The following is a 182,099-nucleotide window of genomic DNA, read 5'->3' on the forward strand; positions in this document are numbered from 1 at the left end:
AAGAGAGACCTTGCCTATTCCGCGGCCACCGCCTCTGCCGGTGACCTGTCACGCTTCAGCCGCTCGGCGATCAGGAAGGCCAGTTCCAGCGACTGCTCGGCGTTCAGCCGCGGGTCGCAATGGGTGTGGTAGCGGTCGGAAAGGTCGTCGGCCGAGATCGCCCGTGCGCCGCCGGTGCATTCGGTGACGTTCTTGCCGGTCATCTCGATGTGTACGCCGCCGGCATGGCTGCCTTCCGCCTGGTGCACGTCGAAGAAGGATTCCACTTCCTTGAGCACCCGCTCGAAGGGCCGGGTCTTGTAGCCGCCGGCCGAAACCGTGTTGCCATGCATCGGGTCGCAGGACCAGACGACCTTGCGCCCTTCCCTTTCCACCGCGCGCACCAGTTTCGGCAGGTGCTCACCCACCTTGTCGGAGCCGAAACGCGCGATCAGTGTCAGGCGGCCAGCCTCGTTGCCCGGATTGAGGATGTCGATAAGGTTCAGCAGGCCATCGGCATCCATCGAAGGGCCGCATTTCAGGCCGATCGGGTTCTGCACGCCCCGGCAGTATTCCACATGGGCATGGTCGGGCTGTCGCGTGCGGTCGCCGATCCACAGCATGTGTCCGGAGGTCGCATACCAGTCGCCGGAGGTGGAATCGACGCGGGTCAGTGCTTCCTCATAGCCCAGCAGCAGCGCCTCGTGGCTGGTGTAGAACTCGGTTTCCGACAGGCCGCGATGGTTGTCCGCGGTGATGCCGATGGCCCGCATGAAGTCGATCGTCTCGGTGATGCGTGCCGACAGGGCCTCGTAGCGGTTGCGCTGCGGGCTGTCGGAAACGAAACCCAGCATCCAGCGGTGCACGTTGTCGAGGCTGGCGAAACCGCCCTGCGCGAAGGCGCGCAGCAGGTTCAGCGTCGCGGCCGACTGGCGGTAGGCCATGGCCTGGCGGTGCGGATCGGGGATGCGCGAGGCTTCGTCGAAATCGATCCCGTTGATGATGTCGCCGCGATAGGAGGGCAGCGTCTTGCCATCCTTGGTCTCGTTGTCGGAGGAACGCGGCTTGGCGAACTGGCCGGCGATGCGGCCGACCTTCACCACCGGCTTGGAACCGGCAAAGGTCAGGACCACCGCCATCTGCAGGAAGGCGCGGAAGAAGTCGCGGATGTTGTCGGCGCCGTGCTCGGCGAAGCTCTCGGCGCAATCCCCGCCCTGCAGCAGGAAGGCGCGGCCTTCCGCGACATCTGCAAGGCGCTTCTTCAGCGCGCGGGCCTCGCCGGCAAAGACCAGCGGCGGATAGGTGCGCAGACGGCCTTCCACATCTTCCAGCGCGGCCGGGTCCGGATAGTCCGGAACCTGCACGATGGGCTTTGCTCTCCAGGAGTCCGGGGTCCAGTTCTCGTTCATGGTTGCACCTGTCTTGGTCGGGTTTTGCTGGCCGGCATCCTTGCGGGCCGGGCTTGTGAACATGGGCTGTCCGGTAAAGGCGGCATGGTCGGGCACCAGCAGGAGGTTTTCGTCTGCCAGCGCCTTGATCCGCATGACCGCGATGGATTCGTGAACGCGGTTCGGGTCCATTTCCATGCGATAGATCGTTGGCTGCGAAACGCCGGCCTTCGCCGCCAGTTCGGCCTGCGACAGGTCGAGCATGGAGCGGATGAACTTGATCTGGCGTCCGGTAAGCGTCGGGATGTCCACGGGTTCGATGCCTCTTTTCCGATAGGATGGGGCGTTAAAGCATTCGTGAATTAAAAATTCAAGCTGCAATTTGATATGAATAAAAAATTCATGCCCGATGAATTGAAACGGTCAATTCCTCGAACAGGACCCGCTCACGTGCAGTCACGGCGACATGGCGGGGATAAACGGGGTCGTGCCGGTCCTCGTGGATGGGAATGTCGAAGCGGGACGTCTCCGCGATGAACCGTTCAAGCCCGGCCCGGCCATGCTCGCGCAGGAATCCCTGCATCACCACGTCGAGATAGGAACGCAGGATGCGTGGCGGATCACGATGGGCGGGAAGATGCGTCATCGCTTCATACACATAGACAGGGCAAGCCTCCGGCAGGCTGCTGGCAGCAGGCATCGCTGCGCGATCCACGAGACGCCGGTGATAGCGGCCCTCCCGGCGATCCAGCGCCGGAAGGTTTTCCACCCGGTCCACGACAAGCAACCCGTCGCAGGCGGCATCCGGATCGGGCGTCACGCTCAACAGCGCCGCGGCAAAGCCGGGCATGTCCGGTCGCGCCCGCCAGTGCCGCCGCCACCCGGAAAGCCGCGCGGGCCGCGCCTCGACGATATCCCATCCGATGGTCGTCCGGTTGACCAGCGAACCGTAGCCGAACCAGGCGACCAGATCGTCCGCCATGACGTGCTCCTTTCCTTTCTCGCCGGCATCGACCGGACGCGGCCTGAATATGTGAAATCCGTCACGGAATGAAGGGCTGGGGAAATGATAGCTTCCGCTCATGATCCAGCACCCGCTCCCCGTTCCCGTCCATCGCGCCCTGCATGCGGCGGTATCTGGACCCGCACCTGCGGCAAAGCTGCCCGGCGTCACGGAACTCTGCCTGACCGCGAGCGATGGCTTCCCGCTGGCCGCCTCGCTTCACGAAAACAAGGCGGCGGACGGGCCGCTCCTGCTCGTCTCGCCCGCCACAGCCGTGTCGCGGCGCTTCTATGACCGGTTTGCCCGCGCCGCCTGTGCCGCCGGCTTCCGCGCGGTCCTGACCTATGACTACCGTGGCATCGCAGGTTCCAGGGCGCCGTCCTGCTGGAAAACCCGCCTCGACATGTGCGACTGGTGGCGCCGCGATCTGCCGGCCGCGGCGCGCGCGCTTCGCGGGATCGACCCGGACGCACCCATGGTGGCCATCGGACAGTCCATTGGCGGTCTCGCCTTGGCGATGTCCGGCATGCATCCTGCCTTTGCGCGCCATGCCATGATTGCAGCCGGGCATGGCTGGCGCGGCCACACCGACGAGGCATGGAAACTGATGGCGTGGATGGACCTCGTGGCCCTTCCCGTCGCCGCCATTGCCGGTCATGCGCCGGCCTGGCTCGGTCTCGGCCAATCCGTGCCGTTCACCATCCTGGCCGACTGGGCGCATTTCACCCGCAGGCGCGATTATGTGTTCAATGACCCGGCTCTGCCCGAGACCGCGCGCATCGCCGCGGCCGGCACGCCGGCTCTCGCACTCGGCTTTTCCGACGATCCCTGGACAACGCGGCGCGCCATGGACGCCATGATCGGCAAGTTCGCCTCGGCGCCGGTCGAACGCCACTTTCTCTCTCCCGCCAGCCTGGGCCTTGCCCGCATCGGCCACATGGGCTTCTTCCGCGCCGAAGCCGGGACCGCGCTTTGGCGGCCTGTCCTGGAATGGTTGTCCACAGGTGCGCCACCGGAGTTTGGCGCGGCCGGAAGCGGATAAGCGGCGGCGATAAGGCCCCGTCGGGCCGCCCGGAACCGGGTGCCCTGCCCGCCGCGGTCCATTGACTGCCATCAATGACATTGCGCTTCCGGCTGTCCATTTTTTCTAAAGGCCGCTTCTCGACAAGGGTGGATCGGCCACGAAAGAAAGCCTGGAGGAAAGCATGAAGAAAATGCTCCGCATACTCATCCCTGGCCTGGCCGGGCTGACGATGGCCATGGTGGCCGTCCTCGCACCGCCGGCCCAGGCGGCGACCGGTGGTGAAAAAGCCGTCCCGGCTGCAAGCACCGGGATCGCCGGCACGGTGGCCGTCCCCGGCGCGACGGTCGAGCAGAAAACGGTCCAGACAGCCCAAAGGCGCGACTGGCGGCGGCCCCCGCCCCGCGATTGGCGCAGACCCCCGCGGCGCGACTGGCGCAGGCCTCCCAGGCGGGATTGGCGCCGTCCGCCGCCCCGCCGCTGGCGTGCGCCGCCCCCGGCAGTCTGGGTTGTGCCTCCGCCGCCCCGCAGGGTCTATCGCAGGCCGCCTCCGGCATACTGCAACTACAATGCCTGCGCGCGCGCCTATCGCAGCTTCAGGGCTTCCGATTGCACCTACCAGCCCTATGGAGGCGGACCGCGCCGTTATTGCACCAGGTAATCGCAGATCCTGAAAAAGCGTGCTCCGCGGACCCGTTGCGGAGCACGCATGGCTCCGCCGGAGCGACCGGGACAGTCAGACGCGTACGCGGTCTTTCACGCGCCAGCTCGGGCTGTACATCGTGACAAGCTCTTCGGCCGCGGACGGATGCAACGCCATCGTGCGGTCGAAGTCGTCCTTTGTCAGTCCTGCCTTGACCGCGATTCCCAGCACTTGCGCCAGTTCGCCGGCATCCGGCCCCAGGATGTGGCAACCGACAACGCGGCGCGTTGCTGCATCAACGACAATCTTCATGATCATCTTTTCCTGCCGGCCCGAAAGCGTGTGCCGCATGGGACGGAACGAGGCCCGGTAGATCTCCAGTTCGTCGAAACGGTGCATCGCATCGTCCTCCGACAGGCCAACGGTGCCGATTTCCGGCTGCGAGAACACCGCCGTCGCGATGGTGTCGCGGTCGGGCTTGACCGGATTGCCCTTGAACGCGGTTTCCACCACGCACATGGCCTCGTGAATGGCCACTGGCGTCAGTTGCACCTTGTTGGTCACGTCGCCGACCGCCCAGATGTTGGGCACGCTGGTGCGCTGGTAATCGTCGACGATCACGGCGCCCTGATGATCGGTCTCGACGCCAGCGCGATCCAGCCCCAGCATGTCCGTGTTCGGCACGCGTCCGATCGCCAGCATCACCTGCCCGGCCTCCAGCACCTCGCCTTCGGAAAGATGCGCCCTGAGGCCGCCATCGGCGCCGCGCTCCACCTGCCTTATGACACGCTGGCAGATGATGCGGATCCCCTTGGCCTCCATCGCTTCATGCAGGCCGCGCCGCATGTCCATGTCGAACCGTCCGAGGATTTCCTTGCCGCGGTAGACGAGCGTCGTGTCCACGCCCAGCCCGTGGAAGATGTTGGCGAATTCGACCGCGATATAGCCGCCGCCCTCGATCACGATGGCCTTGGGCAGGCTTTCCAGATGGAAAGCCTCGTTGGAGGTGATGCAAAGTTCATGGCCGGGAAGCGCATTGTGCGGATTGGCGCGCCCGCCGACCGCGATGAGTATCTGGTCCGCCGTCACCGTGCGGTCTTCAGCCAGAAGACGAACCGTGTGCGCGTCCACCAGTTCCGCCCTTGTTTCGAGCACCTCGGCACCGGCGTTTTCAAGCCCCTTGCGGTAAAGCCCTTCAAGCCGGGCGATCTCGCGGTCCTTGTTGGCGATGAGCGTGGGCCAGTCGAAGGAGCTCTCGCCGACGCTCCATCCGAAGCCGGCGGCATCCTCGAAATGCTCGGCAAATTGCGACGCGTAGACGAACAGCTTCTTCGGCACACAACCCCGGATGACGCAGGTGCCGCCGTAACGGTATTCCTCTGCAATGGCCACCCGCTTGCCGAGCCCGGCGGCAAGCCGTCCGGCGCGCACGCCGCCCGAACCCCCGCCGATGACGAAAAGGTCGTAATCGTAGGAGGCCATGGCAATTCCTTTCGCGTCAGATCCGGATGCTGCCCCGCCCGCGGGACACGGCCTGCGGTGTGGCAAAGAAAAAGCCCGGCCGCAAGAGCCGGGCTGACGTTGTGCAGGCGATTGGCCTCAAGGCTGCGTTACTGCGCGGCCTGCCCGCCACCGGCCTGGGCATTGCCGGCGGACACCTCGGCCAGAACGTCGCCGACATTCTGCGCCAGGTCGCGGGCAATGCCCTGCTGCCAGATTTCCGCCGCCTTGACCATCTCGCGGGTGGCGATCGGACCTTCCGCAAGCAGCTTCCTGCCGGCATCGGTCTGGTAGAAGGCGGCGATATCCTTCAGTTCCTGTTCGCTGAACGAGCGCGCGTAGACGAGCGCGACCTCCCTTTCCAGATCGGCGCGCCGCGACACCAGCTCCAGCGCCTTTTCCTGCACCACCTGGTTGATCGTGTCGGCCATGTCCGGGTTCTTCTGCACGAGCTGGCCCTGCAACTGCTGCGCGGTCGCCGGCAGGACGGCATCGAACTGGTCCGTCACATGCAGCGCGGAGATCGCGTCGCGTGCCGCCTTCATGTGGGCTTCGGAGATATCCTGGGCGCCGGCCTGCACCGGAGCGAGCAGAAGCGCGGCGAGGGCTGCAACTGGCAGGAGACGGAAAAAGGAAGAACGTTTCATGTCTGGATCAGCTCCGTTGGTTCGTGCGCGGCCGGATTTCCTCCACGCCGCCGGCCCTGGCGACGACCGCCAAACTGGCCATGTCTGTGAAAAGCCCGTGCTCCACCACGCCGGGGACGGCATGCAGGGCAGCCGAAAGCGCTCTTGGATCGGGAATGCGGCCAAATGATGCATCGAGGATGAGATGCCCGCCATCGGTGACGAATTCGCTGCCGCCGGCCATGCGCAGCGTCAGCGCGCCCTCAAGCCCGAGCCGTCCGGCCGCGGTCGCGATGGCCAGCCTGGTCGCGCCGAGACCGAAGCGGTTGACCTCGATGGGCAGCGCGAAGGCGCCGAGCGGATCGACCAGCTTGCTCTCGTCGGCGATGACGATCATCGAATCCGACGCCGCCGCCACGATCTTCTCGCGCAGCAGGGCCCCGCCTCCGCCCTTGATGAGATTGAGTTCCGGATCGATCTCGTCGGCACCGTCGATGGTCAGGTCGAGGTGTGGCGTCTCCTCCAGCGTGGTCAGCGCAACACCCAGTTCCCGGCAAAGCGCCGCCGTGCGCTCCGATGTGGGCACACCGGTGATCTCCATGCCGTCCGCCACCTTCCCGGCGAGCAGGCGAACGAATTCCTCCGCCGTCGATCCGGTCCCGATGCCCAGCTTCATGCCGGAACGCACATGCCCCAGCGCAACCCGCGCGGCCTCTATTTTCAGCGCCTTTGCATCCATCAGCAGTCTTGCTTTCCGCCTTCCCGGATTCGTCGCCGCTGACCTATCATTTTTGCCACCCGAGGCAAAGCCCAAACTCCCCGCGCTTGATGCCGCGCCCTCGCGCCGGTAAGGCAAGGCACCAACATTGCCCGGATGGACCCCGCATGCCCCAAGCTGCACCGCAAACCGTCATTGTCTTCGATCTCGACGGAACCCTCGTGGATACCGCGCCCGACCTGCTCGATGCCCTCGACCATGCCATCGGCGCAGCCGGCCTCCCGCCGGTCGACCAGGCGGCCATGCGCGCCTATGCCGGCCATGGCGGCCGCGCCATGATCGAGCGCGCCTTCGCCCTGAACAGGCGGCCGCTTGCGACCGATGAGCGCGAACGCCTGCTGGCCCTTTTCATGGAGCACTATACGAGCCGCATGCCGGGCCGCTCCGTCCTCTTCCCGGGCGCGATCGAAGCCCTGGCGCGTTTCGAGGAAGCAGGGTTTCCGCTGGCCGTCTGCACCAACAAGTTCGAACGCCTCGCCCAGCAATTGCTGGAAAGGCTCGATCTTGCGCACCGTTTCGCCATGATTGCAGGCGCCGACACCTTCGCCTTCCGCAAGCCCGATCCGCGCCACCTGACCGAGACGATCCGCCACGCCGCCGGCGACGCGGCGAGCGGTCTGCTGATCGGCGACACCAACACCGACATCGCGACCGCCAAGGCTGCCGGCCTGCCCGTCGTCGCCGTCGGGTTCGGCTATTCCGCCGAACCGCTGGCCAGCCTGGAACCCTCCATCGTCATCCACCACTTCGACGAACTGACGCCGGACCTGGCGATGCGCCTGATGGCGGCTGCCGATCCGGTGGCGCACAAATCCCGCCTTCAGGCGCCGAAAGCGCCTTGACTTCCCGCGCCGCGCCCTCGTATACCGCGCGGCACCGGACAGCGGCGATTGAGCCGCGAGCGGCCGGGCGCGTAGCTCAGCGGGAGAGCACTCCCTTCACACGGGAGGGGTCACAGGTTCAATCCCTGTCGCGCCCACCATTCCATCACCGAAATCCGGACATGGTCTTCAGCGGCGCGGAAACCGCAGCCCCAAGCGTTGCCGAGCCTTCGTGAACAAGTCCGCGAACCGTCGAGCCCGCTGCCTTGCGGCGGCGGGCCGGACGTCCTGCCGGGTTCCGTCAATGCCTTTCCGTCACCTCTCCCGCCCGCTCAGCTCGAAGCGGCGCGCGCCTCGCGCACCGCATCAAGCGCCCGTGTCAGGAAATCGTCTCGCTCATAGACATCGGTGAAGAAGCCGATGGTGCCGTCTTCCTGCGGCCAGGCGGTGAAATAGGCCACATAGACCGGGATCTTCACCGGGACGTTGCGCGAGGAATGCCCCGCCGCCAGTTCGCGCCGGATGTCTTCCATGCTGGTGCCAAGCACCGCCGCGGCCATCTCGCGCGGCTTCTGCAGGCGTACGCATCCGTGCGAAAAGGCGCGCGCATCGCGGTTGAACAGCGATTTGGACGGCGTGTCATGCATGTAGATGGCGTGCTTGTTGGGGAACATGATCTTCAGTTCGCCCAGCGCATTCGCCTCGCCCGGAGTCTGACGCACATTGTAGGGGATGTTGGCGCCATGCGCGCCCCAGTCGATGGTGGACGAGGGAATGCGCCGTCCCTTCGAATCGGTCACTTCATAACCGGCCCTGTCCAGATAGCCCGGATCGTTGACGAGGCGCGGCAGCATCTCGTTGACGATGATGGAGCGCGGCACGCCCCAATAGGGATTGAACTCCACCCGCTCGATCTCGTCATAGAAGAAGGAGGTCTGGTTGGACTTCTTGCCCACCACGATCCGCATTGAGAGCTTCACATCGTCCTGCTCGTAATAGCGGACCAGGAATTCGGGCTGGTTGATGAACACCCGGCGCGCGCCCAGATCGTGCGGCAGCCAGCGCAGGCGCTCCAGCGCCAGGCGGATTTTCTCCATGCGGTCCGCCTTGGAGACCGGGCTGATCGCCGAGACGGTGCGCGGACCGATGATCCCGTCCGGATTGAGCCCGCGCGCCTTCTGGATCGCCTTGACCACCGGCACGAGGTCCTGGGTATAGGTGTCGCTCTTGCGTGCCGCCATGATGGCCCGCCCGTGCTCGGCCATGATCTCCGGATTGCCGTCGCGCCAGACGATTTCCATGAGCTTGGCGAATTCCGGGCTCTGGCCGCCGGGGCGCAGAAGCAGCTTGCTGTCGACGATGATGTCGGCCTCGGCCTCCCGGCGGATCTTCGCCATCGCCGCGCGAAGGCTCTTGTATTCGTCCCCGTGCGGCGCCTGCTCGGCCAGCCAGGCGCCCGCGTCGTTGGTGGCGGCCAGTTGCGACAGCGCCTTGGCAGGGTCGAAAGGCAGTACCGGCAGGTCGTGATAGCCCGACAGCCTGTTGGGATCGACGCGGCCCGCCGCCACGTCGCGCGCATAGCGCAGCACCCGCGCCGACAGCGTCATCTCGAACCGGATCAGCGCCTGCAAACGCCCACCCATGTCGTCCATGGAGAAACCTTCGGTCGGCGCGATGACCGCGTAGTGCTCGGCATCCAGCCCCTCGTCGCCCGCGCTTTCCAGCACCCGCAGAGCCGCGCGCGCCCTGGCATTGGGACCGAAGCCGGACACCCAGATGAAATCCGGTTTGGCTGCATAATGGGCGGCGATGGCCGCAGCGTCGGCCTTTTCCGCTGTCAGGTCGAAACCTTCCAGCGCCGGCGCGGCCGCGGTGAAACTGGCCCCGCCGGGCAGCGTCAGGCCTGGTTGCGCGGCGGCTGCGGCCACGACCTTCGCGAAGTCGACGCGCACCGGCGCGGCGGCCTGGTAGTTGAAATAGCGCGGTGCGGCGATCTTCGGAACGCTGACCGCCCGCTTCTTGGGCGTGACCTCCGCCGGAGGCTGCGTCCGCTCACGGCTGTCCGTCTCGAACCGGCCGCGGATGATGCGCGACAGCCAGTTCTCCTCGGCCTGGGCGGGGTTTGCCGGCAGGGCTGCGAACCCGGCGACGGTGATGGCGGCGGCGAGGCAGAGGCGGGCGGAAAAGGTGCGAATCATCAAGACAGGTTCCCGGACTGGCTTGCCCGCATGCCGTGCGGGCGGGGCGGCGGGGCATGGCCCCGGCCATCGGCGGTCTATCCCACAATGATACGGATTTGAATCGAATTCGTTAAGGCCGCGACCGGGAAAAGGCACCCGGCGCGCCTGACGATTGCGTGAAAAGGCCGGCCCGCGTGAACGGGCCGGCCGGATTTGCAATGGAGCGGCTGGCAAAAGGGCCGCTTCCCGCCCCGGTCACTTGACCAGGCGCAGCCGCGTGATGGCCTCGGCGATCTTCTGGAAGGTGGTGTTCAGCGCCGACGCCGATGCCGCGTCGAAATAATGCGCGCCGCTGGAAGCGCAGTCCTGCAGGACCTTCTTTCCGTTCGCCGAAATCTCCTTGCCATAGGCAATGGAGAAGACCTCCACGCCGCGGCTCTTGGTGTGCTCGCAGGCTTCGCGTGTCCACTCGTCAGCCATCGGAACATCACGAACGTTGTGGTACTCATTGTAGATCGATTTATCCAGACGAGGCGCGACATAGTTGTCGCCGTCAGACATCACGATCAGGATCTTGCGGACCTGACCGTTACCGGCATCCTCCGGATTTACCCCTTCCGTGAACGGCGCGACTGGCGAAAGAACCCGAAGCCCCCACATGACCCCATCTGCAATGTAAGTCTCTTCATACGGGTACAAAGCGTCAATGGTGTCGAGTACGTTCTGCTTCTTTTCGGTTAGCGGGAGAAGCGGAGTACCGCATCGCATGTTGACGATGCCCGGAAACCTGTAGTTGTCTGGCCACGAGGTGCGGTTAAAGGGCTCGTCCTGGAGCGCCAGCTTGTCAGTCTTTGTCCCTCGTGAACCGACACACCCGTACCACTCCAGGTCGACGCGAATTTCCGGGCCGATTTCGTCGTATTGGCACCTCCTAACATACTCCCAGACACCGTCCGTATCTTCGTAAACCATCTTGCATGAACCAGGGATTTCTACCATTTCCTTTCGCATGTCGTACCAGCGAGGGTCATCCGGCGGAGGTAGCTTCAACCATTTTTCGTTCTTGTATTGCGTACCGACCTTTACGTAGTCGTCGAACGGAACGACGCCGATTTTTACGTCGGCGTTTTCGCTGGCGGCATCAAACAAGGTGTTGGTGAAGTTCTTTGCCGCGATCTTCAAACCGCCGATCTTGTCATCAGCTTTCATGGACTTGGTAATGTCCAGCGCCATCGCCACTTCGATGATCTGGTCCTGTCCGGCCACGGCCACGGCCTTGACCTTGATCGTGTAGTCCCTGTCCCAGATGGCGTGCATGATGAAAGGATCGTAGGGCGCCTTCACGGTGACGTAGATTTGCCCGTTCGTCCCGCGGTGAAGCCGTGTCAGGTCAACGTTCTTCACCTCGGTATTGGCCCGGATGAACTGCCTGACCGCCTTCTCCTCAGGCATCTTGCCGTTGTCTTCATAGTAGCGCGCCGCCATCAGCACGCCGGCGTCCGCCGCGTTCTGCAGGCTGTCGCGTGTGGCATCCATGTTGGAATAGTCCACAGCCATGGCGATGCTGCCGATCAGCGGAATTGCCGCGACCGCGAACATGGTCACGAAATTGCCGCCCCGATCCCTCAGGAAGGGCAAGAATTTACCGTGGATTGTCATCCCGATTCCCCAATATTACCGCACACAGGCACCGTAATACAGGGGAACTGCAAACATCGCGTTCACGCGCAAGGTAAATTTCGAATTTTCATTTCGCAAATCGGAAATATTTAGCATTTCCGAAACAACGAATACTTTGAAACAGGGAGCACGCCGCCCACTTCCCGCGCCCCGTCAGTGCATCGGCCATTCGGCGGGCTGGATTTTGCGCGCCGGTTCGCTAAACAGGGCGCAAACGCGCAAGCCTTGCCACCGGAGCAGACATCATGGCCGAGACATTCACCGCCGATCTCTTTCCCCTCTCCAGGGATGAGACGCCCTGGCGCAAGCTGACCTCCGATTTCGTGTCCGTGGACACGTTCAGGGGTCAGGAGGTTCTGACGGTCGAGCCGGAAGGGCTGCGTCTTCTCTCCGAAACCGCCTTCGCCGACATCAACCACCTGCTGCGCCCGGGCCATCTGGCGCAACTGGCGCATATCCTCGAAGACCCGGAAGCCACCGAGAACGACCGCTTCGTGGCCTATGACCTGCTCAAGAACGCCAACATCGCCGCTGGCGGCGTGCTGCCCATGTGCCAGGACACCGGCACCGCGATCATCATGGGCAAGAAGGGCCGCCGGGTCTGGACCGAGGGCGGCGACGCCGAGGCGCTCGGCCAGGGCGTGCTCGATGCCTATGAACGCAAGAACCTGCGGTATTCACAGCTGGCGCCGCTGAAGATGTTCGAGGAGAAGAATACAAAGAACAACCTGCCCGCCCAGATCGACATCTACGAGGAAGGCGAGGACGCCTACAAGTTCCTGTTCATGGCCAAGGGCGGCGGCTCGGCCAACAAGACCTTCCTCTACCAGGGCACACCCTCGTTGCTGACCCACGACCGCATGATCGAGTTCCTCAAGGAAAAGATCCTGACGCTCGGCACCGCAGCCTGCCCGCCCTATCACCTGGCCATCGTCATCGGCGGAACATCGGCCGAGATGAACCTGAAGACGGTCAAGCTCGCCTCCGCCCGCTACCTCGACGGATTGCCCACCCAGGGGTCCGAGACCGGCCATGCCTTCCGCGACCTGGAAATGGAAGCCGAAATTCACAAGCTGACGCAGCAGATGGGCGTCGGCGCACAGTTCGGCGGCAAGTATTTCTGCCATGACGTTCGCGTCATCCGCCTGCCCCGCCATGGCGCGTCGCTGCCCATCGGGCTCGGCGTGTCCTGCTCGGCCGACCGCCAGGCGCTCGGCAAGATCACGAAAGAGGGCATCTTCCTGGAGAAGCTGGAAACCGATCCCGGCAAGTACATGCCCGACATCGACGAGGGCGCGCTGTCCGAGCACGTCGTGAAGGTCGATCTCAACAAGCCGATGAGCGAAATCCTGGCGGAACTGACGAAGCATCCGGTCAAGACACGCCTGTCGCTTTCCGGTCCGATCATCGTGGCGCGCGACCTGGCCCATGCGAAGATCCGCGAACGGCTGGAAAACGGCGAGCCCATGCCGGACTATTTCAGGAACCACCCGATCTACTACGCCGGCCCGGCCAAGACGCCGGAAGGCTATGCATCCGGGTCATTCGGCCCGACCACGGCCGGGCGCATGGACAGCTATGTGGACCAGTTCCAGTCCTTCGGCGGCTCCATGGTCATGCTGGCCAAGGGCAACCGCTCGCGCCAGGTCCGCGATGCCTGCGCCCGCCATCACGGCTTCTATCTCGGTTCCATCGGCGGCCCGGCCGCCCGCCTTGCCCAGGACTGCATCAAGAAGGTGGAGGTGGTCGAATATCCCGAGCTGGGCATGGAAGCCATCTGGCGCATCGAGGTTGTCGACTTCCCGGCCTTCATCGTCATCGACGACAAGGGCAATGACTTCTTCAAGGAACTCAACCTCGGCTGAGGCCGAAGGGCGCGGTTCGGTATCGGAGCGCATCCGGCGCCCCGTTCACCGCGTCCGTTTCTTCAGCCAGGCCTGCCAGCCGCTCTTCGACCCGTTGAAGACATTGAGGTCGATGTGATTGTCGACGCCGGAGGCAAGCCCGGTGCCCGAATATTGCCAGAAGGCGAACTCCCGGCCGGGATAGACCTTGCTGGGATGTTCGGCCACCGCGCGCAGCCAGAAGGAATGGTTCTTGAACTCACCCCGCAGGTTGTCGCGATAGAAGTCCGGAGCCGTGTAGATCACCGGCTGCTGTCCATAGTGACGCTCCAGCTTTTCCATGAAGACCTTCATCTTGGCTAGCACCACCTCGCGCGAGGGACGCTTCGGACAGCTCTTCGAATGGGCATTCCATTCCACGTCGATGACCGGCGGCAGGGTGCCCTTCTCTTTCGGCACATTGCGGATGAACCAGTCGGCCTGCACTTCCGCCACCGTGCACCAATAGAAGAAGTGATAGGCGCCGCGCGCAACGCCTGCCTTCTGGGCGCCGCGCCAGTTGCGCATGAAGCTGGGGTCGAGATGGTCGCCGCCCTCCGTCGCCTTGATGTAGACGAAGTTCGCGCCCTCCTTCTTCAGCTTCAGCCAGTCGATCTCGCCTTGCCAGCGCGATACGTCGACGCCATGCACGGGATAGTCCTCTGGCTCCACCGGCCCGAAATTGACCGGCTTGGCATCGGAAAAACGCGGCTTGCGGATCGATTTCTCGATGGCCCTGACTGCCTTCTCCGGCGCGGGCGCCGCGGCAAGGGCCGCGATCTGGCGCTGCGTTTCGGCGCCCGGCGCGGCATGGTCAGCCACGGGGGCGGCAGGCCCCGCATCAGCTTCGGCGGCCGGTCCGACCGGTTTGCCGGGCACCGGAATGCCGATGGACCCGGTGATCATGCCCGGTGATGGATCGAGCGCATCGACACCGCTGGACGATGTGCAACCGGCAACGAAAAGGGCGGCGATACAGACACAGGACGCGAAGATACGCACGCGGGACACCCGTTGAATGGAAACTCGTTCACGCTTGAGGCTGGCGCCTCCGGGGCGCACAGGGGTCAGGGTTAGCGGTCAATGAATAATAAATCGCAAATGCAAAATTAACGCTCGTGGCAAGGCATCACGCGCGATCACATTCGTTCACGTTTTGTGATGAGGGTCATTGACTGCGCTGGTCAGCTTGGCATTCTGGCAGTTCATCGCTGTTGATCGCCGCTTTATATTTGGACCGGAAACCATGATCGTACGACTGCTTGCTTCCTTCGCCCTTGCAATGGGACTCTCCATGCCTCTGGCAGTTTCCCTGCCAGGTGCCGCATCCGCGGAGTCCGGTTTCGCCCAGTTCATTCGCGGCGGCCAGCCGCGCGTGCGCCACGGCCGTCACGCCTCCGACAAGTCGCCGATCCCGCGCGAGACGGTCCGTTCCGACATTCCAGCAAATACGATCCTCGTCGATACGTCCGAGCGCCGGCTCTATTTCGGCCTGGGCAATGGCAAGGCCCTGAAATATGGCGTCGGCGTCGGCCGCGAGGGATTCACCTGGCAGGGCCGCCACAGCGTCACGCGCAAGGCCGAGTGGCCGGGCTGGACGCCGCCAAGGCAGATGATCGCCCGCGAAGCGCGCAAGGGCCGCAAGCTGCCTGCCTATATGGAAGGCGGGCCCAACAATCCGCTTGGCGCGCGCGCCCTCTACATCGGCTCGACGCTTTACCGCATCCACGGGACCAATCAGCCCTGGACGATCGGTCAGGCCATGTCGTCGGGTTGCATCCGCATGGCCAATGATGACGTGATCGACCTCTACAACCGCGTCGGCGTCGGCACGAAGGTCGTCGTTCGCCACTGAGTGCATGACGGCCTGCCCTGAAGACCCGCGAGATACCCGCCTTGCAAGCGCCGGCGGCCGGGCATACCCTGCCCGTCGCCGGTTCGGAGCATGGAGAAACGTATCGTGAAGATGAAGCGCGGAATCAAGGAGATGCTGGCCGAGGCCGACGCTGCGATCGTGGCGCTGACGCCACAGGAAGCAGCCGAGGCGGCAAAGGATGACAATGTCCTGCTCGTCGATATTCGCGACGTGCGCGAACTCCAGCGTGACGGCGCCGTACCCGGCGCATGGCACGCCCCGCGCGGCATGCTGGAATTCTGGGTCGATCCCGACAGCCCCTACCACAAGCCGGTCTTCGCCTCGGGCAAGCGGTTCATCTTCTTCTGCGCCGGCGGCCTGCGTTCGGCCCTGACGACCAAGACGCTGCAGGACATGGGCCTGGAACCGGTCGCCCACGTCACAGGCGGCTTCGGCGCCTGGCGCGATGCCGGCCTTCCGGTCGAGGAATACCGGAAGAAGCCCTGATTCGGTCCCTTTTCTGCCGGCGCGGCGCTCAAGGGCATCTGCAAGTCGCATTCCGGGCCGTTTCTTGACCCCGCGCAATGCAGGCTGGCACCCTTGATGCTGCTTGGAGAGACATGCCGCCGGGGGTGGCGGCCATGAAAAGGGAGGCACGTTCCATGTATTCGACCATCCTCGTCCCGGTTGACCTGGCCCATGCGGACAAGCTGGAGAAATCGCTGGAAACGGCTGCGCGCCTGGCGAAGCTGGAAAACGCCCGCATCGTCTATTGCGGCGTGACGGCGGGAACGCCCGGCGCCGTGGCGCACAACCCGGACGAATTCGGCCAGAAACTCGAAGCCTTCGCTTCCGGGCAGGCCGCACGGACCGGGATCGAATCCACCGCCCTTGCCATGACAAGCCATGACCCGGCCCGCGATCTCGACAAGGCCTTGCTTCAGGCGATCGAGGACAGCGGCGCGGACCTTGTGGTCATGGCCTCGCATGTACCCGGCGTGATCGATCACTTCTTCACGTCCAATGCCGGCTCGCTGGCGACCCATGCCGGCATCTCGGTGATGGTCGTGCGGTGACAAGCGGTTTCAGCGGACGTTGCAGAGGTCCCCGCCCGCGAAACCGCTATGTCCGGCGCCTCGGCTCGCGCGACAGGCCCCTGGCGGCGAGTTCGTCGAGATAGGCCTGCCATTTTTCCTCCATCGCCTGTCCATGCTCGCGGAACCATGCCCAGGTGAAGATGCCGGTGTCATGCATGTCGTCGAAGGCCACGCGGATCGCGTAATTGCCCACTGGCACGATGGTCATGATGGCGACGTCGCGCTTGCCGCCGATGATCTTGCGCTCGGATGGCGAATGGCCCTGCACCTCGGCGCTGGGCGACATCACGCGCATCATTTCCGCACTGAAGGCATGGGAGGCATCCGGAAAGACCACCGTCAGCGTGCGCTTGTCCTTCGACAGCCGGATTTCCGTTGGCGCTTCCATGAATGCCCCTTCCCTTCGCTTTGGAGATGCCCGCTCAGGGAAATGATGCCTTTTGCGCGAAAGGACAAGGCCCGCGCGAACATCGCCTTGCCCCAGCGCCTTAACGGGACAAGGGAATTGCTTGAAGCGTGAGTGACCAGCCCTCGGATTCGGCAAAGAAGGTCCGGTCGATTTCGGCCATGTTAACATCACGGGGGAGTATCAGCAGGATGCGTCCGCGCATTGTGCCGTCCGTGTCCGGTGCTTCCCACATCCTGCGGAACTGATGCGCGGTCAGCTGGCGATTTCCCCAGGAGGGATCGGCCACATGCACCACGCCATCGCGCCGGATGCCCCGGACGACCGTGAAATGGTCATCGCCACGATACCGGACATAGGCAATGGCGGGGACTTGCAGCTGCTTGAGGTCATCGAAGGAGAGCATGATCCCGCCCGCGCGGACCCCATAACTGGGCGCGACGTCTGCAAGCTGCTGGAAGGACGAGCGATCCGTTGCGCCCATGCGGGTCAGCACGTCCTCTTCGGTGACGGACATGCCGTAGAATTCGTTCAGGATCGTCGCCAGGCTGGCCGCGCCGCAGGAATAGTCCAGCGACTGCTTCACGATCCGGAAATCGCGCAGGGCCTTCCAGGAGTTTACGGTTGGCTGGCCATTGATCTGGCTTCCGGGAAAGATGTCGGCAAAGGCCACATTTGGCAAGATAATGCAGCCCATAATTATAGAGGAGACCGTTTTCATATGTTTATATCTAATCCACGAACAGCAGATCGCGGCCTCCAAGTTCTTACGCCGCCTCATGGTTTTGAGTGGCGTTACGCTTACGAATACATCTGCAAGGTCAACCCAATCCACCACATTCTGGGACCGAACGAGATCCTGGCTCCCATCGGAATCTGCCCTATGAAAGCGGTTCGCCGGTCACGGCTCGATGTACGATCCTTGCGGCAATGAAAGCGAGTGCGAGTCCGACCGCGAGCGCAATGCCATTGCGGATTTCGACGCAAAGGGAGCCCCCGTCGCAAGCACAGATGCTCTTGGATAGGGTCATAACGATCGCAGTTGTCACTGGGGCACCTAGAATGGCAACGATGACCCCAATATTGCGCTTGATTGCTTTTTCCATCGCCGTCCTTCCATGTTGATAAGTCTCCTCGCCTCGTGGCGAGGAGACGAGATTCGACTACGACGTTACCACCAGCCGCGCCCGGATCCGAAGCTGCTGATGCCTCCACCGAAGAAGCCGCCTCCGAACGAGAGGCCTGCTGAGCGAACACCGCTCACTGGCGAGAAGAACCCCGCCCCGGCACCACTCGCGACATGCCCTATGAAACCTCGGGCGCTGCGACCGCCACCTGCAAGATAGCCATAGCCTGCACCGTATCCACCCAATACTGCTCCGCCCCCATGCCGCACCGCAAACCAAAGCCAAGCTCCCTCGGTCTCCTGCATCTCGGTCTGGGTCATGCCCCGTGCCGAGGCAATGACAACTGGCTCAGCTGCTTTCGGCGCTGCAACTCGTGCCGGCTTTTTGGGCGGCAACTGGTGCCAGCTTTTGGGCGGCAACTGGTGCCGCAGCCTTGCCGCCGAAGGCAAAGGCCATATCCGAGGCGCTGAGGCCCTGCGCAGCCACCGGCGAAACGAGCATTCCAGCCATGGCAATGCTCACCAAAGCTCCTCCAAAGGTGGATTGTTTCGACATCATCTTCCTACTCCTTTCTGATGACAGTCAACGCAACCCGAACTTTCGGGTCAGGGTCATGCCCGCGGTGAAACCACGATCACCGAGGACTTCGGCACGGGCATCGGCACGCAGCGTGGTTTCCTTGTCCCACGCATAGGCCAGCCCGAATTGCAGATCGGCATTGGTGGCGCGGGCTCCGCCGGAAACCCCATTCACCTTCTCTGCCCCCGTGAAGTTCAGCCCGAACCCGCCAGTCAGCGTCAGTTCGTTGTTCACGGCAAAACCGATGCTTGGATTGAAGAAAAACGTGTCGCCGGGATCGATTCGGTCAGCGCCAACCCGGCGCTCAAGATTGAACTTGTAACCGGCGGTCAGGGACAGGACGACAGGGTCGAGCACACGGTATGCCGTGAAGCCGGCCGTTCCCGAGGTTCCACTTGCAAACCGCGTCTCCTGCGCAGCCACGTTTTCGAGAGCGGAGACATCCGCGAAACCGACAACGCCAGGGAATTCACCTTCCTCGACGAAACGGTGATTGAGGCCGAAAACGAGGCTTTGCAGCGATGCATGGGATAGCTTTTCAACTGCCCCCGAAAGGCGATTGATGAACTGGGAATGATTGTACCGAACCGTGGTGCGAGCATAGAGTTCAGTCTGATCTGTCAAACCGTAGCGCAGACCATATGTCCCAATCGCGACCTCGGATTGACGATCCTCCTGGCCAACACCCACGGGAACCGTTACGAATTCCCCGGTTCCGGTCTGAATCGTCTGATAGAAGCCGGCAACACCGGCGGAACGGACCGTGCCGAATGTTACGCCGAACTCCGCGCGCAGCGACCCCCTCTCGGAAAGCAGTTCTTCAAGCTCTATTCCGAGCCCGTCCTGTTCGAGAACAGGCTCCTCCGCAAGGGCCATGCCCGAGAACAACAGCCCCCCCCCCCCGATAATGACCGAGAAAAAGCCAAGAACCCTCGAAGGGACATTCATGATTGCGCTCCCCGCCTGAACACTCACGACAACTACACTCATAAATTGTATCAAATTTTTCGTCAACCAAAAATTTTGATGAACACGATTTTCCCGCAAGCCTTCACATGGAGAAAATGGCGGAATCGCACCAGGCGCTCTTCTTTTGCGCGAAAGGACAAGGCCGTGCCGCGTCCCTGCCCTTGAAAAGGCGCGACGGCTGGCCAAAATGCGGGTAACAAGATGATAGGCTTCGCCGCAGGCTCCGGGCCGCAAGGCGAAGCGTCAGGGAAGGAATGCCATGTCCGCCGCCGGAACACCCATGATCGACCCGTTCGGCCGTGCCGTCACCTATCTGCGCGTGTCGGTGACGGACCGCTGCGATTTCCGCTGCACCTATTGCATGGCCGAGGACATGACCTTCCTGCCCAAGAAGGACCTTCTCTCGCTGGAAGAGCTGGACCGTCTTTGCACCGCCTTCATCGACAAGGGCGTGCGCAAGTTGCGCCTGACCGGCGGCGAGCCGCTGGTACGCAAGAACATCATGCACCTCATCCGGCAATTGTCCCGCCATCTCGATTCCGGCGCGCTTGAGGAACTGACACTGACGACCAATGGTTCGCAACTTGCCCGGTTTGCCGATGAACTGGCCGATTGCGGGGTCAGGCGGATCAATGTTTCCGTCGACACGCTGGACCGCGACAAGTTCCGCCAGATCACCCGCTGGGGCGACCTCGCAAAGGTCATGGAGGGCATCGAGGCGGCCGAGCGCGCCGGCCTCAAGATCAAGCTGAACGCGGTGGCGCTGAAAGGCTTCAACGATACCGAAATCCCCGACATGCTGCGCTTTGCCCACGGCCGCGGCATGGACCTGACTGTGATCGAGACCATGCCCATGGGCGAGATCAGCGAAGACCGGACCGACCAGTATCTGCCGCTTTCGAAACTGCGCGCCGACCTCGAACGGCAGTTCACGCTGACCGACATTCCCTTCCGTACCGGCGGGCCGGCCCGCTATGTGGAGGTGAAGGAAACCGGCGGAAAGCTGGGCTTCATCACGCCCATGACGCATAACTTCTGCGAAAGCTGCAATCGTGTGCGCATCACCTGCACCGGCACGCTCTTCATGTGTCTCGGCCAGGACGATGCCGCCGACCTGCGTGCGCCGCTGCGTGCCTCGGAAGGCAACGAATTGCTGTCTGCGGCCATCGACGAGGCCATCGGCCGCAAGCCCAAGGGCCATGACTTCATCATCGACCGCACGCACAATCGCCCGGCCGTTTCGCGCCACATGAGCGTGACCGGCGGCTGATCCATCAGGGTGACGCATCCGTCACTTCAGTTTTCTTTGCTTTTCAGGAAGCCGAAAGCCGTCTAACGCGGGAAGACGCTGACCGGACAGCATGGGCCGCATGGGGCGCCCTGCCGGGTCTCGGCCTGCGTGATTCTCGGTAAAGCCGGTGCTCCTGACGCCCAATACCCGCGCCGCCCTGTTCATGACGCTGTCCATGGCGGCCTTTCTCGTCAACGACATGCTGACCAAGCTGGCCTCGCAATCGGTCAACATGGGCCAGGTCATGCTCGTGCGTGGCGTTTTCGCTTCCGCGATGATCCTCTGGATAGCCTGGCGCAACACGCCGGCCGGGAGCCTGCGCAAGCTGGCAAACCGCATGGTTTTCCTGCGCACGGGCGGCGATGTCCTGGCCACCGTGTCCTATCTCGTCGCCCTCGCCAATGCACCGCTCGTCTCCGTCGCCTCGCTTTTCCAGGCATTGCCTCTGGCCGTCACCATGGGGGCGGCCATCGTGTTCCGCGAACCTGTCGGCTGGCGGCGCTGGAGCGCGATCGCGGTCGGCTTCATCGGCGTCCTGATCATCCTGCGCCCGGGCTTCGGCGCCTTTTCCGTCTGGTCCGCGCTGGTCCTCGCCACCGTCTTCTTCTGCACCGTCCGGGACCTGGCGACGCGCGCCATCCCCGCCGACGTTCCCTCGTTGCAGATCTCGGCGCTCACCGCCGTCTCGGTCATGCTCACCGGCGGCATGCTGATCCTGCCCATGGGCGGCTGGCAGCCGATGGAGGCCCATGTGCTCGCCATCCTGCTCGCGGCCGCGGTCTTCGTGATGATCGGCTACCAGACGCTGACGCTCGCCATGCGGGCGGGCGACCTGTCGGCATCCGCGCCCTTCCGCTATACCGCGCTCGTCTGGGCGGCGCTGTTCGGCTATCTCGTCTTCGGGGAGGTGCCCGACTGGCCCACGGCAACAGGTGCGTTGCTGATCATCGGTTCCGGCATCTTCACCATCTATCGCGAGCGCAAGCGCAAGGACGCGGCCAATATCGTGGCGGAAAGCACCGCGAGAACGGGCGCCCGCGGCCTGTGATGGCGCCAGCGCCTCAGACGAACCGCTTGGACTTGCGGAACGCTTCCAGCGCCGTGCGTTCCGCCTCGATCTCGGCGAAGACGAAATCGTGGAATGCCTTGACCTTCGGCGTATCCAGCGTTTCCGGCAGGCAACAGAAGTAGAAACTGGCCTGCGCCCGCATCATCATGTCGAACGGCGCGACGAGACGGCCCGAGGCGATGTCGCGCTGGGCAAGGAACAACCGCCCCAGCACGATGCCCGCGCCGTCGATCGCGGCCTCCAGCGCATGGTCGGAATGGGAGAACCGAGGCCCGCGCGTGCTGTCGACATTGTAGACGCGCATCTTCTTCAGCCATTCGCCCCAGCCGACATTGCCCGGCAGGAAGGAAGCCGAATCGTCATGCAACAGCGTGGTGCGGCCAAGATTTTCCGGCGTCAGCGAGCCGCCCAGCTGTTCCAGCAGACGTGGTGACATCAGTGGAAGAACCGCTTCGTCCGTCAGCGGCTCCACATGCAGGCCCGGATAATTGCCGCCTCCGAAACGGATGGTCACGTCCACCTCTTCGGTACGCAGGTCCGTCAGCCGCAGGCCGGCGGAAATGCGCAACTCGATATCCGGCCAGGTCTCGATGAACCGGTGCACGCGCGGCGACAGCCATTTTGACGCCGTTGCCGGACCGGTCGAGACGGTCAGAACGTTGGGCGGCGTTTCCGGCCGGAGCCGCGCCATGGTGGAGTGGAGGCGCTCGAAGGCGTCCGATATGCCCGGTGCCACGCGCTCCCCGTGTTCGGTCAGTTCCACCGCCCTGTTGAGCCGGCGAAACAACGGCGTCTGGAGAAAATCCTCCAACTGCCGGATCTGGTAGGACAGCGCCGACGGCGTGACATGCAGTTCTTCGGCCGCCTTCTGGAAGCTCATGTGCCGGGACGCAGCCTCGAAGGCGCGCAAAGCATTGAGCGGTGGCAAACGGTAAGCCATGGTTCACTTCAAATTTTCTGATCCGGTTCATGCAGATTACCCGTTTGCCGCGGGCCCGGCAATCGCCCAGTTTGACCCTGTCAGAACGACAGGCCCTCCCAAGCCTTTGACCCGCAGGAGACCCGCAATGCTCTACAACCCTATGACAAATTGCCGGATTCCGCTCGATGCCGTCAGTTTCTACACCCGCGAGGCGCGCCGCGAGCAGTCGCGCGCTTTCGCACGGGCGATGGATCTGGTCTTCGGACGGCGGTGACGCCGGGCACGACGCTTTCAACGATTTCAACCGTCCCGGCGTCGCGCGCCGGGACGGTCCTGATCATGTCCGGCGGGATGGATTTGCAGCGTGACCTCCTCCCTCAAAACGGATAAAGCGGACGCCATGTCCTCGCTCGCCGCTCCCGTTCCCGCGCCCCATATCGGCATCCTCGTCCTGTGCGCGGCGGTCAACCCGCTCTCGCTCAACATCTTCATCCCCTCCATGCCCGGCATGGCGGCGGAATTCGGCGTGCCCTACGCCACCATCCAGCTCGGCCTCTCGCTCTACCTGGCCATGACCGCGGCGATCACGCTGATTGCCGGTCCGCTGTCCGACATTTTCGGCCGGCGGCCGCTCATCATCGGCGGTTTCCTGCTCTTCGTGGCCGGCACCGTCATGACCCTGATGGCCGACAATGCCTCGCTTTTCCTGGCCGGGCGGATCGTCCAGGCCGCCTCGGCCACGGGCATGGTCCTATCCCGCGCCATCGTGCGCGACCTCTACGGCCGCGACATGGCGGCCTCCATGATCGGCTATGTGACCATGGGCATGGCGGTCGCGCCCATGGTCGGCCCCGCCGTCGGCGGTCTGCTCGATGATCTCTATGGCTGGCGCGCCAGCTTCCTGTTCCTTGGCATTCTCGGCCTGATGGCCACGCTGGTGGTCATGGCCCGCCTGCCCGAGACCAATGCCGGACGAGGCCAGCCGCTGGCACGCCAGTTCGGAAGTTACGCGGAGCTGCTTTCCTCGGGACCATACTGGATCTTCGCCGGCTCGGGCGCCTTCGCGGCCTGCATCTTCTTCGGTTTTCTGGGCGGAGGTCCCGCCATCGCCAGCCACTACCTCGCCATGACGCCGACAGCCTACGGCCTCTGGTTCGCCGCCACGGCGGTCGGCTACATGATCGGCAACTTCATCGCCGGCCGCTTTTCGCGCCGCATCGGCCTGGCGCGCATGCTGCTGGCCGGCGCCGCGACGTCGATGTTGGGCGCCCTGCTTCCCTTCATCCTGCTTGGCTGGATGGACATCCGCCTGCCTGTCGCCCTGTTCGGACCGACGATCCTGATCGGGATCGGCAATGGCATGACCATTCCCAACGCCACCGCAGCGGCGGTTTCGGTCAAGCCAGATTCGGCAGGTGCCGCCTCGGGACTGATGGGCTCGCTGCAGGTTGGCAGCGGCGCGCTGGCCTCGGTCCTGTGCGGCATCATGGCAGGCGACGGAAGCGGCGTTGCATCCTTCGGCGCCGCGCTCGCCGCCTTCGGCCTTGTCGCTTTCCTCGTCGCATACCGCGCCTGGCGGCTTGCCCGCCATCCCGCGTGAGGCGAATGCCTTGCCGTGGCCCTGTGACTGGCCGATAGTCCAGCGATGCTGACACGGCTCCACGCATTCAGGCTCGGACACCCATGCCCGTGAAACCGGCCGGACTGATCCTCGCGGGCGGTTTGTCCCGGCGCATGGGCGGCGGCGACAAGGCGCTGCTGCCGCTTGCCGGCAAACCCATGCTGGCCCGGGTGATCGCCGCCCTTGAGCACCAGGCATGGCCGCTCGCCGTCAATGCCAATGGCGACCCGTCGCGTTTCGCCGGTTTCGGCCTGCCCGTCGTGCCCGACACGATCGAAGGCTTTGCCGGACCCTTGGCGGGCATCCTTGCCGGACTGGAATGGTGCGCGCGCCTGGAGCCTGCGCCGCCCTGCCTCCTGACCGTGCCCGCGGATACGCCCTTCCTGCCGCACGACCTGGCGGCGCGCCTCGAGGCGGCCGCGTCTCCCGGCGCGCCCTGCGTGGCGATGTCCGGCGGCCGGGTTCATCCGGTCGCGGCGCTCTGGCCTGTCGCCATGCGGCATGACATCGCCGCCTTCCTCGGCCAACCGGACAATAGCAGCGTCATGGTCTTCCTGCGAAGCCACGCCTTCACGTCAGCCACCTTCCCCTGCCCGGAAGGACGCGACCCCTTCGCCAATGTCAACACGCCGGCAGACCTCGCAATGGCCGAGCTTCGTATCGCGGAGGGCGGTTGACATGGCACCTCCGGTCTTCGGAATTGCCGGCTGGAAGAATTCCGGCAAGACGACGCTCACCGAACGCCTCATCGCAGGCTTCGCGCAACGCGGCCTGGCCTTGTGTTCCGTCAAGCACAGCCATCATCCCGTCATGGCGGATGATCCCGCCACCGACAGCGCCCGCCATGCGCGCGCCGGCGCCATGGCCACCGCGCTGGTGTGGCCCGGCGGATGGCTTCTGGACGGCAGGGTCATGGACAAGGTCGAGCCTGAACTGGCCACTGTGCTGGCCCGCCTTCCGGCCTGCGATCTCGTGCTCGTGGAAGGTTTCAAGACCGCGCCCCATGACAAGATCGAGGTGCGGCGCGCGGGCCAGGCCGACTTACGCGCGCTTGAAGGCCGGGTTCCGGGCATCGTCGCGATCGCCGCCGACCATGGGGTCGCAAGCGCGCTGCCATGCTTCGCGCTCGATGACACGGATTCAATCATGGCGTTCATCGCGCACAGGACCGCGCTGCGCCTGCCCTTGGGGAAGGCCGGATCGGGCCGCTCTTCCTGACCATGTGCTCAAAAAACGCGGTTGCAATTGGCCGCCAAACCGGCTCACTATCCGGCTTAACGCACCCGTATGCAGGTGCGGTCGAGGGCTCTTCCGGGATGCCCGTAAAAACAACCGCCAGAGAGGTACACAATGTCCTTTTCCACCCGTTTCAAGCTCGCTCTTGCAACCGCGGCCGTTGCATTGGCCCTCGGGTCCGCCCATGCCCAGGACAAGATGAAGCTGAAGATCGGCACCGAGGGCGCATATCCGCCCTTCAACAACCTCGAATCCGACGGCACGCTGACCGGCTTCGACATCGACATCGCCAAGGCGCTGTGTGAGGAGATGAATGCCGACTGCGAATTCGTCACCCAGGACTGGGACGGCATCATCCCCGCCCTGCAGGCGGGCAAGTTCGACGCGATCATCGCCTCCATGTCGATCACCGACGAGCGCAAGGAAAAGGTCGATTTCACGAACAAGTACTACAACACGCCGCCGGCCATCGTCGCGCCGAAGGACACCGACATCCAGGGCGTGAGCAAGGAAGACCTGGCCGACAAGGTGATCGGTGTGCAGGGTTCGACAACCCACTCCAACTATTCCGAGGCGACCTACACCGATTCCGACGTGAAGCTGTATCCCACAGCCGACGAGTACAAGCTGGACCTCGTCAACGGGCGCCTCGATGCGGTCAATGACGACATCATCGTCCTCAAGGAGTTCCTGGCCACGCCGGAAGGTGCTTGCTGCAAGGTCGTCGGCACGATCACGCCTGATCCCGCGATCCATGGCGAAGGCGCCGGCATCGCGATCCGCAAGGGCGAGACGGAACTGGCCGAGAAATTCAACAAGGCCATCGACGCCATCCGCGCCAACGGCAAATACAAGGAAATCAACGACAAGTACTTTGACTTTGACGCTTACGGCGGCTGAACGGCCTTGACCGGGCAATAGCCGGCACCGGCGCGCCTGCGGGGGCGCCGGGCTTTCAGAGGGGGCCGCCAGACCATGGAAAATGCTGCCACGCTCCTGTCATGGGGTGCCGAGGGCTGGGCTGACGAGATCGCCGCCGGCGTCGTGGTGACGGTAAGCCTGGCCCTGGCGACATTGCCCTTCGGTATGCTGCTCGGCTTCTTCATTGCGCTTGCCAAGCAGGCCGAAGAGCCGAGCCTCCGGCTGGCGGCCAACATCTACACCACGATCTTCCGCGGCCTGCCGGAACTGCTGACGTTGTTCCTTGTCTATTTCGGCGTCCAGATCGGTCTGACGGAGGCGATGAAGGCGCTGGGCTTCAGTGAAGGCATCGAGGTCAATTCCTTCGTCGCCGGCATGTTCGCCCTGGGCGTGGTCTTTTCCTCCTATGCCTCGGAGGTCTTTCTCTCTGCCTTTCGCGCCATTCCCCGGGGCCAGTATGAAGGCGGCTATGCCGTGGGCCTGTCCTGGGGACAGACCATGCGCCTTGTGGTCCTGCCGCAACTGGTCCGCATCGCCCTGCCCGGCCTTGCCAATCTCTGGCTGGTCCTGCTCAAGGACACCGCGCTTGTCTCCGTCATCGGGCTGTCCGACATCCTGCGCCAGACCGGCATTGCCGCGCGGGTGTCAAAGGAAGCCTTCCTCTTCTACGGCATCGCCTGCCTGCTTTATCTCGCGCTCGCCATGATCTCCTCCATCGGCATTTCCGCCATTGAGCGCCGCGCCGCGAGGGGAGCGGTGCGATGAGCATGGCAACGGACAGCCGCGAGCGCCTCGAGCGCCCGCCCGCCCCGCCGCGGCCCTGGACACGGGGACGGATCACCGGCTGGGTTCTGGTCGGCCTGTGGGCGCTGGCCGGCCTCGGCTTCGTGATCTATCTCTACAATGCCTGGAACATCGACCTCGTCGAGAAATACGGTCCGCGCTACTGGTCCGGCCTCAAGACCACCATCGTGCTGGTCGGCCTGTCGCTGATCGCCGGCGCCATCCTGTCCCTGCCGGTTGCGCTGGCGCGCCTGTCACGCAATCCGATCGTCAACGGCATCGCCTATGCCTATGTCTATTTCTTCCGTGGCACGCCGCTGCTCGCCCAGGCATTCCTGATCTACTACGGCATCGGGCAATTCTCCGCTGAACTGCGATCCATCGGCCTCTGGTGGATTTTCCGTGATGCCTGGAATTGCGCCTTCCTGGCGTTCACGCTCAATACGGCCGCCTATCAGGCCGAGATCCTGCGCGGCGCCATCCAGTCCGTGCCGAAGGGACAATGGGAAGGCGCCTCTTCGCTGGGGATCAGGCCCTGGTACACCTTCCTGCGGATCATCCTTCCACAGGCCCTCATCGTCGCGCTGCGCCCCTACGGCAACGAGATCATCCTGATGATCAAGGGATCTGCCATCGTCGCGATCATCACCGTCTACGACCTGATGGGCGAGACGCGCCGCGCCTTCTCGCGCACCTTCGATTTCCAGACCTATCTCTGGGCCGCGGTCATCTACCTTGCCATCGTGGAAACGCTGCGCAATGTGTGGGACCTCATCGAGAAACGCTTGACGCGCCATCTGATCCGGTGAAAAGGCGGTTTGTTTTCAACGCCCTGTTTCCAGAAACGGACTCTGTGCGCTAAACAGGTCCATCGGCCCGCCAGGGCGTTGTTGAAAATGGCACAGGAGGAAAGACCCGCCATGGCAAAAGTCGCGTTCATCGGTCTCGGCGTCATGGGCTATCCCATGGCCGGCCACCTGAAGACGAAGGGTGGCCATGATGTCACCGTCTACAACCGCACCACGGCCAAGGCCGAAAAATGGGCTGCGGAATTCGGCGGCGCCCATGCGCCGACGCCAGCGCAAGCGGCCGCGGATTGCGATTTCGTCTTCTCATGTGTCGGCAATGACGACGACCTGCGCTCCGTGACCACCGGCGAGGATGGTGCGTTTTCGGCCATGAAGCCCGGCGCCATCTTCATCGACAACACCACGGCCTCGGCCCATGTGGCCCGTGAACTGGCTGCCGTCGCGGCGGATCGCGGTTTCGGTTTCATCGACGCACCGGTATCCGGCGGCCAGGCCGGCGCGGAAAACGGCGTCCTGACCGTCATGTGCGGCGGCGATGAGGAAACCTTCGCCCGCGCCCGTCCGGTGATCGACGCCTTTGCCCGCATGGTCGGCCTCATGGGTCCGGCCGGCGCCGGCCAGTTGACCAAGATGGTCAACCAGATCTGCATTGCCGGCCTCGTCCAGGGCCTCTCCGAGGGCATTCATTTCGCGAAGAAGGCGGGTCTCGATGTCGAGAACGTCATCGACGTCATCTCCAAGGGGGCTGCCGGGTCCTGGCAGATGGAAAACCGCCACAAGACGATGAACCAGGGCAAGTACGACTTCGGCTTCGCCGTGGACTGGATGCGCAAGGACCTCGGCATCGTTCTGGAAGAAGGCAACGCGAACGGCGCCTCGCTGCCCGTCACCGCCCTCGTCGACCAGTTCTACAAGGATGTCCAGTCGATGGGTGGCGGCCGCTGGGATACCTCCAGCCTGCTGGCACGGCTGGAACGGAAATAGGCCTCACGCCTCGTCGCGGACCGGCGTGTTGCGGGTCCAGATGAAGGCGAGGACAGCGCAAAGCGTGACCGCCTGGACCGCCAGCACCCAGGCCGGCAGGGCCATGAGGACCGAAAGGGCAAAGGCCGCCGCGATGGCCAGGGTGGCGGCCTTCCTGGCACGCGGTGAAATGGCCCGGTTGTCGCGCCAGTCACGGATGGCCGGGCCGAACGCGGGATGTTCGACAAGCCATGCCTCGAAACGCGGCGAAGAGCGGGAAAACAGGAAGGCCGCGAGGATCAGGAAAGGCGTCGTCGGCAGCAGCGGCAGCGCCATTCCGGCAAAGCCAAGGGTCAGCGCCATCATTCCTGCCGTGAACCAGACCGGTCGCATGTCCTTCCTTCGGGCGTCTGCCCTGCAATTCTATTTTTGCATTCTGAAATCAAGATAGGACCGGCGGGCGGCGGCACAAGGCCAAACCCGATATCCGGACACCAGGTCGCAGCCCTGATCGTTTGACGGCACGGCGCGAATTGGACAGACTTCACGTCTCGACGATTGTCCGGTCTGCCGCGGCGATATGGGCAGAGGTGCCATGGCTCTTGAACGATGCGCCACCGTTCCCGAAATCCTGTCCTGGCTGTCGGCCATGGAATCGGAGAAGAACAAGGCCGGCATGGCGCGCTACGGCATCCGCGCGGACAAGGCCTTCGGCGTTCCGAATGCTGTGTTGCGCCCTATGGCCCGCCAGATCGGGCGCAATCATGCACGCGCGCTTGACCTCTGGGCAACCGGATGGCGCGAGGCCCGCCTTCTGGCCGCCTTCACCGCCGAAAAGGGAAAACTGACACGGGAGGAAGCGTGGCGCTGGGCAGCGGATTTCGACAGTTGGGAAATCGTCGACGGCACCGCGGACCTTTTCGCCGACACGGATTTCTGGCCGGATCTGGTGGCGGAATTCGCGGCCGACGACCGCGAATTCGTCCGCCGGGCCGCCTTCGCGACCCTGGTCTGGGCCTGTGTCCACCGCAAGAAGGAACCGGACGGGACCTTTATCGAGTGGCTGCCGCTGATCGAACGCCATTCCACGGATCCGCGCAACTATGTCCGCAAGGCGGTCAACTGGGCCCTGCGCCAGATCGGAAAACGTTCCCTGACCTGCCATGGCCCGGCACTCGCAATGGCCGAACGCCTTGCCGCAAGCAAGGATACGACCGCGCGCTGGATCGGCCGCGACGCGGCGCGCGAGTTGCAATCGGACAAGACGCTCGCACGATTGCAGGGGCGCAAGGCAAGGCCGGATCCCGAAAGGCCAGTCGCATGAAAACGGACAGCCGCACGACCGGGCGGCTGGCCCTCCTCGCCGCGATCCTGTTGACGGGTGTCCCGGTCGCAGCCGTTCCGCTCCCGCCCGCACCGGCCCCCGCAATGACGCTTTCCACGGCGCCCCTGCCGGTCTTCAGCCTGCGTGATCCGGGTCAGGGTTTCGCCGGACAGGCCGGCCGGACGACAGATGTCTCCGGCTTCGTTCTTCCCGTCGATCAGGACGAAGACCGTGTCTACCGCTTCCTTCTCGTGCCATGGGCGGGTGCCTGCAGCCACATGCCGGCGCCGCCGGCCGATCAGGTCATTCTCGTGACGCCGGAAACACCCTTCACGCTTGCCGAAATCTACCAGCCGGTGACCGTCACCGGCATGGTGCGCGAACGCCATGAAATTTCGCAGATATTCATCCTCGACGGTGTGGCGCGCGTGGAATCCGGCTTTGTCATGTCGGTTGCCCGGATCCGCCTGCATGACCGCACCATTCCGGGCGTCCCGCCGGCGCCCCCGACGGCATCGCCCTGGAAATTCCTGAAACCGGACACGCGATGAAGGCGTTGCCTCAAAATCCCTCGGCCGCTTCCTGGCTGATCTCGTTGAGCAGCGTATTGACCTGGTCGCGGCCCGCGCCGTCCGGCAGCTTGCGGTGTCCCACGACCACCTGGCCGGGATTGTCCGCTGTCTCGTAGACAAACACGACATAGGGGCAATAGGCGATGTCGCCGATATCGGCCTCCATCACCTCACGTGACACGACAGCCGAGCAGAAGGTGAAGAATTCGGCATCCTTGTAGAGCACCTTGCTGGCGCCGACATCCCCGGCCGTGCGTTTCAGCATGTCGCCGATGAAACCGTGATAATCGATCTTGTACCCCCGGTTCACGATCGCGTCGTGCACGGCCTGAGCCGTGTCGGCAAAGGCATTTTCCGTTGTCACGGTGAAGACGTCGTCACCGGCGGCCATCGCGGGGCTGACTGCAAGGCCGGCAATCACGGCAAACACGAACTGTCTCATGGTGTTCCTCCCTGGAGACGGGAATGTGAAAACATAGGGAATAATGAATACGCTACGCGCCGGGTCAACCCTGTGCGGCAAATGGTCTTGGACTTTCGTACAATATCGACCTCGCGCATTGAACGAAGGTCGAATCTGATGAATGATACTGCCTAAGCACACTGAGAAGTGCAGTATATTTCATTTGTCCAGACCTGAGGGAGGAAATCATGGACTTCAAGGCCCTGGCGGCAAGCGCCGCACTTTCCGTTGTCTTGTGTACGGGCGCTTTTGCCCAATCTGCCGAAGACCTCAAGATGGACGCCTCGACGCCGGGAGATATCCTGACCTACGGCATGGGGCACGGACAGCAGCGTTATTCGCCGCTCGACCAGATCAACCGGGATACGGTGAAGCGCCTTGTTCCGGTGTGGAACTATTCGCTCAACGATGCCCGTGGCCAGGAGACATTTCCGCTCGTCATGGACGGTGTCATGTATGTGACGTCGCACAATGCGACAGCAGCCATCGACGCCCGGACGGGCAAGCAGATCTGGAAGACGATGGTGGAATATCCTGCGGAAACGCCGCGTGTGGCCTGCTGCGGCATCGTCAACCGCGGCGCCGCCATCTACGAGGGCAAGCTCTTCCGCACCACGCTGAATGCCAATGTCGTGGCGCTTGATGCCAAGACCGGCGAGGAACTCTGGTCCACCAATTCCATCGACTTCAAGACCGGCTATTCGATGACGGTCGCCCCGCTGGTGGCCGATGGCGTGGTCATCGTCGGCGTATCGGGCGGCGAATACGGCATCCGCGGCTATATCGAGGGTTACGACCCGAATTCGGGCGAGCGCCTGTGGCGCACCTATACCATTCCCGAACCCGGCCAGCCGGGCTCCGAGACATGGCCGTCCGACAGCGACGCGTGGAAGAATGGCGGCGGCCCGGCCTGGCTGACGGGCACCTATGATCCCGAACTCAACACCGTCTATTGGGGTGTGGGCAATGCGGGTCCCTGGAACGCGGGCGTGCGCCCTGGCGACAACCTATACACCGGCTCCATGCTGGCGCTCGATCCGAAGACCGGCGCCATCAAGTGGCACTACCAGTTCACGCCCAACGACCCGTTCGATTACGACGGCACGAACGAACTGGTCATGGCCGACATGGACGGCAAGAAGGTCGTGATGCAGGCCAACCGCAACGGCTTCTTCTATGTGATCGACCGCACCAACGGAAAGCTCGTTGCCGCCAACAAGTTCATCGACCGCGTCGACTGGGCCGACAGCATCGACCTTGAAACCGGAAAGCCGGTCGAGACGGAAGTCGCCGTCAAGGCGCGTTCCGGCGAACAGGTGCAATTCTGGCCGTCTGCCTTCGGCGGCAAGAACTGGTCGCCCATGTCCTACAATCCGGAAATGCAGACCGCCTTCGCCAATACGCTCAACATCGGCATGAACTACAAGGCCGTGGAGCCGCAATACCGCGCCGGCGTCTTCTATTTCGGCGCTGACTTCTCCTGGGCATGGCCCGAAGGCGACCGTGGCTACCTGCGCGCCATCGATCCCATGACGGGCCAGACAAAGTGGAAGGACGGCACCGCGATCCCGCGCATGGCGGGCGTGCTCTCCACGGGTGGCGGACTGGTCTTTACCGGCCAGATGACCGGCGAGTTCGAGGCATTCAATGCCGAGAACGGCGAGAAGCTCTGGCAGTTCCAGACAGGCTCCGGCATCGTCGGCCAGCCCGTCACCTGGGAAATGGATGGGGCACAGTACATCACCGTTGCCTCCGGTGTCGGCGCCGTCTATGCGCTCTTTTCCGGCGACGAGCGGCTGGCCAGCGTTCCGGCCGGCGGCTCCATCTGGACGTTCAGGCTGATGGGTGAATGACCGGATGAAGCATATCGCATTCGCATTCTGGCTTCTGGCGCTGCTCGCAGCGCCGGTTGCCGCCTTGGCGTCCGACGGTGACAATGCCATTCCGGACGTATCCAAGGGAACTTCGCTCTACAAGCAGTTCTGTTCGCATTGCCATGGCATCAACATGGTCAATTCCGGTGCATCCTCCTTCGACCTGCGCAAGTTTCCGCAGGACCAGAAGGACCGCTTCGTCACCTCCGTGACGAAAGGCAAGGGCGACATGCCGGCCTGGGGTGATATCCTGCTGCCCGATGAGGTGGAGAACCTGTGGCTCTACGTCGTCACGCGCGGCGGCAAGGAACCGCCGCCGGCCAAGGCGGCCACGCCCGAGCCCCCCGGCGAAGGGGACAGGAAAGCGTCACTCGGCACGATCAAGGAAGGCAGGCTCACCGCCTGCCTTCCGTCCAATGGGGGAGCGTTTTCACGGCGGCGGCACCAGGGCGGTGCCGGACTGGATTATGTCCTGTCGGAGGCGCTGGCCGCCCGCCTTGGCCTCGGCCTCGATGTCGTCTGGTTCGAGAGCGAGCCGGAGGAGGAATCCGACCCCATCCGGGAAACCTACGCCCTGTTGTCGCACCGGATCTGCGACATCGTTCCGGACCATCCGCTATACGAATCCAACATGGGCGAGCCGCCATCGGAGCGCGCAGCGCCGCCGCGCTGGGATACCATGCCGCAATACTGGACCGAGGCCATGCAGGTGGATCTGGAGCCGGTTGCGGTCACCCGCCCCTACCGCCGCGCCGAACTGGCGATCGTTCTCGGACCGGAGGCATCGGACCGCCGCATCACTCGCCTTGCCGATCTGGAGGGCCTGACGGTCGGCATCCAGCAGGGCACGCTCGGCGGCGTCATCCTGACCACCCAACTGCCTGCCGCGATCAGGGCCCGATCGGTCATGCTCCCGCCGGGACCGCAATTCCTCTGGCGCATGGAACAGGGCATGTTCGACGCGACGCTGACCGATGCGGGCGCCTATGACAATCACCGCGTCCAGAACCGGATCACCAGGCTGGAACTCGCCGCCTTTCGCCACCCGATCGGCTTCAACATGGGCATTGCCTTCCGCCAGTCCGACGCTGCCCTGGGCGAACGCCTGGACGCCGCGCTGGCCACCCTGCTGGAAAACGGCGAAGTGGAACGCATGGCCGCTGCCGAAGGCGTCACCTGGGCACCCCCGCGCGAGCCGTTCATCGCCGCGCCATTGACCACCCGCGACCTTTTCACCATGCGCTGACCGCCCGCGCCGGCGCGGTCAATCCTTGTCGAGCACGAGATAGTCGAGCGGCAATTCCGTCGTGTACTTGATCTGCTCCATGGCGAAGGAGGAAGACACGTCGCGGATTTCGATCCTGGCGATCAGGCGCTTGTAGAAGCCGTCATAGGCGGCGATATCCGGCACGACGACGCGCAGCAGATAGTCCACGTCGCCGCTCATGCGGTAGAACTCCACCACTTCCGGAAAGTCCCCGATCACCTCTGAAAAGCGGCGCAGCCACTCGTTGGAATGGGAATTGGTGCGGATGGAGACGAACACCGTCACCCGCGCATTGACCTTCTCGGGCGCCAGGATGGCCACCCGCTTGCGGATCACGCCATCCTCTTCCAGCTTCTGGATGCGCCGCCAGCACGGCGTGGTCGACAGGCCCACTTTCTTGGCAATGTCGGCGACAGCCAGCGTGGCGTCCTCCTGCAAAAGGCGCAGGATCTTGCGGTCGAGGCGGTCCATGACGGTCTTCTCCTGGAATTTTTCTCTGGATGCGCCTGTTTTTCCCGCCCTTCAAGCGATTTCATTCCAAGAAATCGCGTTAAGATGGAATTTCGTACCAATCGCGAACAATGCCGGCACCCGTCATGGGCCGGTCAGCCGCGCCACCTCACGGCGAAGCACCGGAAGCAGGTCTTCTTCAAACCAGGGATTACGCTTGAGCCAGGCCGTGTTGCGCCACGAGGGATGCGGCATCGGCAGGACAGCCGGCATGTCGTTTCGCCGTGATGTCTCGGTCAGGATGCGCCGCCAGTCGCGCACGGTTTCTGTCAGGTTGTCACGCCGCAACGGACCGAGATGCCACTTCTGCGCATGAAGCCCGATGGCAAGCACCAGTTCCACCTGTCCCATGGAAGCCATGAGTTCGTCGCGCCACGCCGGCGCGCATTCCCTTCGCGGCGGCAGATCGCTGCCCCGGGCATCGAGACCGGGAAAGCAGAAACCCATGGGCGCGATGGCGACGCGGGCGGGATCGTAGAAGACCGCGCGCCCGATCCCCATCCAGTCGCGCAGGCGGTCGCCGGATGGGTCCGTGAACGGCGCCCCGCTGGCATGAACCCGCGTTCCGGGCGCTTGGCCCGCGATCAGCAGCCGCGCCGTTGACGAGGCCACGACCACAGGGCGCGGCTCATGCGGCAAGGCCATGCCCTTCGGGCACTCGACGCAGATACGGCAGGCGCGGATGCGCGCCGCGACCGCCTCCGGCGTTGATGCCGAGCCGGACGCCATGTGGTCAGGCGCCGTAGCTCGGCCGCGCCTTCATCGCCTCGTACCAGCGGGTGAAATTCGGCACGTCATCGGGAATGGCGATACGCGCCGGCTTCATGAAATCGGTCGCGACCGTGGCGGTGATGTCGGCGATGGAATAGCTGTCACCGGCGATGAAGTCGCGGCCGGCCAGTTCGCTGTCGAGCAGGCGGATGAAATCCAGCGCCTTGGGCTTGTTGGCCTCGCCCCATTCGGCCACCTGCGGCACTTCCCATGTCGCCATGGCCGGGTGGGTATGGCGGAAGGCCTGGGCCACCGGCGCCAGGAAATGGTGTTCGCAGCGGCGTTCCCACATCTCGATCGTGGCCACTTCCAGCGGCGTCTTGCCCATCAGGTTGGGTTGCGGATACAGCGCCTCGAAATAGCGGCAGATCGCAACCGATTCGGAAATGGCAGTGCCGTCACCCAGTTCCAGGACGGGCAGGCGCTGCAAGGGATTGCGTTTCGTCACTTCGTCCGACTTGTGGCCGAGCGCGCCCATGTCCACGGGCACCAGCGGCACGTCCACGCCCTTTTCTGCAAGGAAAATCCGCACGCGGCGCGGATTGGGCGCCTTGCCACCGTCGTAAAGCTTCATGTCAATCCTCCGGGAAAGCCGATTGTAATGATTCATCATTCTTGCCGCGATGGCCTGCCGGGGTCAAACAGGATTTGCCGCAGCCAGTTGCCGGCGGCCGACAGCAGGTCGTGGGGACGCTCGCCCGCCGCCCCGCGCCGCGCCCGCCAGGCCTGCGGCGGATCGAAGGATCCCGCCCACAAACCGCGCCGTTCCAGCCGTGCACGGGCTTCCTCCGCCTCGTAGGCGCCGAAGGCGATGGCCCAGCCCGATGCCACCATGGCGCTGTTGAGGTCGGTTTCGCCTGCCAGGCAAATCGCCAGCAAACGGCCATGCCGGTCGCGTTCCCATCCCCTGCAGCGCATCGGCCGCCCGTTTGCCAGACGCTCAAGCGCTGCGCGTGCCTGCCTGCCGCAAGCCTGGGTGGTTCCCTCGCGCTGGCATGTCTGGTCGAGCTCCGGGGCATCGATGCCCTTGAGACGGATACGCTCCCCGCCCAGCCGGACCGTGTCCCCGTCGATGACGGCCGCAATGCCCTGCATTACGAGGCTCGCCGCCCGCTCGGCACGGGCGGCCAGAAGCGCGATGAGCGCAAGAATGACGACCGCGAGCGCGACATCCCGAAAGCGCCCCGAAACGCGGTGTGGACGATCCTTCCTTTTCAACGAACGGCTGCGTTTCATCAGGGTCTGTTAACCATTCGCTCCTAGGTTGGACGCTGCTTCAACCATCCCGAAGGTCCCGCGTCCAGGTCATGTCTGTCGCCGTCTCCGACATTGCCGACAAGAACGTTCTTGACAAGCGCAAGACCCGCCGCAATTCCGAGGTGGCCCGGGCGATCCGCTCGACACGGGAAAAGTTGTCCACCCGCCCCGGAAACCTGAACTTCGACCGCGCGCTGATCAAGATGCACGCCAGTTCGGTCATGGCCAGCGCCCTTGCTTTTCCCATCCTGATCGGCATCGTCACGCTCGCCGGCCTGGCCCTTGGCATCGGCCTGATGATGGTGGTCTGGGGCCTCATCTCGGTCCTTCTCTACGGTGCGGTCATCCTTACGGCGCGCAAGGTCAGGGCGACGCCGGAGGACCGGATCCACGTTCCCTCGGTCACGCGGCGCTTCCTGCTTGTCCATGCCCTGGCGGGCCTCGGATGGGCGGGTTTCGTCTTCATTCCCTGCGAAACATGCGGCCCGGATGAGGCCGCCATCATGCGCGCCGTGCTGCTGCTTTTCGCGATTGCCGCAACCGCGGTCATCGCCTGGGCGCTGAACGGCGCGCTGGTCGCCTCCTTCACCGCACCCGTAGCGCTCAACGCCTACATGACGGCGATCGACTTCGATCCCGCGCGCGCCTCCATGGCCGCCATGCTGGTCGCCGCCCTGCCCTTCTTCGCCTATATCGCCCGGCATCTGCATGCCTCCGCGGTCATGACGCTGTCCTTCCGTTCCGAGAAGGATGCGCTGATCGGAGAACTGGAAACCGCCAATGCCATTTCCGACGAGGCACGCCGCCGCGCCGAGGAAGCCAACCTCGCCAAGTCCCGTTTCCTGGCTTCGATGAGCCATGAATTGCGCACCCCGCTCAACGCCATCCTGGGCTTTTCCGAAGTGATGGCCGGCGAGATGCTGGGGCCGCTGCGCAACGAGACCTACAAGGAATATGCCCGCGACATCCACGGGTCCGGCAAGCACCTGCTCGATCTCATCAACGAGATCCTCGACCTGTCGCGCATCGAGGCCGGCCGCTACCAGATCAACGACGAACCCGTTTCGCTGGTCGAGATCCTCGACGACTGCGCCCACCTGCTCGACATCAAGATCCGCGGCAAGGACATCCGTATAGTGAAGCAGTATCACAACGGCCTGCCATTCCTGCTGGCCGACGAGCGGTCGGTGCGCCAGGTGGCGCTCAACCTGCTGTCCAACGCCGTGAAGTTCACGCCGCAGGGCGGCGAGATCACCATTCGCGCCGGCTGGACGCGCTCGGGTGGCCAGTACATGGCGGTGATCGACAACGGCCCGGGCATTCCCGAGGACGAGATCCCCGTCGTTCTGTCCGCCTTCGGCCAGGGCTCCATCGCCATCAAGAGTGCCGAACAGGGCACAGGGCTTGGGCTGCCCATCGTCCAGGCCATCATGAAGATGCATGAAGGCCGCTTCGACTTGCGCTCGAAACTGCGTGTCGGCACCGAGGTGATCGCCACCTTCCCGGCGAAGCGCGTGCAGTTGCAGGACAACGCCCCGAACGGCGCGGCCGGCGCCGCCTGAAACCCGGCATCAATGCGCGGACACGCCGCGCTTGTCGCGATTCTCGCGCTTTGCCGCCATGCCCGTCTGGCAGGCCAGCGCCGTGCGCACCAGACCCGCGCCCAGCGCGGCCGAGGCGCCCTCGCCCATCGCGATGCCGAAATCCAGCAAGGGCCTCATGCCGAGCCGTCGGGCCGCTTCCGCCTCTCCCGGTTCGCCGGAAAGGTCGGCCAGCACGCAATGGCCCGTGGCCAGCGGATTGACCTTCCACAGGATCGCCGCCGCGGCGAGCGGCGCATAGCCGCCCAGCACCACCGGGATGCGCTCCATGCGTGCCGCCAGGATTGCACCCGCCATGGCCGCGAACTCCCGCCCGCCGGCCCGGCGCAGCGCCTCCAGCGGATCGGAAAGCATGTCGCCATGGGTCGCGAAGGCTGCCTCGATCACCGCGCGCCGCGCCTGTCCTTCCGCCGTCGCCGCATCGCCCGCCCAGTCGCCCGGTTCGCCGCCGAGGACCGAAGCCAGAAGCGCGCCGGCCACGGCGCCATTGCCCGCGCCGATGTCACCCAGCGCCAGCAGGTCCACCCCGCCCATGATCGCCTCCATGCCGAAGGCCATGGTGGCGGCGCATTGCCGCTCGTCCAGTGCGGCCTCCACCGTGATGTCGCCGGTGGGATGATCGAGCGCGAGATCGAGGATCTTGAGGCTGACATTCTGCGCCTCGCACACCTGGTTCACCATGGCCGCGCCGGAAGCGCACAGATCCACGCGCCGCTTGGTCTCCTCCAGCGACCATGGTCCGCGCCCTGCGGCGACATGACCGTGGTTTCCGGCAAAGATGGCTGTCAGCGGTTTCATCACCGGTTGCCGGGCATTGCCGCGCCAGCCCGCGAACCATTGCGCGATCGTGCCGATCCGGCCGAGCCTGTCCCCGCCAGGCATGGCCTTGCGGGTCTCGCCGGCTTCCGCAAGGGCTGCGCGGTCCGGATTGGGCAGATTGCCGATCAGGGCGCGGAAATCGTCGAAAGGCGTTGTCTCGGCCATGGCGGCATGTCTCCGGATGCGGTCTCTTCGCAAGCGCACATAGAGCATTTTCGCCAGCGCGCAAAATCCCGCCCGGCACTTCCCTTGCAAAACCGGCCGGGCAGACCCATCATTGTTCAGGAACGTTCGTCGCGCCTCACGGGAAGACGGACATGGCGTTGCCGCCACATCCGGCCAAGGAACGACATGCTTTCACCCTGCATCCTCGTCTGCTCCATCGACCAGAAGACCGGCCTCTGCTTCGGTTGCGGCCGCACGTCCGGCGAAATCATGAACTGGATGTTCTATACCGATGCCGAACGCGAGACGATCATGGCCTGCCTGCCTGAACGGCTGACCACGGTGGAACGCAAGCCGCGCCGCGAAACCCGCCGCACCCGGCTGGCAAGGCAGCGCATCGAGACGCCATGAACCGTCTCTTCTGGTTCCTGATCGCCGGCATCGTGGCCGCGCTCGGCTGGCTGCTCATGACCGGCGAGAGCGGTTCGGTCTTCGGGCTCGACAATGACCGCTTTGCCCGCCTCGTCTATCTCGGTCTGCTCGGGATCGCCATCGGCGCCGTCGTCCTGCGTTCCGCCGGACGGTTTTCCAACGTGGCGCGCAGCATCGCCATATGGCTTGCCATAGCCCTGGCCCTTGTGGCCGGATACCAGTACCGCTTCGAACTGCAGGATGTGGCGAGCAGGGTCACGGGCGGGCTTGTGCCCGGCAGCCCCATCGCGCTTGGCGCCGGCGACGGCCACGCCATCATGGTCATGCGTGCCGACTCGGGGCATTTCGAGGTCGACGCGCAGGTCAACGGAAAGCCGTTGCGGTTCCTTGTGGATACCGGCGCGACCAGCACCGTGCTGACGGAAAGCGACGCCGCGCGCGTCGGCATCGACATCGGCGCGCTGTCCTATACCATCCCCATCCAGACCGCCAATGGCCGCGCCGAGGCCGCCCGCGCACGCATCGACACGATGGAGATCGGCTCCATCGAGCGCCGTTCGCTCCCGGTCCTGGTTGCCCGCGATTCCCGCCTCGGCCAGAGCCTGCTTGGCATGAACTACCTCAACACGCTCGGCGGCATCGACATTCGCCGCGACCGGCTGATCCTGCGAGATTGACGGCCGGGCCTCACGTCAGGCTGTAGAAGAAGCGGGCCGCCACGATCAGCAGGAAAATGCCGAAGGCGATTTCCAGTTGCCGCTTGCTCACCGCATGGGCCACGCGCACGCCCAGCGGGGCCGCGATCATGGTGACTGGTATGATGAGCGCGACCGCGATCCAGTTGACGAAGCCCGTCGAGCCGACAGGCAGGTTCGGATCGCCCCAGCCCGCCCAGATGTAACCCAGCATGCCGGGAATGGAGATGAGTACGCCGACCCCCGACGAAGTGGCGACCGCCTGGTGCATGGGCCGTCCGAACACGGTCATGAAGGTGTTGTTGAGCACGCCGCCGCCAATGCCCATCAGCGTGGACAGGAAACCGAGCACCAGCCCCACAAGCCCGCGCACCGGATTGCCGGGAATTTCGCTGCCGATGCGCCAGTGCTCGCGGTTGAGGATGAGCCTGAGCGCGACGAGGATGGCGATGCAGGCGAAGATGGCCCGCAATTCCCCGCTGGAGATCGACGCCGCCACCAGCGAGGCCAGCAAGACGCCGGCCGGAACGGGTATGAGAAAGCTCTTCAGCAGCGCCATGTCGACGGCATTGCGCCGGTAGTGTGCCTGGAAGGAGCGAAGCGACGTCGGCACGATGATGGCAAGCGACGTGCCCACCGCGATATGCATGCGCACGCTCTCGTCCACGCCGATGGCACCGAGCGCCTGGTAGAAGACCGGCACCATCACCGCGCCGCCGCCGATGCCGAAGACGCCGGCAAGGACGCCGGCCACGCCACCGACCGCGATGGCCGCCGCCGCAAAGGCCAGGATTTCCGTCAACGGCAGTCCGCCCATGCTTTCCCCTCCCGCAGTTTGCTGAAACTGCGCTATCCCTTTGGCATGCGGAAGTAAAGCGGATGGCGAACCGCTCGCGATCAGGCCGCAGGTTGACGGGCGCCCGTCCAGTCCACATGGGAGAAGGCTTCGTGAAGGACCGCGGGTCCGGCGCCCGGCTTCACGGCTTCGGTCGACAGGATCTGGCGCCAGCGCCGCGAGCCCGGCATCCCGTGGAAAAGGCCCACCATGTGCCGCGTGACGTGGCTGAGCCGCCCGCCATTGGCAATGTGGGCGGCACAATAATCCGCCATGGCATCTACGAGGCCGGGATAATCCGGCGATGGCGATGCTCCGTCGCCGAGCAGTGCGTCGAAGCCCCACAGGATGTCGGGCTGCTGATAGGCCGCGCGCCCGATCATGACGCCATCGACCTTCTCAAGTTCGCTGCGCGCCGTCTCCAGCGAAACGATGCCGCCATTGATGCCGATGAACCAGCCGGGATATCGCGCCTTCAGCCGGTGAACCCGGTCATGGTCGAGCGGCGGGATGTCCCGGTTCTCCTTCGGACTCAGGCCCTGCAGCCAGGCCTTGCGGGCATGGACCCAGAGCGCGTCCGCGCCTTCGGCGTGCACCATGTCGGCCAGCCTGTCGAGCGCCTCTTCCGGGTCCTGGTCGTCCACGCCGATGCGGCATTTGACGGTGACGGGAACGGACACGGCACCCTTCATGGCCGCCACCGATCGTGCGACGACCTCCGGGCGCAGCATGAGGCATGCCCCGAAAGTGCCGGATTGCACCCGGTCCGACGGGCAGCCGACATTCAGGTTGATCTCGTCATAGCCGAAGCCCTCGCAGATGCGCGCCGCCTCCGCCAGCTTGTCCGGTTCCGACCCGCCAAGCTGCACGGCCACCGGATGCTCGGCCGGATCGAAGCCGAGAAGGCGCGCACGTGGTCCATGGATGGCGGCATCGGCCACCACCATTTCCGTGTAGAGCAAAGCCCGCTTCGTCATGAGGCGATGGAAAAAACGGCAATGCCGGTCCGTCCAGTCCATCATGGGTGCGATGGCGAGGCGATGGTCAAGATGATCCTGCTTGTCGTTCATGGCGGTCGCCATGCCATGAATCCCGGCCTTCTGCAAACCTGTCTGGCTAGATCGCCACACCGTCTTTTCCTTTTCACGATTGACACGCATCATGGTGCGAAGCGGCAATGACGGCAGGATTGGTTCTGCCAAAGCAACACCAGGGAGACCCGATGCCATGGCCGGACAAGACACCGTTCACGTTCTTTCCCTTGCCGACGTCCGCCGCGCCGACGTTGCCCGCGTAGGCGGCAAGAATGCCTCGCTCGGGGAGATGATCGGCGCGCTGGGCTCGCGCGGCATCGCGGTGCCGGCCGGTTTCGCCACCACGGCCGATGCCTTCCGCCACTACCTTTCCGCCAACAGTCTCAATGACATGATTGCGCAAAGCTACCATGCCTATGAGACCGGCGCGGTCAGCCTTGCAGAAACCGGGGCGCGGATCCGCGCCGCCATCCTGTCGGGCACCTGGCCGGAGGATCTCGCCGAAGCGATCCTCGCCGCCTATGACGGCCTGTGCGCCACGCGCGGCGGGGCGCCCGTTTCCGTCGCCGTGCGGTCCAGCGCCACGGCGGAGGACCTGCCGGACGCCAGCTTCGCGGGCCAGCAGGAAACCTTCCTGAACATTTCCGGGCGGGACGCCCTGCTCGATGCCTGCAAGCGCTGCTATGCGTCCCTCTTCACCGACCGGGCCATCAGCTATCGCCAGACCAAGGGTTTCGAACAGACGGCCGTGGCCCTGTCCATCGGCGTCCAGATGATGGTCCGCTCCGACCGGGGCGGCTCCGGGGTCATGTTCTCCATCGACACCGAGACCGGATTCGACAAGGTGGTGATCATCAATGCGGCCTGGGGACTCGGCGAGAACGTCGTCCAGGGCGCTGTCGACCCGGACGAATATGTCGTCTTCAAGCCGCTTCTCGCCGATCCGTCGCTCAGCCCCATCGTGGAGAAGAAATGCGGTGCCAAGACGATCAAGATGATCTACGGCAAGGGCGCCGAGCCGACCCGCAACGTACCCACGTCCAAGGTCGAGCGCGCGGCTTTCGTGCTGGACGATGCCCGGATTCTCGCCCTTGCCCGCTGGGCCGTCATCATCGAGGAGCATTACGGCTGCCCGATGGATATGGAATGGGCACTGGACGGCGAAACGCAGGAACTCTTCATCGTCCAGGCCCGTCCCGAAACCGTCCAGGCGGCGCGCGACCAGGGGTCGATCAAGGCGCACGCCATTGCAAGCCACGGCGACGTGCTGACGAAGGGGCTGAGCATCGGCGACTCCGTCGTCGCCGGGCCGGTCTGCCTGATCGAGAGCGCCGCCGACATTGCCGATTTCGTGGATGGCTCCATCCTCGTCACCGGAACCACGGATCCCGACTGGGTGCCGGTCATGAAACGCGCCGCCGGGATCATCACCGATCATGGCGGGCGCACCTCCCATGCCGCCATCGTCAGCCGTGAACTGGGCCTGCCCGCCATCGTGGGCACGGGCAATGCGACCGCCGTTCTCCATTCCGGGCAGGACGTGACGATCTCCTGCGCCGAAGGCGACGAAGGCTTCGTTTACGAGGGCACGGCGGAGTTTGCCGAAACGCTGCTGAAACTGGAGGACATTCCGCAAACCGGAACGAAGGTCATGCTCAACATGGCCAATCCGGCGGCCGCGTTCCGCTGGAACCGCTTGCCGGCCGACGGCGTGGGCCTGGCACGCATGGAATTCGTCATTTCCAATCACATTCGCGTCCATCCCATGGCGCTGCTGAAATTCGACGAACTGGAAAGCGAGGCGGACAAGGCCGAGATCGCCGCCCTGACCGCCGGCCATGACGACAAGGCGGAATTCTTCGTCGAACGCCTTGCCCGCGGCCTGTCGCGCATCGCCGCGACCGTTCATCCGCACCCCGTCATCGTGCGCATGAGCGATTTCAAGACCAATGAATATGCGGGGCTGCTGGGCGGACGGCAGTTCGAACCGGTCGAGGAAAACCCGATGATCGGTTTTCGTGGCGCCTCGCGCTACTACTCGCCGCAATATCGCGACGGCTTCGCGCTGGAATGCCAGGCCATCCGGCGTTTGCGCGAGGAGATGGGATTCGACAACGTCATCGTCATGATCCCCTTCTGCCGCTCCACAGCGGAGGCTGACCGCGTGCTCGCCGTCATGGCCGAAAACGGCCTGAAGCGCGGCGAGAACGGGCTTCAGGTCTATGTCATGTGCGAGATTCCCGCCAATGTCGTACTGGCAGGCGCCTTCGCCAGCCGTTTCGACGGGTTCTCCATCGGATCGAACGACCTGACCCAGCTCACCCTTGGCGTGGACCGGGATTCCGAGATCCTTTCCGACCTCTTCGACGAACAGGACGAGGCGGTCAAATGGATGATTTCGAACGTCATCCGCGAGGCCCATGCCGCCGGCGCCAAGGTCGGCCTGTGCGGCCAGGCGCCGAGCGACCATCCGGAATTCGCCCGCTTCCTGGTGGAATGCGGCATCGACTCCCTCTCGGTCACGCCCGACAGCTTCATCCGCGTCAAGGAGCAGGTGGCGGAGGCGGAAAAGGCGCGCTGAGCGTCACCGGTCAGGCCGCGGGGCGCCAAGGCAGGCTCATTGCCCCTTGCGCCCGGCCATGACACCGATCGTCTCCAGCGCGATGGCGAGGTCTGTCTTGAGCCACGCCCACAGCGAATCGATTCGCAGTGCATAGGCATGGTCCCAGCCCACCTTCGAGCGCACATCCTCGATGCTTTCGTCATAGCCCTGGCGCACCTGCGCAAGTCCCGTGACACCCGGCAATATGCCGTAGGTTCGCTCGACATAGAGCGGGATGCTGGTCTCCAGCCGGCCGAAGAAGACCGGGCGTTCCGGTCGCGGGCCGATCAGCGACATCTCGCCACGCAGGACATTGATCGCCTGCGGCAGTTCGTCAATGCGTGTGCGGCGCAGGAACCGCCCGACCCGCGTCACCCTGGGGTCGCCCTTCGACGCCCAGGCCGCACCATTGCGTTCGGCATCCTGCCCCATGGTGCGGAACTTGATGAGTTCGAAAAGCTCCGTGCGATCCGGCAGCGCCCGCCCGACGCGCAATTGACGGTAGAAGACCGGTCCCCGGCTTTCCAGCTTGATGGCGAGGGCGACCGGCCCGTAGACCACGGCAAGCAGCGCGAGAAGAACGGAACCGCCGGCAAGATCGAAGGCCCGTTTGGCCAGCCGCACCGATGGCGGCAGCGCATGATCCTCGCCCGCGCCATTCCTTTTTGCCCATTGCCCGCGCACATCGAACCGGCCCAGCATCCACATGAGCGCGCCGAAACCGCTGGCCGCGTAGCCGGCCAGCACCGTGGCCGCCAACGTCTGCAGGCGCGAGCGGCGATGCTCGGCCACCGCCAGTCCGGAGAGCGCAAACAGCAGGCTTGTCCAGGCAAGGACGGCCGGCGCGATCCACGCCGTTTGCGACAACCCCAGAAGCGTGAGACTGACAAAGGCCGCCAGCAGCAGGAACGGCATGATGGCGCGCAGGCCCTTGCCGGACAGGAAGGCATAGGCGAGCCCCGGACGGCGCGGATCGGCAAGACGGAACAACCGGATCGCCTGTTGCAGGTTGCCCGCGCCGATGCGCAGGCGCCGCGCGAATTCCTGGCCCGGACGGGTGCGCTCCCGTTCCGAAATGGCGATGCCCGCATCCAGGACCCCGCGATACCCCTGCGCGACGATCCCCATCGGCAGGATGAAGTCGTCGTTGATCGTGCCGGCCGCCAGGGGCCGGAACGCCGCGCGCCGGAACACATGGAAGGCGCCCGAAAAGCCGAGCGGCGAACCGAGCGCCGCCTCGCCGAGCCTCAGCCTGTTCTGGAATTCCCAGTAGCGCCGCTCTCCGGGGGTGCCGTTCTCCGCACAATCGTAGAGCCCGCCGGCAACCCCCACCGTCTCGTCGGCGAAGGCGGCGGCCGCGCGCCACAATGCCTGGGACGGAAGGCTTGCCGATGCATCCGTCAGCGCGACGAGAGGCGTGTCGGACGCGCCAACCGCTTCGTTGATCACCGCGATCTTGCCGCGGTTGACAGCGTGTGCATGGACCCGGGCATCGATCCCCCTTGCCTGCAAGGCGCGTGTGTCCTTGACGGCAATGGACGGCGTCCCGTCGGTGGAACCGTCGCAATGGATGCGCACATGCAACCGCTCGGCCGGATAGTCGAGCGCGCCGATATTGGCGATCTTGGCGCTGATGGTCCGCGCTTCCTGATAGGCGGTGACGATCAGCGTCACGTGCGGCGGCGGCTCAACCTGCGCCATCGGTCCGGAGTTTGCGCGGCGCGCCAGTGCCAGCAGGCTGAGCGGGTAGATCAGGTGATGATGAAGCGCGGCAAGAGCGCCTGTCCAGAAAACGGTTTCAAGCATGATGAGCCTCCAGCGCCCGGTATGCGCTCCGGGTCTCGGCGAGCGAGAGATGCGATTGGATGAAGAGGCGCGGATTGGCCCGTGGCGGATTGGCAAGACCGCCGATCAGCGCCGTCGCCAGCCATTGCGGATCGCGGTCATCGACCGTGACAGCGGTGCCGGAGACCGGGCAAAGCCCGTCGCGCACGCCGCCCACGTCGCTGGCGACAACTGCTATGCCGCAGGCCTGGGCCTCCAGGATCGACAGCGGCAGGCCCTCGGATCGCGACGGCAGGCAGAACAGGTCAAGCGCGGGATAGACATCGGCGGGGCTGTCGGTCCGTCCTGCCAGCAGCACGCGATGCGCGAGGCCGAGATGTTCGATCCGGCTTGCCAGCCTCTCCCGTTCGCTGCCCTCGCCCCAGATGACAACGAGAACATGGTCGGGCAGGAAGCGCGCCGCCTCGACAAGCCTGTCAAACCCCTTGACGCGTTCCAGCCGCCCGACACCGCCCACGATCCGTCTGTCGAGCGGCAGGCCGAGCCGTGCGCGCGCCGCATCGCGGCGGGCCGGGCGGAACATGTCGCAGTCCACCCCGTTCGGGATCACGCGGAAGGACAGGCCGGTGCCCTTCGACGCGGCGGCAGCGACGACCGGCGAAACGGCGATCCTGTCGGGCCGCACGCAACGGAGCGCTGCCTGCATGACAAGGCGCCGCCGCCTGTTTTCCAGGTGCCAGGCGTCGTGCTCGACATGGGCCAGCGAGCGTATGCCGGCAAGACGCGCCGCAGCGCCGCCATAGACGAGCGGCCCTGCATGATGGGTGACGACGCTGGTCGCGCCCATCCCGCGCAGGTGCCGTGCCATGCGCACGGGCAATAAAGGCTGCAGGCCGGGCGCCTTGCCAAAGGCCGTGAGCCGGGCCTTCGCCAGGGCGGCTTTTGGCCAGGTAGCAGCAAGCGTTTCCACGCTTCCTTCGAGGCTGAAGACATGAATGCCGGGCATCCCGGCCAGCGCGAGCACCAATTGCTCGATGCCGCCGGGCGCCAGGTTCTGGACGATGTGAACTTGCGTCAACTTGCGCTCCCTTGCGCGTGATTGTTGCGGGAGCCGCTGCAAATGCCGTGCCGGAAGGAATGGCCCGTTTTTCCGTGATTCCAACGCAAAATGCGAAACCGGCTTCATCCCGGCCATCGCAGTTTGCGAATGCCAGGCCCCGTCTGCGTGCCCGAACCCTTTTCCCGCCGCCTCCGAATCGGTGGCACGGCTCTTGCTGAAGCCGTTCAGGGGGCGAAAAGGAGAATTGCCATGACCAGGACCATCACGATCAGCGGAGACCTTGACGCGGCAAGGATTACCGCCATGCGGGAAGACATCGACCGCGTTGCCGCAGGCGACGCGGATGTCACGCTCGACATGACCCAATGCCGGTTCATCGATTCCTCGGGCGTCGGTGCGATCGTCTATCTGCACAAGCGGATGCGCGCGCGCGGCTACCGGGTGAGCCTTTCGGGTCTCGATGGCCAGCCGCTCAAGCTCCTGCGCCATCTGGGCATCGCCGGCCTGCTCGCGGCCGGGAGCCGGAGCGCGGCATGATGACGAAGCGTCCCCTTGCCGACCTCCTCCTGGCGGCCCTGCTGCCGGCCATGACGGCCTGTGTCCATCCCTGGCCGCCCGCGGCGCGCGGCGGGATCGCCGGCCAGCCAGCGCCGACGACCGAAATGGCAGGCATTCATGCGGCGGTGAAGAACGCGACCGCCGCCGGATCGCTTGCGCCTGCCGAGGCGCTTGCGGCACGCGAACGCCTCGACCTCGCGGCCCGCGAATACCGCGCAGGGCTTGAGGCCGATGCGGATGCCGGCCTGCTCGATGTTTCGCTGCGGCTCGGTGGTGGCGATATCGCCACGCGAACCGGGCGCAGCACATGCCTGAAAGCGCCATGTTCCTGACCGGAGGACGCCAGATGCCCATTGCCACGCTCATCCGCCTCCTGGCGGCACTCGCCATGCTCGCTTTCTCACTGCCGGCGGCAAGGGCATCGGATAACGAGACGATCAGGATCGGCGACACGCTGTCGCTCGTCCTTCCGGGCGAGGACAGCCTGACCGGCGATTTCCCTGTTGATCGCAAGGGCGCCATTGCCCTGCCCGAGATCGGCCCCGTCCGGATCGCCGGAATGCCGCTGGACGAAGCCGCCGAACTGGTACGTGACCGGCTGTCCGTCGCTTTCCGCGATGTGGCGCGCCTGACGATGCGGCTCAAGGAGCGCAAGCTGTTCGTCGCCGTGGCCGGTCAGGTCCGCAAGCCGGGAACGCTGGAACTGCCCGGCGACGCGACGGTGGAAGTGGCGATCGCCGAGGCCGGCGGCATCAATGCGGGCGCCCAGCTCGACCGGTTGAAACTCATTCGCGGAGACCGGGAAATCGGCTTCAACTACAAGCACTACCTGGACACCGGCGACCTGTCGGTATTGCCGAAGCTCCAGCCGCTCGACATCATCTTCGTGCCGATCTCGCCGCTGACCGGCAACGTCCATATCGACTTCGACGCGGAAACGCTGTCACGCGCCGGCGATGGCGCCGATGCCGGCGGTTCGGTACGCATCTTCGGCGAGGTCCAGAAGCCGGCGCAATTCGCCTTCAAGGAAAACATGTCTATCGTCGACCTGATCATGCGGGCCGGCGGCGTGACCCGCTTTGCCGCGGTCGAGCAGATCCGTGTCATCACCGACCAGGGACCTGTCCTCTTCAACCTCCAAGCCTATCTGGACAGCGGTGATCCGGCGCTGATGCCGCCGCTTGAGAAGGGCGCCACCATCTTCGTGCCGATCCTGGCCGACCAGATCAAGCGCGGCAAGCACACCGTCTACATCATGGGAGAGGTGGCCAAGCCCGGCGCCTTCGAGGCCCAGAAGGGCACGACCTTCATCGACATCCTCGCCAATTCCGGCGGGCCGACACGCTTCGCCGAAACCCGCCAGATCCGCATCATCCGGGCCACCGGCGATGTCGAGATGTTCGACCTTGTCGCCTTCACCGAGGGCAAGATCACCGACATCCCGCTTGTTCAGCCGGGCGACGCGATCCTGGTCCCGGAAAAGACGGAAACGCAGGAACCGTCCTGGACCAGGCTTCCGCCGACCCGCACGGTCCAGGTCATGGGTGCCGTCACCAAGCCCGGCCGCTACGAATGGGCCGACGAGATGAGCCTGTTCGACCTCATCGGCCATGCGGGCGGACCGACGGCCAAGGGCGACCTTGCCGCCATCCAGATCGTCAAGCGCGCCGATGGAAAGGCTGAAACCGTGACCTTCGACATGAAGGCCTATCTGGACAATGGCGGCAGCGAGGCGAGCGTGCCGGTCATTCGTGCCGGCTATGTCATCGTTGTTCCCGAACTGCCCGTCGATCCCAACGACAACAAGTCGCTCTGGGTGCGCCAGGATGCCGACCGCTCGATCTATGTCATGGGCGCGGTGGGTTCGCCCGGCCGTTATGCCTTTGACAGATCGCTCGGATTTCTCGACATCCTGTCGGCAGCCGACGGACCGACGGAAAGCGCGGACCTGCGCCGCATCCGCGTTTCGCTGCGCGGCCAGGCCAATGCCGAACCCATCCTCGTCGACCTGCTCCGCTACATGGAAACCGGCGACGAGCGCGTGCTGCCCCGCCTGGAACCCGGAGACATGATCTATGTGCCGGGCCATGACCGCACATGGACAGAGATCGCCACGGGCGACACGGTGCGCGTGCTCGGCGCTGTCGGCAAGCCTGGACGCTATTCCTTTACCACCCGCATGAACATCCTCGACCTTCTGGCGCAGGCTGGCGGACCGACGGACGCGGCGCTTCAGGACAGGATCGTCGTGGTCAACATGGGCAAGGAAAACAAGGCCTTCCACTTCGATCTCGAAGCCTTCACGCGAACCGGCGACCCCTCGAGGCTGCCGGTGGTGCGCCCCGGCGACACGGTCTACGTGCCCGACAAGACCCAGAGCCACTGGGCCAGGGTGATGGAAACGGTGAAGGACGCCGCCCAGATCGTCGCGCTCTTCGCGGCAGTCGCGGCCCTGTGAGGCGCCGATGATTTCCAAGACCCGCCTACTGGCCGCGCAAAGGGCCTATTCCGCGACGCTCGGGCGCGGCGCCCGGACGCTGGCCGTCACCGGGTCGCAGCCCGATGCCGGCTCCTGCGGCCTGGCCTTCGACATCGCCGCCGCCGGCGCCGGTTTTGGCAAGCGTGTCCTGCTCGTGCGCGCCCATCTCACGCAGGCGGGAGACGGATGCCCGGACGGGCTTGGAACCGGTCTCGAGGATATTCGTGCCGCGTGCAGGCCGGAGGCCAACATGCTGTGGACGCTGGACGTACCTTCGGGCACGCGCCTTCACGCGCTGCTCAACGACGGCCAGTGCCTGCCGGAAGCATCCGCGCAATGGCTTGCCGATTTCGATTCCGTCATTTTCGACTGCCCGCCCTTCGAGACGGCGCAGCCTGCCATATACACGCCGCTCACGGCATCCGCGGCCGAGGCGGTCATCCTCGTCACCATGCCCGGGGCGGTGGCCCGCAACGGCCTGGAGGAGGTCCTGAAATGGCTGACGGAGTCCGGTGCCGTCGTTTCGGCCCTCGTTCTCAACGACAAGTTCAACCCGACGCTGGCCCAGGAAATGATCCGCGAGGCCAACCGGTTGCGGCGCATCCTGCCCGGCCTCGTGCGTTACCTGACGCGCAAGGTCGAGGGATGGACCGCCCTCAACATGCATCAGTGAGGTCCCATGATCCTGCATTACCTGGACGCCCGCTATGTCGGCGGCATCGAAACCCATGTCGAGACAATTGCCGCTGCGCAGCGCGCCATGGGCCTGGATGCGCGCATCCTCCTCCATGCCGTCTACCCCGGCAGTCCGGCGCATGAACGCTTCCGGGCAAGCGGCATGCCGCTTCTCGTGGCCGGTGACACCCTCGGCCTGTGCCGCTGGCTGCGCATCATGGCACCCGGCATGCTGCATACCCATGGATACAAGGCCGGCATCCTGGGCCGCCTGGCCGCAAGGCTGACCGGCGTGCCCGTGGTTTCCACCTTCCATGCCGGCGAGCGTGCGCCCGGCATGGTCGGTGTCTACCAATGGATCGACGAGAAGACGGCGTTCCTGGGCGGACGCCTGGCGGTCTCGCGCGACATCGCATTCGCCCTCCCCGCGCCAGCCCCGGTCATCCGCAATTTCGTCACGCCTGCGGTATCGCCGCGCCCGGAGCCTGCAACGCCGGTTTTCCTGTTTGCCGGCCGGCTCTCCCCGGAAAAGGGGCCGGACCTGTTCCTCAAGCTGGCGAACATGCGGCCGGGCCTCGGCGAATGGCGGATGCTGGGTGACGGACCGATGCGCGAGGAACTTGTGCTTTCGCTGTCCAGCCCGGCTGTCATGGAAGGCTTCGCCATCAACATCGCGCCGTGGCTGGAACGCACGACGGCCCTGGTCATGACCAGCCGGAGGGAAGGCCTGCCCATGGCCGCGCTGGAAGCGATGGGACTGGGCGTGCCCGTCATTGCGCCTGCCGTCGGCGCGCTGCCGGACCTTGTACGCGACGGAGAGAACGGTTTTCTCTATCCCGCCGGCGACATGAACGCGGCGGCAGACTGCATCGACCGGCTGATGGCCTGCGATGCGGCTGCGCGCGCCGCCATGAGCATGGCGGCAATCGCCACCATCCGCGCCGGCTACTCCCCGCAAACCGCCATGCCGGCCATATTCGAGGCTTACAGGCGCGCCGGCGGCCGCCCGCAAGCCATCGCGGCCTGACGGGCAGATCGGCAGGCGCCGGTCACGTCGCGCGTTCGATCAGCACGAACGTCCAGTCGTCGTCCGGGTTCGTGCCGAGCGCCTCGACGGCGGCAGCCTCGATGGCATTTGCCGCCGCATCGAGCGGCAGATCGGACGATCTCCGGATGGCCCGGCAAATGGCCTCCGGCATGCCCTCGAGCGTGTCGCTGCTGGCCGGCGCAAGCCCGTCGGTGGCCAGGAACAGCCGCTCTCCGGGTGCCAGCCGCACCCGCCGGGGCCGGGCGCCGCATGTCGCTGTCAGGCCCGGCATGGCGCCATCGAGCGGCAGCACGCGCGCTTTCCCTTCACCGAGCAGGATCGGCGACGGGTGGCCGCCGGACGCCACGTCCACAGAACCGTCGCCGGCAAGATCGACCGCAAGCACCGTTGCAATCAGATGGCCGACGGCCGGACCGTCGACGATCGCGGCGGACAGGGCGTCGAGACAGGCTTCCGGCCCCGTCCACCGGTCGCGCGCCTGCCCGGAAAGCAGGCCGCCGAGCATGGCCGCCTGCAACCGCGCCGGCATGCCGTGGCCCATGCAATCGGCGAGAACGAAGCGGCGTCGGGCGCCATCCATGCCGCCCGCGCCGAGATCGAAAAAGGCATCGCCGCCGCCCGCATCCGCCATGGCGGCACGCGACACGAGGCGAAAGGCGCCGGCCACCAGTGGCTCGGCTGCGGCGATCCGCGGCGACACGTCGGCGGTCAGCCGCCGGCCGGCGCGCAGCGCATGGCCGCGATGGGCCGCGACCGCCTCGGCCGCCCTTTCACGCAGTTCCAGAGGTCTGACCGGCTTCTGCAAGAGCATGTGAACCCCATGTTTCAGGCCGTTTTCGCGAGCGGCCCCCGTCGAATCGGCGGAAATGAAGATCACCGGACAATCGAGATCGGGGCGCGTTTCAAGCAGGCGGGCAGCCTCGCCGTCGTCGAGGTTGTAGTCGGCCACGACCAGGTCGAAATCCTGCCCGGACAGGATGGCGCCGGCTTCCGCCAGCGAATGCGCGGCGGTGACGGTACCGATCTTCGACAGCAGCGCCGTGTAGAGCCCCCGCGTTGTATTGTCGTCCTCCAGCAGCAGGATTTCCGGCCGCGACGTTCCGCCGATGGACTTGCTGAACGACCAGATGTTCAAGTCGTCGTGGTTGTAGACAAGCTGGTCGGTCGATTGCCGCACCAGCCAGAGGCCGCGCCCGCTCTCCGCCATGGGATCCAGCGCCGCCAGCGTGCAGTCCTTCCACGCCCGTCTGAATCCGGTGAACGGTGCGCCATCGTCGCGAAATTCCGCCCGCAGCCTGCCCCCCTCCAGATGCAGCGCCACGGAAAATTGTGTCGGCTTGCGCGCCGCATGGCGCACGGCATTCGCCGCCAGTTCCGCGAAGGCCAGTTCCAGGCTGGCCAGCGCATCGCGCGCGCCGGGATGCCGGAATGCCTGGCAATTGAAGATGCTGCGCATGCGCGTCGCGGTGTCCAGGCTCGCCGGGCCTTCCATCTGCGCGATCAGCATCAGGCGGCCCGTCCCGCAATGCCGCCGAGACGCGCGGCGGCGGCCAGCGCCTCATGGGCATTGCGCCGGTTGGGCTGGCGGACCAAGGCCTGGAGACGGCAGGCCAGCGCATTCCCGTGCCGTCCGGCGATGGACGCGGCCTCGGCCCGCACGGTGGCGAGGCGCGCTTTCGCCTCCCGGCGCGCCGCACGGCTCGCGCCACCGGTCCCGTAGCGCGCCAGGATCGTCTCCATCGCCTCGATCCGCGCCGCCCGGTTCGCCGTCTCGCTGCCCGGCCGCACCAGGTAATTCGTGGTCACACGCGTCGACACGGCAACAGGTCCGGCCGTGGCCAGCCGCAGCCACAGGTCCCAATCCTCTGCCGAAGGCAGATCCTCCGCAAATCCGTTCGCATTTCGCAACGCTTCGCGTTTCGCAACGACGGTGGAAGTGCCCGCCAGGTTGCAGCCGATCAGCGTGACAAGCGCGTTTTCCAGCGACGCGAAGGCATCGTCCTGCCGTCCGTGAAAGGACGGCTTCCAGTATTCGAAGGCCGTGCCGAGCGAGCGTCCCTGCGGGTCGAGATGCAGGTAGTCGGTGAAGGTGAAGGAGACGCCCGGATGCGCCCGGTGAAAGGCGATCTCGCGTTCGAGCTTTCCCGGCAGCCATTCGTCATCGGCGTCCAGAAACGCGATGAGGTCGGAATTGGCGTTTTCGATCAGAATGTTACGCGCCCGTGCGGGACCGAACCCGCCGCCGTTGAACACCTTCAGCCAGGGCCGTGTGCGCGCCGCATGCGCGAGCCAGCTTGCCGTGTCGTCCGTGGAGCCGTCGTCGAGAACGAGCACTTCGACGGTCCGCACCGCCTGCGCTTCCACCGAGGCGATCGCGGCGGGCAGGAAATCGGCGGCATTGAAGGCCGGAATGATGACCGAGCAGTCGGGTCTGAACATGGACGTGTCTCCGCAAATGCGTGTCTGGCCATGCCGGGCGGCATGCTGGCACCCTCCTTGCAAGGCCGGTGCCGAACGGAAACGACGGAGCCCGCCGCCTTGAAGACCATCGCCTATGTGCTGACCGACTTCCCGGTCCTGTCAGAGACCTTCATCGGCAACGAGATCCGCGCCATGGAGGCCTGCGGGCATCGTGTCGTGCCGTTCGTCTTCCGCCTGCGCGAGGGACCCGCCCAGCCGCGCGACGGCGAGATCGCCGCGCGCGCCAGGACGCTTGCCTCCATCCCGGCCGGCAGGGGCCTGCGCATGTTGCCCATGGCTTGGCGCGCATGGCCGTTCCTGATGCGGCAGAAGCGGCTGCCGGCCCGCTCGCTCCTGTGGACGGGCCTGAAGCTCGCCGGTGCCATGCGGGCCGCGGGTTGCAGCCATGTCCACGCCCATTTCGCCGGCGGCGGCGCGGCCCATGGCCTCGTCGCGGCGCGGATCGCGGGCCTGCCCGTCAGCTTCACCTGCCATGGCCACGATGTCTATGCCGAACCGGAAGACCTGGAAACCAAGCTGGCGGCAGCCGATGCCGTCGTGGCGGTGTGCGCCGACCTGGAGGACGACTTGCGCCGGCTGGAAAGCCGGGCACGGATCGTGCGAATTCCTTGCGGCACCGATCCCGGCCGGTTCAGGCCGCGCGATGCGAAGACGCCGGACAATGGGCGCTACCTCTTCGTCGGCCGGTTCGTCGGCTCGAAGGGTATCGACGATCTCTTCTCCGCGCTGGAAATCCTGGAGGGCAAGGTCCCGGTCAAGCTCGACATCGTCGGCGACGGACCGCTGCGCGACGACATCGAAGCCGGGACGCAGGCAATCACGACGCGCGGTTACCACGAAATCCGGCTTCTCGGCGGCCGCGACGCGGCCTGGCTTGCCGCCGAAGCGCCATTTTACCGGGCCGCCTGCCTGCCCTTCAAGGCAACCGCGGACGGCAACCGGGAGACCGGTCCGCTGGTCGTCAAGGAAGCCATGGCCATGGGCCTGCCGGTCATTTCGACCGCCTTCATGGGCGTCAAGGAAATGGTCACGCCAATGACGGGCATTCTCGTGCCCCCGGCTGATCCCCGGGCGCTGGCCGATGCCATCGCAAGGCTCGACGCCATGACGGACGGACAGCGCCGTGCCCTGGGCGCAGCCGGCCGCCAGCGCCTGCTCAGCCATTTCACGCTGGCCGCCCAGGCGCGCGCGCTCTCGGCCATGGTCGAGGCTGCCTGAGCCATGCGCCTGCCCGCCCCGTTTGCCAGCTTTCTCGTCTACGGACTCGCCATCATCCTGATGAAGGGATTTTCGCTCGTCACCATCCCGCTTCTCGCGTGGAAGCTCCCCCCAGCCGCCTTTGGCGAACTCGACCTGGTGACAAGCCTGGTCGAGTTCGCCGCCCTTTTTTCGGCCCTGGGACTGAGCGAACTGCTTTACCGCTTCTGCGCAGACGACACCGGCGGGGCCAAGGCAAACGCGGCCGCCCTGGCCGGAACAGCCGCCATCGCCATCGCCATCATCATGATTTCGCTTCAGGCGCTTGCATCCCCGCTCCACGCCTGGGCGGAACTCGGTGTCACGGAGACAGCCTTCCGCCTCGCGCTGGCCGGTGCGGCCGTCACGGCGCTGATCGAGACGCCGCTGGCCTGGTTGAGGCTGCGAAACCGTCCGCTCGCCTTCCTGGGCTTCATCTTCGCAAGGGCCGTCGCCCAGATCGCGCTGGTCTGGACCGCGTTGGCGCTCGGATTTGGCGCGTCCGGCGTGCTCATCGCCAATGCCGCAGTTGATCTGGTCCTCGCTACACTGCTGGCGGGCACATTCCTGCGCGCCAATGGCATGGCCGTTTCGCGCGCCATGACAGCGCGGCTTGCCGTCTACGGCATGCCCATCGTGTTGTCCGGCCTGTGCATGTTCGCGCTTGGCGCGGCCGACCGCTGGTTCATCGCCGGCCACGTCACCCGCGCCGACATGGCCCAGTATGCCATCGCCGCGAAACTGGCGCTGGCGACCGCCCTGGTCATCCAGCCCTTCGGCCTCTGGTGGTATCCGCGCCGCCTCGCGCTGCTTGCGCGCCCCGGCGGCAAGGCGGAAAACGCCGCTGCCTGGCTGGCAGGGCTTGCCATCCTGTCGGGCGGCGCCGTCGCGATCCATCTCGCCATGCCGGCCTTTGTCCGCCTCGCCCTTCCGCAGGCCTACGCCGCATCCCTGCAATGGCTGCCCTGGCTGATCGCCGCCATCGTCCTGAACGAACTGGTCAGCCTGTCCAATGCCGGCGCCTATCTCGGCGGCAACACGTTCCGCGTTCTCGCCGTTAATGCCGCGGCTGCCATCCTCGCCATTGCCCTCTACGCGCTGCTGATCCCGCAGCATGGCCTTGCTGGCGCCATCGCCGCCACGCTTGCGGCGCATCTCCTTCGCCTTGCGAGCTTCATTGCCCTGTCGCGCGGCAATGCGCCCGTACCGATCGCCTCGCCCGCCACCGCCCTCATCCTGCTGGGCGCCCTGCTTCCGGCACTCATCCTACCACACGACGCCGGCATCGCGCTGGCCCTTGCAGGCGCCGCCGCCGCGCCCTTGCTGGCCATGGCGGGCCTGGCCGCTGCCCGTCCGGACCTCCTGCATCTCGCCCGCATCCATGTCCGCCGCGCCTGAAACGCCCGGGACTTCCCGCCCGGCAAGGGCGGTGAGCGCAAAGGTGCTCGCCGTCGGCCTCGCCATGGCCTTCGTCTCGGTCCTGCCGACGCTGGCCATATCGCACCCGGCCCTGGTCCTGCCGCTCGCGGCAGCACCGCTCGGCCTGATCGTCATGATGCGGATCCCCGTCTGGCTGGTGCTGGGTTTCGTGTCCTTCACCTTTTTCCGCCTGCACGAGGCCTTTCCCTTCCTGATGCCCTTCCGGATTCCGCAACTGCTTGCGCTGCCCACGTTGCTGGTCCTCGTCTGGCATATCGGCGTCATGAAGCGCATCAAGCCCTACTGGGGCAGCCAGCTGACCGCCTTTGCCGTCTTCTTCGCGCTGGTCACCGTGGGACTGCCCTTCGCCTCCAATCCGGGCATCGCCATCGCCTACTGGACGAGTGCCTATGTGAAGATCGCGATCATGACGCTGTCGATCGCCTGGCTGCTGCGCAAGCCGTCCGATTTCCAGCTTGCTGCGCGCGTCATCGTCATCTCGGGCATGGCCGTCTCCTACGTCGCCATCACCAACAAGCTGGCCGGAATCGGTCTGGTGGAAGGAAGCCGTGTCACCATCGGCCGCGAGATCGGCTCGGTGCTCGGCGACCCCAACGACCTCTCGCTCGTGCTCACCTTCCCGCTCTCCTTTGCCGTTTCGATGGCCACCACGCGTGGCGGCTGGTTCAACCGCATCCTCGGCCTGGCCGCCATCGTGCTGATCATCTGGGCCGTCCTGTCGACGCAGAGCCGCGGCGGAATCCTGGGCATCATGTCCGTGTTCGGCGTCACGGGACTCAGGATCGTCCGCTCGAAACTCCTCCTGGCCGGTGCCGGCGGCCTGGCGGCCATCGTCCTGTTCGCGGCAGCCGGCATTTCCGACCGCTCCTCCGGTGGCGCGGCGGAAGACGGAATCGACGAAAGCGCCATGGGCCGAATCTGGGCCTGGACGGCAGCCTTGAACATGGCCTTGGCGCGGCCGCTGAACGGCGTCGGCCTGGACAACTTCATTCCCAACTACTGGCTCTACACGCCGCACTGGAGCGGCTTCAACAAGGCCGTGCATTCCACATGGCTCGGCGTTCTGGCCGAGACGGGCTGGCCCGGGCTGATCGCCTTCGTGGCAATGGTCGTCGCCATCGCCCGCGTCGCGGTTCGCGCCTCGCGCATCCTGCGCGACAATCATGCGCCCTTGCCGGTGCAGGTCGCCGCCTTTTCCGTGACATCCGGCGTTGCCGGGTTCTGCGCGTCGGGGACCTTCCTCACCCAGGGCTTCACCTGGCCCATCTACATCCTGCTCGCCATCGCCTCGGCCGCTTCCCACTTTGCGAACGGCTTCGCATATGGCGAACCGGCGGGAGCGAAAAAGCCGCGAATACGCATCGTCAGGCGTCTGGAAACCGCGAATTCCGCTGGCATGGATCCTGCGTGAGTGACGGCAGACGTAGATCCTGTTGAAGAAAGGGGTTCAGACCATGTGTGGGATTTTTGCCGTCACCGGTGATGAGAGCGCCGCACCGACACTGTTGCAGGGGCTGAAGCGGCTCGAGTATCGCGGCTATGATTCCGCCGGTCTCGCCATCCGCGACGATGCCGGACTCGCCGTGCGCAAGGAGGCCGGGAATGTCACCTCGCTGGAAGCCCTGCTTGCCGTCGAACCGGCGACCGGTTCCAGCGGCATCGCCCACACGCGCTGGGCAACCCACGGCGCTCCTGCCAGGGCCAACTCCCATCCCCACCAGGCCCCCGGCGTCGCCGTCGTTCACAACGGCATCGTAGAGAACCATGCCGACCTCAGGCAGGACCTATCCCGCCAGGGCGCGCGCTTCGTCAGCGAGACCGATTCGGAGGTCATTCCCTGGCTGGTGCGCAACGCGATGGACCGTGGTGCCCCGCCCTGGGTGGCGCTCAACGAGGCAGCCGGGCGGCTGGAAGGCTCCTATGCCATCGCCATGATGGCCGAGGCTGCACCGGGCGAGATCTTCGCCGCCCGCAAGGGAAGCCCCATCGTGGCCGGCGTCGGCCATGGCCGCACCTATCTCTCGTCCGATCTCAATGCGCTCGCCGGTTTCGCCAGCCACGCCATTGCGCTGGAGGACGGCGACACCGCGCGCCTGACGGCCGACCGCGTGGACATCCGCGACCTCGCGGGCCGGCCCGTGAACCGCCGCCTGCTCGAAGTGCCCGGTACGGCCAATGCCTTCGACTCCGGCGATTTCGGCCGCTTCATGGCCAAGGAAATCTTCGAGCAGCCAGATGTGATCGAACAGATCAACCGGCTCTACCGGGACGGCTCGCTCCTCGACCAGTTGCTCGCGCTCGACATTGCGCGCATCCGCCGCATCAACATCGTCGCCTGCGGTTCGTCCTACTTCGCCGGTTCCGTGACTCGCCACTGGATCCAGTCCATGACCGGGATCGAATGCGCCGTGCATGTGGCGTCCGAATACCGCTATGAGAACCTGCCGCAGATCTTCCCCGGCGAGGTCGCGATCCTGATCTCGCAATCGGGCGAGACCGCCGACACGCTGGCGGTGCTGGAACGCCTCCAGCAGATCGGCATGCCGGTCATCGCCATCGTCAACGAAACCGGGTCGACAATGGCGCGCCAGGCGGACATGACCCTGCCATTGGCCGCCGGACCGGAAATCGGCGTGGCCTCCACCAAGGCCTTCATGGCGCAACTTGTCGTCATGGCCCATCTCTCCATCCACATCGCCCAGCGCCGCAGGACCGGCGCGATCACCGGCCGGCTGCGCGATCATCTCGCCCGCCTTCCCAACTATGTCGAGGCCGCGCTGCACAACGAACCGGCGGTGATCGAGGCGGCGGCCAGCCTGAGGGATGCGAAGAGCGCCCTCTTCCTTGGACGCGGCCAGTATTTCCCGCTCGCCTGCGAAGGCGCCCTGAAGCTGAAGGAGACGAGCTACATCCATGCCGAGGCTTTCCCCGCCGGCGAACTGAAACACGGACCGCTGGCGCTGGTTGACGAGGCCATGCCGGTCTTCGCCCTGGCCGGCAGCGATCCCATGCTGCCCAAGCTCGCCTCCAACATCCGCGAGGTTGCCGCGCGTGGCGGCCAGATCCACGTCATCGGCGACCGCGAGGCCATGCTTACCATGACCGACGCTGCCGCCGGCGTGCTCACCATACCGCGCGCGCCGGAGTTCGTGCGGCCCATGGTCGCCACGGTGCCCTTGCAACTGCTGTCCTTCCACACCGCCACCATGCGCGGGCTGGACGTCGACCGGCCGCGCAACCTTGCCAAGTCGGTCACGGTCGAATGAACCGGCTGCGCCAATGGGCAAAGGCCGGCCGCTCGCCGCTGGCCCGCGCCGTGCGCGCCACGGCAAGGCGCGCACGCACCTGCGCGGTGCCGGTCGTCCCGGCCATCCACCGCCCCCTTTACGAGATGCGGCGCATCGCGCTTGCGGCCTGGGCGTCCTTCTGGCGCGCCGCCTGGACGACACCGCTCTTCAGGGCGCGTCTCGACACCGCCGCGCCGGGTCTGCTGGTCTATGGCGGCATGCCGCTGGTCATGGGACCCGTGTGCCTCGCCTTTGGACAGGACGTGCGCATTTCCGGCCAGACGACGATCACCGGACGGACCGGGTCGCCCGAAACGCCGGAACTGCTTGTCGGCTCGAACGTCGACATCGGCTGGCAGACGACCATTGCCGTGTCCGGAAAGGTCGTGATCGGCCACAATGTCCGCATTGCCGGACGCGCCTTCCTGGCCGGTTATCCGGGCCATCCTCTGGACGCCGACGACCGCGCGGCGGGCCTTCCCGACACGCCGGACCAGTGCGGCGACATCATCCTGGAGCGCGACGTCTGGCTGGCGACCGGCGTAACCGTTCTGGCCGGTGTCACCATCGGTCGGGGAACCGTGGTTGGCGCCGGAAGCGTCGTCACCGGCAATCTGCCGCCCTTTGTTTTGGCCGCCGGCGCGCCCGCGCGCGTCATCCGCCATTTGCCGGGCAAGGAAACCGCCCATGCCGCATGATCTCGTCGTGTTCGGCGAGGACTGGGGCCGCCACCCGTCCTCGACCCAGCATCTTGCCCGCCGCCTGGCAGCGGACCGGAAGACGGTCTGGGTCAATTCACTGGGCTTGCGCCGGCCCCGCCTGTCAATGCGCGATGCCATGCGCCTGGCTGGCAAGGCCGCGCGGCTGGCCGCCCTGTCGGGCGCTTCTGCGCCGCCCGAATCCGATGAGGCACATCCCTTCGCCGCAATCGTCGAGCCGCGCGCCCTGCCCTGGCCGGGTTCGCGCCTTGCCGCCGCCTTCAACCGGCATTCCGTCGGAGCCCAGGTCCGCGCCGCGATGCAGGCACACGGCATGGCCGCCCCTGTCCTCTGGACCTCGCTGCCGACCGCGCTGCCCCTCATCGGCACCCTTGGCGAACGGGCGGTCGTCTACTATGCCGGCGACGATTTCGCCGCCCTGCACGGCGTGGACCACGGCCCGGTTCTCGCCATGGAGACGCAGCTTGCCGCGCAGGCCGATCTCATCCTTGCAGCAAGCCCCGAGATTGCCGGCCGCTTCGATCCGGACCGGACGGTTCACCTGCCGCACGGTGTCGATTTCGACCTGTTCGCACGCCCGGTCTCCCCGGCCGCCGGCCTGCCGCCCGGCAACGTGGCCGGTTTCTACGGTTCGCTGAACGGCTGGATCGACGTGGACGCCATTGCCGCTGCGGCGCGCCGCATGCCCGACTGGACCTTCGTCCTGATCGGCCGCGAGGAGACGGACCTGTCCGCGCTGACCGGCCTCGCCAATGTCCGGCGCCTTCCGCCAATGGCCCATCGCGATCTTCCCGCATGGTCGCAGCACTGGACGGTGTCGATCCTGCCTTTCCGCCGCAACCGCCAGATCGCCGCGTCAAACCCGCTGAAGCTCAGGGAATACCTGGCCGCCGGACGGCCGGTCGCGGCAAGCTGGCGCTTTCCCGCCATCGATGCCATGGCCGCGCCCGTGGCCACGCCGAACGGCGACGAGACCCTGGCTGACGCCATACTGCGCGCCGCAGTCGAAGTGGAACGCGCCCGCGCCTTCGCGCCCCTGCTCGCCGGCGAAAGCTGGGAAACGCGCGCCGCCTTCGTTTCGCAATTGCTGGAATCGCTGTGATTTCCTCTCCCCGCTGGCACGGAACTTGAAAAGCATCCGGCAGATCCAGTCAGGAGACGCCCGAAATGAGGTTCAACCCGTCCATTCCCTTCCTGGTTTTGCTTTGTGCGACAAGCCTCGGCGGATGCGCTTCGCAAAACGCGACGGACATGCTGCCCCAGGAAATGAAACTCGCCATGGCCGCCGATGCGGTCCGCGAGTCCATGCCGGCGGCGGACGCGCCTGCAGAGGTCCCGGCGCAAGCTTTCCCGGAGACACCTGCGACGGATCGCGAAGCCCTGTCACCTGTTGAAATCGAGTTCCGCCGCCAGCAACAGCGCCTGATACCATCCGCGCCGGGGGGTTCGGCCGGCCTTGAGACGGGCGATCCGGTGGCGCTTTTCAACCGCGCCCGCGAGATGCAGGCGGTCCGGGCCATGGCCGACCCGTCGGGAATGCCTGTCGCAACCGCCGGCGCCGCATCGGCGCCATCGCCGCAGGAAACCTGGAACGCCGCGCTCGCCAGGGCGCAGGATCAGGCCTCCGGGCGGAAGACGGAACCGGACACGGCGATCGTCACGGCGGCCGTGGATGCCTCGCCGGACAAGGATGACATCCTTGAATTCGTGCTGCCGGATGATGGCACCAGCCTTCCCGATGATGCCGTCATGCAGATCCGGCTGAAGACCCTGGGCGGACCCAAGGTCCGGCGTATCGTCGTCGGCCGCATCGAGGGCAAGGGGTTTGAGGTCCTGGCAAGGGCGCAGGAGATCGCCCGCGCGGTCGCCGAAGTCACCGGGGGCGAACCGGGCATGAGCTATGACCCGGCCATGAGCGCGCGCGCCGTCCGCCTCGAATACGAACCGTACCCGGGAACCGGCGGCTGATGGTCCGCGATATACCGAGCCTTCTCCTCCAGGTCTTCGACATCGCCTGGCGCAGGCGCTATCTCATCGTCGTGCCCATGCTGGCCCTGCCGCCGGTTGCCTTTGTCGCGGGTGGCTTCGCGCCAAAGACCTATGTCGCGCGGTCCACCATCCTCGTGCAGGAGACTGCCAAGCTCAATCCGTTCCTGACCGACCTTGCGGTGGGCCCCAACCTCAAGGAGCGCATGCCCGCGCTCAAGACCCTGGTGCATTCGGCGCATATCCTGGAGGCGGTGCTGGAAGACACCGGCCACATCTCGCAGCAGTCCGGACCGGCCGAACGCGCCAACGCGGTCAGGGCGCTGTCGGGCGCCATCTCGGTCGATCTCATGGGCAACGACCTGGTGGCCTTTTCCATTCGCGGCGGCAGTCCCGCCGGCATGGCGGACACGCTGCGCGCGCTCTCGCACCATTTCGTCGACAAGCTGCTCGCGCCCGAGCGCAGTTCCATCCGCGACAGCCAGGTCTTCCTGAGCCAGGAACTGGAAGCACGCGCCACCCGGCTGGCCGAGGCGCAGGAGGCCTTCGCGCAATTCAAGCGGCGCAACCGCAACCGGCTGCCGACGCTCGAAAGCAGCCTCGTCACGCGCCTGTCCGGCCTCGAGCAGAAACTGTCGGAAAACCGCATGGAACTGAAGGCGGCGGAAGCCGAACTCGGCGACGTGCGCCAGCGGCTGATCGGAACCAATCCCGTCATCGGACGCATCGAGGACGACATCCTCAAGACCCGCCGCCGTCTCGGCGAACTCAAGACACGCTACACCGACGAACACTCCGCCGTTCAGGCGGAACTGAGGACCCTAGAACGGCTTGAAGGCGAACGCGAAACCCTGCTCGCTGACGCCGAGGCGATGAAGAGCACGGATATTGACCGACTCTGGAACCTGGCGGCCGGATCGCTCAACCAGGAGGACGCCAAGACCCCGCCGCTCCTCGTCTCGCAGATGACCAGGCTGCAGGAAAGCAACGCCCAATATTTGCGGCTGAAGGAGGAAACAGCAGCGCTGGAGGCGGAGATCGACAGCATTCACACCGCCATCGCCGAAACCGGCCCTGTCATGCAGGAGCAGAAGCGGCTGGAAGAGGAAATCCGCCTCGCCCAGGAAAGCCACGATTCGATTTCCAAGCGTTTCGACAATGCCCAGATCACCGGTGCGCTGGGAAAGTTCGAGGCACCGGAACGCATCAAGGTGATCGACGCACCGGTGGACCCGGCCGTGCCGGTCACGCCGGGCCGTATCCTGTTCCTGGTTGCCGGGATCATCGCCGGGCTGGTGGCCGGCGCGGGCCTCGCCGCTGCTGCCGAAATCCTCGACACCCGCCTGCGGCGCCAGCACGAATTCGAAGCCGTGTGCGACGCGCCGGTGGTCGCGCGTTACTGCAATTGACGGGCTGCCCCGAAAAAGCGGCCTTGCCGCTTCGGCTGCCGGGGCTGTCCGGTCAGCCCGCGGCCTTCGCCCCATCCTCGTCCGAACGCCAGCTTTCCATGCGCCGGTAGATGGTGGACGGGCTGACATCGAGAGCCGCCGCGGCCCGCGGAATGGAACCGTTGCAGGCCTCGATGGCGTTCTCGATCGCGGTGCGTATCACGTCCTCCAGCGGACGGATGGCCCCGGACTCGCTTGCCTCCGGCATCAGCTTCGCTTTCGCGAGGATTTCTGCGAGCGGCCGCGTCAGTTCGGGACCGTCCGGCTGGCGCACGCTGCCCAGCATGTCGAAGGGCAGCATGTCGGCCGTCACCGTGTCGCCGTCGTTGAGCACGACCACCGAGCGGATGACGTTCTGAAGCTGGCGGACATTGCCCGGCCAGTCATGGGACAGCAGGATGGCCGCCGCGTCGGCGGAAAAATCCCTGAACGCCTTGCCGTCCTCCTCCGAGAAGCGCCGCAGGAAGGCCCGGGCGATCTCCACGATATCCTCGTCGCGTTCGCGCAGGGGCGGCAATTCCACCGGAATGACGTGCAGCCGGTAGAAGAGATCCTCTCGGAACCGGCCGGCCCTGACCTCCTCGACCGGGTTCCGGTTCGTGGCGCAGACAACCCGCACGTCGCTGACCCGCACCTTGTCCTCGCCCAGCCTTTGCACCTGCCGGCTTTGCAGGAAGCGAAGCAGCTTTGCCTGAAGGCCGAGGTCCATCTCGCAGATCTCGTCAAGGAAAAGCGTTCCGCCATCGGCCGAAAGCGCGGCGCCCTGGCGATCACCCGTGGCGCCCGAGTAGGCGCCTTTCACATGCCCGAAAATCTCGCTTTCCAGCAGATCCCTCGGGATGGCGGCCGCATTGAGCGTCACGAACGGTCCCTTGGCACGGCTGGACAGCCGGTGCAGCGCGTCGGCGCAGACTTCCTTGCCTGTCCCGCTTTCGCCGGTGATGAAGACGGTAGCGTTGGATGGAGCGGCCCGCCTGAGCACGCGATAGACGGCCTGCATGGCCATCGAATTGCCGATGAACCCAGCAAGGCCGGTTTCGTCGCCCGCCGCCGGTTCGCTCGGGCGTGGAGCGGGCGCGGCCTGTGTCCGCGCCGAGATGGCATTGGCGACTGTCTTGTTGAGGCGCTCGGCATTGAAGGGCTTGACGATGAAGTCATAGGCGCCCAGCCGCATCACATCCACGGCCGTCTTGATAGATGCATTGGCGGTGATGACCACAACCGGGCTCTTGACGCCGGCTTCCTGGAGCCTGCCCATGATGTCGATGCCGCTCATGTCGGGAAGGTTCACGTCGAGGACGATGCAACCATAGTCATTCTCCCCGATTTTCGTCAGGGCTTCCGCACCTGTTCCGGCGATGTCGCAAGGACCGCCAAGATGACGCATGAAACCGCGATAGGTTTCGGCGAGCGCCATGCTGTCTTCCACAACGAGTATTCCGGGATGCTCCATCGACTGGCCCCTTGTTTCCTGATCCGCACGCCCGGGATATACGCTGTTCACATTAACTCTTTTCTAAATGCATGCATGTCGGGGACTTGGCGTCATGCTGCCACGTCATCCTGGTTAACGTTTTGCCTATCCAGATGCGCACGCAGGGCGCGCACACCCGCGCGCGCGGCAACCGCCACCCGGGCGACCGCCCCGGAATCCGGAATGTCGCCGGTTTCGGTTTCCAGGGCCCGGGCAAGACCCGCCGCATTCCGGATCGCGAACTGGCCCAGCAGTCCGGCAAGCTTGTGCGCCGCCTTGCGCGCCGCCGCCCCGTCGGCCCTCGTTGAGGCATCCTCCAGTTGACACAGGGATGCCTCGATCTCGGTCTCGATCTGGTTGACGAGCACCTGCATGGTCATCTCCCCGACGTCCTCGCGCATGGTCTGCAGGAACACGGCATCGAGCGCGTCTTCGTCGCTGAAGGGCGCGGCATGTGGCGCCGGACCGTTTTGCACTACCGCCTGGGCCTCCCCATCGAACAGGGGCGCCAGCGCGCTTTCGATGTCGCGCATCCGCACGGGCTTGCTGACATAGGCGTCGAAGCCTGCCCGGAGCAGCCTCTCCCGGTCGCGCGGGAAACTCTGCGCGGTCAGCGCGGCAAACATGGCGCTTCCGCTTGCCCCCTCGCGCTTCATCGCCTTCATCGCCGACGGGCCATCCATGCCGGGCATCTGGACATCGAGGACGACGAGATCGTAGGCATTCACGCGCGCCAGTTCCACGGCTTCCTCGCCGCTTCCAGCCGTTTCCACCTGCGCCCCGAACCGCGTGAACATGGTCTGGGCGACAAGCAGGCTCGCAGCAGTGTCGTCGACGACGAGGACCTGCTTGCCCCGCAGGTCGAGCCTGGGCTCGCCGGGATTCGGAATCCCTCCGGCTTCGGCCGTTTCACCCACTGCCAGTTCGATGTCAAAGGCAAATACGGCCCCCTCGCCGGGTGTGCTGTCGACCACGATGCGGCCGCCCATCAGCCTGACGAGCCTGTCGGAAATGGCGAGTCCGAGCCCGCTGGAACCCTCATGCGCATTGCGGCTGTTCTCGCCCTGCTCGAAAGGCTGGAAGAGCCGCGTGCGAAGTGTTTCGGAAATGCCTTCGCCATTGTCCGAGACCGCGAAGCGGACGAGACCGTTGCCATTGCGGTGTCCGGCGCAATCGAGAACGATGACCACATCGCCGTTGCGCGTGAACTTGTTGGCATTGCCGACCAGGTTCATGAGCACCTGACGGATGCGTCCCCGGTCGCCGATCATCGTTTCCGGCATGTCCGGATTGATGCTGACCGACATCCGGTTCCGGTTCCGGGCGGCCAGCACCGCAGTCACCTCCATGACCTCGCGCACCAATTCGGCCGGGGAGAAGGCCACCGGCTCAAGCCGCAGCTTGCCTGCTTCCAGCCGCGAGAGATCGAGGATGTCGTTGATCAGGGCGAGCAGTCCTTCGGAAGCCTTCAGCACCGTGGCGATCTGCTTGCGCTTGCCCAGATCGGTCTCTTCCCTTTCCATCACGTCCGAAAGACCGATGATGGCATTGAGCGGCGTGCGGATGTCATGGCTCATCATCGCCAGGAAGTCGGATTTCGCCTGGGACGCGGTCGTCGCCTTGCGGGCCAGCAGCCGCATCTGCTCGGCCTGTTTTTCGGAACGTTCGCGCGCCTCCTCCAGGTTCTCCCGCGCCAGGTTGGCGCTCACGAGGAGCAGACGCGCGCGCCGCTCGCCATGGATGAGATAGCCCAGCATGAGGGCCAGCAGGATCGCCGCCGCGGTGCCGAAGCGCGATAGCTGCTGTTGCAGCAATTCATGGTTCTTCGCCAGTTCCTGCCGCTCGGCGCGATCGCTTTTCAGACTGGTCATGGCCAGCTTGCGCAGGGTGGCCCGATGCGGCGCCAGCAGGTCCCTCATGCGGGCCGCGGCATCCGCGTCTCCCGCGCTGGCCGCCGGCAGCAGCCTGTCGGCCGCTTCCAGGTCCGCGGCAAAGGCATTGAAGGCTTCGGACAGCACTGCGTCTTCGCGCAGCGCTTGTGCAAGGACACCGCTCTCGTAAAGCGACGCGCGGCTCATCAGCAGGTCGAACTGGACATTGAGCGGCAAGGGGTCGACCGGTTTCAGGCCCGCCGCCCGGGGTGCCAGCTTGGCCAGCGTTCGCGCAAGTTCCACTTCGCTCTGGGCAGCAGCCCAGATCGTGTTTTCCGGGATCCGGTAGGTTATGCGTTGCTGGACATCGTTCAGCGCAAGATAGGCATTGGCCGTCGAAGCCAGCAGCAATGCAAGGCATCCGAGGACCAGATAACGGGCGACCGTGAGCGGCCCTGGCCTGCGCAAACTCATCGGAACTCCAGCGAACTGACCTGCCAGACCCACTTGAAATTGTGCTGCTCGTCCTCGAACTCGGGAAAATCGTCGCGCGGATAGACGACCCAGAACGGGCCCTTGTCGCGAATCGCCATGCGTTCGCCGTTCATCCGCGTCGCCAGCAGGACCGGGTAAGCCATGATTTCCGTCAGATCGATGTCGGCCTCATAGCCGTTGATAGCGGCCACGGCGACGACCCCCGTTTCGATCCCCTGTGCCCGCGCGATGTCTGATAGCAGGACGCCCTCGAAAAAGTGCGGCCCGTCGGTCCACGACGTGGTCGTTTCAAAGCCGTGTGTTCCAAGGCTTTCGAGATCCTCGACCGTATAAACCGCCTGCTTGCCCCCGGCTGTGACCGTGAGCGTCATGTCCGTGGCCCAGGCCTGCGCCGCCGCACCCACGAACGCGAAAAACATGACAAGGATCCGCACCATCCCGACGCCCCTTCTTCGATGAACACGCGCCCCTTCTAGCGCAATCCATAAAACAGGGTGTTGTTTGAAATGATAAAAATCAAGAATTCGAATAAAGAAAAGCAGCCATGCATTTTCAAATGCATGGCTGCCTTGCTTGCCGCTGACCGTGAATCAGGCCGGGCCGGGCTACCCCTATTTCACTTCGCTGGCCGGGCATCTTGCCGGTCAGCGGTTCCGGGAATGGGGACATCTTGTCGGCGTCCGCGTCTGTCAGATTCTCCCGAACTGGCTTTCGGGCATGACGCGGATTGCGAACTTCCACCGACCGTCAGGCAGCGCGGCAATCACGGCACAAGCCGTGGATTTCCACGACGGATTTCGCAGGCTGGAACCCGGCGGCGCCGGCGATGGCGCGCAGGCGCGCCGTCAGGTCCTCGTCGCTGATCTCGGCCACATGGCCGCACCTGTCGCATATGGCAAAGGCGATGGTCTCATGGCTGTCGCAACCGGGATGCCGGCAGGCAACGAAGGCGTTCAGGCTTTCAAGACGGTGCACCATGCCCAGATCGACCAGCTTTTCCAGCGCCCGGTACACCTGGAGCGGTGCACGGAACCCCGATTCGCGCAGCATGTCGAGAATGGCATAGGCGCTGAGCGGGCCTTCCGCCCCGGACAATGTCTCCAGGACCAGCGCCTGGTTGCGCGTCAGGCCCTCGGTCGCATGGTGGCCAAGGTGGTTGTGGTGATGGTCAGCCATGGCTCTTCCCTTCACGAACGGGTCGGGCCGATGGCCCGCGCAGCGGCATCAGCGACACCAGGAACAGGCCGAGCGCCGCCACCACGATGGAGGGGCCGGAGGGCGTGTCCCATTGCAACGAACCGAAGAGACCGCCGAGCACCGCGGCCACGCCGATCGCCGAGGCCAGGACCGCCATCTGTTCCGGACCGGAAGCAAGACGCCGCGCCGCCGCCGCCGGGATGATCAGCATGGCGGTGATCAGCAGCACCCCGACGATCTTCATGGCAATGGCGATGACGCCCGCCATGAGCAGCATGAAGACGATGTTGGCCCGGTCCGGCCGCATTCCTTCCGCCTCGGCGATCTCGGGATTGACCGTCGCGGCGAAAAGCGGCCGCCAGACGGCGGCAAGCAGGGCGAGAACGATCGCCCCGCCACCCCATATCAGCGCCAGGTCGGACCTCGAGACTGCCAGGATGTCGCCGAAAAGCAGGCCCATGAGATCCACCCGGACCCAGGTCATGAAGGCGAGCACGACGAGGCCCAGCGCCAGGGCGGAGTGCGACAGCAGGCCCAGCAGCGCATCGGCTGAAAGGCTTGCCCGGCGCTGCAGCACCAGGAGCGCGAGCGAGATGAGCGCCGACACGGCGAATACCGCGAGCGTCAGGTCGACCTGGAGCATCAGCCCGAGCGCCACGCCGAGAAGCGCGCCATGGGAAAGCGTGTCGCCGAAATAGGCCATGCGCCGCCAGACGATGAAGCAGCCGAGCGGGCCGGCGACCAGCGCAACACCGGTGCCTGCCAGCAGCGCGCGGATGAAGAAATCGTCGAGCATTTCAGGTCCTTCCGCTCTCGCCCGGACGATCCTGGTGCCCGCTTTCGCCGCGCCCGACATGATGATCGTGATGCACGTGGTGATGATGGCCGTCGTCAGGGTGGCAATGGTCGGTGACCGTGCCATCGGCATGGCGAACCCGGCCGTCCGGCAGATGCGTGTGGTCGTGCCGGTGCCTGTAAATGGCCAGCGCCGGCGCGGCCTGGGCGCCGAACAGCTTGCGGTAGGCTTCGCTCTCGGCAACCGCCGTCGGCGTGCCCGAGCAGCAGACATGGCCGTTCAGGCACAGCACGCGGTCCGTGGCTGCCATCACCACGTGAAGGTCGTGCGAGATCAGCAGCACGCCGCACCCCAGATCGTCGCGAATGCGCCCGATCAGTTCGTAAAGCGCGATCTCTCCGGTGAAGTCGACGCCCTGCACCGGTTCGTCGAGAACCAGCAGGTCCGGCCTGCGGGCAATGGCGCGGGCCAGCAGAACCCGCTGGAATTCGCCGCCGGAAAGCGTGCGCAGTTCCGCATCCTTCAGATGCGCAACGCCCGTGGACTGCATGGCCCGCGCAGCCTCCGCCGCGCTCACCCTGCCCGTCAGGCGCATGAAACGGCTGGCGGTCAGCGGCAGCGTCCAGTCCACCGCCACCTTCTGAGGCACATAGGAAACGACAAGTCCGGCCCGGCGCGCGGCCTGCCCCTCGTCGGGTCGCAGGATGCCGAGCGCCATCTTCGCGGTCGTCGATTTCCCGGAACCGTTGGGCCCGACAAGCGTCACGATTTCGCCGGCGGCGACAGTCAGGTCGACACCACGCACCAGCCACCGGCCGGACCGGAAAATGCCGGCCTGTTCAAGCGAGACGAGTGGAGAAGTGTGCACGGATTGAGACATCATGGCCTGTGGTCGAGTCTTGGCACGCGAGCGCGACATGAGCCGCTTGCAGCGATCTATCGCATACGTTATACAATTACACAACGGTGTAACAAAATAACATTACATCGGTCGGATCGTCATTCGCACAGGGGATTCTCCATGCATCGTCTCGCCAAGCTACTTCTTGCCTCGGGGATCATTCTCGGGTCGGCCGCAAGTGCCAACGCGCAGGTCAAGGTCGTCACCACCATCAAGCCGGTCCATTCACTAGTCGCAGCCGTCATGGAAGGTGTCGGCGAGCCCGCCCTCATGATCGAGGGCGCCGGTTCGCCGCACAACTACGCCCTCAAGCCATCCCAGGCCCGGATGCTGGAAACGGCCGACGTCGTCTTCTGGGTTGGCCCCAACCTTGAGACTTTCCTGGAAAAGCCCCTCCAAACCATTGCCACCAGCGCCACGGCCGTCGAACTCTTCGACGCCGGCGGGCTTGTCCGCCTGCCCTATCGAGAAGGCGCGACCTTCGAGGAACACGGGCATCATGCACATGATGACGGGCATGAAGGCCATGAAGAAGGCGGGCATGGAGAAGAACACGGGCACGATGAAGCCCATGACCACGGGAAGAAAGAGGCGCATGACCACGGCGAAGCAGGCTACGATTCCCATGTCTGGCTTGACCCGGTCAACGCCAAGGCCATGGTTTACGAGATCGCCACGCGCCTTTCCGCGGCCGATCCCGGCAATGCCGCCACCTACGAGGCCAATGCCGAGCGCACGCTCAAACGCATCGACACGCTGATCGCCGAGGTCAAGGCCATGATCGCGCCTGTCCGGGACAAACCCTTCGTCGTCTTCCACGATGCCTACCGGTATTTCGAGAACCGCTTCGGCCTTCAGGCCGCCGGCTCGATCACCCTGTCGCCCGAGCATGCACCCGGCGCCGAACGCATCGCGGAAATCCGTGATCGCATCGCCGGAATGTCGGCGGTCTGCGTTTTTTCCGAACCGCAATTCGAACCGAAACTGGTTGAAACGGTTATCGAAGGAACAGAGGCCCGCAACGGCGTGATCGATCCGCTCGGCGCGGACCTTCCCGCCGGTCCCGATCTCTATTTCACCGTGATCGGCGAGATGGCGAAATCGCTGCACACCTGCCTCTCGGGCGAAGGCTGACCGCCCGCGAGTAACGTTCAAGGAAGGAAACAGCATGGATTTTCTGCCAGCCGCGCTTCATGACACGATGGCCATGCCTGCCGGCACGGCCTTCACGCGGCTGGTCATGGCAGGTGCGCTCGGCGCGGTCATCGGACTCGACCGGGAAGCGGGCGATCACGCAGCCGGGCTGCGCACCCATATCCTCGTCTCCCTTGCGGCCTGCCTTTTCACGCTGATCGCCTTTGAACTGTTCGAACGGTTCAGCAGCGATGGCGGGCAGACCGATCCGATCCGCGTGATCGAGGCGGTGACCGCCGGCGTGGCCTTCCTTGCCGCCGGCTCGATCATTCATGCGCGGGGCAGCGTGCGCGGCCTCACGACGGGCGCGGGCATGTGGCTTGCCGGCGCCGTCGGCCTTGCCGTTGGCGCCGGGCTCTACCTGATCGCCATCGTGGCGACTGTCCTGGCGCTCATCATCCTGTTCATCATGAAACGGCTTGAGCCCTGAGGCAAAGCCCCCTGCCGGCCTTATTCGAAGACGATGGCCGGTCCCTTGGGCGCGCCCTGCCGGGCGACGAGCGCGTCGCGCACGCGTGCAGCGATCTCGCGATAGATCGTCGCATGCGGCCCGTCCGGAGAAGAGACGACAACCGGGGTTCCCGCATCGGACGTCTCGCGGATCGCCATTTCCAGCGGCACCTCGCCCAGGAAGGGAACGCCGATGCGCGCCGCTTCGTCCCGTGCACCGCCATGGCCGAAAATGTCGTGCCGTTCGCCGCACTTGGTGCAGATGAAGTAGCTCATGTTCTCCACCAGGCCGAGCACCGGGACATCGACGCGGTTGAACATGTTCAACCCCTTGCGGGCATCGATGAGCGCGAGGTCCTGCGGCGTCGAGACGATCACGGCACCGGCCAGCGGCACGGACTGCGCCATGGTCAGCTGCGCGTCGCCCGTGCCGGGCGGCATGTCGACCACCAGCACGTCGAGCTCGCCCCATTCCACTTCATTGAGCATCTGCTTGAGCGCGGACATCACCATGGGCCCGCGCCAGATCACCGGCGTGTCCTCGTCGACCATGAAGCCCATGGACATGACCTTCACGCCATAGCGCTCCATCGGCTTGAGCTTCTTTTCCGATGCCAGTTCCGGATTGCCCGACAGCTTCAGCAGGCGCGGCATGGACGGCCCGTAGATGTCGGCATCGAGAATGCCGACCTTCAGGCCGAGACCCTTCAGCCCCAGCGCCAGGTTGACCGTGGTCGTCGACTTCCCGACGCCGCCCTTGCCCGATGCCACGGCGATGATCGCCGCGATCCCCGGAATGCCGGCGGGCTTGGGCGGCTGGGCCTGCTTCGGGGGCTGGCTGGGCGCCTGCGGCTCCGGCGGCATTTTCGGCGGTTGCGACGGTGCCGCGCCCGGCTTGCGTTCCGCGGTCAGCACGGCCATCGCCGAGGTGATCCCGTCGACCTGCATCGCCGCCGTCTCGGCCGCCGCGCGCAAGGGCTCCAGCTTCTCCGCCAGGTCCGCCGGAACCGAAATGGAAAAGAAGGCCTTGCCGTCGATGATGACGACCTGCGAGGTCATGCCCAGATCGACGATATTCCCCGTACCGTCCGGGCCTGCCACGCGCTTGAGTTGTTCGACGACTTGCGATTTGAGATCGGACACGGCCTTCACCACTGTTCGGTTCCACTGCCTCGGACATAGGTCATATGATCCGCTTTGCCAATGGGGCGAAGCGGTGAAACGGATACACGTAATGGAAGAGATTTCTAAAGGATAAGTCCCGTTCCTCAAGCGCCCTGACAGGCCTGCAGCCCGGCTTTCAGCGCCGCCGCGCCTTCCGCGATCTCCGCCTCGCTTGGAGAATAGCCCGCGGCCAGGATGCGCCGCGCCAGCATGTGATCGCCCGGCCGGTTGACGCTGTCGACCGCGATCAGCCTGCTTCCCGCGAAATGGTAGACGGAAAAGGCATCGCTGTCCGTATCGCCGGCAACGACCCGGCGGTCGGCCCCGATGGAAATGCCCGCCATCTGAAGTTTGCGCTCGCCCTGGTCCGACCAGAACCACGCCACCGCCTCGTAGGGCTCGTTCGCGCCGAGCATGGTCCGGGCGGCATGGCGGGCCTGGTCGGTGGCGTTCTGGACCGATTCCAGCCGCAGCCGCCGGCCGCTCGCCACATGCGGGAAGGAAACGCAATCGCCGATGGCGAAGATGGCCGGATCGGATGTGGCGAGACGCGCGTCGACGGCAATGCCGTTGTCGGTGTCCAGCCCCGCCGCGACCGCCAGTCCGGTCTCGGGAACGGCACCGATCCCCACGATCACCATGTCGGCGGCAACGATGTGTCCTTCACCCACCTGCACGCCCGTCACGGTGCTGCCCTTCGTCTCGATGGAACCGAGCGCCGTTCCGGTCAGGACCGTGATGCCGAGGCTTTCGTGATAGGCCTTCATGTGCGCGGAAACTTCCGGGGAAACCGCGCGCCCCAGCAGGCGATCCGCCATTTCCACGACCGTCACCGCCTTGCCGGCCTGCGCGAAGGTGGCCGCCGCTTCCAGCCCGATGAACCCGCCGCCGATCACCGCGACATTGCGGGCCCCGGCCTTGGCGTCCCGCAGGGCGCGGGCGTCGTTGGCATTGCGCAGATAGAACACGCCGCGCGCGTCATGGCCCGGACAGGTCAGCCGCCGCGGGCCCGCGCCAGTGGCCAGCAGCAGTTTCGAATAGGCGAGCACCTGTCCGTCATCCAGCGTGAGCGTCGCCGATTCGCGGTCGATGGACATGGCCGTGCGGCCGAGTTTCAGTTCGACCCCGTTGTCGCTGTAGAACCCCTCGCCCTTGAGCAGTTGCAGCCCCGCATCGGGCGTCTTCAGGAAGGCCTTGGACAGTGGCGGTTTGTGATAGGGCATGTCCGCGTCCTGCGAAACCATGACGAGTTCGCCCTTCCAGCCTTCCTGGCGCAGGCTCGCGGCCGCCTGGACGCCGCCATGACCCGCGCCGACGATGATGATCCGATCCGTCACGCTGACCTCTCCTTCAAGCTGGGACGCGCCTGTTTCGCTCACGGCTTTTGGAACGTCCGCGCGCCCTTGGCAAGGCCATGCTATCCGCGCCCGATGCCGGCCAGGATCTCCGCCCGGTTGCCGTCGCGGGCCGGAGACGGACGCAACGCGGTTGCCGGAGCACCGTCGAACCTTGGTGCCGCCATTGCCTGCAGCACGCCGTCAGGCGCCTGCCAGACCCCGCGCGCGGCCATGTGCGGATCGTCTCGCGCGTCTTCCGGCGCGTGAACCGGTCCCGCGCAGGCATCCGATCCGGCGAAGACCTCCGTCCATTCCGCCTTCGTGCGGCTTGCGAAAAGGGCCTCCATGCGCGTGTTCAGATCCGGCCAGCGGCGCTGGTCGAACTGGTGCCGGAAGTCCGGATCCTCCGAAAGCCCGAGTTTTTCCAGCAGGATGCCGTAGAATTTCGGCTCCAGGCTCTGCACCGAGAAGAAGCCGCCATCACTTGTCCGGTAGGTCCGGCTCCAGTGCGGCCCGTCCAGCAGGCTGCGCCCGCGTTCCTTCGCCAGTCCCCCCGCCTGTTTCAGCGACATGAGCAGGTTCATCATGTGCGCGGTGCCGTCGACGATGGCGGCGTCGACCACCGTGCCCTTCCCGGTCGAACGCGCATTGAGAATGCCGGACAGGATGCCGATGGCCAGGTAGAGTGCACCGCCACCGATGTCGCCCACGACGGTCGGCGGCAGGATCGGGCATTGTCCGGCCGGGGAAGCATACCATGCCGCGCCCGACAGCGAGGCGTAGTTCAGGTCGTGGCCGGCCTCAAGGGCGCGCGGACCGTCCTGGCCCCAGCCGGTCATGCGGCCATAGACCAGCGGCGGACGCACGGCGTGGCATTCGGCGGGCCCAAGGCCGAGCCGTTCCATGACGCCTGGCCGGAACCCCTCGATCAGCCCGTCGGCTGTCTTCACGAGATCAAGGAAGACCGCCTTGTCGTCGTCCTTCTTCAGGTCGAGCGCGATGGAGCGCTTGCCGCGGTCGAGCAGGTTTTCGGTTGGCGCACCGGGTGCGGTCGAGCCGTCGGGGCGATGCACGACGATGACGTCGGCGCCCAGATCGGCCAGCAACATGCCGCAGAACGGCCCCGGCCCAAGCCCCTCGACCTCAAGTATCCTGACACCCTGCAGCATTCCCGTCCTCCGCTCCGCATTGCCGGCGCAAGGAAAGACCGCCCGGCCTTGCCCGTCAACTCGGGCAGGACTAGTTTCCGCGCCGGAGAGACAGCAGGAGGGTCGCAATCCATGTTCGACGGCTTTCGCCAGGGCCGGCACGAGACCGGCATGGCCAATATCGCCTATGTCACCGGAGGCGACGGCCCGCCCGTGCTCCTGCTGCATGGTTTCCCGCAGACGAAGGCCATGTGGGCGAGGATTGCCCCGCAACTGGCGCAGACGCACACCGTCGTCGCTGCCGACCTGCGCGGCTACGGCGATTCGTCGAAGCCGGTGAACGGGCCCGACTGCGGCAATTACTGTTTCCGTGCCATGGCCGACGACATGGTCTCGCTCATGCTCTCGCTCGGCCATGAGACGTTTCACCTGGTCGGCCACGACCGAGGCGGGCGCACGGCCCACAGGCTGGCGCTCGACCATCCGGCGCGGGTGGGAACGCTCACCGTCATGGACATCATTCCCACCCGGACGGTCTTTGCCGAAGGCGGTCCGAAGACCGCCCATGCCTATTATCACTGGTATTTCCTGGCACAGCCGCACCCTTTCCCCGAAACGATGATCGGCCACGACCCCGATCTCTTCTTCGAGAATTGCCTGTCGGGCTGGGGCCCGGACGGCCTCACCGCGTTCGACGGTGAACAGCTTGCCGAATACCGGCGCTGCTGGCGCGATCCGGACGCCATCCGCGCCATGTGCGCCGATTATCGTGCCGCGTGGCTGGTCGACTGGCCGATGGACGAAAGCGGCCGCGACAGCCGCATCGCCTGCCCGGTCCATGTACTCTATGGGGCCGAAGGGCTGATGGCGAAACAGTTCGACGTGCCGGCCGAATGGCGCCGCTGCTGCGACGAGGTTACCGGCCAGGCCATGCCCGGCGGACACTTCTTCCCGGACACCGCACCCGATGCGACCGCCACCGCAATCATCGAATTCCTGTCCCGCTGAACGTCACCCGATGGCCTGGAAAAGCAGGCGAATCGCGATCAGCGTCAGCACCGCCAGGATGATCTTGTCGAAGGTATCGCGCGAGATGTGGCGCGCCAGCCAGGCGCCCACCGGCATGCCCGCGAAGATCGGCAGGATCGCCGCCGCGCTCAGCAGGAAGCGATGCGCGTCCATGATGCCATAGGCAAACAGCATCGGGATCTGGACCAGTCCCATCATGACGAAGAACACGGTGACCGTGGCGACGAAGGTGACGCGTTCCAGCTTCATGGCGTTGAGGAAGCTGAGCGAAACCGGCGCGGAAAGCCCGGACGCGCCGAACAGGATGCCGCCGAGCGTGCCGAAGAAGGGCGCGAGTTTCTCGGCCAGGGGGTACAGCAACACCCAGCCCGGACGCGCCAGCCGGAAGCCGACATAGACGAACACAGCCAGCGCGACGACGAGCGTCAGCGCGGTGCCGGGCAGGTTGGCCAGCAGGACCGTGCCGATGAAGGTGCCAAGCGCCCCGCCGCCGGCAAAGGAGATCATGAAACGCGGCGGCAATTGCTGCTTGCGATAGGTCCACGCCTGCCAGACATTGGCCAGCAGGTTCGGCACCGCGAAAATGGCGACGGCGACCGGGACATTGAAATAGATCGCCATGATGGGCACGGCGAGAATCGGCGCGCCCGCCCCCGTGGCTCCCTTGAGCAGCCCGCCGAGGGCCAGTCCGACAATGGCGAGAATGACACCGGTCATGCCATGGCTATCGGCCAGACCGGCGTCGAAAGCAAGCTGCATCCCGCGTGAATCAGTTATTCAGGCAGCCGCTGCAACCGCCTGAAACCGTTTGCTCTTCAACCCGCAGCCGCCAGCAGCGAGGCGTTGCCGCCCGCCGCCGTCGTGTCCACGCACAGCGCGCGTTCATGCACATAGGCCGAAGGCGCCAGCCGTTCGTCGATCAGCCGCACGATGGCGCCCTTGCGCGCAGCCAGTGCCTTGCGCGCCCGCCGCAGGTCGTCCTCGCCGGCATGCAGCGCGACCGCGTCCAGCTTCGCCTCGCGCAGCAGCCCTTCCTCGGCCACGCCATCGGCCACGGCCAGCGGCAGGCCCTGGCCCGTCAGCGGCTTCAGCGCCTCGACCGCGCCCGGCGCAATCGCCACCACGGCATTGCCGAAGGCGAGTGCCTGGACAACCTGGTCGAGCAGCACCTCCGCGGATGGTCCGAGGCATAGCACCAGTCCGCGTGCGGCGAGCGCCAGGCTGTTGCCCTCGCCCGTCGGCCCGGGAAGGTCCACCGGCCCCTGGTCCACGCCCGCGGCGGCGGCAACCGCCGGACCGGCCCGGCCGCGCAGGACCTTGCGCAGATGCGTGATGCGGTCGCTCCGCCCGGCCCATTGCAGCGCGGCTTCGGCATCGGGCATGGGCAGGGTGGAAATCGTCTCTCCAGCCAGTGTCCCGAAATTGCCATCGGCCAGAACCTTGCGGAACCGGCGCAGGTAAAGCGGTCCCCCGGCCTTCGGACCGGTTCCCGACAGGCCCTCGCCGCCAAACGGCTGGGAGCCGACAATGGCGCCGATCTGGTTGCGGTTGACATAGACATTGCCGGCATGGATGCGGTCGACCACATGCTGCACCCGGTCGTCGATGCGCGTATGCAGGCCGAAGGTCAGGCCGTAGCCCTTGGCGTTGATCGCCGCGATCACGCTGTCCAGGTGCTCGGCCCTGAAGGTCGCCAAGTGCAGCACGGGTCCGAAGATCTCGCGTTCCATCTCCTCGATCCCACGCACCCTGAGGATGTGCGGCGCCACGAAGAGGCCTTCGTCCGGCACGTCAAGTTTCGCCACGAGGCGGCCCTCGCCGGCCTTTTCCTCGCAATAGGCGGCGATGGCGGACCGCGCCTCCTCGTCGATCACCGGGCCGACATCGGTGGCGATATCGGCGGGATCGCCGACGCTGAGCGCTTCCATCGCCCCCGTCAGCATGGCCGTCACCTTGTCAGCCACGTCTTCCTGGACGTAGAGCACGCGCAGCGCCGAGCAGCGCTGGCCGGCGCTCTGGAAAGCCGATGCCACGGCGTCGCGCACCGCCTGTTCCGGCAGCGCCGTGGAATCGACGATCATGGCGTTCAGCCCGCCCGTCTCCGCGATCAGCATGGCATCCGCCGCACCCGTTTCGGCCAGTTGCCGCTCGATGATCCGCGCCACCTCGGTGGAACCGGTGAAGCAGACGCCGTTAAGACCCGGCAAGGCGGTCAGCGTGGCGCCAACCGTCTCGCCGTCGCCGGGCAGCAATTGCAGCACCGCGTCGGGCACGCCTGCCTGGTGGAGGATTTCCACCGCGCGCGCGGCGATCAGCGGCGTCTGCTCGGCCGGCTTGGCAAGCACGGCATTGCCGGTGACGAGCGCGGCGGCCACCTGCCCGGTGAAGATCGCCAGAGGGAAGTTCCACGGCGAGATGCAGGCAATGACGCCGCGTGCTTGCGAACCGCCCTCCGCCTTCACGGCCTCCGCCGCATAGTAGTGCAGGAAGTCCACCGCCTCGCGCACTTCGGCAATCGCGTCGGCGAGTGTCTTTCCGGCCTCGCGCGCGCACAGCGCATAGAATTCCTCTGCATGCTTTTCATAGAGCCCGGCGGCGGCCGACAGGATGGCGGCGCGTTGGCGGGCGCCCAGCGCTTCCCATTCCCCTTGCGCGGCGCGCGCGGCTTCATGCGCGGCGATCACGTCCTGGGCGGTGGCGTCACGGCAATGGCCGACGACATCGGCCGGCACCGCCGGATTGCGCACCGCATGGCCTTCGCCCGATACCGGCCGGCCGGGCACGCCCGGTTTCGCCTCCCACTGGTGCGGCGCCATGAATGGCGCCCGCGCCGCTGCCATCCGCGCCAGGTCCAGCGGATCGGTGAAGTCGCGCCCGCGCGAATTGGCCCGGTCCGGGAGGAACACGTCGGCCGGACGCCGGATGGCGGGATTGGGTGCAGCGCCGGACGCCAGCACGGCTTCGACAGGATCGCGCGCAATCTCCTCCGGCGGCACGTCCTCGTCCACGATCTGGTGCACGAAGGAGGAATTGGCCCCGTTTTCCAGCAGCCGGCGCACGAGGTAGGCCAGAAGGTCGGAATGCTGGCCCACCGGCGCATAGATGCGGCAGCGCGTCCCCTCGCCCTTGCGGATGGCCTCGTGCAGCGTCTCGCCCATGCCATGCAGGCGCTGGAATTCGAAACAGTCCCTGTCCGGCGCCATGGCGAGAATGGCCGCGGCGGTATGCGCGTTATGCGTGGCGAATTGCGGATAGATGCGGTCCGTCATGGACAACAGCTTGCGCGCGCAGGCGAGATAGGAGACGTCCGTGTGCGTCTTGCGGGTAAAGACCGGATAGCCCGGCAGGCCCATCACCTGCGCCCGCTTGATCTCGCTGTCCCAGTAGGCGCCCTTGACGAGGCGCACCATGATGCGCCGGTCATGCTTTTCAGCCAGGGCGTGCAGCCAGTCGAGCACGAACGGCGCGCGCGGACCGTAGGCCTGCACTACCACGCCGAAACCGTCCCAGCCCTCAAGCCAGGGATCGGCCAGGACGCGTTCGATCACGTCGAGCGAAATGTCCAGCCGGTCGGCCTCTTCCGCGTCGATGTTGAGCCCCATGCGGGCGTCCTTGGCCGCCTGGGCGAGCGTCAGCAGCCGCGACGTCATCTCGGGCAGCATGGTCTCGCGCTTCACCGCCTCGTAGCGCGGATGCAGCGCGGAAAGCTTGACCGAAATGCCGGGATTGTGCCGGATGTCCGGCTTGTTCGACGATCGCGCCAGTTCCGCGATCGCCCGCGCATAGGCGTTGAAATAGCGCTCCGCATCCTCCGCCGTGCGTGCCGCCTCGCCCAGCATGTCGTAGGAATAGAGATAGCCCTTGGCGATGAGGTCGCGCCCGCGCTTCACCGCTTCGCCGATGGTGCGGCCGAGCACGAATTGGTCTCCCATCTCGCGCATGGCGGCACCGACGGCGCGCCGGATGACCGGTTCGCCGAGACGGCGCACGAGCGAAAGCAGCGTGCCCTCGATGCCGCGTTCCTCCTCGTCGTCCAGCACGCGGCCCGTCAGCATCAGCGCCCAGGTCGACGCATTGACCATGATGGAGGAGGAATGGCCCTGATGCGCCGACCAGTCATGCGGCGTGATCTTGTCGCGTATGAGATCGTCGACCGTTTCGGCGTCCGGCACACGCAACAGCGCTTCGGCCAGGCACATCAGCGCCACGCCTTCGCCGGTCGAAAGGCCGTATTCGCCGAGGAAGCTCTCCATCATCGTCGGCGCCGAGGAGGAACGCACCGTGCGGACAAGGCCGGCGGCGCGCGCCGAGATCGCCGCCCGGTCGCCGGACGAAAGGTCCGCCGTATCGATCAGCCGCAGGACGGTGGCGGTCTCTTCGGCGATCATGTTGTTGCGCATGTCCGCGCGGATGAGGTCGAGATCGGGCTGGGTCATCGCGGGTCTCCACATTCAGTTTCAACCAGCTTATCATGTCAGCACAGACCTTTCGGCTTGCCAAGGAACACCGTGTAGTCTAATCGACTATTTTAAAGCCATATATCAATTCATTTGAACTGGACATTGGATGACCACGGACCATCTGGACCGCATTGACCGGACCATACTGAAGATCCTCGCCCGCGACGGACGCATCTCCATGGCCGCGCTGGCCGAACAGGCAGGCCTGTCAAAGACGCCGGTGCAGGCCCGGGTGAAACGGCTGGAAAGCGAGGGCTACATTCGCGGCTATGTCGCGCTTGTCGATGCCGAGCGCATGGGCCATGGGCACATCGCCTTCGTGCAGGTCTCGCTGACCGATACCCGCAGCCACGCCCTCGACGCCTTCAACCGCGCCGTCCAGAACGTTGCCGAAATCGAGCAGTGCCACATGATCGCGGGCAGCTTCGATTACCTGCTCAAGGTGCGCACAACGGATATCGCGGCCTATCGAACCGTGCTGGGCGAGAAGATTTCATCCTTGCCGCACGTGTCGAAGACGTCCACCTTCGTCGCCATGGAGACGGTCAAGGAGCGGTGACTGCCTGACGCCGTCCGGACGCGCGAAGGGACTGCGCCATGACGCCGACCGATCTTGCCGCAGCGGCCCTTGGCGGTGCCATCGTCCATGTCCTCGTGCGCGCCATGGGCGCTCGGGCCCTTGCCGGACCGGGCGCTGCGGCCGTGCTGTCGGGCATTCCCGATGGCCATCCTGATGCAGCTTCCTTGCGCATTCTTGGCCTGCTGGACCACTGGGTCGGCCCCGGCGTGCCCATCCGCCGCTTTGTCGCCGTGACGGCGCTGGCCACGGCGGCCGGAATGGCCATCGCGCTCACCGCTTTCATCGCCGGCCTGCCGCCCCATTTCGCCGCGTTCGGCTCCGGTGGCGGCCTGTGGGCCTTTCTCAGCCGCTTCCTGGCCAGCCAGGCGATCGTCGCCTTCGTGGTCAATTACCTTGCCTATACGATGACCGGCCTTGCCGCGGAACGGATAGCCCGGGCGCCGCCGGCAAGGCTCGCCCTGTTCATTGTCGCCGATCTCGCGGCGCGGCTTGCGCTTTTCGCCGCCGTTTCCGCCGGCATCTATGCCGCCTACGCCCGGCTCGCGGGCAGTTTCGGCGGCTCGTGGCGCACGGCCATTGCCGTGGTGCCCGACACGATGGTGAGCGCGCTCCGGTTCAACAACCTGACCGGCGTGGTACTTTATGGCGTGCTGGCCTGCGGCTTCCCGCTTTTCCTGGCATTTGCCATGCGAACGGCGCCGGCCGGCATTGCCCCGAAACGAGCGGCGGCCCGCATGGCCGCCGCCTTCGCACTTGCCGCCTTCGTGCTTTCGCTGGCGGCGGCCGGCTGACCGCGCCTCTAGAGGCCCAGGCCGCCGATGCAGACATACTTGGTGTCGAGGTAGTCCTCGATGCCCTGATGTCCGCCTTCCTTGCCCAGTCCGCTTTCCTTCAGGCCGCCGAAGGGCGCTTCCACCGTGGTGATGATGCCCTCGTTGATCCCGATCAGGCCGTACTTCAGCCCTTCCATCACGCGGAAGGCGCGGCCCATGTCCTTGGTGTAGAAATAGCACGCCAGGCCGAACTCGGTGTCATTGGCCATGGCGATGGCTTCCTCTTCCGTCCCGAAGCGGTAGACGGGCGCCACGGGGCCGAAGATTTCCTCCTTCATGAATTTCATGTCGGTGGTCGCCTCGGCGATGACGGTGGGCGAGAAGAACGTGCCGCCAAGTTCATGGCGCTTGCCGCCGGCCAGCACCTTGCCGCCCTTGCTTTCGGCATCCGCGATGAATTCCTCGACCTTTTCGACCGCATTCATGTCGATCAGCGGTCCCTGGTTGACGCCCTCCTCAAGACCCGGCCCGACCTTCAGCTTGTTCGTTGCTTCTGCCAGCTTTTCCACGAAGCGGTCATAGATGCTGTCCTGCACGAAGAACCGGTTCGTGCAGACGCAGGTCTGGCCGGAATTGCGGTACTTGGCAGCGATGGACCCTTCGACCGCGCGGTCGATGTCGGCATCGTCGAAGATCAGGAAGGGCGCGTTGCCGCCCAGTTCCATCGACACCTTCTTCACCGTCGAGGCCGCCTGCTTGAGCAGGATCTTGCCCACGTCGGTGGAACCGGTGAAGGTGATCTTCTTGATCAGCGGGTTCTCGCAGATCTCCTGCCCGATCTCGCTCGCCGATCCCGTCACCACGTTCAGCACGCCATTGGGGAAACCGACTTCCTCGGCCAGCACGCCCCAGGCAATGCCCGAATAGGGCGTCTGCGAGGCAGGCTTGACCACGGCGGTGCAACCGGCCGCCAGCGCCGGGCCGATCTTGCGGGCAAGCATCGAGGAAGGGAAATTCCACGGCGTGATGGCGCCGATGACGCCGGTCGCCTCCTTCGTCACCAGGATGCGCCGGTCGGCCCAGGGCGACGGCACGACATCGCCATAGACGCGCCGGCCTTCCTCCGCATACCAGAGCACATAGGCCGCCGACATGCCCACCTCGCCCTTGGCCTCGCCGAAAGGCTTTCCCTGCTCCATTGTCAGCAGTTCGGCGAGGGCGTCCTGATTGTCCATGATCGCGTCATGCAGCTTGCGCAGCATCTGCGAGCGGTGCAGCGCGGAGGTCTTTTTCCACGCATGGAAGGCCTCTTCCGCCGCCTCGATGGCCCGTTTCGTCTCCGCCTTGCCGGATTTCGGCACGCCGCCGATCCGTTCGCCGTTCGCCGGATTGACGACGTCGATCATCGCGCCGGAATCGGCCTGCACCCATTCGCCATTGATGTAGTTGGCTTCGCGCAGGAACGCGCTGGATTTCTTGAGCATTGTTTCACTCCCTATGATGGCCCCTGCGGCGTCTCGCCGCCGGCTTGAAACGAGATACCGGCCAACGCCCCGGAAGGCCGGTTTGATCCGGTCGGCGCGGACGATGCGACGAAAACCCCGCGCCTTCAAGACCGGTGCCGCCACCAATTTGTTTCAGCCGAAGACGGCCCGCGCGACGGTGATCCAGAACGCCGTCGTGAGCAGCGCGGCTGCCGTGCCAAGCGTCATGGCGCTTGCCGCCAAGGCCTGGCCGGTGCCGAAGCGTGTCGCGATGAGGTAGGAATTGACGCCGGCAGGCAGCGCCGCGGCCATCACGGCAACCTCCGCCACAGACGCGGGCAGTCCGGCCAGCCAGGCGAGGCAGAGCGCGATGGCCGGCATGGCGAACAGCTTGATGACGGCCAGCACGAAGGCCGCGCGCAGGTTGCCGCCCAGCCCGAAATCATTGAGCGACATGCCCATCGCGAACAGGGCGACCGGCCCGGCGACGCCGGCCAGCGCATCCACCATGCGCGGCAGCGGTGTCGGCAGGTCCAGCCCCGTGATCCTCCAGGCAAGTCCCGCCAGGATGCCGAGGATCAGCGGATTGGCGAAAAGGCGGCGCAGGAATGTCCCCATCACGGCACGCATGTCCACCGCCCCGCCATCGCGGTTTGCCCATTCGAAAAGGATGATCGACGCCGACATCATGACGGGCAGGTGCACGGCGATGATCAGCGACAGCGTCTCGAAGCCGGCCTGACCCAGCAGGCTCAGGATCAGCGGGATGCCGATCAGCACCAGGTTGGAAAAGGCCGACGAGACGCCGGCAACGACCCCGGCGCGCCGGTCGCGGCCGAACAGAAGGCGGATGGCGCCGTGCCCGGTGGTCCAGGTCAGTGCAACCGCTCCGAAATAGACCGCCCAGAGCAGCCACGGCGCCGAACCGGAGAAATCCGCCCCGGCCATGGTCCGGAACAGGAGCACCGGCGCGGCGATGGTGACGGCGAATTCGGCAAGACCGTCGCCGGTCCCCTTTTTCAGCACGCCCAGGCGCGCCGTCAGCCATCCCAGGCCGACGAGGCCGAAGACATAGGCGATGGTTGCCGCGGATTCGTTCATGGCGCCGCAGTAGCGCCGCCAACCACCGCTGGCAAGCACGCTGGCGGCAGGCCAGGTCGGCCACCGCCCGCGATTTGAGGCTTTGCCCTTTTCCCGGCGCGAAAAACCGTTTAATGCCACGCCTCGAAGAACTGAGAATCCATCAAGAGGACTTTTTCCGTGTCATCCACTTTCGACAAGGTCGCCGACATCATCGCCGAAACGAGCGAGATCGAGCGCGACACGATAACGCCGGAAAGCCACACGATCGACGATCTGGGCATCGACAGCCTCGATTTCCTGGACATCGTTTTCGCCATCGACAAGGAGTTCGGCATCAAGATCCCGCTGGAGACCTGGACGCAGGAAGTCAATGACGGCAAGGCGTCGACCGACGAGTACTTCGTCATGAAGAACCTCTGCGCCAAGATCGATTCGCTGGTTGCCGCGAAGTCGGCCTGAACGGACACGACCGCCCGTCATGAGCGCCCGCGACGCAGTCATCACCGGCATCGGCATCGTCTCCTGCCTCGGCGAAGGCAAGGATGCCCACCGCGCGGCCCTGACCGCCGGCCCGCGGGCGCCGATCCTGGAAGCCGGCACCTTCGCCCCCTATTCGGTCCATCCGTTGCCGGAGATCGACTGGGGCCAGCAGATCCCGAAGCGTGGCGACCAGCGCCAGATGGAGACCTGGCAGCGCATTGGCACCTATGCCGCCGGGCTTGCGCTCGATGACGCCGGCATGAAGGGTGACGAAGCGCTCTGCGCCTCGATGGACATGATCGTTGCCGCCGGCGGCGGCGAGCGTGACGAGGCAGCCGATTCGCTGATCCTGGAAGCCGCTGCCGAGCGGACGGACCGCGAGGTGCTTCTCAACGAGAAACTGACGACCGAGTTGCGCCCGACACTGTTCCTGGCACAGCTTTCCAACCTGCTGGCAGGCAACATCTCCATCGTCCACAAGGTGACAGGTTCGTCCCGCACCTTCATGGGCGAGGAAAGCGCGGGCGTCTCCGCCGTCGATACCGCGGTCGCCCGCATCCGCGCCGGGCAGTCCACCCACGTCCTTGTCGGCGGTTCCTACAATTGCGAACATCCCGACATGCTCCTTGCCTATGAACTGGGCGGATACCTGCATCGCGCGCCCTGGGCGCCGGTCTGGAACCGTGACGGCGCCGAGGGCGGGGGTATCGTTACCGGATCGGGCGGCGTGTTTCTTGTCATCGAGGCCCGTGAACACGCCGAAAGGCGCGGGGCCCATGTCTATGCCGAACTCGGCGACGTGAAGGCCGGGCGCGCGCGCCGCGGCCGCGACGTCCTTGTCGCGGCCATCGCCGCCATGGCGAAGGAAGCGGCACCCGGCGCCCGCCTGGCGATCTCGGCCGCGTCGGGCGAGCCCGACGTCACCGGCGCGGAAGCCGCCGCGCTTTCCGGCCTGGCGCTGCGCGGGTTTTCCAGCCTGACCGGCCATTTCAAGGAAGCCCAGTTCCCCTTCGCCATTGCGCTTGCCGCCCTGGCGCTGGATGCCGGTATTGCCGTCAGGCCTTTTGCCGAGGGCGAACCGCCGCTGGACGAACCCCAGGACGAAATCCTCGCCACGGCCATCGGCTTCGCATCGGGCGAAGGCATGGTTTCGGTCCGACGGGCCTGACGGAAAGGGTGCCATGAGGAAGTTCACCGATCATCTGGGCCGTCCGGTCGTTGCCGTCACCGGCATCGGCATCATCACGTCGCTCGGCGTGGGGCGGGCGGAGAACTGGCAGGCGCTGGCCTCCGGCCGCTCCGGCATCCGGGCGATTACCCGTTTTCCGACCGACGGCCTGCGCACGCGCATCTCCGGGATGGTAGATTTCCTGGCCTCCTCCAGCGACGGCCCCGGCCCCCTAACCCACGAAATGGCGGAAACCACGGCCCTGGAAGCCATTACGCAGGCCGGCCTACCGCAGGACGATTTCGCCGGGCCGCTGTTCCTGGCCGCGCCACCCGTCGAGACCGAATGGCGCCACCGCTTCGAGCTTGCCGAACTGGGCGGGACCGAAGGCACGCCCTACCAGCGCATGCTGGCCGCCGCCCGCGCCGCCCGCCACCCCGACCTGTTTTCGCGCGCCATGTTCGGCACCATTGCAAACCGCCTCGCCGACCGCTTCGGCACGCGCGGCCTGCCGGTGACGCTTTCCACCGCCTGCGCGTCCGGGGCAACCGCCATCCAGTGCGGCGTTGAGGCGATCCGGCGCGGCGAGGCCGACCGGGCCCTCGCCATCGGTTCGGACGGCTCCGCAACGGCGGAGGCCCTGATCCGCTTCTCCCTGCTTTCGGCCCTGTCCACCCAGAACGACCCGCCCGAAAAGGCGTCAAAGCCCTTCTCGAAGGATCGCGACGGCTTCGTGCTGGCCGAAGGCTCGGCCACACTGGTCCTGGAATCGCTCGAAAGCGCCCTTGCGCGCGGTGCCGGGGTGCTCGGCATCGTCAGCGGTTGCGGCGAGAAGGCCGACGATTTCCACCGCACCCGTTCCAAGCCCGATGCCTCGCCCGCCATCGGCGCGGTGCGCGCGGCGATGGAGGACGCGGGAATGGGCGACACCCCGGTCGATTACATCAATGCCCACGGCACCTCGACGCCGGAAAACGACAAGATGGAATATCTGGCGCTTTCGTCCGTGTTCGGCGATACGATGGGCTCCATACCGGTTTCGTCCAACAAGTCGATGATCGGCCATACGCTCTCGGCCGCCGGCGCCATCGAGGCGGCGTTCTCGATCATCACCATGCAGGAAGGCTTCCTGCCGCCGACGATCAATCACGACAATCCCGACCCGGCGATCCCCGTCGATTGCGTGCCCAATACCGGGCGCAGTGCCGACGTCTCGACGGTCCTGTCCAATTCCTTCGGCTTCGGCGGGCAGAACACCTGCCTTGTCATGGCGCGCGAACCGGTCTAGACGCCCCTCACATTGCCCTTTCACCACGGCTGCGGCCGGTTGCGCCGCATGGCGCGTCCACGCCGGGCCGGACATGAGACCAAGTGGCCGCGACGGCCGCATCAGGCGGAACGTTTCCATGCGCGCATTGCAACTCATCGAAGACCGCAAGCTCGAAATCGTCGACCTGCCCGCCCCGCCGCCGCCCGGCCCGGGCGAAGCGACCATTCGCGTCAAGGTCGTCGCGCTGAACCATATCGATGTCTGGGGCTGGCGTGGCATGGCCTTTGCCAAGCGCAAGATGCCGCTGGTGATCGGCGCGGAAGCCTCCGGCGAGGTCGAGGCCATCGGCCCCGGCGTCGCCAATGTGCTCCCCGGACAACTCGTCTCGGTCTATGGCGCGCGCACCTGCGGCCATTGCCGCCCCTGCCGCGAAGGCCGCGACAATCTGTGCGAGCATGTCAGCGGCGTGCACGGCTTCCACCTCGACGGCTTCGCCCAGGAACGGATGAACATCCCGGCCCGCCTGCTGGTGCCAGCCCCGCACGGAGTCTCGGATGTCGGCGCGGCGCTGGCGCCCGTCACCTTCGGCACCGTCGAGCACATGCTCTTCGACAATGCGAAGCTGGAGCCCGGCGAGACCATCCTCGTCCATGCCGGCGGATCCGGCATCGGAACGGCTGCGATCCAGCTTGCCAGGCGCATGGGCTGCACGGTGATCACCACGGTCGGATCGGACGCCAAGATCGAACCGGCAAGGGCGCTGGGCGCCGATCACGTCATCAATTACCGTAAGGACCGTTTCGAGGGCGTCGTCCGCAAACTGACGAAGAAGAAGGGCGTGGACGTGGTGTTCGAGCATGTCGGCGCCGACACCTGGGCCGGCTCCATGCTGTGCCTGAAGCGCGGCGGCCGCCTCGTCACCTGCGGCTCCACCTCCGGCGTCTCCACCACCATGAACCTGATGCAGCTTTTCCAGCAGCAGTTGAAGGTCTTCGGCTCCTTCGGCTGCCGCATGGAAAACATGGCCGACGCCATGCAGAAGATGGCGCGCGGACTTGTGGAACCGGTCATCGATACCGAATGCGGCTTCGAGGATATCGACGTGGCGCTCAAGCGCATGGAAACCCGCGACGTGTTCGGCAAGATCATCCTGCGGGTATCATGAACGGGTCCGGGGGGCGCCCATCATGAAAAGGCTTGTCTACCGTGTCCTGCGCCGCCTGAAATTCGTCGAATACTGGATCGTCGCACGCCTTGCACTGACCTTGCTGTGGCTCATCAAGCTGCTGCCCGCGGAACGTTCCCTCGCCATGCTGGAAGGGCTTTCGCGGCGCTTCGGCCCGCTCTCCGGGCGTCACAGTGTGGCGATGGACAATCTGCGCCATGCCTTCCCGGAAAAGGATGAGGCCGCGCTTGAAGCCATCGCCCGCGACATGTGGGGAAACATGGGCCGGCTGATGGGCGAATATGTCTTTCTCGACCAGATCCTCGACTTCGACCCCGGCAATCCCCATGTCGGACGCGTCACGATCGATGGCGCGGAGGTATTCGAGAAACTGCGCGCCGAGACCGGCAGGCCGGCGATCTTCTTCACCGCGCACATGGGAAATTTCGAACTCCTGCCGGTCGCCGCCATGACCTACGGGCTGGAGGTGACAGCCCTGTTCCGGCCGCCCAACAATCCCTATCTGGCCGAACGCCTCATGGCCGCGCGCCATACCGCGATGGGCGCGCTCGTGCCTTCCCGTGCCGGTGCGGCTTTCGCGCTTGCCCGCGTTCTGGAGAACGGCGGCAAGGCGGGAATGCTGGTTGACCAGTTCTTCATTCGCGGCCGGATGGTCGACTTCTTTGGCCGTGAAGCCTCCACGAGCCCGCTGCTCGGCAAGCTGGCCCGCCAGTTCGATTGCGCCATCCATCCCGCGCGCTGCATCCGTCTGCCGGGTGGCCGGTTTCACCTCACCTTGTTCGACGCCATCGATCCCGTTCGCGACAGCCAGGGGCGCATCGACGTCCATGGCGTGACCCAGCAGGTGACAACCATTGTCGAGGACTGGATACGCCAGGACCCCGGCCAGTGGATGTGGTTCCACAAGCGCTGGAAAGCCTCCCCCAAGGCCCGGCGGCGCAAGACGTAGCGACGTCCTCGCGCACCCCCGGACCGTCGGGCGGACATTGCCGCGCACCATCCGGTTATCCCCACCCCCGAGTGAACGCTTTCCGCCGCCGGAAGGCTGGTGCATTCATCTGGCATAAACCATTTATAGTTGTATACTACAGGAATGCTACCTGGAGTAATTCACATGCTGGAGATGTTCCCGAAATCCGATGCGAAGCCGGTACCTGTCATCATGGCGTCCAATCCGCTTGCCGGATTCTGGCCGCGTTCAACCCCTGAGCGCCCGTGGTGTTTCCGTCGCTCCGGAAACACCCAGTCTCCGGTTGAACGGCTGCTGGAGCAGTTCCTTGAGGATCCTCGCTTCGGCGCGCCCATTCTCATGGTCGGCGAGCTTGCATTGCGCTCGGCGACCGAACAGACGGCAAGCTGGCGCGATCGCGGTATGCAGGTGCTCGTGGTGCCATCGGATACGCGGAACGGAACGGCGGCAACCCTGGCAATACTGGAGATCGCCATGCGCCGGCGCCGCTCCCGCGCCGTGTTCATCCCGGCCAGCCTGCAGGTGGAGGGTGGTGCCTCGCCTGCGGGAATTCTCGCCGAGAACGCCGCCCTCATGCCGCCGGACAAGGTGGCCATGATCTTCACACGCCATGCCGGCGCCGCCGATACCGGCCCTGCCTATGTCCGGGGCGCGCTGTTCGCCGGCCGCATGCATCATGTCCAGACGATCCTGTCATCCGCTGACGGCGAGGCCCGCGACACCGCGCTTGCGGCAAACGACCTCCATGTCCCGACAGGCCCGGTCGTCTGCCACAGCCATGGTCTGATCGAGGCACTCCAGCAGGCTGCGCCGATGCTGCTGAAATCGGCTGCCAGCGCCTTGCAGCACGCCGACCGCAGCGGCGCCCTGGTCCGGCCGCATCCGGGATTCCTCTCCCTGGTGGCCAGTCACGGCGTAACCGATCTGCTCGCCGGTCATCCAAATGACCTGATCCTCAACGCCGCCGGCGAACAGATGCGCACGCTGGGCGGGTGGCGCGACATGGAACCGGCGGCCGACGATACCCTGCCGCCCATCCGTATCGGCATTTCCGGCCTGCCGGCCCATCGCGTCATCCAGGGGCCGGCGGGCATCTTCATCTGCGCGGAAGGATTCGAGGCTGACGCCGCCCGGTTCTACCCCAGGCCCGGGTCATGCGACATGCCCCGTTCTCCCGGTTCGGCGCTGCGCATATGGGGCAATGAGCAACTGGTGGAAGAGGAATACGGGATCAGGATCCTGCGGCTCGAAGTTTCGCCGGGCATGTCCCTTCCGCCGGAATGTCACTTGCGGCGCATGGAGACCTGGTCGATCAGTTCGGGCCATGCGATGGCCACGATCGATCACAGGATCGAACGGATGAATGCCGGCGATCATGTCACGATACCGGCCGGCGCAATTCACACATTGCGCAACACCGGCCCGGAACCGCTGATCGTCTATGAATGCCGGATCGGTGCCTATCTCGAGGACGACGACCGCATCCGCACGGCCAAGCTGCGGCCGCTTTCCACCGAGATCGTTTGACCCTGGACCGGCGGACCGGCCCGGCCGGCCCGCGGGGCAAGCGCCATTTCAGGCTCAGTTGGTGATGACGATCCGGACGTTGCGGGGACCGACTTCCTTGGCCATCGAATAGAGCATGGCGGCATTTTTCGGCGCCAGGCGCACGCAGCCATGCGACGCCGGCCGGCCGAGGTTCTTCACCGCGCCGGTGCCATGAATGGCGTAGCCGCCGCGAAAGAAGATGGAATGCGGCATCGGCGACATGTCGTATTTGCGCGAATACCACATCTTGTGCATCCGCGTCGGCCGGTAGGTGCCCCGCGGGGTGTAGTAACCCTTCCGTGCGGTGGAAACCTTCCAGCGTCCAACGACGCGGCCATGTTTCTTCACCGTCATCGTCTGCGCGGAAACATCGATGTGCGCCACCAGGCTGGCCGCGAACGAAGATGCGGTCCCGCCCATGATCAACATGATCGCCGCAGCAAATATCACCGTGAATTTACGCATGGAAACTACCCTCTCAACAAGCATGCCGTCACCCTACATGACATTACTGCAATTTTCTGTGATATTCACTACACGTCGGCGTGACTTGCTGTCATGGTTACCGGGCTGCCGCTGCGGGCGCATGGCAGGGATGGAGCGGGGTGGCGCGCTCAGGCGCGTCAACCCGGCTTGCCAAACCGGCAAACCCGCGCTCATATCGCGCCATGACAGAGACGCTGAAAAACAGGCTTGCAGCCGAAGTCGGGAAGCGCCGCGACGAACTTGTCGCGCTGACCCGCGACCTCATCCGCTTTCCCACCGTCAACCCGCCGGGCGAGGCCTACAGACCGTGTGCCGAGTTCGTCGGCGCGCAGATGGCCGCGCGGGGCTTTCAGGTCGAATATGTCCGTGGCGAGGGAACGCCGGGCGACAACGACACATATCCGCGCGTCAATGTGGTCGCGCGCCGCGAGGGCGGGCGGCCCGGGCCGGTCGTGCACTTCAACTCGCATATCGACGTGGTCGAGGCCGGCCACGGCTGGACCGTCGACCCGTTCGAGGGCGTGGTGAAGGATGGCCGCGTCTACGGGCGGGGCGCCTGTGACATGAAGGGCGGCCTTGCCGCGTCAATCATCGCGGTCGATGCCTTCCTGGCGCTGTTTCCGGATCATCCGGGCGCCATCGAGATTTCCGGTACGGTGGATGAGGAATCAGGCGGCTTCGGCGGCGTCGCATACCTGGCGCAAAAGGGCTATTTTTCGAGCCCGCGCGTCGATCACGTCATCATTCCCGAACCGCTCAACAAGGACCGGATCTGCCTTGGCCACCGCGGCGTGTGGTGGGCAGAGATCGAGACCAAGGGAGAAATCGCCCATGGGTCGATGCCGTTCCTGGGCGATTGCGCGGTGCGCCACATGGGCGCGGTGCTTTCCGCCTTCGAGGACGACCTGTTCCCGGCGCTCGACCGCAAGCAGACCCGGATGCCCGTCGTCCCGGAAGGGGCGCGCCGCTCGACCATGAACATCAACTCCATCCACGGCGGCCAGACCGACGACTATTCCGGCCTGCCCTCGCCCAACGTGCCGGACAGTTGCCGCCTGACCATCGACCGCAGGTTCCTGCTCGAAGAGGACATCGCCGAGGTCAAGCGGGAGGTCGTCTCCATCCTGGAACGCCTCAAGCGCGAGCGGCCGAAGTTCGATTTCTCCATTCGCGACATCATGGAAGTGATGCCGCTGATGACCGACAAGGACGCCCCGGTCGTGCAGGCCGTGACGCAGGCCGTGCGCGAGGTCTTCGGCAGGGAGCCCGACTACGTCATCTCGCCGGGCACCTATGACCAGAAGCACATGGCCCGCATCGGCCACCTGCACGATGCCATCGCCTACGGTCCGGGCATCCTGGACCTGGCGCACAAGCCCGACGAATGGGTCGGCATCGACGACATGGCCGAATCGGCCACCGTCATGGCGTTGGGCCTGGCGCGCCTGCTCTTCCCGGCAAGCCGGTCCGAAACGGACTGACAGTGGCAAATCCTGCTGACAAGCCGCGATATTGCTGATTTACTCCGCCGCAAGGCCGGTCCGCCGGCCGCGAAAAAACAGATGGGGAAACAGGTGAGGTCTTCGATGAGAAACGTGAAATCAGTCCTGGCAGCCGGCTTGCTCGTGCTTGCCAGCGGTGTATCCGCCTTCGCCGCGCGCAGCGATCTCGTTCTGGGAATCGTCCTGGAGCCGCCGCATCTCGACCCGACCGGCTCGGCTGCCGCCGCTGTCGATGAAGTGGTCTATGCCAACGTCTTCGAGGGGCTCACCCGCATCGGGCCGGACGGTCAGGTCATGCCGGCCCTTGCCGAAAGCTGGGAAATCTCCGGGGACGGCAAGACCTATACCTTCAAGCTCCGCACGGGCGTGAAGTTCCACGACGGCACCGAGTTCAATGCCGAGGACGTCAAGTTCTCGCTCGACCGGGCCCGCGCGGAAGATTCCACCAATGCGCAGAAAGGCCTGTTTTCGGCCATCGACACCGTCGAGGCTGTCGACCCGGCCACCGTCAGGGTCACCCTCAAGCAGCCGCAGGGCGCCTTCCTCTACAACATGGGCTGGGGCGACGCCGTGATCGTGGCGCCGGAATCGGCGGAGACGAACAAGGAAAACCCGGTCGGCACCGGACCGTTCAGGTTCCAGAACTGGGCCAAGGGCTCCTCCATCACCATCGTGAAGAACCCGGACTACTGGGGCGAGCCCGTTTCGCTCGAAAAGGCCGAGTTCCGCATCGTGCCGGATGCCGCCGCCGCCGTCCCGGCACTGCTGTCGGGCGACGTCCAGGCCTTCCCGCAGTTCCCGGCCGGCGATGCCCTGCCCCAGGTCCAGGCCGATCCGCGCTTTGCCGTCGTCATCGGCGCCACGGAGGGTGAAACGATCCTCTCCACCAACAACAAGAAGCCGCCCTTCGACAACCTCAAGGTCCGCCAGGCGATCGCCCATGCGCTCGACCGGCAGGCGATCATCGCGGGCGCTTCGGCCGGTGGCAACGGCGTGCCGATCGGCACCCATTTCTCGCCCGCCAACAAGGATTACGTCGACCTGACCGGCATGTATCCCCACGACATCGCCAAGGCGAAGGAACTGCTCAAGGAAGCCGGCCTTGAAAACGGCTTCAAGGCGACGATCAAGCTGCCGCCGCCGCCCTATGCCCGCGATGGCGGCCAGATCATCGCGTCGCAACTCAAGGAAGTCGGCATCGAGCTGGAAATCATTCCGGTGGAATGGGCGCAGTGGCTGGAGCAGGTCTTCAAGGGCAAGGACTACGACCTGACCATCGTGTCGCATACCGAGCCCAACGACATCGGCATCTATGCCCGCGACGACTACTACTTCAACTACGACAATCCGGAATTCAAGAAGGTCATGGCCGAACTGGATGTGACCGCCGATCCGGAAAAGCGTTCCGAACTGCTGAAGACCGCGCAGACCATCCTCGCCGAGGATGCCGTCAACGGCTTCCTTTTCGAACTGCCCAAGATCGGCGTCTGGGATGCCAAGGTCGAGGGCCTGTGGGAGAATTCGCCCATCCAGGCCAATGACCTGACCAAGGTGAAGTGGGTGGATTGATCGCCCCTGAATTGATGGCCGCCGTGACCTGCGGCGGCCGTCTCCCGCCTGCCACGTCCAGCCTGCCCGAGGGCAAGGGTAAGGGCCATTGACCGCCTATCTGCTCAAACGCCTTTTCATAGGCATTCTCACGCTGCTGTTCGCCTCCGTGGTCGTCTTCGCCGTTCTCGAGGTCGTGCCCGGCGATCCGGCGCGACTCATGCTCGGCATGAATGCGACCGAGGACGCGGTGCAGGCCCTGCGCGAGCAGATGGGGCTGAACCAGCCGCTGCTGACACGCTATGTCACGTGGCTTGCCAACTTCGCAACAGGCGATTTCGGCCGTTCGCTCACCTATTCGGTGCCAGTGATCGACCTCGTCGCAGAACGCCTGGTCGTATCGCTGCCACTCGCGGTCATGGCCCTGGCGCTTTCGACAGCCATCGCCATCCCCGCCGGCCTGTTCGCCGCCGCACGGCGCGGCCGCGCCGCCGACACCGCCACCATGGGCCTGGCGCAGGTGGGCGTGGCCATTCCCAATTTCTGGCTTGCCCTGCTGCTCGTCTATGTCTTCGCCGTCTGGCTGCGCCTGGTCCCCGCCGGCGGCTTCCCCGGCTGGGGCAACGGCATCTGGCCAGGCATCAAGGCGCTGCTCCTGCCGGCAGTCGCGCTCGCCCTGCCCCAGGCGGCAATCCTCGCCCGCGTCACGCGCTCGGCCCTGATCGAGGTGCTCGGCGAAGATTATATCCGCACCGCTCGCGCCAAGGGCCTGCCGCGCTCGCGCGTGCTCTGGCGCCACGCGCTTCGCAACGCGCTCATTCCCGTCCTGACCATCATGGGCCTGCAGTTTGCCTTCCTTCTGGCCGGCACGATCATCATCGAGAACGTGTTCTACCTGCCGGGTCTCGGCCGCCTCCTCTTTCAGGCCATCACGCAGCGCGACCTGATCGTCGTGGAAAGCGTCATCATGCTGCTGGTCGCCTCCGTCATCCTCGTCAACCTGCTGGTCGACCTATCCTATGCCGCCGTCGATCCGCGCCTGAGGTCCCGGTGATGAGCGCCGTGTCGACCCGCGAGACCGAAAGCTGGCGCGCCTTCGCCGCGAAGGCGCTCGCCAACCGCTCCTTCGTGCTTGGCCTTGTCATCACCGCCCTGATCGCACTGATGGCGGCGGTTTCCTTTCTCTGGACGCCCTATGACGTGACCAACCTGCCGGTGACGAACCGCATGTCGCCGCCCGGTGACGGGCATCTGTTCGGCACCGACCATTTCGGCCGCGACATCTTCTCCATGATCATGGTCGGCAGCCGCAACTCGATTGCCGTCGCCTTCGTCGCCGTGGCCATCGGCATGGGGATCGGCGTGCCGCTCGGCTGCTGGGCGGCGGCACGGCGCGGCTGGGTGGACGAAGCGCTGATGCGCTTCAACGACGTGGTCTTCGCCTTTCCCGCGCTGCTTTCGGCGGTCATGATCACCGCCATCTTCGGCCCCGGCGCCATCAATGCCATCATCGCCATCGGCATCTTCAACATCCCCGTCTTCGCCCGTGTCGCCCGTGCCGGCGCACTGTCCATCTGGCCGCGCGAATACATCCTGGCGGCGCGCGCATCCGGCAAGAACGCCACCCAGATCACCATCGAGCACATCCTGCCCAACATCGCCTCCATCCTGCTGGTGCAGGGCACGATCCAGTTCGCGCTCGGCATCCTGGCCGAGGCGGGCCTGTCCTATGTCGGCTTCGGCGCCCAACCGCCCATGCCAAGCTGGGGACGCATGCTTTTCGAGGCGCAGACCCGGATGATCGTCGCGCCGCACATGGCGATCTTCCCGGGCCTCGCCATCGTCATCACCGTGCTTGGGCTGAACCTGCTGGGGGACGGCCTGCGCGACCTGCTCGACCCGAAAACGCGGCGGGAGCGCTGAGCGCCATGGCGGGCAGCCTCCTGCATATCGAGAACCTGTCGCTCTCCATCGGCGAAACGCCGATCCTGACCCATGTCGACATGCGCATCGGCGAGGGCGAGGTGCTGGGCCTGGTCGGCGAATCCGGCTCCGGCAAGTCCATGACGGCGCTGGCCATCATGCGCCTCCTGCCCCACGCCGCGGCCACGTCGGGGCGCATCCTTTTCGACGGCCAGGACCTGCTCACGCAAACCGAGGACCGGATGTGTGCCCTGCGCGGCGATGACATCGGCATGGTGTTCCAGGAGCCGATGACCGCGCTCAACCCTGTGAAGACCATCGGCGAGCAGGTGGCCGAGGGCATTCGCTGGCACACGCGCTGCTCCCGCGCCGAGGCAGAGGAGCGCACCCGCGCCATGCTCGACCGCGTCGGCCTGCCGCAGGCGAAGTTTCCCCCGTCGCGTTTTCCCCACGAACTGTCCGGCGGGCAGCGCCAGCGCGTAGTCATCGCCATTGCCTGCGCGCTGAAGCCCCGCCTGCTCATCGCCGACGAACCGACCACGGCGCTCGACGTGGTGCTCCAGGCACAGATCCTCGACCTGTTGCGTGACCTCGTGGCCGAAAACAGGATGGGCCTGCTGCTGATCAGTCACGACCTCGCCGTCGTCGCCGACATGGCCGACCGCATCACCGTCATGCGCCAAGGCCAGGTGATGGAGCAGGGCGAGACCGCCACCACGCTGCAACGCCAGGCCCATCCCTATACAAGGCAACTGGCCGAAGCCTCCATGCACGTTCCCGCGGTCCGGGCCGCAGCCCTTCCCCGCGCCCGCGAGACCGGGCACGGGTCTGCGCCCCTGCTGGCCGTGGAGAACGTGAAGAAGGACTATCCCGGCCGGCGGACCTCGCTGTTTCGCAAGGCCGAACCGTTCCGCGCTGTCGATGACGTCTCCTTCGCCATGGAGCCGGGTCATTCGGTCGCGCTGGTGGGGCGCTCGGGTTGCGGCAAGTCAACGCTTGCGCGCATGATCCTGGCACTCGATCACCCGACCGGGGGCGCAATCCGCCTTGCCGGCCAGGACCTGTCGCATCTGGAAGGCGAGGCCCTGCGGCCTTTCCGCCGCCGCATGCAGGTGGTCTTCCAGGACCCCTATGGCTCCTTCAATCCGCGCCACAAGGTGGAGCGCCTCGTCGCCGAGCCACTGCATCTCATGGACCGCCAGCCATCGCGCAGCGAGAGGCGCGAGCGCGTGGCCGAGGCGCTCGACGAGGTTCACATGCCGCCCGACAGCATGGACCGCTACCCGCACGAATTCTCCGGCGGCCAGCGCCAGCGCATCTCCATTGCCCGTGCCCTCATCACCCGGCCCGACCTGATCGTCGCCGATGAGCCCGTTTCGGCACTGGACGTGTCCATCCGCGCCCAGATCCTCGACCTGTTCGCCGAATTGAACGACAAGCTGAAACTCGCCTACCTGTTCATCACCCATGACCTGACGGTGGCCCGCGCCATCACCGACGAGGTCATGGTCATGCATGACGGCCGGATCGTCGAGCGCGGTCGCACCGCCGATGTCCTGTCGAGCCCCGTACACGAGGCCACACGCGCGCTGGTCGACGCCGCGCCGGACCTGGAACGGGCAATCGCGCGCAGGCTTGAACGGGCCTGACCTCAGGCGGCGCCGGGGTTCTCGTTGAGCTTCTCGATGGTCCGGCGGATCACGCCGGCCTCCCGTTCGTCGAGGTCGTGATCGGATCGCGCAATGGCTTCCATGTGTTCCACCAGCGCCTTCTTGCGCTCGTAGGACATGGCCTGGAACACTTCCGCCGCCTGCCGGCCGGTCGTCTCGTAGCCGTATTCGTGCAGGTAGCGCACCACGTCGGGGAAACTTTCCGGCCCGATGCCGAACGCCTCCTCGGCAATGCGCTTGAGCATGTCCATCTCGGCCTCTTCCACCTTGCCGTCGGCCAGCGCGACACGGAACAGAAGAAGCAGTTCGGCCGTGATCGTCGGGTCGTGAGCCACTTTGCGGACCGCCGGGTCGCCCTCGAAAAACGTCACCAGTCTGTCAATGATGCTCGGTGCCATGGCAGGCCTTCCCCTCCAAAGGGCTTGATCGTCATCCCGGCCCCGATGGTAGCCGCTGATTTCGCTTGCGCAAGATCGTTCGCCATGCTGCAAACCGCCGCGCCCCGCACATCGCGGCCTGGAAGTCCCCATGATCGAACTCTCGCTCGAAATCGCAGCCCTTCTCGCACTCGCCGCCTTCCTGGCCGGCTTCATCGATGCCATCGCCGGCGGCGGCGGCCTGATCACAGTCCCTGCCCTCCTGCTGGCCGGCTTCGACCCGGTCGTGGCGCTTGGCACGAACAAGCTGCAAAGCCTGTTCGGTTCCGGCTCCGCGACGCTCGCCTATGCGGCGAAGGGCCATGTCCACCTGCGCCGGCAATTGCCCGCGGCCCTGGCCTCGTGCCTCGGCGCCGTGGCTGGCGCCATGCTTGCCACCGTGCTCCCGGATACGGTGCTCAAGGCCGTCCTTCCGGTCCTTCTCGTCACCATCGCCCTCTACTTCGCCTTCAAGCCGTCGCTCTCCGATATCGACCGGGCCGAGCGCATCGGCCCGTTCCTGTTCTCGCTCACCGCCGTGCCGCTGATCGGGTTCTATGACGGCGTGTTCGGCCCCGGCACCGGTTCCTTCTTCATGCTGGCCTATGTCGGGCTGGCCGGCTATGGTGTGCTGAAGGCCACCGCCCACACCAAGGTGATGAATTTCGCCTCCAACATCGGCGCCTTCGCAGCCTTCGCCGCCGTCGGCGTTATCGCCTGGAAGGCCGGTCTCGTCATGGGCGTGATGCAGTTTGCCGGCGCCCGCCTCGGCGCCCATTTCGCCATGCGGAACGGTGCGCGCCTCATCAAGCCGCTGCTCGTGGTGAGTTGCACCATATTGGCGATCCGGCTCGTCATGGATCCCGACAATCCGCTGCGCGCGCTCCTTCCATGAGCCGGCGCACATCGGCTGTGCGGCGAATGTGTACATGTGGAGCATGTTGCGCCGCCCCCAGCTTGGTCTAGATTGCATGAGAGGAACCTGATGACGGGGAGGATGACATGGATGCAAGCGTCGACATGAGCGCGGGCCAGTTCGAGTTGAACGAGGACCAGCGCGCCATTCAGGACATGGCCCGCTCCTTTGCCGAAGACCGCGTGGCGCCGCACGCGCTGGAATGGGACAAGGCGCGCCACTTTCCCGATGACGTGATCCGCGAGACCGGCCCGCTCGGCTTCGGCGGTATCTACGTGCGTGAGGATGTCGGCGGCTCCGCCCTGTCCCGTCTCGATGCCGTTCTGGTCTTCGAGGCGCTGTCCACTGCCTGCCCCGCCTTTTCGTCCTTCATTTCCATTCACAACATGGCGGCCTGGATGATCGACCGCTTCGGCAACGAGGAGCAGCGCCAGCGCTTCCTGCCGAAGCTGACGTCCATGGAACTCCTCGCCGGATACTGCCTGACCGAACCGGGTTCGGGCTCCGACGCGGCGGCACTCAAGACGAAGGCCGTGCGCGACGGCGACCACTACGTGCTCAACGGCGCCAAGCAGTTCATTTCGGGCGCCGGCGCCAACGACGTCTATGTCGTCATGGTGCGCACCGGCGGCGACGGCCCGTCCGGCATTTCCACCATCGTGGTGGAAAAGGACACGCCGGGCCTGTCCTTCGGCGCGCCGGAAAACAAGATGGGCTGGCACATGCAGCCCACTGCCCAGGTGATCTTCGACAATTGCCGCGTGCCGGTGGAAAACCGCCTGTCCGACGAGGGCATGGGCTTCCGCATCGCCATGGCGGGGCTGGATGGCGGCCGGCTCAACATCGCCGCCTGCTCGCTCGGCGGCGCCACGTCGGCCATCGAGAAGGCGGTGCAATATGCCGCCGAACGCCAGGCTTTCGGCAAGGCGATCAACCAGTTCCAGTCGCTCCAGTTCAAGCTGGCCGACATGGAGATCGAGCTTTCGGCCGCCCGGCAACTGCTCTACACCGCCGCTTCCAAGCTGGACCGCAAGACCCCGGATGCCTCCAAGTGGTCGGCCATGGCCAAGCGCTTCGTCACCGACGCCGGTTTCGAGATCGTCAATGACGCCCTCCAGATCCACGGCGGTTACGGCTATCTGCACGACTACGGGATGGAGAAACTGGTGCGCGACCTCCGGGTCCACCAGATCCTTGAAGGCACCAACGAGATCATGCGCATGATCGTCGCCCGCCACATGATCGGGCGCTGACCGGCGAACCGCGACGGAGGAGAAACCAGACATGACCACGATTGCATTCATCGGCCTTGGCAACATGGGCAATCCCATGGCAGCCAACCTCGTCAAGGGCGGCCACCAGGTTCAGGGCTTCGATCTCGTGCCGGAAAACCTCAAGGTGGCGCGCGACAATGGCGTCACCGTCATGGCGAACGCCGCCGCGGCGGTGCGCGAGGCGGATGTCATCATCACCATGCTGCCGGCCGGCAAGCATGTGCTTTCGGTCTACAACGACATCGTGGCAGCGGCCGATCGGGCCGCCTTGTTCATCGATTCCTCCACCATCGACGTGGATTCGGCGCGAAAGGCCCACGCCATTGCCGAGGCCGCGGGCATGCAATCCCTGGATGCGCCGGTATCGGGCGGCGTCGGCGGCGCCCAGGCTGCAACCCTGACCTTCATGTGCGGCGGATCGGAAGCCGCCTTCAAGCGCGCCGAGCCCTATCTGGCGCTGATGGGCAAGAAGGCGGTCCATTGCGGCGACGCCGGCAATGGCCAGGCGGCAAAGATCTGCAACAACATGATCCTCGGCATCTCGATGATCGGCGTCGGCGAGGCCTTCGCCCTGGCCGAGAAGCTGGGCCTTTCGCACCAGGCACTGTACGACGTGGCGTCCACGTCGTCAGGCCAATGCTGGTCGCTTACCACCTATTGCCCGGTGCCGGGCCCCGTGCCGTCTTCGCCGGCCAACAACGGCTACAAGCCCGGTTTTGCTGCCGCTCTCATGCTCAAGGACCTGCGCCTGGCCCAGGAGGCCGCCCAGTCAACCGGTGCGGCCACCCCGCTCGGCGCAGAGGCCGCGCAGATCTATACCCTGTTCAACGCGCAGGGAAACGGCGACACCGACTTCTCGGGAATCGTGAACTTCCTGCGCGGCGGAAAGGGTTGACGTCCGTTAACCCCTGTAAACGCCAAAAAGACAAAAAAATGCGCGATTTAGATTTGCTTAAGTCCTCGCTAACCAGCCGGTAACGATAGCGCTTTAAAACGGACGACAAGGCGCTCGAAAACGCCTTGCCGCTCCGGATCAGGTATCGCGTACCGGAGCGGGCATGTTCCCCGGCCCAGCGTATCTTCCGGGCGGGAGCCATGCGTACTGGATGGCAAAGCCGCGTTCCCCCGGTGACGGGCGGGCGCGGTTTTTGCCATGCCGGTATCACTTTATGGTTGTATGATTGCCAGTTATGCAACTATGATTCCCCGTGAACCAGAATCGCGGGGATATGATGAAACTCCCGAAGACCCGGAAGACCATTTTGGCCTTGCTCCTGCTTGCAACCCCTTTGCAGGCCGCCGAAACCGATGACATGCAGGAACTGCGCGGCGTGGTTCGCTCCAAGGCGCGCCTGGAAATCGCAACCGACCTGACGATTCCGGTCGCCGAAGCCCCCTTGCGTGACGGGATGCGTTTCAGGAAGGGCGAACTGCTGCTTGCATTCGACTGCCGCCGCCTCGAGGCCGAGCAACGTGCCGCGAGCGCCGCTGTCCGTGCCGCCACTGTCGAACACAACCAGAAAGCGCATTTGCGAAAGCACGGCGCGGCCGGCAAGGGCGAGGTGGATCTGGCCTTGGCCGGACTGGAAAAAGGCCGTGCCGAACTGGAACTCGCGGAAGCGAAGATGACTGGCTGCCGGATCGAGGCGCCGTTTGACGGCCGCATCGTCGAACGGTTCGCCGACGTTCACGAGATCCCCGAACCCGGCAAGCCGCTGATGGTGATCGTCGACGACAGCAACCTGGAGATCGATTTCGTCGCGCCGTCGCGCTGGCTGAGCTGGCTGGAGCCGGGTGCCGGATTCGGCTTCACGGTCGACGAAACGGGCGTGTCGGTGCGCGGCCGGATCGAACGGATCGGTGCCGAGGTGGATGCGGTCAGCCAGACCGTCCGTCTCACCGGAACACTCGACAGCGGCGCCGGCGTCATCCTCCCCGGCATGAGTGGCAACGCCCTGTTCGACAGGCAGACCGGGCAGTGAAGCCATGAACGCCCCGGTGCGCAAGCCGTTTTCCCTGAAGCCATCCCCATCTTCGCCGGGTGCAGCGCCGGCCAATGCCGCCCATGCCGGACCTTCTGTCCCACAGGCACCCCAGGCACGGACGACGGCGCGGCCAGGATCCCGCCTCGAATTGCTCCTCGAAATCGAAGGCGGCCTGCGCGAAGCGCAGAGCGAAGCGGAACTGGGCCAGTATATCGTCGACGAAACGGGCCGGATTCTGCGATTTGCCGGAACCTGCTACCTGCTTCTCCAGCGCGCATGGAAAGGACACCCGGTCCTCAGCCATGCCACCGGCGTGTCCAGTCCGGACAGACAATCGCCTCTTGCGGCGTCGCTGGAAGCAGCCGTCGCCCGCAATGCCGGCCTGCTCGCCGCTGGCAGGCCGGCCGTTTTGCCGTTCGACGAACCGCTGGCGGGAAGCGGGAAGAAACGCCTGCTGGCAATACCGTTGCGCATCATCGGGGGCAGGACCGCCGGCGTTCTCGCCATCCCTGTCAGCAAGGCTCCCGGCGATGCCGACCAGTTGATCGCGGCCCGCCTTGCATCCGCCTATGGCCACGCACTCACGCCCTTCGCGCGCAGCCTCGGCCGCCAGGCTCTTGTGGCGCGCCGGCGGCAGATCGCCATGGCGCTGGCGCTGGCCGGCATGCTATCCCTTTTCATTCCCGTTCCCCTCACGGTCCTTGCGCCAGCCGAAGTCGTGCCGCGCGATCCCTTCGTGGTCGCTGCTCCCGTCGACGGCGTGATCCGGCGCCTTCTTGTCGATCCCAACCAGTCCGTCGCAGCCGGTGAACTGCTGGCAGAGTTCGATGACACCGAGCCCAGGGGTCGCTACGACGTGGCAGCCCGGGCTCTCGACATCGCTTCTGCCCGGGAGCGCAGGACTCGGCAGGGTGCGTTTGCTTCGCAGGACATGCGCCGCGAACTGGCCATCGCCGAGGCCGAGCGCCGCATGGCGGAGGCGGAACTGGCAGAGGCCCGCGACCGTCTGGAACGGACCCGGATCCGGGCGCCCGCGGCGGGAATCGTGCTCTATTCCAACCGGGACGACTGGACCGGCAAACCCGTTTCCACGGGCGAGCGGATCATGCGCATCGCCGATCCGAACCGCCTCCGGTTGCGGATCGAACTTGCCATCGGCGATACCGTGGCGCTCGACGGGGACGGCAGCCTGCGTCTCTTCCTCGATGCCGCCCCCCTGGCACCCGTCTTGGCGAAGGTGGAAACCGCCGCCTATCTGGCCGAACCCACACCCGACAACCGTCTCGTCTATCCGGTTCTCGCCGCGATCGAAGACGGCGCGGTTCCCCTGCGGCCGGGACTGAGGGGAACCGCGCAGATCTACGGACCGCGCGTCTCGCTGGGCTATTACCTGTTCCGCCGTCCCATCGCCCTGTTGCGGCAGAGATTCGGAATTTGACGGGATGACCGCGGCCACGGTTCCAGACGGGCCTGACCTGCCCCGCTTGCGCTCGGATCTCCTTTTCCACGAGGCGCCCGGCGATGCGACCGGAGCACGGGCCTGGCTGATAGAGGATCCTGTCCGGCAACGCTTTTTCCGCCTTTCCCGCCCTGCTTTCGATCTTCTGTCGGCATGGTGCGCCGGCCCCGCTGCCGCAACGCTTCGCCAATACACCGAACGGACCGGCCACGTGCTGGCTCCGGAGGATATCGAGGGCATGATCCGTTTCTTGAAAGCCAACGAACTGGCCTGTCCCGCCGCCGGAGACTGGAAAATCCTGGCCGAGGCCGCAAGGCGCGGCCGCCGTGGCATCCTGTCGAGTGCCGCGCACGCCTACATCTTCTTCCGCGTGCCCCTTCTCCGGCCGCAAACCTTCCTCGATCGCGCCTGGCCGGTCGTCGCGCCGCTTTTCACGCGCACCTTCGCGCTTTTCACCGCGCTGGTGGCGCTCGCCGGGCTCTGGCTGGCATCCCGGCAATGGGATGTCTTCGTTCACACCTTCGTGGATTTCCTCAGCCTCGAGGGCGTCATCATCTACGGCGCGAGCCTGGCCGTCATCAAGTCCCTGCACGAACTCGGCCATGCCTTCATGGCACGGCGCTACAACGTCCCGGTTCCCACCATCGGCGTGGCCTTCATCGTGCTTTTTCCGATCCTCTACACGGACACGACGAGCGCCTGGCGCCTGCCGGCACGCAAGCGCGTCATGATCGACGCGGCCGGCATCTTTACCGAACTGGTCATCGCCGCCTGGTGTACCCTGCTCTGGGCGCTGCTTCCCGACGGCCCGCTGAGGGGCGTCGTCTTCGCCGCAGCCACGCTCTCATGGGTCACGTCGCTCGCGGTCAACCTGAACCCGCTGATGCGCTTCGACGGCTACTACCTGCTCGCAGACATCATGGACTTCCGCAACCTCCAACAGCGCGGCTTCGCGCTCGCCCGCTGGCGGATGCGCGAACTTCTCTTCGGCTGGGGCGAACCGCCGCCTGAAACGTTGCGCCCATCTGTCCGGCGGTTCATCATCATCCACGCCTGGGCGACCTGGATCTACCGCTTTTTCCTGTTCGCGGGCATCGCGCTCCTCGTCTACCACATGACGGTGAAGGTCATCGGCATCGCCCTCTTCCTCGTGGAAATCGGAATCTTCATCGCCATGCCCGTCTATCGGGAGATCGCGACCTGGTGGGGCGAGCGCAAGCGATTCGCGCTCAACCGGACGATGTTTCGCACCGTGTTGGTGGCGGGCGGGCTTCTCCTCGTCCTCTTTCTGCCATGGCAGGGTTCGGTGCGCGCGCCGGCACTGCTGCGCGCCGCGCCTACCTATGCCGTCCATGCACCGGCAAAAGCCCGTCTCGTCGAGGTTCTCGCCACCGATGGCGCGTCCGTCAGCCAGGGACAATTGCTCTACCGGCTCGAAGCGCCGGACCTTGCCTATCGCAAGCGTGTCGCCGAAGCCCGGCGCGCGCTGGCCAGCGCGCGCCTGGCGCGGATGACCGCCGACATGCGCGACCGTTCCGAACGCGGCGTCATCGAGAACGAACTGGCGTCGGCGCAAAGCGAAATCGCCAGCCTAGAATCACTGGAATCGGCGCTCGTAATCCGCGCGCCGATTGCCGGGCGCATCGCCAATGCGCTGCCGGACCTGCACACCGGACTCTGGATATCGCCGTCGACCCGGCTGGCGGTGATCGCGGCTCCTTCGGCGGCCTCGCTGGTCGCGGCCATCTCCGAAGAGGATGTGCATCGCCTGCAGCCCGGCGCGACCGGCCGGTTCGTTGCCGGGGAACCGGAATTCGAGGCCCTGACCGTCACCCTGACCGGGCTTTCACCGACCCCCTTGAGGGCCCTGCCGGGCGCCTTGCTGGGGTCGGAACATGGCGGGCCCATTCCCACGGAGCGCGACGGCAGCGGCGAGATCGCCGGAAGCTGGTATGGCGCCGCATTCGCGGCGCTGGACCGGCAACCGGTTGCCCACGAGATGCGCGGAAGCGTGACACTGGACGCAACACGCGAAAGCCTGGCGGCAGGTTTTGTCCGCCGCATCGCCGCCGTGCTCGTCCGCGAGAGCGGCTTCTGACCACGCCAGCGCCTAGCGCTGGACCAGCCTGTCGAAATTGTGGCGCACGGTCCGCGAGGTTGGCCGCAAGGCGGCCCGCGATGCCCGTGCCATGGTATCGGCCATCAGGTCGCCCGGATGGCGGCCAGAGAGGACAGACGGCCAGAACTCGAAGGCGGCTTCCCACAGCGAAAGCTGCGCGGCCCACAAGCCTTCCGCGCCGGCCGCGATCTTCTCGTCGACCGCCCGGTGCGTTTCGCCGCGCGCCAGTCCCCCCGCCGCCGCCTCTGCATAGAGAACGGGAAGCCGCATCGCCACCACGAAAGGCGCCAGCAGCAGGTCAGCCATGGACCCGCCGCCAGCCTCCCTGCTCCCGGAACGTGACATCCGGCCATAGCCCGATACCCGTCCGTGCGGGCTCATCGGCCGGACCGTTTGCGCATGGCCGCCATCCTCACGCCGGTTTCTTCCGCAGGTCCTGCCCGGCGGCATCCAGGGCAAGGAGAATCCGGTCGATGGCCATGTCGATCGTCTCGCGGGTCCAGATGAGCGGCGGCGAAAGGATCATGGTATCGCCCACCGCGCGCATCATCATGCCGCTGGCAATGGCGTGGTCGCGCACGGCGACGCCCGCGGCGCCGCCACCGGGAAACCGCTCGCGGCTGTCCTTGTCCTTCACGATCTCGATGGCGGCCATCAGGCCGATGGAGCGTGTTTCGCCGACGATGCCGTGCGGCGCGACGCGTTCTGCCAACTGGCTGGCAAGATAGGGTCCGGTCTCTTCCCGCACGCGGTCGATCAGCCCTTCCCGCTCGATGATCTCCAGGTTTTTCAGCGCGACGGCGCAGGCGACGGGGTGTCCGGAATAGGTATAGCCGTGGAAGAACTCGCCACCCTTCTCCACCAGCGTCCGCGAGATCCGGTCCCCGACCAGCAATGCCGAGAGCGGCTGGTAACCCGATGTCAGCGCCTTGGCCGTGGTGATCGTGTCCGGTTCGAGACCGTAGGTCTGCGCGGCGAACCAGTTGCCGGTCCTTCCGTATCCGGTGATCACCTCGTCGAGCATCAGCAGGATGTCATGCTTGCGGCAGATCCGCTGGACTTCCGGCCAGTAACTGTCGGGCGCGATCTTCACCCCGCCCGCGCCCATGACCGGCTCGCCGATGAACGCGGCCACCTTGTCGGCACCATGTTCGAGAATGGCCTCCTCGACCGCGCGGGCCGCCCGCAGACCGAAATCATGGTCGCTTTCGCCCGGCTGCTTCAACTCGAACGCATAGGGGGGCATGACGTGGACGATACCCGGCACCGGCGCACCCAGTTGCGCATGCATGGCGCTCATGCCGCCCAGCGACGTACCCGCCACGGTCGAACCGTGATAGGCGGTCTGGCGCGAAATGATGATCTGTTTCTCTGGCTTGCCTTCCAGCGCCCAGTAATGACGGACAAGACGCAACGCCGTGTCGTTGGATTCCGATCCGGACGATCCGTAGAAGACCTGGCCGACATTCGGCGGCGCGATCTCGGAAAGTTTCTGCGACAGAAGAACCGGCGTCGGCGTGGTGCAGCGGAAAAAGGAATTGTAGTAGGGCAGTTCCTTCATCTGCGCATAGGCAGCGTCGGCGAGTTCGTCCCGCCCGTAGCCGACATTGACGCACCACAGCCCGGCCATGCCGTCGAGGATGGCGTTTCCCTCGCTGTCATGGATGAAGGCACCATCGGCACGCACGATCATGCGGCTTCCCGCCGTGCGCAGATCCTTGTGGTCGGTGAACGGGTGGAGGTGATGCGCGGCATCGATGGCCTGCAGCTGCTGCAGAGAATAATTCTGATAGGTCATGGACTTGCCCCTGCCGATTGAATCAGGCGGATAAGAAAATGAAGCGGTTTGTCAATCAGGGGGTCAGCGGCGGCGAATAGCCGATGCGCGCACAAAGGCGCAGCAGTTCGGCATGGAGTGTCCGTGGCGACGGGTTCGGCTTCATGATCCCATGATTGCGGAGCAACCCCACAATTGCAAACGGAAATCGAAGGAACCGGACGGGACAGCGATGAAGAAATGGCCGGCGGATGAATTGCCCCACTCATCCGCCGGCCGGCCCCCTCGGGCCCGCACACCCGATACACTTCCCGGCAGCTCATTCGCCGCATCAACAACCAGTCCGCCCCCGGTCCTGATTGCCCGGCTGCCGGGCCGTCCTATGCGACAAAAATGACTGAGCAATCATTGTGCCAGATCGAAAACGCCGCATTCCCGGCATTCCCTGCGCGAAACAGGGCGTTCGATCTTTGCAAATCGCAAAACGCCGATGCATTTTGCAAAGCACTTGCGGACAAGCCTCGCGATTTCGCATTTTGCGAAATCGGGCCCGATGGGCTCAGCCCTGCCGTATGAAGCTCTTGTAGACGAAACCCCGGCGCCCTTCGTGGCTGATCTCGCACCAGCCCTTGCAGCCATGAATGGTCACGCGCGCCTTGGCCGGGATGACCTCGATAACCTTCGCGCCATTGCTCGGCCCGGCGCGCATGTTGACATGCTGACTGGCGTAACCCGTCTTTCCGGCTCGCGCCGGCGCTACGTCTTCCTGTGGAGTGGACTCCAACCGCCGCTCCACCGGCGCAATGGCCGAAGTCAGCGGATTGTCGCGGCTTGCCTCCGGAGCGCCTTCATTCTCGAGCAGCAGCCTCGCCAGCGCCTGCTTGCCTTTCGTCGCGGAAGAGCCGGCGTCTTGTGCCCATCGCGGGTCGTCGGCGGCAAGAGCGGAATAGTCGTCCTTCATGACCCTGCCGTCAGTCGCCACCTTGTATGTGCGAACCGGCGCCGGAGCCATCGCCTGGCTTTCCGCCTGGGCCATCGCCAGCGCCCCGGCAGCGGAAACACGCCCAGGCGTCAGACTGTTGGCGTGTGTCTCCCCGCCCGCCGTTTTGCCGGCCGCAGCACCGGCATCCGCAACCGGGGCCGGCATCGCCGCCTTGGCCGGTGACGCGGCCGTCACCACGGTGCCGCTGCCCTTCGGGCTGCCGCCGGCAACCACGGCAATGGCGCCGAAACCGGCCAGGACCGCCAGAACGGCGCCCGTCGCGACGAAACCGGCCAGACCGAATCCGGCTGTCTGCGACCGCTGCTCCTGCTCAAGACGTTGCTTCGCCCAGTTTCCGGCGAATTCGCTCATCATGCTACTCCCTGCGCCCTTGGGGCGGCATGTCTGATTTTTCTTTTCATGCACCGTCCTTCGGGTCGCACAGGAATATGGCGGGACCACGGAATGAATCGGGCAGTCACGGGGCAATCGGCCTTTACGCCCGCCGCGCCCTTTGCCATCGTCGCCGCGCGAAGGAGAAACGCCATGCTCGATCCGCTTGGAAATCCGCTCAGCAACGCAAGCCCGGCGGCCCGTCAGGGCATCTGCGATTTCGTCGCCGGCTTCCTTGGCTATCACCCCAGGGCGGTGAACGTTCTGGCCGCCGCGGAAGCAGACCCCGAATGCCCGCTCGCCCAGACCTATGCCGGGATCTTGTGGATGTTCCTGGAAAGTCCGGAGGCACCGGCTCAGGCGCAGCGTTTCATCCATGCCGGCACGGCGTTGTCAGGCCGGGCCAATGAACGCGAACGCAGCCTGCACGCCATCCTCACCGACTGGGCCTCGGGCGACCAGTTGCGCGCCGAGGAAAGGATCGCCGCCCATCTAGACAGCTGGCCGAACGACCTCGCCGCCATGAAGCTCGGCCAGTATCTCGCCTTCAACCGGGGCGACGCCCCCGCCATGCTGCGCCTTGCCCGCGCGGTGGAAAGCCGCAATGCCGGCAATGCGCATTTCCACGCCATGGCGGCTTTCGCCTTCGAGCAATGCCATCTTCTCGACAAGGCGGAGGCGGCCGCGAACAGGGCGCTGGAAATCGATGAAACGGAGCCATGGGCACACCACGCGCTCGCCCATGTCATGCTTACCCAGGGCCGTGTGCCGGAAGGCGCCCGCTTCCTGGACCGTGCCGCGCCACACTGGAACGGGCTGAACTCCTTCATGTATACGCACAACTGGTGGCACCGCGCCCTGTTCGCCCTTTCCATGGGCGACGAGGACGCCGTTCTCTCCATGTATGACGCGCATTGCTGGTCCATGGAGAAGGCATACAGCCAGGACCAGATCGGCGCGGTCTCGCTGCTGGCACGCATGGAGATGGCGGGCATGGATGTCGGCGGGCGCTGGTCCGAACTCGCCGGCTGGCTCAGGGTCCGCCATGGCGATACGGTCAACGCCTTCCTGACCCTGCAATACCTTTACGGTCTCAAGCGCGCAGGCCTCGGGGAAGCTGCCCATCTGATGCAGGCCATCGAGGACCGTGCCGCCGGCGCGAACGGTTTCGACGCGGCCGTGTGGCGTGACGTGGCCCTTCCCGCCGCACGCGCCATCATGGCGCATCTCGAAGGGCGCCACGCAGAAGCGGCACGCCTGATGAGCCTTGCCCTGCCCCGCATGGCCGAGGCCGGTGGCAGCCACGCCCAGCGCGACCTCTTCGAACAGATCCTGCTCGATGCCCACCGCAAGGCCGGTAACCTGGTCCAGGCACAGCAGATGATGGAAATGCGCCGCATCTACGATCCCTGCGGCATACCGCTCAACCGGATGCTGGCCGCCACCTATCGCCGTCTCGGCCTCCAAGAGGAAGCCTGCGAGGCGGAAGCGCGACGCTATGCCTGACATGGACGCCCGGCGGCGCTTGCAATGACATAAAGACTTCTTTATGTGGTTATGACCTTTTCCCCTATTCAGGATCCCTGCCATGTCCGATGCGCTTTCCCAACTGCTGGCCGAAAAGGGTGTCCTGCTCGCCGATGGCGCCACGGGCACCAACCTCTTCGCCATGGGTCTGGAATCCGGCGATGCGCCGGAATTCTGGAATGCCGACCATCCCGACCGGATCACGAAGCTGCACCAGGATTTCGTGGATGCCGGTTCCGACATCATCCTGACCAACTCCTTTGGCGGCACCCGCCAGCGCCTCAAGCTGCACAACGGCCAGGACCGCGTTCACGAGCTCAACATGAAAGCCGCGCAGCTTGCCCGCGCCGTGGCCGACAAGGCCCCGCGCAAGGTCGTCGTCGCCGGGTCCGTCGGACCAACGGGCGAGTTGCTGCAGCCGTTGGGTGCGCTCACCCATGACGATGCCGTGGACGCCTTTGCCGAGCAGATGCAGGGCCTCAAGGATGGCGGCGCCGATGTTGCATGGATCGAGACCATGAGCGCGCCGGAGGAAATCCGCGCCGCCGTCGAAGCCGCCAACCGGGTCGGCCTGCCCTATGTCTATACCGGTTCCTTCGACACCGCCGGGCGCACCATGATGGGTCTGCATCCAAAGGACATTCACCATGTCGCCGATGGCCTCGGCAATGCACCGGTCGCGGTGGGCGCCAATTGCGGCGTCGGCGCCTCGGACATGCTGTCCACCCTGCTCGACATGTCGGGCGCCGAACCCGGCGCCGCCATTGTCGTCAAGGCCAATTGCGGCATTCCCGAATTCAAGGGCACGGAAATCGTCTATTCCGGCACGCCGGAGCTGATGGCCGAATATGCCCGCCTCGCCATGGATGCCGGCGCACGGATCATCGGCGGCTGTTGCGGCACGCGTTGCGAACACCTTGCCGCGATGCGTCATGCCATCGACACCCACGCCCCGGCGACACGCCCGACCATCGAAGAGATCGTCGAGAAGGTCGGCCCGATGCGCAACAAGCAGGCTGACGCCAGCGGCGCGGGAACGGGCGGCGACGGCGGCCGCGAACGGCGCGGCCGGCGGCGCGGCTGAGCTATTCCCGGCCGCGGACCCGTTCCTCGCCAGCCGTTTTCGCAGGCGGAATTCCCGTCCGCAAATTGTTCACAGGCATAACGAAGTGTCTGGACAGGCCCGCTTGAATGGCTAACCTCCCCCCGAAAGCCGCAATAAGGCGGCGATGGGAGGTTTGATCATGAAACTCGCGAAATCATTGCTCGGGCTCTTGGCGGCGGCGGCGCTGGCGACATCCCCCGCCCTCGCCGAGGACCGCATCTCGATCGGCACCGGCGGAACCGGCGGACTGTTCTATGTCATCGGCGCGGGTATGGCTGAAATCATCAACAAGCACATGGACGGCGCCACGGCCCGCGCGGAAGTGACCGGCGCCTCCGTGGAAAACATCCGCCGCGTGGCCGCAGACCAGCTCACCTTCGGCTTCTCCTCCGCGTCCACGCTCTATGAAGCCACAAAGGGCAAAGGCCCGTTTGCCGACGGTGCGCTGCCGATGGCCGCGATGGCCTACCTCTATCCGGCCGTCATGCAGATCGCGACGATCGAAGGCACCGGCATCCGGACGCTCGACGACCTGGCCGGCAAGCGCATCAGCCTTGGTCCGCCCGGATCGAACTCCGCAGTCCTGTGCATGCGCATCCTGCAGGAAAAGGGCGTCTTCGATCAGGGCAACGCCCAGTTCCTTTCCTACACCGAAAGCACCAAGGCGCTGGTCGACGGCAATGTCGATGCCGCCTGCGTGCTGGCAGGCGCACCGGTCGCAGCCCTGATCGACCTCGATGCCAAGGCCGACATGGTCATGATCCCCGTCGATGACGCCACGATGACGGCGCTGGTGGAGAAATATCCCTTCTACCAGCGCTTCGAGATCAAGGCCGGCACCTATTCCGACCAGAAGGAGCCTGTTGCCGTCGTCAACGACCCGGCGACCCTCTTCGCCAAGGCAAGCGCGGATACCGGACTGATCGAACGCATCACGGCGACGATCTTCACCAATCTCGAGGAACTGCACGCCGTCCACCCGGCCGCAAGACGCATCCTGCGGGAAACGGCAACCAATGTGCCCGTGGACCTGCATGCCGGAGCCAAGGCCTGGTATGATGCCAATCCCTGACCGGGCGGGACCATGTTGAAGCAATGGATCGGGCGGATCGCGCTGGATGGCGCGGTCCGCGAAAACCGGGCGGAGACGGCTGCCGTCTCCGCCCTTTTTGTCATCCTCGCCGTGGCCATCACGGCGCTGGTGATCTACGGTGCCTATTTCGGACTGATCACGGCGCTCATCCTGCGATCCGTCTTCTTCTCGCTGGCCGCCTCGGCCGGGCTGGTCTGGTGCGCACTGAGAATCCGGTTCCTTCCCGTTGCAATCGGGCTCTATGTCCTTGCCGTCCTGGTCCTCGTCCCGGGCTATCATCTTCAGCAGTCCTATTTCGACATCATCATGCGCGGCGCCATGGCGACGCCCCCCGATCTCTGGCTGTTCGTCATCCTCATGGCCGCGATCCTCATCCTCACGCGCCTGACGCTGGGATGGGCGCTCGTCCTGCTCGTTCTGGCAGCCCTGGCCTATGCATGGTTCGGCGATCTCATTCCCGGCAAGTACGGACATGGCGGCTACGACCTGCGCCGCCTGACCTCCACGCTGATGCTCTCCACCGAGGGCATCTACGGCCTGCCCATGGGCGTGGCGGTTGAGTACATCTTCCTGTTTGCCCTGTTCGGCGGCGTGCTGATGCGCATCGGCGCCGGCGAGGTCTTTGTCGACATCGCACGCGGCCTGACCGGGCGCGTCCAGGGCGGGCCCGGCCTGTCGGCGGCCCTTTCGAGTGCCCTGCTCGGCACGATCAACGGCTCGGCCGTCGCCAATGTGGTCACCACCGGCACATTCACCATTCCCTTGATGAAGAAGGCCGGCTACACGCCGCGCCTGGCCGGTGCCATCGAGGCCGCCGCTTCGTCGGCCGGCCAGATCCTGCCCCCGGTGATGGGCGCTGCCGCCTTCCTGATGGCCGAGATCCTCGGCGTGCCCTACGGCCAGATCGCGCTGGCCGCGCTCGTGCCCGGCCTGCTCTACGTGCTCGCCCTGATGATCGCTGTGCGCCTGGAAGCCGGCCGCCTGAACCTGCAGCGCGATCCGGGCGCCGGTCTGGCATTGCTCATCGCCACGCTCAAGACACGCGGCTATCTGCTGGCGCCGCTGGTGGGTCTCATCGCCCTGCTTGTCGCGGGCTACACCCCCACGCGCGCCGCCGTCATCTGCATCGTCATCGCGCTGGCGCTGTCGCCGTGGAAGAAGGAAACGCGCGTCGGCCTCACCGATCTCCTGCTCATCTGCCGCGACACGCTTGTTGCGACCGTGCCGATCATCGTCGCGGTCGCCGCGGCCGGTGTGATCATCGGCGTGCTCAACCTCACCGGACTGGCGCTCATGATGTCCGGCATGATCCTGGAAGCCGGCGAAGGCTCCATCTGGATGATCCTCGTGCTGACGGCGCTGGCATCCTTCGTGCTCGGCATGGGTCTGCCGACATCGGCCGCCTACCTGCTTCTGGCGGTTCTCGTCGCCCCTGCGCTGACGCGCCTCGGCGTCGAACCGATCGTCGGCCACATGTTCATCTTCTACTACGGCCTTGTTTCGGCCATCACGCCGCCGGTCGCGCTCGCCGCCTATGCGGCGGCCTCCATATCGGGCGCCGGGGCCAACGAGACGGCTGTGGAATCCATTCGTCTGGGCTTCGTGAAGCTGCTGGCGCCCTTCCTCTTCGTCACCATGCCGGGCCTGCTCATGATCGGCGGTCCCGGCGAAATCGCCGCATCGGTCGTCCTGGCCGCCGCCGGCCTGTCGGCCCTGACGGTCGCCTTTGCCGGATGGCTCGGGCGACCGATGACCGGATGGGAACGCATCGTCCTTGCGGCTGGCGGGCTTGCCATGCTGTGGCCTGCCCCGGTTGCAGACCTTGGCGCGCCTGTCCTTGCCACCCGTTTCGCCGGTGTGGTGCTGGCGGCCTGGATCGTGGCGCGCTGCGCCCGGTCCGCGGCCGAGACTAGCGCAGGACCGGGACGTCGGTGAATTCGTGCAGCAATTCCTTGCCGCAGACCACGCGGACCGCCTTGTAGGCATCCTGGCCCGGCAGGATCACGCTGACGCGCGCGTTGGTGATCACCTGCGCCGCGATGTCGTTGATTGGCGGCCTGGCCTCCAGCACCACCATCTGTGTTGGCGGAAAGGACCGCGTCAATGGCCCCTCACGCAGGCTCAGCGCGTAACCGGGTGTGGGCATCGAAACGCTTCCGCGCACATGCAGCATCAGCCTGCCGCCAGAATACGGCGTGCGCGAGAGCCAGGCCTCCCAGTCCTGCGAGGAGACAACGGGACAGAGATCGTCCTGGGCCATGGCGTCCGTCACGCCGGTCGCGGCAAGCAGGCCGCCGGCCAGTCCTGCGGCAAGGATGGAACGCCTGTTGATTGCGCTTCGGTTCATGATCCTTCTTCCTTCTCGGTCAAATCCGGTTGTTGCGGATAGAGCCGGACCCGGCGCGCCAACTGCCGGCCGGGTCCGCTCGTTTCACCTCGTCTGGTCAAGCGAACTGGCGATCTGCACCAGGCGCAAAAATTCAGACCGGTAGCCGAAGGGATCGTCGCCACGCGCCCCGGCAGCCAGCGCCGCAATGGCGTCCCAGCCGGTACCGGCCACCTGCCCGGTCTTGCGCAGCTTCTGGCCGAAGCCCGCCACGGCGACCGAGAAGCGCAGGTCGTCCGGCGCCTGGTCGAGCGAGGCGATCTCGTTTTCCGGCGTCACCGGCTGGGTGATCAGTTCCGACGTATCGCTGTCAGGCTGCTTGTAGCGTATCTTGACGAAACCATACTCCCCGCTTCCGCCTCCGGCCGCCGTATCGGCCGGTGCTGTCTGGTAACGCAGGTCGTCGATCTGCTGTGCCGGGCTGCCCTTCGGCGTGATCTCGTAAATCGCCGTGACCGAATGGCCGGAGCCGATGTCACCGGCATCCTTGCGGTCGTCGTTGAAGTCCTCCCGGTTCAGCGCCCGCGTCTCGTAGCCGATCAGCCGGTATTCGGCGACTGTCGCCGGATTGAACTCCACCTGGATCTTCACGTCCTTGGCAATCGGGAACAAGGTCGACGTCGCCTCTTCGACGAGGGTCTTCTGCGCTTCGCCGAGCGTGTCGATATAGGCGGCGGTGCCATTGCCGTTCTGCGCCAGGACCTGCATGAGCTGGTCATTGTAATTGCCCTGGCCAAAGCCGAAGACCGACAGGAACACGCCTTTCTCGCGCTTGTCCTCGATCATGGTCTTGAGCGCGTCGTCCGACGACGGTCCGACATTGAAATCGCCGTCGGTCGCCAGCATGACGCGATTGACGCCGCCTTCGACGAAGTTCTGCTCGGCCAGCCGGTAGGCCGTCTCGATCCCTGCCGCGCCCGCCGTGGAACCGCCCGCCCCCAGTCCGTCGATGGCCGCCAGGATCTTCGCCTTGTCCGAGGCCGCTGTCGGCTCCAGCGCCACGCCCGCCGAACCGGCATAGGTGACGATGGACACCGTGTCTTTGGCATCGAGCCTGTCGAGCAGCAGCCGGAACGACGTCTTGAGCAACGGCAGCTTGTCCGGCGCGTTCATCGAGCCCGATGTATCGATGAGGAAGACCAGATTGGCCCTGGGCCGCGTTTCCGGCTGCACGTCATATCCCTTGATGGCGATATGCATCAGCTTGCGATGCGCATTCCATGGCGACGGAACCACGGTCACGGTCGGCTTGAACGGCTGATCCGGGTTGCCGGCGGCCGGCCAGTCATAGGGGAAGTAGTTGATGAGTTCCTCCACCCGAACGGTTTCCGGCGCCGGCAGCCGCCCCGCATTCAGTTGCGAGCGGACGAAGGCATAGGAGGACGTGTCGACATCGATGGAGAACGTGGACACCGGGCTTTCCAGAACCGCGCGCACCGGGTTGCTGTCGAAGGCTTCCACCCGGTCGCGATTTTCCATCGAAGGCAGCGGAGCATGATCCGGGCTCGCCGGAAGCCCCGCGGCCGGACGCTGCGGCGACTGCGCGAACTGGCGCTTTGCCATCACCGCGCCATTGCCGGCGCCCTGCAGGGTCAGCATGGGCGCGGCCGGGACGGGACCGGCGGCGGTTTCCCCGTCGCCACCGGCGACAGCTGTTTTGGAACGGGCTTCATCGGCCTGCGTGGCGGCTTCGGGCTCCGCCTGCGGCGCGCCGGAATTCATGTTCATCAATCCGCCCGGACCGCCGGGCTGCTGCTGTACCAGCGGCGAGGTTTCCATCATCTGCCAGGCGAAATAGCCGCCGAAGGGCAGCACGAGGATGGCGGCGGCGATCGGGCCGGCAAGGGTCTTGGGCGTCATGACATGTCTCCATGCTCCGGTTGCGATGGAGATGAGACGTCCGTGGCCCGCCGATCCTTGGGGCGTTGCCGTCATTTTCTTGTCCGTTCCGGCTTCCCCGGCATCGAAGGCGTCCATGGCGGCCAGCAAGGCACGCTCGCGCGCATCGGCGCGCGGCGCCTCGCGGCCGCTTGAGGCCAGTTGTTTCAGCTTGTCGTCACCGGTCATGGTCACGTCTCCCCGCCCGGCCGCAACAGCACGGCCAGGCGTTTCTTCGCATCATGGATGTGCCAGGAAACCGTAGCCTCCTTGCAATCGAGAATCCTGGCAGCCTCTGCGTGGCTGAGTTCCTCCGCATAGACCAGCAGCACCGCTTCCTGCGTCTTTTCCGGCAATTCCCGCACCGCGGCCCAGAGCGCCTGCGTCTCGTCTTCGGGCGGCCAGTCGCCAGCGCCCGGCTGGTGGTCGATCAGCGCCTGCACTGCCATTTCCCTGGCCCGCCGTGCATCGCGCTGGACGGCACGGTGATGATCCCGTGCGGCATTGATCGTCATGCGGTAAAGCCAGGTGGTAAAGGCCGATTCGCCACGAAAACCGCGGATTGCATGCCCGAGCTTCACGCAGACGGACTGGGCGATGTCCTCCGCGTCCTGACGGTTTCCCGCCCAGCGCAGCGCCACGCGATGGATCATGTCGTAGTGATCGTTGACGAGCCGGGCGAAGGCCGCGCGATCACCGCCAGCCGCCGCCAGCGCTGTCCTGTTCACGTCGTAACCGTGTCCGGTCTCATCGCTCATCGCATGCATCATCGACCATTGGACGGCGCAGGCAAGGCGATCCTTGGGTGCATTGTGAAAAAATGCTTATGCGCGGAGAAAGGCCGCCTGATGGAAACGCTGCTGGGCGGCGGGGTAGCGCCACGCCAAGCCGGCCGGGCAGGCATTGCGCGCCAGGCAGCCCTGGTCCCGGCAGGCAATCCCTGACGGCGAACGGGCATGGGCCCCGCAGGCCGCCGCATCAAAGCCGGCAGGACCGTAAGCCTGAACCGGACAGGCCGCCAGGCAGGGCTTCGCATCGCAGGCATCGCAGGGATGCCGCGCGGGTTCGGGCAACGGCATGTCCAGCGCCTCGCCGAACAGGAGCGCGCCGCGATAGGCATGCCACAGGCCGAACACGGGATGCATCAGTAGGCCGAGCGGTGACGGGCGAAGCCCCTCCGCCCGCATGGCCCATTGCTGGAACGGCAGATAGGGCGGATCGGACGGGAAGACGGCACGGGCGCCGAACCGTTCGGCCACATCGCCGATGACCGCCTTTGACCAGGCATCGAGCGGATCGGCCGGATCGGTCTCTTGCCGCTGCCGCCAGGCATTGAACGGTTCCCAGATCGAACCGCCACCATGGCCGGCAAGCAGAACGCTGCGCGCGGGCAATCCGTCTGGCCCGGCAGGCGCGGCATCGCGCGTGGCGAAAACGAACCCGCCGCGTGGCATCAGGCCGTGGGGCGCAAGCATGGCGGCGACATCGTCGATCGTGGTTTGGACTGCCGCCGGCACGGCCTCAGCCTTTCAGCGTTTCCTCGAAGAGGGTGAGCAGGCGTTTCCAATGCCGCTCCGCGCCTGCTTCGTCATAGACTCCATGGTCGGGAACGCACCAGCCATGCCGGCAACCCGGATAGTTTTCCAGCGTGTAGTCGACCCCGGCCTCGCGGAAAACCTGCGCGAAGCGCGCAGACTGCTCCGGCGGGAAACTGCCGTCATCGCCCGCGACGCCGACATGGATCCGCCCTTTGATGCCGCCGGCATGAAGATGGGGACTGTCGGGAATGTCACCGGCAAGATTGCCACCATGCCAGCTTGCCGCTGCCGCGACGCGATCCGGATAATAGGCCGCCGCGTTCAGTGCCCGCGCGCCGCCCATGCAGTAACCGGTCACCCCGACCGGTCCGTCCAGTCCCTCGCCATCGAGCGCCGCGAGGAAATGCGCCGTGTCCTCGATGGTCATGGCCTGGCTTGTCTGCGCCAGCATGGACTTGAGCAGCGGTCCGCGTTCGGGATCGGAAAAGGTCGTCCGGGCGTTGAAGGGCGACCGGTCCTCGCAGCGGTACAGCAGGTCGGGCAGCAGCACCGCATAGCCCTCGCCCACCAGCCGTCCGGCCATTGCATCCAGCGCCGGTCGCGGGCCGAAGGCATCCATGTACAGGAGTACGCTTGCCGATGCGTTCCCTTCCGGCAGGAACAGCTTTGCCGGACACGTACCCGCCCCGGTGGTGATCGACAGGGTTTTCAGATGCATGGAGTTCTCCGTTCACGCGCAGCTGGAACGCCCGGCCTGCGCCGGGCGTGCGAAGCCTAGTGGTTTTCGCCCTTGTGTCAAAGGCGATGCCGGAGAGTGGTTTGCCAAGGAGCGCCGCCGGTGCCGGGCCCGATCAGCCGCCGCCATCGCCGCGAACGGGCCTGCGCCAGACATCATCGTGGATCAGGGACGCGACGCGTGACCGGCCGGAGACTTCGGCCTCATCCTTTCACGTGAAGGCGTCGGGCATGGATTCCTTCTTCCTGGCGACGAAATCCGTCAGCCCGTCCATGATGCCCGGATCCATATACGGCGCCTCGTAGGCATCGAGCCACTTCCCGGCCAGTTCATTGGCGCGCTGATGGGCAGGTTTCTGGCCCTCCGCCTGCCATTGCTCGAAGGAATTGTTGTCGGCGATGGAGGACCGGTAGAAGGCTTCCTGGAAATTGGCCTGGGTATGGGCGCAGCCGAGATAGTGCTGTCCGGGACCGACTTCGCGGATGGCATCCATTGCCTGGCCGTTTTCCGACAGGTCCACCCCCTCGGAAAGGCGCTGCATCATGCCGAGCTGGTCGATATCCATCATGAACTTCTCGTAGGAAGAGACCAGCCCGCCCTCCAGCCAGCCGGCGGCGTGAAGCACGAAATTCGTCCCCGCCAGCAGGGTGGAGTTGAGCGTGTTGGCGCTTTCATAGGCAGCCTGCGCATCGGCCACCTTGGAAGCGGTCAGCGATCCGCCGGTGCGGAACGGCAAGCCGAGGCGACGCGCAAGCTGCGCCGCGCCATAGGAGACCAGCGAGGGCTCCGGCGTGCCGAAGGTCGGTGCGCCCGACTGCATGGAGATCGACGAGGCAAAGGTGCCGAAAAGTACCGGCGCACCGGGCCGCACAAGCTGCGTGAACGCAGCGCCTGCCAGCACTTCCGCCAGCACCTGCGTCAGCGTTCCGGCCACCGTCACGGGACTCATGGCACCGGCAAGGATGAAGGGCGTGACGATGCAGGCCTGGTTGTTGCGGGCATAGACCTTGGCCGCGCCCACCATCGTATCGTCGAACACCATGGGCGAGTTGGCATTGATCAGGTTGATGACGACCGTATTCTGGTCGACAAACTCCTCGCCGAACAGGAGCTTGCACATGTCGACCGTGTCCTGCGCCCGTTCCGGCGCCGTCACCGAACCCATGAAGGGTTTGTCGGACAGGGTCATGTGCGCCATGATCATGTCGAGATGACGCTTGTTGACCGGCACGTCCACCGGCTCGCAGACCGTTCCGCCGGAATGGTGCATCGAGGGCGCCATGTAGGCGAGCTTCACGAAGTTGCGGAAGTCCTCGATGGTCGCATAACGGCGGTTTCCCTCCAGGTCGCGCACGAAGGGCGGCCCGTAAACCGGGGCGAAAACGGTTGTGTCGCCGCCGATCTGCACGGATTTTGCGGGATTGCGCGCATGCTGGGTGAAGCTGGAAGGGGCGCTTTTGAGCAGTTCGCGGCAAAGCCCCCTCGGGAAACGCACGCGCTCGCCCTTCACATCAGCCCCGGCATCGCGCCACATCTGAAGCGCTTCGGCGTCGTCGCGGAACTCGATGCCGATTTCTTCCAGGATCGCGTCGGCATTGGCCTCGATCAGCGACAGGCCTTCCTCCCCCAGGACCTCGTAGACCGGGATCTTGCGGGTGATGTAGGTCAGCGACAATCCGGGCCCGCCACCTGATCGCGCGGCGCGGCGCGCCGCTGCACCGGACCTTTCACCCCTGCCACGGCGTTCGCGCGGGGCGGCTGAAGCACTTGCCGCCAACTGTTCGGTATCCTCGGTCATTCCTGTCACCGTTTCTCAGAAATCCACGCCCGCTCCGGGCATTGTCTTCCAAGTCTAAGGTCGCCCCGTTCGCCGCGCCTGCCCCAACCGCGTCAACGACTTGGCTACCGGCGACACGGCGCGTGAAGGTCCGGGAGGGCAATATCGACCGCAACGGGCCGCCCGGGACACCAAACGCGCCCTTGCCAGCCCGCCCGATGCGCTATATCCGACGGAATTGAGGGACCCGGTCGCAATTTGCATCCGGTGGCGTCGCAAATTGTGCAGCCCCTGCGGCCGGTTGTCAGGATATTCGCGGGCAGGCGCAGTGTGCGAACACCGGTCGCGTGTTTTTTTGAGAGGAATTGGACAATGGCTGGCGACGACGAGATCATCCTGTCGGAACTCGATGACGAGGAACTCGTTCAGCAGATGATGGACGACCTCTATGACGGCCTCAAGGAAGAGATCGAGGAAGGCACACGCATCCTCCTCGATCGCGGATGGGCGCCCTATGACGTGCTGACCAAGGCCCTGGTCGAAGGCATGCGCATCGTCGGCGAGGATTTCCGCGACGGCATCCTGTTCGTGCCCGAGGTCCTGCTGTCGGCCAATGCCATGAAGGCCGGCATGACCATCCTGCGGCCGCTGCTCGTCGAGACAGGCGCGCCGAAGCTGGGCACCATGGTCATCGGCACGGTGAAGGGCGACATCCACGACATCGGCAAGAACCTGGTCGGCATGATGATGGAAGGTGCCGGCTTCGACGTCATCGATATCGGCATCAACAATCCGGTCGAGAACTATCTCGAGGCCATCGAGAAGCACAATCCGGATATCGTGGGCATGTCGGCCCTGCTGACCACGACCATGCCCTACATGAAGGTCGTGATCGACACGATGAAGGAAAAGGGCATCCGCGACGACTATGTCGTTCTCGTCGGCGGCGCACCGCTCAACGAGGAATTCGGCAAGGCCGTCGGTGCCGATGCCTATTGCCGTGACGCCGCGGTTGCGGTTGAAACGGCAAAGGATTTCATGAAGCGCAAGCACAACCAGGCGGCTGCCGGCTGAACCGTTCCAGGGAACGAAGCCCGCAAGGTCATGCGCCTGGCCTTCAAGGGAGGTTCACGCCATGATGCGGTCCGTTCTTGTTCTTGCCCTGGTGTCGGCCCTGACCTGCGCGGCGGGACCGGCCACGGCAACCGGCGAAATCGTCTCGCTCATCACGCAGGACGACCGGCAGCGCCTTGACGACTTCGAGGAGACGCGCGCCCGCGCCATAGCCGTCGCACGGGCCCGCGGGGCGCCGGGCGATATCGCCGAACTCAACGAGATTCTAGCGGGTGAACCGGTCGCCATTGCCGGCAACGACCTGACCGGCAACTGGCAATGCCGCGTCACCAAGCTGAATGGACCGGTCGAACTTGTCATCTATTCCTGGTTCCGATGCCGCATTTCCGATGACGGCTCCGGCTGGCGGCTGGAAAAGCTGACCGGGTCGCAACGTGTGACCGGCCGGTTCTTCGATGACGGCGACAAGCGCATGATCTTCCTCGGCGCTGGCCACTACTCCTACGAGGAGCCCCTGTCCTATCCGCAGAACAGCGAACGCGACGAGGTCGCTTATGCCTTCCTGCTCGATGACGGGCGCTTGCGGCTGGAATTCCCTGCCCCGCACCTGGAATCGCGCTTCGACATCCTGGAACTGAAACGGTGAGCGCGGCGAAACCCGCCAACAGCGCAGAGCCCGTCCGCGTGATTGCATGCGGGGCGATCGCGCGCGAGATCGTTGCGGTATGCGAGGCCAACGGGCTTGACCATGTCGACCTGACCTGCCTCCCGGCGATCTGGCACAACACGCCGGACCTGATCGCCCCGGCCATGCGCGACAAGATCGCGCAAGCCCGTGCGGAAGGCTTCACGCGCATTTTCATCGGTTATGCCGAATGCGGGACCCGGGGCGAAATCGACCGCATCTGCCGCGAGGAAGGACTGGAGCGGATCGAGGGACCGCATTGCTATGCCTTCTATACCGGCACGGAGAAATTCCTGCGCGAAAGCGGCGACGAGGTGACCACCTTCTATCTGACGGACCTGATCGCTCGCCAGTTCGAGGCCTTCATTGTCGAACCGCTGAAACTCGACCGTCACCCCGAACTGATCGCCATGATGTTCGGCAACTATGCGAAGCTGGTCTATCTCGCCCAGAGCGACGATCCCGCCCTCGACGCGAAGGCGCGACAGGCGGCAGGCTTTCTGGGCCTGGATTATGAACGCCGCTTCACCGGCTATGGCGACCTCACCGATGCGCTGCTGAATGCCGCCCCGACCTGACTTGTGGTTTTCACAATCCGGACCTAAATGACGAGTCCCCTGCCGCATTGGCAGCCGGGCTGAGATGAACCGGTACAGCATGAGCAACACGTTGCCTGCGGAGCAACCGCCCCACGATCCGCCACGCCGGCTGTCGACCGTATTGCGCGAACTCGCGGCTTCGACCGAAGGCCCCGTTTCGGTCGGGGCGATCCGCGATGCACTCGGCGACCGGTCCTTCGCGGCTATGCTGATTGTCTTCGGCGCCGTCAACCTCCTGCCCCTGCCACCGGGCACCTCGGTCATCCTCGGCATTCCGCTGGCCATCGTTTCCGCCCAGATGATCCTTGCCCGCCAGACGGTCTGGTTGCCCCGTTTCGTCCTGTCAAAGAGCCTGAAGCGCGACCGGATCGACTATGCCATCAACAAGCTGATTCCCGGACTGGAACGCCTGGAGCGCTTCATCAAGCCGCGATACTGGCCGCTTTCGCGCGGCCAGGCCGACAGGACGCTGGGTCTTGCGATTTTTGTCTTGGCCGTGGCCGTCATCATACCCATCCCGTTTGGCAACTGGCTGCCCGCATTTGCCGCCACGTTGCTTTCGCTGGCGCTTTCGGAGCGCGACGGCATCCTGCTCGGCGTCGGCGCTGCGATCGGCATGGTGTCGCTCGCCGTCATCGTGGCGGTGATCGGGGCGGCCGGCGCCGCTGCCGGATTCGTTGCCGGCATGATGGGCTGACGGCCTTAATTCGCACCTGTCGCTTTTGAAATTTCCGGCGTCGCGCGGCAACCAGCGGCCAGGCGCCGGCTCCGCAATTCTCGACCCCGAACGAAAGGTAACCGGAACATGGCCGATCTCGTCATCGTCTACTGGCGCGACATCCCCGCCCAGGTGATCGTGAAGCAGGGGCGCAAGAGCGCCAAGCGCGAGCTGTCGCAGCGCTTCGCCGAGGCCATAGACATGGCCGCGATGCGCTCCGGCGCGGCCGATACCGATGCCTATCTGGAAGAGTGGCGGCGGGCAGCACCCGTCGCCGTGGGAGACGACCTCGAGGCCGAAGCCGACAAGGCGGCCGCCGAACTGGAATCGGCATGGCCGAGGGAACGTCTCGTCGCCCTTGTCCAAACGGGAGGACGCGATGGCGCCTGAAACTGCGGCGAAAGCCGCCACTGGAAGCAAGAAGGCCGCAAAGGGAGCGGCCTCGGCCTATGTGCCGTCCGGCGTGTCGCCGGTTTCACGGGCGCGCAAGGCCTATACGATCCGCCTTTGGTCGGTGCGCCATGCCCGCTTCCTGGAATGGGTCTACGCACGTTTCTCGGGCCTGTTCCTGGCGCTCCACCCGCTCTGGAAGGCTGTCGGCTACCGGCGCGCCGAACCGCCGGTGAAATTCGTCGAGAAGCGCGTCAAGGGTCTTCTCTTCGATTGCCGCATGTGCGGCCAGTGCATCCTGTCCTCCACCGGCATGTCCTGCCCGATGAACTGCCCGAAGCAACTGCGCAACGGACCCTGCGGCGGTGTGCGGGCGAATGGCAATTGCGAAGTCGAACCCGACATGCCCTGCGTCTGGGTGCAGGCATGGAAGGGAACCGGGAGCATGCGTGAAGGCCGCGCCAACATCATGAACGTGCAGAAGCCGGTCGACCAGAGCCTGCGCGAGACCTCCGCATGGCTCCGCGTCACCGCCAACGCAGCAGCCGGACGCGAAGCCGCCAGGGAGCGCGCGCAATGACGGGTTCTCCCGACTCCAATCCGCTGGATCCGTCCGCCCCGCTCGATCCCCTGCCCGGACACGTTTCGCGCGGCCGTCTCGAACGTGTTCTGCGCCGCGGCGAATTCGCCGTGACCGCCGAACTCAACCCGCCCGACAGCGCCGATCCGCAGGAAGTCTACGAACGCGCGGCCATCTTCGATGGCTGGGTGGACGGCATCAACGCCGTGGATGCCTCGGGCGCCAACTGTCACATGTCCTCGGTCGGCATCTGCGCGCTGCTCACCCGCATGGGTTATGCCCCGATCATGCAGATCGCCTGCCGCGACAAGAACCGCATCGCCATCCAGGGCGACGTGCTGGGTGCCGCCGCCATGGGCGTGGCCAACATGCTCTGCCTGACCGGCGATGGCGTACAGGCCGGCGACCAGCCCGGCGCCAAGCCTGTCTTCGACCTCGACTGCATGTCGCTCCTGGAAACGGTGCGCACCATGCGCGACGAGCAGCGCTTCCTGTCCGGCCGGCCCATCACCTCGCCACCCCATGTCTTTCTCGGCGCCGCGATCAACCCGTTTGCCCCGCCCTACGATTTCCGCCCGCACCGTCTCGCCAAGAAGATCGCCGCCGGCGCCCAGTTCGTCCAGAGCCAGTATTGCTATGACGTGCCGATGCTGCGCGAATACATGAAGCGCGTTGTCGACATGGGCCTCCACGAGAAGTGCTTCATCCTCGTTGGCGTCGGTCCGCTGGCCTCGGCGAAGACCGCCAAGTGGATGCGCTCCAACGTGCCCGGCGTCCATATCCCCGATGCCGTCATCAAGCGGCTGGAAGGCGCCGAGAAGCAGAAGCGCGAGGGCAAGCGCCTGTGCATCGACATCATGAACGAGGTCAAGGAAATCGAGGGTGTGTCCGGGGTCCATGTCATGGCCTACCGGCAGGAGGAGTTCGTCGCCGAGATCGTGCATGAATCCGGCGTCCTGAAAGGCCGCAAGCCCTGGCAGCGCGAGAGCCGTCCTGACGATGCCGTCATCGCCGAACGTCTCGAGGAAATCATGGCGCAGGAAGCGGAACGGCCCGCAGCCATCGTCGCCGACGTGGTGGACAACAACTGAGAACGGCTCCGCCCAGGGGCTTGATGCAAATGAGATAACGATATAAAGAAGTCTTTATATCAAAGGAGACAGGCATGACCCGTACCATCGTGGCTTCCGCGACCCGAGAGGTCGTCATCGGCTTCGACCAGCCGTTCTGCGTCATCGGCGAGCGCATCAATCCGACCGGCCGCAAGAAGCTGGCTGCCGAAATGGTGGAGGGCAATTTCGAGACGGTGAAGAAGGACGCGCTCGAACAGGTCGCGGCCGGCGCAACGATGCTTGACGTCAATGCAGGCGTCACGGCGGTCGATCCCAATGCGACAGAACCGGCCCTTCTCGTGCAGACGCTTGAAATCGTGCAAAGCCTCGTCGATGTGCCCCTGTCGATCGATTCGTCGGTCTCCGCGGCCATCGAGGCAGCCTTGAAAGTGGCCAGGGGCCGACCGCTCGTCAACTCGGTGACTGGCGAGGAGGAGAAGCTGGAAGCCATCCTGCCCCTCTGCAAGAAATACGATGTTCCGGTGGTCGCCATCTCCAACGACGAGACCGGTATCTCGCAGGACCCGGATGTCCGTTTCGCCGTGGCAAAGAAGATCGTCGAACGCGCCGCCGATTACGGCATTCCGGCCCACGATATTGTCGTCGATCCCCTCGTCATGCCGATCGGCGCCATGGGCACCGCAGGCAAGCAGGTCTTCGCCCTGCTGCGCCGCCTGCGTGACGAACTGAAGGTCAACACCACCTGCGGCCTGTCGAACATCTCCTTCGGCCTGCCGCACCGCCACGGCATCAATGCCGGCTTCATTCCCATGGTCATCGGCGCCGGCATGACGTCGGCCATCATGAATCCCTGCCGCCCGCAGGAAATGGAAATGGTCCGCGCGGCCAACGTGCTCAATGGCACCGATCCTGACTGCATGACATGGATCCGCACCTACAAGGACTACAAGCCCCATGTCGGCGGTGCGCCTTCGCCGGCGCCTGCCGCCCCTGCAGCAACCGCCGGCGGCCGCCGTGGCGGTCGGGCGGCACGTCGCGCCCAGGCCTGAGCGCAAGCGTGAGCGAGCACCTCGTCCTCTTCATGCCCTCGGGCAAGCGCGGGCGCTTTGCCAAGGGCACGCCGGTGCTCGACGCCGCGCGCGAGCTTGGCGTCTACGTGGAAAGCGTTTGCGGCGGCCGTGGCATCTGCGGCCGTTGCCAGGTGGAGGTACAGACCGGGCGCTTCGCCAAGCACGGCATCACGTCCGAAGCCGCCAACATTTCCGGCTGGTCTGCAAAGGAACAGCGCTACGTGGAAAAGCGCGGCGCGCTGGCCGAAGGCCGCCGCCTTTCGTGTTCCGCCCTGATCGAGGGCGACCTCGTCATCGATGTCCCGCAGGATTCGGTCGTCAACGCGCAGGTCGTGCGCAAGAAGGCCACCGACAAGATCATCGAACGCAACCCGGCGATCGGCCTGTGCTATGTCGAGGTTGAAGAGCCGGACATGCACAAGCCGCTCGGCGACCTCGACCGGTTGAAGGCCGCGCTGGCCCGTGACTGGGGCTACGAGAACCTGGCCGTGGACTTCCGCCTCGTGCCCCAGGTCCAGTCGATCCTCCGGCAAGGGAAATGGAGCGTCACGGCCGCGATCCATCGCGATGGCGAGACCGACCGGCCCACCATCATCGCGCTGTGGCCGGGCCTTAAGAACGAGGCCTGGGGCATCGCCTGCGACATCGGCTCCACCACGATCGCGATGCACCTGGTCTCGCTCCTCTCGGGACGCATCGCGGCCTCCTCCGGGACGTCCAATCCGCAGATCCGCTTCGGCGAGGACCTGATGAGCCGCGTCTCCTACGTCATGATGAATCCGGAAGGCCGGAAAGCCATGACGCTGGCTGTCCGCGAGGCCATCAACGGGCTTGTCGGCAAGGTGTGCGAGGAAGCCGGCGCCGACCGCACCGACATCCTCGATACCGTTTTCGTCGGCAATCCGGTGATGCACCACCTGTTCCTGGGCATCGACCCGACCGAGCTTGGCGGCGCGCCCTTCGCACTTGCAGCCTCCGGCGCCCTGTCGCTGTCAGCTGCCGAGATCGGTATTGCGGTCAATCCGGGCGCGCGCACCTATGTCCTGCCTTGTATCGCCGGTCATGTCGGCGCCGATGCCGCCGCCGCGACCCTGTCGGAAGGCCCTCACCGTCAGGAACGGGAGATGCTTCTGGTCGATGTCGGCACCAATGCCGAGATCGTGCTCGGCAATGCCCGTCACACCGTCGCCTGTTCCTCGCCGACAGGCCCCGCCTTCGAGGGTGCGGAAATCTCCGGCGGCCAGCGCGCCGCGCCCGGAGCGATCGAACGTGTGCGCATCGACGCGCAGACGCTGGAGCCGCGCTACCGGGTGATCGGTTCCGAGCTGTGGTCCGACGAGGACGGTTTTGCAGCCTCCCTGAACGGGACGGGTGTCACCGGCATTTGCGGCTCCGGCATCATCGAGGTCATCGCCGAAATGTTCCTGGCAGGAGTCATTTCCGAAGATGGCGTCGTCGACGGCGCCCTGGCGGCCCGTTCGCCACGCATCGTCGAACAGGGCCGCACCTTCGCCTACGTCCTGCAGGAAGCCAATCCGCGCATCGTCGTCACCCAGAACGATGTGCGCGCCATCCAGCTTGCCAAGGCCGCGCTTTATGCGGGCATTCGCCTGCTGATGCAAAAAAAGGGCATCAGCAAGGTCGATGCCATCCGCTTTGCCGGCGCCTTCGGCTCCTATATCGATCCGAAATACGCCATGGTGCTGGGCCTCATTCCCGATTGCGACCTCGACGATGTCAAGGCCGTGGGCAACGCGGCCGGGGACGGCGCATTGATGGCGCTTCTCAACCGGGACCATCGCCGCGAGATCGAGAGTGCCGTCGCGCGCATCGAGAAGATCGAGACGGCACTGGAGCCCGATTTCCAGCAGCTCTTCGTCGATGCCATGGCCCTTCCCAACAAGGTCGACCCTTTCCCCTGCCTCGCGCAGGTGGTTCAGCTTCCGGAGCGCAAGACCCTGGCAGAGGCGGGCGAGGCTGGTGGCGGACGCCGGCGCGGTGGACGGCGCCCGCGTTGAACGCGCCCGATCCTTCCTGGATCAGGCAGCTGCCTTCAGCGCGAAGCAGGCGCGCAGGTGGTCGGCCGCCGCGGCCACGGCCGGGTTCGGATTGTCGCGCACGATGAGTCCGAGCTGATAGGTGCCCAGCGGCGGCAGCCTGTCACCAGCGCGGGCCGGAACGATCGGGTCCGCGATCGAGGATGCGGGCATCGGAGCGACCACGAGATCGGCGAGAATCGCAGCGCGTTGACCCGAGATATAGGCTGTCTGGAACGCGATCCTGTAATCCCGTCCCGCCTTTTCGAGACCGCCCAGCGCAGCACCCCGCCACGAACAGCCGTCTTCCCAGACCGACACCGGCAAGGGATCGCGCGTCGCCGCGCACCCGCCCTTCAGGCAGGCCCACACCAGCGGCTCCTCCATGAGCACCTCCACATGCCTGTCGGCCGTATGGACACCGCAGGTCACCATGGCGAGATCGAGACCACCCTTGCCAAGCCGCTCGATCAAATGGTTCGTGTTCTCGACGACCACGTTGACCGTCACCCCCGGATGGCTTTGCGAGAAGCGGCGCAGCATGTCCGGCAGATAGCGTTCCGACACGTCGTCAGGCGCGCCGAGACGCACTTCCCCTGCGACATCCGGTGAGATGAACTTCGACACGGCCTCGGAATTGAGCGCAAGGATACGGCGCGCATAGGCCAGCAGCATTTCGCCGTCCGCAGTCACATGCACCGACCGGCTGTCGCGCACGAAGAGCGGCTTGCCGAGCAGATCCTCCAGCTTGCGGATCTGCATGGAAACCGCCGACGGTGTGCGCAGCACCTGTTCTGCCGCCTGCGTGAAGCTCCCGGTCTCCGAAATCGCAACGAAGGTGCGCAGCAAATCCGTGTCGATGAGAGGTGCATGAGCCATGGTTACACCATTCATTTTTTCTGAAAGAAGAGTTCATATCTTTTCGTTTGATTGAATCGATGTCAATCCCCATTCTTTCCCTGTCAGCACGGGAAAAGGAGACATCCGATGACGATCCGCAACGCTTTCGCCAGGACGGTATCGAATATCGCAAGGCAATACCGCCGCCACCGCACGCACCGCATCCTGGAATCTCTGCCTGCCGAAATCCGCAAGGATATCGGCTACCTGGGTGGATCACGGGATCACTGAGCCGGCACCCGGCCAGAGAGACGTTTCGGCCCGCGTCGCATCGCGGCTACCGCGCGTCGCGGTCCAGCCATCGCAACGGTTGGTCCAGGCGTATCAGCCCGCAGAACAAGCGGCGATGCAGCCGGACCGCACGCCCCCTGATGAGCGCCTCGCGTCACAGGCCCGGACATTGGAGACATGAGATGATCAGCTTTCGCGCCTACATGCAGCGGATTGAAGCCCATCGCGCCCGCCAGCGCACCCGGCAGTTGATTGAACGGCTGCCCGAGCATCTGCGCAACGATATCGGCAACCCGCATCTGGACCATGGTTGCAGCCGATGACGGCTGGCCGGTTCACATCCTGAAACGCCGCTCCATCCGGGGCGGCGTCTTCGCTTGCACCCGGCCTGCCCTCACAGACCCTGGCCGAACTCGTCGGCCAGCGCGTTGACGACCGCGCACAATGCTTCCTGGCGGTCTGCCCCCGCTTCCAGGGCAGCGTTGAAAACGCCGCGCTGACGCTCCGCAGACGTCCCGCTTTCCAGCATGGTACGCAGATGGGCGATTTCTGTCTCGCAACCGAAATGGGCCGCGTCTTCCGCCGTCAGTTCGATCATTTCTTCCAGAAGGTCGGAAAACGGCACCACGGCGCGGCGGCCGAAATCAATGAGGCCCCCCGATGTCCCGTAGCGCTGGCCGCGCCATCGGTTTTCCCCCAGCAGGAACCGGTCATAGATCCGCCAGCGCTGGTTCCGCTTTCTCAGCCGCGTGAGCTTGGAGAGCAGGCAGCGCGTCATGGCGGCGATGGCAATGGCGTCGTCGAGGCGCGGACTGACATCGCATATCCGCGTTTCCAGCGTCGGAAACCGCGACGACGGCCTGACATCCCACCAGATCTTTGTTGCATCCTCGATCAGCCCGCACCCGATCAGGATACCGACCGACCGCTGGTATTCCGGGTAGGAGGCGAAATCGGGCGGCAGGCCGGTTCGCGGCAGGTTGTCGAACACCGTCAGCCGGTAGGATGACAGACCCGTGTCATCGCCCTTCCAGAATGGCGAGGAGCACGACAGCGCCAGAAGATGCGGCAGGAAATAGCTGAACTGCCCCATCAGGTCGATGCGGGCCTCGTCATCGGGAATGCCGACATGCACGTGCATCCCGCAAATGAGCATCCGCCGCACGACGCCGGCCAGGTCGCGTTCAAGTCCGCGGTAACGCTCCTTGTCGGTGAAATGCTGCTTGTGCCAGTCGGCGAACGGATGGCACGAAACGGCCAGCGGCCTGAGACCATAGCGGCCGGCCACCTCCATGATCGTTCGCCGCAGATGCGCCAGATCGGCGCGCGCCTCGGCGGTGCTGCGGCAAACCCGCGTGCCGACCTCGATCTGGCACTGTAGGAACTCCGGCGAAACCTGGCTTTCCAGTTCCTTCATGCAATCGTTCATGAGTGCGTCTGGCGCCGCCGCCAGGTCCAGTGTCGCTGCATCGACGAGCAGATATTCCTCCTCGATGCCGATCGTGAATTCTTCGCTTGTCACGCCCTTTCCCCTCCGCCAATGCCTCGGCCGCCACGGCCATCTTCACAGTTTGCCAGAATGGCTGGATTGCCTGCTTGACACAGGACAACAAGCCCTTCAAAGCGCCCCTTGACCCGGGTGCCGGGATCGGTTGGACTCGTCCATTGTGCCTGGATCGCCAGGTTCCGAAAGAAGAACAAGACCGAAAAATGCGGGAGTGGGGCCGGATGGGCATGAAGTCAGGACGGACGATCGTTTTCTTTCTCGTTCCGGAATTCTCGATGATCGCCTTCACGACCGCGGTCGAACCCTTGCGGCTGGCCAACAGGATCCTGGGCGAGCAGGTCTATTCCTGGCGCCTGGCCTCCCTCGACGGCAACCCGGTCACCGCTTCCAATGGCGTGGAATGCGCTGTTGCGACGAGCCTTGAGCAGGAGCGCCGCCTGATGACGGGGGAAGGACGCCCGTCCATGATCTTCGTGTGCTCCGGGATCAATGTCGAAAGCCATGTTTCGAAGGCCGCGAATGCATGGCTGCGCGAGGAATTCAACCGCGGTGTCATGGTGGGCGGCCTTTGCACGGGTGCCCACATTCTTGCCTCCGCCGGCCTTCTGTCCGGCAAGCGGGCCGCGATCCACTGGGAAAACCTGCCGGGCTTCGCCGAGGCCTTTCCCAAGGTTGACGTGCACGCCGACCTCTTCGAGATCGACGGTAACATCTGCACCTGTGCCGGGGGAACCGCCGCGCTGGACATGATGCTGGAGCGCATCCGCGAGGATTTCTCGGAAGGGCTGGTCAATGCCGTATGCGAACAGTTGCTGACCGACCGCGTTCGCTCGTCGACCGACCGCCAGCGCCTGCCGCTGCGCGCCCGCCTCGGCGTGCAGAACGCCAAGGTCCTGTCGATCATCGAACTGATGGAAGCCAACCTCTCCGAGCCGCTGTCGCTCATCGAGATCGCGGAACATGCCGACCTGTCCCGCCGCCAGATCGAGCGCCTGTTCCGGCTGGAGATGGGCCGTTCGCCGGCCCGCTACTACCTGGAAATCCGTCTCGACAGGGCCCGGCATCTGCTTCTGCAGTCGAACATGCCCGTGGTGGAGGTCGCCGTGGCCTGCGGCTTCGTGTCGGCCTCCCACTTCTCCAAGTGCTACCGTGAGGTTCATGGCCGGTCTCCCCAGCAGGAACGCGCCGAAAGGAAACACCGCCAGACCGCCGGCGCCTGACCCGGCGCTTCAACTAGCTCGCCTTGCAGAGGATGCCCGCGCCGCCCATCGCTGCCTGCATCTGCGCGGCCGGCTTCGGACGTCCGATGAAATAGCCCTGGAACTCGTCGATGCCTTCGAGGCGCAGGAACCTCGCCTGCTCCAGCGTCTCTACGCCTTCCGCCGTCGTCCGGACCTTCATCGAACGCGCAAGCGACACGATGGCGCGAACAATGGCAAGGTTCTGTTCCGAATACATGGCGTCCTGGACGAAGCTCTTGTCGATCTTCAGCTTGTCGATGGGAAAGCGCACCAGATAGGACAGTGACGAGTAGCCGGTTCCGAAATCATCCAGCGAAATCCGCGCACCCACCGTGCGCAGGCGATGCAGGAGACCCGCGGCGTGTTCCGGCTCCGCCTCCAGCGCCGACTCGGTCACTTCCAGTTCCAGGCGCGAAGCCGCCAGTCCGCTTTCCGCCAGCGCGGCCTTGACGATATCGAGCAGACGGAACCCTTCCAGTTGCCGGGGCGAAAGGTTGATCGCCACGGATGCCTGCACCGGCCAGCGGGCGGCTTCCAGGCAGGCGCGCCGGATGACCCATTCCCCGATCTCGTGGATCAGACCGGATTTCTCCGCGATCCGTATGAAGTCACACGGCGGGACGCGGCCGAACTTGGCCGAGTTCCAGCGCAGCAGGGTTTCGTAGCAGCTGACCTGCCCCGTGCCGGAATTGACGAGCGGCTGGAAATAGAGCTCGAATTCCTTGCGCTTGATGGCCGTGCGCAGTTCGTACTCCAGGTCCTGCTGCTTGCGCGCGCTCGCATCCATCGCCGGCTCGAAAACGCACCACGCGGCGTTCGGGTCTCCCTTGGCCCGGTAGAGCGCCAGATCGGCATTGCGATGCAGGGTCTCGGCCGACAGCCCGTCGCGCGGACCGACCGCCACGCCGATCGAGCAGCCGATCTCGGCCAGGCCGCTCGACAGTTCGACCGGTTCGCGCAAGGCACTTGTGATCGCCTGTGCAAGCGCTTCGGCGCGACGGCCGGCGCCCGCGCCGGAAACAAAGGCACAGAATTCGTCTCCGCCGAACCGGGCAAACATGACATCGCGACCGACGAATGCCGTCAGCCGGCCAGCCACCGCACGCAGCACCTCGTCCCCGGCCTGGTGACCGAGCGTGTCGTTGACCATCTTGAACTTGTCGAGATCGATGGCCAGCAGTGCAAGCTGCCCTCCGTCAGAGTGCATCTTCGCGAGCGCGGCACCGAAGGCGCGGTTGAAATTCTCTCGGTTCGGCAGGCCTGTCATGGCATCGTGCATGGCCAGGAACTGCAGGCGGTTCTCTGCCTCGAAGGAATCCGTGATGTCCGAACACGCCCCGCGCATGCCCAGGAAGGACCCGTCGGGACCCAGCACCGGCCGGCCGGCAAGCCGCCAGTAGCGCCATGTGTCAAGTATGCAAACCGCAACGACGACATCCTTGAACGGCGCCTTTCTGAGGAAGGCGTTCAGCAACTGGCGCTGCAGCCTCGGCACCCTGTCGCCGCGAACGACGCTGGCCGGATCGCGGAAGAGACGTTCAAGCGGCTTCCCGTCGAACGAGTATCCCTTGAAGCGCTCGTCCTGGAAGAACTGCGGCGAAACGTGGCTGAGGCGTCCGTCGCGGTCGACCTCCCACATCCAGTCCGAGGTACTGTCCTCGAAATCACGAAACAGGACTGAAAAAAGCTCCTTTGACTTCTCCTGTTCGTATTGCCGGACCAGGTTCTGGACAAAGACCCGGCCGGCCTCGTTGACCGCATGCATGATCGCGGTGAAGAGAAAGGCCACCAGCAGGATGAGCGGGAAGGCATACCCGCCCCCGTCAACCGAAATGGCCGTGACAAGCCCCACGGCAGTGACCGAAGCGAAAACACCGGAGATGGACGGAATTGCGTGAAAGGCCATCGCGCCGGTCGCCATGGCGCCCGTCGTGGCGACTGCAACGAGGATCTTCGCCTCGGTGGCAGCGTTCGGATAAAGCATGATCGCGCCAACAGCCCAGAGAAGACAGGCGACATGCATCTGCAAACGCATGAAAGCCATGTCCCGAAGCGAGACCCCTTCGGCAACGGATCGAAACAGGCCGCGCCTTGCCCATTTGCGGACCGGAATGGAAAACAGCAAGAGGAAGAACCCCGCCCACCACACCGACAGGAACGCGATGTTGGACGGCTCCAGGACCGCCGTTCCGAGGAAAACGGCGCCAACCACGTGCGCCAGGATCATGGAACCGCCCTGCCTGTCGACGCTATCCAGTTGCGCAAGGCGCAAGCGGGCGACGAACTCGGCATTGTCGGTGGCGGCGCCGGCATGATCCGGGGCGACGAATTGAAGAAAGCTTCTGATTGACCGATCTACCATGTCCCTGCCGACACCGGTTGCAAACAGTTCGACAGAAACAGATAGGGCTATACTTATAACACCCGCTTAACGTGGTTGTATTTAAGTAGTAATTACATCTTCTAATATATATGACGCCAGGCGCGCTCAGTTGTCCTCGAACATCTGGAACCGCCTTTGCCAGATGCGTTCCCCGATCAGGCAGTCATATCCGGCGTCTTTCCCGGCATCGCCTGCGGCTGCGAGGATGACCGGCGCACCGGCCCCGTATCCGGCCAGTTCAAGAACCAGCTTGCGCCGGATGGCGGCGGGAAACTGGTCCCATTCATCGACGGGAACCATGAAGGCACCCGGACCTCCGATCACGCAATTGGCGTAGTAGCGGTCGAGATCAGGGATGTCGAAGGAGCCATAGGGCGACGAATCGAGTGTCATCAGCGGCAGACCGTTGATGACAATGCCTTTTGCCACTGCCTCGTCGCGGGCCTCGGTGACCGGCCTGCCCTGGTTGTTCGGTCCGTCTCCGGAAATGTCGATCACGCGTTTCAGGCCGCGGATACCGTTGTCCTCGAACAATCCTGACGCCCGCTCGATCGCACCCGAGATCGACGTCCGGCGCATGCCCCGTCCCGCATTGGCGGTCAGCAGGTCGGCGAAGGCCTGTGCATCGGCCGCCGTTTCGATGATCGTCCAGGGAACGACCTGCCGGTGGCTGAAATCACCGGCCCATTCCAGGTAGGTCACCGCGATCCGGCCATGAATGCCCTGCTGGATGGCCTTGATCACGCTGGGATCGACGATGGCCGCGGCATATCCCTTTCGCTGGATTTCGAGTTCGAAGGGCATCATTGACAGCGAGACATCGACTGCCAGGACAAGTTCGACGTCGACGACCTGCTCCTGCGCGCGCGCAGGCCCCGTCAGTAGCGCCGCGCCGAGGATCACGGAAAACAGTTTCCACAGCGTTTTCATGTGCACATGATGCCCGGGTTTTCATGGAACCGCCAGCGCCAAACCGGATGCAATGCAACGGCGCTGTTTCCGGCCCGGCTCAGTGCTGGGTCGTGACGATGCCTTTCTGCCGCGAACGCCGGCGCTTCCGGCCGCTGTCCGTGTGGCGCAAGGCATCCTCGGCGGCCGGGATGTAATCCCGCGTCAGCGGAACCGCCGACTTGGTCCGCGCCAGCTGAAGCTGGAACACGCACAGGTCGCCCCACCGGAAAGCGGCTTCCGACGCGGCGAGATAACATTCCCACATCCGGCGGAAGCGTTCGTCATAGATGGCATCCACCTTGTCGCCCGCGGCAAGGAAGTTCGCCCGCCATGCCTTCAGGGTTTCCGCATAGTGAAGGCGCAGCACTTCAAGGTCGGTCAGCACGAGTCCGGTGCGCTCCAGAACCGGCGCCACCTCGGACAAGGCGGGAATATAGCCGCCCGGGAAAATATGCTTGCGGATGAAGCTGTCGGTGACCGTTGGCGGCCCGGACCGGCCGATCGTGTGCACAAGGGCGACTCCGTCGGATTTGAGCAACCGGGCAATCGCGTCGAAATAGGCCGTGTAGTGGTTGACGCCGACGTGTTCGAACATGCCGACCGACACGATGCGGTCGAACCGCCGGCTCACCTCGCGGTAATCCTGCAATTCGAAGCGGACCTGGCCGGAAAGGCCCTCTTCGTCCGCACGCCTGCGCGAGACCTCCAGCTGTTCTTCCGACAGCGTCACTCCCAGGACTTCGGCCTCAAGGTGGCGGGCAAGATAAAGCGCCAGTCCGCCCCATCCGCTGCCGATCTCCAGCACCGTGTGGCCCGGCTCAAGACAGAGCTTCGCCGCCAGGTGGCGTTTCTTGGCGAGTTGCGCCTCCTCAAGGTCCTGGCCGGGAAACTCGAAATAGGCGCAGGAATATTGCAGGTCGGGATCGAGGAAGAGCCGGTAGAGATCGCCCGAAAGGTCGTAGTGATGCCGCACGTTGCGCCGGGACCGTGCTGCGGTGTTGATCTGGAAGAAACGCCGCACAAGGAAATTCAGGCCGGCGCGCAACCGCGATGCCGAGCCGGTCATCCCGGAATAGTCGCCATTGGTGAACGCGATTTGGAAAACGTCGAGGAGATCGCCCTTTTCAATCGTGATGTCGCCATCCATGTAACCCTCGGCAAAACCGAGCGAAGGATCGGCCATCATGTGGCGCAGGACGGATTTCGAGCGGAAGGCGACCGAGAGCGAGGGCGGCGATCCGTCGCCAAGGCGGCGGACATCGCCTGACGGCATGCGGATGGTCAGGTCGCCCTTGCGGACATAGCGCGCCAGCGCATTTTCAAACAGCCTCTCCATGGGCAACTCCGAAACAGGGTCCGGACGTCAAGCCCCCTCATGCCACGCGGCACACCGCCTCTGATCGGCCGGCCGGCATGTCATGCAGTCCGTTTTCGACGGACAATCAAATGCTAACGCAATACGGCAAACCGTCAAGTCGCGACGGTCAGCCGGCGTTTGACCGGCCCACGCCGCTGTGCAGTTCAGCTTTTCGGCCGCTCGTTATCGGGATCGTAAAGCGCATTGTATCCGACCGCGGCGATGGTGACCGGGTAGGTTTCCCCGAAATACTCGATGCTCAGCCGTCGCCCTTCCTCCGCATGGGAATGCGGGATGTAACCGAGCGCGATGTTCTTGCCGATGGTCGGGCCGAAGGCGATCGAAGTGGTGTAGGAGCGCCGCCCCTTTGCGTCGACCAGCACCTCGCCCGTATCCGGATCGAGGATCGGGCAGGTGCCGACGGGATAACGCGCCACGCCATGGCTGTCGACATTGTCTTCCATCACCAGCGTGCACAGCATGGCCGGCTGGTGTTCCCGCGCGCGGAATTTCAGATGCGCTTCCTTGCCCACGAAATCGGCCGCCTTGACCTTTGGCCGCGCAAGCCCGGCTTCCAGCAAGTTGTAGTCGGTCAGCAGGTCCGCGTTCTGCAGCCGCAGGCTTTTTTCCATGCGGCGCGAATTGGCATAGGTTTCGACACCGAAGGGCATGATGTCGAGTGAACGGAGCGCATCCCAGACCGCCAGCCCGTCTTCGTAGCGGAAGTGCAGTTCCCATCCCTGTTCGCCGACATAGGAGATGCGGAAAGCCGTGACAGGCACCCCGGCGATGCGGATGTCCTTCGTCGTGGCGAACTTGAAGTTGGCCGGGTCGAGTTCCGCCGGATCATCCACCAGCTTCTGCAGGCTTGCCCGCGCGTTCGGACCCCATACGCCGATGCAGCCGAAATCATCCGTGCGGTCCTCGACCGTCACGTCAAATCCCTTGTCCTGAGCGACACGCTTCATGTAGGTGAAGTCGCGCGGCCCGGCATCGGCCCCGTCCACCACCCGGTAGCGGTCTTCCATGCGAATGACGGTGAGGTCGGCCCGCACGCCGCCGTGCTCATCGAGAAAATGGGTGTAGATGCCACGTCCGACAGGCGTGTCGCCCCCCACCTTGGCCGCGCACAGATATTCCATCAGCGCCTCGTGATCGGGTCCCGACACGTCATAGATGGCGAAGTGCGACAGGTTGACCATGCCCACATCCTCGCTCATGGCGAGGTGCTCGGCGTTGGACACGCGCCAGAAATGGCGGTTGTCCCATTCGTTTGCGCGCACCGGCACGCGGTCGCCATACTTTTCGAGCAGATGCTCGTTGCAGGCATAGCCGTGCGCGCGTTCCCAGCCGCCCAGTTCCATGAAATGGGCACCCAGCTCCTTCTCCCGCTCCCAGAACGGCGAGCGGCGGATGTTGCGGCCCTTCGAGAAGGGTTCGCGCGGGTGCACCGCCGGATTGTAGACCTTCATCGCGGTTTCCGAGCAGCGGTCGTGTATGAACTGCTCTTCCGTCTGGTGCGGATAGAAGCGCGCCACGTCTGCGGCATGGATGTCGACGGGCGTGACGCCGTCGGTCATCCAGTCGGCGATCAGCTTGCCGACGCCGGGCCCGTCCTTCACCCACACCGCGACCGCATACCACAGCCCCCTCACCTTCGGGCTTTCGCCCAGCGAGGCGCCGCCGTCGGTCGTCACCTGCAAAAGTCCATTGAAGGAATGGCTCTCGTTGTAGCCCAGTTCGCCGAGGATCGGTGTCAGTTCGATGGCGCGTTCCAGCGGTTCGATGATCTGCTCCATGTCGAGATCGCGTTGCGACGGCGAAAGACGCGCCTCGTGCTTCTGGAGCAGGTCGCGGGGATGGACAAGGCGCGGCTCCTTCTCCTCGTAGTAGCCCCATTCGATCTGGCCGCCTTCCGGCGTCTTCGGATCGCCCGTATCGCGCATGTAGGCGGAGTTGCCCTGGTCACGCAGCAGCGGATAACCGATGTCCTTGCCCGTGCCGGCAAACTCGTTGTAGGGGCCGAAGAACGTCAGCGGATGGTCGATGGGCATGACCGGCAGGTCCTCGCCCGCCATCGCCGCGATCAGCCGGCCCCAGAGGCCTGCGCAGACGATCACGTGATCCGCCATGATGGTGCCGCGCGCCGTCTCCACGCCCCGGATGCGCCCGTCCTCGATGACAAGGCCCGTGCAGGGCGTGTTGGCGAAGACCTTGAGCTTGCCGGAAGCCTCCGCCTGGTCGACCAGCTTTCCGACCACGGTTTGCGAACGCGGAATCACCAGACCGGCATCGGGATCCCACATGGATCCCTGGACGATGCTTTCCTCGACGAGGGGGAATTTCTCCTTCGTCTCCGCAGCGTCGATCATGGACACGCGCGTACCGAAGGCCTTGCCGGACGCGACCTTGCGCTTGAGTTCCTCCATGCGGGCATCGTCGCCCACACGCGCCACCTCAAGACCGCCGACGCGGGCGTAGTGGCCCATCTTCTCATAGAAGTCGATCGAATAGAGCGTCGTCCATGTCGACAGGAAATCATGCGAGGTCGTGTAACAGAAGTCGGAGGCATGACTTGTCGAACCGATATCGGTCGGCACCGACGACGTATCGATCCCGACGATATCGTCCCAGCCGCGCTCGATCAGGTGGTGCGCGACGCTCGCACCCACGATCCCGCCCAAACCGATGATGACGACCCTTGCCTGTTCGGGAAACTTGGCCATGCCCGCTGCTCCGCCTGTGAAATCTGGTTGGCGGCCAGCATAGCCATGGCCTCACGCAACCCAAATCCTGTTTGCGACACTTGAAAAACCTGTCGCGACCTGTGTCCCATGCTGCCGACATGCCGCGCCACCACGGCAACCATTTCTTCAGCCAGATCGGCTAAACCTTGATCTTGCATATGGGTTTATCAGCGATGGTTGAAACAGGCGGACTGGCGCGCAAGCCGGCGGATTTGAACATCAGGACACTGCCGGTGGAATGGATCGGCGGCCCGGATTATGCACGGCTTTTCGCCCGTTCCGCCGCCACGGCATTCCAGCATCCCCTCTGGCTCGAAACCTTCTACCGCATGCTTGCCCCGGCACGGGACGCCGAACCCGTCCTGGTGGCAGGGCACGCCGGTCCGGACCCGGTCTTTGTCCTGCCCATGATCCGCCGCCGCATGAAGGGCATCACCCTGCTGGAAGCAGCCGACCTCGGCGTCTGCGACTATTGCGCGCCGGTCGTCGATCGGGACTGGGTCGGGCGCCTGGGCGAACTGCCTGGCCTGCGCGCCGGTGTCTCGGATGCCTGCGGGAGCCAAGACGTGCTGCGCATCCGCAACATCCGCCCGGAACACCTTGCCCTCTGGCAATCCGTTTTCGATGCGCCGGCCATGCTGCTGGATTTCTCCGCCCATGAAACCGCCTTGCGGCCCGACCATGCCGAATGGAGCCGGGACGCTTATTCGGCGAGTTTCGCCAAATATCTGAAAAGGCGAAAGAACCGTTTCTTCAAGCTCGACGGGGCCCGGCTGGTCCGGATCGCTGACGCCGACGCAGCCGCCCGGGAAATCGAGGCGCTCGCCGCCCTCCGCGAAGGCCGCTTCGACGGTGACATGATCGCGATGGAGGCCGTTCGACGCTTTTACGCGCTGATCGCCCGCGACGGCACAGAAACCGGCTATGCGGCCGTCTACCGCCTCGAACTGGAAGGCACCGCGATCGGACACGTCTTCGGCGTCGATCATGCGGGCCGTTTCCACTACCTGCTGATCGGCTGTGACTACGAGACCCATGGCCGCCATTCGCCGGGCCTCCTGATGTACGACGCCATCATCGCGGAACGCTGCGCGCAAGGCGGAAAGGTCTTCGATTTCACCATTGGCGACGAGCCGTTCAAGGCGGATTTCGGCACCTGCGCGGTTCCGGTCCACGCCATGGAAAAGGCGCTGACCCTGCGCGGCCGCATGGCGCTTGCTTGGCAGAAACTGCGCCGGGGTAACGGCAAGGGGGAAGCAGGCGCGTCAATGCAGGACAAGGCGGAGGAGAAGTGAACATGCGCCCGGACTTCCTGGAAAATTCCGTCATCATCGGCGCTCATCCCGACGACGAACTGCTCTGGTTCAACTCGATCATGCACCAGGCCGATCAGGTGGTGATCGTTTTCCGCGAGTTCTGGGCCAAGCCGGACCTGTCGGAGCGCAGGAAGGCCGCCATCGCCGAAATCCCGCACCCGCGCGTGACCTGCCTGGAGATCGAGGAACCCGGCAGCTATGGTTGCGCCGACTGGAGCCAGCCGGTGATCGACGAATACGGGATCGCCTTCCGGCAGGCCGCGTCGCTGCGCGATGCCAAGCGCCACGTCAAGCTTGTCGTGAACAAGATGGTTCCCGAGGACATGCCGGTGGCCCCGGCACCCATCAGGCAACTCTACGAAGCCAACTACGCCCGGATCCGCGACGCCTTGCGGCCGATCCTCCGCCCGGACATGAACGTCTTTTCCCATAACCCCTGGGGCGAGTACGGTCACGAGGATCATGTGCAGGTCTTCCGTGTGCTGGATGAACTGCGCTCGGAAATCGGCTTCAGGCTCTGGATGTCGAATTACTGCACTGAACGGGCCCTGCCGCTGGCGACCCGCTATTTCCAGTCTTCACCCGGCCCCTACATCCGGCTGCCGACCGACAAGGACTATGCCCGGCAGGTCGCCGATGTCTACAAGCGGCATGACTGCTGGACCTGGGCCGATGACTGGGCCTGGTTCGACGAGGAATGCTTCATGGAAGCGCCGAACGGCATGGAGAAGGCCGGCCCGCACAGTCACCTCATGCCGCTCAACCTGTTCCGCATCGAGGACGATGATGCGCAAGGCTGGCTGCGGCTGGCGACGACGCTGACGGCGACGACCGGCATCGGCTACCTGATCGCGGAAATGACCTGACGGGAAGTCCGGATTTCCGCCGGCGCATCAGGCCCCGGCGTTCAGCCGGCGGGCGAGGACGCGCGCCTGGTCGCGCGTCTCCGCCAGCATCATGAGCAGGGCCGGAAGCAGCATCGGCAGGTATGTGCGGCCGTCATGCAGCGGGAAAATCATGAACTTCAGCGCGATTGCCGCCATCGCCACGGCGATGAGCGCGGTGCGGCGCGTGCTGAAGCCGAGCCCGCCCGCTGCCAACAGGGCCCAGGCCGTGAGTCCGGCAATGTAGAGGCCGAGCCAGCTGTTCTCGAAGGCCGAGCGCACCAGGTTCCAGCCGAAAGCGACCACATAGACCTTCGCGGAAAAATCCGGCTGGAAGCCGTCCATGTTCTCCTGCATGTGATAGGTCGAGAACCACAGATGCGCCCACCAGCCCGGATGGTCCGACACCGACTGGATGCCCAGATAGGCGAGAACGCAGGCCATGAATGCGGCGGCCAGCATGGCGGCGCCTTGCTGCCGCCACAGCCAGAAGGCCGCAACGAGGCCCGCGACCAGCACGATCGAATCCGGCCTGACCGTCACGGCCAGGATCGCGGCGGCCGATGCCGCCGCCGTGCGTTGGCGGTCCAGCAAAAGGAGCGCGGCAGTCACCAGGGCGACATTGAGCAGATCCGGCGATTCCGCCATGGCCAGGGCCGGAAACCCGGCGACCATCAGCAGCGCGACGACCAGCGGCGCAAGGTTGAGCATGCGCACGGCCTGAAGCCACCACGCCAGCACAGCGAAGAGACCTGCGGCGGCAGCGATGTTGATGGCATAGGCCGCGTGCATGGCGCCGGTCATTGGCGCAATCCAGCGGATCATCTGCACATAGAGCCATTTCACCTCGTACATGCCGATCTGCGAGGCAAAGGCCAGCGCGTCGGTGAACTGGCGGTGGCGATAGGCATCGCCTTCCGCGAGCATGGCGAAGCGTTCCGGCGAGGTTTCCAGCCGGACCGCTTCCCACACCGCCGAATGCAGGGCCTGCGGCGTCGCGAAATCGCCTTTCCACGCGGCTGCAAGATAAGCGACCATGTCCCAGGCATGGACCGGCCTCAGCCAGCCGATGACCATGACCGTGGCGAAAAACCCGCCCAGGAGGGCGAGACCGAGCGCGGCGCCGTGGCGGACCCAGATCGCCCCGAGTCCGCGCAGCAGGGCGGACAGGAGGGCCAAGAGCGCCGGGCGCGGATCGGCCCGTCCGGGGACGCTCGAACCGCGTTCGGTCTCCAGCGCCATGGCTCAGCTCACCTGGCTCTTGATGAAATCCTTGACGATCCCGACCACGCCCCTGCCGAGCAGCTCGTCGAAACCCTCGATGAAGGCGTCGACATGCGTGCGGGTCGCGATCAGCGGCGGTTCAAGGCGGATCACATTGCGGTTGTATTCGGTAAAGGCGACCAGCGTATCGTGATCCTTGAGCAGCAAGGCGCCGATGAACCCTGACAGCGAGCCTTTCAGCTTGTCGTCGAGCATCGCCACCATGGGCCGCAAGACGGCCGGCAGCGTCTGGCTGAAATCCTGGAATTCGAGCCCGACCATGAAGCCCTTGCCGCGAACGTCCTTGATGATCTTGGGATATTTCGCCTGCAACCGCTTCAGTTCGGCGATCAGGTAATCCCCCGTGGAGGCCGCGTTGGCGATCAGGTCCTCCTCATAAAGCACATTCAGCGCCTCGATGGCCGTGACACAGGCTTCGCCGATACCGCCGAAGGTTGCCTGGGCGTGGATCATCGCCGTCTTGGGCGTGCCGTAGGCCTTCATGTAGATCTCACGCTTGGCGATCATCGCCGCCATCGCGGTCTTGCCGCCGCCGAGCGACTTTGCCAGCGCGGTGATGTCCGGAACCACGCCATAGTGTTCGAAGGCGTAGAAGCGCCCGGTGCGCCCGTAGCCGCACTGAACCTCGTCGGCAACCCAGATCACCTCGTAGCGGTCACACAATGCACGCAGTTCCTGCCAGTAACTGGCAGGCGCCTCGATGATGCCGCCGCCGCCCTGGATGGTTTCCAGCACGATGGAGCCGATTTCCGGGTCGGCCTTGAAGGCCGCTTCCACCGCATCGATGTCACCGAACGGCACGCGCACGGTGTTGTCGACGAGCCGGAATTCGCCGCGGTAGAGCTGTCCGTCGGTAATGCCGAGAACGCCCTTGGTCTTGCCGTGGAACGAGTTTTGCGCATAGACGACCTTGGGCCGCTTCGGCCCTGCCGCGCGTTCGGCCAGCTTGACCGCCGCCTCCATGGCTTCAGATCCCGACGAGCCGAAGAACACCATGTCCAGATCGCCCGGCGAGACGGCCGCCAGGTTGTGCGCCAGCGCGGCCGCGTATTGCGACATGAAGGCAATGGCGATCTCGTGCCGGTTCTCGTCCTGGAACTGCTTGCGCGCAGCAAGGATGCGCGGGTGGTTGTGGCCGAGCGCCAGCGAACCGAAGCCGCCGAAGAAGTCGAGGATCTTGCGGCCGTTCTGGTCGGTGTAATACATGCCCTCGGCGCGCTCCACCTTCACCTTGTGGAAGCCGAGCAGCTTCATGAAATGCATCTGGCCGGGGTTGATATGCGCCTTGAATTCCTCGGCCATGGTCGCAACGTCCATGGCCTTGGCATCGGCGACGCTCATCAGGTCAGGTCTTGCCAGCGACACCGGCGCAAGCTCCGGCGTGTTTGAAAGCGCGGTCTTTGCGGACGTTTCCTGCGGTTTCGTCATGACGGTCATCTGCGGGTTCTCCCCTTACTCGGCCGGTGCATGGGCGCCGGTCGCGGCGGCCTTGCCGTCGATCTTCGCGCGGTATTCGCTGTAGGCGGCATTGAGCATGTCCTCGTCGCGGTATTGCGGCACCCAGCCCAGGTCCCGCGCACCCTTCGACACGTCGAGAATGCATTCCTCGTCGGCGATCAGGTATTGCTCCGGGTCCATCAGCGGCATGTTCACAAGGTCGAGCAGGTCCAGTGTGCGCTTCACCGCCCATCCGGGCGTCGGCAGCAGGATGGACTTCGATCCCGCATGGCGGATCAGGTCGCCCAGCAGCTTGCGCACCGGCGGCGGGTTGAGCGAACCGAGATTGTAGGCCTCGTTCGGCACGCCCGCCTTCCATGCCAGGCGCGCCGCTTCCGCGCAGTCGAACACCGAGATGAACTGGTAGGGATTGCGCCCGGAACCGATCATCGGGACCGGCAGGTTGAGGTCGATCAGCCTGAACAGCTTCGACAGGATGCCGAGCCGTCCGGGACCGATGATCAGGCGCGGCCGGAACAGCGAGATGTTCATGCCCCGCTCGCGCCACTCATGCGCCACCAGTTCCGTCTTCCATTTCGAAAGCCCGTACTCGCCCAGCGGCGCGACGGGATGATCCTCCGTCATCGGCGTCTGAACGGTGTGCCCATAGATCATGTCGGTGGTGAAATGGACGAGGTTGGGTGCCCCTGCCCTGTCCATCGCCTCGATGATGTTGATCGTGCCGTGGTAGTTGACCGGGAAGAAGAAGTCGTGACGCTTCGCGCGCACCTGGATCGGCGACAGCATCTTTGCCGACAGGTTGTAGACCATGTCGTCGGCACGGATGCCAAGGTCGGTCAGGTCCTGGGGGTTCGTCACGTCGCACTGGACGAAGCGCGCCTGCGCATAGTGCGGCAGGTTCGACTTCACGATGTCGGCAACGATGACCTCCTCGCCGTCGGCGATCAGCTTGGGCGCCAGGTGGCGGCCGACAAAACCGTCACCGCCAATAATGATATGTCTCATCGGGTCAGCTCGCTTGTCTGGATGGTTGTCTGGTTTGCTTGCGCGATTTTTTCGGTGGGGCGTTCGCGCCCGCTCTGGGCGATCAGCACCGTGCCGATGCAGATGAACCCGATCCCGGCGATGCGCAGCGCATTCAGGTCCTCGCGGAAGACGTAATAGGCGAACACGGCCACCGCGACATAGGCCAGGCTCAGGAAGGGATAGGCGAAGGAAAGTTCCACCTTGGACAGCACGTACAGGTGCGAGGCCATGGATATGACGAACACGCACAGGCCGAAGAATATCCACGGGCTGAAGACGATCTGCAGCAGCTTCAGCACCGGATTGACCCCGGCAAACGATAATTCGCCAAGCTGCATCATGCCGTATTTCAGCATGAGCTGTGCTGCGGCATTGGTCATGACCGTAAACAGGATGAAGGGTATGTATTTCATGGTATGATCCCCGTCTGCTTCCCGTTTAGCAAAAGCTGAATAATATTTCGTGAATTCAATGACTTGTAAGATTCTATAGAATCTGTTTGCAAACTGTTCATCATCATTCCGCCGCCTCCCGTACCGAACCGGTTCGCGGCAGGCGCAGCGCGGTGCGCCGCCAGAAATCCGAGATGAAGGCAGGGTCCCGCATCGCTTCCAGGTCCTGCCATCCGGGAAACGACGCGGCGAAGGTCTCCGGCGCCATGCGGGCATCCTTGTAGGGGTTGACCGCGCCGCCCGCCTCCAGCGTGATCCGGTCAAGGTCATCCAGAAGCGCCAGCGTCGTGGCCCCGCGATTGGGGAAATCTAGCGTCAGCGTGTATCCGGGCCGCGCGAAGGACAGGATTCCCCGCGGCGCCATGGCTCCGAAACGCTTGAGCACCGTCAGGAACGATCCCTGTCCGGCATCGCGAGCAGCCTTGAGCAAGGCCGGCACCGTTTCCCGTGCCGCATCACAGGGAATGACGCTCTGGTGCTGGAAAAGCCCGTTCGGCCCGTAGAGCCTGTTCCAGTGTCCGACCGCGTCCAGTGGATAGAAGTAGGACCGCCAGCCGGTAATGTTCTCACGCCCTGCCTTGCGGGTCTGCGCTGCGCGGTAGGCACTGTTGAACAGCGCAAGGAACGGCCGGTTGAGAACCGTGAGCGGCGGCTGAAAGGGAACAGAAAGCCGCGGCCTGCGGATGGTGCCGTCCAGGTTGCCGTTGGCGGCGTGGTTTCCCGCAAGCAGCACGCCCCGCCCCGCCTTGCGGCCGCTGGCCATCTGGTCGATCCAGGCCACGGCATATTCGTTGCGCGCGTCCGCCTCTTCCGCCACCTCGAAATAGGCATCGAGCGAGGCGAATGGCGTTACCGTTTCGGCAATGTCGAGCGAGGCGACACGCATCATGCGGATGCGAGCGGTCAGGATCAGGCCGGTCAGGCCCATCCCGCCGATCGTGCCGCGAAAGAGGGCGGCATTTTCGTCGGCCGAGCACGTCAGCACACCGCGGTCGGAACGCACGAGAACCAGGCTCTCCACATGCGCGCCGAAGCTGCCGCGAAGGTGATGGTTCTTGCCATGAACGTCATTGGCGATGGCGCCGCCCAGCGTCACGAACTGGGTTCCCGGCGTGACCGGGAGAAACCATCCATGCGGCGCGCAATGGGCAATGATCTCGGCAAGCGTTGCGCCCGCCTCCGCTTCCAGCAAGCCGGACCCGGGATCGAAAGCGACGATCCGGGCCTGCGGCCGCATGGCAGCCAGAAGGCCGCTGTCATTGTGGCAGGTATCGCCATAGGAACGGCCATTGCCGAAGGCCAGCAAGCCGCCCGGCCCGGCCCCGCCCGAGTCGAGAAGCGCCTGCGCGGCCGCTGCGCCGATTGCGCGGCGACTGCTCTTGCGTATCCGGCCGAAACTCTGGAAATCCCCTGTCATGCCCATGGGCCGGCCCACACCGCGATGAGGAGCATCAATGCGCCGAGACCGGCCATCATCTGGCTGCGCCAGTCGCGCATGATGAACACGACAGGATCCTCGTGCATCTCGCCGCGCCGTGCGAGAACCCAGATGCGCAGGATGATGTAGAGAACCAGCGGCGCCAGCGGCCAGATCATCCAGGGCGTCGCATACATCGCCTTGACCGCATCGGAATCGATGTAGAGGGCCAGGACGAGCACGGCGGCGAAACCCGCGCCGAGTCCGGCCTGCGAGATGACCTCGAAATCCTCTCTTCGGTAGCCGCGTCCGGCCAGGCGCTTGCCCTCCTCGATGTCGGTATCCTTCAGTTCCACGAAGCGTTTCACCAGGGCGAGCGAAAGGAAGAAGAAGACGGAGAAGGCGAGCAGCCAGAAGGAAACGCCGGTGCCGGTGGCAGCGGCGCCAGCCAGGATTCGCACGGTATAAAGCCCGGCCAGCGTCAGCACGTCGATCAGCAGCATCCGCTTGAGCGCGAGCGAATAGGCCGTGGTGGCGATCAGGTAGCCACCGAGGACCAGCCAGAACAACGGATCGAGCAGGCTTGCCGCGCCCACGGCCACGGCAAGCAGCACGGCAACGGATTTCAGTCCGAAGGGTATCGAGAGCGCCCCGGACGCAAACGGCCGGTTGCGCTTCGTGGCATGCTGCCTGTCCAGCGGCAGGTCGAAGAAGTCATTGATTATGTAGATGGCGGATGCCGTCGCGGAAAAGGCCACAAAGGCAACGAGACACTGCAGCACCATCTCCGCGTTGAAATACTCGTGACTCAGGATGACCGGCACGGCGATCAGCGTGTTCTTGAGCCATTGGTGGACGCGCAGCATCTTGACGACCGTGCGCCAGCCGGTCTTCGGTTTCCCGATGAGGTCGGCATTGTGGTCACGCGCCCATTGCCCCGCTGCGCGGTCAGGCGCCACGACAATGGCCTGCCGCGCGGCATCGAAGATATGCAGGTCAGGCCGCGAATTGCCGGCATAGTCGAATCCGGCTTCGCCGTAGTTCTCGATCAGCAGTTTCCGCTTGCGCGCGGCGGTAAGATTGACGCCGTTTTCCGTGGCGTGAACGGCATCGAAAAGGCCGAGATGCGCCGCTATGGCCTCCGCGAAGGGCCGTGGCGACCCCGTGGCGAGAATGATCCTGCGTCCCCTGGTCCGCTCTTGGCGGATGCGCTCGACCACGGCCTGGCAGTAGGGCAGCGTGGCGGCGTCAAGAACCACGCGCGAGGCGATTTCCTGTTTCAGCCGCGCCGGCCCGCCCGAGGCGATCCAGAATGGCACCACGAAAAGATAAAGCGGATTCCGGCGCAGCAAGAGGAACAGGCCTTCCCACAGAAGGTCTGTCGCGATCAGAGTTCCGTCCAGATCAATTGCCAGCGGTATCGTGACCGCTTCGTTACGCGCATCCATGCCTTGTTCCCCGGAAGTCAGGTGCCGGAGAAGGACGCTACGTCGTTGTTCGTTAGATTGGCTTAATTTGCAGGCCGCCGGGACGGTCCAGGCCGTTGTTTCCGTCCCCACGGTCAACGGGCAGTTAACCGGAACGGGAAAATGCCGTCGACTGCGCCGGGCTTTTCCGCCCAACGCAATCGGGTGTCACGGACCCTTACTTGAAAACCGCCTTGCCGTTTGAAATCTCGATCGTCTCGTTGCCCTTGAGCGCCTCGCGGTCGCCATTGGGCATGGTCAGGAAACAGCCGTTCGGGCAGATCGACACCGTCTCGCCGGCGGCCACCGAGAGTTCACTCTTGCTGGCACCTTCCGAAACGATGAGCGTGCGCGTATCGCCATCCTTGTTTGTCAGGCTCGCGGCAAGGGCGGGAAACGCCGTGCCGGCAAGGAGGAGTGTCGCGATAATCAGTTTCTTCATTGTCCTGCGGCGCAAGGCCGTCCCTCTTTCGATTGAGCAGACCACTGCTCTTGGTCCCTGACAATAGATGTCGAACCTGAACGGCGGCTGAACGGCAAAACGGCGACCGGTCAGGCGGTCCCGCCCGGCTTGCCAGGATCTTCCGGCTCTTCGTCGGACTGCCGTCCCTTGGTGTCGCCGTTCTCCTGCTTCGGCCGCATCGCTTCGGCGACCGCGCGGATGTCGCCCGGCATGCCGGAGCGGATATGGATGTCCTGCTGCGGAAACGGAATCTCGATCCCGGCTTCCTTGAACGCGGCATGGATCGCCATGCGCAGGTCCGTTTCCACCGTCAGGATATCGAAGACATCGGCCATGTAGACCCTCAGCTCGAAATCCAGCGAGGACGCACCGAAGGCGGCGAAATAGACGACCGGCGGCGGATTGCGCAGCACCAGCCGGTGTTCCTCGGCGAGCCGCAGGAGGATATCCCGGACCTCGGCCGGGTCGCTGCTGTAGGACACGCCGACGGGGATGTCGACGCGCCCGAGGTGGTTGCGATGCGTCCGGTTGCCGACCGCCTGGTTGATGAGGTCGGAATTGGGCAGGATGATCGTCTGCCTCTGGAACGTCTCGATCTCGGTGGCCCGGACGGAGATCTTCTTCACCAGGCCCATATGCGGTCCGGCCTCGATCCAGTCACCGACCTTGAACGGACGTTCGGCCAGCAGGATCAGGCCGGAAACGAAGTTGGACACGATGGTCTGCAGGCCGAAACCGATGCCGAGCGAAAGAGCACCGGCGACGAGCGCGAGGTTCGACAGGTCGATGCCGGCGACGGATATGCCGATGAGGACAGCCAGCCCCACGCCGAGATAGCCGACAGCGGTGCGAATGGAGTTGCGCACCCCGGCATCGAAACGGCCGCGGCTTAGCACGTGACCGTCGAGCCAGCCCTGGAACCAGCGCGTGGCGAAATAGGCCAGCAGGAAGACGAGGACGCCGGTCAGGATGCCGACCAGCGAGAACGACACGTTGCCGACCGTGACTTCGGTCGCCAGCCGGTGCGCCCATGCCGTGATATCGGCATACTGGAAGCCCCATTGCAGCAGGATCATCGGCACGCCGATGAGGAGCACGAGAAAGTTGATGCCGAGACTTGCCACCAGACCCAACTGGTCAAGCGTGGTGCTGTCGCTGCGTCCCGTCCCCGACAGTGCGCGCCCGATGAGCGTGCGTTCGAAATTGCCTTCTTCCGCGATCGCCTGGGCGGCCTTGAAACCCAGATACATGGTGGACAGGATCGCGCCGGTGATGACCACCTGCTTGCCCAGGAACTGCGCGAAACCCACATAGCCGAGCAATGACGCGATGACCGTCAGCGCGCCGAGCCCGAAAAGCAGGATGCGGACGGGTGTCGGCCATGGTTTCGTCTTGCCGTCCGCAGACGTCGTCGGGTGGATGAAACCCGTGCCCAGGATGATGAGGCCGAGGAGGACTGTGGACGTCAGGCCTTTCGCCACGGTCAGGCTGAGCGGCGACATCATCACGTCGTTGATCGTGTTGAGGACGTAGTCCAGCCCGGTGATGAAAGCCATCGCGGTCGCGATCCAGTAGAGACGCAGCGCCGGTCTGCTGTCCACCGCGACGAGCCGCCAGGCTGGCATGGAGGGTTTCAGCACCGCGCGCGCCAGACGGTTCACGAAAAACACGACAGCCGCCATTTCGAAGACGGCGAACAGGATCCGGTCGATCCCCGAGCGCAGGACCTGGAAGGTGTCCAGAAGGAAATAGGTTGCCCCGAGGAAGACCCAGAATGCCAGTGCCGGCAGAAGCGTCGACCAGAACGCCGTTGAAAGGCGGGCCAGATAACCCGGATCCTCGATGGCCGGATCGGGCCGGATGACGCGTCCGAAAACCCGCCGGCCACCGATCATCAGCACCGCCGCGCACAGCAGCGCCAGGAAGGTCGCCGCCAGCACGGAGGGCGCCTTGAACGTCGTCACGAAGCGCAGCCAGTTGGAAAAGGTCCACCAGAGTTGCTGCAACTCGGTCTCGAAATCCTCGATCGTCTGTCCGATCAGCCCGTAATTGATCTCGTAGCGGCGGGTCAGCGCCTGGGTGAAGAGATCCCGCCGGATCGTGTTGATCCTGTCAGCAAGCCGGTTGGCCGAAAGGGAACTGTTTTCCGCGCGGCCCAACAGGTCGTTGATGGCCGCCTTTTCCTCCAGCAGCCGGTTGCGTTCCTCGGTCACACTCGCCGGTTCCGGCGGCTGGCCGTCGGAGGGTGGCTGGCCAAGCTGTTCCAGCCTTGCGTTGATCTCCGACAGCCGGGGCCTGAAGGAGATGGATTCGTTGAGCAGGCTGCGGGCGGCCTCTTCGGCTTTCAGCTGCAACTGGACAAGCGAATTGTCGTTTTCCTTGACTGCATCGATCGATGCATTCAGGTCCTCCACCGAATTGATCAGGCCTTCGATGACCGGACGTTTCTCGGAAAGGATGCCGTTGTCACTGCCTTGCGCAAGGACAGTCCCGCCGCCCGCGGCCAGCATGAACACGGCAACGAGGGCAAGAAAGGATAGACGGAAGGCTGTCCGATAGATCGTCGACGGCATTTGCCCCCCGTAACCCGTGTGACTAGTCCAGGAAGACCGTCCAGTCTTCCAGAGGCGCCCGTTCCGTCCGCAACCGGTTCTCGGGCTTCTGTTCGTCCTCGTACCCCAGTGCGATGCCGCAGACAACGACCTCGTTGTCCGGAATGCCGAGCAAGGGCCGGATCTGCTTGTGATAGGGCGCGAACGCCGCCTGCGGACAGGTATGCAGCCCCCTGCCCCGTGCCGCGATCATGATGTTTTCAATGAACATGCCGAGATCGAGCCAGGAACCGCGCTCAAGCCTGCGATCGATCGTCACGATCATGCCGACGGGCGCATCGAAGAAGGTGAAATTGCGGTCGTGCTGGGCGCGCATCTTCTCCACGTCCCTGCGGCCGATGCCGAGCAGGCCGTAAAGCGCGAAGCCGACGGTGCGCCGGCGGGTGAGATAGGGCTCGAAGAACTGGTCGGGATAGTACTTGTACTCGTCCCACTCCGCCTTCTCCGCACGGATTCCGGAATTGAGGATCGCATCGGACAGCGCCTGCTTCGTCCGCCCTGTCGTGACGTAAACTTTCCAGGGCTGCATGTTCGTGCCCGATGGTGCGCGCGCCGACACCTCGAGGATTTCCCTGACCGTCTCTTCCGGAACGGCGTCGGGCAGGAAGGCCCGGACCGAGCGTCGCGACGCAATCGCGCTGTCGACGACCGCTGTCTCATCGACCGTCAGTTTCTGGCGCTGCGGTGCATTCATCGGCTGGACTCTCCATTTCAAAACCGGACGCCTGGCAAGCAGATTGCCGGACTCGCCTTCTTTTCTCACATGATTGCCCGCATCCCGCAATCGCAACCGAAAGTGAAATGCGAAAAGACGCGATGAGGAGTGCGGCCCGGCCGGAGCGCTCCGTCACCGCACCTGAGCGTTGTCACGGCCGGCGCAGGTCGATCTGCGCTGTCGCCTCGATCTCGACAAGCGCCTCGTCTTCGACAAGCCCCGCCACCACGATCATCGACATGGCCGGAAAATGACGCCCGAACACATCGCGATAAGCCGCGCCGACCTCCGCCTGCCGATCAAGATACTCCCTCTTGTCGATCACGTACCAGGTCAGGCGCGTGACATCAGCGGCCACGCCCCCCGCCGCCTCGACGATCTCGACGATATTGGCGAGCGCCTGGCGCATCTGTCCGACGAAATCGTGCGACACGAACCGCTTGTCCGCGTCCCAGCCGATCTGTCCCCCGATATAGAGCGTGCCGTCCCGTGTCAGCATGCCGTTGGCATAGCCCTTGGCAGGCAGCCAGGACTCCGGCTGTATCGTGCGATGGGTCACGCGTCTTCCTCCGTCCGTTCACGGTCCGGTCTTTCCCGGTCCGGTTTCATGTCACCCGCGACATCACATTGTATCGCGGATCACGCCACACGCCCTTTTCGAAGACGTCCGCCATGATTGTGACGGCCTTGTCGACGTCGGCCCTGTCGAGATAGAGCGGCGTGAACCCGAAGCGCATGATGCCGGGCGCCCGGTAGTCGCCAATGACGCCGTGATCGATCAGCGCCTGCATCGCCGCATAGCCATGCTCGAAAGCGAAGGAAACCTGCGAACCGCGCTCCTGCCAGCGGCGCGGCGAAGCCAGCTTCAGGTGCGGGCAAGATGCCTCGACCCCGGCGATGAACCGCTCGCTCAGCTCCACGGAAGCAGCGCGGATATCATGCATGTCCACCCCCTCCCAAATGTCGAGCGCCGCATCGAGCACCGACAACTGGATCACCGGCGGCGTCCCGATCCTCAACCGTTCGGTGGACATGGCCGGGCGGTAGTCACGCTCCATGGCGAACGGCGATTCATGGCCCATCCAGCCCGACAGGGCCGGGGCGATATTTTCCACGATATCGGGGCGGGCATAGATGAATGCCGGGGCTCCCGGCCCTCCGTTGAGATACTTGTAGGTGCACCCGACGGCGAATTCCGCCTTGCATCGCCCGACATCCAGGGGCACGGCACCGGCGCTGTGCGCCAGGTCCCAGATCATCACTGCCCCCGCGTCATGCGCGGCCTTCGTCAGCGCATCCATGTCATGCATGCGGCCTGTCCGATAATCGACATGGGTGAGCATCACCGCCGCAACATCGCCGTCGATCCGGGACATCACCTCTTCGGGAGGAGGCGCCACAACCCTGTGCCCCCGGTCGATCAGGGCGGCAAGCCCGTCCGCCATGTAGAGATCGGTCGGGAAATTGCCGGAATCGGACAGGATGACCTTGCGGCCCGGCCGCATCGAAAGCGCCGCGGCCAGGGCCTGGTACACCTTGATGGACAGCGTGTCTCCGGTGGCCACGCTGCCGGCCGGTGCTCCGACCAACGCTGCGATCCGGTCGCCGACGCGCTGGGGAAGCGACATCCAGCCGGACTGGTTCCAGGCACGGATGAGCTGTCCGCCCCATTCCTCCGTAATCACGGTGCGGGCCCTGGCTGCGGCTGCCCGCGGCAACGCGCCGAGTGAATTCCCGTCCAGGTAGATGATCCCGTCCGGTAGATCGAAAAGGTCCTTGCGAGGCAGCATCGGTCCTACAACTCTCCCCTCACCTGCCAGAGCTCCGGAAACAGCTCGACCGCGAGCATGCGCCGGAGATACTGAACGCCTGACGTTCCGCCCGTGCCCCGCCTGAAACCGATCACCCGTTCCACCGTCGTGACGTGATTGAAGCGCCAGCGCCGGAAATAGTCTTCCAGATCGACCAGTTTTTCACCCAGTTCGTAAAGGGTCCAGAACGTCCGCGTATCGGCGTAGACCTGCTTCCACCGGGCCCGGATCACCGGATTGGCGCGGTGTGGTGAAGCCAGATCGGGAACGGGCATGTGGCGGGTATCGCCGTCGATCGTCGTGAAAAGCAGTTCAACGGCCTCGTGATAGAAGCTTGGCCGTGCGAGTTCGTTTGTCAGCAAGGAATGGATGTCCGGCAGATGCTCATGCGGCTTGAGCATGTTCGCGTTACGGTTTCCAAGGACATACTCGATCATCCGGTACTGGTATGACTGGAAGCCGGACGAGCTGCCGAGACTTTCGCGGAACCGCGTATAGTCGGATGGCGTCATCGTCCGCAGCACGTCCCAGGCATTGTTCAATTGCTCGAAGATCCGGCTGACCCGCGCGAGCATCTTGAACATGGGCTGGATCTGGCGCTTGCGAAGCGCGGCCCGCGCTGCCGAAAGCTCGTGGATCGCCAGCTTCATCCACAATTCGCTCGTTTGGTGCTGGATGATGAACAGCATCTCGTCATGCGCATCGCTCAGCGGATGCTGCTGTCCCAGCACCGTGTCGAGATGCAGGTAGTCGCCATAGGACATGACCCCGTCGAACGCCATTCGTGCGCCATCGCCGGCCGGATCGAACGGTTCGCCGCTCATTGCTGCTCCCTCAGACGGAACCGCTGGATCTTGCCGCTTTCGGTTTTCGGCAAGGCCTTGGTGAAGACGATGGAGCGCGGATACTTGTAGGGCGCGATGGTCGCTTTCACATGATCCTGCAGGGTCTTGGCAAGGGCTTCGCCCGCCTCGGCCGCAGCGGCCGGCACCACATGCGCCTGCACGATCAGGCCGCGTTCCTCGTCGGGAACGCCGATCACCGCGCATTCGGCAACGGAAGGATGGGACAGCAATGCCGCCTCCACTTCCGGCCCGGCGATGTTGTAGCCGGCGCTGATGATCATGTCGTCATTGCGGGCGGCGAAGTGGAAGTAACCGTCCTCGTCCATGCTGAAGGCGTCACCCGTGACGTTCCAGCCGTCCTGCACATAGTCCTTCTGCCGCTCCCCGCGCAGGTAGCGGCAGCCGGTCGGCCCGCGCACCGCAAGCCTGCCGATGACACCGGGCCCGACAGCCGCACCATCCGGTCCGATCACCTTCGCCTGATAGCCGGTGACCGGCTTGCCGGTGCATGCCGGCTTGTGATCGCCAAACCGGTTGCTGATGAAGATGTGGAGGAGTTCCGTCGAGCCGATACCGTCGAGCATCGGCTTGCCGGTCTTTTCCATCCATTCCCGGTATATGGGCGCGGGCAACGTGTCTCCGGCCGAGACCGCCGCGCGCAGCGAGGACAGGTCCGCACCGGCATCCATCGCCCGCAGCATCGCGCGATAGGCCGTCGGCGCGGTAAAGCAGACGGTGGCGCGGTATTTTTCGATGATCTCGATCATGTTCGGCGGCGTCGCGCTTTCCAGCAGCGTGGCGGCCGCGCCGAACCGCAGCGGAAAGATCGCCAGGCCGCCAAGCCCGAAGGTGAAGGCCAGCGGCGGCGAACCGACGAAGACGTCTTCGGACGTCACCGACAGGACCTCGCGGGCATAACCGTCCGCGATGATCAGCAGATCGCGATGGAAATGCATGGTTCCCTTCGGCTCGCCGGTGGAGCCGGAGGTGAAACCGATCAGGGCGACATCGTCACGCGCTGTCGCGACCACGTCGAACTGCACCGGCTTTTCCAGGGCAAGCCGGTCGAGTTCGGCATCATGGTTGGACGTGCCGTCGAATCCGGTCACGGATTTGAGGAACGGATTGTCCTTGGCGCAGGCGTTCATTTCATCCATCAGCCGCGTGTCGCACAGCGCATGGGAAACCTCGGCCTTCTCGACATACTTGCGAAGTTCCGCGGCGCGCAGCATCGGCATCGTGTTGACGACGACCGCGCCCGCCTTTGTGGCCGCGAGCCAGCACGCCACCATGGCCGGGTTGTTGGCCGAGCGGATCAGCACACGGTTGCCCGGCCTGATCCCCAGGTCCTCCACCAGCGCATGCGCGAGGCGATTGGTCCAGTCCGCCAGTTCCTTGTAGGTTCGCCGGCGGCCATTGCCGATCAGCGCCGTATGGTCTCCGAAGCCCTTCGCCACCATGGCATCGGTGAGTTCATAGGCCGCGTTGAGCCGCTCCGGATAATCGAAGCCGTCGAGCAGCAGGTCCGGCCAATCCTCCGGCGGGGGGAGGTTGTCGCGTGCGAACGTGTCCACATGACCGGAGTGTCCAAGCATTTCAGCCTCCTCCCTTTGCGCCCGGCGCCCCGTCGAGCGTCTGGCGGGCGATGATGATGCGCTGCACGTCCGTGGCGCCCTCATAGATGCGCAAGGCCCGGATCTCGCGGTAAAGCCGCTCGACGATGTGTCCCGACTTCACGCCATCACCGCCGTGAAGCTGGACGGCGGTATCTATGGTCTTCTGCGCCTGTTCGGTCGCGAACAGCTTTGCCATGGCCGCTTCGCGGCTGATGCGGGCCGCGCCACTGTCCTTGGCCCATGCCGCGCGATAGACAAGCAGCGCGCTGGCATCGACATCCAGCGCCATGTCGGCGATGTGGCCCTGCACCATCTGCAACGCCGCCAGCGGCGTTCCCATGACCTGCCTCTGGCCAACGCGCGCCACTGCCTCGTCGAGGGCCCGGCGCGCGAAACCCAGCGCCGCCGCGGCGACGCTGGAACGGAAGACGTCCAGCACGGACATTGCAATGCGGAACCCCTGCCCCGGCGCCCCGATCATCGCGTCGGCGGGCACACGGCATCCGGAAAACCGCAAGCGGGCAAGCGGATGCGGCGCGATGGTCTCCAGCCGTTCCACGATCTCCAGTCCCGGCTGGTCCGCCGGAACGATGAAGGCGGACAATCCCTTCGCGCCGGGCGCTTCACCCGTGCGCGCAAACACCGTGTAGACATCCGCGATCCCGCCGTTGGATATCCACGTCTTCTCGCCGTCCAGGACATAGTCGTTTCCGTCGCGGACAGCCGTCATGGCGGAGGCGGCGACATCCGACCCCGATTGCGGTTCGGTCAGGGCGAAGGCGGATATGGCCTTTCCGGCCCGTGTCAGCGTCAGCCACGCGTTCTTCTGTTCAGGCGTCCCGAACAGGGAAATGGCGCCTGTCCCCAGGCCCTGCATGGCAAAGGCGAAATCCGCCAGTCCGTCATGGCGCGCCAGCGTTTCGCGCAGGATGCAGATCGAGCGCACGTCGAGCGGCGCGCTTCCGCCGGGGTCAACCGCCGAGTGCCGCAGCAGGCCGGCCTCGCCGAGCGCGGCGACAAGATGGCGGCATGCCCGGTCCGCGTCGCCATGGTCGATGCCGGCAAGATGTCCAGCGGCCCACGCATCGGCCTCGGCTGCCAGTTGTCTGTGGCGGTCCTCGAAGAAGGGCCAGTCGAGAAAGCTCCTGTCAGCCATCAGTTGCCCTCGAAGACCGGTTTTTCCTTCGCCACGAAGGCGTTGTAGGCACGGTGGAAGTCCTGCCCCTGCATGCAGATCGCCTGCGCCTGGGCCTCGGCTTCGATGGCCTGTTCCAGGCTCATGTTCCACTCCTGGGCCAGCATGGTCTTCGTCATGGAATTGGCAAAGGCAGGCCCGGCGGCGATGCGGGCCGCGATGTCGCCCGCCGTCTGCATGAGTTGTTCAGCGGGCACGACCTGGTTGAAGAAACCCCATCGCTCGCCTTCATCCGCACTCATCGACCGACCGAGATAGAGCAGTTCGGCGGCCCGTCCCTGCCCGATGATCCTGGGAAGGATGGCGCAGGCGCCCATGTCGCAGCCGGCAAGGCCCACCCGGTTGAACAAAAAGGCGACCTTCGCGGCGGGCGTGGCAATGCGCAGGTCCGACGCCATGGCGATGATCGCGCCGGCCCCGGCACAGACACCGTCCACGGCAGCAATCACCGGCTTTCCGCACCCGATCATCGCCTTGACCAGGTCCCCTGTCATCCGCGTGAAGGCCAGCAACTCCTTCATGTTCATCTTGGTCAGCGGCCCGATGATCTCGTGCACGTCGCCGCCGGAACTGAAATTGCCGCCATTCGGGCCGAACACCACCGCCTTGACCGCGTCGTCGTAGTGCAGGTCGCGGAACCAGTCGCGCAATTCGGCATAGCTGTCGAAGGTCAACGGATTCTTCCGTTCAGGCCTGTCCAGCGAAAGGATGGCCACGCCGTCCCTGATTTCGCAGCGGAAATGCTTCACGTCATGTCGCATCCTGTCTTTGCTCCTCCAGCATTTCGGAGAGATGGTCGAGGCCGCGTATCATGCCCTCGACATCGCCGGCATCGAGGCCGGACAGCATCCCGTCGATCCATGTTTCGTGAACGGCAGCCTGCTCTGCGAAGACCGTGCGTCCCCTGGGCGTCAGGCAGACGCGGCTGGCCCGCCGGTCGCCCGGAACCGCCACCCGCAGGGTCAGGCCTTCCTCGGTCAGCTTGTCGACAATCCCGGTGATATTGCCGTTGGACACACGCAAACGCCGGGAAATCTCGCTCATCTTCAGTCCGTCGGGCGAGCGGGCCAGCGCCGACATGACATCGAACCTTGGCAGTGTGGAATCGAAGTCGCGGCGCAACCGGCGGCGGATTTCGTCCTCCACGAGGCGGCTTGCCTTCAGCAGCTTGAGCCAGAGCCTCAGACGCTCCTTGGAAAGAGGCTTCGCCGGAGCGCCGGCGGGCTGTACTCCCGTCATGCCCCGCCTCCCGAAATCACCAGCCCTTGCCCGTTGACCATTCCGGCGGCCGACGAGGCAAGATACCGGACAGCAGCCGCGACGTCGCGCGGCGGGATCAGCCGGTCCGCCCGGCTGCCGCCGAAGACCCTGGTTTCAGCCGCCTCGCGGGAGATGCCGAAACGCTTCATGACCCCTTCCACGGCCTGATCGGCCATGGGCGTGTCGACCCAGCCGGGACAGACGGCGTTGCAGGTGATGCCGGACCGCTCGACCTCGAGCGCAAGGGAGCGCACCAGCCCCATCACGCCATGCTTGGCTGCACTGTAGGCCGCCACATTGGCTTCGCCATGCAGTCCGGAAACGGAGGAAATGGCAATGAGCCTCCCGCCGGGCCTCATGCCCTGCAGCGCTTCGCGGAAGGTCAGGAAGACGCCCGTCAGCGTGACCGCAAGGGTTGAATTCCAGAGGTCCAGCGTCGTATGGGCGACCTTCGCCGCGCGACCGATTCCCGCATTGGCCAGGACCACGTCGAAGGGCTGGTCGAAGAGCGCCTTGACGGCCTGTTCGTCGGTCACGTCGGCCACCCGGCAATCCATGCCAAGCCCTCCGTCGGTCTCCTTCAGCGCCTCCATGTGCCGGCCGGCAATGACCACCTTGTCGCCGGCTTCGGCGAAATCGCGGGCAACGGCCCGCCCGATCCCGCTTCCCCCGCCTGTTACGAGAACTCGTCTCATGCCCGTATCGTCTCCGCTTCACGGTCGGCGAGCCGCCAGGCCTGGTCCCGTCCCGCCAGATAAGGTTCCGGCCAGTCCTGCCGCCGGTCGCCGATCCGGGCCGCCTCGTGCAGCGTCCAGTAGGGATCGGCAAGGTGCGGGCGCCCGATGGCCACCAGGTCGGCGCGGCCCGCCATCAGGATGGAATTGGCGTGATCGGCCTCGTAGATATTGCCGACGGCCATGGTGCGAAGGCCGGCCTCATTGCGGATGCGGTCGGAAAACGGCGTCTGGAACATCCGTCCGTACACCGGCCGCGCCAGCACGGATGTCTGCCCGGCCGAAACGTCGATCAGGTCGGCACTGGCGCCATGAAAGGCGCGGGCGATCTCGACGGCGTCGGCCGGCGTGATGCCGCTCTCGCCAACCCAGTCGTTCGCCGAGATGCGGACCGACATCGGCTTGTGGTCCGGCCAGACCTCCCGCATGGCGGCAAAGACCTCCAGGGGAAACCGCAAGCGGTTGGCAAGACTGCCGCCATACGCATCGCTGCGCTGGTTCGACAGCGGCGAGATGAAGGACGAGATGAGATATCCATGCGCCGCATGAAGTTCGATCATGTCGAAACCGGCCCGATCCGCCATCCGCGCGGAGGAGGCGAATTCGCCGATGACCTGGTCCATGTCCTCGCGGGTCATCTCGCGCGGCACGCCGTTGCGATCCGACCAGGGGATGGCCGATGCCGACATCGTTTCCCAGTTTCCGGACGCCAGCGGCGCGTCCATGTCCTGCCAGCCCAACTGGGTTGATCCCTTGCGGCCCGAATGGCCGATCTGGCAACAGATCTTCGCCTGGGTTTCGCCGTGGACGAAGTCCGTCAGCCGCTTCCAGGCCGTTTCGTGCTCGGGCGCATAGAGGCCGGGGCAACTCGGCGTGATCCGGCCCGCAGCGCTGACACAGGTCATTTCGGTAAAGACGAGGCCTGCGCCGCCCTTGGCCCGCTCGCCGTAATGAACGAGATGCCAGTCGGTCGGTGTCCCGTTCACGGCCTTGTATTGCGCCATCGGCGACACGACGATGCGGTTCTGCAACGCCATGTCCCGCAGCTTCATCGGCGCGAACATCGGTGCCCGCACCGGCGCGTCCGGCTTCACGCCCGCCTGGCTCTGGAACCAGCGTTCGGCGCTTTCGAGCCAGCGAGGGTCCCGCAAGCGCAGGTTCTCGTGACTGATGCGCTGCGAGCGCGTCAGCAGGGAGTAGTTGAACTGGACCGGATCGAGATCCAGATACCGCTCGACCTGCTCGAACCATTCCAGGGAATTGCGCGCCGCCGATTGCAGGCGAAGGACCTCCAGGCGCCGCTCCGCCTGGTACCTTTCGAACGCCGCGTGCATGGTCGGTTCCGAATGCAGGAAATCGGCGAGCGAAATGGCGCTGTCGAAGGCAAGCCGGGAGCCGGAGCCGATGGAAAAATGGGCCGTCGCGGCCGCGTCACCCATCAGCACGACATTGCCGTGATGCCACTTTTCGCAGATCACCCTGGGAAAGTTCATCCACACCGCCGAACCGCGCAGATGCGCCGCGTTGGACATCAGGTCATGGCCGCCCAGATGGGCCTCGAAGATCCGCCGGCAGGTCTCGACGGTTTCTTCCTTGGTCATACCGGCGAAACCCCACCGGTCCCAGGTATCCTGCTGGCATTCGACAATGAATGTCGCGGTGTTTTCGTCGAACTGGTAGACATGCGCCCAGACCCAGCCATGCTCGGTCTTTTCGAAGATGAAGGTGAACGCGTCATCGAATTTCTGGTGCGTCCCCAGCCAGACGAACTTGCATTCGCGCACGTCGATACTGGGCTTGAAATGCGCCGCGTATTCCTTGCGGACCCTGGAATTGATCCCGTCGCAGGCGACGACAAGGTCGAACTCCTTGCGGAATTCCTCCGCCCCCTCGAACTCCGTCTCGAATCGCATCTCGATGCCGAGTTCCCGCGCGCGCTGTTGCAGGATCACGAGCGTCTGCCGGCGCCCGATGCCGGCGAAGCCATGCCCGCCCGACACTGTCCTAGTCCCCTTGTGGATGACCGCGATGTCATCCCAATAGGCGAAGTGCCTGCGGATGGCTTGCGCGCTGTCCGGGTCGTTCGCCTCCAGCCGCTCCAGCGCATCGTCGGAGAGGACCACGCCCCAGCCGAACGTGTCGTTGGCCCTGTTGCGCTCCACCACGACCACCTCGTGGGAAGGGTCGCGCACCTTCATCGAGATCGCGAAATAGAGACCCGCCGGTCCGCCGCCCAGACATGCAATCCGCATGGCGTTTCCTCCTGGATCGCGAGAGCGGCGAGCCGGACAAGGCTGACCGCATTCCACGAACGCTAGCCGGTCAATCAGGATATTTCAAGCTTGCATATTTGATATTTGGATTTTATCGTTTTCCCTGTCCAGCGGGAGGAAAACAGCATGGCGTGGGGGTGCGGTCAGCCGGTTCATCGTGCAGTCCTGAAACGTGGCCATGAAACAACCGGGCAACCGGCCCGGGGCCGCGATGCCAATGACCTGGCCCGCGAGCGGGAACCGGCGGCATCAAGGTCATGCCGATGATCGACATCACCGGCATCGACTGGGAAGATGCCTTCACCAATGCCGTTCACATTCCCGGCGGCATGGACTATCCCGCGCGCTGGGCTGAACAGGCGCAGGCTTTCCGTCAGCAAACCGGAGGCCGGCTTGATCTTCCCTACGGTCCCGGACCACGCGAGCGCATGGATATCTTCCTGCCCGGCGGCACTCCGCGCGGGCTTGCCGTCTTCATCCATGGCGGCTTCTGGCTGGCCTTCGACAAGTCGGGCTGGTCGCATCTTGCAGGCGGTGCCATCGCGCATGGCTGGGCAGTGGTTCTTCCAAGCTACACGCTTGCGCCGGAAGCCCGGATCGGCGCGATCACGCGGCAGACAGGCCGCGCGATTGCCGCGGCGGCCGGGCTGGTCGACGGTCCGATAAGGCTCGCTGGGCACTCCGCGGGCGGCCACCTGGTCACCCGGATGGTGTGCGAGGACAGTCCCCTGCCGGGAAGCGTTGCAGCCCGGATCGAGCGGGTTGCATCCATCAGCGGCGTCCATGATCTGCGCCCGCTGCAATGCCATTCCATGAACGAAAATTTGCGCCTAACCGCCAGCGAGGCGGCCACCGAAAGCCCTGCCCTTCACCGCCGGCGCGCCGATGTTGACGTAGTCGCCTGGGTGGGAGCCGCAGAGCGGCCTGAATTCCTGCGCCAATCGGCGCTCTTGTGTGAATCCTGGAGCACGCCCGAAGCGCCGGTCCACCTCGTGGCCGAACCGTCACGCCATCATTTCAATGTCATAGACGGTCTTTGTGATCCTGATCATGAGCTGACCCGTTTTCTGGCGGGGCCCAAGGCACAGGGGCCCTGCGATTGACCGGCGCAACCGGGCTCCGGTGCAGCCTGTTCAGGGCCGTGAACCGGCAGCCGTTTCGGTTTGCCGTTACGGAAAAACATGCTAGCGAGATGGAAAAGGACCCCCGGCCAGGATCGAGTATTCTACCCGAAACAAGGAGATCGTCATGTTCCGCAGAACGTTTCTGAGCACCGCCGCCGCAATGACCTGTCTGGCCATGCTGGGTGCGGGCCCGGCCGCAGCCGAGCCCAAGACCATTGCCATCGCCAATTTTGGCGAGCATCCGCAGCTGAACGCGGTCGCCGAAGGCTTCAAGGCCGAAATCCTCGCCTCCGGCATGGCCGAGGGAAGCGACGTGGTCTTCACGCTCGATCACGTGAATTTCGACACGACGCTCCTGCCCCAGATGATCTCGAAGATCGAGGCGACCAAACCCGCGCTGATCCTGTCGATCACCACGCCGGTCTCCCAGAATATCAAGAACCAGCTTGGCGGCAAGGGCATCCCGGTCGTCTTCTCCGCCGTGACGGACCCGGTTGCCGCCGGTCTCGTGCCATCCTGGGAATCCGGTGACGCCAACATGACCGGCGCAAGCGATGCGCTCGACATCAACGCCACCCTTGCCTTTGCCCGCAAGCTTCTGCCCGACGCCAAGGTTTTCGGCGTTCCCTACAATCCGGGCGAGGCCAACGACGTGGCAACGCTCGATCTCTTCAAGAAGCACGGGGCCGAGAACGGTTTCGAGATCGTCGAGATCGGCATCGACAACACGAACGACATCCAGGCCCGCATCACCGCCGCGGCCGGCCGGGTCGATGTGCTCTACGGCCCCGCCTCCAACATGATCCAGCCTGCCATCTCCGCCGTGGCCGCCGCCGCCAATGAAGCGAAAATTCCTCTCATCAACTCCGATGAGGGTCCGGTTCGCGAAGGCATCATTCCCGCCGCCTTCGCGGTTTCCTACGACAAGATCGGCCATATCGCCGGCGCCATCGCGGTGCGCGCACTCAAGGGCGAGGACCTGTCGGCCATCGCGCCGGTAAGCCCGGCCTATGAGGATCACGGCATCACCATTTCACGCAAGGCGATGGAAGCAATCGGCCTTTCGATTCCCGCCAGCTTCGACGGCTGCAACTGCATCGTCGACTGAGCCGGGGACACCAGATGCCGCGGCGGCCCGAGCCGGGCCGCCCGGCGCATCCGGAGGACCGACATGCTGGAAGTCAGCAACGCCAGACGCGTGTTCTTTCGCGGTCTGCCCGACGAGAAGGTTGCCCTGGACGGTCTGGATCTCACGCTCGCGACCGGCGATTTCGCCATCGTCATCGGCAGCAACGGCGCAGGCAAGAGCACCCTTCTCAATGCGATCTCCGGCGCACTCATGCTTGATGAGGGCCGGATATCGATCAATGGCGACGATGTGACCTCCATGCCCGTCCATCGGCGCGCCTTCCATGTGGCGCGTGTGTTCCAGGACCCGATGAAGGGCACCGCGTCGAGCATGACGATCGCCGAGAACATGCTTCTCGCGGAGATGCGGCAATCGCGCCCGCGCCTGCGCAAGGGCCTGACCGCGGCCCGCCGGGAACGTTATCGCGAGGAACTGTCCTATCTGGGCCTGGGTCTGGAGAACCGGCTCGACACCGAAGTCTCGCTCCTGTCTGGCGGTCAGCGCCAATCCCTGTCCCTGGTCATGGCGGTGTCCGGCAAGCCCGATATCCTCCTGCTCGACGAGCATACCGCCGCACTTGACCCCCGCACGGCCGACCTCGTGCTGAACGCCACGCTCCGCGCTGTCACGGCATTGAACCTCACGACGCTGATGGTCACCCACAACATGCAGCACGCGCTGGACTACGGGAACCGGGTGGTGATGCTCGACGCCGGCCGGGTCGTCCTGGAACTGGACAGCGAGGAGAAGGCGAAAACCACGGTGCCGGAACTCGTCAGCCATTTCTCGGTCAAGTCCGACCGCATGCTCCTTGGAACCTGATCATGTCGGATGTCCTGTCGGCCTATGTCTCGCTGATACCGGTGACGCTGGCGCAAAGCCTCATTCTCAGCTTCGTGGTGCTGGCGGTGATGATCCCGTTTCGCATCCTCGCCTTTCCGGACCTGACATCCGAAGGCGCCTATCCGCTGGGCGGCTGCGTCTGCGCCGTCGCGCTGATGTCCGGGGTCCCGCCTGTTCCGGCACTTCTCCTGTCTGCGGCAGCCGGCTTTCTGGCCGGTTGCGCCACCGCCTTCATTCATCTGCGTTTCAGGATTCATACCCTTCTGGCAGGCATTCTCGTCACGACGATGCTCTACAGCATAAACCTGCGCATCATGGGAAAGGCCAACCAGCCGGTCTTTCGCGAGGACAAGATCTACGATTACGTCGCCGCTTTCGGCCTTTCGGGAACCCATGCAAAGATCCTGATCGCCGGGGCGCTCGTGGGCATCGTCCTGCTGCTCCTGAACCTGTGGTTCGCCACAGAGCGCGGCACCGCGATGCGCGCCGTTGGCGCCAATCCCGACATGGCTGAAGCCCAGGGCATCAATGTCTGGCGGGCGACCATCGGCGGGATCGGCCTGGCTGGCGCCTTCGCGGCATTCGGCGGCGGACTGATGATCCAGTCGCAGGGTTTCGCCGATGTCAACATGGGGCTCGGCATCCTGATCAACGCCCTTGCCGCGCTGATGATCGGCGAGGCGGTGGTGGGAAAGAAGACCGTGGCACGCCAGATCCTCGCGCCGTTTGCCGGCGCTGTCATCTACTACCAGCTCATTTCCATGTGCCTTGCCATCGGCTTGCCGCCCGGCGACCTGAAGATCGCTACCGGGATTTTCGTGCTTGTCATGCTGGCCGGTCCGGCACTTCGCAATCGCAGGGCCGGACCTGCGCAACGTGATCCCATCAGGGAATGATGCAACAGGACGCACACGGAAAGCCCTGCCCTCCTTGGGCTTTCCGGACGCGGACCTGACCGGGACTTGCCCTGGCGGCGCCTCGCGACGCCGCCACGGACCTTGCACCCATCAATGCGCGATCATGACATGGCGCACGGCGGTATAGTCTTCCAGCGCATAGAGGGACATGTCCTTGCCGTAGCCTGACTGTTTCATGCCGCCATGCGGCATCTCATTGCACAGCATGAAATGGGTGTTGATCCAGGTGCAGCCATACTGGAGGCGCGCGGCACACTCCATCGCGCGCGAGACATCCTTGGTCCAGACCGAGGAAGCAAGCCCGTAATCGGAATCGTTTGCCCAGGCGACCGCCTCGTCGACATCGCTGAAGCGGGTGATCGAGACGACGGGGCCGAACACTTCACGCCGCACGATCTCGTCGGTCTGCAAGGCGCCGGCAATGACTGTCGGCTGGTAGAAAAAGCCGTCGCCGTCATGGGCACGGCCGCCGGCTGTCACTTCCATGTGGTTCTGGGCAATGGCGCGTTCGACGAAGCTCGCGACGCGGTCGCGCTGGCGCTGCGAGATCAGCGGCCCGATCTCGTTCTCGGCGTCGTCGGCATTGGCATATCTGATCGTCGAGACGGCCGAGGACAGGTCGGCGACCAGCTTGTCGTGGATCTTTGGTGCGGCATAGATGCGGCAGGCCGCCGTGCAGTCCTGACCGGCATTGTAGTAGCCGAAAGTGCGCACGCCCTGGACCACGGCGTCAATGTCGGCATCGTCGAAGACGATGACCGGCGCCTTGCCACCCAGTTCCAGATGCGTCCGCTTGACCGACCTGGCGGCCGCCTGCAGCACCTTCTTGCCCGTGGCGACATCACCGGTGATCGAGATCATGTTGACCTTGGGGTGGTTGATGAGCGCATTGCCCACGCTCTCGCCACGCCCCAGCACGATGTTGACGACGCCCTCGGGCAGCACGTCGGCGAGGACCCGCGCCATTTTCAGCGCGGTCAGCGGCGTCTGCTCGGAGGGTTTGAAGACAACCGTGTTTCCACCAGCAATGGCTGGCGCCAGTTTCCAGGCCATCATCATGAGCGGATAGTTCCATGGCGCGATGGATGCGACGATGCCGATCGGGTCACGGCGTATCATGGAGGTGAAGCCGGGCAGATATTCTCCGGCCGCGTTGCCGGGTACGCAGCGCACCGCACCGGCGAAGAAGCGGTAGCAATCGACGATCGCGGGGATCTCGTCGTTCCGGACGGCATTGACCGGCTTGCCGCAATTGAGCGCTTCCAGCGCCGCGAAGGCATCGGCTTCGGCCTCGATCCTGTCCGCGATCTTCAGGAGATAGCCGGAGCGCTCCGCAGGCGTGGTCCGCGACCATGTCGCAAAGGCTTTCTCTGCGGCATCGACCGCCCGGTCGATCTGGCCGCTGCCTGCCTCGGGAAGATGCAGGATCGATTGCCCGGTCTTCGGGTTCAGGATGTTTTCCTCGGCTTCCGATCCCGTCTCGAAACCGGAACCGATCAGCATTTGCGTGTCCATGGGGCTTCTCCCTTTGCATAGTGTTATTTGCCGCTGCCGGCGATCTGGTCGCCATCGCGCGTGAGGTAATAGGCAGCGAGGATCGGCAGGAAGGTCACCAGCACCACCACCATCGCGACCACGTTGGTGACGGGACGCTGGCGCGGCCGGACCAGTTCCTCCAGCATCCAGATCGGTAGCGTCGCTTGCTGGCCGGCCGTGAAGGTCGTCACGATCACCTCGTCGAAGGACAGGGCAAAGGCCAGCATTCCGCCGGCCAGCAGCGCGGTGCCGATGTTGGGCAGGACGACATGACGGAACGTCTGGAAACCGTCGGCGCCGAGATCCATCGAGGCTTCGATCAGCGAGCCGGAGGTGCGCCGGAAGCGCGCGACCGCATTGTTGTAGACGACCACGACACAGAAGGTCGCGTGGCCGAGAATGATCGTCCAGAAGGAGAACGGAATGTCGGCCAGGTTGAAGGCGGAGCGCAGCGCGATGCCGGTGATGATGCCCGGCAGCGCGATCGGCAGGATCACCAGAAGTGAAATCGTCTCGCGGCCGAAGAATTTCGTGCGCGAGACCGCCGCCGCGCAAAGCGTGCCCAGGACGAGCGCGACCAGGGTGGAGATGGCTGCCACGCGCACTGACAGGCCGAGCGCCTCCCAGACATCCGGACGGTTCCATGTGACCGCGAACCACTTCAGCGTATAGCCGGGCGGTGGCCACTGGAAACTTCGGTCTTCCGTCGTGAAGGCATAGACGAAGATCAGCAGGATCGGCAGGTGCAGGAACAGAAGCCCCAGCGCAGCGGCGATCTTGAGGGCAAGCGGCGCGCGGGAATTCCGGTCAGAGCGCATTGAAGGCCCCCTGTCGTTTGGCCATCCACAGGTAGAAACCCATGATCACGATCGGCACGACCGTGAAGGCCGCCGCGAGCGGAATGTTGCCGGCCGTGCCCTGGTGGGCATAGACCGCCTGGCCGATGAACAGCCGCGACGAGCCGATGATCTGCGGGATGATGTAGTCCCCCAAGGTCAGCGAGAATGTGAAGATCGAACCGGCAATGATGCCGGGAAGTGCCAGCGGAAGCAGAACATGGCGGAAGGTCTGCGCCGGAGAGCCGCCGAGATCGGAGGACGCTTCCAGCATGGACTCGGGCACGCGTTCGAGCGCCGCCTGCGTCGGCAAGATCATGTAGGGCAGCCAGACATAGACAAAGACGATGAAGGTGCCGGTGTAGCTGACCGACAGGGAGTTCCCGCCGATCACCGGCAGAGCCAGCCATGCCTCCAGCACGGGTGTCAGGTGCAGCTTGGCGAAAATCCAGTTGAGGATTCCCTCCTTTGCGAGGATCAGCTTCCAGGCATAGACCTTGACCAGGTAGCTCGACCAAAGCGGCAGCATGGCGCCGAGATAGAACAGCGCCTTCCATTTTCCGCGCGCGTAGCGGGCCGCGTAGTAGGCGATCGGAAAGGCGATCACGGCGGAAGCCAGCGTCACCGCCGCGGCCATCGAGACTGTCCGCAGGATTATGTCGAGATTCGACGGGCGCAGCAGTTCCGCATAGGTCTTCAACGTCCACTCGTAGCGGATCAGGCCCGAGAACTCGTCGATCGAAAAGAAACTCTGCGCGAGCAGCGCGAAGAGCGAGCCCAGATAGATGATGCCAAGCCATAGCAATGGTGGCGTCAGCATCAGCACCAAGGTCAGGCGCGGGTTGCGCCACAGGATATCCGACAGCGTGCCGAACAGGCCACCCCGCCCCGCCAGGATGGCGTGCGCGCCCGCGCTCATTGTTCGTCCTCCATCACGTGGAGATCGGCCGGGTTCCACTGGATCGAGACCATCTGCCCTTGCGCCGGCACCGGGCTGCCGGCCGGTAGGAGGACAGTGAGCCGTTGCTCGCCCAGGAAAACGCCGAGCTTCGTCGCCGCGCCGAGATAGGAATGTCCGGTGACCATCGCCTCCACGCCGCCGTCGGAAACCAGGCGGATCGCCTCCGGACGCAGGCTCGCCCAGGCGCGCCGTCCGTCGAGGCGTTCGGTCACGTCCGGCGGCAGCACGTTGGACGAGCCGACGAAATCCGCCACGAAGCGCGAACGTGGCGCCCGGTAGATTTCCTCCGGAGCGCCGATCTGCATGATCTTGCCGTGGTTGAACACGGCCACGCGGTCGGCCATCGACAGGGCCTCGCCCTGGTCGTGGGTGACGAAAACGAAGGTGATGCCGAGCTTGCGCTGAAGCGCCTTGAGCTCTTCCTGCATCTGTTCGCGCAATTTCAGGTCCAGCGCGCCGAGCGGTTCGTCGAGCAGCAGGACCCTTGGCTTGTTGATGAGCGCGCGGGCGAGCGCCACCCGCTGACGCTGCCCGCCGGACAATTGTCCGGGCCGCCTGTCGCCATAACCCGGCAGCCGCACAAGCGCCAGGGCCTCTTCGGCCGCCTTAAGGCGTTCCGCCTTCGGAACGCCACGGATCATCGGCCCGTAGGCGACATTGTCGGCGACGCTCAGGTGCGGAAACAGCGCATAGTCCTGGAACACCGTGTTGACGTTGCGCCGATAGGGCGGAACCCCTTCGGCGGTCTCGCCGAAGATCTCGATATGGCCCGACGTCGGCTGCTCGAAGCCGGCGATCAGGCGCAGGCATGTGGTCTTGCCCGATCCCGACGGCCCGAGCATGGCAAAGAATTCGCCTTCCGCGATCGCCAGATCGACCTCGTCGACAGCACGCACGGCGCCAAAATGGCGGGAGACTCTGGAAAAGGCGACGGCGGTTTGCATGGCATGTCCTGTGGGCCCGTCCGCCGGGGTGGTGCCGGCGGACGCGTTTTTCTTTTCAGGTGGAGGAGTGGCGGTCAGCGGCCGCCGATGACACCGATATAATCGGAGACCCAGCGGTAGTACGGCACGCACTCGCCCTGGCTTTCGCACTTGGTCACCGGCGTCGTCCAGAACTTGATCTTCTCGAAATTGTCGAGCCCGTTGGCCGTGCAGCCTTCGGCTGTCTGCATGCCGCGCCCGTCGGTGCAGGCCGCCGGCACGCTCGGCACCGCCCCGAACCAGACCGAAAGGTCACTCTGCAGATTGGAAGACAGCGAATGCTCCATCCACATGTAGGAGCAGTTCGGATGGGCAGCATCGACGTGCATCATGGTCGTGTCCGCCCAGCCGGTCGCCCCTTCCTGCGGAATGGTCGAAGCGATCGGCTTGCCCTCGCTCTTGAGGATGTTGACCTGGAACGGCCAGGATCCGGACGCGACGATGCCCTCGTTCTTGAAGTCGTCCATCTGGATGAAGGCGTCATGCCAGTAGCGTGCCACCAGCGTGCGCTGCTGGCGCAGCAGGTCGAGCGCGGCCTTGTACTGGTCCTCGTTCAGTTCATAAGGGTTCTTGATGCCCAGTTCAGGCTTGTGAAACATCAGGTAGTTTGCGGCATCGGCGATGTGGATCGGCCCGTCATAGGCCTGCACCCGGCCCTTGTTGGACTCGCCGTCGTCGAGCGTCATTTCCTCGAAGACCACGTTCCAGCTCTTCGGCGCTTCCTTGAAGGCCTCGGTGCTGTACATCAGCACATTCGGGCCCCACATGTACGGAATCCCGTAATGGACGCCGTTCACCGTGTGCCAGGGCGCGTTCTTCAGCCGATCATCGACCGTGTTCCAGCTGGGAACGAGGTCGATGTTGACCGGCTGCACCCGCTTGCCCGCGATCAGGCGCAGCGATGCATCGCCGGACGCGGTCACGAGATCGAACCCGCCCTCGTTCATCAGGGCGACCATTTCGTCGGAAGTGTTGGCGGTCTTGACGTTGACCTTGCAGCCGGTCGCTTCCTCGAACTTGGTGACCCAGTCGAAGTTCTTGTCGGTCTCGCCCCGCTCGATATAGCCGGCCCAGGCAACGATATCGACCTGACCCTCGCCGGGACCGATCTCGGTGAGCATGGCCTGGGCCACGGCCTGGCCGACGAAGGCGCAGCAAAGGGCAAGCGCTGTGCACGATTTGAGAATGGACTTCATGACGGCATCTCCCGTTTCTTGCCACCGCGAGGATGGCGTTCCTGTGTTCCCGGGAGGCAGGTTACGTGCCTGCGCAGCTTTCACAAATTCATTTATCTGAACCTTGATATCGGAATTTCCGAAACCGGGCCGGTTAGCGCGCCAGCCGCTGCGCCTGCGCGATGGCGATGAAATCGCGCGCCGTGCGCGGCAGGGCTGAACCCTTTCGCCACACCACCCCGACCTGGACCATCGGAAGGGAGCCGGAGACATCGCGGGAATCGATGCGATCGCCTTCCAGCGACCATGGCCGGTAGACGAGATCCGGCAGCAGCGCCACGCCGGCGCCCGTCGCAACCAGGCTGCGCACCGCCTCGACCGACCGTGTACGGAACGCGACATTCGGCTTCGCTCCGAATGCGCCGAGCAGCTTGACGGTCGCTTCCTCGATTTCGTCGACGGTCAGCATGATGATCGGCTCGGACGACACGTCGCCAAGGGATATGCTCTCCAGCGCCGACAGGCGGTGGCCGAGAGGCAGCCAGAGCCGGTATGGCGAAACCTCGAGAATATCGGCCTGCAGCGCCATGCGGTCCCGCAGGTTGGAAATGATCGTCACCGCGACGTCGAGTTCACCGCCGATCAGCAGGTGTTCGAGATATTCGCCATTGTCCTCGATCGCGGTCACATTGACGGCCGGGTTGGCGCGCCGGTAGCGGGCAAGGATATCCGACAGCACATAGCCCGCCACGAGCGAGGTGACACCGAGATGCAGGTCGCCGCTCGTCGTGTCGTCCTCGTCACGAAACGCCTGACGCGCGTCCGAGACATCGCGCAGGATCGTGGTGGCGTGTCGCAGGAACTGGTGGCCCCTGTGGGTGATGTTGAGCCCGCGCGGGTGGCGCTCGAACAGGCTGACGCCGAGATCGGATTCAAGCTCCTTGATGGCTTCCGTGACCGCCGATTGCGAGATCGAGAGCGTGTGGGCCGCGCCCGAAACCGTGCCCTGTTCGCACACGGCGACGAAATACTGCAACTGGCGGAGTGTGAATGCCATGTGGGTTCAGGACCGCTCGTCGGGCATCAGAAGCCACGGATCGTGTCTCGATTGGGCTTTTTCATAGCCTGATTTCCCCGGGCGGGAAACCTTGTCGCTGCGCGACTTCCCGACGAACCGGTTTTTTCGGGAACAAATGGAACTTTGCCGCAGCCCGCGCGTACGCACCCTAGCGGGTATGTCAGAAGAAGTGCCGAAACCATCGGCCGGTTACCCCCGGAAAGACGCCTCACGCAGGTCTTGTCGCGGTCGAGGAGGCAAGCATGGCCGAGCAACACGGTAACGGACCGAGTGCACCCGGCGCCTCACGGCGCACGGAAGTGCTGACATTCTTTGTTCTAGCATTCGGAATCTGGCCGATCCTCGCGGTTGGCGTGGTCGGCGGGTACGGGTTCCTTGTCTGGATGTACCAGATACTGGTCGGGCCGCCAGGTCCGCCGGGATCTTGAGGCGTTGTCATGGGAGGATCGATGACACGCCTGAGCCGCCGTGACTTGCTGGCAGTCCGGAGGAAACGGCCTGAACAACCGCGTCCGCCCGGCGTAACCGCAGATACTGTCGAGGCGTGTACAGGATGCGCGTCCTGCGTTACCGCCTGTCCGGAACAGATCCTGACAATGCACGACCGGAAGGTGGCGATCGACTTCAGCCAGGGCGAATGCACGTTTTGCATGGCCTGCGAAGAGGCCTGTCCCGAGCCGGTTTTCACCGGCAATCCGTCGATGGCGCACGTGGCGGCAATCAGCGGCACGTGCCTTGTTCATTCCGGCATTGCCTGCATGACCTGCCGCGATGCCTGTCCGGAAGAGGCGATCCGTTTTCTCCCGCGCATGGGCCGGCCCTTCCTGCCGGTTCTGGACGCAGCTGCCTGCACCGGCTGCGGTGCCTGTGTCGCCCCCTGCCCGGCAGATGCCATTGCCATGCGCACAGGGGAGCCAGCCATTGCCTGATGCGCCCCGATATCATGTTTCCAGCGCCATCGTTTCAACGAAACCCGGCAGCCAGCACGCAGTTCTGGCACGGCTGCGCGGGCTGCAGGGCATCGATGTTCATGCGGCCGATGGAACGCGGATCATCATCACGATCGAAGGCAACAGCACCGGCGAGCTTGGCGACCGGCTGACATCCATTGCCGTCATGGAAGGCGTGGTCGCTGCCAGCATGGTCTTCGAACATTCGGAAAAGGAGGAGGAGATCCGGCCATGAATGAAACGATGAACAGGCGCGATCTTCTGAAGGCGCAGGCCGCGGCCATCGCGGCGGCGACGGCAGGAATTAGCCTGCCCGCCGACGCCCAACCCGTGCCCGGAGGCGTGGATTCGCTGAAGATCAAGTGGTCCAAGGCGCCATGCAGGTTCTGCGGCACCGGCTGCGGTGTGATGGTGGGCGTGAAGGAGGGCAAGGTGGTTGCCACCCATGGCGACATGCAGCACGAGGTCAATCGCGGGCTCAATTGCGTGAAGGGCTATTTCCTTTCCAAGATCATGTATGGCGCCGACCGGCTCACAACGCCACTCATGCGCAAGCGCGGCGGCGTCTTCGACAAGGAGGGCGAGTTCGAGCCTGTCACATGGGACGAGGCCTTTGACGTCATGGCCGCAAAGGTGAAGTCCGTGCTGGCGGAGAAGGGACCGGAAGGCATCGGCATGTTCGGCTCGGGCCAGTGGACCGTCCAGGAGGGCTATGCGGCATCCAAGCTCATGCGCGGCGGTTTCCGCTCGAACAACCTGGAGCCCAATGCGCGCCATTGCATGGCTTCGGCTGCGGCGGCCTTCATGCGCACCTTCGGGATCGACGAACCGATGGGCTGCTATGACGACTTCGAGCATGCCGACGCATTCGTGCTGTGGGGCTCCAACATGGCCGAGATGCACCCGATCCTGTGGACGCGGCTTGCCGACCGGCGGCTGGGTACTCCGGGCGTGAAATGCGCGGTTCTCTCCACCTTCACCCACCGCTCGATGGACCTGGCCGACATCCCGATCGTCTTCAAGCCGGGAACCGATCTGGCGATCCTCAACTACATTGCCAATCACATCATCCAGAAGGGCGCTGTGAACGAGGAGTTCGTGCGCAAGCACGCCACATTCATGACCGGCGCAACCGACATCGGCTATGGCCTGCGCGAGGATCACCCTCTTGAACTCGCCGCAAGCGGTGCCGGCAATGCCGGCCTGATGGAGCCTTCGGATTTCGAGGCCTTCAAGGAGCATGTGGCGGCCTATACGCTCGACTACGTGTCCGAGCTTTCGGGCGTGGAGCCGGGCTTCCTTGAGGAACTCGCCGAACTCTATGCCGACCCGGACGTCAAGGTCATGTCGCTCTGGACGATGGGCTTCAACCAGCATGTACGCGGCGTCTGGGCCAACCAGATGGTCTACAACCTGCACCTGCTCACCGGGAAGATTTCGGAGCCGGGCAATTCGCCCTTCTCGCTGACCGGGCAGCCTTCCGCCTGCGGCACGGCACGCGAGGTCGGCACGTTCGCCCACCGCCTGCCGGCCGATATGGTGGTGACCAACCCCGAGCATGTGGCCCATGCGGAGGAATTGTGGAAGCTGCCACATGGCCTGTTGAACACGAAACCGGGATTCCACGCCGTCCAGCAGGACCGCAAGCTGAAGGACGGCGTGATCAATTTCTACTGGATCCAGGTCAACAACAACCTGCAGGCCGCGCCGAACATCTCCAACGAGACCTATCCGGGCTACCGCAATCCCGACAACCTGATCGTGGTCTCTGATGCCTATCCGACAGTGACGGCGCTGGCAGCCGACATCATCCTGCCGGCGGCCATGTGGGTGGAAAAGGAAGGCGTCTACGGCAATGCCGAGCGGCGCACCCATGCCTGGCACCAGCTTGTCGACGCGCCGGGGGAATCGCGTTCCGACCTCTGGCAACTCGTGGAATTTTCAAAGCGCTTCACCACCGACGAGGTCTGGCCGGCCGAGATCCTCGACGCCAATCCGGATTACCGGGGCAAGACGATCTACGAGGTGCTCTACGAGAACGGCCAGGTGAATGCCTTCCCGACGGCGGATGTCGACCCTGGCTATGCCAATGACGAGGCGGCGCATTTCGGTTTCTACCTGCAGAAGGGGCTGTTCGAGGAATATGCCGCCTTCGGACGCGGCCATGGCCACGATCTGGCGCCCTACGATGTTTATCACGAGGTTCGCGGCCTGCGCTGGCCGGTTGTCGACGGCAAGGAGACGCTATGGCGTTTCCGCGAAGGTTATGACCCCTATGTCGAGCCGGGCGCCGGCGTAAAGTTCTACGGACGGCCGGACGGGCGGGCGGTCATACTCGCCGTGCCCTATGAACCACCGGCCGAAAGCCCGGACGACGAGTACGAGTTCTGGCTCGTGACGGGCCGCATGCTCGAACACTGGCATTCGGGCTCCATGACCATGCGCGTGCCCGAACTCTACAAGGCGGTCCCCGGCGCAGTGCTGTTCATGAACGCCGCCGATGCGCGGGACCGGGGGCTCAACCAGGGTTCGGAGGTTCGCGTGATCTCACGGCGCGGCGAGGTGCGCCTTCGCGTCGAGACGCGCGGGCGCAACCGCATGCCGCGGGGGGTTGTCTTCGTGCCCTGGTTCGATGCTTCCAAGCTCATCAACAAGGTGACGCTGGACGCCACTGACCCGATCTCCAAACAGACGGATTTCAAGAAATGCGCAGTCAAGATCGTTTCCGCCTGAGGCGCGCGCGCCTCTTTGCCGCCGCGCTGGCCGCCTCTGTCGCCACGGGCGGGGTCGTCGCCCAGGAAGCCGTCCGGCGGGCGGCTCCCGAACTCACTGGACCGCAACAGCCCATGGAGTCCGTCGAGGCCGAACCCATCCCGCGGCGCATTACCGACGATGTCCGCATGATGCGCCAGTATCCGGAACAGCCGCCGGTCATTCCGCACTCGATCGAGGGCTACCAGCTCAGCGTCAATGCCAACCGCTGCCTGTCCTGCCATCGCCGCGAGGCGACGGAAGGCTCGGGCGCGCCGATGATCTCGATCACGCACTACATGACGCGTGAAGGCCAGATGCTGGCCGATGTTTCCCCCCGGCGTTATTTCTGCACCGCCTGCCATGTATCCCAGGCGGATACGGCGCCGCTGGTGGAGAACACGTTCACCGACATGAGCGAATTGGGCACCGGCATGGCGGGGAGCGAATAGATGAACTGGATTCGCCGCTTGTTCCGACGCATCTGGACCATTCTTGCCACCCCGGCCGGGACGCTCGGCATCGGCTTCCTGACGCTGGGAGGTTTCGTGGGCGGCGTGATGTTCTGGGGGGCCTTCAACACCGCGCTGGAAGTGACCAATACGGAAGCCTTTTGCATCTCCTGCCACGAGATGGAGAACAACGTCTTCCAGGAATTGACCCGCACGGTGCATTTCTCTAACCGGTCCGGCGTGCGGGCCTCCTGTCCGGATTGCCATGTCCCGCATGAGTGGACCGACAAGATCGCACGCAAGATGCAGGCCTCGAAGGAGGTCTGGGGCAAGATCTTCGGCACGATCAGCACGCGGCAGAAGTTCCTCGACAACCGGCTGGAGCTGGCAAAGCACGAATGGGCGCGGCTGAAGGCCAATGACAGCCTGGAATGCCGCAATTGCCATTCGGAAGCAGCCATGGACCTGTCGCGGCAGGCGCCACGGGCCGCCGAGATTCATACCGAATACCTCCTGTCAGGTCAGGCCACCTGCATCGACTGCCACAAGGGAATCGCCCATGAGTTGCCGGACATGACGGGCGTCGAGCCTGGCTGGATCGCTCCGGAACAGCTTCAGGGTGACAGGCTCCCGGGCATCGGCTCCGATGAAGAGGCGGCTCTGCGCGACTATCTTGCCACGGAAACGGCCATGCGGGACATCGCGGCCAAGTGACTGCCTGAATCACCGCGTGAAAAAGCCCGTCCAGACAGCCCAGTCGGGACACTGGCAGAAAGAAAGAAACGATTCGGGATCAATGGTGGGTGATGTAGGGATCGAACCTACGACCCGCTGATTAAGAGTTCTATCGTAAATTGTTACTTTTCAATGCCTT

At 64.9% G+C, this 182,099-nt stretch carries 167 protein-coding genes, 1 tRNA gene and 1 pseudogene; 89 read left to right on the forward strand and 80 right to left on the reverse strand.

Annotated features, from left to right (window positions below):
• Positions 1-14 precede the first annotated feature (14 nt).
• On the reverse strand, positions 15-1,679 hold the full coding sequence (locus ACLB6G_RS16365; RefSeq protein WP_410357280.1) for a class II 3-deoxy-7-phosphoheptulonate synthase: 1,665 nt from the start codon (positions 1,677-1,679) through the stop codon (positions 15-17).
• Between the two features lie 88 nt (positions 1,680-1,767).
• On the reverse strand, positions 1,768-2,349 hold the full coding sequence (locus tag ACLB6G_RS16370) for a gamma-glutamylcyclotransferase family protein (RefSeq protein WP_410357281.1): 582 nt from the start codon (positions 2,347-2,349) through the stop codon (positions 1,768-1,770).
• A gap of 100 nt (positions 2,350-2,449) precedes the next feature.
• Here ACLB6G_RS16370 and ACLB6G_RS16375 point away from each other — a divergent pair, with 100 nt between their 5' ends.
• Together ACLB6G_RS16375 and ACLB6G_RS16380 are read left to right on the forward strand one after the other, a co-directional pair.
• A complete protein-coding gene (locus ACLB6G_RS16375) occupies positions 2,450-3,412 on the forward strand; it encodes an alpha/beta hydrolase family protein (RefSeq protein WP_410357282.1) in 963 nt (320 codons plus the stop codon).
• A 529-nt stretch (positions 3,413-3,941) separates the two neighbouring features.
• Positions 3,942-4,052 (forward strand): annotated as a pseudogene (locus ACLB6G_RS16380) (BA14K family protein); the annotation flags it as partial.
• A 75-nt stretch (positions 4,053-4,127) separates the two neighbouring features.
• On the opposite strand, the gene gor reads toward ACLB6G_RS16380, so the two are convergent.
• The 3 genes from gor to rpiA all read right to left on the reverse strand — a co-directional run bounded on the left by gor (position 4,128) and on the right by rpiA (position 6,902).
• Positions 4,128-5,516: a glutathione-disulfide reductase gene (gor, locus tag ACLB6G_RS16385; RefSeq protein ID WP_410357283.1), complete on the reverse strand. Its 1,389-nt coding sequence runs from the start codon at positions 5,514-5,516 to the stop codon at positions 4,128-4,130.
• A gap of 128 nt (positions 5,517-5,644) precedes the next feature.
• Positions 5,645-6,181: a DUF2059 domain-containing protein gene (locus tag ACLB6G_RS16390; protein WP_410357284.1), complete on the reverse strand. Its 537-nt coding sequence runs from the start codon at positions 6,179-6,181 to the stop codon at positions 5,645-5,647.
• A gap of 7 nt (positions 6,182-6,188) precedes the next feature.
• The gene (gene rpiA, locus ACLB6G_RS16395) at positions 6,189-6,902 is read right to left on the reverse strand and encodes a ribose-5-phosphate isomerase RpiA (protein WP_410357444.1); all 714 of its coding nucleotides are present in this window, start codon (positions 6,900-6,902) and stop codon (positions 6,189-6,191) included.
• Between the two features lie 143 nt (positions 6,903-7,045).
• Here rpiA and ACLB6G_RS16400 point away from each other — a divergent pair, with 143 nt between their 5' ends.
• Both ACLB6G_RS16400 and ACLB6G_RS16405 read left to right on the forward strand, forming a co-directional pair.
• A complete protein-coding gene (locus ACLB6G_RS16400) occupies positions 7,046-7,780 on the forward strand; it encodes an HAD family hydrolase (protein ID WP_410357285.1) in 735 nt (244 codons plus the stop codon).
• A gap of 65 nt (positions 7,781-7,845) precedes the next feature.
• A tRNA-Val gene (locus tag ACLB6G_RS16405) sits at positions 7,846-7,920 on the forward strand.
• Between the two features lie 171 nt (positions 7,921-8,091).
• Here the strand turns inward: ACLB6G_RS16405 and ACLB6G_RS16410 are convergent.
• Both ACLB6G_RS16410 and ACLB6G_RS16415 read right to left on the reverse strand, forming a co-directional pair.
• A complete protein-coding gene (locus tag ACLB6G_RS16410; RefSeq protein ID WP_410357445.1) occupies positions 8,092-9,957 on the reverse strand; it encodes a L,D-transpeptidase family protein in 1,866 nt (621 codons plus the stop codon).
• Positions 9,958-10,194: 237 nt separating this feature from the next.
• Entirely contained in the window at positions 10,195-11,598 is a 1,404-nt protein-coding gene (locus ACLB6G_RS16415; protein WP_410357286.1) for a TadE/TadG family type IV pilus assembly protein, read from the reverse strand.
• Positions 11,599-11,864: 266 nt separating this feature from the next.
• On the opposite strand from ACLB6G_RS16415, the gene ACLB6G_RS16420 reads away from it, so the two are divergent.
• Positions 11,865-13,484: a fumarate hydratase gene (locus ACLB6G_RS16420; RefSeq protein ID WP_410357287.1), complete on the forward strand. Its 1,620-nt coding sequence runs from the start codon at positions 11,865-11,867 to the stop codon at positions 13,482-13,484.
• Positions 13,485-13,529: 45 nt separating this feature from the next.
• On the opposite strand, the gene ACLB6G_RS16425 is transcribed toward ACLB6G_RS16420, so the two are convergent.
• Positions 13,530-14,504 carry a glycoside hydrolase family 25 protein gene (locus ACLB6G_RS16425; RefSeq protein ID WP_410357288.1) on the reverse strand — a complete coding sequence of 325 codons (975 nt, stop codon included), beginning with the start codon at positions 14,502-14,504 and terminating at the stop codon, positions 13,530-13,532.
• A gap of 244 nt (positions 14,505-14,748) precedes the next feature.
• Between ACLB6G_RS16425 and ACLB6G_RS16430 the strand changes: the two genes are divergently transcribed.
• From ACLB6G_RS16430 to ACLB6G_RS16440, 3 genes are all read left to right on the forward strand, one after another.
• Positions 14,749-15,357, forward strand: coding sequence for a L,D-transpeptidase (locus ACLB6G_RS16430; protein WP_410357289.1), 609 nt, complete (start codon positions 14,749-14,751; stop codon positions 15,355-15,357).
• A 111-nt stretch (positions 15,358-15,468) separates the two neighbouring features.
• Positions 15,469-15,864, forward strand: a complete 396-nt coding sequence (locus ACLB6G_RS16435) for a rhodanese-like domain-containing protein (RefSeq protein WP_410357446.1) — start codon at positions 15,469-15,471, stop codon at positions 15,862-15,864.
• A gap of 155 nt (positions 15,865-16,019) precedes the next feature.
• A complete protein-coding gene (locus ACLB6G_RS16440; protein ID WP_410357290.1) occupies positions 16,020-16,433 on the forward strand; it encodes a universal stress protein in 414 nt (137 codons plus the stop codon).
• 46 nt (positions 16,434-16,479) lie between these two features.
• Here the strand turns inward: ACLB6G_RS16440 and ACLB6G_RS16445 are convergent, their stop codons facing one another.
• From ACLB6G_RS16445 to ACLB6G_RS16460, 4 genes are all read right to left on the reverse strand, one after another.
• Positions 16,480-16,842 (reverse strand): gamma-butyrobetaine hydroxylase family protein, encoded by a 363-nt coding sequence (locus ACLB6G_RS16445; RefSeq protein WP_410357291.1) that lies wholly within the window; start codon positions 16,840-16,842, stop codon positions 16,480-16,482.
• Between the two features lie 100 nt (positions 16,843-16,942).
• Positions 16,943-17,581: a C39 family peptidase gene (locus ACLB6G_RS16450; protein ID WP_410357292.1), complete on the reverse strand. Its 639-nt coding sequence runs from the start codon at positions 17,579-17,581 to the stop codon at positions 16,943-16,945.
• Between the two features lie 754 nt (positions 17,582-18,335).
• Entirely contained in the window at positions 18,336-18,545 is a 210-nt protein-coding gene (locus tag ACLB6G_RS16455) for a hypothetical protein (RefSeq protein ID WP_410357293.1), read from the reverse strand.
• A gap of 24 nt (positions 18,546-18,569) precedes the next feature.
• Positions 18,570-19,514 (reverse strand): hypothetical protein, encoded by a 945-nt coding sequence (locus ACLB6G_RS16460; protein ID WP_410357294.1) that lies wholly within the window; start codon positions 19,512-19,514, stop codon positions 18,570-18,572.
• Positions 19,515-19,794: 280 nt separating this feature from the next.
• Between ACLB6G_RS16460 and moaA the strand changes: the two genes are divergently transcribed.
• Positions 19,795-20,805 carry a GTP 3',8-cyclase MoaA gene (gene moaA / locus ACLB6G_RS16465; RefSeq protein ID WP_410357295.1) on the forward strand — a complete coding sequence of 337 codons (1,011 nt, stop codon included), beginning with the start codon at positions 19,795-19,797 and terminating at the stop codon, positions 20,803-20,805.
• Positions 20,806-20,953: 148 nt separating this feature from the next.
• The gene (locus ACLB6G_RS16470; RefSeq protein ID WP_410357296.1) at positions 20,954-21,874 is read left to right on the forward strand and encodes a DMT family transporter; all 921 of its coding nucleotides are present in this window, start codon (positions 20,954-20,956) and stop codon (positions 21,872-21,874) included.
• Between the two features lie 13 nt (positions 21,875-21,887).
• Here ACLB6G_RS16470 and ACLB6G_RS16475 read toward each other — a convergent pair whose 3' ends face one another.
• Positions 21,888-22,835 carry a transcriptional regulator GcvA gene (locus ACLB6G_RS16475; RefSeq protein ID WP_410357297.1) on the reverse strand — a complete coding sequence of 316 codons (948 nt, stop codon included), beginning with the start codon at positions 22,833-22,835 and terminating at the stop codon, positions 21,888-21,890.
• A gap of 127 nt (positions 22,836-22,962) precedes the next feature.
• On the opposite strand from ACLB6G_RS16475, the gene ACLB6G_RS16480 reads away from it, so the two are divergent.
• The 8 genes from ACLB6G_RS16480 (at position 22,963) to ACLB6G_RS16515 (ending at position 29,171) form a co-directional block, all read left to right on the forward strand.
• Entirely contained in the window at positions 22,963-23,091 is a 129-nt protein-coding gene (locus ACLB6G_RS16480; protein WP_410357298.1) for a hypothetical protein, read from the forward strand.
• Positions 23,092-23,217: 126 nt separating this feature from the next.
• Positions 23,218-24,417 (forward strand): multidrug effflux MFS transporter, encoded by a 1,200-nt coding sequence (locus ACLB6G_RS16485; RefSeq protein WP_410357299.1) that lies wholly within the window; start codon positions 23,218-23,220, stop codon positions 24,415-24,417.
• A gap of 83 nt (positions 24,418-24,500) precedes the next feature.
• Positions 24,501-25,115: a molybdenum cofactor guanylyltransferase MobA gene (mobA, locus tag ACLB6G_RS16490; RefSeq protein WP_410357300.1), complete on the forward strand. Its 615-nt coding sequence runs from the start codon at positions 24,501-24,503 to the stop codon at positions 25,113-25,115.
• A gap of 1 nt (position 25,116) precedes the next feature.
• A complete protein-coding gene (gene mobB, locus ACLB6G_RS16495; RefSeq protein ID WP_410357301.1) occupies positions 25,117-25,656 on the forward strand; it encodes a molybdopterin-guanine dinucleotide biosynthesis protein B in 540 nt (179 codons plus the stop codon).
• 132 nt (positions 25,657-25,788) lie between these two features.
• The gene (locus ACLB6G_RS16500) at positions 25,789-26,574 is read left to right on the forward strand and encodes an ABC transporter substrate-binding protein (protein WP_410357302.1); all 786 of its coding nucleotides are present in this window, start codon (positions 25,789-25,791) and stop codon (positions 26,572-26,574) included.
• Between the two features lie 75 nt (positions 26,575-26,649).
• Entirely contained in the window at positions 26,650-27,360 is a 711-nt protein-coding gene (locus ACLB6G_RS16505) for an ABC transporter permease (protein WP_410357303.1), read from the forward strand.
• Positions 27,357-28,187, forward strand: coding sequence for an ABC transporter permease (locus ACLB6G_RS16510; RefSeq protein ID WP_410357304.1), 831 nt, complete (start codon positions 27,357-27,359; stop codon positions 28,185-28,187). Before ACLB6G_RS16505 ends, ACLB6G_RS16510 begins: the two co-directional genes overlap by 4 nt.
• Before the next feature lie 111 nt (positions 28,188-28,298).
• Positions 28,299-29,171, forward strand: a complete 873-nt coding sequence (locus ACLB6G_RS16515) for an NAD(P)-dependent oxidoreductase (RefSeq protein WP_410357305.1) — start codon at positions 28,299-28,301, stop codon at positions 29,169-29,171.
• Positions 29,172-29,174: 3 nt separating this feature from the next.
• Here ACLB6G_RS16515 and ACLB6G_RS16520 read toward each other — a convergent pair whose 3' ends face one another.
• Positions 29,175-29,543, reverse strand: a complete 369-nt coding sequence (locus ACLB6G_RS16520; protein WP_410357306.1) for a YbaN family protein — start codon at positions 29,541-29,543, stop codon at positions 29,175-29,177.
• A gap of 202 nt (positions 29,544-29,745) precedes the next feature.
• Between ACLB6G_RS16520 and ACLB6G_RS16525 the strand changes: the two genes are divergently transcribed.
• Positions 29,746-30,474, forward strand: a complete 729-nt coding sequence (locus ACLB6G_RS16525; protein WP_410357307.1) for a DNA alkylation repair protein — start codon at positions 29,746-29,748, stop codon at positions 30,472-30,474.
• Positions 30,471-31,025 carry a DUF3299 domain-containing protein gene (locus ACLB6G_RS16530; RefSeq protein WP_410357308.1) on the forward strand — a complete coding sequence of 185 codons (555 nt, stop codon included), beginning with the start codon at positions 30,471-30,473 and terminating at the stop codon, positions 31,023-31,025. The genes ACLB6G_RS16525 and ACLB6G_RS16530 overlap by 4 nt, the downstream gene beginning before the upstream one ends.
• A 10-nt stretch (positions 31,026-31,035) precedes the next feature.
• Here ACLB6G_RS16530 and ACLB6G_RS16535 read toward each other — a convergent pair whose 3' ends face one another.
• Positions 31,036-31,488, reverse strand: coding sequence for a DUF302 domain-containing protein (locus tag ACLB6G_RS16535; RefSeq protein ID WP_410357309.1), 453 nt, complete (start codon positions 31,486-31,488; stop codon positions 31,036-31,038).
• A 209-nt stretch (positions 31,489-31,697) separates the two neighbouring features.
• On the opposite strand from ACLB6G_RS16535, the gene ACLB6G_RS16540 reads away from it, so the two are divergent.
• Both ACLB6G_RS16540 and ACLB6G_RS16545 read left to right on the forward strand, forming a co-directional pair.
• The gene (locus ACLB6G_RS16540) at positions 31,698-33,362 is read left to right on the forward strand and encodes a PQQ-dependent dehydrogenase, methanol/ethanol family (protein ID WP_410357310.1); all 1,665 of its coding nucleotides are present in this window, start codon (positions 31,698-31,700) and stop codon (positions 33,360-33,362) included.
• A 4-nt stretch (positions 33,363-33,366) separates the two neighbouring features.
• Positions 33,367-34,629 carry a c-type cytochrome gene (locus tag ACLB6G_RS16545; protein WP_410357311.1) on the forward strand — a complete coding sequence of 421 codons (1,263 nt, stop codon included), beginning with the start codon at positions 33,367-33,369 and terminating at the stop codon, positions 34,627-34,629.
• Between the two features lie 18 nt (positions 34,630-34,647).
• Here the strand turns inward: ACLB6G_RS16545 and ACLB6G_RS16550 are convergent, their stop codons facing one another.
• From ACLB6G_RS16550 to ACLB6G_RS16565, 4 genes are all read right to left on the reverse strand, one after another.
• Positions 34,648-35,121, reverse strand: a complete 474-nt coding sequence (locus ACLB6G_RS16550) for an Lrp/AsnC family transcriptional regulator (RefSeq protein WP_410357312.1) — start codon at positions 35,119-35,121, stop codon at positions 34,648-34,650.
• Between the two features lie 123 nt (positions 35,122-35,244).
• The gene (locus ACLB6G_RS16555) at positions 35,245-35,889 is read right to left on the reverse strand and encodes a uracil-DNA glycosylase family protein (protein ID WP_410357313.1); all 645 of its coding nucleotides are present in this window, start codon (positions 35,887-35,889) and stop codon (positions 35,245-35,247) included.
• 4 nt (positions 35,890-35,893) lie between these two features.
• Positions 35,894-36,505: a glutathione S-transferase gene (locus tag ACLB6G_RS16560; RefSeq protein ID WP_410357314.1), complete on the reverse strand. Its 612-nt coding sequence runs from the start codon at positions 36,503-36,505 to the stop codon at positions 35,894-35,896.
• Positions 36,506-36,540: 35 nt separating this feature from the next.
• A complete protein-coding gene (locus ACLB6G_RS16565) occupies positions 36,541-37,167 on the reverse strand; it encodes a thermonuclease family protein (RefSeq protein ID WP_410357315.1) in 627 nt (208 codons plus the stop codon).
• Positions 37,168-37,238: 71 nt separating this feature from the next.
• On the opposite strand from ACLB6G_RS16565, the gene ACLB6G_RS16570 reads away from it, so the two are divergent.
• The gene (locus ACLB6G_RS16570; RefSeq protein ID WP_410357316.1) at positions 37,239-38,750 is read left to right on the forward strand and encodes a sensor histidine kinase; all 1,512 of its coding nucleotides are present in this window, start codon (positions 37,239-37,241) and stop codon (positions 38,748-38,750) included.
• A 9-nt stretch (positions 38,751-38,759) separates the two neighbouring features.
• Here ACLB6G_RS16570 and ACLB6G_RS16575 read toward each other — a convergent pair whose 3' ends face one another.
• The gene (locus ACLB6G_RS16575; RefSeq protein ID WP_410357317.1) at positions 38,760-39,773 is read right to left on the reverse strand and encodes a nicotinate-nucleotide--dimethylbenzimidazole phosphoribosyltransferase; all 1,014 of its coding nucleotides are present in this window, start codon (positions 39,771-39,773) and stop codon (positions 38,760-38,762) included.
• A gap of 186 nt (positions 39,774-39,959) precedes the next feature.
• Between ACLB6G_RS16575 and ACLB6G_RS16580 the strand changes: the two genes are divergently transcribed.
• Together ACLB6G_RS16580 and ACLB6G_RS16585 are read left to right on the forward strand one after the other, a co-directional pair.
• The gene (locus tag ACLB6G_RS16580) at positions 39,960-40,184 is read left to right on the forward strand and encodes a DUF1289 domain-containing protein (RefSeq protein WP_410357318.1); all 225 of its coding nucleotides are present in this window, start codon (positions 39,960-39,962) and stop codon (positions 40,182-40,184) included.
• A complete protein-coding gene (locus ACLB6G_RS16585) occupies positions 40,181-40,882 on the forward strand; it encodes a retropepsin-like aspartic protease family protein (protein WP_410357319.1) in 702 nt (233 codons plus the stop codon). Before ACLB6G_RS16580 ends, ACLB6G_RS16585 begins: the two co-directional genes overlap by 4 nt.
• Before the next feature lie 10 nt (positions 40,883-40,892).
• Here the strand turns inward: ACLB6G_RS16585 and ACLB6G_RS16590 are convergent, their stop codons facing one another.
• Together ACLB6G_RS16590 and dusA are read right to left on the reverse strand one after the other, a co-directional pair.
• A complete protein-coding gene (locus ACLB6G_RS16590) occupies positions 40,893-41,717 on the reverse strand; it encodes a sulfite exporter TauE/SafE family protein (RefSeq protein WP_410357320.1) in 825 nt (274 codons plus the stop codon).
• An 80-nt stretch (positions 41,718-41,797) separates the two neighbouring features.
• The gene (gene dusA / locus ACLB6G_RS16595; protein WP_410357321.1) at positions 41,798-42,817 is read right to left on the reverse strand and encodes a tRNA dihydrouridine(20/20a) synthase DusA; all 1,020 of its coding nucleotides are present in this window, start codon (positions 42,815-42,817) and stop codon (positions 41,798-41,800) included.
• 145 nt (positions 42,818-42,962) lie between these two features.
• Here dusA and ppsA point away from each other — a divergent pair, with 145 nt between their 5' ends.
• Positions 42,963-45,350, forward strand: coding sequence for a phosphoenolpyruvate synthase (gene ppsA, locus ACLB6G_RS16600; protein ID WP_410357322.1), 2,388 nt, complete (start codon positions 42,963-42,965; stop codon positions 45,348-45,350).
• 36 nt (positions 45,351-45,386) lie between these two features.
• On the opposite strand, the gene ACLB6G_RS16605 is transcribed toward ppsA, so the two are convergent.
• Positions 45,387-47,177 carry a sugar transferase gene (locus tag ACLB6G_RS16605; protein ID WP_410357323.1) on the reverse strand — a complete coding sequence of 597 codons (1,791 nt, stop codon included), beginning with the start codon at positions 47,175-47,177 and terminating at the stop codon, positions 45,387-45,389.
• Complete coding sequence (locus ACLB6G_RS16610) at positions 47,170-48,234, reverse strand: glycosyltransferase (protein WP_410357324.1); 1,065 nt, start codon at positions 48,232-48,234, stop codon at positions 47,170-47,172. Before ACLB6G_RS16610 ends, ACLB6G_RS16605 begins: the two co-directional genes overlap by 8 nt.
• Positions 48,235-48,465: 231 nt before the next feature.
• Here ACLB6G_RS16610 and ACLB6G_RS16615 point away from each other — a divergent pair, with 231 nt between their 5' ends.
• Genes ACLB6G_RS16615 through ACLB6G_RS16635 form a run of 5 tightly spaced genes read left to right on the forward strand, consistent with a single transcriptional unit; the run spans position 48,466 to position 52,955 of the window.
• On the forward strand, positions 48,466-48,753 hold the full coding sequence (locus ACLB6G_RS16615) for an STAS domain-containing protein (RefSeq protein WP_410357325.1): 288 nt from the start codon (positions 48,466-48,468) through the stop codon (positions 48,751-48,753).
• The gene (locus tag ACLB6G_RS16620) at positions 48,750-49,106 is read left to right on the forward strand and encodes a hypothetical protein (RefSeq protein WP_410357326.1); all 357 of its coding nucleotides are present in this window, start codon (positions 48,750-48,752) and stop codon (positions 49,104-49,106) included. Before ACLB6G_RS16615 ends, ACLB6G_RS16620 begins: the two co-directional genes overlap by 4 nt.
• Positions 49,082-51,232 carry an SLBB domain-containing protein gene (locus ACLB6G_RS16625; protein ID WP_410357327.1) on the forward strand — a complete coding sequence of 717 codons (2,151 nt, stop codon included), beginning with the start codon at positions 49,082-49,084 and terminating at the stop codon, positions 51,230-51,232. The genes ACLB6G_RS16620 and ACLB6G_RS16625 overlap by 25 nt, the downstream gene beginning before the upstream one ends.
• A 7-nt stretch (positions 51,233-51,239) precedes the next feature.
• Entirely contained in the window at positions 51,240-51,926 is a 687-nt protein-coding gene (locus tag ACLB6G_RS16630; RefSeq protein ID WP_410357328.1) for a P-loop NTPase family protein, read from the forward strand.
• 6 nt (positions 51,927-51,932) lie between these two features.
• A complete protein-coding gene (locus tag ACLB6G_RS16635; RefSeq protein WP_410357329.1) occupies positions 51,933-52,955 on the forward strand; it encodes a glycosyltransferase family 4 protein in 1,023 nt (340 codons plus the stop codon).
• Positions 52,956-52,977: 22 nt separating this feature from the next.
• Here the strand turns inward: ACLB6G_RS16635 and ACLB6G_RS16640 are convergent, their stop codons facing one another.
• Positions 52,978-54,483, reverse strand: a complete 1,506-nt coding sequence (locus ACLB6G_RS16640; protein WP_410357330.1) for a PP2C family protein-serine/threonine phosphatase — start codon at positions 54,481-54,483, stop codon at positions 52,978-52,980.
• On the reverse strand, positions 54,483-55,415 hold the full coding sequence (locus ACLB6G_RS16645; protein WP_410357331.1) for a glycosyltransferase family 2 protein: 933 nt from the start codon (positions 55,413-55,415) through the stop codon (positions 54,483-54,485). Before ACLB6G_RS16645 ends, ACLB6G_RS16640 begins: the two co-directional genes overlap by 1 nt.
• Before the next feature lie 99 nt (positions 55,416-55,514).
• Between ACLB6G_RS16645 and ACLB6G_RS16650 the strand changes: the two genes are divergently transcribed.
• The 8 genes from ACLB6G_RS16650 to ACLB6G_RS16685 all read left to right on the forward strand — a co-directional run bounded on the left by ACLB6G_RS16650 (position 55,515) and on the right by ACLB6G_RS16685 (position 65,534).
• Positions 55,515-56,675: a glycosyltransferase gene (locus ACLB6G_RS16650; protein WP_410357332.1), complete on the forward strand. Its 1,161-nt coding sequence runs from the start codon at positions 55,515-55,517 to the stop codon at positions 56,673-56,675.
• Between the two features lie 3 nt (positions 56,676-56,678).
• On the forward strand, positions 56,679-58,091 hold the full coding sequence (locus ACLB6G_RS16655) for a lipopolysaccharide biosynthesis protein (protein ID WP_410357333.1): 1,413 nt from the start codon (positions 56,679-56,681) through the stop codon (positions 58,089-58,091).
• A gap of 31 nt (positions 58,092-58,122) precedes the next feature.
• Entirely contained in the window at positions 58,123-59,544 is a 1,422-nt protein-coding gene (locus ACLB6G_RS16660; protein WP_410357334.1) for an O-antigen ligase family protein, read from the forward strand.
• Between the two features lie 43 nt (positions 59,545-59,587).
• Positions 59,588-61,399, forward strand: a complete 1,812-nt coding sequence (gene glmS / locus ACLB6G_RS16665) for a glutamine--fructose-6-phosphate transaminase (isomerizing) (protein ID WP_410357335.1) — start codon at positions 59,588-59,590, stop codon at positions 61,397-61,399.
• Positions 61,396-62,118 carry an acyltransferase gene (locus tag ACLB6G_RS16670; RefSeq protein WP_410357336.1) on the forward strand — a complete coding sequence of 241 codons (723 nt, stop codon included), beginning with the start codon at positions 61,396-61,398 and terminating at the stop codon, positions 62,116-62,118. The genes glmS and ACLB6G_RS16670 overlap by 4 nt, the downstream gene beginning before the upstream one ends.
• Positions 62,108-63,241, forward strand: a complete 1,134-nt coding sequence (locus tag ACLB6G_RS16675; protein WP_410357337.1) for a glycosyltransferase — start codon at positions 62,108-62,110, stop codon at positions 63,239-63,241. Before ACLB6G_RS16670 ends, ACLB6G_RS16675 begins: the two co-directional genes overlap by 11 nt.
• Positions 63,242-63,390: 149 nt before the next feature.
• Positions 63,391-64,107 carry a flagellar biosynthesis protein FlhF gene (locus ACLB6G_RS16680; protein ID WP_410357338.1) on the forward strand — a complete coding sequence of 239 codons (717 nt, stop codon included), beginning with the start codon at positions 63,391-63,393 and terminating at the stop codon, positions 64,105-64,107.
• Positions 64,107-65,534 (forward strand): GumC family protein, encoded by a 1,428-nt coding sequence (locus ACLB6G_RS16685; protein ID WP_410357339.1) that lies wholly within the window; start codon positions 64,107-64,109, stop codon positions 65,532-65,534. The genes ACLB6G_RS16680 and ACLB6G_RS16685 overlap by 1 nt, the downstream gene beginning before the upstream one ends.
• Before the next feature lie 52 nt (positions 65,535-65,586).
• On the opposite strand, the gene ACLB6G_RS16690 is transcribed toward ACLB6G_RS16685, so the two are convergent.
• The 6 genes from ACLB6G_RS16690 to ACLB6G_RS16715 form a co-directional block, all read right to left on the reverse strand.
• Positions 65,587-67,026 carry a sigma-54-dependent transcriptional regulator gene (locus ACLB6G_RS16690; protein WP_410357340.1) on the reverse strand — a complete coding sequence of 480 codons (1,440 nt, stop codon included), beginning with the start codon at positions 67,024-67,026 and terminating at the stop codon, positions 65,587-65,589.
• A 92-nt stretch (positions 67,027-67,118) separates the two neighbouring features.
• Positions 67,119-69,392, reverse strand: coding sequence for an ATP-binding protein (locus tag ACLB6G_RS16695; protein WP_410357341.1), 2,274 nt, complete (start codon positions 69,390-69,392; stop codon positions 67,119-67,121).
• Positions 69,389-69,832, reverse strand: a complete 444-nt coding sequence (locus ACLB6G_RS16700; RefSeq protein WP_410357342.1) for a putative pterin-binding protein — start codon at positions 69,830-69,832, stop codon at positions 69,389-69,391. The genes ACLB6G_RS16695 and ACLB6G_RS16700 overlap by 4 nt, the downstream gene beginning before the upstream one ends.
• Before the next feature lie 328 nt (positions 69,833-70,160).
• On the reverse strand, positions 70,161-70,589 hold the full coding sequence (locus ACLB6G_RS16705) for a Fur family transcriptional regulator (RefSeq protein WP_410357343.1): 429 nt from the start codon (positions 70,587-70,589) through the stop codon (positions 70,161-70,163).
• A complete protein-coding gene (locus ACLB6G_RS16710; RefSeq protein WP_410357447.1) occupies positions 70,582-71,406 on the reverse strand; it encodes a metal ABC transporter permease in 825 nt (274 codons plus the stop codon). The genes ACLB6G_RS16705 and ACLB6G_RS16710 overlap by 8 nt, the downstream gene beginning before the upstream one ends.
• Position 71,407: 1 nt before the next feature.
• Positions 71,408-72,289, reverse strand: a complete 882-nt coding sequence (locus tag ACLB6G_RS16715) for an ATP-binding cassette domain-containing protein (protein WP_410357344.1) — start codon at positions 72,287-72,289, stop codon at positions 71,408-71,410.
• Between the two features lie 138 nt (positions 72,290-72,427).
• On the opposite strand from ACLB6G_RS16715, the gene ACLB6G_RS16720 reads away from it, so the two are divergent.
• Together ACLB6G_RS16720 and ACLB6G_RS16725 are read left to right on the forward strand one after the other, a co-directional pair.
• Positions 72,428-73,441, forward strand: a complete 1,014-nt coding sequence (locus ACLB6G_RS16720) for a zinc ABC transporter substrate-binding protein (protein ID WP_410357345.1) — start codon at positions 72,428-72,430, stop codon at positions 73,439-73,441.
• A 34-nt stretch (positions 73,442-73,475) separates the two neighbouring features.
• Positions 73,476-73,931: an MgtC/SapB family protein gene (locus ACLB6G_RS16725; protein ID WP_410357346.1), complete on the forward strand. Its 456-nt coding sequence runs from the start codon at positions 73,476-73,478 to the stop codon at positions 73,929-73,931.
• Positions 73,932-73,951: 20 nt separating this feature from the next.
• Here the strand turns inward: ACLB6G_RS16725 and ACLB6G_RS16730 are convergent, their stop codons facing one another.
• The 3 genes from ACLB6G_RS16730 to ACLB6G_RS16740 all read right to left on the reverse strand — a co-directional run bounded on the left by ACLB6G_RS16730 (position 73,952) and on the right by ACLB6G_RS16740 (position 77,621).
• A complete protein-coding gene (locus ACLB6G_RS16730) occupies positions 73,952-75,094 on the reverse strand; it encodes an Mrp/NBP35 family ATP-binding protein (protein ID WP_410357347.1) in 1,143 nt (380 codons plus the stop codon).
• 125 nt (positions 75,095-75,219) lie between these two features.
• On the reverse strand, positions 75,220-76,452 hold the full coding sequence (locus ACLB6G_RS16735) for an NAD(P)/FAD-dependent oxidoreductase (protein ID WP_410357348.1): 1,233 nt from the start codon (positions 76,450-76,452) through the stop codon (positions 75,220-75,222).
• Between the two features lie 80 nt (positions 76,453-76,532).
• Positions 76,533-77,621, reverse strand: coding sequence for a CaiB/BaiF CoA transferase family protein (locus ACLB6G_RS16740; protein WP_410357349.1), 1,089 nt, complete (start codon positions 77,619-77,621; stop codon positions 76,533-76,535).
• 111 nt (positions 77,622-77,732) lie between these two features.
• Between ACLB6G_RS16740 and ACLB6G_RS16745 the strand changes: the two genes are divergently transcribed.
• Complete coding sequence (locus ACLB6G_RS16745; RefSeq protein WP_410357350.1) at positions 77,733-78,608, forward strand: alpha/beta fold hydrolase; 876 nt, start codon at positions 77,733-77,735, stop codon at positions 78,606-78,608.
• Positions 78,609-78,611: 3 nt separating this feature from the next.
• Here the strand turns inward: ACLB6G_RS16745 and ACLB6G_RS16750 are convergent, their stop codons facing one another.
• Together ACLB6G_RS16750 and putA are read right to left on the reverse strand one after the other, a co-directional pair.
• A complete protein-coding gene (locus ACLB6G_RS16750) occupies positions 78,612-79,388 on the reverse strand; it encodes a sulfite exporter TauE/SafE family protein (RefSeq protein WP_410357351.1) in 777 nt (258 codons plus the stop codon).
• 56 nt (positions 79,389-79,444) lie between these two features.
• Entirely contained in the window at positions 79,445-83,065 is a 3,621-nt protein-coding gene (putA, locus tag ACLB6G_RS16755) for a bifunctional proline dehydrogenase/L-glutamate gamma-semialdehyde dehydrogenase PutA (protein WP_410357352.1), read from the reverse strand.
• A 130-nt stretch (positions 83,066-83,195) separates the two neighbouring features.
• On the opposite strand from putA, the gene ACLB6G_RS16760 reads away from it, so the two are divergent.
• Positions 83,196-83,648 (forward strand): Lrp/AsnC ligand binding domain-containing protein, encoded by a 453-nt coding sequence (locus ACLB6G_RS16760; protein ID WP_410357353.1) that lies wholly within the window; start codon positions 83,196-83,198, stop codon positions 83,646-83,648.
• Between the two features lie 38 nt (positions 83,649-83,686).
• On the forward strand, positions 83,687-84,460 hold the full coding sequence (locus tag ACLB6G_RS16765; RefSeq protein WP_410357354.1) for a hypothetical protein: 774 nt from the start codon (positions 83,687-83,689) through the stop codon (positions 84,458-84,460).
• Positions 84,461-84,468: 8 nt separating this feature from the next.
• Here ACLB6G_RS16765 and ACLB6G_RS16770 read toward each other — a convergent pair whose 3' ends face one another.
• Both ACLB6G_RS16770 and ACLB6G_RS16775 read right to left on the reverse strand, forming a co-directional pair.
• Positions 84,469-85,926: an NAD-dependent succinate-semialdehyde dehydrogenase gene (locus ACLB6G_RS16770; protein ID WP_410357355.1), complete on the reverse strand. Its 1,458-nt coding sequence runs from the start codon at positions 85,924-85,926 to the stop codon at positions 84,469-84,471.
• Positions 85,927-86,079: 153 nt separating this feature from the next.
• Positions 86,080-87,027, reverse strand: coding sequence for an AEC family transporter (locus ACLB6G_RS16775; protein WP_410357356.1), 948 nt, complete (start codon positions 87,025-87,027; stop codon positions 86,080-86,082).
• 159 nt (positions 87,028-87,186) lie between these two features.
• Between ACLB6G_RS16775 and ACLB6G_RS16780 the strand changes: the two genes are divergently transcribed.
• The 6 genes from ACLB6G_RS16780 to ACLB6G_RS16805 all read left to right on the forward strand — a co-directional run bounded on the left by ACLB6G_RS16780 (position 87,187) and on the right by ACLB6G_RS16805 (position 93,610).
• Complete coding sequence (locus ACLB6G_RS16780) at positions 87,187-87,468, forward strand: acyl carrier protein (RefSeq protein ID WP_410357357.1); 282 nt, start codon at positions 87,187-87,189, stop codon at positions 87,466-87,468.
• 19 nt (positions 87,469-87,487) lie between these two features.
• Positions 87,488-88,657 carry a beta-ketoacyl-ACP synthase gene (locus ACLB6G_RS16785; protein WP_410357358.1) on the forward strand — a complete coding sequence of 390 codons (1,170 nt, stop codon included), beginning with the start codon at positions 87,488-87,490 and terminating at the stop codon, positions 88,655-88,657.
• 13 nt (positions 88,658-88,670) lie between these two features.
• Positions 88,671-89,945, forward strand: a complete 1,275-nt coding sequence (locus ACLB6G_RS16790; RefSeq protein ID WP_410357359.1) for a beta-ketoacyl-ACP synthase — start codon at positions 88,671-88,673, stop codon at positions 89,943-89,945.
• A 118-nt stretch (positions 89,946-90,063) separates the two neighbouring features.
• A complete protein-coding gene (locus tag ACLB6G_RS16795; RefSeq protein WP_410357360.1) occupies positions 90,064-91,092 on the forward strand; it encodes a zinc-binding dehydrogenase in 1,029 nt (342 codons plus the stop codon).
• 22 nt (positions 91,093-91,114) lie between these two features.
• Complete coding sequence (locus ACLB6G_RS16800) at positions 91,115-92,062, forward strand: lipid A biosynthesis lauroyl acyltransferase (protein WP_410357361.1); 948 nt, start codon at positions 91,115-91,117, stop codon at positions 92,060-92,062.
• Between the two features lie 165 nt (positions 92,063-92,227).
• Positions 92,228-93,610 (forward strand): phosphomannose isomerase type II C-terminal cupin domain, encoded by a 1,383-nt coding sequence (locus tag ACLB6G_RS16805; RefSeq protein ID WP_410357362.1) that lies wholly within the window; start codon positions 92,228-92,230, stop codon positions 93,608-93,610.
• 54 nt (positions 93,611-93,664) lie between these two features.
• Here the strand turns inward: ACLB6G_RS16805 and ACLB6G_RS16810 are convergent, their stop codons facing one another.
• Entirely contained in the window at positions 93,665-94,096 is a 432-nt protein-coding gene (locus ACLB6G_RS16810; RefSeq protein ID WP_410357363.1) for a L,D-transpeptidase, read from the reverse strand.
• 203 nt (positions 94,097-94,299) lie between these two features.
• On the opposite strand from ACLB6G_RS16810, the gene ACLB6G_RS16815 reads away from it, so the two are divergent.
• The 5 genes from ACLB6G_RS16815 to ACLB6G_RS16835 all read left to right on the forward strand — a co-directional run bounded on the left by ACLB6G_RS16815 (position 94,300) and on the right by ACLB6G_RS16835 (position 100,739).
• Positions 94,300-95,598: an acetylornithine deacetylase/succinyl-diaminopimelate desuccinylase family protein gene (locus ACLB6G_RS16815; RefSeq protein WP_410357364.1), complete on the forward strand. Its 1,299-nt coding sequence runs from the start codon at positions 94,300-94,302 to the stop codon at positions 95,596-95,598.
• A gap of 105 nt (positions 95,599-95,703) precedes the next feature.
• Entirely contained in the window at positions 95,704-97,188 is a 1,485-nt protein-coding gene (locus ACLB6G_RS16820) for an ABC transporter substrate-binding protein (RefSeq protein ID WP_410357365.1), read from the forward strand.
• A gap of 88 nt (positions 97,189-97,276) precedes the next feature.
• On the forward strand, positions 97,277-98,221 hold the full coding sequence (locus ACLB6G_RS16825) for an ABC transporter permease (RefSeq protein WP_410357366.1): 945 nt from the start codon (positions 97,277-97,279) through the stop codon (positions 98,219-98,221).
• Positions 98,221-99,090, forward strand: coding sequence for an ABC transporter permease (locus ACLB6G_RS16830; protein WP_410357367.1), 870 nt, complete (start codon positions 98,221-98,223; stop codon positions 99,088-99,090). The genes ACLB6G_RS16825 and ACLB6G_RS16830 overlap by 1 nt, the downstream gene beginning before the upstream one ends.
• A gap of 5 nt (positions 99,091-99,095) precedes the next feature.
• Positions 99,096-100,739, forward strand: coding sequence for an ABC transporter ATP-binding protein (locus ACLB6G_RS16835; protein ID WP_410357368.1), 1,644 nt, complete (start codon positions 99,096-99,098; stop codon positions 100,737-100,739).
• A gap of 2 nt (positions 100,740-100,741) precedes the next feature.
• Here the strand turns inward: ACLB6G_RS16835 and ACLB6G_RS16840 are convergent, their stop codons facing one another.
• A complete protein-coding gene (locus ACLB6G_RS16840; protein ID WP_410357369.1) occupies positions 100,742-101,158 on the reverse strand; it encodes a tellurite resistance TerB family protein in 417 nt (138 codons plus the stop codon).
• A gap of 130 nt (positions 101,159-101,288) precedes the next feature.
• Here ACLB6G_RS16840 and ACLB6G_RS16845 point away from each other — a divergent pair, with 130 nt between their 5' ends.
• From ACLB6G_RS16845 to ACLB6G_RS16870, 6 genes are all read left to right on the forward strand, one after another.
• Positions 101,289-102,071, forward strand: coding sequence for a TSUP family transporter (locus tag ACLB6G_RS16845; RefSeq protein WP_410357370.1), 783 nt, complete (start codon positions 101,289-101,291; stop codon positions 102,069-102,071).
• 107 nt (positions 102,072-102,178) lie between these two features.
• Positions 102,179-103,345 (forward strand): isobutyryl-CoA dehydrogenase, encoded by a 1,167-nt coding sequence (locus tag ACLB6G_RS16850; protein ID WP_410357371.1) that lies wholly within the window; start codon positions 102,179-102,181, stop codon positions 103,343-103,345.
• 31 nt (positions 103,346-103,376) lie between these two features.
• Positions 103,377-104,261: a 3-hydroxyisobutyrate dehydrogenase gene (gene mmsB / locus ACLB6G_RS16855; protein WP_410357372.1), complete on the forward strand. Its 885-nt coding sequence runs from the start codon at positions 103,377-103,379 to the stop codon at positions 104,259-104,261.
• A 373-nt stretch (positions 104,262-104,634) separates the two neighbouring features.
• Complete coding sequence (locus ACLB6G_RS16860; protein WP_410357373.1) at positions 104,635-105,348, forward strand: efflux RND transporter periplasmic adaptor subunit; 714 nt, start codon at positions 104,635-104,637, stop codon at positions 105,346-105,348.
• Positions 105,349-105,499: 151 nt separating this feature from the next.
• Positions 105,500-106,789, forward strand: coding sequence for an efflux RND transporter periplasmic adaptor subunit (locus ACLB6G_RS16865; RefSeq protein WP_410357374.1), 1,290 nt, complete (start codon positions 105,500-105,502; stop codon positions 106,787-106,789).
• A gap of 4 nt (positions 106,790-106,793) precedes the next feature.
• Positions 106,794-108,908, forward strand: coding sequence for an HlyD family efflux transporter periplasmic adaptor subunit (locus tag ACLB6G_RS16870; RefSeq protein WP_410357375.1), 2,115 nt, complete (start codon positions 106,794-106,796; stop codon positions 108,906-108,908).
• 12 nt (positions 108,909-108,920) lie between these two features.
• Here the strand turns inward: ACLB6G_RS16870 and ACLB6G_RS16875 are convergent, their stop codons facing one another.
• The 3 genes from ACLB6G_RS16875 to ACLB6G_RS16885 all read right to left on the reverse strand — a co-directional run bounded on the left by ACLB6G_RS16875 (position 108,921) and on the right by ACLB6G_RS16885 (position 112,060).
• The gene (locus ACLB6G_RS16875; protein WP_410357376.1) at positions 108,921-109,235 is read right to left on the reverse strand and encodes a hypothetical protein; all 315 of its coding nucleotides are present in this window, start codon (positions 109,233-109,235) and stop codon (positions 108,921-108,923) included.
• A 106-nt stretch (positions 109,236-109,341) separates the two neighbouring features.
• Positions 109,342-110,727 (reverse strand): aspartate aminotransferase family protein, encoded by a 1,386-nt coding sequence (locus ACLB6G_RS16880; protein ID WP_410357377.1) that lies wholly within the window; start codon positions 110,725-110,727, stop codon positions 109,342-109,344.
• Positions 110,728-111,265: 538 nt separating this feature from the next.
• Positions 111,266-112,060, reverse strand: coding sequence for an SH3 domain-containing protein (locus ACLB6G_RS16885; RefSeq protein WP_410357378.1), 795 nt, complete (start codon positions 112,058-112,060; stop codon positions 111,266-111,268).
• Positions 112,061-112,153: 93 nt separating this feature from the next.
• Here ACLB6G_RS16885 and ACLB6G_RS16890 point away from each other — a divergent pair, with 93 nt between their 5' ends.
• From ACLB6G_RS16890 to ACLB6G_RS16905, 4 genes are all read left to right on the forward strand, one after another.
• Positions 112,154-113,587, forward strand: coding sequence for a tetratricopeptide repeat protein (locus tag ACLB6G_RS16890; RefSeq protein ID WP_410357379.1), 1,434 nt, complete (start codon positions 112,154-112,156; stop codon positions 113,585-113,587).
• Positions 113,588-113,669: 82 nt separating this feature from the next.
• On the forward strand, positions 113,670-114,692 hold the full coding sequence (bmt, locus tag ACLB6G_RS16895) for a betaine--homocysteine S-methyltransferase (protein WP_410357380.1): 1,023 nt from the start codon (positions 113,670-113,672) through the stop codon (positions 114,690-114,692).
• A 160-nt stretch (positions 114,693-114,852) separates the two neighbouring features.
• Positions 114,853-115,785: a TAXI family TRAP transporter solute-binding subunit gene (locus ACLB6G_RS16900; protein ID WP_410357381.1), complete on the forward strand. Its 933-nt coding sequence runs from the start codon at positions 114,853-114,855 to the stop codon at positions 115,783-115,785.
• 12 nt (positions 115,786-115,797) lie between these two features.
• Positions 115,798-117,741, forward strand: coding sequence for a TRAP transporter permease (locus ACLB6G_RS16905; RefSeq protein WP_410357382.1), 1,944 nt, complete (start codon positions 115,798-115,800; stop codon positions 117,739-117,741).
• Here the strand turns inward: ACLB6G_RS16905 and ACLB6G_RS16910 are convergent.
• From ACLB6G_RS16910 to ACLB6G_RS16935, 6 genes are all read right to left on the reverse strand, one after another.
• Entirely contained in the window at positions 117,716-118,153 is a 438-nt protein-coding gene (locus ACLB6G_RS16910) for a hypothetical protein (protein WP_410357383.1), read from the reverse strand. The genes ACLB6G_RS16905 and ACLB6G_RS16910 overlap by 26 nt on opposite strands.
• An 84-nt stretch (positions 118,154-118,237) precedes the next feature.
• Positions 118,238-120,259 carry a YfbK domain-containing protein gene (locus ACLB6G_RS16915; protein WP_410357384.1) on the reverse strand — a complete coding sequence of 674 codons (2,022 nt, stop codon included), beginning with the start codon at positions 120,257-120,259 and terminating at the stop codon, positions 118,238-118,240.
• A 2-nt stretch (positions 120,260-120,261) separates the two neighbouring features.
• Complete coding sequence (locus ACLB6G_RS16920) at positions 120,262-120,828, reverse strand: RNA polymerase sigma factor (RefSeq protein WP_410357385.1); 567 nt, start codon at positions 120,826-120,828, stop codon at positions 120,262-120,264.
• A gap of 66 nt (positions 120,829-120,894) precedes the next feature.
• Complete coding sequence (locus ACLB6G_RS16925; protein WP_410357386.1) at positions 120,895-121,587, reverse strand: hypothetical protein; 693 nt, start codon at positions 121,585-121,587, stop codon at positions 120,895-120,897.
• 4 nt (positions 121,588-121,591) lie between these two features.
• Complete coding sequence (locus ACLB6G_RS16930) at positions 121,592-122,326, reverse strand: dienelactone hydrolase family protein (protein ID WP_410357387.1); 735 nt, start codon at positions 122,324-122,326, stop codon at positions 121,592-121,594.
• Between the two features lie 229 nt (positions 122,327-122,555).
• Positions 122,556-124,142: a trimethylamine methyltransferase family protein gene (locus ACLB6G_RS16935; RefSeq protein WP_410357388.1), complete on the reverse strand. Its 1,587-nt coding sequence runs from the start codon at positions 124,140-124,142 to the stop codon at positions 122,556-122,558.
• 351 nt (positions 124,143-124,493) lie between these two features.
• Between ACLB6G_RS16935 and ACLB6G_RS16940 the strand changes: the two genes are divergently transcribed.
• The 9 genes from ACLB6G_RS16940 (at position 124,494) to ACLB6G_RS16980 (ending at position 132,328) form a co-directional block, all read left to right on the forward strand.
• On the forward strand, positions 124,494-125,195 hold the full coding sequence (locus ACLB6G_RS16940; RefSeq protein WP_410357389.1) for a corrinoid protein: 702 nt from the start codon (positions 124,494-124,496) through the stop codon (positions 125,193-125,195).
• Positions 125,196-125,256: 61 nt separating this feature from the next.
• The gene (locus tag ACLB6G_RS16945) at positions 125,257-125,841 is read left to right on the forward strand and encodes a DUF4893 domain-containing protein (RefSeq protein WP_410357390.1); all 585 of its coding nucleotides are present in this window, start codon (positions 125,257-125,259) and stop codon (positions 125,839-125,841) included.
• Positions 125,838-126,458, forward strand: a complete 621-nt coding sequence (locus tag ACLB6G_RS16950; protein ID WP_410357391.1) for a DUF1638 domain-containing protein — start codon at positions 125,838-125,840, stop codon at positions 126,456-126,458. Before ACLB6G_RS16945 ends, ACLB6G_RS16950 begins: the two co-directional genes overlap by 4 nt.
• Positions 126,459-126,537: 79 nt before the next feature.
• The gene (locus tag ACLB6G_RS16955) at positions 126,538-127,176 is read left to right on the forward strand and encodes an exopolysaccharide biosynthesis protein (RefSeq protein ID WP_410357392.1); all 639 of its coding nucleotides are present in this window, start codon (positions 126,538-126,540) and stop codon (positions 127,174-127,176) included.
• A 108-nt stretch (positions 127,177-127,284) separates the two neighbouring features.
• Positions 127,285-127,587, forward strand: coding sequence for a virulence factor (locus ACLB6G_RS16960; protein ID WP_410357393.1), 303 nt, complete (start codon positions 127,285-127,287; stop codon positions 127,585-127,587).
• Positions 127,577-128,167 (forward strand): methylenetetrahydrofolate reductase C-terminal domain-containing protein, encoded by a 591-nt coding sequence (locus tag ACLB6G_RS16965; protein ID WP_410357394.1) that lies wholly within the window; start codon positions 127,577-127,579, stop codon positions 128,165-128,167. Before ACLB6G_RS16960 ends, ACLB6G_RS16965 begins: the two co-directional genes overlap by 11 nt.
• Positions 128,164-129,258, forward strand: a complete 1,095-nt coding sequence (locus ACLB6G_RS16970; RefSeq protein ID WP_410357395.1) for a methylenetetrahydrofolate reductase — start codon at positions 128,164-128,166, stop codon at positions 129,256-129,258. The genes ACLB6G_RS16965 and ACLB6G_RS16970 overlap by 4 nt, the downstream gene beginning before the upstream one ends.
• 74 nt (positions 129,259-129,332) lie before the next feature.
• Positions 129,333-130,289 (forward strand): methyltetrahydrofolate cobalamin methyltransferase, encoded by a 957-nt coding sequence (locus tag ACLB6G_RS16975; protein ID WP_410357396.1) that lies wholly within the window; start codon positions 129,333-129,335, stop codon positions 130,287-130,289.
• A 32-nt stretch (positions 130,290-130,321) separates the two neighbouring features.
• Positions 130,322-132,328, forward strand: a complete 2,007-nt coding sequence (locus ACLB6G_RS16980) for an ASKHA domain-containing protein (protein ID WP_410357448.1) — start codon at positions 130,322-130,324, stop codon at positions 132,326-132,328.
• Between the two features lie 21 nt (positions 132,329-132,349).
• On the opposite strand, the gene ACLB6G_RS16985 is transcribed toward ACLB6G_RS16980, so the two are convergent.
• A complete protein-coding gene (locus ACLB6G_RS16985; RefSeq protein WP_410357397.1) occupies positions 132,350-133,240 on the reverse strand; it encodes a LysR substrate-binding domain-containing protein in 891 nt (296 codons plus the stop codon).
• Between the two features lie 93 nt (positions 133,241-133,333).
• On the opposite strand from ACLB6G_RS16985, the gene ACLB6G_RS16990 reads away from it, so the two are divergent.
• Together ACLB6G_RS16990 and ACLB6G_RS16995 are read left to right on the forward strand one after the other, a co-directional pair.
• Positions 133,334-133,477, forward strand: a complete 144-nt coding sequence (locus ACLB6G_RS16990; RefSeq protein WP_410357398.1) for a hypothetical protein — start codon at positions 133,334-133,336, stop codon at positions 133,475-133,477.
• A gap of 182 nt (positions 133,478-133,659) precedes the next feature.
• Positions 133,660-133,800, forward strand: coding sequence for a hypothetical protein (locus ACLB6G_RS16995; RefSeq protein WP_410357399.1), 141 nt, complete (start codon positions 133,660-133,662; stop codon positions 133,798-133,800).
• Between the two features lie 71 nt (positions 133,801-133,871).
• Here ACLB6G_RS16995 and ACLB6G_RS17000 read toward each other — a convergent pair whose 3' ends face one another.
• Complete coding sequence (locus tag ACLB6G_RS17000; RefSeq protein WP_410357400.1) at positions 133,872-134,999, reverse strand: carboxylate-amine ligase; 1,128 nt, start codon at positions 134,997-134,999, stop codon at positions 133,872-133,874.
• A 206-nt stretch (positions 135,000-135,205) separates the two neighbouring features.
• Here ACLB6G_RS17000 and ACLB6G_RS17005 point away from each other — a divergent pair, with 206 nt between their 5' ends.
• Positions 135,206-136,204, forward strand: coding sequence for a GlxA family transcriptional regulator (locus ACLB6G_RS17005; RefSeq protein WP_410357401.1), 999 nt, complete (start codon positions 135,206-135,208; stop codon positions 136,202-136,204).
• Positions 136,205-136,217: 13 nt separating this feature from the next.
• On the opposite strand, the gene ACLB6G_RS17010 is transcribed toward ACLB6G_RS17005, so the two are convergent.
• The 4 genes from ACLB6G_RS17010 to ACLB6G_RS17025 form a co-directional block, all read right to left on the reverse strand.
• On the reverse strand, positions 136,218-138,587 hold the full coding sequence (locus tag ACLB6G_RS17010) for a putative bifunctional diguanylate cyclase/phosphodiesterase (RefSeq protein ID WP_410357402.1): 2,370 nt from the start codon (positions 138,585-138,587) through the stop codon (positions 136,218-136,220).
• Positions 138,588-138,713: 126 nt separating this feature from the next.
• Positions 138,714-139,538, reverse strand: coding sequence for a DUF1194 domain-containing protein (locus ACLB6G_RS17015; RefSeq protein WP_410357403.1), 825 nt, complete (start codon positions 139,536-139,538; stop codon positions 138,714-138,716).
• Between the two features lie 79 nt (positions 139,539-139,617).
• Positions 139,618-140,895, reverse strand: a complete 1,278-nt coding sequence (locus tag ACLB6G_RS17020) for a class I SAM-dependent methyltransferase (RefSeq protein ID WP_410357404.1) — start codon at positions 140,893-140,895, stop codon at positions 139,618-139,620.
• A gap of 185 nt (positions 140,896-141,080) precedes the next feature.
• The gene (locus ACLB6G_RS17025; protein ID WP_410357405.1) at positions 141,081-143,642 is read right to left on the reverse strand and encodes a GcvT family protein; all 2,562 of its coding nucleotides are present in this window, start codon (positions 143,640-143,642) and stop codon (positions 141,081-141,083) included.
• Between the two features lie 194 nt (positions 143,643-143,836).
• Between ACLB6G_RS17025 and ACLB6G_RS17030 the strand changes: the two genes are divergently transcribed.
• Together ACLB6G_RS17030 and ACLB6G_RS17035 are read left to right on the forward strand one after the other, a co-directional pair.
• On the forward strand, positions 143,837-144,958 hold the full coding sequence (locus ACLB6G_RS17030; RefSeq protein WP_410357406.1) for a GNAT family N-acetyltransferase: 1,122 nt from the start codon (positions 143,837-143,839) through the stop codon (positions 144,956-144,958).
• A gap of 2 nt (positions 144,959-144,960) precedes the next feature.
• The gene (locus tag ACLB6G_RS17035; RefSeq protein WP_410357407.1) at positions 144,961-145,845 is read left to right on the forward strand and encodes a PIG-L family deacetylase; all 885 of its coding nucleotides are present in this window, start codon (positions 144,961-144,963) and stop codon (positions 145,843-145,845) included.
• Between the two features lie 27 nt (positions 145,846-145,872).
• Here the strand turns inward: ACLB6G_RS17035 and ACLB6G_RS17040 are convergent, their stop codons facing one another.
• The 18 genes from ACLB6G_RS17040 to ACLB6G_RS17125 form a co-directional block, all read right to left on the reverse strand.
• Complete coding sequence (locus ACLB6G_RS17040) at positions 145,873-147,105, reverse strand: hypothetical protein (protein WP_410357408.1); 1,233 nt, start codon at positions 147,103-147,105, stop codon at positions 145,873-145,875.
• Positions 147,106-147,108: 3 nt separating this feature from the next.
• The gene (locus ACLB6G_RS17045) at positions 147,109-148,488 is read right to left on the reverse strand and encodes an aspartate aminotransferase family protein (RefSeq protein ID WP_410357449.1); all 1,380 of its coding nucleotides are present in this window, start codon (positions 148,486-148,488) and stop codon (positions 147,109-147,111) included.
• A gap of 111 nt (positions 148,489-148,599) precedes the next feature.
• Positions 148,600-149,610 carry an NAD-dependent epimerase/dehydratase family protein gene (locus ACLB6G_RS17050; protein ID WP_410357409.1) on the reverse strand — a complete coding sequence of 337 codons (1,011 nt, stop codon included), beginning with the start codon at positions 149,608-149,610 and terminating at the stop codon, positions 148,600-148,602.
• On the reverse strand, positions 149,607-150,044 hold the full coding sequence (locus tag ACLB6G_RS17055) for a DMT family transporter (protein ID WP_410357410.1): 438 nt from the start codon (positions 150,042-150,044) through the stop codon (positions 149,607-149,609). Before ACLB6G_RS17055 ends, ACLB6G_RS17050 begins: the two co-directional genes overlap by 4 nt.
• Before the next feature lie 103 nt (positions 150,045-150,147).
• On the reverse strand, positions 150,148-151,500 hold the full coding sequence (locus ACLB6G_RS17060) for an FAD-binding oxidoreductase (protein WP_410357450.1): 1,353 nt from the start codon (positions 151,498-151,500) through the stop codon (positions 150,148-150,150).
• Positions 151,497-152,948 (reverse strand): UbiA family prenyltransferase, encoded by a 1,452-nt coding sequence (locus tag ACLB6G_RS17065; RefSeq protein WP_410357411.1) that lies wholly within the window; start codon positions 152,946-152,948, stop codon positions 151,497-151,499. The genes ACLB6G_RS17060 and ACLB6G_RS17065 overlap by 4 nt, the downstream gene beginning before the upstream one ends.
• 196 nt (positions 152,949-153,144) lie before the next feature.
• Positions 153,145-153,408: a hypothetical protein gene (locus tag ACLB6G_RS17070; RefSeq protein ID WP_410357412.1), complete on the reverse strand. Its 264-nt coding sequence runs from the start codon at positions 153,406-153,408 to the stop codon at positions 153,145-153,147.
• A gap of 110 nt (positions 153,409-153,518) precedes the next feature.
• Entirely contained in the window at positions 153,519-156,002 is a 2,484-nt protein-coding gene (locus tag ACLB6G_RS17075) for a mechanosensitive ion channel domain-containing protein (RefSeq protein WP_410357413.1), read from the reverse strand.
• A 22-nt stretch (positions 156,003-156,024) separates the two neighbouring features.
• A complete protein-coding gene (locus ACLB6G_RS17080; protein ID WP_410357414.1) occupies positions 156,025-156,735 on the reverse strand; it encodes a nitroreductase in 711 nt (236 codons plus the stop codon).
• Positions 156,736-156,907: 172 nt separating this feature from the next.
• Positions 156,908-157,315, reverse strand: coding sequence for a RidA family protein (locus ACLB6G_RS17085; RefSeq protein WP_410357415.1), 408 nt, complete (start codon positions 157,313-157,315; stop codon positions 156,908-156,910).
• A gap of 46 nt (positions 157,316-157,361) precedes the next feature.
• Positions 157,362-158,546: a kynureninase gene (gene kynU / locus ACLB6G_RS17090; RefSeq protein ID WP_410357416.1), complete on the reverse strand. Its 1,185-nt coding sequence runs from the start codon at positions 158,544-158,546 to the stop codon at positions 157,362-157,364.
• A gap of 5 nt (positions 158,547-158,551) precedes the next feature.
• Positions 158,552-159,391: a tryptophan 2,3-dioxygenase gene (locus tag ACLB6G_RS17095; protein WP_410357417.1), complete on the reverse strand. Its 840-nt coding sequence runs from the start codon at positions 159,389-159,391 to the stop codon at positions 158,552-158,554.
• Positions 159,388-161,007 (reverse strand): AMP-binding protein, encoded by a 1,620-nt coding sequence (locus tag ACLB6G_RS17100; protein ID WP_410357418.1) that lies wholly within the window; start codon positions 161,005-161,007, stop codon positions 159,388-159,390. The genes ACLB6G_RS17095 and ACLB6G_RS17100 overlap by 4 nt, the downstream gene beginning before the upstream one ends.
• Before the next feature lies 1 nt (position 161,008).
• Positions 161,009-162,184 (reverse strand): acyl-CoA dehydrogenase family protein, encoded by a 1,176-nt coding sequence (locus tag ACLB6G_RS17105; RefSeq protein ID WP_410357419.1) that lies wholly within the window; start codon positions 162,182-162,184, stop codon positions 161,009-161,011.
• Positions 162,184-162,984, reverse strand: a complete 801-nt coding sequence (locus ACLB6G_RS17110; RefSeq protein WP_410357420.1) for an enoyl-CoA hydratase family protein — start codon at positions 162,982-162,984, stop codon at positions 162,184-162,186. The genes ACLB6G_RS17105 and ACLB6G_RS17110 overlap by 1 nt, the downstream gene beginning before the upstream one ends.
• Positions 162,974-163,462, reverse strand: a complete 489-nt coding sequence (locus ACLB6G_RS17115) for a MarR family winged helix-turn-helix transcriptional regulator (RefSeq protein WP_410357421.1) — start codon at positions 163,460-163,462, stop codon at positions 162,974-162,976. The genes ACLB6G_RS17110 and ACLB6G_RS17115 overlap by 11 nt, the downstream gene beginning before the upstream one ends.
• On the reverse strand, positions 163,459-164,178 hold the full coding sequence (locus ACLB6G_RS17120; RefSeq protein ID WP_410357422.1) for an SDR family NAD(P)-dependent oxidoreductase: 720 nt from the start codon (positions 164,176-164,178) through the stop codon (positions 163,459-163,461). Before ACLB6G_RS17120 ends, ACLB6G_RS17115 begins: the two co-directional genes overlap by 4 nt.
• On the reverse strand, positions 164,175-166,469 hold the full coding sequence (locus tag ACLB6G_RS17125) for a bifunctional salicylyl-CoA 5-hydroxylase/oxidoreductase (RefSeq protein WP_410357423.1): 2,295 nt from the start codon (positions 166,467-166,469) through the stop codon (positions 164,175-164,177). The genes ACLB6G_RS17120 and ACLB6G_RS17125 overlap by 4 nt, the downstream gene beginning before the upstream one ends.
• Positions 166,470-166,753: 284 nt before the next feature.
• On the opposite strand from ACLB6G_RS17125, the gene ACLB6G_RS17130 reads away from it, so the two are divergent.
• The 4 genes from ACLB6G_RS17130 to ACLB6G_RS17145 all read left to right on the forward strand — a co-directional run bounded on the left by ACLB6G_RS17130 (position 166,754) and on the right by ACLB6G_RS17145 (position 170,482).
• Positions 166,754-167,593 carry an alpha/beta hydrolase gene (locus ACLB6G_RS17130; protein ID WP_410357424.1) on the forward strand — a complete coding sequence of 280 codons (840 nt, stop codon included), beginning with the start codon at positions 166,754-166,756 and terminating at the stop codon, positions 167,591-167,593.
• 145 nt (positions 167,594-167,738) lie between these two features.
• Positions 167,739-168,722 carry an ABC transporter substrate-binding protein gene (locus ACLB6G_RS17135; RefSeq protein WP_410357425.1) on the forward strand — a complete coding sequence of 328 codons (984 nt, stop codon included), beginning with the start codon at positions 167,739-167,741 and terminating at the stop codon, positions 168,720-168,722.
• Positions 168,723-168,785: 63 nt separating this feature from the next.
• Positions 168,786-169,565 (forward strand): ABC transporter ATP-binding protein, encoded by a 780-nt coding sequence (locus ACLB6G_RS17140; RefSeq protein WP_410357426.1) that lies wholly within the window; start codon positions 168,786-168,788, stop codon positions 169,563-169,565.
• A 2-nt stretch (positions 169,566-169,567) separates the two neighbouring features.
• The gene (locus ACLB6G_RS17145) at positions 169,568-170,482 is read left to right on the forward strand and encodes an ABC transporter permease (RefSeq protein ID WP_410357427.1); all 915 of its coding nucleotides are present in this window, start codon (positions 169,568-169,570) and stop codon (positions 170,480-170,482) included.
• A 111-nt stretch (positions 170,483-170,593) separates the two neighbouring features.
• Here ACLB6G_RS17145 and ACLB6G_RS17150 read toward each other — a convergent pair whose 3' ends face one another.
• The 6 genes from ACLB6G_RS17150 to ACLB6G_RS17175 all read right to left on the reverse strand — a co-directional run bounded on the left by ACLB6G_RS17150 (position 170,594) and on the right by ACLB6G_RS17175 (position 177,051).
• The gene (locus ACLB6G_RS17150; protein WP_410357428.1) at positions 170,594-172,018 is read right to left on the reverse strand and encodes a gamma-aminobutyraldehyde dehydrogenase; all 1,425 of its coding nucleotides are present in this window, start codon (positions 172,016-172,018) and stop codon (positions 170,594-170,596) included.
• A gap of 23 nt (positions 172,019-172,041) precedes the next feature.
• Positions 172,042-172,857, reverse strand: a complete 816-nt coding sequence (locus ACLB6G_RS17155) for an ABC transporter permease (RefSeq protein ID WP_410357429.1) — start codon at positions 172,855-172,857, stop codon at positions 172,042-172,044.
• On the reverse strand, positions 172,847-173,794 hold the full coding sequence (locus ACLB6G_RS17160) for an ABC transporter permease (protein WP_410357430.1): 948 nt from the start codon (positions 173,792-173,794) through the stop codon (positions 172,847-172,849). Before ACLB6G_RS17160 ends, ACLB6G_RS17155 begins: the two co-directional genes overlap by 11 nt.
• Positions 173,791-174,780: an ABC transporter ATP-binding protein gene (locus tag ACLB6G_RS17165; protein WP_410357431.1), complete on the reverse strand. Its 990-nt coding sequence runs from the start codon at positions 174,778-174,780 to the stop codon at positions 173,791-173,793. Before ACLB6G_RS17165 ends, ACLB6G_RS17160 begins: the two co-directional genes overlap by 4 nt.
• Positions 174,781-174,854: 74 nt before the next feature.
• A complete protein-coding gene (locus tag ACLB6G_RS17170) occupies positions 174,855-176,015 on the reverse strand; it encodes an ABC transporter substrate-binding protein (protein ID WP_410357432.1) in 1,161 nt (386 codons plus the stop codon).
• Between the two features lie 133 nt (positions 176,016-176,148).
• The gene (locus ACLB6G_RS17175) at positions 176,149-177,051 is read right to left on the reverse strand and encodes a LysR substrate-binding domain-containing protein (protein ID WP_410357433.1); all 903 of its coding nucleotides are present in this window, start codon (positions 177,049-177,051) and stop codon (positions 176,149-176,151) included.
• Between the two features lie 263 nt (positions 177,052-177,314).
• On the opposite strand from ACLB6G_RS17175, the gene napE reads away from it, so the two are divergent.
• Genes napE through ACLB6G_RS17205 form a run of 6 tightly spaced genes read left to right on the forward strand, consistent with a single transcriptional unit; the run spans position 177,315 to position 181,939 of the window.
• The gene (gene napE / locus ACLB6G_RS17180) at positions 177,315-177,500 is read left to right on the forward strand and encodes a periplasmic nitrate reductase, NapE protein (RefSeq protein WP_410357434.1); all 186 of its coding nucleotides are present in this window, start codon (positions 177,315-177,317) and stop codon (positions 177,498-177,500) included.
• Positions 177,501-177,509: 9 nt separating this feature from the next.
• Complete coding sequence (locus tag ACLB6G_RS17185) at positions 177,510-178,001, forward strand: ferredoxin-type protein NapF (protein ID WP_410357435.1); 492 nt, start codon at positions 177,510-177,512, stop codon at positions 177,999-178,001.
• Complete coding sequence (locus ACLB6G_RS17190; protein WP_410357436.1) at positions 177,994-178,257, forward strand: chaperone NapD; 264 nt, start codon at positions 177,994-177,996, stop codon at positions 178,255-178,257. Before ACLB6G_RS17185 ends, ACLB6G_RS17190 begins: the two co-directional genes overlap by 8 nt.
• Positions 178,254-180,755, forward strand: a complete 2,502-nt coding sequence (gene napA / locus ACLB6G_RS17195; protein ID WP_410357437.1) for a periplasmic nitrate reductase subunit alpha — start codon at positions 178,254-178,256, stop codon at positions 180,753-180,755. The genes ACLB6G_RS17190 and napA overlap by 4 nt, the downstream gene beginning before the upstream one ends.
• Positions 180,728-181,225, forward strand: a complete 498-nt coding sequence (locus tag ACLB6G_RS17200) for a nitrate reductase cytochrome c-type subunit (RefSeq protein WP_410357438.1) — start codon at positions 180,728-180,730, stop codon at positions 181,223-181,225. The genes napA and ACLB6G_RS17200 overlap by 28 nt, the downstream gene beginning before the upstream one ends.
• A complete protein-coding gene (locus ACLB6G_RS17205) occupies positions 181,226-181,939 on the forward strand; it encodes a cytochrome c3 family protein (protein ID WP_410357439.1) in 714 nt (237 codons plus the stop codon).
• The last annotated feature ends 160 nt before the right edge of the window (positions 181,940-182,099 follow it).

The sequence above is a fragment of the Zhengella sedimenti genome (assembly GCF_046506625.1).
Lineage (GTDB): Bacteria > Pseudomonadota > Alphaproteobacteria > Rhizobiales > Rhizobiaceae > Zhengella > Zhengella sedimenti.

Coding starts and splice junctions, on each gene's coding strand:
- ACLB6G_RS16370 (WP_410357281.1), bottom strand. CDS start 2,349: ATGGCGGACGATCTGGTCGCCTGGTTCGGCTACGGTTCGCTGGTCAAC.
- ACLB6G_RS16375 (WP_410357282.1), top strand. CDS start 2,450: ATGATCCAGCACCCGCTCCCCGTTCCCGTCCATCGCGCCCTGCATGCG.
- gor (WP_410357283.1), bottom strand. CDS start 5,516: ATGGCCTCCTACGATTACGACCTTTTCGTCATCGGCGGGGGTTCGGGC.
- ACLB6G_RS16390 (WP_410357284.1), bottom strand. CDS start 6,181: ATGAAACGTTCTTCCTTTTTCCGTCTCCTGCCAGTTGCAGCCCTCGCC.
- ACLB6G_RS16400 (WP_410357285.1), top strand. CDS start 7,046: ATGCCCCAAGCTGCACCGCAAACCGTCATTGTCTTCGATCTCGACGGA.
- ACLB6G_RS16410 (WP_410357445.1), bottom strand. CDS start 9,957: ATGATTCGCACCTTTTCCGCCCGCCTCTGCCTCGCCGCCGCCATCACC.
- ACLB6G_RS16415 (WP_410357286.1), bottom strand. CDS start 11,598: ATGACAATCCACGGTAAATTCTTGCCCTTCCTGAGGGATCGGGGCGGC.
- ACLB6G_RS16420 (WP_410357287.1), top strand. CDS start 11,865: ATGGCCGAGACATTCACCGCCGATCTCTTTCCCCTCTCCAGGGATGAG.
- ACLB6G_RS16430 (WP_410357289.1), top strand. CDS start 14,749: ATGATCGTACGACTGCTTGCTTCCTTCGCCCTTGCAATGGGACTCTCC.
- ACLB6G_RS16435 (WP_410357446.1), top strand. CDS start 15,469: ATGAAGCGCGGAATCAAGGAGATGCTGGCCGAGGCCGACGCTGCGATC.
- ACLB6G_RS16440 (WP_410357290.1), top strand. CDS start 16,020: ATGTATTCGACCATCCTCGTCCCGGTTGACCTGGCCCATGCGGACAAG.
- ACLB6G_RS16445 (WP_410357291.1), bottom strand. CDS start 16,842: ATGGAAGCGCCAACGGAAATCCGGCTGTCGAAGGACAAGCGCACGCTG.
- ACLB6G_RS16450 (WP_410357292.1), bottom strand. CDS start 17,581: ATGAAAACGGTCTCCTCTATAATTATGGGCTGCATTATCTTGCCAAAT.
- ACLB6G_RS16455 (WP_410357293.1), bottom strand. CDS start 18,545: ATGATGTCGAAACAATCCACCTTTGGAGGAGCTTTGGTGAGCATTGCC.
- ACLB6G_RS16460 (WP_410357294.1), bottom strand. CDS start 19,514: ATGAATGTCCCTTCGAGGGTTCTTGGCTTTTTCTCGGTCATTATCGGG.
- moaA (WP_410357295.1), top strand. CDS start 19,795: ATGTCCGCCGCCGGAACACCCATGATCGACCCGTTCGGCCGTGCCGTC.
- ACLB6G_RS16475 (WP_410357297.1), bottom strand. CDS start 22,835: ATGGCTTACCGTTTGCCACCGCTCAATGCTTTGCGCGCCTTCGAGGCT.
- ACLB6G_RS16480 (WP_410357298.1), top strand. CDS start 22,963: ATGCTCTACAACCCTATGACAAATTGCCGGATTCCGCTCGATGCCGTC.
- ACLB6G_RS16485 (WP_410357299.1), top strand. CDS start 23,218: ATGTCCTCGCTCGCCGCTCCCGTTCCCGCGCCCCATATCGGCATCCTC.
- mobA (WP_410357300.1), top strand. CDS start 24,501: ATGCCCGTGAAACCGGCCGGACTGATCCTCGCGGGCGGTTTGTCCCGG.
- mobB (WP_410357301.1), top strand. CDS start 25,117: ATGGCACCTCCGGTCTTCGGAATTGCCGGCTGGAAGAATTCCGGCAAG.
- ACLB6G_RS16500 (WP_410357302.1), top strand. CDS start 25,789: ATGTCCTTTTCCACCCGTTTCAAGCTCGCTCTTGCAACCGCGGCCGTT.
- ACLB6G_RS16505 (WP_410357303.1), top strand. CDS start 26,650: ATGGAAAATGCTGCCACGCTCCTGTCATGGGGTGCCGAGGGCTGGGCT.
- ACLB6G_RS16510 (WP_410357304.1), top strand. CDS start 27,357: ATGAGCATGGCAACGGACAGCCGCGAGCGCCTCGAGCGCCCGCCCGCC.
- ACLB6G_RS16515 (WP_410357305.1), top strand. CDS start 28,299: ATGGCAAAAGTCGCGTTCATCGGTCTCGGCGTCATGGGCTATCCCATG.
- ACLB6G_RS16520 (WP_410357306.1), bottom strand. CDS start 29,543: ATGCGACCGGTCTGGTTCACGGCAGGAATGATGGCGCTGACCCTTGGC.
- ACLB6G_RS16525 (WP_410357307.1), top strand. CDS start 29,746: ATGGCTCTTGAACGATGCGCCACCGTTCCCGAAATCCTGTCCTGGCTG.
- ACLB6G_RS16530 (WP_410357308.1), top strand. CDS start 30,471: ATGAAAACGGACAGCCGCACGACCGGGCGGCTGGCCCTCCTCGCCGCG.
- ACLB6G_RS16535 (WP_410357309.1), bottom strand. CDS start 31,488: ATGAGACAGTTCGTGTTTGCCGTGATTGCCGGCCTTGCAGTCAGCCCC.
- ACLB6G_RS16540 (WP_410357310.1), top strand. CDS start 31,698: ATGGACTTCAAGGCCCTGGCGGCAAGCGCCGCACTTTCCGTTGTCTTG.
- ACLB6G_RS16545 (WP_410357311.1), top strand. CDS start 33,367: ATGAAGCATATCGCATTCGCATTCTGGCTTCTGGCGCTGCTCGCAGCG.
- ACLB6G_RS16550 (WP_410357312.1), bottom strand. CDS start 35,121: ATGGACCGCCTCGACCGCAAGATCCTGCGCCTTTTGCAGGAGGACGCC.
- ACLB6G_RS16555 (WP_410357313.1), bottom strand. CDS start 35,889: ATGGCGTCCGGCTCGGCATCAACGCCGGAGGCGGTCGCGGCGCGCATC.
- ACLB6G_RS16560 (WP_410357314.1), bottom strand. CDS start 36,505: ATGAAGCTTTACGACGGTGGCAAGGCGCCCAATCCGCGCCGCGTGCGG.
- ACLB6G_RS16565 (WP_410357315.1), bottom strand. CDS start 37,167: ATGAAACGCAGCCGTTCGTTGAAAAGGAAGGATCGTCCACACCGCGTT.
- ACLB6G_RS16570 (WP_410357316.1), top strand. CDS start 37,239: ATGTCTGTCGCCGTCTCCGACATTGCCGACAAGAACGTTCTTGACAAG.
- ACLB6G_RS16575 (WP_410357317.1), bottom strand. CDS start 39,773: ATGGCCGAGACAACGCCTTTCGACGATTTCCGCGCCCTGATCGGCAAT.
- ACLB6G_RS16580 (WP_410357318.1), top strand. CDS start 39,960: ATGCTTTCACCCTGCATCCTCGTCTGCTCCATCGACCAGAAGACCGGC.
- ACLB6G_RS16585 (WP_410357319.1), top strand. CDS start 40,181: ATGAACCGTCTCTTCTGGTTCCTGATCGCCGGCATCGTGGCCGCGCTC.
- ACLB6G_RS16590 (WP_410357320.1), bottom strand. CDS start 41,717: ATGGGCGGACTGCCGTTGACGGAAATCCTGGCCTTTGCGGCGGCGGCC.
- dusA (WP_410357321.1), bottom strand. CDS start 42,817: ATGGCGACCGCCATGAACGACAAGCAGGATCATCTTGACCATCGCCTC.
- ppsA (WP_410357322.1), top strand. CDS start 42,963: ATGGCCGGACAAGACACCGTTCACGTTCTTTCCCTTGCCGACGTCCGC.
- ACLB6G_RS16605 (WP_410357323.1), bottom strand. CDS start 47,177: ATGCTTGAAACCGTTTTCTGGACAGGCGCTCTTGCCGCGCTTCATCAT.
- ACLB6G_RS16615 (WP_410357325.1), top strand. CDS start 48,466: ATGACCAGGACCATCACGATCAGCGGAGACCTTGACGCGGCAAGGATT.
- ACLB6G_RS16620 (WP_410357326.1), top strand. CDS start 48,750: ATGATGACGAAGCGTCCCCTTGCCGACCTCCTCCTGGCGGCCCTGCTG.
- ACLB6G_RS16625 (WP_410357327.1), top strand. CDS start 49,082: ATGCCTGAAAGCGCCATGTTCCTGACCGGAGGACGCCAGATGCCCATT.
- ACLB6G_RS16630 (WP_410357328.1), top strand. CDS start 51,240: ATGATTTCCAAGACCCGCCTACTGGCCGCGCAAAGGGCCTATTCCGCG.
- ACLB6G_RS16635 (WP_410357329.1), top strand. CDS start 51,933: ATGATCCTGCATTACCTGGACGCCCGCTATGTCGGCGGCATCGAAACC.
- ACLB6G_RS16640 (WP_410357330.1), bottom strand. CDS start 54,483: ATGCTGATCGCGCAGATGGAAGGCCCGGCGAGCCTGGACACCGCGACG.
- ACLB6G_RS16645 (WP_410357331.1), bottom strand. CDS start 55,415: ATGTTCAGACCCGACTGCTCGGTCATCATTCCGGCCTTCAATGCCGCC.
- ACLB6G_RS16655 (WP_410357333.1), top strand. CDS start 56,679: ATGCGCCTGCCCGCCCCGTTTGCCAGCTTTCTCGTCTACGGACTCGCC.
- glmS (WP_410357335.1), top strand. CDS start 59,588: ATGTGTGGGATTTTTGCCGTCACCGGTGATGAGAGCGCCGCACCGACA.
- ACLB6G_RS16670 (WP_410357336.1), top strand. CDS start 61,396: ATGAACCGGCTGCGCCAATGGGCAAAGGCCGGCCGCTCGCCGCTGGCC.
- ACLB6G_RS16675 (WP_410357337.1), top strand. CDS start 62,108: ATGCCGCATGATCTCGTCGTGTTCGGCGAGGACTGGGGCCGCCACCCG.
- ACLB6G_RS16680 (WP_410357338.1), top strand. CDS start 63,391: ATGCTGCCCCAGGAAATGAAACTCGCCATGGCCGCCGATGCGGTCCGC.
- ACLB6G_RS16685 (WP_410357339.1), top strand. CDS start 64,107: ATGGTCCGCGATATACCGAGCCTTCTCCTCCAGGTCTTCGACATCGCC.
- ACLB6G_RS16690 (WP_410357340.1), bottom strand. CDS start 67,026: ATGGAGCATCCCGGAATACTCGTTGTGGAAGACAGCATGGCGCTCGCC.
- ACLB6G_RS16695 (WP_410357341.1), bottom strand. CDS start 69,392: ATGAGTTTGCGCAGGCCAGGGCCGCTCACGGTCGCCCGTTATCTGGTC.
- ACLB6G_RS16700 (WP_410357342.1), bottom strand. CDS start 69,832: ATGTTTTTCGCGTTCGTGGGTGCGGCGGCGCAGGCCTGGGCCACGGAC.
- ACLB6G_RS16705 (WP_410357343.1), bottom strand. CDS start 70,589: ATGGCTGACCATCACCACAACCACCTTGGCCACCATGCGACCGAGGGC.
- ACLB6G_RS16710 (WP_410357447.1), bottom strand. CDS start 71,406: ATGCTCGACGATTTCTTCATCCGCGCGCTGCTGGCAGGCACCGGTGTT.
- ACLB6G_RS16715 (WP_410357344.1), bottom strand. CDS start 72,289: ATGATGTCTCAATCCGTGCACACTTCTCCACTCGTCTCGCTTGAACAG.
- ACLB6G_RS16720 (WP_410357345.1), top strand. CDS start 72,428: ATGCATCGTCTCGCCAAGCTACTTCTTGCCTCGGGGATCATTCTCGGG.
- ACLB6G_RS16725 (WP_410357346.1), top strand. CDS start 73,476: ATGGATTTTCTGCCAGCCGCGCTTCATGACACGATGGCCATGCCTGCC.
- ACLB6G_RS16740 (WP_410357349.1), bottom strand. CDS start 77,621: ATGCTGCAGGGTGTCAGGATACTTGAGGTCGAGGGGCTTGGGCCGGGG.
- ACLB6G_RS16745 (WP_410357350.1), top strand. CDS start 77,733: ATGTTCGACGGCTTTCGCCAGGGCCGGCACGAGACCGGCATGGCCAAT.
- ACLB6G_RS16750 (WP_410357351.1), bottom strand. CDS start 79,388: ATGCAGCTTGCTTTCGACGCCGGTCTGGCCGATAGCCATGGCATGACC.
- putA (WP_410357352.1), bottom strand. CDS start 83,065: ATGACCCAGCCCGATCTCGACCTCATCCGCGCGGACATGCGCAACAAC.
- ACLB6G_RS16760 (WP_410357353.1), top strand. CDS start 83,196: ATGACCACGGACCATCTGGACCGCATTGACCGGACCATACTGAAGATC.
- ACLB6G_RS16765 (WP_410357354.1), top strand. CDS start 83,687: ATGACGCCGACCGATCTTGCCGCAGCGGCCCTTGGCGGTGCCATCGTC.
- ACLB6G_RS16770 (WP_410357355.1), bottom strand. CDS start 85,926: ATGCTCAAGAAATCCAGCGCGTTCCTGCGCGAAGCCAACTACATCAAT.
- ACLB6G_RS16775 (WP_410357356.1), bottom strand. CDS start 87,027: ATGAACGAATCCGCGGCAACCATCGCCTATGTCTTCGGCCTCGTCGGC.
- ACLB6G_RS16785 (WP_410357358.1), top strand. CDS start 87,488: ATGAGCGCCCGCGACGCAGTCATCACCGGCATCGGCATCGTCTCCTGC.
- ACLB6G_RS16790 (WP_410357359.1), top strand. CDS start 88,671: ATGAGGAAGTTCACCGATCATCTGGGCCGTCCGGTCGTTGCCGTCACC.
- ACLB6G_RS16795 (WP_410357360.1), top strand. CDS start 90,064: ATGCGCGCATTGCAACTCATCGAAGACCGCAAGCTCGAAATCGTCGAC.
- ACLB6G_RS16800 (WP_410357361.1), top strand. CDS start 91,115: ATGAAAAGGCTTGTCTACCGTGTCCTGCGCCGCCTGAAATTCGTCGAA.
- ACLB6G_RS16805 (WP_410357362.1), top strand. CDS start 92,228: ATGCTGGAGATGTTCCCGAAATCCGATGCGAAGCCGGTACCTGTCATC.
- ACLB6G_RS16810 (WP_410357363.1), bottom strand. CDS start 94,096: ATGCGTAAATTCACGGTGATATTTGCTGCGGCGATCATGTTGATCATG.
- ACLB6G_RS16815 (WP_410357364.1), top strand. CDS start 94,300: ATGACAGAGACGCTGAAAAACAGGCTTGCAGCCGAAGTCGGGAAGCGC.
- ACLB6G_RS16820 (WP_410357365.1), top strand. CDS start 95,704: ATGAGAAACGTGAAATCAGTCCTGGCAGCCGGCTTGCTCGTGCTTGCC.
- ACLB6G_RS16830 (WP_410357367.1), top strand. CDS start 98,221: ATGAGCGCCGTGTCGACCCGCGAGACCGAAAGCTGGCGCGCCTTCGCC.
- ACLB6G_RS16835 (WP_410357368.1), top strand. CDS start 99,096: ATGGCGGGCAGCCTCCTGCATATCGAGAACCTGTCGCTCTCCATCGGC.
- ACLB6G_RS16840 (WP_410357369.1), bottom strand. CDS start 101,158: ATGGCACCGAGCATCATTGACAGACTGGTGACGTTTTTCGAGGGCGAC.
- ACLB6G_RS16845 (WP_410357370.1), top strand. CDS start 101,289: ATGATCGAACTCTCGCTCGAAATCGCAGCCCTTCTCGCACTCGCCGCC.
- ACLB6G_RS16850 (WP_410357371.1), top strand. CDS start 102,179: ATGGATGCAAGCGTCGACATGAGCGCGGGCCAGTTCGAGTTGAACGAG.
- mmsB (WP_410357372.1), top strand. CDS start 103,377: ATGACCACGATTGCATTCATCGGCCTTGGCAACATGGGCAATCCCATG.
- ACLB6G_RS16870 (WP_410357375.1), top strand. CDS start 106,794: ATGACCGCGGCCACGGTTCCAGACGGGCCTGACCTGCCCCGCTTGCGC.
- ACLB6G_RS16875 (WP_410357376.1), bottom strand. CDS start 109,235: ATGGCTGACCTGCTGCTGGCGCCTTTCGTGGTGGCGATGCGGCTTCCC.
- ACLB6G_RS16880 (WP_410357377.1), bottom strand. CDS start 110,727: ATGACCTATCAGAATTATTCTCTGCAGCAGCTGCAGGCCATCGATGCC.
- ACLB6G_RS16885 (WP_410357378.1), bottom strand. CDS start 112,060: ATGAGCGAATTCGCCGGAAACTGGGCGAAGCAACGTCTTGAGCAGGAG.
- ACLB6G_RS16890 (WP_410357379.1), top strand. CDS start 112,154: ATGAATCGGGCAGTCACGGGGCAATCGGCCTTTACGCCCGCCGCGCCC.
- bmt (WP_410357380.1), top strand. CDS start 113,670: ATGTCCGATGCGCTTTCCCAACTGCTGGCCGAAAAGGGTGTCCTGCTC.
- ACLB6G_RS16900 (WP_410357381.1), top strand. CDS start 114,853: ATGAAACTCGCGAAATCATTGCTCGGGCTCTTGGCGGCGGCGGCGCTG.
- ACLB6G_RS16905 (WP_410357382.1), top strand. CDS start 115,798: ATGTTGAAGCAATGGATCGGGCGGATCGCGCTGGATGGCGCGGTCCGC.
- ACLB6G_RS16910 (WP_410357383.1), bottom strand. CDS start 118,153: ATGAACCGAAGCGCAATCAACAGGCGTTCCATCCTTGCCGCAGGACTG.
- ACLB6G_RS16915 (WP_410357384.1), bottom strand. CDS start 120,259: ATGACCGGTGACGACAAGCTGAAACAACTGGCCTCAAGCGGCCGCGAG.
- ACLB6G_RS16920 (WP_410357385.1), bottom strand. CDS start 120,828: ATGAGCGATGAGACCGGACACGGTTACGACGTGAACAGGACAGCGCTG.
- ACLB6G_RS16930 (WP_410357387.1), bottom strand. CDS start 122,326: ATGCATCTGAAAACCCTGTCGATCACCACCGGGGCGGGTACGTGTCCG.
- ACLB6G_RS16935 (WP_410357388.1), bottom strand. CDS start 124,142: ATGACCGAGGATACCGAACAGTTGGCGGCAAGTGCTTCAGCCGCCCCG.
- ACLB6G_RS16940 (WP_410357389.1), top strand. CDS start 124,494: ATGGCTGGCGACGACGAGATCATCCTGTCGGAACTCGATGACGAGGAA.
- ACLB6G_RS16945 (WP_410357390.1), top strand. CDS start 125,257: ATGATGCGGTCCGTTCTTGTTCTTGCCCTGGTGTCGGCCCTGACCTGC.
- ACLB6G_RS16955 (WP_410357392.1), top strand. CDS start 126,538: ATGAGCAACACGTTGCCTGCGGAGCAACCGCCCCACGATCCGCCACGC.
- ACLB6G_RS16960 (WP_410357393.1), top strand. CDS start 127,285: ATGGCCGATCTCGTCATCGTCTACTGGCGCGACATCCCCGCCCAGGTG.
- ACLB6G_RS16965 (WP_410357394.1), top strand. CDS start 127,577: ATGGCGCCTGAAACTGCGGCGAAAGCCGCCACTGGAAGCAAGAAGGCC.
- ACLB6G_RS16970 (WP_410357395.1), top strand. CDS start 128,164: ATGACGGGTTCTCCCGACTCCAATCCGCTGGATCCGTCCGCCCCGCTC.
- ACLB6G_RS16975 (WP_410357396.1), top strand. CDS start 129,333: ATGACCCGTACCATCGTGGCTTCCGCGACCCGAGAGGTCGTCATCGGC.
- ACLB6G_RS16980 (WP_410357448.1), top strand. CDS start 130,322: ATGCCCTCGGGCAAGCGCGGGCGCTTTGCCAAGGGCACGCCGGTGCTC.
- ACLB6G_RS16985 (WP_410357397.1), bottom strand. CDS start 133,240: ATGAATGGTGTAACCATGGCTCATGCACCTCTCATCGACACGGATTTG.
- ACLB6G_RS16990 (WP_410357398.1), top strand. CDS start 133,334: ATGACGATCCGCAACGCTTTCGCCAGGACGGTATCGAATATCGCAAGG.
- ACLB6G_RS16995 (WP_410357399.1), top strand. CDS start 133,660: ATGATCAGCTTTCGCGCCTACATGCAGCGGATTGAAGCCCATCGCGCC.
- ACLB6G_RS17005 (WP_410357401.1), top strand. CDS start 135,206: ATGGGCATGAAGTCAGGACGGACGATCGTTTTCTTTCTCGTTCCGGAA.
- ACLB6G_RS17010 (WP_410357402.1), bottom strand. CDS start 138,587: ATGGTAGATCGGTCAATCAGAAGCTTTCTTCAATTCGTCGCCCCGGAT.
- ACLB6G_RS17015 (WP_410357403.1), bottom strand. CDS start 139,538: ATGAAAACGCTGTGGAAACTGTTTTCCGTGATCCTCGGCGCGGCGCTA.
- ACLB6G_RS17020 (WP_410357404.1), bottom strand. CDS start 140,895: ATGGAGAGGCTGTTTGAAAATGCGCTGGCGCGCTATGTCCGCAAGGGC.
- ACLB6G_RS17025 (WP_410357405.1), bottom strand. CDS start 143,642: ATGGCCAAGTTTCCCGAACAGGCAAGGGTCGTCATCATCGGTTTGGGC.
- ACLB6G_RS17030 (WP_410357406.1), top strand. CDS start 143,837: ATGGTTGAAACAGGCGGACTGGCGCGCAAGCCGGCGGATTTGAACATC.
- ACLB6G_RS17035 (WP_410357407.1), top strand. CDS start 144,961: ATGCGCCCGGACTTCCTGGAAAATTCCGTCATCATCGGCGCTCATCCC.
- ACLB6G_RS17040 (WP_410357408.1), bottom strand. CDS start 147,105: ATGGCGCTGGAGACCGAACGCGGTTCGAGCGTCCCCGGACGGGCCGAT.
- ACLB6G_RS17045 (WP_410357449.1), bottom strand. CDS start 148,488: ATGAGCGTCGCCGATGCCAAGGCCATGGACGTTGCGACCATGGCCGAG.
- ACLB6G_RS17050 (WP_410357409.1), bottom strand. CDS start 149,610: ATGAGACATATCATTATTGGCGGTGACGGTTTTGTCGGCCGCCACCTG.
- ACLB6G_RS17055 (WP_410357410.1), bottom strand. CDS start 150,044: ATGAAATACATACCCTTCATCCTGTTTACGGTCATGACCAATGCCGCA.
- ACLB6G_RS17060 (WP_410357450.1), bottom strand. CDS start 151,500: ATGACAGGGGATTTCCAGAGTTTCGGCCGGATACGCAAGAGCAGTCGC.
- ACLB6G_RS17065 (WP_410357411.1), bottom strand. CDS start 152,948: ATGGATGCGCGTAACGAAGCGGTCACGATACCGCTGGCAATTGATCTG.
- ACLB6G_RS17070 (WP_410357412.1), bottom strand. CDS start 153,408: ATGAAGAAACTGATTATCGCGACACTCCTCCTTGCCGGCACGGCGTTT.
- ACLB6G_RS17075 (WP_410357413.1), bottom strand. CDS start 156,002: ATGCCGTCGACGATCTATCGGACAGCCTTCCGTCTATCCTTTCTTGCC.
- ACLB6G_RS17080 (WP_410357414.1), bottom strand. CDS start 156,735: ATGAATGCACCGCAGCGCCAGAAACTGACGGTCGATGAGACAGCGGTC.
- kynU (WP_410357416.1), bottom strand. CDS start 158,546: ATGCTGCCTCGCAAGGACCTTTTCGATCTACCGGACGGGATCATCTAC.
- ACLB6G_RS17095 (WP_410357417.1), bottom strand. CDS start 159,391: ATGAGCGGCGAACCGTTCGATCCGGCCGGCGATGGCGCACGAATGGCG.
- ACLB6G_RS17100 (WP_410357418.1), bottom strand. CDS start 161,007: ATGCTTGGACACTCCGGTCATGTGGACACGTTCGCACGCGACAACCTC.
- ACLB6G_RS17105 (WP_410357419.1), bottom strand. CDS start 162,184: ATGGCTGACAGGAGCTTTCTCGACTGGCCCTTCTTCGAGGACCGCCAC.
- ACLB6G_RS17110 (WP_410357420.1), bottom strand. CDS start 162,984: ATGCGACATGACGTGAAGCATTTCCGCTGCGAAATCAGGGACGGCGTG.
- ACLB6G_RS17115 (WP_410357421.1), bottom strand. CDS start 163,462: ATGACGGGAGTACAGCCCGCCGGCGCTCCGGCGAAGCCTCTTTCCAAG.
- ACLB6G_RS17120 (WP_410357422.1), bottom strand. CDS start 164,178: ATGAGACGAGTTCTCGTAACAGGCGGGGGAAGCGGGATCGGGCGGGCC.
- ACLB6G_RS17125 (WP_410357423.1), bottom strand. CDS start 166,469: ATGCGGATTGCATGTCTGGGCGGCGGACCGGCGGGTCTCTATTTCGCG.
- ACLB6G_RS17130 (WP_410357424.1), top strand. CDS start 166,754: ATGATCGACATCACCGGCATCGACTGGGAAGATGCCTTCACCAATGCC.
- ACLB6G_RS17135 (WP_410357425.1), top strand. CDS start 167,739: ATGTTCCGCAGAACGTTTCTGAGCACCGCCGCCGCAATGACCTGTCTG.
- ACLB6G_RS17140 (WP_410357426.1), top strand. CDS start 168,786: ATGCTGGAAGTCAGCAACGCCAGACGCGTGTTCTTTCGCGGTCTGCCC.
- ACLB6G_RS17145 (WP_410357427.1), top strand. CDS start 169,568: ATGTCGGATGTCCTGTCGGCCTATGTCTCGCTGATACCGGTGACGCTG.
- ACLB6G_RS17150 (WP_410357428.1), bottom strand. CDS start 172,018: ATGGACACGCAAATGCTGATCGGTTCCGGTTTCGAGACGGGATCGGAA.
- ACLB6G_RS17155 (WP_410357429.1), bottom strand. CDS start 172,857: ATGCGCTCTGACCGGAATTCCCGCGCGCCGCTTGCCCTCAAGATCGCC.
- ACLB6G_RS17160 (WP_410357430.1), bottom strand. CDS start 173,794: ATGAGCGCGGGCGCGCACGCCATCCTGGCGGGGCGGGGTGGCCTGTTC.
- ACLB6G_RS17165 (WP_410357431.1), bottom strand. CDS start 174,780: ATGCAAACCGCCGTCGCCTTTTCCAGAGTCTCCCGCCATTTTGGCGCC.
- ACLB6G_RS17170 (WP_410357432.1), bottom strand. CDS start 176,015: ATGAAGTCCATTCTCAAATCGTGCACAGCGCTTGCCCTTTGCTGCGCC.
- ACLB6G_RS17175 (WP_410357433.1), bottom strand. CDS start 177,051: ATGGCATTCACACTCCGCCAGTTGCAGTATTTCGTCGCCGTGTGCGAA.
- napE (WP_410357434.1), top strand. CDS start 177,315: ATGGCCGAGCAACACGGTAACGGACCGAGTGCACCCGGCGCCTCACGG.
- ACLB6G_RS17185 (WP_410357435.1), top strand. CDS start 177,510: ATGGGAGGATCGATGACACGCCTGAGCCGCCGTGACTTGCTGGCAGTC.
- napA (WP_410357437.1), top strand. CDS start 178,254: ATGAATGAAACGATGAACAGGCGCGATCTTCTGAAGGCGCAGGCCGCG.
- ACLB6G_RS17200 (WP_410357438.1), top strand. CDS start 180,728: ATGCGCAGTCAAGATCGTTTCCGCCTGAGGCGCGCGCGCCTCTTTGCC.
- ACLB6G_RS17205 (WP_410357439.1), top strand. CDS start 181,226: ATGAACTGGATTCGCCGCTTGTTCCGACGCATCTGGACCATTCTTGCC.